Below are 230686 nucleotides of genomic sequence, written 5' to 3' on the forward strand. Positions count from 1 at the left end.
CAAGCGCGTGCGCCGCAAGGAGATCCGCGACGCGATCGCCGACGCCGACAAGGCCGTGGTCGCCCGCACCGCCACCGGTGCCCCCGACCGCATCGACGACGAGACCCGCGGCAACGATCTCGCGACGAGCGTCGTCGACGCCCCGATCGCGGGCGAGCTCATCAAGCCGCGCAACTGCTACATCTGCAAGCAGCCGTACACGCAGGTCGACGCGTTCTACCACCAGCTCTGCCCGGACTGCGCCCGCTTCAGCCACGGCAAGCGTAACGCCCGCACCGACCTCACCGGCAAGCGTGCGCTGCTCACGGGCGGCCGCGCCAAGATCGGCATGCACATCGCCCTGCGGCTGCTGCGCGACGGCGCGCACACGACCATCACCACGCGGTTCCCCCGTGATGCCGTGCGCCGGTTCTCTGCACTCCCCGACTCGGCGGACTGGCTGCACCGGCTGCGGGTGGTCGGTATCGACCTGCGTGACCCTGCCCAGGTGATCGGTCTCACCGACTCGGTCGCGGCGCAGGGGCCCCTCGACATCCTCATCAACAACGCGGCGCAGACCGTTCGCCGCTCGCCCGGTGCGTACTCACTGCTGGCGGATGCCGAGCTGCAGCCGCTGCCCGACGGACCGCTGCCCGAGATGGAGACCTTCGGCCACACCGCCGACCCGCACCCGCAGGCACTGCAGGCCTCGGTCGACGCGCACCCGCTGCTCTCGGTCGCCGCGCTCGGGGGCACGGTGGCCGAGCAGGGCGGCCAGGCGCTCACGGCCGAGGACCTCGCGCGGCTCGCGATGGCCCCCGGATCCTCCTCGCTCGAGAAGCACGCCGACGGCACCGCGATCGATGCCGGGGGACTCGTGCCCGACGTCAACCGCGTCAACAGCTGGGTGCAGTCGATCGATCAGGTCGACCCGCTCGAGATGCTCGAGGTGCAGCTCGCGAACACCACCGCACCGTTCCTGCTGATCAGCCGGCTGCGCGCGTCGATGGCGGCATCATCGGCGCACCGCAAGTACGTGGTGAACGTGTCGGCCATGGAGGGACAGTTCTCCCGCCGCTACAAGGGTCCAGGTCACCCGCACACCAATATGGCGAAGGCCGCGCTGAACATGCTCACGCGCACCAGCGCCGGCGAGATGCTCGAGAAGGACGGCATCCTGATGACCGCCGTCGACACCGGCTGGATCACCGATGAGCGCCCGCACTACACGAAGGTGCGCCTGGCCGAAGAGGGCTTCCACGCCCCGCTCGACCTCGTCGACGGTGCGGCCCGTGTGTACGACCCGATCGTGCGCGGCGAGGCCGGCGACGACATCCACGGCGTCTTCCTCAAGGACTACGAGCCCAGCCCCTGGTGACACCCGTGCGGGCTGCTCCCGACCGGGGTGCGGATGCACGACCGAGTCACGGATGCACGACCGAGTCGCCTGTTCCGGCGTGCATCCGTTCCAGAATCGTGCATCCGTACCGGGGTGAGACCCGTCAGATGAGCGGGCCGTGCCGGACGATGCCGCTCGGCACGCTGCCGCCGAACAGGGCGTCGAGTGTGACGAGCGAGAATCCGCGGTCGCGCAGACCGCTCACGACCCGGTCGAACACGCGTGCGGACCCGGCCTGGATGTCGTGCATGAGCATGATGGTCGACACCGCGGGGGCGTCGATCGCGTAGCGGGCGAGATCATCGTCGGCGGGCTTCTCCCAGTCGCGCGTGTCCACGCTCCACAGGATCGCCGGTTCGCCCGCGATCGCCACGACGTCTTCGTCGATGAAGCCACCCGGTGGTCGGAACGTGGCCACCGGCTGTCCGGACAGTTCCCGCAGCAGCGTGGCGGTGCGGCCGAGCTCGTCCGCGACCTGCTCTTCCGTCAGGTCGGTGAGGTAGGCATGGCTCCAGGTGTGATTGCCGATCTGGTGCCCCTCGGCCGCGACCCGACGGACGGTGTCCGGATGCGATCGGGCATTCTGGCCGAGCATGAAGAAGGTGGCCGCGGACTGCTCGTCGCGCAGCACGTCGAGGAACTGCGGGGTCAGGTCCGATGGTCCGTCGTCGAGCGTGAGCGCCATGCACGGAACCAGATCGCACGGTGTGGGCACGAAACCCGCGCCAGCGGACGGCGGGCCGGTGAAATCCCCCTCGGCCCGGATGAGCGCCTGTGCGAAGGGCGTGAGAGCGCGCAGCGCGACGGACGCGTGCAACGCGACGGACGGCGGATGCTCGCGCGAGCGTTCCCGCCATCCGGCCAGCCCGTCGAGCTCGCGCGCCGTCAGCGCGGCTGGCACCGGGATCACGACCTCGTCATCGGTCAGATGACTGCGCAGCAGGGCATCGCGGAAGATCGCGAGCTGCGCATCGGTGGGAGCGGCGACGGGCGACAGGCTGAGGCTGCCGGCGTCACGGCGCAGGGTGTCGATGTACGAGGGCCACAGGGCCCCCGCGTCGGTGAAGAGGTCCGCCTCGGTCACGACCTCATCGGTCGAGACATCGGTGTAGATGACCGTCGAAGTGTCGGAGGGCTCTGCGCTGCCCGCCGTGGAGACGATGCGCAGGCGTTCGCCGAGGAGTGATCCGCGGGCCAGCACGATCTCGCAGACGATCACGGTCCCCTCGCGGTCGCCGAGGAGGTCGGATGCCGATGCGGCAGTCGCTTCGGGGGTGCAGCCGCGCTCGCCGAGCCCGGCACCGCTCGGGTGCACCATCGGACGATAGGAGCGGCCGCTGATCTGACTCCGCGCCTGTACCGCTTCGCGCACCACCGCTTCGACCGCGGCGTTGAACGAGGGGGCCCCAGGGAGAGTGGCCCAGCGGGCGTCGATCCCGACGTCGTCGTTGCGCAGCCGCATGTCCGTCGTCGACGCCCGGCCGGGTTCCGAGGGCGCGGGAGCCTCGGTGATCATGCCGTCGACCGTCCACTGGCGCGGCTCCCACCCGGCGACCGGCTCCGGCGCGCACCCCGTGAGGAGGAGGGCGGCGCCGACGGTCGCGGCGAGCAGACGGGCGGATCGCGACCTGCCCGGCATCCTCATCGCCCGACCTCGATCGTGGTGAGGAGGTCGGCGAGCTCGGCGTCGTAGGCGGGCGACGGAGTGGAGACGAAGGTGAGGATGACCGGACCCTCGGTGATGGCGCCGACGACGGTGTCCTGGTCCCGGACTCGCGCGTGCAGGACCTCGCCGACCCCCGTGGCCCGTTCGGACAGGATCTCCTCGCTCGTGGGGCCGAGCGGACCGGGCGCGACCTGATCGAGGGCGGCCGAGGTGTCCGACCCCGAGAGGAGCGAGAACTCGACGGTCATCGCGCGGTCGGGGCTGCCGGCGACTCCCCGGGATTCGTCGCCGAAGGGCGTGCGCCATGACCATCCGCCTGGCAGCACGATCGAGGCCCGCCCCGTCTCGTTCTCCAGCACGATGGTGCGCTCCTGTGGAGAGACCGTCGCCGTGAGGCCGCGCACGATGACCGGGGCGACCAGCGCCGCGAGCAGCCCGAGCGCGACCAGCACGGTGATCACGACGATCGGAAGCAGGCGCCGCCGGTGCGGCCGCGGCCGCGGGAGCGTCGCCGCGTCGGCCGGGAGAGGGCCGGTCATGTCGTGCGGAGCCTTTCTGCGAGGAGGGTGCCGATCGGCCACGCAGACGCAGGCCCCCCGACCTACGGGGAGCCTACCTCGGGGTGTCGCGAGCAGCCCGATGACACGAGGAGCCTCGGGCAGACGGGGGCGTGCGGGAGGGCGGGCGTGCGGGAGGGCGCCGCCGATTGCAGGATGATCTGCTGGACGCAGGAGGATGTGGCGGCGATCCGTCCTGCAGGTCGCGGATCCTCCTGCAGGTGGCGTCGGCGGTGGCGGGCGGCGCCGCAGCGCAGGCAGCCGAGGGCTGGCGATCAGCAGAGGGGACTGACCTGTCAGGCGCGGGGTCGCGGCCGGGCGGCCCGCAGGATCACACCGAGGATCAGCAGCACGAGGGCGAGCACGCCGACGGTCACGGCGCCGGCGATGTCGAAGAACGACTGGATGGGGCCGACCGTGAATCGGCCGCCGTCGACAGGACCGTCGCACGTGAGCGCGGTGATGCCCTCGGAGCCGGTGACGAAGCTGCCCTGAGTATCCCAGGCCTCGGGCACCAGCAGGCCCTGCTGCATCATGTCGGGTCGGAGCTGAACTTCGCCACCGTCGGGCACTGTGCCGGTGCAGTCGATGGCGCCCCACTGGTTCGAGGGTGTGACGTAGATCGCATGGGTGCCGGCGGCCAGTTCGACCTCCATCGTCTCGCCGAACGGCGTCGGCGGTGCGAGGCGGAAACCGGGACTGAAGGCCAGGAAGGCAGCAGTGGCCAGCGCGAGGATGCCGAGCAGGAGCAGGACCGACCAGGCGCGGCGGGGTCGCAGCTCGCTCATCGAGTGCGCCGCTCGAGGTTCAGGGATGCCCAGGCGCCGAGCTGGTCGAGGATCGGCAGCAGTCCTTGCCCGCTCGCGGTGAGCGCATAGGAGACGGTCACGGGTGGGCCGGCGTCGACGGTACGGGCGACGAGTCCGGCCTGCGCCAGTTCTGCGAGCCGGTCCGACAGCACGGTGTCGCTGATGCCGGCCACCGCGCGGCGCAGGGCGACGAAGGTCGACGGTCCGCCGCCGAGCGACGACACGATCATGCCGTTCCAGCGCTTGCCGAGCACGCTGAATGCCAGTGTGACCGCGGCGTCGCACTGGTGGATCTCTGCCTCGGCTTCCGCCATGCCACCATCCTACCTGTGCTACGTTAACCGCTGTCGCTCATAAAAACATAGTGACTATGAAAACGAAAGGCAGCCTCATGTCCCTGTTCCGCCTGGATGCCAGCATCCTTCCCGCGTCGTCAGCCAGCCGCGCGCTCGCCGACCTCGTCGAAGCCGAGTGGTCGGCCTCCCACCCGGACTCCACGGTGACGCGACGCGATGTCGCAGCGGACCCTGTGCCTGCGACGGCGTGGACGGATGCCGTCACCTCCGGTTTCGTCGAGGCGGCGCAGCGCACCGAGGCGCAGAACCAGGCGCGCGCACTGGCGACGCAGTTCGCCGATGAGCTGATCGATGCCGACGCGCTGCTGTTCGCGGTGCCGCTGTACAACTACGGTGTCTCGCAGCACTTCAAGACCTGGTTCGACCTGGCCTACACCGACGAGCGCATCAGCCCGACCGGCACGGCACTGCAGGGCAAGCCCGCGACCCTGGTCACGGTGCTCGGCGGCAACTACGCCCCCGGTACCCCGAAGGAGGGCTGGGACCACTCGACCGGATGGCTGCGCCGCGTGCTGGAAGACGTCTGGGGTCTCGACCTGCGCGTGGTGCAGCGTCCGTTCACGCTGGTCGGCGTCAACCCTGCGCTCGATGCGTTCACCGACACGGCCCGTGAGCTCAAGGAGAACGCCGAGAGCGACGCCCGCACCTACGGCCGCGAGCTCGCCGCCCTCCGGGGAGACCAGGTCGCCTGACGCATCCGCCGCGGGACGGATGCACGACCGGGGAACGGATGCACGACCACATCGTCTGCACCGTCGTGCATGCGTTCCCGCGGCGTGCATCCGTACCGGAGCGCGGGCCGACGCACGCGCCGGAGCGCGGATGCGGATGCTGAAGGAAGAAGGGAGAGTCGTCAGGGCATCGGATACGGACGCGGCAGCCACACCGTCGCGATCAGCCCACCCTCGGCGCGGGGAGTGAGCACGAGCGTGCCGTCGTGCGCCTCGGTGATGCGCTGGGCGATCGCGAGGCCGAGGCCGACGCCGACGTGATCCTCGCTGCGGGTGCGCTCGGCGCCGCGCTGGAAAGGCTCGACGAGCGTCGCCACCCGGTGCGCCGTGATCGGCTCTCCCGTGTTCTCGATCACGAGCGCGACGGCGTGCGGCAGGGCGTGTGTGCGCACCGCGACCCGTCCGCCGAACGACAGGTTGTGCACGAGTGCGTTGTGCACGAGGTTCATGGCGAGCTGCTGCAGCAGCGCGGACGACCCGCGCACCATCGCCGGGTCGCCGCCGACCTCGATCGTGATGCCTCGGCGGTCGGCGAGCGGCAGCAGCTGTTCCACCGCCTCTTCCGCGAGCAGCGAGAGGTCGAGGAGCTCGCGGGTGAAGGCCCGCCGGTCCGCGCGGCTGAGCAGCAGCAGGGCCTCGGTCAGGTCGATGGCGCGGGTGTTGACCTCCTGCAGACGCGCGATCAGCGCATCGACGTCGCGGTCGGGATCGGTGCGGGCGACCTCGAGCAGTGTCTGCGAGATGGCCAGGGGGGTGCGCAGCTCGTGGGAAGCGTTCGCGGCGAACCGCTGCTGCTCGGCCACATGAGCCTCGAGCCGGTCGAGCATGGAGTCGAACACGTCGGCGAGGTCGCGGAACTCGTCACGCGGCCCCTCCAGCGCCACGCGGTGCGACAGCGACCCCTGAGCGGCGAGCTGCGCGGCGTGGCTGATGCGGTCGAGCGGCGCGAGCATGCGTCCGGCCAGCAGCCATCCGCTGGCGAGCCCGAACACCAGCAGCACGATCATCACGACGATGGCGACCGGGAGGAACGCCCGGATCAGGTCGGAGCGGTTCGGCACGAAGAACTCCGTGACGGGGATCTGCACATCCGGCACGTACCGCAGCAGGTAGGCGGCCACAGCCGCGAGGAGCAGCCCTCCCGACACCACCACGATGCCCGCATAGCTGAGGGTGAGCTTGAGCCGGGCGCTCATGCCGCGACGCCTACGCATCGGCATCCGTCCCGATCCGGTACCCGACACCCGGCACGGTGAGGATGAGCCAGGGTTCGCCGAGACGCTTGCGCAGCGACGACACCGTGATGCGCACCGCGTTCGTGAACGGGTCGGCGTTCTCATCCCAGGCCCGCTCCAGCAGCTGCTCCGCGCTCACCACCCCGCCGTCGGCATCGATCAGCACCTCCAGTACCGCGAACTGCTTGCGGGTCAGTGCGACGTAGCGTCCGTCGCGGAACACCTCGCGCCGGAACGGGTCAAGCCGCAGGCCCGCGACCTCGAGCACGGGCGGACGCACGCGCTGACGGCGCCGATCCAGCGCGCGCAGTCGCAGCACGAGCTCCCGCAGTTCGAAGGGTTTGGTGAGGTAGTCGTCGGCGCCGAGCTCGAAGCCGGACGCCTTGTCATCGAGGCGGTCGGCGGCCGTGAGCATCAGGATCGGGATGCCGCTGCCGGATGCCACGATCCATCGTGCGATCTCGTCGCCGTTCGGGCCGGGGATGTCGCGGTCGAGCACGGCGAGGTCGTAGGAGTTGATGCTCAGCAGCTCGAGCGCGGTGTCGCCGTCGCCGGCGATGTCGGCGGCGATCGCCTCCAGCCGCAACCCGTCACGGACGGCCTCGGCGAGGTAGGGCTCGTCCTCGACGATCAGCACACGCATGGCTGAGATCCTACGCACCGCCGCATATCGGGAGCATATGAAGAACCGCATACGCCCCGACAACAGCGCGTTGTCTTGGCTGGACGCATGAACAGCACCACCGTCTCTCTCCCACCCCGTGTGCGGCGACGTCGCCGGATCGCCCTCGCGGTCGTCGGCGTCATCGCCGCGGTCATCGTCGCGTTCGCCGTGCAGCAGTCCCTCGCGGCGGCATCCGCTGCGGCACCTCCCGGGCAGTCCACCGCGACCGGGGAAGAGATGCCGAGCGGGGAGATCAACGGTTCCGTCGTCGCGCCGAGCGAGGTCGACGGCGTGATCCGCGACGGCGACCAGCCGACCGTGTTCGACGTGGACAGGGTCGCGGTCTCGAAGCTCGACCCGGAACTGCTCGCAGCACTGCAGCGCGCCGCGACGGACGCTGCCGACGCCGGGGTGACCTTCCTCGTCAACAGCGGATGGCGCTCGCCCGTGCTGCAGGACCGGATGCTGCAGGACGCGATCGCACACTACGGCTCCGAGGCCGAGGCCGCGCGCTGGGTCGCCTCGTCGGCCACCTCGGCGCACGTGTCGGGCGATGCGGTCGACATCGGCCCGCTGCCCACCCTGGACTGGCTCGCTCAGCACGGCGCCGGCTACGGCCTGTGCCAGATCTACGCCAACGAATCGTGGCACTACGAGCTGCGCCCCGACGCGGTCTCGCAGGGGTGCCCGCAGATGTACAACGATCCCACCGAAGACCCGAGGATGCAGCGATGACCGCCGTGCTCACGCCCGAGCGGACCCTCCTGTCCGCCCTGTCGGCGCCGACTCTGCAGACGATTCCCGATGCGGTCGCCGCGAACGTGCGGCAGGTGCGCGCCGCGACCGTGTCGATCGTCATGGCGGTCGTGAAGGCCGACGGCTACGGCCACGGAGCGCTCGCCGTCGCGCGGGCCGCTGTCGATGCCGGCGCTGACTGGCTGGGGGTGACCGATGTGGCAGAGGCCGTGGCGCTGCGCGAGGCAGGGCTCACGGTGCCGATCCTGTCGTGGTTGAACCCCGCCGGTGCGGATGCCCTCCTCGCCGCCGACCAGCGCATCGACATCGCGGTGGGCTCGGTCGAGGAGCTGCGCCAACTGGTGGCGGACGCCGAGAACCCGGTGCGCGTGCACCTGCATCTCGACACAGGCATGGCACGCGGCGGGTGCGCGGTCGAGGACTGGGCAGAGCTGCTGCGCATCGCGCGACGAGGTGTCACGAGCGGGCGTATCGAGGTCGTGGGGGTGATGGGGCATCTGCCGCGGGCCGACGAGGCCGATCCTGCCGCGAACGCCGCCGCCGTGCTGCGGATGCGCCAGGGGCGGGACGCCGTGCTCCGGGCCGGCTTCGGTCCGCTCCTGGTGCACCTCGCCGCGACGGCCGGCGCGTTGACCGATCCTCGCACGCACTTCGGGATGGTGCGCATCGGCGCTGGCCTTGTCGGGATCGATCCGTCCGAGACGGTGGCTCTGGCCGGGGCCTCGCGGTTCACGGCATCCGTCGTGCACAGTGCACGGGTGCCGGCAGGCACCGCCGTCGGGTACGGGGGGACCCGCGTCATGCCGAGGGCGACGCACCTCAGCGTGGTCGGCGTTGGCTATGCCGACGGCATCCCCCGGCAGTTGAGTGCGGAGGCGGGCGTGGAGATCGGAGGGAGGCGGCATCCGATCGTGGGAAGGGTCTCGATGGATCAGATCGTGATCGACACGGGGGAGGTGTCGTTCCCGCGGGGTACCGCGGTGACGCTGTTCGGACCGGAGGGTGGCGCCGTGCCGTCGGTGCAGGACTGGGCGCGGTGGGCGGAGACCATCCCGCACACGATCGTGACAGGAATCGGCCCCCGCGTGCAGAGGAGCATCGCATGACGACGAACGTGCTGGTCATCGGTGGCGGACAGAACGCCGAGCATGACGTGTCGCTGGCATCGGCGGCTGCGGTGACAGCCGCCCTGCGGATGGGCGATCATGCGGTCACCACCGTGACGATCGATCGTGAGGGCATCTGGCGGGCGGACGGCATCCCGACCGGTGTCTCTGCCGCAGAGTCGCTGGCTCTCGCCGTGCCGCTGCTGGGCCGCGCCGATGTCGTATTCCCTGCGGTGCATGGAGCGCTCGGTGAGGATGGCGCCCTGGCGGCCGTCTGCGCGCTCGCGGGGGCGCGGGTGGTCGGATCCGAGCTGCGCGCGGGAGCGATCGGCATGGACAAGTGGGCGACCAAGCTGGTGGCCGATGCCGTGGGTCTGCGCACGGCTCGCGGACGGCTGGTCGCCGCGGTCGACATCGGCGATGTCGAGTTCGACGGGCCGGTGGTCGTGAAGCCGGTGTCGGCGGGGTCCAGCTACGGGGTGGGGCTGGTCACGGAGGAGGATCAGCTGCTCGGCGCGCTGCGGGAGGCGGCGCGGTTCGACACACGGATCCTGGTGGAGGAGGTCGTGCGGGGGCGGGAGATCGATGTGGCGGTGCTGCGGGAGGCCGGCGGTGTGCGCTGGGCGGCGCCGCCGCTCGAGATCCATGCGACGGGGCTGTTCGACACCGCCACGAAGTACGACGGGAGCGCGCGCTTCGAGGTGCCGGCAGCCCTCGACGCGGCCGAGACCGCGGCGTTGAAGCGGGCGGCCATCGCCGTGTTCGACGCGCTCGGCTGCGCGGGTGTGGCCCGGATGGACTTCTTCCTCACCGACGAGGGGCCGGTGCTGAACGAGGTCAACACGATGCCGGGCCTGACCGCGGCCTCGCAGGTGCCCCGCATGTTCGCCGCCGCGGGCGTCAGCTACGTCGACCTGGTGGCGAGGATGGTGCGGGCCGCTGTGGCCGGATGATTGCGGAGGGAGGACGGGCCCTCGACATTCGTGCAGGGAAAGCGGATGCTGGACGCATGACAGCGTTCACTGCGGAAGGCGCGTTCAGCGGGTTCAGCGTCGATGACATCGATGCGGCGGAGGCGTTCTACGGCTCCACTCTCGGGCTCGACGTTCAGCGCAATGCCATGGGGTTCCTCGATCTGCGCCTGCCGAACGGCGGATCGATCCTCATCTACGCGAAGCCGAATCACGAGCCGGCGAGCTTCACGATCCTGAACTTCCCGGTCTCCGACATCGACGCGGCCGTCGACGAGCTCATCGGCCGTGGAGTCGCGACCAAGATCTACAGCGACGCCGAGTTCCCGTCCGACGACCACGGCATCGTCCGCGGCGACGGGCGGGGACCGGACATCGCGTGGTTCCGCGATCCGGCGGGCAACGTGCTGGCCGTGCTGCAGGCCTGATCCTGCGCGGAGGGCTCCTCGAACAGCACCACGCAGACGCCGCTCGGGGTGCCGGTGATCCGGTAGCTCGCCGTGACGTCGTCGCTGGTGAGGCTGAGGAGCAGGCCGGGCGGGGTGCGGCGGGGCACTTCCACGGCACCGCCGTCGAACGGCCCACCCTGGATCATCAGTCGCACCGCAGCCATGTCGCGCTCAGAGCCGATCGACCGCGGTGACCGTGACCACCGCGGCGCCTTCCGCATCGGAGGCGGCGAGATCGATCGTCGCGGAGATGCCCCAGTCGTGGTCTCCGGCGGGGTCGTCGAGGATCTGACGGACCGTCCACGTCTCGGCGCCCTCGGTGAGCAGCAGCAGCTTCGAGCTGCGGGCATCCGCGCCCGTGAGGATCTCGTCGTGGTCGGCGAAGTAGCCGTCGAGTGCGTCCGACCAGGCATCCGCACCGAACGCAGGGTCGAGCTCGGCGAGGGCATCCACGTTCTCGCGTGCGGCGAGCTGCACGCGGCGGAACAGCTCGTTGCGCACCAGGATGCGAAACGCGCGCACGTTGCTCGTGAGGCGCTTCGGTGCAGGCGGCACGATCGGCTCGTCGCCGCCGTGCGCCGGGATGACGCCGCTGACCAGCTCTTCCCACTCGTCGAGCAGGCTCGAGTCGACCTGGCGCACCAGCTCTCCCAGCCACTCGATCAGGTCACGGAGGTCTTCGTCCTTCAGCTCCTCGGGGATCGTCTGCGAGGCCGCGCGATAGGCATCGGAGAGGTACCGAAGCACCACCCCTTCGGAGCGGGCGATCTTGTAGTACGCGACATATTCCCCGAACGACATGGCGCGTTCGTACATGTCGCGCACCACCGACTTCGGATGCAGCTCGAAGTCGCGGATCCACGGCTGCGCGGCGCTGAAGGTCTCGAACGCGGCGCTCAGCAGCTCGTCCAGCGGCCTCGGGTAGGTGACCTGCTCGACCAGCTCCATGCGTTCGTCGTACTCGATGCCCTCGGCCTTCATCGCGCCGATCGCCTCGCCGCGGGCGAGGAACTCCTGCTGCCCGAGGATGGCCCGAGGGTCGTCGAGGGTCGACTCGACGATCGAGATCATGTCGAGCTGATACTGCTGGGTACCCGAACCCGTCTGGGTCGCTGAGCCTGTCTGGGTCGCTGAGCCCATCTGGGTCGCTGAGCCTGTCGAAGCGTCCGGATCCAGCAGCTCGAACGCGGCGAGGGCGAACGGCGACAGCGGCTGATTGAGGGCGAAGTTCGGCTGCAGGTCGACCGTGAGCCGGATCTCGCCGTCGGCCGTGCGCTCGACGATCCCCGATTCGCGCAGCGTGCGGTAGATGCCGAGGGCTCGGATCGCGAGCTCGCGCTGACGCTTCCGCGGCTCGTGGTTGTCGTATACCAGTGCGCGCATATTGCCGAACACGTCGCCCCCGCGGCCGATCACGTTGAGCATCATGGCGCTCGTGATCTGCATGTGCGAGGTCAGGGTCTCGGGCACCGCATCGATGAGCTTCCGGAACGACGGCTCGCCCCACGACACGAAACCGTCCGGCGCCTTCTTCCGGACGATCTTCTTCTTCTTCTTGGGATCGTCGCCGGCCTTCTTGACGGCGGCGACGTTCTCGGTCTCATGCTCGGGGGCTTGGGCGACCACGGTGCCGGCGGTGTCGTAGCCGGCCCGGCCTGCACGTCCGGCGATCTGGTGGAACTCACGGGCGTTGAGCTGCCGCATGCGGGTGCCGTCGAACTTCGTGAGCGCGGTGAGCAGCACGGTGCGGATGGGCACGTTGATGCCGACGCCGAGCGTGTCGGTGCCGCAGATCACGCGCAGCAGTCCGCGCTGGGCGAGCTGTTCCACCAGCCGCCGGTACTTCGGCAGCATCCCCGCGTGATGCACGCCGATGCCCGCGCGCAGGAAGCGCGAGAGCGTCTTGCCGAACGCGGTGGTGAAGCGGAACCCGCCGATCAGCTCGGCGATCTGGTCGCGCTGCTCTCGGGTGGCGACCTTGGTGCTCGACAGGGCCTGCGCCCGCTCCATCGCGGCGGCCTGCGAGAAGTGCACGATGTAGATCGGCGCCTGTCCGGTGCTCAGCAGGTCATCGATGGTCTCGTGGATCGGCGTCTGCTCGTAGAAGAAGTGCAGTGGCACCGGGCGCTCGACGCCGGTCACCGAGGCGGTCTCCCTGCCCGTGCGGCGTGAGAGGTCCGCAGCGAGCTCGGTCACGTCTCCGAGCGTCGCCGACATCAGGATGAACTGCGCCTGCGGCAGCTCCAGCAGCGGCACCTGCCACGCCCACCCGCGGTCGGGGTCGGCGTAGAAGTGGAACTCGTCCATCACGACCTGGCCCACCGGCAGGTCCGTGCCCTGGCGCAGCGCGAGGTTCGCGAGGATCTCGGCCGTGCAGCAGATGATCGGCGCATCCGCGTTGACCGAGGAGTCGCCGGTGATCATGCCGACGTTCTCGGCACCGAAGACGTCGACGAGAGCGAAGAACTTCTCGCTCACCAGCGCCTTGATCGGTGCGGTGTAGTAGCTGCGGGCGCCGGCATTCAGTGCGGAGAAGTGTGCGGCGATCGCGACGAGCGACTTGCCGGTCCCTGTCGGGGTCGACAGGATCAGGTTCTTGCCCGAGACGATCTCGATGACCGCCTCGTCCTGCGCGGGATACAGGCTGATCCCGGTGGACTCCGCCCACTCGACGAACGCCAGATAGACGGTGTCCGCATCGGCTCCGGCGGGAGGGGCGGCGTCGAGGAGGGAAGGCATGGTCCTCCGATCATCCCACCCCGGCCTGGATGAACCGCCCTCAGACCGCGGTCGCCGCCTGCAGGGCGATGCGGATCATGTCGCCGAAGGTCTGCTCGCGCTCCTGCGCCGTGGTCTCCTCGCCGGTGACGATGTGATCGGACACCGTGCAGATGCTCAGAGCCCGACGGCCGTGGAACGCGGCGAGCGTGTACAGCCCGCTGGTCTCCATCTCGACGCCGAGCGCGCCGTGCTGCACGAACGGCGCGGTGAGCTCGGGGCGCGTACTGTAGAACTGGTCGCTCGACAGCAGCAGGCCCACGTGCACGGCGGAGTCCAGCGGCTCGCGCTCGCTCGCCTCGACCGCGGCGCGCAGCAGCGAGAAGTCCGCGACCGGCGCATAGTCGAGTCCGTGGAAGCGCACCCGGTTGATGCCGGAGTCCGTGCAGGCACCGTTGGCGATGATGATGTCGCGCACCTTCAGCTTCTCGGTCAACGCCCCGCACGACCCCACACGCACAATGGTCTGCACGTCGTACGACGTGAACAGCTCGGTGGCGTAGATCGCCATCGACGGCTGGCCCATGCCCGAGCCCTGCACTGAGACGCGGTGGCCTTCCCAGGTGCCGGTGTAGCCCAGCATCCCGCGGGTCTCCGAGTAGAGCTCGGCGTCGTCGAGGAACGTCCCGGCGATCCACTTCGCCCGCAGCGGGTCGCCGGGGAACAGGACGATGGGGGCGATCTGACCGGGCTCTGCGGCGATGTGCGTGCTCATCGACTCAGCGTAGGTCAGCCCTCGTTGCGTCGCACCATCTCGCCGATCCACAGCGGGGCGAACGGAGAGGTGCACCCCGGGGCGGTCGGGTAGTCGGCCAGCACCTGCAGGTTCTCGCCGATCGCCAGTGCCCGCGCCCGCAGCACCGGATGATGGATGCCGATCTGCGCGAGGGTCTCGTTCATCGACCACTGCAGCCGCTTCGGAGCATCCTTCATGTCACGTTCGATCAGGTCGAGAAGGTGCGCGAGGTCGAGTCCGTCCGGCTGCTTCACGACCCGCACGGAGGTGAGCGACCAGGCCGCGGCGGCGACCGTCGGGTCGGCGTCGTCGAACCAGCGCCCCCGCATCTCCTCGGCGAGTGGCGTCTTCTTCGCGACGTAGTTCACGAACCAGTCGTTGACCTTCGGCGGATGCGTCTCGCGCAGCATCGCGTCGAGCTCGTCCGGCGTGAACGCGCGCGGCGTGCAGATGAGCAGCGCGAGCAGCCGCGCCGGCGTCTCGCCCGTCTCCCACAGCTCCTTCGCGAGCGGCTGGTCGGTCTTGATGCGCTTCGCCAGCGTGCGCAGGCGGCTGAGGTTCATCCCGTGGTCGTCGCCGCGCTTCTCGTTCGCGGCGCGCATCTTCGGATCCTCGAGGGCGGCGAGTTCGCCGAGCGCCTCGGCCAGCGTCATGTCGGGCATGGGTCCAGGGTAGGCCGGGCGTCAGTCCTCGACCAGCTGATCGCGGATGCGCCGCAGGTCCTCCATCATCGACCCGATCAGGATCCAGTGCTGCGACGACGGCGGACGGATGACGAGGGGAGCCGTCAACGCGGGGATGGCGGAGGTCAGCGCCTCCGGTTCCTGGGCGACGTCGGCGATCTGCACCGCGAGGCGCACATCATGCCCGGCCCTGCGCAGCTGCTCGGCGATCGCGGCGACGGCGGGTTCCTCGCCGATCGAGTCGTCGTAGTGGTCGAAGTACGCACGCGTCATCCCGATCACCTGCGTGACGATGGGCGACAGCCGCTCCAGCAGTTCCCGCATCTCCCGTAGGTCGGCACGGTGAGTGGAGCGCCGCGGATTCAGCGTGAGCGACTCCTCGCCGGCCGCGATCGAGGCTTCGGCTGCATCCTTCATCGGCCGCAACAGCCGTGCTTCCAGCATCAGCTCCTGCATCCTGGCCGGGGTCTGCGGGGAAGGCAGCGCGTCGGCCAGACGATCCAGACAGGCCGCCAGTTCGCCGCCCAGCAGTCCGAGGTCGCGGCGTGCCGGCGCGACGAGCACGGGCGGCACGATGGCCGCGTTCACGACGATGCCGATCACGACGCCGATCAGCGTCTCGACGATGCGGGCGAATGCGTACTCGGCGCTGGACGACCCGAGGGCGAGGACGAGCATCGCCGAGATCGCGACCTGGTTGCCGGTGCCCGGTGAGGCCCGGAACACCCACGCGACGAGCATGGCGACCACGATCGCGAGCAACACGATCCAGCTCGGCGACCCGAGGAGCAGGCCGAGGGCGACCGCGATCACGACGCCGGCGATCACGCCGATGCTGCGCTCGAGCGCCTTCGAGAGGGACTGGTTCACGCTGGGCTGCACGACCAGCAGCGCGGCGATCGCGGCGAAGACCGGCAGCTGCGCGGGGAACACCCATCCGGCGATCAACCACGCCGAGATCGTCGCTGCGGCCGACTTCACGACCTGCAGCAACGGGGAGCGCTGGGAGGCGCCGATCGCGGCGGGGATGCGCATGCTCTCCACGGTAGTCGGATGCACCTGGCGTGGGTTCGCGGGGTCACTTGCACGATGAAGTGCCGGATGCACGACGGATGTGCGGCACTCGTCGTGCAGGTGGCGCGCAGTCGTGCAAGTGGCGCGACAAAACGGGTCGCCCTAGGCGCGGGGGCGGTCGCAGTCGAAAGATAGGGAATCCGTCGGATGTGGGCGGGGTGCCTCAGAGCGGAGTGTAGGGATATCGCACACCGTCAGGAGAAGCCATGTACGAGCACCCTTATCTCAGCTATCAGGTCACCGAGTTCGAGCGGGAACAGCTGGAACGCGCCGTCGAACGCCGTCGGATGCTGATCGAGCGCGCCGATCAGATCGTGCCGCGTCAGGTCGGACCGTTGCGCCGGATGCTGCGCCGGATGTTCGGACGCGCAGGCGCGACGACCGCGGAGGCCGGCGTGCCCGTGCGGGCCTCGGCCGGCCTCTCGAACGAGCGTCGCGGTGCGGTCCCCTGCGAGCCGCTGACCGCGCGGTGAACGCCGCGATCTCGGCGCCGCAGCACCGCACGCCGGCGCTCACGCACAGCGCCCCGGATGTCGGCGGGGAGTGGGAGCATGAATCCATGCCCTCGTTCGGTCCCAGCTCCGCCATGGTCGGTCGTGACGCCGATCTCGCCGGCGTGTTTCGCGCATTCGAGGGCGCCGTGGAAGGAACGCCGGCTGCCCTGCTGGTCGAGGGCGAGGCAGGTATCGGGAAGTCGCGGCTGCTGCGGGAGTTCGCGGCGCACGTCGCAGATCGGGCCGATGTGCATGTCGGCTGGTGCCTCGACCTGGGCGCCGCGCGCACCCCCTACGGCCCTCTCACCGGCATCCTGCGTTCGCTGGTCTCGACGGTGGGCGTCGACGAGGTGCGTGAGGCCGTGGGCGTGGGAGCCGAGGCACTAGGCATGCTGCTCCCCGAGCTGGTCCCGGTGCCGACCGACCGCGAACGCACCAGCCCCGAACGACTCCGCGACGCGATCGCGACGCTCATCGAGACGGCGGCATCCCGTGCCCCGCAGGTGCTCATCGTGGAGGATCTGCACTGGGCCGACGAGTCGACGCTCGCGATCCTCTCCTTCCTGTTGCGCACGCTCACGCGTGGGAGGGTGCTTCTGCTTCTCAGCTGCCGCTCCGACGATGTGCGCCGCGGCGATGCGGTCAGCCGGTTCATCGCGGAGGCGACCAGGGCGAGGCTGCTCGATCGCATCGCTCTGCAGCGTCTCGGAACGGATGCCGTGCGGGCGCTCGCCGAGCAGATCACCGGCCATCCCCTCAGCGAGGGCGCGCTCGAGCGCGTGCAGGAGCGCGCAGAAGGCGTCCCGTTCTTCGTCGAGGAGATCGCCGGGTGCACGGCGGGACCGCTGCCCGACGGCCTCCGCGACATCCTGCTCGGTCGGTTCGACCGTCTCGGCGACGACGCTCGTCGGGTGGTCCAGGTCGCCTCGGGCGCGGAACGCCCGCTCGCTCATCCCCTCCTCGCGCGACTGGCCGCCCTGGGTGAGGAGCGACTCGACGACGCGCTCCGCGAGGCGATGGGCATCGGCATCCTCGTCATCTCCGACGATCTCTACCGCTTCCGGCATGCTCTGCTCCGCGAAGCCGTGCACGCCGACCTGCTGCCGGGGGAGCGGTCGAGGCTGCACCGCGCCTACGCCGAGACGCTCGAGGAGTACTGCGACGACACCGAGAGCGGCGATGCGGCGGCGCTGGCGTACCACTGGCAGCTCGCGCAAGACGAGCGCCGCGCCCTCATCGCGGCCGTCGAAGCGATGCGTCACGCCAAGGCGCGGTTCGCGTTCGGAGCCGCCGCCCGCTTCGGCGAGCTCGCTCTCGACCTGTGGCCGCAGGTGCCTGATGCGGCAGATGCGGCCGAGGTCTCGCACCTCGAACTGCTCCATGCCCTCGGGTCCATCCTGCGCAATGCGGGCGACGGTGAACGCGCGCTCGCGGTCGCCAATCTCGCGCTCGACGAGGTCGATCCAGTGACCATCGATCCTCGACTGCATGCGCGCCTGCTCCGCAACAAGGCGCTGTATCTGGTGAACCTCGGACGCCCCGGCGCGATCCCCCTGCTGCTGCAGGCGCTCGCGATCGTCGACGAGAGAGTCGATGATGACCAGCTCAGGGCGGAGCTGCTGAACCAGCTGGCGAGTCGCCGCATGATCGCGGGTGATCGCGTGGAGGCGATCGCGATCGCGACCGAGGCCGCCGAGGCGGCTGAGCGCGCGCAATCCGATGATCAGCTCTCGATCGCCGCGAACGTGCGAGGAGCCTCGCGCGCGCACCTGGGCGACATCGAGGGCGGCATCCGCGAATACACGCTCGCCCGCGACCTCGCGCGCGGGTCGACGGCGGAGATGCGTTACCGGGTCAACTACTCCGACCTTCTGGGCCTGCTCGGCCGCTACCGCGAGGCGCTGCTGCTCGCCGAGGAAGGACTCGCGCGCTCTCGGCTGTTCGGCGTGGAGCGCACCTCCGGGTCGATCATGACGCAGAACATGGTGGTGCCCCTGCTCGAGCGCGGCGAGATCACCCGTGTGGAGGAGTTGCTCGCGCGAGACTTCATGCAGGGCACCCTGCGGGTGTTCCGCATGTACGCGACGATGACGCGGGTGCGCGTGCTCGCGTGGCGAGGGCGTTCCGCCGAGGCGGCGGAGGCGATGCGCGAATGGCTTCCGGCGTTCGAGGAAACGGGAGCCGTCGAGCGGCAGATCTGGTACGACCGCGTGGTGATGGCCGTCGCCGTCGCCGAGAGCGCTGGAGACCCGCGAGGAGCGCTCGCCGCGATTCTCGCGATGATCGACGACGAAGGTCCCGTGCTGCTCCACCAGCGACGGCTGCTGCTGCAGGCCGGGGCGATCATCGCCGAGCTGCGCGCTGCCGGCGATGATGTGAGCGAGGCATCGCGTGCGGTCGCTGCGGCCTGGGCCGCGCAGTCCGCGCAACTGAGAGCCGGCACCTGGTCCGTGATTCTCGACGCACTGCTCGTTCCGACGGCAGAAACGCTCGACGAGGCGATCGATCTCGCCGACGGCGAAGACGTACCGGTCACCTTCCGCGTCGTCAGTCGCATCGAACGCGCACGGATGCTCGTGCATGCGGGCGATCGTGCCGCGGCGGCATCGCTGCTGGCAGACGCCGAGACGATCGCCGATGCGCTGGGTCACGTGCAGCTGCAGGCCGCGGTAGCGGGCTTCGCGACCGCGGCCGGGCTGCGGGCGGGCGGAGAAGACGAGTCCGCGCTCCTCACCGCACGCGAACGCCAGGTGCTGGCGCTCATCGCCGAGGGGCTGAGCAACCGCCAGATCGGCGAGCGGCTGTTCATCAGCGTGAAGACCGTGAGCGTGCATGTGTCGGCGGTGCTGCGGAAGCTCGGGGTGAGCACACGCACCGAGGCGGCGCTGGCTGCCCGCGCCTCTGCCGTGCTGTCCTGAGCAGCCGGTGACCGCGCGCGAAAGTCGGGGGCGCGCTCGCAGAGATGGCGTGGTACGGTTGGCAACGTGCCTCTTTCCGGAGGCGTCATTCATCACCGGCCCGCGAACGCTTGCTGCGACGTGTGTGGCCCGACATCTGGATCCGAATTCTGCGCCGATTGGTTCGGCACGGATCCCCTGAAACTTCGCCCCTTCCGTTCGGAGGGAGGCTCACTCGTATCCTCCGGTTGTTCCGGTGCGATGCACAAGCCGTGTAAAACAGCGGCTAGATCAACAGAAAGAAGAAACACATGGCCACTGGCACTGTGAAATGGTTCAACGCGGAAAAGGGCTTCGGCTTCATCGCTCCCGATGACGGCTCCGACGACCTGTTCGCCCACTACTCGGCGATCACGGGCTCGGGCTTCAAGGAGCTCCGCGAGAACCAGAAGGTCGAATTCGACGCTGAGCGTGGCCCCAAGGGCATGCAGGCTGCGAACATCCGCGCTCTCTGAGCGCGCACTGATCGTCCGGAAGCCGGTCGGACCCCTTGTGGGTCCGGCCGGCTTCTGCGTTCCCTGGGCGAGCACATCCGCCCAGCCTGTTCCGCGGGGTCCGGTAAGTCCAGACCATTGGCTTATTAGGGAGGCCTAACTCTCTGTTAGATTAGGGCAGGCTTACCAAAGCCTCCCCCCCCCCCCCCCTGCCACCCTCCGAAGGGAATGCCTGTGCGCACCTCTCGACTTCTCGCTGCCGGTATCGCCGCAGCGCTCGCTCTCAGTCTCGCCGCGTGTGCCACGCCGAAGACCGATGACACCGCAGACGTGGTCGGCGCCAATCCGGCTGACCCCTCCGCCTTCCCGGTCACGATCGAGCACGTGTACGGCGAGACCACGATCGCCGAGAAGCCCGAGCGCATCGCCACGATCGCGTGGGCGAACCACGAGGTGCCGCTGGCCCTCGGCGTCGTCCCGGTCGGCATGAGCAAGGCCACCTGGGGTGACGACGACGACAACGGCGTGCTGCCCTGGGTCGAGGAGAAGCTCGACGAGCTGGGCGCCGACACCCCTGTGCTGTTCGATGAGACCGACGGCATCGACTACGAGGCTGTGGCCGACACCGAGCCCGACGTCATCCTCGCCGCCTACTCCGGTCTGACGCAGGAGGAGTACGACACCCTCTCCAAGATCGCTCCGGTCGTCGCCTACCCCAAGGTCGCCTGGGGGACCTCGGTCGACGACATGATCGAGCTGAACTCGAAGGCACTCGGCCTGGAGGCAGAGGGGCAGGCGCTGATCGAGGACCTGCACGCCGATTCCGAGGCAGCGCTCGAGGAGAACAGCATCCTCAAGGACAAGAAGGTCCTGTTCGCCTACGTCGACCCGACCGACCTCAGCCAGATCGGCTACTACACGGCGATCGACACGCGCCCCGGCTTCCTGCACGACGACCTGGGGCTCCCGCTCCCGTCGATCGTCGAGGAGAACGCCGGCAGCGACCAGTTCTACCTCACGGTCAGCTCGGAAGAGGCCGACAAGTTCGCCGACGTCGATGTGTTCGTCACCTACGGAGACGACTCGCTCATCGCCACGCTGCAGGCCGACCCGCTGCTCTCCAAGATCCCGGCCATCGCCGAGGGGCGGATCGCGATCCTGCCCGACGCCACCCCAGTCGCGGCATCCGCGAACCCCTCGCCGCTGTCGATCCCGTGGGGTCTGAGCGACTACCTGGCCCTTCTGGCCGCGCCGCTCGCGGCGAAGTGAGCCTCGGCTCCCGCTCCGTGCACTGAACACAGTGGCCACCGTCACCGTTCCCACGCCGGGCGCCGCAGACCTGCGGCGTCCGGCGTGGGCGCGTACCCTCTGGCTGCTGATCGGGCTGGGCGTGCTGCTCGTGCTCTGCGTGCTGTCGGTGTGCTTCGGAGTGCGCGCGGTGAGCATCGACGACATCTCCGCGGCTCTCGGCGGGCAGACCGACACCCTCGCCCAGGCCGCGATCGTCAAGAGGCTGCCTCGCACGGTGCTCGCGCTGCTGGTCGGCGCCGCCCTCGCGCTCTCCGGCGCCACCATGCAGGCCGTGACCCGCAATCCGATCGCCGACCCCGGCATCCTCGGCGTCTCGAACGGTGCGTCGCTCGCGGTCGTGATCGGCATCGCGTTCCTGGGTCTCTCGAACCCCTACGGGCAGATGGCCCTCGCGATCGTCGGCGCCGCGGTCGCCGCGACCTTCGTCTACACGGTCGGATCGCTCGGACGAGGGGGAGCGACACCGCTCAAGCTCGCCCTCGCGGGAGCGGCCACCTCCGCCGCCTTCGCCTCGCTCATCAGCGCGATCATGCTGCCCCGCGTCGATCTGCTGCAGGCGTTCCAGTCCTGGCAGATCGGCGGCGTCGGCGGTGCGGAGTGGCCGCGCATCGCCTTGACCGCTCCGGTCCTCGCGCTCGGCGCACTCATCTGCTTCGCGAGCGCCCGCGGCATGAACTCCCTCGCGCTCGGCGACGACATGGCCAAGGGGCTCGGGGAGCACGTCTTCCGCACCCGCCTGATGTCGGCGCTGGGCGCCGTGATCCTCGCCGGTGCGGCGACCGCCATCGCCGGACCGATCGGGTTCGTCGGCCTGGTGATCCCGCACGTCTGCCGCCTGCTGATCGGCACTGACCACCGCTGGCTGCTGCCGTTCTCGGCCCTCGCCGGTGCGGCGCTGCTGCTCGCGAGCGACATCATCGGCCGCGTGATCTCGCCTTCGTCCGAAGAGATCCAGGTGGGCATCATCACCGCGATCGTGGGAGCCCCGTTCTTCATCTGGATCGTCCGCCGTCAGAAGGTGCGGGAACTGTGAGCACCGTGAAGCAGAACACCGCTGCGCAACCTCCCGCTTCCGGCGACCTCGCTGCCGGTGTCGCCGCGATCATCGCCGGACGCCGCGCCCGCCATCGCCGCCACGCGATCGCCACCATCGTGCTGGGCATCCTGTTGTTCGCCCTCTTCGCCGTCGCGCTCATGGTGGGCAACACGTTCTACACGCCCGAGCAGGTCATCCGCGTGATCCTCGGCGAGACCGTGCCCGGCGCGTCCTTCACCGTCGGCGAGCTGCGATTGCCGCGCACGGTGCTGGCCGTGCTCGCCGGCGTCTCGTTCGGCATCGCGGGCGTGTGCTTCCAGACCCTGCTGCGCAATCCGCTCGCCTCGCCCGACATCATCGGCATCTCCGATGGCGCGGGCGCCGCAGCCGTGCTCGGCATCATCGTGCTGTCGCTGAACGGACCCGTCGTCTCGCTGCTGGCCCTCGGCGGCGCGCTCGTGACCGCAGGAGTGATCTACCTGCTCTCGATCAAGGGCGGCTTCGCCGGCACCCGACTGATCCTGATCGGCATCGGTATCGCGGCCATGCTGCAGAGCGTCATCTCGTACATGCTGTCGCGCGCCGCGAGCTGGGACATCCAGACCGCCATGCAGTGGCTCACCGGCAGCCTGAACAACGCGTCCTGGGAGCGGGTGACGCCGCTGGCGATCGCCGCAGCCGTCATCCTGCCGCTGATGCTCACGCAGGGCAGGGCGCTGGGTGCCCTGCAGCTGGGCGACGACTCGGCCTCGGGTCTCGGCGTGCGCGTGAATCGCACTCGGCTCCTGTTCATCCTCGGCGCGGTGGCGCTGCTGGCCTTCGCCACCGCCGCGACCGGGCCCATCGCGTTCGTCGCCTTCATGGCCGGACCCATCGCCGCCCGCATCACGGGGCCGGGCGCGAACCTGCTGCTGCCCAGCGCGTTCGTCGGTGCGGTGCTGGTGCTCGGTGGTGACCTGATCGGCCAGTACGCCCTCGGCGCCCGCTACCCGGTCGGCGTCATCACGGGTGTGCTCGGCGCGCCCTATCTGATCTATCTCCTCATCCGCACCAACCGCACTGGGGGCTCGCTGTGACCGTCTCGCACACACTGTCGGCGGAGGGGGTCACCCTCTCGTACGGCGACCGCACCATCATCGACACGCTCGACCTGCAGATCAGCCCCGGCAAGATCACCACGATCGTCGGGGCGAACGGATGCGGCAAGTCGACGCTGCTGCGTTCGCTCGCCCGGCTCCTGTCGCCCAGTGCCGGACAGGTCGTGCTCGACGGCAAGTCGGTGCACGCACGTCCGACCAAGGAGGTCGCCCGTATCCTCGGCCTGCTGCCGCAGTCGCCGGTCGCGCCCGAGGGCATCGCCGTCGCCGATCTGGTGGGCCGAGGCCGCCATCCGCACCAGAAGGTGCTCGCGCGCTGGAGCGCCCATGACTACGAGGTCGTGGCAGACGCCCTCGCGGCCACGGGGACGACCGAGCTCGCCGACCGCAGCGTCGACGAGCTGTCGGGCGGGCAGCGCCAGCGCGTGTGGATCGCGATGGCGCTCGCGCAGGAGACCGACATCCTGCTGCTCGACGAGCCGACCACGTTCCTCGACGTCGCGCACCAGGTCGAGGTGCTCGACCTGCTCACCGACCTGAGCGTCTCGCGCGGCACGACCATCGTGATGGTGCTGCACGACCTCAACCTCGCCGCGCGTTACGCCGACGAGCTGGTCGCCATGAAGGAGGGACGGGTGCACGCGATCGGCGCACCGCAGGATGTCGTCACCGCCTCCCTCGTCGAAGAGGTCTTCGGCCTCGCCAATCAGATCACCATCGACCCTGTCTCCGGCAAGCCGATGGTCACACCCATCGGGAGGCACCATGTCCGCTGAGACCACCACCGAACGCCCCACCTACGTGCTCGCACGCGCCGAGGTGCGTGCGGTGAACCGCGTCTCGCCCTCGTTCGTGCGGGTGACCTTCGGCGGCGACGAACTGTTCGAGTTCGGCACCCCCGGCGATGTCTTCGACAGCCGCATCAAGCTCATCTTCCCCCCGGCATCCGGCGTGCTGCCGACCCTCGACCGCGAGAACGGCGACTGGTGGGGCTCGTTCCTCGCGGTGCCTGAGGAAGAGCGCGGATCGATGCGCACCTACTCGGTCCGTGATCTGCGTGTCGACGCAGAGGGCACCGAGGTCGACGTCGACTTCGTGCTGCACCTCGAGCCCGGTCTCACGGGCCCCGCGTCCCGCTGGGCGAGCACCGCCGCCGTGGGGCAGGAGCTGTACCTCGTCGGTCCGCGCCGCGGGGTGGATGCCGATGCGCACGGTGGGGCCGAGTACGCCCCCGGAACCGCAGCCTCGGTCGTGCTCGCGGGTGACGAGACGGCCGCCCCGGCGATCGCCCGCATCCTCGAGGATGCCCCGAGCGACCTGCGCGGCGTCGCCTTCATCGAGGTGCCGTCGCCCGCCGACATCCTGCGGATCGACGTGCCGTCCGGTGTCGAGGTGCACTGGCTCCCCCGTGATGCCGGTGATCCGCACGGGCTGCGACTGATCCCTGCGGTGCTCGCGCACCTCGGCGATGCTGATGCGACGGACGAGATCCGTGTGAAGGACATCGACACCGAGGACCTGCTCTGGGAGACGCCCGACTACTCGGGACTCGGCGAGGAGATCGCGGCGGCGGATGCTCCGGCCGAGCGCTACTTCTGGATCGCGGGCGAGAGCGGTGTCGTCACGACACTGCGCCGCCATCTCGTGAAGGACCTCGGCATCGACCGCTCGCAGGTGGCCTTCATGGGGTACTGGCGCCGCGGCGTCGCCATGCGCGGCTGAGGCTGCTTTTCGAGTCCGATCAGCAGGACGCAGCGTGATGGACGCATCGCACCGGCTCCCCGGCCGCAGCGCGAAGCGGTCGGTGCAGTATTGCGGTCACCCCGCGGGCCGCCATCCGTCGTCCGGGCCGATGGTCGCTGACACACGACGACTGATCGTGCGCAGCTGACGGGCCTGGGCGGTGGTCAGGGTGTCGAAGATCAATCGGCGTACGAGTGCGTGGTGTGCGGGGGTCGACTCGACGACCTTCTCGTGCCCCGCCGGCGTGAGAACCCCCAGTGTGAACCGCCCGTCCTCTGGATCGATCTCCCGGCGCACCCAACCCTTCGCCTCGAGTCGCGAGACGGCGCGGGAGAGGCGTGAGAGCGTGCTGCTCGCGTAGCTCGCGAGCACGCTCAGCCGCAAAGACCGCTGCGGGGCTGAGTCGAGCGCGAACAGGATGCCGTGCTCGAAGTGGGTGAGTCCGCTGTCTCGCTGCAGTTGTGCGTCGAGTGCGGCGGGGAGACGTTCGAGCAGCGTGGCCACGGGAGCCCACGTCTCCAGCTCATCCGGAGTGAGTGGCTCATCGGTGGCGTGCTCGGTCATGGGACGAGGCTACCTCAGAAGTATCAATTCACTTGCTCAAGCAAGTCCAAAGCGCGTACCATCACTTGCTTAAGCAAGTCATAGATGCGCCGGATGGCGCAGATTGAAGGATGGAATGGATCTGCGACTGCAGGGCAAGAGGGCATTCATCAGCGGCTCGAGCCAGGGAATCGGGTACGCGATCGCGGCGTCGCTCGCCGCGGAGGGCGCGGAGGTGATGCTGAACGGGCGTGACGCGCTGCGGGTCGAGGCGGCGGTCGAGCGGCTTCGTGCCGACTATCCCGATGCGCGAGTGTCGGGTCGCGCCGCCGACTTCGCGAAGGCCGACGAGGTTGCGGCGCTCACTGCCGCGCTCGGCGAGATCGACATCCTCGTGAACAACGTCGGGCTGTTCGGCCTCGCCGACTTCGCGTCGATCGCCGATGACGACTGGATGCGGTACTTCGAGGTCAACGTGATGAGCGGGGTGCGTCTCTCGCGCGCCGTGCTCGGCGGGATGCGTCAGCGCGGGTGGGGTCGCATCGTCTTCATCAGCAGTGAGTCCGGTGTCAACGTGCCGGCTGACATGGTGCACTACGGCATGACGAAGGCGGCGATGCTCGCGGTAAGCAACGGTCTGGCGAAGCTCACGCGCGGCACCGCCGTCACGGTCAATACCGTGCTCGGCGGGCCCACCTTCTCCCACGGTGTCGCCGCGTCCGTGGCGGCGGTCGCCGAGGCGCAGGCGCTGTCGGCGGAGGCGATGAAGGATGCCATCATCGGCCAGAACTCGACAACCCTGCTCGAGCGGTTCATCGAACCGACCGAGATCGCCCACCTGGTCACCTACCTGGCGAGCCCCCTCTCGTCGGCGACGAACGGTGCGGCGTTGCGTGCGGATGGAGGAGTGCTCACCGCGATGCTGTGAGTCACCGACGGCGTCGGCGCCCCTGGGGATTCCCCTGGGGCGAACCGGTGGATGCGAGCGGGTTCCAGGCGCAGGTGACGCTGTTCGAGGACCGCACGGTCGTGACATACGACCCCCGCGGCCTCGGCCGCAGCATCCGCAAGGACGGCGCAGTCACGAACGAACCCGAGATCCAGGCGGAGGACGTCCACGCGATCATCGAGGCGCTGAAGGCCGCGCCGACGCGATCGTGGTCGCGGTCGGCGAGGAGTCTCTGAAGGTCTACACCGGCCGTACCTCGATCGCCCTCGCCGAGAAGCTCGGCCAGCAGGCCACGGTCTTCCCGAGCCACCACGGCGGGTTCATGCGCGGCGAGTTCGGCTACGCCGGACAGCCCGAGGCCTTCGCCGCCAAGCTCCGCGCGGTGCTCGCGTCGTAGGGCATCCGATCGCTCTTCGGAGAACTGCGGCATCTCGGACCGATCCACACGGGATGATCCGAGATGCCGCAGAACTCCGAGATGCGGATGCTGCCGCGCGACCTACTTGCTCAGGAAGTCCTTCAGCGCGGCGTTGACCTCGTCGGCATGGGTCCAGAGCAGGCCGTGGGGTGCGCCTTCGACCTCGACGTAGTCGGCCGCGGGGACTGCCTGGTGGAATCGGCGCGCGGTGGCGTCGATCGGGAGGATGTTGTCCTTGGTGCCGTGCAGGATCAGGGTCGGCTTCGCGGCGGCTGCGACGGCCTCGACGTCGGCGCGGAAGTCCTCGATCCAGGACGAGACGACGGCGTAGGCGGCGACGGGCGCGCTGCCGATCGCGACGTTCCAGCTGCCGGTGACGGCCTCCTGGCTGATGCGCGAGCCGAGGTTCTCGTCGAGGTTGTAGAAGTTCTGGTAGAAGTCGGTGAACCACGCGAAGCGGTCGCCCTTGGCTGCGGCCTCGATGCCGTCGAAGACCTCCTGCGGCACGCCCTCGGGGTTGTCGTCGCGCTGTACCAGGAACGGCTCGAGGGAGGCGAGGAAGGCGAGCTTGGCGACGCGCTCGTGGCCGTAGTGGGCGACGTAGCGGGCGAGCTCACCGGTGCCCATCGAGAAGCCCACGAGCACCACGTCGCGCAGGTCGAGCGTCTCGAGCACCGTGTTGAGGTCGGCGGCGAAGGTGTCGTAGTCGTAGCCCGCGTTCACCTTGGAGGACTGGCCGAATCCGCGGCGGTCGTAGGTGATGACCCGGTAGCCCTGGGCGAGCAGCTCGCGCGTCTGGCGCTCCCAGCTGTGTCCGTCGAGCGGATAGCCGTGGATCAGGACGACCGGCTGGCCGGCTCCCTGGTCTTCGTAGTACAGCTCGATCGCGGTGCTGTTCTCGTTCCCGACGGTGATGTAACCCATGATGCTGGTCCTTTCAATTCCGGTGAGAACGATCGTTCTCGCTCGATGTCCTCAATCTAGAGAACGACCGTTCTCATGTCAAGTACACTTCTGGGTATGACCGAAGAAGACGCCCGCGAACGCATCCTCGCCGCCGCCGAGGAGCTCTACTACCGCAAGGGTTACGCGGCCGTCGGCATGGACGAGCTTCGTCAGAGCGCCGGTGTGTCGCTGCGTCGCCTCTATGGACTGTTCCCCGCCAAGAACGACATCGTCGCCGCTGTGCTCGCCCGCAGGCACGCCGAGTGGGAATCCGGGCTCTCGACGGCGGTGGCGGATGCCGGTCACGACCCTCGTGCGCGGCTGCTCGCGGTGTACGGCTACCTGGAGGACTGGTTCTGCACCGACAGCTTCCGCGGCTGCGCCTTCATCAATGCCTTCGGTGAACTGGGTGGCACCAATCCCGAGGTGGCTGCGATCGTGCGCGCGCACAAGGCGTCGTTCCAGGCGTACATGGCCCGACTCGTCGCCGAGATCGGAGCCCCCGCCGCGCTGGCAGCGCAGCTCTCGATCCTCGCCGAGGGGGCGCAGAGCACCGCGGCGATCTCCGCCGACCCGCAGGTCGCGGTGCAGGCGCGCGGCGCTGCCGAGGTGCTGATCGACGCCGCGATCCCGGCACGCGTCTGAGCGGTTCCCCTCCTCGGACAGATATCTCTCGCCTGGTTAGACGTTTTCGCCGCCGCTGTCAAGGTGGATGCGCGGGAATGGAAGCCTCGGTAGTGTCCGGGCATGGAATCTCGGAGCAGGGACATCACCAGGCAGACGGTGGTCATCGCCGCGGCATCCTTCATGCTGATCGCCGCGGCCGTCGGGGCGGGTGCCTTCGGCGGCACCTCCGTCAGCGAGCTCCAGGACGGTGCGCTGTCGGCGCAGGGCTCCTACCTCGCCCCCGCGGGGCCGGCCTTCTCGATCTGGTCGCTCATCTACGTCGGGCTCATCGCGTACACGGTGTGGCAGGCGTTGCCTGCGCAGCGGCAGGATCCCCGGCAGCGCGCCGTCGGCGGCTGGATCGCGGCGTCGATGGTGCTTAACGGGTTGTGGCTGGTCACCGCCCAGTTCTGGTCGCTCATCGCGACGGTGATCGTGATCGCGCTGCTGCTCGCGACCCTGGCTCGTGTGGTCGTCATCCTCGGCCGCCACCCCGCCCGCGGATGGCCGGAGCGCCTGCTGGTCGACGGGGCCAACGGCCTCCACTTCGGCTGGGTCACGATCGCGACCGTCGCCAACATCGCCGCCTGGCTCACGCAGACCGCGCCCGAGAGCTGGGCTGATCAGGCCGAGGTCTGGGCCGTCGTCGTGCTCGTCGTGGTGATGGTCATCGGCGTGGCCAGTGCGTGGCTGACCGGCCGCATCGCTCCCGCGCTCGCGACCGCGTGGGGACTGGCCTGGCTCGCGGTGGGACGCCTGACCGGCGTACCCGAGAGCACCGTGACCGCGGTCGCCGCGATCATCGTCGCCGTGGTCCTGGTGGTGGCCGGTGCGCTCGCCGTGCGGAGACGGCGCGGGCGAGGAGCCGCCGTTTCTGCCTGAACTTCTGCGGCCACAGTCACCTTCTGCGGAGGGATCCGTGCGGATCGGCCGCAGAAGGTGCGTCAGCCCGCCATGCCGGTGATCCGAGACTCAGAGGACCAGCCGGTACCCCATGCCCGACTCGGTCAGCAGATGCACCGGGGCGCTGGGCTCCTGCTCGAGCTTCTTGCGCAACTGCGACATGTACAGCCGCAGGTAGCCGGAGTCGGAGACCTGCTCGCTGCCCCAGATCTCCTTCAGCAGATCCTGCCGGGTGACGAGTGCTCCGGGATGCCGGGCGAGGTGCTCGAGCATCCGCCACTCGGTCGGGGTCAGGTGCACGCGGGCGCCCGCACGGGAGACGGTCTTGGTCGAGAGGTCGACGACCACGTCGCCGAACGAGACTGCCGATTCCCCGCTCGCGGGGAGTGATCGCCGTGACAGGGCGCGCAGCCGCGCCAGCAGTTCGTCGACCTGGAACGGCTTGGTGACGAAGTCGTCGGCGCCGGCGTCCAGCGCATCGACCTTGTCGGCCGAACCGGTGCGCCCGGAGACCACGATGATGGGCACGTTCGTCCAGCCGCGCAGCGCCTGGATCACCTCGATGCCATCGAGTTGGGGCATGCCGAGGTCGAGCATGATGAGGTCGGGGTGTGACTGCGCCGCTGCGGCGATCGCTGCGGCACCGTCGGCCGCGACCACGACCTCGTAGCCGTGTGCGGCGAGGGTGATGCGCAGTGCCCGCACCATCTGCGGGTCGTCGTCGGCGATGAGGAGCTTCACTCCGTGTCCTCCCTGTGCGGATCCGCTGCAGCCAGAGGCAGCGAGATGACCATCGTGAGTCCTCCACCCGGGGTGTCCTCTGGTGTCAGGCTACCGCCCATCCCCTCGGTGAACCCGCGCGACAGGGCGAGTCCGAGGCCGAGCCCGGTCGTGTTGTCGGTGTCGCCGAAGCGCTGGAACGGCTGGAAGATGCGGTCGCGCTGTTCGACGGGCACTCCCTCTCCGCGGTCGATGATGCGGATCTCGGCGCGGTCGCCGATCATGCTCGTCGAGATGATCACCCGGCGGTCCGGGGGTGAGTGGCGATGGGCGTTGGCGAGCACGTTCACCAGGACGCGCTGCAGCAGCACAGGGTCGGCGTGCAGCGCGGGAAGGTCGGGGTCGAGCGTCAGGTCGACGTCGGCCGGTCCCAGTCCGAGTTCGTCGACGGCCGCGAGGATCGGCGACGTGGCATCCAGGCGCTGTGCGGACACGGCGAGCACTCCGGCCTGCACCCGGCTTGCGTCGAGCAGATCGGTGACGAGCGTCGACAGCGTCGCGAGGCTCTCGTCGGCCGTCGCGAGAAGCTCGGCGCGGTCGTCGGGCGAGAGCTCGTGAGCACCGCGCAGCCCGCCGATCGCAGCGACCGCCGAGGCCAGCGGGCGGCGCAGGTCGTGGCTGAGGGCCGAGAGCAGCGCACTGCGCACCTGATCGGTCTCGGCGAGAGCCACCGCCTCCTGCGCCGTGGCGCGCAGGTCGGTGTGCTCCATCGCGGCTGACAGCTGGGCGACGATCGCATCGAGCAGGCGACGGGCCGGGCCGTCGAGCGGGTCGCCGTGCAGTTCGAGCAGGGCCCTGGGTGTCGTGTCGGATGCTGAGAGCACCGGAATCGTGGTGGCGCGCCCGTCGCGCAGGGGTTCGCCGTCGCGGGCCAGCACCTCGCCGTCGGGGGAGAGCAGCCGCACCCCGCTCAGCCCGAACGCCTCGCGGGTGCGGCTCACGAGGGCGAGTACGGCGTTGTCGCCACGCAGCACGTTGCCGGCCACGGCCGCGAGCAGCTCGGCCTCCGCGGTGGCACGTTTGGCCGTGCGTGCGCGTCTCGCCGCTTGGTCGACGATCAGGCTCACCAGGATCGCGATGATGACGTAGAGCGTGAGCGCGAGAGCGTGCAGCGGATGCGCGACCGTGATCGTGAAGAGCGGGGCGACGAAGAGGAAGTCGAGCGTGACTCCCGAGAGCACGGCGGCGAACACTGCGGGCCGCAGCCCGCCGATGAGTGCGACGACGACCACGAGCAGCTGATAGGCGAGGACCTCGGCCGTGATCGACTCGGGGCTGCGGAGCGTGAACAGCATCCACGACAGCAAGGGGCCGAACACGAGCGCGACCGTGAAGCCGAGCACCTGGCGGCGCCATCCCAGTGCCCCACCGGTGATGCGCGGGAGCGCCGCCCGACCGCCGGCCGCGGCGTGCGTCACGATGTGCACGTCGATGTCGCCGGAGGCGTTGACGATCTCCGATCCGATCCCCGGTCCGGTCAGCGCCGCCATCAGTCGACTGCGCCGGCTCACGCCGATCACGAGCTGAGTGGCATCCGCGCCCTGGGCGAAATCGACGAGGGTGCGGGGGATGTCGTCGCCGATGATCTGGTGGAAGCTGCCGCCCAGTGACTCCACCAGTGCGCGCTGGGCGGCCAGCGCGCCCGGGGTCTCGGCGCGTAGGCCGTTCTGGGTGGATACGTGCACGGCGAGCAGCTCGCTTCCGGCCGACCGTGCGGCGATCCGTGCTCCGCGGCGCAGCAGCGTCTCACCCTCCGGGCCTCCGGTCAGCGCCACGACCACGCGCTCTCGCGCCTGCCAGCTGCCCGCGATGCCGTGGTCGGCGCGGTAGCTGCGCAGGGCACTGTCGACCTCGTCGGCGAGCCAGAGCAGCGCGAGCTCGCGCAGGGCGGTGAGGTTGCCCAGGCGGAAGTAGTTCGACAGCGCGGCGTCGATGCGCTCGGCGGGGTAGACGAGTCCTGCGGAGAGTCTGTCGCGCAGGGACTGCGGCGCCAGGTCGACGACCTCGATCTCATCCGCCGCGCGCACCACGGCGTCCGGGATCGTCTCCTGCGGGGCGATACCGGTGATCTTCTCGACCGCGGCGCTCAGCGATTCGATGTGCTGCACGTTGACCGTGGTGATCACGTCGATGCCGGCATCGCGCAGCAACTCGACGTCCTGCCAGCGCTTCGGATGCAGCGAGCCGGGGATGTTCGTGTGCGCCAGTTCGTCGACCAGGGCGATCTCGGGATGGCGGGCGATCACCGCGTCGACGTCGAGCTCGGTCAGGGTGATGCCGCAGTGGGCGGCGGAGCGTCGGGGGATCTCGGGAAGCCCGATCGTCAGCGCGTGCGTCGCCGCCCGGTCGTGCGTCTCGACGACCGCGATCACGACGTCGCGGCCGTCGTCGAGCAGGCGCCGACCCTCGGCGAGCATCTCGAACGTCTTCCCGACGCCCGGGGCCGCGCCGAGCAGCACACGCAGGCGCCCGCGTCGGGTGGGCCCCTGCTCGTCGCTGCGCGTCTGCTCTCCGCCCATGCGCCCTCCCGCTCATCGAGCGCGAGATGGAACTCGGCGACGTCGATGCGCTCCTTGCCGAGGAATCCCCGATCCCGCCCTTGAATCCTAGACTCCGTCTGCGTGCGCGCCTCGGCTTCCGGCGGAGTGAATAGACCCCTACTTCAGGGGCTGGATGTCCTCGCCTGAGGACGCATAAGCTCCTCATGAGTACTGGGGGTGCTTTCGTGACGGCGGTGGAACTGTTCTACGACGATCTGCAGGAATCGGTGACCGATTTCACCGGGGTGGCCTCGACGTTGCAGTTCGATGTCCCGTGCCTCAGCGGCGATGATCCTGGCGTCGAGACACCGATCGGGCGGTATCCGCTGAAGGTCGAGCTGAACCGCCGGATGGACCAGCTCCACGACGCGTCGTTCGCGTACTGGGAAGTCGGCATGGCGCTCGCCGAGACGATCACCGCGATCACGTCGAACTACGCGGCTCTCGACCAGGAACTGTCGGGGGATGCGGCGGGATGACATTGACATCTCCGAACAGGGGCTACCCCCTGGAACGGATCACGGGTGACGTCGGCACGATGTCGCGCTGGGTGGATCAGTTCACGATGCTGGCCGAGCATCTGCGTGCGTTGCGGGGCGCATCTGCGCGCGCCACCGGGTTGCCGGGAATGGGGCAGGCGGTGAGCTCGGTGCGGGCGGATGCCCTCGACATCCTCACGACCGTCGGGTCGCACATCGCGCTGGCGCAGACGGTCTCGTCCGTGCTGGCCGGGTACGCGAAGTCCCACGACGAGCACGCGCGCCGGGCGAACGCGCTGATCGAGGACATCGAGGCCGCCCACGCGGCGTGCGCACGACTGAGCGCCGCATCTGAGGCGGCGGGGCGCAGCGCTCTCGCGGCGGCGGACGGCGAGGATCCGGTCGCAGCGCAGAAGGCGCAGGATGCGGCATCCGACAGCATCACGGAGAGGCGACGGGCCGAAGAAGACCTCGACGACCTCTGGGCGCGCTACGAGTTCCACTTCGCGGCGTGGGACGAGGCGTATGACGCCGGCGTGCGGGCGCTGGTGGGCGAGACGGGCGCGTTGTCGACGCTCGAGGCGCGTGATCTGCTGGACGACCTGCTCTCCGCCGACACCCCGGCCGCGGTGCTGGCGCTGTGGCTGGCGCATCCGGAGCTGCAGGAAGAGCTGATCGTCGCGCATCCGGCGGAGCTCGGCGCGATGGACGGGATGCCGGCTGCCGTGCGCGTACGGGCGAACCAGGCGAATGCTGAGGTGTGGATCGAGGCGGCGGAAGCCGAGCATGCTGCTGAGCCCGAGGGGTCCGAGCGGTCGGCGTTCCTGGCGAAGGAGATCGCGTACCTGCGCCAGGTGCTCGACGGCAGTGTGCAGCTGTATCTGTACGACCGCGTCTTCTCGCGCATCGTCGAGGTGATCGGCGACCTCGCGCAGGTGCCGCAGCGCGTGCTGACCTACGTGCCGGGCACCTTCACGAGCCTCGGCGACTTCTACGGCGGACAGGTGCAGCAGGTTGCGGCAGAGATGGTTCGAGCTGTGCCCGGAACTGTGGCCTTCGTCTACAAGGACGGTCTGTTCCCCGGCGAGAACCCCGAGTTGGGGGGCGCGGATCCGCTGCGGATCGTCGAGGCGAACGATCAGCAGCGTGCAGCAGAGGCGGGCCGGCAGCTGGCGCGTTTTGAGGCGGGGGTGCGGGCGGATCCGCAGCTCGCCGCCGCTGAGCAGGATGCCTTCGGGCACAGCTGGGGCCTGGCGAACGTGACGAGTTCCGAGGTCGCTGGCGCTGAGTTCGACAAGGTCGTCTCGCTGTCGGGCGCCGGGATGCTGCCGGAGTGGACGCCCGACCCCGGCACGGTCTACGCCGACTTCTCGTATCGGGACGTCCTGCAGACCGGTCAGGATCTCGGCGTCGTCTGGGACGGCAACAACCCGCGTTCCCACCCGGCGTTCGAACACGGGGACTACTACCTGGGCCCGAACGACGAGGTTCTCGACAGAGCCGACAACGGCAGTCTCGGGCGCCCGACGGTCAGCGTTCCGAAGAACTACTTCACAGTGCTGACCGAGAATCACAACCTGATCGCGACGGACGATCCGGCCAATGAGCGCGCACTCCGAGACATCGGCAGGTTGGTGCGACGGTGAAGCGATGGTATGTGGTGGCGGCGATGTCCACCTTGCTGCTCGTATTGACCGGGTGCGCGCCTCCGCGGGTTGAGGAGGAGGGAAGCCGCGTGACCTGGGAACAGGCGAAGACAAGGACCCAAGCAATGGAGCTGCGTATTGCCGCGCTCATCCCTGAAGTGTTGGTGGTCAGCGTCGACCAGAACGATAAGGGAGGTCTCTTCAGTTGCGATGAGACCCGGCACAGATGGAAGGGGATCACGAGGGTGATTCTCGCATCCGGAGCGGACGCCGAGGCTGTAACGCGGCAGATCGAAGGGCAGTTCAACGATGACGGGGCGTTCGATGTGACGAACTATCGCGACGTGGCGAATGTCTATGTTGCGGAGCTGAGATCCCGAGAGACGGACGAAGGATACCTGTTCGGCGAAGGAGACCCAGGGGTGATTCTCATCGACTCGTGGTCGGCGTGCTTCACCCTGCCTGAGGGCACGTACCCGGGAGGCGACTTCTGAGTGCGCGCCGTTCATGGCGACGGGTGCCGTGGCGCTCGTCGCCATGGACACTGGGTGCTCCGCCGAGTCGGGGCGGGTCCAGAGCAACGTGACTTGGGCACAGGCGAAGGCCACCGCGCAGGCGCGCGAACTCGAAATCGTCTTACTCGTTCTGAGCGAGGAGATCGTCGATATCGCTCAGCATGAGGAGGGGACGTTGTTCCGTTGCTATGGCGCCGGGATGCTGCCGGAGTGGACGCCCGATCCCGACACCGTCTACGCCGACCTCTCGTATCGGGACGTCCTGCAGACCGGTCAGGATCTCGGCGTCGTCTGGGACGGCAACAATCCGCGGTCGAACCCCGCGTTCGAGCACGACGACTACTACGTCGGTCCGAATGACCAGGTTCTCGACCGGGCAGACAACGGCAGCCTCGGCCGCCCGACGGTCAGCGTTCCGAAGGACTACTTCGTGGTGCTGACGGAGAACCACAACCTGATCGCGACGGACGATCCGGCGAATGAGCGCGCGTTGCGTCATATGCGAAAGCTGGTGAGCGAGTGAAGAAGGCAGTGGGATTCGCAATCACGGTCGTGATCCTGCTTGTCACACCGGGGTGCGTCGGACAGCCGATCGAGAAGAGGACGACTGCAGTGGAGTGGCAGGATGCGAAGGCAGCGGCGCAGGCGGTGGAGCTGGGGATCGCGGGGCTCATACCCGCAGACGAAGTCGTCAGCGTCGATCAGCACGAGACCGGTTCTTTGTTCAGCTGCGACGAGAAGCGCCATCGGTGGACGGGAATCACCTATGTGACGCTTGCGCCAGGAGCGGAGATCGAAGCCGTGGTGAAGCAGATGGAGGAAGGTCTCGGCACCCTCTTCGTCGAGGAGGATGACTTCATGATCAGCAACTATCGGGACATGTTCGACGAATACACGGTCACGGCAGAGTCCCCGATAACAGGCGAGTCGTATCTCTTCGGACAAGACGACTCCGTGACTATATCCATCGACTCCTGGTCCCAGTGCTTCACCCTCCCGGAGGGCACATACCCGGGAGGCAGCTTCTGAGCACGCGAGTTCCTGGTGCGCCCGACTCCCGGGCGGATCTATGCTCACGAGGTGAGTGCGCGGCGGATGAAGCTCGGCGCGGGGACGGCGGTGGTCCTCGCGCTGATCGTCGTCGCGGCGGTATGCGTGTTCACCGGGCTGCTCCCCGCCGCGGATGCCGGTGCGCTCGGGGCCCGCATCACCCCGGTGCTCGGGTTCGTCGTGGCGATCACGATCGTCGCAGAACTCGCCAGGGATGCGGCGGTGTTCGACGTGCTCGCGCAGCGCCTCGCGCAGTGGGGTCGCGGTCGCGTGATCGCCCTGTGGGCCTCGGTCGTCGCGCTCGCCGTGGTGAGCACGGTGTTCCTCTCGCTCGACACGACGGCCGTGATCGTGACGCCGGTGGTCGTGGTGCTGGCGCAGAGCATCGGGGTCTCGCCGCTGCCGTTCGCTCTCGCCACGGTCTGGCTCGCGAACACGGCATCCCTCGCCCTGCCGGTCTCGAACCTCACGAACCTGCTCGCCGCCCCGGCGATCGGTGACGACCCCGGCGCGTTCCTGGCCCTGAGCTGGGCGCCGACGCTGGTGGGGGTGCTGATCCCGGTCGCGATCCTGACCATCGCCCACCGCCGCACCCTGTTCGGCGCTTACCGCGTACCGCAGTCCGGAGGCCCCTCCGATCGCGTGCTGTTCTGGGGAGCGACCGGAGTGCTGGTCATCCTGCTCCCGCTGCTCACGCTGACCCACGACGTGTGGATCCCGGCCACGGTCGCCGCGCTCCTCCTGGTCGGGCTGTTCGCGGTGCGGCGGAGGCACGTGCTGCGCGTCTCACTCGTGCCGTGGCAGGCGATCGGGCTGGCCGCCGCTCTGTTCGTGCTGGTCGAGACCGCGCACGCCAACGGCATCCTCGACTTCCTCACGTCACTGGCCTCGAGCGGTCACGGTGCCGGAGAGATCCTGGGTCTCGCTGCCCTCGGTGCCCTCACGGCGAACGGGGTGAACAACCTGCCGGCGTACCTGATCCTCGAGCCGGCCGCGGGCGATCCGGTGGCCCTGATGGCGCTGTTGATCGGCGTCAACCTCGGTCCGCTCATCACGCCGTGGGCGTCGCTGGCGACCCTGCTGTGGCATCACCGGATCGTGTCGCTCGGCGTCGAGATCCGCTGGGGCCGCTTCATGCTCTGGGGTCTCGTCGTCGCCGTGCCGACGGTCGTGGTCGCCGCTCTCGCCCTGGCGCTCGTCGCCGGCTGACTGCGCCGAGCGCCGCCCTCCGGTCGCAGATACGCACCCACTTCACCTCAGGAAGGTGTGCGTTCGCGAAGAGCGCCGGCGAGCCTGTGGCTCAGGTCACTCCTGCGGAGGGCCAGCGGGGCGATGCGCCCGGCGTCCGTTCACGACCACGGGGCGACCGGCACGCTCCTGTCCTGGTAGCGGCCGCGAGCGTCGTCCGTAGATGAGCTCAGAGGAGTCGAGCAGCCACGGCACCAGCGTGATCGAGACGCCGTGCACGAGCATGAGCTGATTCGCGAGGCGCCGGGCGCGACGGTTGTGCAGGAACGACTCCCACCAGTGCCCCACGATGTACTGCGGCAGATACACGGTCACCACCGATGAGCCGTGCTTCTCGCGATACTGCTTGATGAACTGGGTCACCGGCTGCGCGAACGAGCGGTACGGCGACTCGACGATCACCAGCGGGATCGGCACCAGGTGGTCGGCCCAGTCCTTCTGCAGCTGGGCCGCATCGTCGGAGGCCACCGCGACGTGCACGGCCAGTGTCTTGCCGTGTTTGGCCGCGATCGCGTAGTCGATGGCCTTCACCACAGGCTTCTGCAGCCGGTTGACGAGCACGATGGCGAGGTCGCCCTTCGCGCCGAACCTGGTGGTGTCGTCGATCGCTATCTCGTGCTCGACGTCGCGGTAGTACCGCTTCACCCCGAGCATCAGGAAGGCGAGGATCGGGATCGCGAAGAACACCAGGTAAGCGCCGTGGGTGAACTTCGTGACGGTCACGATCAACAGCACGAGCACGGTCATGACCGCTCCGGCGGAGTTGATGATGAGCCCGATCTTCGCGGAACGACGATCGGATGCCGAAGCGCCGTCGATGCCGGACGCCTTCGCGCCCTCTGCGGGCTCTCGCAGCACTCTCCGCCAGTGCCGCACCATGCCGATCTGTCCGAGGGAGAACGACACGAAGACACCGATGATGTAGAGCTGGATCAGGGTCGTCAGTCGCGCCTGGAACACCACGAGCACGATCATCGCGCCGATACCGAGCAGGATCATGCCGTTCGAGAACACGAGGCGGTCGCCGCGGGTGTTCAGCGACTTCGGGGCGTAGCCGTCGCGGGCGAGCACTGCCCCCAGCAGCGGGAAGCCGTTGAATGCCGTGTTCGCCGCCAGCAGCAGCACGCACGCGGTCGCCGCCTGCACGATGAAGAACAGGATGCTGCCGCCGCCGAACGTCGCGCTCGCGATCTGGGCCATCAGGCTGGGCTGCGGGTTCGTGCAGTCGAAGCCGATGAGGTCGCAGGGGTTCTCGGCGTAGTGCACGCCGGTGATCAGGGCGAGTGCCGTGAGTCCGGCGAACAGGCAGGCGGCGATCGACCCCATCAGCACGAGCGTCGACTGGGCGTTGCGCACCTTCGGGGCACGGAACGCCGGCACGCCGTTCGACACGGCCTCCACGCCGGTGAGCGCCGAGCATCCGCTCGAGAAGGCGCGCAGGATGAGCAGGATCACTGCCGCTTGGCTGAGGTTCTCGGCCTGCACCGAGAACTCGGCGCTGGAGGCGATCGGGGCGTCGCCGAGGAAGGTGCGGATGAGGCCGGTGACGATCATCAAGCCGACGGAGGCGATGAACACGTAGGTCGGGATCGCGAAGACCAGAGAGGCTTCGCGCACACCGCGGAGGTTCACGATGATGATCAGGATCACGAAGCCGACCGCCAGCTCCACCCGGAGCGGATCGAGACCGGGAACGGCGGAGATGATGTTGTCGACGCCGGATGCGACCGAGACGGCGACCGTGAGCACGTAGTCGACGAGCAGCGCGGCGGCCACGATCACACCGGGGATCTCGCCCAGGTTCTTCGACGCGACCTCGTAGTCGCCACCGCCGGAGGGATACGCCTTGATCAGCTGTCGGTAGCTCAACACGACCACGATCAGCAGCACCACGACGGCCGCCGCGACCAGCGGTGTGAACGACAGGAAGGTCAGCCCGCCGATCAGCAGGATCATCACGAGTTCCTGTGGGGCGTAGGCCACCGAGCTCAACGCGTCGGACGCGAAGATCGGCAGCGCCATGCGCTTGGGGAGGAGTTGGTCGTCGACCTGCTCGCTCGTCAGCGGATCGCCGATGAGGATGCGCTTGGCGCGAGGTGGCGCATCTGTGCTGTCGTGGTTTTCGTCTGACACGTCCGGCGACGCTACGCCCGCCTGCGGCATCCTCACGCGATCCTCACGGAATCCCTACGGCTCGAACCGCGTCCCTCACGGAATCCTTACGCCTCCTCGCGCCAGGCGTCGAGTCATCGGGAACCCACAGGGATTTCCGATCACGAACGCGTAACGTCGGACGCATGACGACCCTTCAGGTCACCGAAGACTCCATCCGCAAGACGCGCGAACTGCGCGACGAGTTCCAGCGCTTCCTGCGTGAGTACGAGTTCGGGATGCGTGAGGTCGAGACGAAGATCTCGATCCTCCGCGACGAGTTCACGCATCATCATGCGTACAACCCGATCGAGCACGTCAAGAGCCGGCTCAAGACTCCCGACAGCATCGTCGAGAAGATCGCCCGCAAGGGCATCGAGGAGCCGGACTTCGAGCGCATCCGCGCCGAGATCACCGACATCGCCGGCGTGCGGGTGACCTGCAGCTTCGTGGCCGACGTGTACCGGTTGTTCGATCTGCTCACCGCGCAGGACGACATCACGGTGCGTACCGTCAAGGACTACATCGCGACGCCGAAGGACAACGGCTACAAGAGCCTGCACGCGATCATCGAGGTGCCGGTGTTCCTCTCGACGGGCGCGCTGTCGGTGCCGGTCGAGGTGCAGTTCCGCACGATCGCCATGGACTTCTGGGCCAGCCTCGAGCACAAGATCTACTACAAGTTCTCGAACCAGGTGCCGTCGCACCTCGTCGAGAGCCTGACGGACGCCGCGGATGCGGCCGCGGAGCTCGACAGCCGCATGGAGCGCCTGCACCGGGAAGCGCACGGGGTGCCGCAGCGGCAGCTCGCGCCCCCGCCTCCTCCGCGCATCGTCCCGGTCTGACCGCCGCCGGTGTTGCGAGGGCGCCGCTGCCCTGGGAGCATCGGCAGGTGGTGAGAATGCAGGATGCCGTGTCCGTGGACGCCGAGCGCGACGTCGATGAGGTGACGGTGGTCGACGACCTCGCGGGTGTCGACCGCGGCCGCCAGATCTGCGAGTGCGACCACGGCGACGACGAGGGCTACCAGCCGTGCGGACGCAAGGCGAAGTGGCGTGTGACGGTCGACTGCGTCTGCGGTGAGGGCCACCCGCGCCGGGTCGAGATCCTGTGCTCGCGGTGCATGCGCACGCTGCGTCAGATCCAGGGCCGCGAGGCCATCACCGTCCGTCGCCTCTGACCGCGCCACGGCGACGGTCGCAGCTCGTCACATCCGATCGCGCGTCGGCTCCGAACAAGCCTGGACCACACCGGCGACGGTGGAACAGGAGACGATCATGGCGCAGCGCAGCAGTGGCAAGAGGTTCTTCGCGTGGGCGGCGCTCGCGGGCGTGATCGGCGGAGGTGTGTTCCTCGCGACGGCTGAGCTCTTCGCGTTGTTGTTCGCGCGGGCGGCCAGCCCGATCCTCGCGGTGGGCGGCTTCGTGATCGACATCGTGCCGCAGCCGTTCAAGGAGTTCGCGATCGCCACTTTCGGCGAGTACGACAAGATCGCTCTGCTCGCCGGCCTCGGACTGGCTGTGCTCATCGCCTCGGCGATCGCCGGCATCCTGCAGCTGGTGCGTCCGCCGCTCGGAGTGATCGCGCTGGTGATCGCGGGCGTGCTGTCGACCGCGGCGATCGTGACCCGTGCTGCGGTGTCGCCGCTGGCGTTCCTGCCCCCAGTCCTCGGCACCGTCGCGGGGTCCTTCATCCTCGTGCTGCTCATCCGCCGTCTGCGTGCGTGGCGAGCCTCGGTGGTCGGCGTGCGGACGGATGACGCGACCGAGACCGCCCCGGCCGATATCGAACCCGTCGACGGCGTGACCGCCCGCCCTGGCTTCGATCGCCGCCGCTTCTTCATGCTCACCGCGGTCGCCGGAGCATCCGCTCTGATCGTCGGCATCACTGCCCGCACCGTGAGCATGGCCGTGTCGTCGGTCGAGGCCATCCGCGGCGCCCTCAAACTGCCCGCGCCGAAGAGCACGGTCATGGTGCCGGAGGGCGCTGAGCTCGACATCCCCGGACTGAGCAAGCTCTTCACCCCGAACAAGGACTTCTACCGCGTCGACACCGCGCTCACGGTTCCCACGATCGACCCGGAGACCTGGCGCCTCGTGATCGACGGCATGGTCGACCAGCGGGTCGAGATGAGCTTCCAGGACCTCCTCGACATGGGGCTCGACGAGTACGCGATCACGCTCACGTGCGTGTCGAACGAGGTCGGCGGCGAGCTCGTCGGCAACGCGAAGTGGCTCGGGGTGCCGCTGCGCGACGTGCTGAAGAAGGCCGGAGTGAAGTCCGGCGCCGACATGGTGCTCTCGCGCAGCGTCGACGGCTACACCGCGAGCACCCCGCTCTCGGCGCTGACCGACGACAACCTCGACGCCATCCTCGCGGTGGCGATGAACGGCGAACCGCTGCCGCTCGAGCACGGCTTCCCGGTGCGGATGGTCGTGCCAGGGCTCTACGGGTACGTGTCGGCGACCAAGTGGCTCACCGAGCTCAAGGTCACGACCTTCGCCGACGACGAGGCCTACTGGACGCCGCGCGGGTACAGCGCCGAGGCGCCGATCAAGTTCGCGTCACGCGTCGACACTCCCAAGCTCGGCGAGGCCGTCGATGCGGGCAAGATCCCGATCGCCGGGGTCGCCTGGGCGCAGTCGGTCGGCATCGAACGCGTCGAGGTGCGCATCGACGACGGCGACTGGGTCGCGGCCACGCTCTCGACACCCATCAACGACGACACCTGGGTGCAGTGGTTCATGGAGTGGGATGCCACTCCCGGCACCCACTATGTCGCCGTCCGTGCGGTGAACAAGAACGGCGACCTGCAGATCGAGGAACGCGCGCCGATCGCGCCGAACGGGTCATCCGGCTGGCAGCGCTCGCTCGTCCGGGTCACCTGACTCGGTGCGCCGTCTCCCGCACGGGCCTAAGGTGGGAGCCATGTCGCCGCTCCCCGCACTCGTGATCACCGTCTCGGACCGATCTGCCGCGGGGGAGCGCGAGGACCGTGGAGGCCCGATCGCCGTCGAGCTGCTGCGCGAAGCGGGCTGGCACTGCCCGGAGCCTCAGATCATCGCCGACGGTGCGAGTTCGGTGGCGGATGCGCTGCGGCGAGCACTCGCCCGCGGCATCCGGCTGGTCGTGACCACGGGCGGAACCGGAGTCGGTCCCCGCGACCTGACGCCCGAGGGGACGCGCCGGGTGATCACCCGTGAGATCCCCGGGATCGCCGAGGAGCTGCGCCGCAGCGGCCTCGCCGACACGCCGCTGTCCGTGCTGTCGCGCGGTCTGGCCGGCATCGTCGACCCTGCCGGCATGCTCGTGGTGAATCTTCCCGGTTCGCCCCGTGCCGTGGCATCCGGCGTACCCGTGGTGCTCGGCGTCGCCGGGCACATCCTGGATCAGGTGGAGGGCGGAGATCACTCATGAACGACGTACGACTGGCAGCGGTGTCGGAGGAACGGCTCGACCTCGACACGCATCTCGCCGCGGTGGAGGACCCGCGCCTCGGCGCGGTGACGACGTTCGTCGGTCGGGTGCGTGACAACGACCCGGAGGCGGCGACCCCTGTCGTCGGGCTCGAGTACAGCGCTCACCCGGATGCCGAGGCGGCGCTCCGGCGGATCGCGGAGCAGGCCGGTGCCGGGGCGGATGCCCGCGCCGTGGTGGCCGTGACCCACCGGGTCGGTCGGCTCGACGTCGGCGACGCGGCTGTCGTGATCGCGGTCGCCTCCGAGCACCGTGCCGAGGCCTTCGAGGTGTGCCGGGCCGTCATCGAGGCGATCAAGAGCGACCTGCCGGTGTGGAAGCGGCAGCTCGAGGTCGACGGGACGTCGTCGTGGAAGGGCATCGGCGGCTGAGTCGAGGCGGTACCCCGCCGGCCCGGCATCCGTCGCCCGGCATCCGTCCTTCCGGCATCCGTCCTTCCGGCATCCGTCCCGACCCTGACGCGCCACTTGCAGGAGAACTCGCGGGTTGCAGGCGGAATCGCCCCGGATCGGTCCTGCAGGTGGCCATCGGTCCTGCAGGTCGCGCCGTCAGCCAGCGAGAGGTCGCGCGGTCAGCCGCCGGCGAACGGCGGGAGGATGTCGATGAGTTCGGCGTCGTCGAGGGCGAGGTCTCCGTCGGTGCGCACCCCGTCGACCATGACGGCGCAGCGCGGCAGGATGTCGGCCAGAGCCGGATGCTCGGTCACGACCGCTGCGCGCAGTGCGACGAGGGAGGCCTCGCTGCGCTCCTCGCTGTCGGTGCCCGCGGCCTCGGCGGCGGCGGCGAAGTAGCGCACGCGGGTCATCGGGAGTCCTCGGATCCGATGAAGGGGTCGGCTTCGCCGGGGCGCACCCAGTCGCCGGAGCGGCCGCCCGACTTCGCCACGATGCGTACATCCTCGATCACGACGGCACGGTCGACGCCCTTGATCATGTCGACGATCGCGAGAGCCGTCACGGATACGGCCGTGAGCGCTTCCATCTCGATGCCCGTGCGGTCGGCGGTACCGACCGTCGCCTCGATGCGCACGCCGTCGTCGACGATCTCGAGCTCGACGCTCGCCCGGTGCACGCCGATCACATGCGCCAGCGGCAGCAGCGACGCGGTGGACTTGGCTGCCTGGATGCCGGCGATACGCGCCACGGCGAGCACATCGCCCTTGGGCACGGTGCCGTCACGGAGGGCCGCGATCACGTCGGCGCTGCAGCGCACGAATCCGCGAGCGGTCGCCGTGCGGACGGTCGGCTGCTTGGCGGTCACGTCGACCATGTGGGCGCGGCCGGCAGCGTCAAGGTGAGGGAAGCTCATCCCACCAGCATGACATCGATCGGATCTCCCACGGCGACGGCCGCGACCTCGGCCGGGAGGATCGCGAACGCGTGGGCTCGTGCGAGTCCACCCGCCAGGTGTGATCCCGATCCACCCGCGGTGGCGGGGCGCACGGTGCGGGTCGCGAGGTCGACGATCGCCGGGAGGTACTGGCGGCGGCCGGGGGGCGTGGTCCATGCCGCATCGGCGGTGAACACCGCACGCGGCCGCTGGATCTCAGCACGCCCCTGCAGAGCGAGCAGCGCGGGGCGCACGAACACCTCGAACGAGACGGCGACGCTGACGGGGTTGCCCGGAAGCCCGAACACCAGAGCCCCACTGTTCAGCACGCCGAAGGCCTGCGGCTTGCCCGGCTGCATCGCGACGCTCGCGAACTCCACCTCGCCCTGGCCGTCGAAGGCGCCGCGCACAGGCTCGTAGGCCCCGGCGCTCACGCCGCCGGTGAAGATGATGACATCGGCGCCGAGCGCGACGGCCTCGGCGGTCACGGCGCGCACGGCCTCGGCCTCATCCGTCACGCGGGCGACCAGCACGACCTCGGCGTCGGCATCGGCGACGAGCTGCTCGAGCAGAGGCCCGTTCGAATCGGGGATGTGGCCGCGGGTCACGGCCTCGCCGGGTGCGAGCAGCTCGCTCCCCGTCGACACCACGGCCACGCGGGGCGCGCGCGTCACCGTGACCTCGGCGACGCCGGCCGCCACCGCTGCCGCGACCTGGAAGGCGCCCAGGCGCTCCCCGGTGCGCACCACCTCGTCACCCGCGCGCAGGTCGGTGCCGCGTCGGCGCACGAACACGCCGGGCTTCGCGGGCGCGCGCAGCACCCGCACCTCGCCGAGGGAGTCGGCGAGCCCGCCCTCCGTGTCCTCGAACGGCACGATCACGTCGGCGTCGGCGGGCGTGGGAGATCCGGTCATGATCCGTGCGGCGTCGCCGGGACCCAGCGGCGGGTCGAGCGCGACGCCCGCCGGCAGGTCGGCGACCACTCGCAGAGTGATCGGGTTGTCCTCGGATGCGGCGGCGACATCGGCTCCCCGTACCGCGAACCCATCCATCGCCGAGTTGTCGAACAGCGGGATGTCGTGGGCGGCGGCGGCGGGAGCGGCCAGCGTTCGTCCTGCCGCCGAACGCACCGGACGAGCCTCGGCATCGAGCACCCGCACCGCGGCGAGCACACGCGCGAGCTGGTCCTCGACCGTACGACGCCCGCTCATGCGTGCACCTCCGCCGTCGCGGACGAGGCAGGGCGGATCGCGATCTCATGCTGGCGCGAGGCCAGAGCATCGACCACCGCGAGCCGACCGAGCAGGGGTTCCCCGGAGCCGGTCACGAGCTTGATCACTTCGCCGGCCAGCATCCCGCCGACCTGCACGCACAGCGCGCCGAGCACGCCGACCTGCGCGCAGCTGGGCGGTTCGCCCTCGGTGCCAGGGGGGAAGAGGTCGGCGAGCACCACCGGTTCGCCCTCGCGCGGCGCCGACCAGAACACGGTGACCTGCGCGTGCCACTCCTGCACGGCGCCCCACACCACGGGCACCCCGAGGGTTTCGGCGGCGGCAGCGACGTCGCGGCGGGTGGCGAAGGAGTCGCTCGTGTCGACCACGACATCCGCGCCCCCGAGGATCCGGGCGGCGTTAGCGGCATCGAGGCGTTCGGGTACCTGCGTCACAGCGGTCTGCGGGGCGAGCGCCGTGACGGCGCGGGCGGCAGACTCGGTCTTGTGGGTGCCGATGTCGTCGACGCGGTGCGCGAGCTGACGCTGTAGGTTCGTGAGCTCCACGATGTCGTCGTCGATGACCGTGATCGATCCGACCCCCGCAGCGGCCAGGGCCAGCAGCACGGGGGAGCCGAGACCTCCCGCACCGACGACCGCCACGCGTGCAGCGCTCAGACGGCGCTGACCTTCTTCTCCGATGCCCGCGAGCACGGCGTGCCGGGCCGTGCGGACGAGCTCTTGCGGGTCCAGCGCGGGCGCGGGGGCGACGAGAGGCTGCATGGGATCAGCGTATGCCCGTGGCGCGAGTCAGTCCGTGAGCGCCTCGTCGACGACCGCGAACACGTCGGGGTCCCAGGTGAGCGCTCGTTCCCAGGGCAGATCGAAGGCGTCTGCGAAGAAGATGCTGTGCACGTCGTGCTCGAACGTGCGGCGGGCGACGTGGGGGAGCACCTCGACCGGAACCTCGTCTGCGCGCGCGCTCTGCTGCGAGACGAGCCCGTCGTGCGGCCACAGCTGGCGCGGTTCGGAGGCCGCGCGGAAGTGCCCGGCACCCACTGCCGTGACGCTCACCGCGTCGAGCACGCCCGCCTGAGTGGCGTTCCATGTCCGGAGGAAGCGCCGCGAGACCTGGTCGGCCGCCCCCTGCGAGTTCTCGGCCGCGTAGCTGCGTGACCGCTCGAGGATCTGGGTCGTTCCGGCGTCGCCGTGGGCGTCGGTGACGGAGATCTCGTCGGTGAGCACGTCGCCGAGCAGAGAGCCGTCCCAGGGCGTCCCGAGGGTGACGAGACGCGTCACCGACGGGCCCGCATCGCCCAGCTCGCGGATCGCGGCGCGCGAGAACAGCCCGCCCATCGAGTGGGCGACGAGGTCGATGCGGGCGAAGCCGTGCTCCGCGCTGAGCCACCGCAGGAAAGCGGCCAGGCGGGTGCCGCCCTCGTCGATGCTGCCCACCGCGTTGACGGTCAGCTCGGCGGGCAGGATGACCGGCACGTCGGCGAACCCCTGCCAGCCGGTGTCTTCCCTGACCTCTCCGGGGCCGAGGCGTGCGGGTGCGGTGAAGACCGCCGCGCCGCGGGCGAGCAGATGCGCGCGGAGCGCGGTGAGCGTGTTCCCGGCGGCGAGACCTGAGCCGCTGGCGCGGTCGGGGTCCGTGAACGGCGTCACGGCGGCACCACCGGACACGAGGACGACGGCTGTGGACATATGGCGCTCCTTCTCGACGGCGTACGCGGTCAGAATAGGGCAGAACGCCTCAGCCGCTGGACGTCGTCACCGGCCGAGCTCGGACGGGTGGGTGAGTCGCCACCACTCGGACGGCTGGTCGATGCTGCCCTGGATCGTCACCGGAGCCGTGACGGTGTTCGGTCCGGCGGTCCAGGTGACGGTCCCCACGACAGAGCCAGCCTGGTACGTCGGCGGGGTCTTGATGTCCATGGTCACGACGATCGGGGTGTCGGACCAGGTGAAGATCGATGCCGCCTCTCCGATGATCAGCTCAGCGGTGGATCCCCACGGTGTCGAGATCGTGCCGACTTCCTGGCCGGATGCGAGCGGCACCTCGTGGAAACCGGCGCGGATGCTGTCCAAGACCGCGATCGCGCCGGCGTTCACCGACTCGCGCGAGTCTCCTCCGAGAATGACACCGGTCACGGCCAGTGGATCGGCGGCTCCCACATCGAGGGTCGCCGTGTACAGCAGGCTGTACGTGCCCTCGCCCAGGGTGCCGGTCTTCAATCCCGTGATCCCGGAGGTCCCCAGAAGGCCGTTGGTGTTGTAGAGCTGGCCGGCTCCGGGGAGCGAGATCGACGAGGTCGCGACGATCTGAGCGATGGCCGGATGAGCGGCCGCGAGCTTCCCGATCGCCAGGAGGTCGGCGGGCGTGCTCGTATTGCGCGGGCTGATGCCGGTGGGCTCCGTGATCGTGGTGCCGGTCAGTCCATGGGCGGAGAGCCAGCTGCGCGTCGCTGCGAGGAACGCGTTCTGCGATCCGAAGATCTGCGACGACAGTGCCTCGGCGTAGTTGCTCGCCGAGGGGATCAGCATGGCGGCCAGGGCGTCATGCAGCGACATCGCGGTGCCGGTGGGCATGGGGGCGATGGTCGCGCCCTGCACGTAGTACCTGTCGTAGAGGTCGTGGTCGGCCTTGGTGAAGGTGATCGTGGGGCCTGGGTCGTCCGCGGAGGCCAGAGGGACGGTGTCGAGGATGACCATCGCAGTGATGAGCTTCGTGATGCTCGCGATGGGGCGAGGGTCGCCGGTTCCGCTCGACGACCAGATTCCACTCGCACCCTCGCCCAGATATGCGTCCGCGCCGGAGATGCTGATGGCTGAGGCGTTTGCCGGGGGAACGACGCCGACGGCAGCCTCGACGGCCGGGACCTGCGGCGTCTGCGTGCTCACCTCGGGCGCAGCCACGGGGGCGGTGAGAGCCCACCCGATGTATCCCCCGCACGCGGCCAGCAGCAGGACGAGACTGACGGCGGTGACGATGAGTCCCCGGCGTCTGCGTGCTCTGCGCACCTCCGGGGTGATTCGATCACGATCATCCGCGAGATCCTGCTCGTGGGTCATCAACTCCGCGAACTCGGAAAGCCCGTCCGATGGAGGGCTCGGTGCCGTCATCGAGGTCCCCTCACCGGTCGCGTCTGGCATGACGAACACCGTAGCGCCGATGCGGGTCCGCGGGGAGGAACGATCCATGGTGACGCAATTGCGGCGTATTCGGCGTGATGCATCCGCATCTGCGGTAACCTCGGCAGCATGCAGACCTACCGGATCGCTCGCGCCGCACAGCTGCTCGGGGTGAGCGACGACACCGTGCGCCGCTGGATCGATCAGAGGTTGCTGCCCGTGACCGACGCCGTGCCGGCGGAGATCCCCGGCGACGCGCTCGCCGCTCGCGCGATCACGCTCGCCACCGAGGCCACGGATGCTGGAGACGCGCTGTCCAGCGCGCGCAACCGCTTCGTCGGCATCGTGACCAGGGTGCAGATCGAGGGGCTGATGGCGCAGGTCGACATCCAGTCCGGACCGCATCGCGTGGTCTCGCTCATGTCGGCGGAGGCCGCGCAGGAACTGCAGCTCGAGGTCGGCTCGCTCGCCACCGCATCCGTCAAGGCGACCCAGGTCGTCGTCGAAGTCCCGAAGGGGTGACCGTGAACCGCGCGCTGCTCCGCTCCGTCACGGTGATCGTCGCTGCCTCCGTGCTCGCGCTTACCGGCTGCGCGAGTGCTGCCGAGACTGCGCCGTCGTCACCGGGCGCCGCGGCAGAGGGCACCGTGAGGGGCGAGCTCACGGTCTATGCCGCGGCATCCCTCGGGGGAGCGTTCGATGCGATCGGCGAGGCCTTCGTCGCGGAGAACCCGGAGGTGGAGTTCCGCCCGGTGTACGACGGGTCGTCGACCCTGGTCACGCAGATCCTCGAGGGCGCTCCGGCCGATGTGTTCGCCTCGGCCGACGAGGCCAATATGCACAAGGCGGCGGATGTCGCGGTCGATCCAGAGCTGTTCGCCTCGAACACCCTCGTGATCGCGGTGCCGGTCGGTAATCCGGGAGACGTGAAGACGCTCGCGGATCTGACCGCCGTGACCACCGTGCTGTGCGCCCCCGAGGTGCCCTGCGGTGCGGCATCCGCGAAACTCCTCGCCGCGGCCGGGGTCACGGTGGACGCCGCGAGCCTCGAACAGAACGTGACGGCCGTGCTGACCAAGGTCGCGGCATCCGAAGCCGATGCCGGTCTCGTGTACGCCACCGACGTGATCGGTCGCGACGACGTCGAGGTGATCGTGCCCGAGAACGCCGACGACGTCGTCAACCACTACCCGATCGCGGCGCTCACCGGCGCTCCGAACCCGGCCGCCGCCGACGCGTTCGTGGCGTTCGTGCTGTCGGACGCGGGGCAGGGGATGCTGGCGGACTTCGGGTTCGGGGCGCCGTGAGTGCGGCCGGGGCGCGGGGATACGCTCCGCGCGCGCTCGCCATCCCCGCCCTGATCGGTCTGGCCTTCCTGGTCGTGCCGCTTGCCGCACTCGTCGCGCGGGTGCAGTGGTCGACCTTCCTCACCGATGTGACATCCGAGGCGGCGCTGTCGGCGCTGGCGCTCTCGCTCGGGACCGGACTGGTGGCCACCGTGCTGTGCATCATCGTGGGGGTGCCGCTCGCGCTGTACATCGCTCGATCGGGGCCGCGCCTGGCCGCCGTGCTGCGGGCCGTCGTCACGGTTCCGCTGGTGCTGCCACCGATGGTGGGCGGCGTCGCGCTGCTGTACCTGTTCGGGCGTGCGGGGTGGCTCGGCGGGCTGGGACTCTCGTTCAGCACGCCCGCGGTCGTGCTCGCGCAGACCTTCGTCGCTCTGCCGTTCCTGGTGCTCGCCGTGGAAGGCGCAGTGCGCACCTCCGGCGTCGAGTACGAGCGCACGGCCGCTGCGCTCGGGGCCGGTCGCTGGACGATTCTGCGCCGCATCACCCTGCCCCTCGCGGGCCCCGGCATCGTGGCCGGCGTCGTGCTCTGCTTCGCGCGGGCCATCGGGGAGTTCGGGGCGACCGCCCTGTTCGCCGGCAACCGGCCGGGGGTCACCCAGACCATGCCCCTCGCGATCTACACCGCGTTCAACGGCGCGGGCGTCACGCAGGGCACGGCGGTCGCGCTCGCCCTGCTGCTGCTCGCCACCGCGATCGTGGTGCTGCTGCTCGTGCGCGGCTGGCGACCGGGAGCTGCGCGATGAGTGTCGGGGGCGTCGACGCCCGCACGCCGGGCCTGCGGGCGCACGTCGTGGTCGCACGCGAGCACTTCGCCGTCGACGTGGAGGTCGAGGTCGCGGCCGGCGAGACCATCGCGGTCATGGGACCCAGCGGTGCCGGCAAGTCGACGCTGCTGCAGGCGCTCGCCGGGCTCGAGCCGTTGACCGCCGGTGAGATCACGATCGAAGGGCGGGTCGTCGACCGCGCCGCCGCTCCGCGCGTGCAGACGCCCCCGATGAATCGCGGCATCGTGCTGCTGAGTCAGGAACCGCGGCTGTTCCCGCACCTGTCCGTGAGGGAGAACGTCGCCTTCGGTCCCCGTGCCGCGGGCGTCGACACCCGGTCGGCTCGAGACTCCGCCGACGAGTTGCTCGTGCGCGTCGGCCTCCCCGGGGCGGGGGATCGGATGCCGCGGGAGCTCTCCGGAGGTGAGGGGCAGCGCGTCGCGGTCGCGCGGGCGCTCGCCGCATCGCCCCGCGCCGTGCTGCTGGATGAGCCGCTCGTCGCCCTCGACCCGGAGACGGCGGGCGAAATCCGGCGGATGCTGCACGACCAGCTCGCGGGGGTGACGACGATCGCCGTGACGCACGACGCCGCGGACGCGATCGCGCTCGCCGAGCGGCTGTTCATCGTGGAGGCCGGCCGTGTCACGCAGAGCGGTCCCGTGCGCGAGGTGCTGGCGGCTCCGGCATCCGGTTTCGTCGCCTCGATCGCCGGTGTCAACCGGGTCGTCGGTGCCGCCGACGGGGGTGCGTTGCGGGTCGGGGATGTGCGACTCTGCAGCGCGGATGCCGCTGCGCCGGCACGGGCGGCCGCGGCAGGCACGCCTCTCGCCGCCGTGTTCCGTCCGGACGCCGTGCGCCTCGTGACCGCGGACACCGCGGACGCCTGGCGCAGCCGCATCATCCGACTCGAAGCCACGCTCGCCGGCATCCGGGTGCACACCGAGCTCTGTCAGGTCGACGTCTCGCTGTCGGATGCCGAGGGGCTCGCGCCGGGCGACGAGGTGCACCTGTGCATCGACCCCGCGGATGTGCGGTTCGTGGCGGTCGACTGACTTCGGCGGCTCAGGCGCGGTCGTGCAGGGTGATCTGGTATCCGTCCGGGTCGGCGAAGGTGAACGTGCGGCCGAAGGGGCCGTCGATCGGCGCCGACACGATGGTGTGGCCGTCGGCGACCAGTGCATCGTGGATCTCCTGGACCCCGGTGGCGTGGAGCCAGATCGCCGCTCCGACGCCCGGCTGCGGCACGGAGTCGAGGTCGGTGCCGGGAACGATGTCGCGCAGGGCGAAGGCGATCGGGGCGGTATGGAAGACCACGGCATGCGGGGGGCCGGCGGGCGAGCGGACGAGGCCGAGGTACTTCTCGTAGAAGGCCTGCGATCCGGCGAGGTCGCGTGCCTGGAGGGAGATGAAGTCGGGACCGGTGACGGGCATGGTGAGCTCCTTGATCATGTGTCAGTTATCTGACATGCATCACCATATGTCAGAATACTGACATGAGTCAAGACGGAGAGGTCATCCACCTGGAGACATCGCTCGGCTATCTGCTGAAGGAAGCCTCGAGCGCTCTTCGCGCGGCCATGGAGGAGGTGCTGCGGCCGCTCGGAATGACGGTGACGCACTACTCGTGCCTGGAGTTGCTGGCGCAGCGCCCCGGCCTGTCGAACTCGGAACTCGCGCGCGGCACCTTCGTGACGCGCCAGTCGATGAACGTGCTGCTGCAGGCGCTCGAGCGGGACGGATCCGTGACGAGAGCGACCGAGGCCCCGGTGGGCAAGGCTCTTCCCACGCGGCTCACCCCGCTCGGGGAGCGGAAGCGGCAGGAGGCGAGTGCGGCGGTGCGCTCTGTCGAAGTGCGGATGCTCGGCGGGATGAGCGATGACCAGCAGGCGGAAGCGCGTCGGCTCCTGCGCGGCATGATCCACTCGCTGCGCGACGCCGGGGACTCCTGACCGCGGGCACGGAAATGCTGGCAATCTGCCGGTGGTCGCCGCCGCACCGCCCTGACCGGTATTCCGCAGGCTAGTCTCGGACGATGGGGAGCAGGGCAACGCCATGACGGCCGTACCGGTCGTGATCGGCGTGCGCGCCCCGCAGAACGGGCCCGTGCCCGCTGCGTCGATGGCCGGTGCTTCGATGGCCGGAGGCCTCGTCGACACGCACGGCCGGGTGCACCGCGACCTGCGCATCTCGCTCACCGACAGGTGCTCGCTGCGCTGCACGTACTGCATGCCCGAGCAGGGCAACGAGTGGCTCGCGCGCACCAGCATCCTGTCCACCGACGAGATCGTCGAGGTCGCCGAAGTGGCTGCCTCCCTCGGCATCCGCACCTTCCGCCTCACGGGAGGCGAGCCTCTGCTGCGCGCCGACATCATCGAGGTCGTGCGCCGGATCGCGCGGATCGAGGGGGAGGACGGCCCCGTCGAGGTCGCGATGACGACCAATGGCATCAGCCTGGCCCCGAAGCTCCCTGCCCTGATCGACGCCGGTCTCACGCGGCTGAACATCAGCATCGACACCGTGAACCGTCAGCGCTTCGCCGACCTCACGCGTCGCGACCGTCTCGACGACGTGTTCGAGGGCATCGCCGCCGCCGCGGCATCCTCGCTGCGCCCACTCAAGCTCAACGCCGTCGCGATGCGCGGAGTCAATGACGACGAGCTGGTCGAGCTGGTGGACTTTGCCATCGGGGTCGGCGCGCAGCTGCGCTTCATCGAGCAGATGCCGCTGGATGCCGGGCACACCTGGGATCGCGCGTCGATGGTCACACGCGAGGAGATCCTTGCGTCGCTGGGCGAGCGCTGGACTCTCGACCCGGTCGAGGGCCGCGGCGGCGCACCGGCCGAGAAGTGGCGCATCGATGGAGGCCCGCACGAGGTCGGCGTGATCGCTTCGGTGACTGCACCGTTCTGCGGGGCCTGCGATCGACTGCGGCTGACCGCCGACGGACAGCTGCGCAACTGCCTGTTCTCCAACGCCGAGTACGACCTCATCGGGGTGCTGCGGGGCGAGGGCTCGATGCCCGGCGACCGCTCCGACGGGATCGCCGACATGCTGCGCTCGTGCATACACGGCAAGCTGCCGGGACACGCGATCAACGACCCCTCGTTCCTGCAGCCGGCGCGCGGGATGAACGCGATCGGCGGCTGAGAGCGCCGTTGCTCGGCGGCTCGTCGTTCACAACTCAGGAGAGTACGAGCCTTCGGGGGCCGAAAGTCGACTTCCGGCCCCGGATGGTCGCGTTTGTCCTGAGTTGTGAACGCGGGCTCAGTCCAGGAACTCGCGCGCTGCGGCCGACAGGGCGGTGACGCCGACCTCGATGGTCGGGTGGATCTCCGGCGCGAAGTACGGGGAGTGGTTCGTCGGGATGTCCCTGTCGAGCGTGCCCGCCGCCATCGCCGCGGCGAAGGTCACCGGGTCGATGCCGCCCCAGAACCAGAACACCAGCGGAGCGCCGGTGTCGCGCGCGAACCACGACACGTCCTCGCTGCCGGTGAACATGCCGGGGTCCATGACAGATGCCTCGCCGAGCGCCCGCTGCAGCGCCGCCGTGACGCGGGCCGTGGCCTCATCGTCGTTGATGGTCGGGGGCAGGGTGTGGTCGGTGCGGATCTCGGGTTCCTTCTCGGCACCGGATGCCGCGGCCTCCGCCCGCACGATGCGCTCGACGCTCGCGAGAACCTTGTCGCGCATCTCATCGTTGGGGTAGCGCAGGCTGAGCTCGAGCTTCGCCTCGGCCGGGATGATGTTGTTCTTGAGGCCCGCGTGGATCGAGCCGACCGTCACGACGGCGACATCGCGGGGGTCGACCTCGCGCGAGGCGATGGTCTGCAGGCGCATGACGGTCGCCGCGGCCATGACGATGGGGTCGATCGTGGAGTGCGGCCGCGAACCGTGCCCGCCGCGACCGTGGAGCGTGACGGTCAGTCCGTCGGACGCTGCCATCTGCGTGCCAGGTCGCACGCCGATCGTGCCGGCGGGGAGCGGGGTGACGTGCTGACCGAGCACGATGTCGGGCTTCGGAACCAGGTCGAGCAGGCCGCCGTCGAGCATCGCCCGTGCGCCGGCGCCGTACTCCTCGGCCGGCTGGATGAGCACGACCAGGGTGCCCGACCACTCGGCGCGCTCGGCGACGAGCTTCTCGACGGCGCCGATCATCGCGGTCACGTGCATGTCGTGTCCGCACGCGTGCATGACCGGAACGGTGTTGCCCGCCGGGTCGATGCCCGTCGCGGTGCTGGCGTACGGCCGTCCGCTCTGCTCGCCGACCGGGAGCGCATCCATGTCGGCGCGCACCCACACGACCGGCCCCTCGCCGTTGACGAGCACGCCCACCACTCCGGTGACGCCGATGCCCTCGTGCACCTCCAGGCCCAGATCCCGCAGATGCGCGGCGGCGATGCCGGCGGTGCGGGTCTCCTGGAAGGAGAGTTCCGGATGCTGATGCAGGTCGATGTAGAGCGCTTCGAGATCGATCGTCATGGCCCGAGCCTAGCTGGGTGGTCTCCAGAGCCCGCCCGCGGCAACGAGACCCACCGCCCGCGCCCAGGCCCACCGTCGCCGGCGTCGGGAGCGGTGGGTCTCGGCGGGCGTGGTGGGTCTGAGCGGATGCCGCGAGGTCAGGCTGGGCGCGCGTAGGTCGTGAGCGCGGGCCCGGGGTGCAGCACGGCGTTCACGATCGCCCTGATCGCGAACTCGCTGGTCTCGCCGAGCTCGATCAGGTCGGGGTGCAGCAGCCACTGCAGCTGCAGTCCGTCCATGACCGCGAGGATGCTGGCGGATGCCGCGGCGATCGTCTCGGGCTCGGTCACGCCTTCTTGCGCACAGAGCTCGTGGAACGCGGCGGTGACCTCGCGGCGGAGCGTGGTGTACCGGTCTTCGAAGTACTCGCGGCCGGGGTGGTCGTCGGTCACCGATTCCGAGGACAGCACGGTGTACGCCTGCACGATGCCGGGGCGCAGCTCGTTGGCGAATGCGGTGCGCACGAGGTGGAGGAACAGCTCGGGGCCGTCGGGGATGTGCTTCTCCGCGAGGTTCGCGACGTCGGCCTGATCGCGGTACGCGAGCACTTCGAGCAGCAGCTTCTGCTTGGAGCCGAAGTGGTGCAGCACGCCGGCGTGCGTGATGCCGACCTGCTCGGCGACGTCGGCGAGGGTGCCGTTGGTCGAGCCCTTATTGCCGAAGATCTCCACGGCGGCCTTGAGGATCTGCTCGCGTTTCGCTCGGGTCGCCGGGCGCACGCGGGACGTCTCGTCGGTGTCCTTCATCACGACCCCCTCTCGCTTGTGATCGTGCACTTGCCATCTTACTTACCAGTGGGTAACCTCACGGAAGCTTACTTTCTCGACAGTAAGCAAATCACGACAGCCCCGGATCCCCATCCGACGGCGACGCAGCACAATGACCGTGCCCAAGGAGAAGCAATGAAGCTCAGAAAGTCTCTGATCGCCGCGACCGCGATCACCGCCCTCGGCGTCTCGGCCCTCGCCGGATGCTCGTCCGGCGGTGGCGATGACGCGAACACCGGCGATTCCCCCGCACTGACCATCGCGAAGCCCGACGGTGCCATCACCGCCGAGTCGAACAACCCCTACGTCGGCGACTCGTCGGCGTCGAAGTACGGCTACGGCAAGGTGATCTTCGAGACGCTCGGCCTGGTGAACCAGACCGGTGACCGTGGTGTCACCCCCTGGCTCGCCGAGAGCATCGAGTGGAACGACGACTACACCGCCGTCACGGTCGTTCCCCGCAAGGACGTCACGTGGAGCGACGGTGAGCCGTTCACCGCGGATGACATCGTCTACACCTACGAGCTCGTCTCGACGCCCGCCCTCGACACCGCCGGCCTCAAGTTCGAGGGCGCCGAGGTCGACGGCGACGCGGTGACCCTGACCTTCGGCGAGTCGAAGTACGTCAACCAGGCCCGCGTGCTGCACGTGCCGATCGTGCCGAAGCACATCTGGGAGAACTTCGACGAGCCGGCGACCGACCCCGTCAAGGGCGACGACCTGGTCGGCACCGGCCCCTACGAGCTCTCCAACTGGTCCACCGAGTCGGTCACGCTCGAAGCCCGCGACGACTACTGGGGCGGCGACCTCGCCGTGCCCGAGCTGCACTACGTGTCGTACGGCGACAACACCGCTCTCACGACCGCGCTCGCACAGGGTGAGGCGGACTGGGCGCAGGCGTTCATCCCGCAGGTGCAGGAGCAGTTCATCGACGCCGACCCCGAGCACAACGTGTTCTGGGCCGCTCCGACGACCGGCTCCGCGACGCTGTTCATGAACCTGCAGCAGAAGCCGTTCGACGACCCCGCGTTCCGCCAGGCGCTCGCCTGGGTGATCGACCGCGACGCGTACGTCGACATCGCACGCGAGGGCGCGAGCGAGGCCGTCTGGTCGGTGACCGGTCTCTCCTCGATCCTCGACGACGAGATCCAGCCCGAGTTCCAGGGCAAGGAGTACAAGGTCGATGCCGAGAAGGCCCGCGACCTGCTGACCGACGCCGGCTACACCTGGAAGGACGACGCACTGGTCGACCCCGACGGCACCCCCGTCTCGTTCACGCTCTCCGTGCCCTCGGGCTGGAGCGACTGGAACACCGCGCAGGAGCTGATCGCGGAAGACGTGAACGAGGCCATCGGCGCCGAGGTCAAGATCGACATGCCCGACTGGGGTGGCTGGCAGGGCCCGCGCGACGAGGGCACGTTCTCGGCGATCATCCACTGGCTCGAGGACAGCGGCACGGCGTACGGTCTGTACACGTCGACCATGGACCCGCGTTGGATCTCGCCGGAGGGCATCGCCGGCTTCAACTTCGGTCGCTTCGACGACCCGGCGGCGACCGAGGCTCTGAACAGCTACGCCAACGCCTCGTCGGATGAGCAGCGCACCACCGCGCTCGACACGCTGCAGACGATCTTCTCCGAGCAGGTGCCGGCCATCCCGCTGGGCGCGCACCCGCTGCTGGGAGAGTTCAACACCCGCAACTACGTCGGATGGCCCTCGGACGAGGACCCGTACGCCTCGGCCGACCCGACGCAGCAGAACATCGTGCAGATCCTCACGAAGCTGAAGCCCGCCGAGTAGAGCCCGATGGACTTCGACAGGCTCAGCCACCCACCCAGCCAGCCCTGGGTCCCTGAGCCTGTCGAAGGGCCGGCACTTCTCCTTCTCCGACGAAAGACGTTTCCATGACAGACCCCCTGCTCAGCGTGCGCGACTTCTCGGTCGTGTACGACGTCGATCCGCCCGTCGAGGCGGTGAAGAACGTGTCCATCGAACTGCAACGCGGCGAGATCCTCGGTCTCGCCGGTGAGAGCGGATGCGGCAAGACGACCCTCGCCTACGGTGTGCAGCGTCTGCTGCGCGCGCCGGCCGTCATCACCAGCGGCAGCGTGACCTTCCACGATGCATCCGGCGTCGACATCGACATCAACGCGCTCGATGTCGACGCGATGCAGCGCTTCCGCTGGGACAAGGTCTCGATGGTCTTCCAGGGGGCCATGAACGCACTGAACCCCGTCGCCACGATCGGATCGCAGCTGGAGGACGTGTTCGAGATCCACCGTCCTGACATGAACCGGCGGCAGCGCCGCGCCGAGGCGGAGGAACTGCTCGAGATCGTCAAGGTCGGCCGGCAGCGCACCCGCTCGTTCCCGCACGAGCTCTCCGGCGGCATGCGTCAGCGGGTGATGATCGCGATGGCCTTGGCGCTGCGTCCGCAGCTGATGGTGATGGACGAGCCGACCACCGCGCTGGACGTGCTGGTGCAGCGCGAGATCCTCACGCAGATCTCGCAGCTGCGGCACGAGTTCGGGTTCTCGGTCGTCTTCATCACCCACGACCTCCCGCTGCTGCTGGAGATCAGCGACCGGATCGCGATCATGCGCGAGGGCGAGATCATCGAGCTCGCCACGGCCGAGCAGATCTGGACGCAACCGCAGCAGGAATACACCCGGACGCTGCTGTCGTCGTTCCCCCGACTGACCGGTGCGAGAGGAGTGCTGACGCGATGACCACGCTCGAGTTCAGGAATGTCACGAAGTCGTACAACGTGCGCGGAGCAGGGCAGCTGAAGGCGCTCGACGACGTCAGCTTCACGCTCGTCTCGGGTCAGACCATCGGGCTGGTCGGACAGTCGGGCAGCGGCAAGTCCACGATCGCCAAGATCCTCACTCAGCTCGAGACTCCCACGCGCGGTGAGGTGCTGCTCGACGGCACTCCCCTCCCGCGCCGGGGCAAGGGGCTGCAAAAGTACCGGCAGCAGCTGCGGATGGTGTTCCAGGATCCGTTCGCCTCGCTCAACCCGTACCACTCGATCCGCTACCACCTCGAGCGGCCCATCCGGCTCGACGACGTCGTGCCCAAGAAGGACACCGAGGACGAGGTGCGCCGTCTGCTCGGCCGGGTGCGCCTGGATGCGGATGCGGTGATCGACCGCCGCCCGCACGAGCTCTCTGGTGGTCAGCGTCAGCGCGTCGCGATCGCCCGCGCGTTGGCCTCTCGCCCCTCGCTGCTGGTCGCCGACGAACCCGTCTCGATGCTCGACGTCTCCATCCGCCTCGGCGTGCTGAACCTGCTCGCCGACCTGCAGCGCGAGGAGGGCCTCGGCGTGCTCTACATCACCCACGACCTCGCCACCGCTCGCCACTTCAGTGACGAGATCATGGTGCTCAACCAGGGACGCGTCGTCGAGCGGGGGCCGGCGGATGACGTCATCCTCAACCCGCAGGATCCCTACACGCGCGAACTGCGCGCCGCATCGCCCGATCCGGACAAGCACTTCGCGACGGCATCGGGTGGGGCCATGAACGGAGGGGCACTGTGAGCACCGCATTCCCGCAGCTCGACGACAACGACCTCATCCAGCGCGATGCGCTCGAGGTTGGCACCACGGCGACGGTCGCCGAGAAGGGGCGCCGCCATGTGCCCTGGCGCTTCTTCGCCGGACGGGCGGGCTTCTACCTGTTCACCCTCTGGGCCGCCATCACGATCAACTTCTTCCTCCCGCGCTTCATGAAGGGCGACGCGGTCAGCTCGTACCTGGCGCGCAACCGCAACGTCAGCCCCGAGGCGGCGGAGTCGCTGCGCATCCTGCTCGGCATCGACTCCGACAAGTCGATCTGGCAGCAGTACATCGAGTACTGGGGGATGCTGCTGCGCGGCGACCTCGGCATCTCGACCCTGCACGGTCTGCGACCCGTGGCCGAGGTGCTCTCCGCTGCCCTGCCGTGGACGCTCGGTCTGGTCGGCATCGCGACGATCATCTCGTTCGCGATCGGCACCGTCGGCGGCGCGATCGTCGGATGGCGTCGGGGGAGCAAGCTCGACGCGCTGATCCCGATCACGACGTTCTTCAACACCATCCCCTACTTCTGGCTCGGGCTGATCGCCATCGCGATCTTCTCCTCCACGCTGAAGTGGTTCCCGTCGTCGCATGCCTACGACAAGGGGCAGCCGCCCGAGTGGAGCTTCGACTTCATCGGACAGGTGATCATGCACGGCACCCTGCCTGCGCTCACGATCATCATCGCGTCGCTCGGCGGCTGGATGCTCGGCATGCGCAACATGATGTTGACCGTGCTCGACGAGGACTACATCACGGTCTCGCAGGCCAAGGGCATGCCGAACAAGCGGGTGCTGTGGTCGTATGCCGCCCGCAACGCGGTGCTGCCGCAGATCCAGAGCTTCGCCCTCTCGATCGGCTTCATCGTCGGCGGCACGATCGTGATGGAGATGGTCTTCAGCTACCCCGGCGTCGGCAAGCTCCTTCTCGACGCCACCAACGCCAAGGACTACGCGCTCATGCAGGGCGTGTTCCTGGTGATCACGCTCTCGGTGCTCGTGGCCAACATCCTCGCGGATGTCGTCTACGCCTACCTCGACCCGCGCACGCGCCAGACGGAGGCTTGAGATGACCGTTCCCACATCTGCCAGCAATGCGGCCCCCGACGGCACCCCCGTCGTCACCGGGATGCCGGAGACCGCCACGTTGCGCTCGCCGGTGACCGGTGGCCCGCAGCGCAAGACCTTCTGGTCGCAGCTGGCTCAGGCGTTCGCGATGTTCCGCAACCCGAAGTCGGTCGCGGGACTGATCATCCTCGGGGTGTTCGTGCTGATCGCGATCCTCGCTCCCTGGATCGCGCCGTACGCACCGACGCAGAAGGACCGCGACGCGCTGCGCCAGCCGCCCTCGTTCGAGCACTGGCTGGGCACCACCCACATGGGCGAGGACGTGCTGAGCCAGATCATCTACGGCACCCAGGGCGTGATCGTCGTGGGCTTCCTCTCCGCCGTGATCGCGACCTTCATCGCGATCACGGTCGGCGTCATCGCCGGCTACGTGCGCGGATGGAAGAGCGAGTCGCTCTCGGCGCTGACCAACGTGTTCCTGGTGATCCCCGGCATCCCGCTGATCATCATCATCGCGTCGCAGTTCGAGAACCCGCCACTGATCGTGATCGCCGCCGTGCTGGGCCTGACCGGGTGGGCCTGGGGAGCACGCGTGCTGCGCGCCCAGACGATGTCGCTGCGCAACCGCGACTTCATCCAGGCCGCTCGCGCCAACGGCGAGCCGCTGCGCCGCATCATCACGGTCGAGATGCTCCCGAACCTGATGGCCCTGATCGCGTCGAGCTTCGTCGGCACAGTCACGGCGGCTATCCTCGGCCTCACGACGCTGGCCTTCATCGGGGTGATCCCGGTGAGCAATCTGAACTGGGGGACCATCCTGTTCTGGGCGCAGCAGAACGGCGCCTTCCCGCGACTCTGGTGGTGGTACGTGCCTGCGGGCCTGTGCATCGCGATCATCGGCGTCGCACTCTCACTGATCAACTTCGGCATCGACGAGTACGTCAACCCGCGCCTGCGCTCCGCCGGAGAGCGGGCCAGGGCCATGAAGAAGAAGGGGCTGAACGTGAACGACGCGGTCACCGCTGTGCGCACCGTCCCCCTGCCCGACACGAACTCCCCGAAGACCACGACTCCGACGAACACGACACAGAACACGAAGTGATGACCTCTCAGACGTTGACCACCGTCCTCCCCTACCAGGACCCCGCCCTCTCGATCCCGGAGCGCGTCGCCGACCTCCTCAGCCGCATGACGGTCGAGGAGAAGGTCGGGCAGATGCTGCAGCTCGACGCACGCGACGACCTCGACGACCACGTCGCGCGGCGCCATGCGGGCTCGATCCTGCACACCTCACCGGAACGCATCCTGCGCGCCAACGAGCTCACGGCGCAGACGCGGCTCCGCATCCCGCTGCTGGTGGGGGAGGACTGCATCCACGGGCACTCGTTCTGGCCCGGCGCGACGATCTACCCGACTCAGCTCGGCATGGCCGCCTCCTGGGATGCCGAGCTCGTCGAGCGCGTGGCACGTGCGACGGCCGAAGAGGTCGCGGTGACCGGCATCCACTGGACGTTCTCACCCGTGCTGTGCATCGCGCGCGACCTGCGCTGGGGCCGCATCGACGAGACCTTCGGCGAGGACCCGTTCCTGATCGGAGAGCTCGCCTCGGCGATGGTGCGCGGCTACCAGGGCGACGGTCTCGATGACCCCACCGCGATCCTCGCCACCGCCAAGCACTTCGCTGGCTACTCCGAGACCCAGGGTGGGCGTGACGCGAGCGAGGCCGACATCTCGCGCCGCAAGCTCCGTTCCTGGTTCCTTCCGCCGTTCGAGCGGGTGGCCCGCGAGGGATGCCGCACGTTCATGCTCGGCTACCAGACCACCGACGGCGTGCCGATCACCACGAACGACTGGCTGCTCAGCGATGTGCTCCGCGGCGAGTGGGGCTACACCGGAACCCTCATCACCGACTGGGACAACGTCGGGCGCATGGTGTGGGAGCAGAAGGTGCAGCCCGACTACGCGCATGCCGCCGCCGCGGCCGTGAAGGCCGGCAACGACATGATCATGACTACGCCGCTCTTCTTCGAGGGCGCGCTGGATGCCGTCGCGCAGGGACTGCTCACGGACGACGCCTTCGACGCCGCGGCCGCGCGCATCCTGACGCTGAAGTTCGAGCTGGGGCTGTTCGAGAACCCGCGCCTGCCCGGTACCGAGCTCGACGCCGTGGTCGGCAGCGCAGCGCACGCCGCGCTGAACCTCGAGGTCGCCCGGCGCTCGCTCGTACTGCTCGAAAACGACGGCGTGCTGCCCCTCGACGCCACGGCGCCGCTGAAGGTCGCGGTCACCGGTCCGCTGGCCGACGACGCGCAGACGCAGCTCGGCGACTGGGCCGGGGGTTCCGGTCAGGCCGGGTGGCTCGACGGCCAGCCGCGCGAGATGATCACGACCGTGCTCGACGGGCTCCAGGGTGTCGACGGCTGGACCGTCACGCACACCCGTGGTGCCGACATCCTGACGCTCGAGGACGATCCGCAGGGGGCGCTGTTCCCCGACGGGCAGCCTCGGCCCTCGATCGTGAAGCCCTGCGCACCGGACGAAGCGCTGATCTCGGAGGCCGTCGCCGCGGCATCCGAGGCCGATGTCATCGTCGCAGTCGTCGGCGACCGGATCGAGCTGGTCGGCGAAGGGCGCTCGACTGCGACGCTCGAGCTCATCGGCGGGCAGAACGCCCTGCTCGACGCGCTCATCGCGACTGGGAAGCCCGTGGTCATCGTGCTGCTCGCTTCGAAGCCGCTCGTGTTGCCGGCATCCGCCGCACAGGCCGCCGCCGTGATCTGGGCAGCGAGCCCCGGCATGCAGGGTGGGCGCGCGCTGGCCGAGATCATCTCGGGCGCTGTGGAGCCGTCAGGCCGTCTGCCGATCTCGTTCGCGCGTCACGTCGGTCAGCAGCCGACGTACTACAACCAGATCCGCGGGCAGCACGGTGACCGCTACGCCGACCTCACTCAGGCCCCGGCCTGGGGCTTCGGCGAGGGCCTCTCGTACACGACGGTCGAGTACTCCGACCTGTCGTTGGAGCAGACATCGCTCACCGCGTCCGACACGATCGTCGGACACGTGACGGTGACGAACACCGGGGCGCGCCCGGCGCGCGAGACCGCGCAGGTGTACGTGCGTGATTCGGTGACGAGCGTGAGCTGGACCGACCGCGAGCTCAAGACCTACCGCCAGGTCGACGTCGCTCCCGGGGAGTCGGTGCGGGTGCGCCTGGAGCTGCCAGTGGCGGACTGCACGATCGTCGACGCCGCCGGCGTCCGCATCGTCGAGCCCGGTGCCTTCGAGCTGCTCGTCGGCCCGTCCTCCCGCGAGGATGCGCTGCTGGCCGCCGGGTTCGAGGTCGTCTAGCCGGCATCCGCTTCTCGCCGAGACCCATCCTTCCCGTCGAGACCCACTGCGGCCGACGCGCGCGGTGATGGGTCTCGGTGGGGGCGGTGGGTCTCGGCGTCACTCCTCGTCGCGGAGACGGAGGGGGCCGACGCCCTGGGTGCCCAGGGTGTCGTCCGGGTTCAGCAGTCCGCAGGCTTTCATCGACAGGCATCCGCAGCCGATGCATCCGGTGAGCTCGCGCTCCAGGCGCTCGATCCCCTCGCGGCGCTTCTCCAGCTCGCGCTTCCACCGCCGTGAGGCGCGCTGCCAGTCGGCGTGGGTCGGCGTCTCGGTCAGCGGCACGTCCGCGAATGCGCTCTGCACATCGGCCAGTGGGATGCCGAGGCGTTTGGCGACCGTGATGAGTGACACCCGTCGCAGCATGTGCCGCGGGTAGCGTCGCTGGTTGCCCGGCGTGCGCGTCGAGGCGATCAGGCCGAGGTTCTCGTAGAAGTGCAGAGCGGATGCGGCGACGCCGGTGCGCCGCGTCATCTCGCCGATCGTGAGCGGCTCGTCGGCGGTGTGCGGGTGCGGTTCTTCATCCGTCGCAGACGTCATGTGCGTCTCCTCACTGCTCGCCGATTTGACCTCAAGCATACTTGAGGTTTTACGGTAGAGGTATCCCGAGGAAAGCCGCCCAGATGACCTATGTGATCGCCCTGCCGTGTGTCGATGTGAAGGACCGCGCCTGCATCGACGAGTGTCCCGTCGACTGCATCTACGAGGGCGAACGGTCGTTGTACATCCATCCGGACGAGTGCGTCGACTGCGGCGCGTGCGAACCCGTGTGCCCTGTCGAGGCGATCTTCTACGAGGACGACCTGCCCGACGAGTGGCAGGACTACTACAAGGCGAACGTGGAGTTCTTCGAAGACATCGGCTCGCCGGGTGGAGCAGCCAAGACCGGGATGATCCCCCACGACCATCCGTTCATCGCGGCGCTCCCGCCGCAGGAAGGAGCGGAATGAGCATCCTCGACCCGCGCATCGCCATCGTCGGAGCAGGACCGGCGGGGATCTACGCCGCCGACATCCTGCTGGGCCTCGCGCCGACCGCATCCATCGACCTGTTCGAGAAGCTGCCGGCACCGTACGGGCTGGTCCGGTACGGGGTCGCGCCCGACCACCCGCGCATCCGCAAGATCACGGATGCGCTGCACGATGTGATCAGCGATCCGCGGATCCGGCTGCGCTGCAACGTCGACATCGGCGCCGACATCACGATCGACGAGCTCCGTGCCGCCTACGACGGCGTGATCGTCGCGACCGGCGCCGATCTCGACGTGCGGCTCGACATCCCCGGCATCGATCTGCCCGGCTCCTTCGGCGCGGCCGACTTCGTGGCCTGGTACGACGGTCATCCCGATGTGCCGCGGGACTGGCCGCTGACGGCGGAGTCGGTCGCGGTGCTCGGCGCGGGGAACGTCGCGCTCGACGTGACGCGCATCCTCGCGGTGCACGCCGCGGCGCTCGAGCGCACAGACACTCCGGATCACGTGCTGGCGCAGCTCGGCGCGAGCCCCCTGCGCGACGTGCACCTGTTCGCCCGCCGCGGGCCGGCCGATGTGCGATTCTCACCCCTCGAGCTGCGGGAGCTCGCCGCGCAGCATGATGTCGAGGTCATCGTGGATCCGGATGACGTCGTGCTCGACGCACACGCGGAGCGCATGATCGCGCAGTTCTCGCAGCGCCGGATCATCGTGCGCACGCTCACCGAATGGGCCGAACGCGAGAACATCGGCACGGCATCGCGCCGCATCCACCTGCATCTCCGACAGCGGCCGGTGCGGGTGATCGGCGACGACGGGGTCACCGGGATCGAGATGGAGCGCACCGCATCCGACGAACTGGGGCGCATGGTCGGCACGGGCGAGATGCTCCGCTACGACGTGGGCGCCGTGTACCGCGCCGTCGGTTACCGCTCGACGCCGGTGCCCGGCATGCCGTTCGACGACGAGGCCGGAGTGGTCCCGCACGTCGAAGGCCGCGTGGTCGACGAAGGCGGGACGCCGATCCCGCGGCTGTACGCGACCGGATGGATCAAGCGGGGTCCGGTCGGACTGATCGGCTCGACCAAGTCGGATGCCGCGCAGACGGTGAAGCACCTGGTCGACGATCTCGCCGCCGCGGACAGCACCGCGCGTGAGGGCGATCCGATCGCGCACCTCACCGCGGCCGTCGACTTCGACGGATGGCTGCGCATCGATGCCGCTGAACGTAACGCAGGAGCCGACCGTGGGCGCGAACGGACCAAACTGGTGGAACGGGCCGAGATGCTCGCCCATGCCACACACGAACAGATGACGGAGATCTCTCGATGAGCACGAACCCGGTGCCGACCCCGGTCGGCGAAGCACTCAAGGCTGCGTTCCGCACGCACCCTGCGGGCGTCGCGATCATCACGGCGTCCACCCCCGACGGCCCGGTCGGGCTCACGGCGTCGAGCGTCGCCTCGGTGGCCGTCGACCCCGCGGCGATCATGTTCTCTGTCACGAGGGCCACCGGCTCGGCCGGGGCCATCCTCAGCGCCGACACCTTCGTGGTGCACCTCATCGACGACGAGCACTCCGCGCTCGCCCAGAGCTTCGCCACCAGCGGCGCTGACCGGTTCACCCCCGAGCAGGGCTGGACCGCGCTCGACACCGGCGAGCCGCACCTCGACTCCGCCCGCGCCGCCCTGCGCTGTCGGGCGCTGCACACCATCGCGGTCGGCACCTCCACCGTCGTGATCGCCGAGGTGCTCGAGGTGCTCACCGGCACGCAGGGGCGACCGCTCGTCTACGTCGACCGCCGCTTCCACGCCCTGCCACCCGCTCACAACGACTGAATATCCGCACACCGAAAGGAACACGCATGTCCACTCTGTACACGCTCCCCGAGCTCCCCTACGACTTTGCAGCCCTCGAGCCGCACATCTCCGGCAAGATCATGGAGCTGCACCACTCCAAGCACCACCAGGCGTACGTCACCGGTGCCAACACGGCCCTCGAGCAGCTCGCCGCCGCCCGTGAGTCCGGCACCCTGGCGAACGTGAACAAGCTCGAGAAGGACCTCGCGTTCAACCTCGGCGGACACGTCAACCACTCGGTGTTCTGGCAGAACCTCTCGCCCGAAGGCGGCGGGACGCCCGAGGGTGAGCTCGCCTCGGCGCTGGCCGACGAGTTCGGCTCGATCGACGCATTCCGCGACCACTTCACCGCCACGGCTCTGGGCGTGCAGGGATCCGGCTGGGCGGTGCTCGCCTGGGACAGCGTCGGCGCACGCCCGGTGATCTTCCAGCTGTTCGATCAGCAGGGCAACGCGCCCCTCGGCGTCATCCCGCTGCTGCAGCTCGACGTCTGGGAGCACGCGTACTACCTCGACTACCTCAACGTGCGTGCCGACTATGTCAAGGCGTTCTGGAACATCGTGAACTGGCCCGACGTGCAGCGTCGGTTCGAGGCCGCCCGCGCCGCGACGCAGGGACTCATCACGGCGCTCTGAGGCACCGGCCGAGGTGCCGTCGCAGGGGTGGGCTCAACGCAGCTGGGCGAACTTCTCCACGTCTCGCGTGGGGCCCACCACGAGGATGACATCTCCGTCGCTGAGCACGGTCGTCGCCTCGGCGTTGCGCCATTCGCCGTGGGTCGTGCGGTAGGCGGCGATCGTGACTCCGTAGGTCGACCGCACGGACGCCTCGGCGAGGGTGATGCGTTGCAGATGTGCGGGGGCCACCGTCTTCACGACGGCGTAGCCGCGGTCGATCTCGAGATAGTCGGCCGCGGCTCCGCGGACGAGGTGCGCGACGCGACGCCCCATGTCCTTCTCCGGGTAGACCACTCGGTGCACGCCGAGCTGTTCGAGCACGGCGCCGTGCTGCTCGTCGACCGCCTTCGCCCAGATCACCGGAACCTGCATCTTGAGCAGCAGCGATGCGGTGAGGATCGAGGCGGTGATGTCGTTGCCGATGGCCACGACGACACGGTCGAACTCCCCGACGGCCAGCTGCTCGAGCACCTCGACACGTGTCGAGTCCGCGCGCACGACCTGTGTGAGCTCTCCGTTGAGGGCTTGCACCAGGTCTTCATCGACATCGATCCCGAGGACTTCCGTCCCTGAGGCCATCAGCTCGAGCGCGAGTGAGGTGCCGAAGCGTCCGAGGCCGATGACGGCGACGGAGTCCGCTTCGGCGATCCGCCTGGCATCCTGCCCGAATGAGAGAAACCTGGACACGCTCGTCCTTCCGTTGTGAGGTGAGGGCCAACTGATCAGCCGATCGCCGGTCGTTCCTTAGGGAGATCGTAGGCGCTCGGTCTGTCGCGCAAGGCGAGAGCGGAACCGAGTGTCAGGGGCCCGAGTCTGCCCAAGAACATCAGCGCGACCAGGATCAGGTGCGCGGCCGGTGGCAGATCAGCGGTGATGCCGGTCGACATGCCGACGGTTCCGAACGCGGACACGACCTCGAACAGCACGCGATCGAGGTCGAAGTCGGTCAGGGCGAGGATCGCGATCACGGCCGCCATGACCGCGCCGAGGGCGACGATCACGACGGTGATGGCCTCGCGGTGCACGGCGCGCGACAGCCTCTTGCCGAAGATGTTCACCGCTGCACCGCCGCGCAGCTCCGTCCACATGATGAAGAAGAGCACGGCGAAGGTCGTGACCTTGATGCCGCCCGCCGTGCCGGCCGGACCGCCACCGATGAACATCAGAACGTCGGTGCCGAGCCAGGTCTCGTCGTGCATCTGTGCGATGTCCACGGAGTTGAAGCCTGCTGTCCGCGCCTGCACGGAGTGGAAGAAGCCGGCGAGTACCCGATCGGCCGGGGGGAGCTGGCCGAGCGTCCCTGGATTGTCCCACTCGAACAGGAGGACGTACGCGGTGCCGATCACCAGCAGCGCGATCGTCGCCGACAGGACGATCCGGGTGTTCATCGTCCAGTGCAGCGGGCGGCGGAACTCGCGTCTCAGTTGCCGGAGCACTGGGAATCCGAGACCTCCGAGGATGATCGCCGCGCAGATCGGCAGGCACACCCACGGGTCTGAGACGAACTGCATCAGGCTGTCGGTGTAGAGGGCGAAGCCGGCATTGTTGAAGGCCGAGACCGCGTGGAACACGGCATGCCATCCTGCCCGCAGGGGGTCGTAGCCATACCCCGTGAGGAATCGCAGGAACAGCACGATCGCCACGATCACCTCGATCGCGAGCGTGGTGAGGAGGATGCCGGTCGCGATGCGCTTCATGCTGCCGGCGCCCGGAGTCTTCGTCTCGGTGCCGGCGAGAATCCGCGACCGGACCGACAATCGGCGAGCGAGCACCAGGCCGATGAGCGCCGCGAAGAGCATGATGCCCAACCCGCCGAGTTGGATCAGCGCCAGGATGATGACTTTGCCGAAGGGGCTCCAGTACACCGCGGTGTCGACGACCACCAGGCCGGTGACGCAGACGGCGGAGGTGGCGGTGAACAGCGCGTCGCTCGGCGGCGTCCACGTCTGCGTGCTCGAGGAGATCGGCAGCATGAGCAGCATCGTTCCCACGATGATCGCCGCTCCGAACCCGAAGGCGATGACCTGGGCGGGGGCGAGGGATCGACGCCGACCGGCGCGACGGAGCAATGTCACGGATGGGACACTACCCGGTCGTGGCGTCTCGAAGTGGAATGATGCTGCGGCAGAGCCGAGAGTCGTGTCCTCGCCGCCTCGCGGGTGCGATCTGTGACGCCTCATGACGAGAGGCGCGCGCTGCGTGCGTGCAGTGTCTAGCCTCAGGAAAATGAGCAACGGCATCCCGCCCGAATCCGTCGCGCACGAGGTCCGCGAGCCGGTCTACGACTGGACCGATTTCGGCTTCGACACCCGCCAGGTGCACGCCGGTGAGTTCGACGAGCCCGAGTACGGGTCGCGCATCGCGCCCATCTACCTCAGCGCGGCGTTCCGCTTCGACTCGTTCGAGGAGAGCACGCGGCGGTTCAGCGGTGCGGATGACGGCCAGGTCTACTCGCGCAACCTCAACCCGACCAACGGCGTGGCCGAGCGGCGCATCGCCGCCCTCGAAGGAGGCACCGGTGCGGTCGTGGTGTCGTCGGGGCAGGCGGCGATCAGCGCGGCGATCCTCTCGATCACGGGCCAGGGCGAGCGCTTCGTCTCGACCGCGAGCATCTACAGCGGCACCCGCATCCTGTTCGCACGGTCCTTCGCCCGCTTCGGTGTCGGCGTCGACTACGTGGCCGATCCCACCGACGAGGCCGAGTGGGAGGCGGCGATCGGGCCGGACACCAAGGCGATCTTCACCGAGACCATCCCTAACCCCAAGAACGACGTGGTCGACATCGCAGCCGTCGCCCGCATCGCCGCGCGTCACGGCATCCCGCTCATCGTCGACAACACGATCGGCACGCCCTACCTCATAAGGCCCCTCGAGCACGGCGCGCACATCGTGGTGCACTCCGGCACCAAGTTCCTCTCGGGTCACGGCGCCGCGATCTCGGGCATCATCGTCGACGGAGGCACTTTCGACTGGGCGGGCAGCCCCCGGTCGTATGCGGGCATCACAGAGCCGCCGGCGCCGGGTGCGCCCAGCCCGCTCGAGGCGTACGGTGACCGTGCCTACGAGCAGTTCGTGCGCGGCGGAATCGTGAACGACCTCGGCCCCGCGCTCTCGCCGCTGCACGGCTTCCTGCTGCAGCAGGGCATCGAGACGTTGTCGCTGCGTATGGAGCGGCACGTCGAGAACTCCCGGGCGGTCGCCGAATTCCTCTCGCAGCATCCCGCGGTCGAGTACGTCGACTACGCCGGGCTGGCGGGGCATCCGCAGCACGAGATCGCGCAGCGCACCCTCGGCGGACGATCCGGATCCGTGTTCGCCGTCACGGTGCGCGGCGGACGAGCGGGAGCGGAGATCTTCATCGACAGCCTGCGCGTGTTCAGTCGCATGACGAACATCGGCGACGTGCGCTCCATGGTGTTGCACCCCGCCACGACCACACACCTGTCGTTCACGCCCGAACTGCGCGCACAGCTCGGCATCGACGACGGACTCGTGCGTCTCTCGGTCGGCATCGAGACCGTCGCCGACCTGATCGCCGACCTCGACAGCGCGCTCGCCGCGGTTGCCGCGCACCTCGGGCTGGCCAGCAACGCAGACAATCGGGAGAGTCGATAGTCTCCGCTCGCCGTTGAGTTCTATGGCGTCGCGTGGTCGGACCGGTCGGCGCGCACGACGGTGGTGGAGTCGACGTCGACCGCGACGCCGTGCGAGTCGGTGGGCTGCAGTCTGGCCAGCGGAAGCCCGCTCGCGTCGAGCAGCACCGAGTGCGTCTCGTCATCCGCGAATGCGTGGCCTTCGCCCCACTGGCGCATAGCAACGATCACGGTGAAGAGGTCGCGCCCCGCGTCTGTGAGCACGTACAGCTGTCGCCGACCGGATGGTGCCGCTTCGCGTCTGAGGATGCCGCGATCGACCAGGCGGCGGAGGCGCTCGGTGAGGATGTTGCGAGCGACTCCGGTGCGGTGCTGGAAGTCGGTGAACGAGCGGGCGCCGTCCATCGCGTCGCGGACGATGAGCAGGCTCCAACGGTCGCCGACGATGTCGAGTGTGCGTGCGACGGGGCAGTCGGGATCCGTCCAGGACGAGCCGTCGACGCTCGTGATGTGTTTCATCAGACCTCCGATCAGTTGCAGATCAAAACCAGTTTGCCGTAGTGTCCGTTGAGTTGCAAAATGCTACTGAATGGAGGATGTGTGGGCATCTCGCACGGACGAACGGCGGCGCTCGCGACGGTCTGCGCACTCGCCGTCGCGACGATCTACGTCTCCCAGCCCTTGCTGGCGGAGATCGGGCGCGAGCTGGGAGTGCGCGAGGCAGACCTGGGATGGATCGTGGCCTCGGGGCAGATCGGGTATCTGATCGGCTTGGCACTTCTCGTCCCCCTGGGAGACATGCTCGACCGCCGCATGCTCATCGGCGGCCAGCTGCTCCTCGCCGCGGCCGGCATGCTCGTCGCTGCGGTGTCATCCACTCCGCTCGTGCTGCTCATCGGCCTGGCCGCATCGGGGCTGTTCGCCGTCGTGGTGCAGACCGCGGTCGCGTTCGCCGCCGACCTCTCGACACCGGAGCAACGTGGCCGGACGCTCGGCATCGTCACCTCCGGGGTCATCATCGGAATCCTCGGATCGCGGGTGCTGGCGGGAGTTCTGGCTGCGCTCTGGGGGTGGCGCAGCGTGTACGTCGCGCTGACACTGCTCCTCGCCGGTCTCGCCGTCGTCGTTCTGACGAGGTTGCCTGGCGACCGCCGGACGAGTCGCAAGACCTATGTTCAGGTGATGGGCTCGCTGGGGAGCCTCTTCCGCGAGCCACTGTTCGTCTCGCGCGGACTGATCGCGTTCTTCCTGTTCGCCTCCTTCGGCACACTCTGGAGCGGACTCGCGCTGCCGTTGACGGCGGAACCCTGGCACCTGAGCACGGCCCAGATCGGGCTGTTCGGAATCGCGGGGCTCGCCGGGGCCCTCGGCGCGGCGCGAGCAGGGCGCTGGGCGGATGCCGGCAAGGCCGAGCGTGTGACCGGAATCGCGCTCCTGCTCCTCGCGGCGTCGTGGATCGCATCGGGACAGGCGGGCTGGTCGCTGTGGCTCGTGGTCTTCGGCGTCATCGTCCTGGACTTCGCTGTGCAGGCGGTGCACGTCAGCAATCAGAGCCTGCTCACCGCCGCGTATGCCGACCGGACGAGCAGCACCATCGGCGGCTACATGATCTTCTACTCGCTCGGATCCGCCCTCGGTGCGACGGCCACCACCTCGCTGTACGCCGTCATGGGATGGGGAGGGCCGACCGCGATCGGCATCGCATTCGCCCTCTGCGGGCTGCTCACCTGGGCACTCAGCCGGCTCATGGTGATGAAAGCGCGTGGAGGCGGCGGGGTGGTGCGCTCGACGTCGACCGCCCGCCCCCTACCCGCGGTCGAGGTGCAGGAAAAGCATCGCCAATCCCGCCAGTGCGACGGCCGCGACGAGGAGAACCGCACTGAGGCCGAAAGCGCGACCGCGCCAGGCGCGATCGTCTTCGGTCCAGCTCGCCAGCCGGTTCGCGAGGATGCCGCAGCTGACGATCGGGGCGACGGCCACCAGGCCGATCGGGATGACGGATGCGGTGTGCCACGGCCGTGATTCGCCGGGTTCGAAGCCGATCCCGGCGATCAGGATCAGGAACATGATCACCAGGCCGAAGCAGATGCCGACCACGCCGGTCAGGATCTGCGCGGTGAGCCAGACGCCCCAACTTCGCAGCCCCGTCATGGCGGCGACGATCGGCACGGCGCACCCCGCGGTGACCAGCAGCAGATAGATCCCGAACAACCCCCTCCACGTCGCCCCGCCCGTGTCGAGCTCAGGGCGGAGCAGAGGGAGGAGGTTGCCGTCGAAGAAGAACCAGTGCACCGTGAGCGCACACAGCACGATCACGGCCAGCAGAAGGGCGGTCGCGCGGGCGGCCCGCACGGCTCGCGGCGTGGGTACCGTCAGGGCATCCCCGATGCGTTCGCTCACCGGGCGTCGAGCTCGTGCAGCTGTGCGTTGAACAGCGAGGTCATGCGGGGCGACCAGGCGCGCCGCGGCCGTGCGTCGAGGGCAGGCGCGAGGTCGTGCCGCGCACGTTGAGCTCGTATGGCAGGGCCGAGGGGATGCGCACGGCATCCGGTGCGGTGAGCTTGGCGAGCACGGCATCCGCTGCCCTCTCGCCCTGGCCGAGCGGGAACTGGTCGACCGTGGTGAGGCGGAAGAACTCGCCGAGCTCGTGGCCGTCGATGCCGACGATCGACAGGTCCTCCGGCACCCGGAAGCCCAGGTCGCGGGCGGCGAGGAGTGCGCCGATCGCCATCTCGTCCGACGCGGCGAACACGGCGGTCGGGCGAGGGCCCGGGCGCCCGAGCAGCTGCTTGGCCGCCCGGTAGCCGCCCTCGACCGTGAAGTCGGCCGGCTCCAGGAACGCCGGGTTCAGGGGGATGCCGGCCGTCGCCAGCGCCCGCTCGAAACCCAGGCGCCGGTTGGTGGGGATGTGGAAGTCGAGGTCGAACTCGGGGTTCGCGCCGATGTGCGCGATGTCGGTGTGCCCGAGGCTGATCAGATGCTCGGTCGCCAACTGTGCCACCGCGACGTCATCGACCGTCAGAGTGTCGAGCTTCGGGTTCGGGCCGCCGATCGCGATGACCGGGAGCCCGAGGTCGAGCAGGTACTGCGTCTCGTCCTCATCGAGCTCGATCGACACCGCGATCACGGCATCCACCCGCTGACGGCGCAGGAAGGTGTCGAACACGTGCCGACGCACATCCTTGTCGGCCGTGATGTTGTACAGCGTGATGTCGTAGCCCTCGCGCATCAGCGCGGCGGAGACGCCCGAGAGCACGGTGCTGAAGAACCAGCGGTCGAGGAACGGCACGACCACGCCGATGTTCCGGGTGCGCCCGGAGGCGAGGCTCGACGCACGCGAGGAGACGACATAGCCGAGCGCGGTGGCGGCGGCTTGCACGCGCTGGCGCGCGGCCTCCGACACGTGACCGCGACCGCTGAGGGCGCGCGAGACCGTGGCGGTGGAGACCCCGGCCATGCGGGCGACTTCGTCGATGCTCGCCATGTGTTCCTCTGTCGATTCCCTTCCGGTCGCGGATCCTGTCGTTCGTCGAGCGAAGAAGAACAGAATCCGCGACCGGAGCGGGATGCGGTTGTCAGGCCTGGGTATACCAGACGGCGGTGTCGACCGGGAGCGACGTGCCCTCGAACGGCTGGCTCTTCAGCACGATCGATGCTCCGGCGGGGAGCTCGAGTGGGGCTCTGCCGAGGTTCGCGACGACGTGCACGTCACCACGGCGGAAGGCCACCGCGTCATCCCCGGCGTCCTCCCAGACCAGCGAGCCGGAGCCGAAGCCATGCGCGCGACGAGCGGCCAGCAGCTCCTTGTAGAGCGAGAGGGTCGAGGTGGGGTCGGCCTCTTCGACATCGCGGGCGTACGTCGCCCACTCCGCCGGCTGCGGGAGCCACGACAGGTTCGTCGTGTTGAAGCCGAACGCCGGAGCATCCGCCTCCCAGGGCAGCGGCACGCGGCAGCCGTCGCGACCGTAGCGCTCGTGCTGGGTGCGGAACCAGGTCGGATCCTGACGGAACTCGTCGGGGATCTCCATCGCCTCGGGCAGGCCGAGCTCCTCGCCCTGGTACAGGTACGCGGAGCCGGGCAGCGCCAGCATCAGCGTGGTCGCCGCACGGGCACGGGCCAGGCCGATCGCGGTGTCGGGCTTGTGCGGAGTCTTCGGGCCGATGCCCTCACCCTGCGGGTTGTCGGCCGTGAGCGCGAGGCGCGAGGCGTGCCGCACGACGTCGTGGTTCGAGAGCACCCAGGTGCTCGGGGCGCCGACCGCGCCGAACTGGTCGAGCGACTCGCGGATGACCTCGCTGAGCTCCTTCGCGTGCCACGACGTCATGAGGTACGGGAAGTTGAACGTCTGGTGCATCTCGTCCGGGCGCACCCACAGAGCGGTCTGCTTCAGCGTCGGCATCCAGGCCTCACCGCAGAGGGCGCGGTCGCCGTCGTACTCGGCGAGCACCTTGTGCCAGTCGCGGTAGATCTCGTGCACGCCGTCCTGACCCCAGTACGGCACGTTCGCCTCGCCGCCGCCCATGGAGTCGGCGTCGCTCGGGGGCGTGTAGTCGGGCAGGCCCTCGGCCTTGATCATGCCGTGGGCGACGTCGACGCGGAAGCCGTCGACACCGCGGTCGAGCCAGAAGCGCAGGATGGAGCGGAACTCCTCGCGCACCTCTTCGTTGTTCCAGTCGAAGTCGGGCTGCGTGGCGTCGAAGATGTGCAGGTACCACTGGCCGGGCGTGCCGTCGGCCTCGGTGATGCGCTGCCACATGCCGCCGCCGAACACCGACTCCCAGTTGTTCGGGGGGAGTTCGCCGTTCTCGCCCTTGCCATCACGGAAGATGTAGCGCGCGCGCTCCGGGCTGCCGGGGGCGGCCTTGAGTGCCTGCTGGAACCAGACGTGCTGGTCGGACGAGTGGTTCGGGACCAGGTCGACGACGACGCGGATGCTGCGGGCGTGGGCCTGCGCCAGCATCTCGTCGAAGTCGGCGAGGGTGCCGAACAGCGGGTCGACGTCGCGGTAGTCGGCCACGTCGTAGCCGGCGTCGCGCTGCGGGCTCGTCATGAACGGGCTCAGCCAGATCGCGTCGACGCCGAGCTCCTGCAGGGAGTCCAGGCGGCTGGTGATGCCCGGCAGATCGCCGATGCCGTCACCCGACGCGTCCGCGAAGGAACGGGGGTAGATCTGGTAGATGACGGCGCTGCGCCACCACTCGGAACCGGGGGCTGCGATCTGCTCAAGCTGTGCCATGGGAACAGGTTAGTGCAAACGCTTACATGGTTGCCAGGGCGGGGATCGAATCGGTTCGATTTTCGCGGTGCGGCGACGGGGTGCGCGGCATTCTCAGGTGGTCAGAATCCCCCGGGAAGGGGAGGGGAAGCGGGTCTCCTGTTGCACGGAGGCGAGCAGTTGGGACTCGATCGCGTCGAGCGCGATCCTCACCGCCCCCATCGCGACCGACTCGTCGCCCAGAGTCGACAGCACTACCCGCGGCGCATGCGGCTGCAGACGATCGATGTGTGCACGGACCGCGTCGAGGATGATCTCTCCGCCTCGGGAGATGCCGCCACCGAGCACGATCAGCTCCGGGTCGACGGCGAGCGACATCGCCACGACACCGGTCGCGATGCTGCCCGCGAACCCGTCGAGTGCGGCGAGCGCCTGCGGGTGCCCTTCGCGTGCGGCGAGGAACATGGCCTCCCGCGTCGGTTCGACGCCGCTGCCGGCGAGTGCCGCGACGTGACTCGGGGCGTCAGCCCAGCCCAGCTGGGGGAGTGCGCCGACCAGGCCGGACCCGCCGCTGTGGCCGCGGTACAGGGAGCCGGCGAGCAGCATTCCCGCGCTGGTCCGGTTGCCGGAGAGGATGTAGACCACGTCCTGCGCATCCTGCGCGCTGCCGCGCCAGTGCTCCGCGATGGTGCCGAGGTTGTTGTCGCTCTCGACGCGCACCGGCACACCCCACCGCGAGGAGAGTGTCTGCGCGAGGTCGAGGCCGAGCCATCCGGGAAGGCCGTTGCCGCCGTACCGGGTGACGGTACCTGTGGCGTCGATCACACCGGGCGAGCCGACACCGGCGCACCAGACGGCGTCGGCATCCACGCCGGCCAGGGAGAGGCACTCCTCCACGACCGTGGTCGCGAGATCGATGCGGTCGGTGGCGCTCGCGTCTTCGTCGACGGACGTCTTGTGGGAGGCGCGGAGCTCGCCGTCGAGGTCGGCGACCGTGCCGAGGATCTTGTGCACGCCGATGTCGACACCGACGACGTACCCCGACTCGGCGGCGAAGCGGTAGCTCCGCGCGGGGCGGCCGGGGCGGGCGCTGGCCGGGGCGTCGGCGGGTGCGATCCAGCCGAGTTCCCCGAGGTCGCGGATCACGTCTTCGACGGCGGTGCGTGAGATGCCCAGATGGTCGGCCAGCGTCGACGTCGTCTGATGACCGTCGCGAATGCCGAGGAGCGCGGCGTGCGTGTTCATGCGCCTCAGTAGCGACCGGTCGCCGGAGCGTGATGTCGTCGTCATGGTCTCCCGAACGTAGAGGAGTGGATTTTCACGTGAAGTTTGGTTAGTCATCGTAGCGCGCGTCCGCAGCGGATCCACCTCGATGGATCGGTGTCGAATCTCATGCTTGACAGCGATCTGCGCCGTCGTTTAATTTTAATGCCAACTTGGATTATTATATAGCCAGATGTCATCCAGGTGTGCCGAGGTCGTCACCGCTCGCGCACGAATGCCGTACCCCCTCGCACCCGAGCAAAGGAATCAGCAGACAATGAACCGTCAGCGAAAGACCGCGAGCGCCGTCGCCGCCGTCTCCGTCCTCTCCCTCAGCCTGGCAGGCTGCGCCTCCGGCGCCGGCCCCGCCGCCGAAGGCGGGGAGAGCACCATCAACTACGTGATCTGGGACGCGAACGCCCTGGAGCCATACAAGGAAGTGATCGCCGCGTTCAACGAGGAGCACCCGGAGATCACCGTCAACATCCAGGCGCTGCCCTGGGACCAGTACTGGACCAAGCTGCAGACCCAGGCATCGAGCAAGACGCTCCCCGACGTGTTCTGGATCAACGAGCCGAACGCGGGGCTGTACGCGACCAACGGCGCGCTCGCCGCGATCGACACCGCCCAGGGATTCGACCCCGCGAACTTCCCCGAGGCGTCCATCCAGAGCTACACCTTCGACGACGAGCTCTATGCCGCGCCCACCGGGTACTCGACGATGGGCGTCTGGTACAACACCGACCTCTTCGACCGCGCGGGTGTCGACTACCCGGCCGACGGGTGGACGCAGGAGGACTTCGTCGCCGCGGCCACGGCCATCAGCGATGCGCTCGGCGCCGAGGGCGTCTTCGGCGCCGCCGCCGCACCGTGGACCGGGCAGGAGACCTCGTACAACACGATCTACCAGTCGGGCGGTGAGGTCATCTCCGCCGACGGCACCACCTCCGGATACGACGACCCCGGCACGATCGCCGGCGTCAAGCTCTGGGTCGACCTGGCCCAGGCCGGTGTCTCCCCGTCGGTCGCCCAGATCACCGACACCCCCATCCCGCAGTACTTCACCTCAGGCAAGCTCGCCATGATGTGGTCGGGCCCGTGGAACGCGAACTCCCTGAAAGACAGCGAGATCGCCGAGACCGTCGCGGTGGCCCCGCTGCCGACCGGTGAGTCCGACCTCGTCACCACGATCCAGGGCGGCGCCGACGCCGTGTCCGCCTACTCGGAGAACAAGGAGGCCGCACAGACGTTCCAGGCCTTCCTCGGATCGAAGAAGGCACAGGAGATGTACGGAGCCGCGGGCCTCGGCATCCCCGCCTACAACGGTGTCGCTTCGAGCTTCACGGATGCCTTCCCCCAGTGGGACCTGTCGCTGTTCAGCGACCAGGCGGAGCACGCGGCCCCGTACCCGGTGTCGCTCAACACCGCCGCGTGGAACACGCTCGAGAACGAGTACCTCACCAAGGCGTGGAGCGGAGAGCTCACGGTCGAGGAGGCCTGCAAGCAACTGGCCGCCGCGATGAACGAGGTGCTCGCCGCCGAGCAGAAGTGATGACCACCACCACAGCGAGTCGCGGGCGGGTGGTGGCTCCGGCCACCGCCCGCCCCACGCGGCGGACGCGCAAGTACGACGGCATCTGGCCGTGGATCTTCCTCGTGCCGATCCTCGTCCCCCTGGCGATCTTCTTCATCTGGCCGCTGCTGCGCACGTTCTACTACAGCTTAACCACCTGGGGCTTCTTCGGCGACGTCAGCTGGACCGGGATCGACAACTACGTCCGCCTGTTCAGCGATCCCGACTTCGCCCTCGCCCTCGGCAACACCGCCATCTACACGGCCATCGTGATGCTCAACGTGCCGATCGCCGTGTACCTCGCCGCGCTCATCAACCGGCCGGGACTGCGGTTCAAAGGTCTCTACCGCACGCTCTACTTCCTGCCGGTCGTCACGATGCCGGTCGCGGTGGCGATCGTGTGGCGGATGCTCTACAGCGGCGACTTCGGCCTCATCAACGCGTTCCTCGGCCTGTTCGGCATCCCGGGTCCGTACTGGCTGTCGACGCCGGGGCTCTCCCTCGTGGCCGTCGCGATCGTCGGCATCTGGCTGTCGCTGGGCTTCAACATCATCGTGTTCAGTGCCGGGCTCTCCAGCATCCCGCCGGACCTGTACGAGGCGGCATCGATCGACGGCGCGAGTCCCGGTCGACAGTTCCGCAGCATCACCCTTCCCCTGCTCACCCCCACGATCTTCTTCATCAGCGTGCTGACGCTGATCGGCGGATTCCAGGTGTTCGACCTCATCTTCGTGATGCTCGGCACCGGCCCCAACGCCGCTCGTTCGCAGACGCTCGTCTACTTCTTCTACAACGAGGGCTTCCTGCAGAACGACAAGGGCTACGCGACAGCGATCGGCGTCGTGATCATCGTCATGATCGCCATCCTCACCGCCATCCAGTTCCGCCTCCAGAAGAAGTGGGTGCACTATGAGTGACCGCAGCGTGCAGAACCGTCGAGGCCAGCGCACCGGTCGGCACCTCGGAGCGCACGCCGTGCTGCTCGTCGGCGGCGTCGTGATGGTGTCGCCGTTCATCTACCAACTGCTGGCCACGTTCATGACGAACGGGCAGATCACCTCGGTGCCGCCGACGCTGTGGCCGACGCAGTGGAACCTCGACAACTACATCGGCGTCTTCACCCAGATCCCGTTCCTGCGGCAGATGCTGAACACGGTCATCATCACCGTGCTGACGACGGTGGCGACGCTCATCCTGTGCGCGCTCGGCGGATACGCCTTCGCCCGCATGCGCTTCTTCGCGAAGGGGCCGCTGTTCGCGATCGTGCTGTCGATGCTGATGGTGCCGGGCACGCTGCTGCTCATCCCCCAGTACCAGACCGTGCAGAGTTTCGGCTGGCTCAACTCGTTCGCCGGCATCGTGGTCCCAGGCCTGGTGAACGCGTTCGGGATCTTCATGATGCGCCAGTTCTTCCTCGGTCTGCCGAAGGAGCTCGAAGAGGCCGCGCGACTCGACGGGGCGAACCCCGGCCAGGTGTTCTGGCAGGTCATGCTCCCGCTGGCCCGTCCGGGGCTGAGCGCCCTCGCGATCCTCACGGCCCTCGCGTCGTGGTCGTCGCTGCTGTGGCCGCTCGTGATCGTCAACAGTCAGGACATGATGCCGCTCGCGGTCGGGCTGGCGTCGTTCACGGGCGAGCACGGCTCGGAGTACCCCTCGATGCTCGCAGCAGCGCTCATGGCGATGCTGCCGATCATGATCCTGTTCCTCGTGATGCAGCGCCGCGTCATCGAGGGCATCGCCTTCTCGGGTCTCAAAGGCTGAGACCCGCCCCCTCTCGAAAGGACAGCTCGATGAAGAGACGTACGTTCCTCGGTGTCATGACCGCACCCCTGCTGATCGCCCTCGTCGACGGCAACGCCCGACCGGGCTCCGCCTTCGCGGGCGACGGGCTCGCGTCGGTGCATCCGCTCACGACGGTGGCGGGGCGGCCGACGTTCCGGGTGGGCGCCCATCGCGGCGCTCCCTGCCTCTTCGTCGACGACGCTCCGCGCTTCCCGATGTACCTATTCGAGCAGGAGGTCTCCGTCGCCGACGGGCAGACCTTCAGCTACGCCGGCGTCGAGTTCTACTCGTTCATCGAGAAGGACACCTTCCTCGACCTCGGCTGGGACGGCCCAGGGACGCAGGACTTCTCGATCATCGACCGCGTGATGCAGACGTTCGAGGATCATGTGCCGAGCGGCTATGCCATGCCGCGGGTGCATCTGTGGGCGCGGCCATGGTGGCTCGATGCCCACCCCGACGACGTCGTCGACTACGCGATCGATCCCGGAACGGCTGCCATCCCCCGCGACGCCTCCTTCGCCTCGGCGACCTGGCGCACGGAGGCCGGTGCGAAGCTCCGCGCGATGGTGCGGCACATCCTGGACGGACCGCAGGGCGACCGGACCATGGGCATCACGCTCGCCGGCGGGCTCTACGGCGAGTGGCTCTGCTACAACGCGGAGTACCTGCCAGACACGAGCGAGGCCATGCGCACCGCCTGGATCGGGCATCTGAAGACCAAGTACGTGAACAGCGTGGCGCAGCTCCGAGCCGCCTGGGGCGACCCCGCCGTCACCTTCGACACCGTGGTGATCCCGGGCACAGGGGAGCGGCGGGAGACGGCGAACGGGCTGTTCCGCGATCCGGCCGCGTCGCGCCGCGTGCTGGACTACTACGAGAGTCATCACCGGGTGGTCGTGGAGGCGATCGACCACTTCGCCTCGATCGTCAAGGACGAGAGCGACGGCACGCTCCTCACCTCGGTCCTCTACGGGTACACCCCGGACCAGGGGTACATGCCGCAGGAGCAGCATCACCGCGCGGTCGCCGCGCTGCACCGCCTCGAGTCGGTCGATCTGGTCACCTCGCCGCACTCCTACTATCGCCGTGCTCCCGGTGATGACGGCGCCTACCGCACCTATACCGAGAGCCTCGCGCTGCACGGCAAGCTCTTCATCGACGAGGCAGACGACCGCACGCACCTCGCGCAGAGCCCCACCCTGTTCATCTACGCGACCACCATGGCCGAATCCCTCGGCATCATCCGTCGCGCATTCGGACAGGCCGTGACTCACGGAACCGGCATGTGGTACATGGATCACTCCTCGGGACTCTGGTACGCCGATCCTGCATTCGGTGCGGAGTTCGCGAAGCTCAAGCACTGGGGCGACTACTCGATGAACGTCTCGCGCGCCCGGTCCTCGGAGGTCGCCGTGATCAGCGTGCCGACCGCCGAGCTCGTGCTCGGCGGTGAGACCGACACGACGGCCAAGCTCTACGAGGGCCCTTCGCTCGGCAGCCGCCAGGGCATCGGCGAGCTGAGCCGCGCCGGTGCTCCGTTCGACCGCTTCACGATCGACGACCTGGTCGACGGGCTCGTCCCCACGCACTACAAGGTGTACGTGTTCCCCGACGCGTTCCGTCTGAACGCCGCCCAACGGGCCGCGATCACCGCCCTCAAGTCCGGCGGCCGCACACTCGTCTGGGGATGGGCACCCGGGTACGCGGGAGACACCGGGCTCTCTAAGGCCGACGTCGAGACACTGACCGGGTTCAGCCTCACCCAGGTCAACGCCCCGACAGCGTCGCCGCCCGATCCGAGCACCCCGCTGGACAGCGAAGACTTCGAGTCCGGCAGCTTCGCGAGCACCGGCTACTCCGCGGGCGCTGGCGGCGCCGCCGGCTCGATCATCACCACGGCAGGCCAGGTGATCGGCGGGACGCGATCGGTCAAGGGCAGCGCCCCCACCACGACCGACTGGCACGAGTACCTCTACACGAAGCCCGCGTCGATCGTGCTCGAGGCCAACGCCACCTATCGGGTGAAGTTCCGCGGGCGCACGATCACCGCGCCGGCAACCGGCGCCTACTTCTACTTCGTCGCGCGGACCGGCAGCGGGGGCGTCCCGCAGGACGTCGGCTCGAACCAGTGGAGCGACGCACCGGGGGTGATCTACACGAAGGAGTTCGAGTTCACGCTCAAGAACTACAGCGACTACTACCTGATCTGGGGCATCCACGACGGGGGAGAGGTCGTGGTCGACGACATCACCATCACGAAGGTGAAGAACGCCGGGCTCCCGCCGATGAGCTACCACCTGGACGCGTCGGCATTCCCCGGCGTCACCGAGACGTTCGGCGGCGAGATCGCCCTCGAACCGCTCTTCCTCCCCGCCGGGAGCGGGTACACGACGCTGGCCCGCTCCGCCGAGACCACGCCGCGCCCCGTGATCGCGAAGAAGGCGCTCAGCGGATGGACGTCGGTGCTGGCGAGCACGCCCCCGATCCCGTCGCCCGTGCTGCGGAAGCTGTACGGCGAGGCCGGAGTGCACGTGTACACGAGTGGTGACGACAACCTCGAAGCCAACGCCTCCTGGATCAGCCTGCACGCGAAGACCGCAGGAACGAAGACCGTGACGGTGCCGGCCGCGGGACCCCTGTACGACACGGGGACCGGCACCCTGATCGGCCTGTCGGTGACCACCGCGACCTTCACGATGGCGAAGGGCGACACCGTGCTGCTCGCGCGGAGCAACCCGCTCGTGCACGGTGGCGTGCTCTTCGGATTCGAGACGGGGTCGTTCGCGACGAGCCATTTCACCGGCGGATTCGGCGGCACGTACGGCACCATCACGAGCGTGCCCTCCCAGGTCATCTCCGGCACCCGTTCCGCCTACGGCGCGGCGCCGGCGACGACGGACTGGTACGAGTTCCTGTACTCGAACCCGACGACGATCGCGCTCGCCGCCAACGCCTCCTACACCGTCGACTTCGTCACCAAGACCGGTGCCGCGCCCGGAAGCGGCGGCAACTTCTACTTCCTCGCCCGGTCCCAGGCAGCCGGATCCCCGAGCGATCGGGGAGTGACCGAATGGACCGACCCGGTCGGCACCGTGCGCAAGAGATCCGTGACGTTCACGACCGGCAACCACACCGACTACCGCCTCATCTGGGGCCTGCACAATGGAGGGGCGCTCTCTGTCGATGACATCCTCATCTCGCGCAATGACTGACCACCGGCACCACCCCGTGCCGATCCTGATCGAGACCGATCTCTGCGACGACGTCGACGACGCCGGGGCGCTCGCGGTGGCGCACGCCCTGGCCGACGAGGGGCGGGTGCGGATCCTCGGCATCGGCATCAACACCTCCGGACACTGGAGCCACAGTGCCGCGCGGGTGGTGAACGGCTACTACGGGCGCCCTGAGCTGCCCGTCGGCATCCTGCATCCGACCACGGACGAGATCGGACCGGAGGACTATGCGCGGGCGATCAGCCGGATGCATCCGTCCGCCGCCACTCCCGATCACATGCCGCCGGCGGTCGACGTGCTCCGCGCGGCATTGGCGGATGCGGATGACGGATCGGTCACTCTCGTCTCGATCGGCTACTTCGGCAATCTGGTCGCACTGCTGGATTCCGCTGCGGATGCCGCGGCGTCCGTCTCCGGGCGCGAGCTGGTGCGCGCCAAGGTCGCGCGCACGGTGGTGATGGGGGGAGTCTTCGGGCGACGTGCCAGGCCGGAGCGGGGTGCGGAGCCGATCGCCGAGACGAACTTCGCCCACGATGTCGGCCAGACCGCGCGGTTCCTCGGGGAATGGCCAGGACCGATCGACTTCATCGGATGGGAGACCGCCGCCGACGTGATCACCGGACGCACGCTGCCGCTGACACAGGGCGATGACAGCCCGGTCGCGATCGCCTACGCGCTGCACAGCGGCAAGGGCACCGGTCGTCCGAGCTGGGACCTGCTCGCCGTGATGTTGAGCGCGTCCGAGCTCGAGGGGCACATCGAGTGGAGCGAGCAGGGCGCGGTCGCCGTGGATGCCATCGCGCGAACAGTCTGGACAGCATCCGCCGGCGGCCCCCACCGCTATGCGAAGGTCGTCTCATCGGCGGAGCAGGTCGCCGACATCATCGACGACCACCTGGGGCGGCCGCCGCGCCAACCGGTCAGAAGCATCTCCGCGAGCACGAGCGAGGTCGACGCATGGTCCTGAAGATCGGAGTGGCCGGCGCGGGATCACGCGCGGAACTCGCCACCTACATCCCGCGGTTCGGCGCCGAGATCGTCGCCGTCGCCGACCCCGAGCCGCGGGGAACGGAGCGGGCCCGAGAACTGTTCGGGGCGTCGGTCACGGTCGTCCCCGACCATCGCGCGCTCGCCGCGTTCAATCTCGACGCGGTGTTCGTGCTCACCCCCGACCACACCCACGCCGAGGTCGCCGTCGACCTGCTCGAGGCCGGAATCCCCGTGTATCTCGAGAAGCCGATCGCGACGCGTCTCGACGATGCGGACCGGATCCTCGCCGCCGCGCATCGCACCCGCACGCGTCTCGCGATCGGCCACAACATGCGGCACATGCCGATGGTCCGCCTGCTGAAGGAACTGATCGACCAGGGCGCCATCGGCGAGGTCAAGACGATCTGGTGCCGGCACTTCATCGGCCACGGCGGGGACTTCTACTTCAAGGACTGGCACGCCGAGCGCGAGAAGACCACCGGCCTGCTGCTGCAGAAGGGCGCCCATGACATCGACGTCATCCACTGGCTCGGCGGTGCTCCCAGCACAGACGTCGTCGCGATGGGCGACCTCATGGTCTACGGCGCGATCGAGGACCGACGTGACAACTCCGATCGGATGATGGGCAGGCTCGCCAGTCTCGACAACTGGCCCCCGCTCGCGCAGACGGAGCTGAATCCGGTCATCGACATCGAGGACGTCTCGCTCATGACGATGCGGCTCGGCAACGGTGTGCTGGCCAGCTACCAGCAGTGCGCGTTCGCGCCCGACTACTGGCGCAACTACACCGTGATCGGTACCGAAGGACGCCTGGAGAACTTCGGCGACTCCGACGGAGGCATCGTGCGCCTGTGGAACCGCCGGTCGGAGTACAACGGTCAAGGCGACGCGGACTACGAGATCCCCCTGGGTGAAGGCACGCACGGCGGAGCCGACGTCGCGATCGTCGAGGAGTTCCTCGGCTTCCTCCGCGGCGAGACGGGCCTGGCGACCTCACCCGTCGCGGCGCGGGACAGCGTCGCGGCCGGGATCGCGGCGACCACGTCGATCCGCAGCGCAGCGGAGCCGCAGCGGGTGGTCGCGCTCGATCCCGCGATCCGGGCGTACTTCGACGGCGGACAGCTCGACGCGGCGGTGCGCACGGGTCGCGGATGAAGCCCGGAATCGAGCGGCCTCAGGAGTAGTCTGACCGCATCGATTCGAGGAGGAATCATGGTTCCCGAGATCAACTACTGGGCCGTTCTGCTGGCCACCGCGTCGAGCATGATCGTCGGCTCGATCTGGTACACGCCGAAGGTGTTCGGGACGCGGTGGTCGAAGCTCGCGAACGTCGACATGGATCGCCCCGCATCGAGCGCCACGATGGCTATCATCACCACCGTGATCGTGAGCTTCATCACGGCATGGGTGCTCGCCGGAGCATCCGCCATCGCCTGGCATTTCTACGGCGGATCGTTCTTCTGGGGCGCGATCGTCACCGCGGTCACGCTGTGGGCGGGGTTCACCGCCGCGCGCTTCATCACTCACGACGCGTTCGAGGGGCGGCCGACGCGGCTCACGACCCTCAACATCGCGCACGAGCTCGTCACCGTCGTCGTCATGGGGGTGCTGATCGGCGTGTGGCCGCCGGCGCTCGGGTAGCCCACGGCGGCAACGATGTGAAACAGGCGCCTCTGCGACTTCCCTGAACGAGTCAGACATGTAAGGATCGCCTCGTGACCGTACTGGCCGCCGGCGCACGATCCACGCTCGCCGTTCCGCACGAGGGGGCTTCATGCATGGGTCATCGCATCGCTCAACGCCCTGGGCGGTCTCAGCCGCGATCGTGGCCGTGGTTCTGATCATGGGAGTCGCGCCCGTCGCCTCCGCGGATCCCGGAGGGGCGGAGGGCTCGCCCCCGGCGGGCGCGCCCGATCCTGCAGCCTCCGTCGCGCTGGCCTATGAGTTCCTGGACGCCCGCGTCGATGAGTTCTGCGACGGCGCCGGCCACTGCCTCCCGCGCAGCTATCAGGGAGGGTTCTTCACCAGCCCGACCTGGGACTTCACGCCGTCGTTCGTCTACGACGATGCGCTGGTGATCATCGCCTACACGGCGAGGGGGCTGCCGGAGGACATCCGTCGCGCGCGCACGATCGGCGACACGCTCCTGTTCGTGCAGGCCGGCGACCCGATCGGCGACGGACGCACCAGGGCGTCCTACGAGCCCCACGGCATCCGGCAGGGGCGGGTGGAGATCACCGGACCCGGTACCTTCACCGGAAACCAGGCCTGGGCCGGGATGGGGCTCGCCCGGCTCTTCGCCGCGACCGGTGAGCAGAAGTACCTCGACGGCGCGCTGCGGATCGCGCAGTGGATCCAGTCGAACACCGCAGACATGGTGCGGGCGCCCTACGGATACACCGGCGGACAGCTCGAGGACGGCACCTCCCTCGTGTGGAAGTCCACGGAGCACAACACCGACATCGCCGGCTTCTTCGCACAGCTGGCCACGCTCACCGGAGACACCGTGTGGGCGGACCGTGCGGCTGTCGCAGCGAACTTCGTGACGGCGATGCAGGCCGCAGACGGGCACGTCGACACCGGCACGCTCCTCGACGGATCCACCGTCAACACCTACCCCGTGCCCCTCGACGCACAGACGTGGAGCTACCTCGGCACCGGTGACGCACGCTACGGAGTCGCCCTCGACTGGACCCTCGCGAACCTCATCGCGACGGATGGCCCGTACAGCGGCCCCTCGATCAGCGGCACCGACGTGTCGAAGGTCTGGTTCGAGGGAAGCGGCCACCTGGCGTTGTCGCTGAAGCTGCGCGGCGGTCCGGGCGACGCGGCCAGTGCGGAGTCGCTGTTGGCCGGCATCCGCCTGGCGCAGCGTGACGCCCCGAACGGCGACGGCAGGGGGATCGTCGCGACGTCGACGGACGGTCTGGATTCCGGGTTCGGTGATCTCTACTACGCCAGCCTGCACACGGGCACGACCGCGTGGTATCTGCTCGCGGCAGCCGGAGACAACCCCTTCCGCCTGCCGGCGAACTGACCGTCAGTCTGCGCCGAGGAGGTTACGCGGCGACGCGGGCGACCGCGGCGATCGCGCTCGCGAAGAAGCCGATGCCGTCGACACCGGAACGCATCGCGACCGCAGTGTCGGGACCGAAGCCGGGCTCGACCGCGTGCTCGGGGTGCGGCATGAGACCCACGACGTTGCCGGCCTCGTTCGTGAGTCCCGCGATGTCGCGCAGCGAGCCGTTCGGGTTCACTCCGGCGTAGCGGAAGGCCACGAGGCCCTCGCCTTCGAGGCGGTCGAGCGTCTCGTCGTCGGCGATGTAGCCGCCGTCGCCGTTCTTCAGCGGGATCACGATCTCCTGGCCGGTGCGGAACGTGTTCGTCCACGCGGTATCGGAGTTCGCGACCGTGAGCTTCTGGTCGCGACGCACGAAGTGCTGGTGGTCGTTGCGGATCAGGCCGCCGGGCAGCAGGTGCGCCTCGACGAGCATCTGGAAGCCGTTGCAGATACCGAGCACGGGCATGCCCTTCGCCGCGGCATCCTTGACCTCGCTCATGATCGGCGACAGCGCCGCGATCGCACCGGCGCGCAGGTAGTCGCCGTAGCTGAAGCCGCCGGGCAGCACGAGCGCGTCGACGCCTTCGAGGTCATGCGAGCCGTGCCACAGCGCGACCGGCTCGGCGCCGGCGATGCGCACCGCGCGCTGGGCGTCACGGTCGTCGAGCGAACCGGGGAACGTGACGACGCCGATGCGTGCGGTCATTCGACGACCTCGATGCCGACGACATCCTCGATCACGGAGTTGGAGAGCACCTCGTCGGCGACGCGCTTCGCCTCGGCGAGCAGCTCGTCGGTGACCTCGCCCTCGACGGTGAGCTCGAAGCGCTTGCCGATGCGGACATCGGTGAAGCCCTCGACGCCGAGACGTGTGAACGCTCCGGAGACGGCCTTCCCCTGCGGGTCGAGCAGTTCGGGCTTGGGCATGACGTCGACGACGATGGTGGGCATCTTGATCCTCTTGGCGGCCGAAGGCCGCACCTCTCGGTCATTGAGCGACGAGCGCAGCGAGGAGTCGAAACGCCGGAAGTCGCGGGAAGGCTGGCGCCCTCAGTCTACCGGCCCGCGCCGCGCCCCTCTGCCGTGCGATGAGGCCCGTTGTGACGCCGAGTGCACGGGGTGTTGCCCAGTGCAAGGGCTGTCGACGCGTGGATGCCGTGCACTCGACGCGATCCCGTCCACTCGGCGAGAGCCGGCGGGCGCGCGGGGCGGTTACTCCGCGTGGAAGACCGTGTGCAGGTCGCCGATCAGGTCGCGCCCACCGAGGCCGTCGATCTCGAACAGCACCGAGATGCCGATGACGTGGCTGCCGAGTTCCTCGACGAGCTGGCGGCCGGCGGCGAGCGTGCCACCGGTGGCGAGCACGTCGTCGATCAGCAGCACGCGGGATCCGGCGGGCAGATCGTCGTGCATCTCGATCGTGGCGTTGCCGTACTCGAGCGCGTAGTCGACGGATGCCGCGGGGCGGGGGAGCTTGCCCGCCTTGCGGATCGGGATGAGTCCTACTCCTGCGGCGATGGCCGCGGCGCCGGCCAGGATGAAGCCGCGTGCCTCGATGCCGGCGACGACGTCGAACTGCCCGGCGAAGGGCTCCAGGATCGCCTCGGTCGTGGCCTTCAGCGCCTCGGCGTCCGCGAGCAGAGGCGTGATGTCGCGGAACATGATGCCGGGCTCCGGGTAGTCCGGGATGCTCCGGATCAGGGAGGCGGCGCGGATGAGGGCAGGGGAGAGTTCGGCTTCGGGCACCGGGCAAGGTTACCCGCGTTCATAACTCCGGAGAAATGACGCCGTTCGGGTCGGAACTGGCCCGATCCGGGCGGATCGCCCCGGTTTTTTGAGGAGTTGTGAACGCGAGACCCCGGTGCCGGCCCCCGATCCGCCCGGATGATCGTTCCGAGAACCGAGCGTCAGGTACACGCTTGACATTCGTGGGAGCGCTCCCATAGAGTGACTGCTCAGTTCGTGGGAGCGCTCCCACGGATCCCCGAAAGCACCATCACCGCACGAAAACCCGCACAAAGGAGTGACTTGTGAACACACGTGCCCGCCGCCGGATCCTGACGATTGCCGCCGCGGCATCCGTCTCCGCCCTCGCCCTCGCCGGCTGCTCTGCCAACACCGGCGACACCGACGGAGCCAATGCCGATGAAGACGTCACGCTGACCGTGACCACCTTCGGCACCTTCGGCTACGAAGACCTGTACAAGGAGTACGAGAAGCTCCACCCGAACGTGAAGATCGAGGCGACCAACATCGACACCGGCGGCAACGCCCGCACCGATGCCTTCACCAAGATCGCCGCTGGCTCCGGCCTCAGCGACGTCGTCGCGATCGAGGAAGGCTGGCTCGGCGCGATCATGGACGTGTCCGACACCTTCGTCGATCTGCGCGACTACGGCATCGAGGACCGCAAGGATGACTGGGTCGACTGGAAGTACGGCCAGGCCACGGATGCCGAAGGCCGCGTGATCGGCTACGGCACCGACATCGGTCCCTCGGGCATCTGCTACAACGGTGCCGCCTTCGAAGCTGCCGGCCTGCCGAGCGACCGCGAGTCCGTGGCCGAGCTGCTGAACGGCGACTGGGAGAACTACTTCTCCGTCGGCGCCGACTACACCGCCAAGACCGGCAAGGCCTGGTACGACCACTCCGGCTTCGTCTGGAACGCCATGGTCAACCAGCTCGACGAGGGCTACTACACCGCCGACGGCGAGCTGAACGTCGAGGGTAATGACGAGCTCAAGGAGCGCTTCGAGCAGCTGGGCGCCGCGACAGAGGGCGGCCAGTCCGCTGCCCAGACCGCGTGGGACTGGAACGGCGGCAAGTCGTTCGTCGACGGCACCTTCGCCACCTTCGTGTGCCCCGGCTGGATGCTCGGTGTCGTGCAGGGTCAGGTCGAGGCCGGCGGCGGCGACGCTTCCACCGGCTGGGACTTCGCCGATGTCTTCCCCGGAGGAGCCGCGAACTGGGGCGGCGCCTTCCTGTCGATCCCGGAGTCGTCCGAGCACAAGGAAGCGGCTGCCGAGCTCGCCGACTGGCTGACGCAGCCCGAGCAGCAGGTCAAGCAGTCCGCAGCTGCGGGCAACTTCCCGTCCACGGTCAAGGCCCAGGAGACGCTGGCCGCCGACGCGACGCCGAACGCGTTCTTCAACGATGCCCCCACCGGCGCAATCCTCGCCGAGCGCGCCAAGGGCGTCGTGGCGCAGTTCAAGGGTGCGGATGACTCGGTCATCCAGGAGAACGTCTTCGGCCCAGCTCTGAGCAGCCTCGACCGCGGCGAGACCGACACCCAGGGAGCCTGGGATCAGGCCGTTCAGCTGCTGAACGACCTCGTCGGCTGACACCCCCTCACTTCGACAGGCTCAGTGACCCATCCCGGGGCTCAGCCGCCTCGGCCACCGGGTTGCTGAGCCTGTCGAAGCACACTGCACGGCCCCCTTCGACAAGCTCAGGGACCCAGGTTCGGACAAGCTCAGGGCCCCAGGTTCCGACTAGCTCAGGGACCCAGCACTCGCGTCAAGCAAGGAACGCACATGACTCTCACCGCGGAACGCCGCGCGACGGCATCCGAACCCGCCCCGGATGCGTCCGCGAAGCGCCCCTGGCGTCACCGGCTCTCCCGGTTCGACCAGAACGCCTCCCCGTACTTCTACATCTCGCCGTTCTTCCTGCTCTTCGGTCTGGTGGGCCTGTTCCCGCTGCTGTACACGGTGTACGTCGCCGTGCACGAATGGGATCTACTGAAGGGCGAAGGCGACTTCGTGGGGGTCGGCAACTTCGTCGAGATCCTCGGCGACGCGATGTTCTGGAACTCGATCGGCAACACGCTGAGCATCTTCCTGCTCTCCGCGATTCCGCAGCTGGTCGTCGCCCTCGTGATCGCCTACCTGCTCGACCGGGGTCTGCGGGCGCCGACGTTCTGGCGCATGAGCGTGCTCATCCCGTTCGTGGTCACCCCTGTCGCGGTGGCCATCATCTTCTCGAGCATCTTCAACGAAGCGGACGGTCTGGCCAACAACCTCCTGAACCTCATCGGCATCGCCGATCAGGAGTGGAAGCACAACACCGCCCTGTCGCACATCGCGATCGCGGTCATGGTGAACTTCCGCTGGACGGGATACAACGCCCTCATCCTGCTCGCCGCGATGCAGGCGGTGCCGCGCGACCTCTACGAATCCGCCGCACTCGACGGTGCGGGTGCCGCGCGCCGCTTCTTCTCGATCACGATCCCCACCATCCGTCCCACCCTGATCTTCGTGATCATCACGGCGACGATCGGCGGTCTGCAGATCTTCGCCGAGCCTCGCCTGTTCGACGTCTCGACCGCGGGCGGCATCGGCGGCAGCGACCGGCAGTTCCAGACCACGGTGCTGTTCCTGTGGGAGCTGGCGTTCTTCCGCCGCAACCTCGGTGAGGCATCGGCGGTCGCCATCCTGCTGTTCCTGCTGATCGTCGGCATCGGAGTGATCAACTTCCTGATCTCGCGCCGCATCTCCACCGGCGACGCCCCCAAGAATCGCGCAGCACGCCGTCGAGCGCGCACCACCACCGAGAAGGACGCACGATGACCGCCACGCAGGCACTGAGCGTGCCCGAGAAGATCCGCCGCCGTCGGAGCGTGTCCGTCGGCACGGCCGGCATCGGCAGCCGCCCCGGCTTCCTCACCTACGGTCTGCTCGCGGCCTTCATCATCGGCAGCGTCTACCCGCTGTGGTGGTCGGTCGTGGTGGCCAGCGGCACGAACGCGACGCGCGGCGAGACTCTGCCGCTGATCCCCGGTGGCAACTTCTTCGCGAACGCCGCGAAGGTGTTCGACGCGATCCCGTTCTGGCTGGCGCTGGGCAACTCGTTCCTCATCTCGTCGATCATCACGATCTCGGTCGTCACATTCTCGACGCTCGCGGGTTACGCCTTCGCGAAGCTGAAGTTCAAGGGCCGCGAGGGGCTCATGGTGTTCGTCATCGCGACGATGGCGATCCCCACGCAGCTGGGCATCATCCCGCTGTTCATGGTGATGCGCGAGCTCGGCTGGACCGGATCGATCGGTGCGGTGATCGTGCCGACGCTCGTCACGGCGTTCGGTGTGTTCTTCATGCGCCAGTACCTCGTCGACGTCATCCCCGACGAGCTGATCGAGGCGGCGAGGATGGACGGCGCGAACCAGTTCCGCACCTTCCTCACCGTCGGCATCCCGGCCGCACGGCCTGCCATGGCGATCCTCGGACTCTTCACCTTCATGACCGCGTGGACGGACTACCTCTGGCCGCTCATCGTGCTGTCCCCGCAGAACCCGACGCTGCAGACCGCGCTCAGCCAGCTGCAGTCCGGCTACTACATCGACTACTCGATCGTGCTCGCCGGTGCGGTGCTCGCGACCCTTCCGCTTCTCGTGCTCTTCGTGGTCGCGGGCCGGCAGCTGGTCAGTGGCATCATGGCGGGCGCGGTGAAAGGATGACCTTCATGACCCGCCCCTTCCCCGAGAACTTCCTCTTCGGTGCTGCGACCGCCGCCTACCAGATCGAGGGTGCAGCCTTCGAGGACGGTCGCACCGCGTCGATCTGGGATGCGTTCTCGCGTGTGCCCGGCGCCGTGATCGGGGGAGACAACGGCGATGTGGCGTGCGACCACTATCACCGGTACGCGGATGACGTCGCGCTGATGACCCGGCTCGGACTGCAGACGTACCGCTTCTCGACGTCGTGGTCGCGCGTGCGTCCGGACGGCGGCGCGGTCAACCCCGCGGGCGTCGACTTCTACGAGCGCCTGGTCGACTCGCTGCTCGACGCCGACATCCTGCCCTGGCTCACGCTGTACCACTGGGACATGCCGCAGGCGCTGCAGGAGAAGGGCGGATGGACGAACCGCGACACCGTCGACCGCTTCCTCGAGTACGCGGGCACCATGCATGACGCGCTCGGCGACCGGGTGAACGTGTGGACGACGCTGAACGAGCCGTGGTGCTCCTCCTTCCTCTCGTACACGGGCGGCGAGCACGCACCGGGGCACACCAGCGTCGCCGAGGGGCTGCTCGCCTCGCACCACCTGCTGCTCGCCCACGGTGAGACGGTGCGCGAGCTGCGTCGTCGTGACTCCTCGCTCGACCTGGGGATCACCCTGAACCACACCGTCGCGGATGCGGTGGACCCGCAGAACGCGGGCGACCTCGACGCCGTGCGCCGCATCGACGGACAGTTCAACCGCTGGTTCCTCGACCCGATCTACCGGGGCGCGTACCCGGCCGACATCGTGGAGGACATCAGGGCGGTCGATGCGGATGCCGTCGCGCGGTTCGAGGCCGCGATCCACGAGGGCGACCTCGAGACGATCTCGCAGCACATCGACACGCAGGGCGTGAACTACTACCACGGCGACTTCCTGTCGGGAACGGCGCCTGCCGAGGCGGCCGTCGAGAGCGTGCCGGACACCGAGCGCAAGGTGCGCAGCCCGTACCCGTCGTACGAGAACATCTACAACGTCGAGCGCGGTCTGCCTCGAACCGCGCAGAACTGGGAGGTGCAGCCCGAGGGGCTGACCCGCCTGCTCCAGCGCGTGTGGACCGAGTACGCCGAGCCCGCGGGAACCGTGCTCTACATGACCGAGAACGGTGCAGCCTACGATGACGTCGCCGTCGTGGAAGACGGCGAGACGCGCGTGCACGACGCCGAACGCACCGAGTTCCTGCGCCTGCACCTCGGCGCGGTGCTGGACGCTGCGGATGCCGGCGTCGATGTGCGCGGCTACTTCTACTGGTCGATGTTCGACAACTACGAGTGGGCCTGGGGCTACGACAAGCGCTTCGGCATCGTGCGGGTCGACTACGACACACAGGAGCGGAGCGTGAAGGACTCGGGCCGGGAGTACGCTCGCATCATCGCCGCACGCAGCCTCTGAGCTGGGGCGGCTCGGGTCCGGGCATCCGGTCCGCTGTCGGATCAGAGGGAGAACTGTGTCGTCACGAGCGACCATCGAAGAGGTGGCTTCTGCCGCCGGGGTGTCCCGGTCGACCGTGTCACGTGTGGTCAACGGCTCGACGGCCGTGAGCCCTGAGGCGCTCGTCGCCGTGCGCACCGCGATCGAGCGGCTCAGCTACGTGCCGAACCGTGCGGCGCGATCGCTCGCATCCAATCAGACGCAGGCGATCGCACTGATCATTCCCGAGGACACCACGCGGGTGTTCGGCGACCCGTTCTTCGCGGCCATCGTCGCCGGCATCACGGGCGTGCTGCGCAACTCCGACTACCTGCTGAACCTGCTCATCGCGAGCGATGACCCGGGCGACAAGATGACGAGCTTCGTGCGCAACGGCGGCGTCGACGGCGCGCTGATCGTGTCGCACCACACGAGTGACGCCTACATCGAGCGGATCGCCGACGCGATCCCTGTGGTCTACGGTGGGCGTCGGCGCGAGGGCGACTACGTCGTCGACGTCGACAACGTCCTCGGTGCCAGGGCGGCGACCAGGCGCCTGATCGACATCGGTCGCACGCGTATCGCGACGATCTCGGGCACGCCCACCATGCTGTCGTCGAGGGACCGCATACAGGGATTCCGCGATGCGCTGGCGGATGCCGGGCTGGCTCCGTTCGCCGAGGAAGCTGGCGACTACAGCGAGGCGAGCGGGGCGGATGCCGCGCGGCGCATCCTTGCCGCAGGGAGACCGGATGCGATCTTCGTCGCGAGCGACCTCATGGCACGCGGCGCGCTGACGGTGCTCCGCGCCGCAGGGGTGCGGGTTCCCGAGGACGTCGCCCTGGTCGGATTCGACGACTCCTCGGTCGCCACCACGACCGATCCGCCGCTCACCACGATGCGCCAGCCGATGTATGCGCAGGGCGAGGCCATGGCGACAGTTCTCCTCTCGCGTCTGGCCGGAGGCGAACCGCCCCACACCACGATCCTGCCTACCGAACTGGTGGTGCGCGCCTCCGCGTGACCGCGTCTCGGCGCGCGCCGAGACCCTGCCCCGCGGGGTGGAACACGGGACCGGCCCTGTCGCCCCTCCGGACAGGAACGGTCCCGTGCGTCTGTGGCCGCGGCACCGCCGGATCTTCGCGGCGGTGGCCGGCGACCGGTCGAACGCCGTCATGCCCCCCGGCACGACGCAGATTCTTAGGCTGAAGAAGCGTTCAGTCATTAATCTATAGGGCAGGTGGCCAAACCGGAAGTCGGTTGGCGCCGGGAGAAAGAGGTGATCGTGGCGCGCTCCGAAGAGCAGAACCGCCTCGCCCGCGAGCGGGCCCGTGAGCTGATCCTGGAATCCGCGATCGAGCTGTTCGCCGAACGGGGTGTCTCCGGTGCCAGCATCGCCGAGATCACGCGGCGGGCCGGCGTCGCTCAGGGCCTCGTGAACTACCACTTCGGCGGCAAGGAGCAGTTGATCGCCGCCGTGTTCGACGGGTGGTTCGACGCACTGTTCGGCCTCCCCTCCGTCGACGGGACGGCCGATGAGCGCTTGGCAGGGCTGATCGACACCGTCATCATGGCGACCGGCTACGCACTGCCGCTGCAGCGCGCGGTGCTGGCGATGCAGTTGCAGCCGTCGACCCACCGCCTGTTCGCCGCGGCGGAGGAACGCTACGGCGATCGCGCGTCGACGGCTGAGGAGTCGGTGCGCGACATGTTCCGCGAGCGGGGTGCGGCTGATCCCGAGGTCGAGGAGATCATGCTGCGGAGCACGCTCGAGGGCATCCTCGTGAAGTTCGCGGTGTACGGCGAGACTTTTCCGCTCGAAGAGGCTCGTCGCTGGATGTACCGGCTCTACGCGCTGCCCGAACCCGCAGGCCCCCTTCCGCTCGAAGCGCCGCCGCGCGCGGGGTCGATCCGGCTACGGGCGATGGGTGCGGTGCGCGAACCGCTGAGCTGAGGGACGCGGGCGACGCGCCTCTGCCACCCTGGCGGGCCGGAAGTTCGGCCTTGTGCGACTTCTGCGGCCTCCTGGGCGGCGGATGGCCGAAGAAGCTGCATTTTTCCGAGATCTCGGCGGGCGAGATACGGATGCCCCGACGCCGAGATCCCGGATGCCTCGGGTGAGGCATCCGGGATCTGCGGGTACGGCGGCGTGCCGATCAGGCCGGGTCGCCACCGAGCGGGCCGACCGCGGAGAGCGGCTTGGGGTCGTCTGCGCCGGTCTTGCGTGCGCGGGCGATCAGGTTGCCCAGGTGGTAGATGAGCAGCGCCGCGACGGTGCCCAGCACGATGCCGCCGAACGCGAAGTCGCCGAGCTGCATCGAGAAGCCCGCGATGCCGATGACCAGCGAGACCGCGGCGGTGTACTGGTTGACGGGACGCGAGAAGTCCACCTTGCTGTCGACCCAGATCTTGATGCCGATGATGCCGATGAGCCCGTAGAGGGCGGTGGTCGCACCGCCGAGCACGCCGGCGGGGATCGAGTTGAAGACCTCGCCGACCTTCGGCGAGAACGCGAGCAGGATCGCGAAGAGCCCGGCCACCCAGTAGACGGCGGTGGAGTACACGCGGGTCGCCGCCATGACGCCGATGTTCTCGCCGTACGTGGTGGTGCCGGATCCGCCGAAGCCTCCGGCGATGGTGGTGGCCACGCCATCCGCGATGAGCGCGCGGCCGGTGTGCTTGTTGATCGCGGGGTCTTCGGTCATGGTGGCGACGCCGCGCACGTGGCCGACGTTCTCGGCGACGAGCACGAGCACGACGGGCAGGAACATCGCGATCGTCGACCAGGTGCCGGGGGCGATGAAGTCGGGCAGCTGGAAGTGCGGCAGGCCGATCCACGGCGCCTCGGCGATGAGCTCGGAGGGAGTCTTGCCGCCGCGCAGCGCGTTGGGCACCTCGAACGAACCGGTGAAGGCGGCGTAGATGAAGCCGACCGCGACGCCGAGGAAGATCGAGATCCGACCCAGGAAGCCGCGGAACAGCACGGCGAACAGGATGATCGCGACCAGTGTGATCGTGGCGGTGACCGGGTCGAGCTGGAAGTTGTTCCATGCGGTCGGGGCGAGGTTGAAGCCGATCAGGGCGACGATCGCGCCGGCGACCACCGGAGGCATCAGTGCGTCGACCCAGCGGAGCCCGGCGAACTGCACGACCAGGCCGACCACCGTGAGCAGGATGCCGACCGCGACCACGCCGGCGAGGGCGGATCCGGTGCCACCCGCGGCGACCGCGGCGGTGATGGGGGCGATGAACGCGAACGAGGAGCCGAGGTAGCTGGGCAGCTGGTTCTTGGTGATGAGCAGGAAGAGCAGCGTGCCGACACCGCTGAACAGCAGGGTGGTCGAGACGGGGAAACCGGTGAGCGTCGGCACCAGGAACGTGGCGCCGAACATCGCGATCACGTGCTGCAGGCCGATCGCGATCGTGGCGGGCCAGTTCAGGCGCTCATCGGGACGGACGACGGCGCCGGGTTCGACGGTACGGCCGTCTCCGTGCAGTTTCCACAGGGCCATGCGGGCTCCTCAGGTTCGGGGGATGTCGGGAGTGCTGGAGCAACCCTATCGATTCCTGAGTTTTCCCTGGGTGCCGCGGCGGAGGCCGTTGGCACCGCGCCTCGTTCCTCGCGACTTGCGTCTCGCGCCCTGCGCCCTGCGCCCTGCGTCTCGCGACCTGCAGGAGAATGTGCGGTCTGCAGGACGGATAGGCCCTCATCCCTCCTGCATCCGGCGGATCCTCCTGCACGTCGCGGAAGAGGTCCGGAGCACGTCGCGGAGGAGAGCCGGAGGAGAGCCGGAGATGCGGGCGGATGCCGCGGGTCAGGCCCCGAGGCGTGCGAGCAGTTCGCGGTAGCGGTCGGCCGTGCGGCCGACGATGTCGTCGGGGAGCAACGGCGGCTCGCCCTGCTTGTCCCAGTTCGCGGCGAGCCAGTCGCGCACGATCTGCTTGTCGAAGCTCGCCATCCGCTCGTTCGGGGTCGTGCCGGTCTTCCAGGCCTCGGCGTCCCAATAGCGGGAGGAGTCGCTCGTGAGCACCTCGTCGGCCAGGCGCAGCACGCCGTCGGCATCCGTCCCGAACTCGAACTTGGTGTCGGCGAGGATCAGGCCCTTCTCCTCGGCGATCGCGGCGGCGCGGGAGTAGATCGACAGCGATGCGGCGCGCAGTTCCTCCGCCCGCTCGGAGCCGACCAGCTCCACTGTCTGTTCGAACGTGATGTTCTCGTCGTGCTCGCCCATGGGCGCCTTGTAGGCAGGGGTGAAGAGCGGCTCGGGAAGGCGGTCGCCGTTCTGCAGACCGGCGGGCAGCGGGATGCCGCAGACGGTGCCGCTCTCGGTGTACTCGGCCCAGCCGGATCCCGTGATGTAGCCGCGCACGACGCACTCGATCGGCAGCATCTCGAGCGACTGCGCGAGCATGGCGCGGTCGGCGACAGAGGCCGGGAGCTCTCCATCCGCGAGGTGGTTGGGCACGTCATCCAGCTGCGCGAACCACCAACGGCTCAGGCCGGTGAGCAGTGCGCCTTTCTCCGGGATGCCGGGGGAGAGCACGAAGTCGAAGGCGCTGACCCGGTCGCTCGCCACGACGAGGATGCGGGTGTCGGACGGATCCTCCGAGGCGTACAGGTCGCGGACCTTGCCCGAGTAGATGTGCCGCCAGCCGGGGATGCTCTGTGCCGTGCCTTCTGAAGGAGTGCTCACCCGCCCATCATCCCAGAGCGGATGCCATGCCGCAGACGCGCGTCGCCGCTCTCGCATCGGATGCTTAGCCTGTTCTCATGACCGTCGACACCCTCACCGAACGACTTCGTCTCTCGCGTCCCGTCCCGGCCGACCTCGACGCCGTCTTCGCGATACAGCAGGATCCGCGGGTGTGGACTCATTTCCCGAGCCTCCGCCACACCGAGGTAGCGACGACGGCGTCGATGATGAAGCGATGGGACGACAGCTGGGCCGCTGCGGGCCTGGGCTCCTGGGTGGTGCGGTTGCGCGCGACCGGAGAGGTGATCGGCAACGGCGGGTGCACTCTGCTCGGAGGCGAGGTATGGAATGTGGGCTACCGGATCGCCGCCGATCATCACGGCCACGGCTACGCGACGGAGCTGGCGCGGGCAGGCGTCGAGGCCGCGCGGGGCCTGGAGCCCGACCGCCCGCTGGTCGCCTTCCTGGTCGAGCACAACCGCTCCTCGGCACGCATCGCGGAGAAGCTGGGCATGACGCTCGTGCACCGCGCGCCTGATGCGGGCAATCCCGACCCATCGGTGATGCGCCTGGTGTACGCCGATCGTCCTCTCCGGCCGGCGGAACTCGAGGCCGTGCTGCGCTAGCACCCTCTGCGGCCTGGATGTCGGCGTGCAGGTGTAGCGTTGCGCCGTGACTTCCGCAGAGCGTACGACCACCGGTTCTCTCCTTCAGCCCAGGAGCCCGTGGCCTGCGCTGTGGGCGCTCGTCATCGGCTTCTTCATGATCCTCGTCGACACCACGATCGTCTCGGTCGCGAACCCGGCGATCAAGGCAGCGCTCGACCCGAACACCAACAACCTCGACAACGTCGTGTGGGTCACCAGCGCCTATCTGCTGGCCTACGCCGTGCCGCTGCTGATCACCGGGCGCCTCGGTGACCGCTTCGGACCCAAGAACATCTACCTGATCGGTCTCGCGATCTTCACGCTCGCCTCGCTCTGGTGCGGGTTGTCCTCCTCGCTCGAGGGGCTCATCGTGGCGCGCGCAGTGCAGGGACTCGGCGCGGCGTTCATGACGCCGCAGACCATGGCCGTGATCACCCGCACGTTCCCGCCGAACCGACGCGGTGCGGCCATGGGCCTGTGGGGTGCGACCGCCGGTGTCGCGACGCTGGTCGGACCGCTGCTCGGCGGCGTGCTGGTCGACGGCCTCGGGTGGGAGTGGATCTTCTTCGTCAACCTCCCTGTCGGCGTGATCGCCTTCATCGCCGCGTGGATCCTGGTGCCGAAGCTCGAGACGCATCCGCACCGCTTCGACATCCTCGGCGTCGTGCTCAGCGCCGCCGCGATCTTCCTGGTGGTGTTCGGCCTGCAGGAGGGTGAGAAGTACGACTGGGGCGTGATCTGGGGGCCCATCTCGGTGTGGAGCCTGATCATCGCCGGCATCGTCGTGCTCGCGCTGTTCATCCTGCAGCAGTGGAAGACCAAGAGCGAAGCCCTCGTTCCGCTCGAGCTCTTCCGTGATCGCAACTTCTCGGGCGCCAACATCGCGATCGCGACGGTCGGCTTCGCGGTCACGAGCATGTCGCTGCCCCTGATGTTCTTCCTGCAGATCGCCCGCGGGCTCGCCCCCACCGAGGCGGCACTGCTCATGATCCCGATGGCAGTGTTCTCGGGCGTGCTCGCCCCGCTCGCCGGCAAGATCCTCGACCGCACCGACCCGCGTCTGATCCTCATCCCCGGGCTGATCTTCTTCGCCGCGGCACTGGTCTGGTACTCGGCGCTGGTGAACATGGACACCGAGATCTGGATGTTCCTGTTCCCGTCCGCACTCCTCGGTATCGGCAGTGCCGGCATGTGGGGACCGCTCGCGACCACCGCGACCCGGATGCTCCCGATGCGTCAGGCGGGCGCCGGTGCCGGCATCTACAACACCACGCGCACGATCGGCTCGGTGGTCGGTTCCGCCTCGATCGCGACGTTCATGCAGGCGCGCCTCGAGGCGAACCTTCCGGGGATGGGCGACTCCGCCGGATCCATCAGCTCGGGCGGGACTCTCCCTGCGCCCGTCGCTGAGGGATTCACCGCGGCGATGTCGCAGGCCATCCTGCTGCCGGCCGCCGTGATCGTGATCGGACTGATCGCGTCGCTGTTCCTGCGCGGCGCACCGCAGAAGCGCCCCACCGCCGCCGATGTTCCGGCACCGGCATCCGCGCCCGCTCCCACCGAGTGAGCACCACGGCTCCGCCCCTTGCACCTCCGAGTGCCGGGGGCGGAGCCGTGTCCGGCCGCGGTTTTGCAACCTGTACGGAGGTCTGATTTCATGGGCCGATGTCCGTTCAGCTCATCCGCCCCACGACCGACCTCTTCGAGACGTGGGCGGAGGCGGTCTCCGAGTTCGGCGACGGTCACATCGACGGATCCGGGCTCACGGCACCGGTCACCCCCGACCGGGCGACGCTCGATGCACTGATCGAGAAGGCCGCGCAGATCGCCGACACCTCGGCTGCTCTGCCGGACGGCTTCGTGCACAACGACCTCTACTGGATCGTCGATGAGGGCGACGTCATCGGCTTCCTCTCCTTCCGGCACGAGTTGAACGAGTGGCTGCGCGAGGTGGGCGGGCACATCGGCTACGCGGTGCGGGAGTCCCGCCGTCGTCGCGGCTACGCGTCGGCAGCGCTCGCGCTCGGCCTCGACCGGGCGCGCGAGATCGGCCTCGACCGAGTGCTGGTCACCTGCGACGACGACAACATCGCCTCGGCACGCACGATCGAACGGGCCGGTGGGGTGCTGCAGGACGTCAGCGACCAGTCCGCGCGCGGCCACGCGCTGCTGCGCCGCTACTGGATCCAGCTCTAGCCCCGGCATCCCGGCGGGAGCATTCCCAGGCGTTTACTAAGGTTGATCCTCGGCGACCGTCCGGTCGTCCTCGCCGATCCGAGGAGCATCCGTCGTGATCCGAAATCCATCCCCCGCGCTCGCGCGGCTGCGCCTGATCGGTCGCACCGCCGTCGCCACCGCATTGACCGCCTTCGTCGCGGCCGGTGCCCTGCTCGGAGGAGCATCCGCCGCGTCTGCCGCAGACGCCCCTGACACCTACGTGATCGGCACCGACACGACGTTCGCGCCGTTCGAGTTCACCGACAAGGACGGCGACCTCGTCGGCATCGACATGGACCTGCTCCGCGCGATCGCCGCGGACCAGGGCTTCGAGGTCGAGATCCGCCAGCTCGGCTTCGACGCCGCAGTGCAGGCGCTGCAGGCGAACCAGGTCGACGCCGTCATGGCCGGTATGTCGATCACGGACGAGCGCAAGCAGGCCTTCGACTTCAGTGAGCCGTACTTCACCAGCGGCATCCAGCTCGGCGTCCTCGATTCCAGCGACGTGCAGTCGCTGGACGACCTCGACGGCAAGGCCGTCGCCGTCAAGACCGGGACCCAGGGTCAGACCTTCGCCGAGGAGAACCAGGAGAAGTACGGCTTCCGGGTCACCCCGTACCAGGACACCACCGACATGGTCGATGCGGTCAAGGCGGGTCAGGCCGTCGGCTACTTCGAGGACTTCCCGGTGCTCGCCTACGGCATCCAGCAGGGGTCGGGCTTCCGCCTGATCGGCGAGCCGGAGCTGGGCGGTGAGTACGGCTTCGCGGTCAACAAGGGGCTGAACCCCGAACTGCTCGAGATGTTCAACGCGGGCCTCGCGAACCTGCAGGCGTCCGGCGAGTACGACACGATCGTCGACCGGTACCTGAGCGGCGGCGAGGTGAGCACGCAGCCGACCGACATCATCTCGGTCGCGGTGCAGTACTGGCCCGCGCTCATGGAGGGTCTGTGGCTCACGATCCTCGCGACGATCGTCGCCATCGTGGCCGCGTTCATCCTCGGCATCGTGTTCGGGTTCGGTCGCATCTCGAAGTTCGCCCCGTTCCGGTGGATCGCCACGGCGTACGTCTACGTGTTCCGCGGTACTCCGATCCTGGTGCAGGCATTCTTCGTGTTCTTCGCCATCCCGCAGCTGTTCCCCGGCCTGACGTTCAACCCGTTCGTCGCCGGTGCGATCACGCTCTCGCTCAACACCGGCGCCTACATGACGGAGATCATCCGCGGTGGCATCCAGGCGGTCGATCCCGGGCAGAACGAGGCGTCTCGTTCGCTCGGCCTCGGGCACTGGAAGACGATGCAGAAGGTCGTGCTCCCGCAGGCGTTCCGCATCATGATCCCCTCGTTCGTGAACCAGGGCATCATCACCCTCAAGGACACGTCGCTGATCAGCGTGATCGGCCTCGCCGAGCTGACGTTCGTGTCGCGCCAGATCATCGCCTCCACCTACCTGTCTGCACAGGTGCTGACCATCGTCGCCGTGATCTACTTCGTCGTGATCACGCTGCTGACGCTGCTCGCGAACCGCCTGGAGAGGAAGTTCAACGCATGAGCAAGATCGAAGTCCGGGACCTGCACAAGTCCTTCGGAGACAACAAGGTGCTCAAGGGCATCGACCTCACGGTGGAGGACGGCGAGGTCATCGCGGTCATCGGCCCGTCCGGTTCGGGCAAGTCGACGCTGCTGCGCTGCCTCAACAAGCTCGAGGAGCCGACGTCCGGTCACGTCGTCATCGACGGGGTCGACCTGACCGACAAGAGTGTGAAGCTCGATGAGGTGCGCCAGCGCATCGGCATGGTGTTCCAGCACTTCAACCTGTTCCCGCACATGACCGTGCTGGAGAACATCACGCTCGCGCCCATCGAGCTGGGCAAGCTCTCGAAGGCGGATGCTCGCGCACGGGCGACGTCGCTGCTCGAGCGCGTCGGCCTCGCGGAGAAGGCGGATGCCAAGCCGGCATCGCTCTCGGGTGGTCAAAAGCAGCGTGTGGCGATCGCCCGGGCGCTCGCCATGGACCCTGAGATCATGCTCTTCGACGAGGCCACCAGCGCGCTCGACCCCGAGATGGTCGGCGAGGTGCTGCAGGTCATCCGCGACCTGGCATCCGGCGGCATGACGATGGTGCTGGTCACGCACGAGATGGGCTTCGCCCGCGAGGTCTCCGGCCGCACCGTCTTCATGGACGGCGGCGTCGTGGTCGAGGAAGCCCCTCCCGCCGAGCTGTTCGGTGCCCCGAAGAACGAGCGCCTGAAGGACTTCCTCTCCAAGGTGCTCTGAGCGCGCGCTCCTTCGCCCCCAGCCTGTCGAGACCCATCGCCCTCGTCGAAACCCACCGGTTTCGACGAGGGGGCGGTGGGTCTCGGCCGTTGTGATGGGTCTCGGCGCGCGGCGCGCGCGGCGCGGGCTACTCCGTGACGCGGGCGGCGATGTCGGTGCGGTAGTGCGAGCCGTCGAGTCCGATCAGCGCGATCGCCTCATAGGCGCGCGCACGCGCCGTTCGGAAGTCGGATGCCACGGCGACCACGTTCAGCACGCGTCCACCGGTCGCGATGAGCGAACCGCCGGGAGCGTCGGGGGAGGCGGTGGCCGCATGCACGATGCGCACACCCTCGACGGCCGCAGCCGCTGCCAGGCCCTCGATCGGGCGGCCGGTCTGCGGCGCCTCGGGGTAGCCCTCGCTCGCCAGCACCACCGTGATCGCGACGTCATCGCTGAACTCCGGTTCCGGCTGGTCCTCGAGCGTGCCGGATGCCGCGGCGAACAGCAGCTCCGACAGCGGGGTGACCAGACGCGGCAGCACGATCTGCGTCTCGGGGTCGCCGAAGCGCGCGTTGAACTCGATCACCCGCACGCCAGCGGGAGTCAGGATGAGCCCGGCGTACAGCAGCCCGATGAACGGGGTGCCCTCGGCGTCGAGCTGGCGGATGACGGGAAGCGCGACATCGCGGGTGACCTCGGCCACGAACTCCTGCTCGCTGCCGAACTGCTCGGCGAGCCAGGGCAGGGGCGAGTATGCGCCCATGCCGCCCGTGTTGGGGCCGGCGTCGCCGTCGAGTGCGCGCTTGAAGTCCTGTGCGGGACTCAGCGCGCGCACGGTGTCGCCGTCGCTGAGGAAGAACAGCGAGACCTCGGGACCCGAGAGGAACTCCTCGATCAGCACCGGGTCCGCGGACAAGTAGTGCTCGGCGTGGGCGAGCGCCTCGCCGCGGTCGGAGGTGACGATGACGCCCTTGCCCGCGGCCAGGCCATCGGCCTTCACGACATAGGGGGCGCCGAGGTCGTCGAACGCCGCTTCGACGTCGGCGACGGTCGCGGCGCGGACCGCGCGTCCTGTCGGAACTCCGGCCTCGTCCATGATCCGCTTCGCGAACGACTTCGAGCCTTCGAGCTCAGCGGCCGCCTTGCCAGGGCCGAAGACCGGGATGCCGTGGGCGCGCAGCGCATCCGCGACGCCGGCGACCAGCGGAGCCTCGGGTCCGACGACGACGAGGTCGATCGCGTGCTCGTTCGCGAACGCGGTCACCGCCCCGCCGTCCAGGGGGTCGAGCGTGACGGGCGTCGCATCCTGCGCGATGCCGGCGTTGCCGGGAGCGACGAAAATCTCGTGCTCCGTCTGCTCAGCCCGCAGGGCGAGGATGATCGCGTGCTCACGGGCACCGGAACCGAGGACGAGAATCTTCACAGGTCCAGACTACCGACGCTCGCGCCCGGGGTTTCCGTTCATAACTCCTCAAGAAAACGTGCCTGCGGGCCGTCTGGGCCGGATCCGGACGCAGGGCCTGCCGAATCTGAGGAGTTGTGAACGGGTGACCGCGTTCACAACTCAGGAAGATCGGGTCGGGCGGGGGCCTGGAGGCGCCGAACCGGGCCGATACCCACCGGTTCTCCTGAGTTGTGGACGCTGCTGCGCGCAGACCGGGTGGAGCTCAGACCGCTGCTGCACGCAGACCGGGTGCCGACCTGAGGCCAGCAGTGCGCTCAGACCGGCCGCTCGTCTTCGACGTCCCAGGGCACCGTCCATCCGGCGGCGTCGAACAACCCGCTGAGCACCATGGCGGTGAAGCCCCAGACGATCGTGCCGTCGACGTCGAACGCGGGGGCGCGGAACGTCAGGTCTCCGTACCGGCGCACCGAGGTGTAGCGGGTGGCGGGGTCGAGCAGCTGCGCGACCGGAACGCGGAACACCTCGACGGTCTCGGCGTGGTCGACCGCAGCGACGCGCGAGGGGGTCTGCCACCAGCCGAGCACGGGGGTGACCCGGTGGTTGCTCGCGGCGAGGGGGATCTCGGGCAGCGTGGCCAGGACTTCGACGCCGGAGGGATCGAGTCCGGTCTCCTCCTGGGCCTCACGGAGGGCCGTGGCCACGGCGTCCGCATCGTCCGGCTCTGCGCGGCCTCCGGGGAACGACACCTGGCCTGGGTGCGACGAAAGCGTCTCTGCGCGCCGCTGCAGCAGCACATCGAGGTCGCGGGCGACGGCGGCGTCTGCGGTCGGGGCCGGGATGCGGTCCAGCACGCCGAACAGGATCAGAACCGAGGCGTCGTGCGCCGCGTCGGGGTCGGTGAGCTGAGGGAACGGTCCGCCCCAGGTGTGTGCGGCGACGCCCGCGAGCAGTTCGGCGCGTGCGCCTTCCGGATACTGCGTGCTCATGGCACGAGCCTAGACGCCGCCCGCGCGCCCGGACTCTGCCGCGGCTTGAGGGATAGGCTCGGCGGATGAGGCGATGGCAGGCTGCGGCGCTCGGTGCGCTGCTGGTGATGGGACTGAGCGGGTGCGCGGCGCCCACGGTCGACCCGGACGCGGTGCAGGAATGGCTGCAGCAGCAGGAGTCGGTCGAAGTTGCGGGAGCCCTCGGGTCGATGAGCGCGCAGGCATCGGAGGCCACCGACGTCATGGGCGAGAACGGGGTCACCCTCACGTTCGACGAGCCGGCACGCATCACGCAGATCGTGTTCTCCTGCTTCGGCCCCGAGAAGATGGACGTCGACGTCACGACCGGCGCAGCGGACACCGATCCGGAGCTGGCGCACGGCATCCGCACCGAGGACCTCGTCTGCGCCGACAGCCCGCACACGATCGAGCGGGTTCAGGATGATGTGACGAAGGTCATGGTCGACGGCCTCAGCGCCGACGGTCAGGGTGCGTGGTCGGCCTTCGTGGTCGGGGAGGAGTGAGACATGGCGAAGAAGATCGACATCATCGACGGCCGCACTGCTCTCGACGCGGTGCGCGTGGCGCAGGCCGCGGAGGAGAAGCCGGCACGCACCGACCTGGCGACCGCCGTGCGCTATCTCCTGCAGCTCCTCGATGAGAAGGCTCCGGGTAACAGTGTCGAGGTGCGGGTTCCGCCGTTCGGCGCGGTGCAGGTCATCCAGGGCCCGCGGCACACGCGCGGCACCCCGCCGAACGTCGTCGAGATGGATGCCGCCACCTGGATCTCGGTCGCGACCGGGAGCGAGGTCTGGGCCGACGTCGCGACAGCCGGGCGCATCCACGCGTCGGGGACGCGTGCGGACCTCTCCGACGTCCTCCCGCTGCGGCCGTAGCGCCTCGCCAGCGGTTCTAGAGTTGATGGATGGGCTATCTCGTCGACGACTCCCGTGACCGCATCGACACGGATGCCGTCTGGCGTGCACTGCGCGACGCGTACTGGGGGAAGTGGCGCAGCCGGGAGGATGTCGAGACGCAGATCCGCGAGGCGTGGCGTGTCATCGGTGTGTACGACGAGCAGACCGGCGCACAGGTCGGCTTCGCCCGCGCGGTGTCGGACGGCCTCGGATTCGCCTATCTCGCCGATGTCATCGTCGTCGAGGAGCACCGCGGAAACGGTCTGGGCAAGCGGATCGTGCAGGCGATGATCGACGACGGCCCCGGCGCGCACTTCCGGTGGACGCTGTTCACGAGTGATGCGCACGGGCTGTACGAGCAGTTCGGGTTCGAGGCTCCTGATCGCACCGCGCTGGTGCGATCAGCAGCCGCACTGCCGGTGCACCCGACGCAGGGCCCCGCGAACAGCTAGCGCTGCTCAGCGCCGCGCGACCACCAACGGCACCCCGGTCGCGGGGTGCGGGAAGACATCGACGGGCTGGCCGTACACGGCCTCGATCCGCTCCGCCGTGAGCACCTCCGCCGCCGTCCCCGAAGCCGCGACCCCGCCGTCTGCGAGCAGGGTGACGCGGTCGGCGTGGGCGAGAGCAGCGTTGAGGTCGTGCAGCACGATCGCCACTGCGATCCCGGCATCCGCTTGCGCTCTGATCAGCCGCATCACGTCTTCATGATGCTTGAGGTCGAGCGCGGCGGTCGGTTCGTCGAGCAGCAGGATGCCGGTGTTCTGGGCGAGCACGCGGGCCAGGGCGACGCGGGCACGCTCGCCGCCGGACAGCGACGTCACCGGGCGGGCTGCGAGTGGCTCGACCTCGGTCGCCTCCATGGCCGCGGCCACGAGCTCATCGTCCTGTTCGGCGGACTCTGTGCGCGCCCAGGGCGCACGGCCCATCCGTACGACCTGCTCGGCCGTGAACGGGAACGACACCGCGTTCTCCTGCAGCAGCACGGCCCGCGCGCGGGCGAGGGTCTGCGGGCGGATGCCGGCGATCGGTGCCCCATCGAGGGTCACCGCTCCGGTCTGCGCGGTGACATCGCCGGCCAGCACGCCGAAGAGCGTGGACTTGCCGGCGCCGTTCGGGCCGACGAGGGCGTGGATCTCCCCTGCGCGGATGTCGATCGAGGCGTCGTCGAGGATAGCCCTCCCGCCGCCGACGCGCACGGTGAGCCCGCTGCCGCGCAGCCGCACGCTCATGCCCATCCTCCCGAGCGTCGACGCGTGCGCACGAGCAGCCAGAGGAAGAAGGGGCCGCCAACCAGCGAGGTGATCATGCCGATCGGCATGTCGGCGAGCGGCACGGCGGTGCGGGCGACCAGGTCGGCGACCGCGATCAGCAGTGCTCCGCCGACTGCCGACGCGATCATGAGCGGCAGATGTGCGGGACCGATGATCATGCGCATCAGGTGCGGCACGACGAGCCCCGCGAAACCGATGATCCCGGCGAACGCGACCGCCGCGCACACGAGGATCGCGACCGTCACGATCACGACCATGCGCAGCAGCTCCACGTTCACGCCCAGGTGTCTGGCGGTGCGCTCGCCGAGGGCGAAGAGGTCGAGCTGCGGCGAGACGATCAGTGCGATCACGATGCCGATCGCCACGAGCGGGGCGACGAGTGCGACGTTCGACCAGAGGGCGCCGTTGAGCGAGCCGAGCTGCCAGAACACGATCTGCTCGCGAGTGGACGTCGTGCCCAGGAACGTGAGGAACGCCATGCCGGCGCCTGCGATCGCGTTGATGGCGATGCCGGTGAGCAGCAGGGTGACGACCTCGGTGCGTCCGCCCGATCGGCTGATGAAGTAGACCGCGAGCACCGCGATGAGGCCGCCCAGGAACGCGAAGAGCGGCGTCGTCCACATGCCGAGCGAGGCGATTCCGAACGTGATGCTGGCCGCGGCGCCGAGCGCTGCGCCGGAGGAGACGCCGACGACACCGGCATCCGCGAGCGGGTTGCCGAAGATCGCCTGCATGAGCACACCGGACACGGCGAGTGCGGCGCCGACGAGCAGCCCCAGCACGAGCCGGGGGAGTCGCAGGTTGTAGATCACGCCGTAGTCGGTCGCCGAGGCCGGAGCCCAGGCCGTGTCGATGCCGATGCCCCGCAGTAGCACCCCGATCAGGTCGGTGGGCGACAGCGAGTACTGGCCGCTCGTGATCGACACGATGCAGGTGATCACGAGCGCGACGATCAGTCCGATCGTGACCAGGGTGAACCGCAGCGTGCGGTGTGTGCTCGGCGTGGAGGTGACGACCTCTCCGCTCATTTCGCGGACTCGGGAGTCGAGGGTTCGGGGGCGTACAGCGCGCGGGCGATCGCGCCGATCACGTCGGCCGACCGGGGCCCGAAGCTCAGGATCTCGCTGTCGGCCATGTCGATCACGCGACGGTTGATGCCGGCTGGCGTCTCTGCGACGGCGGGTACGCGTTCGATCAGGCCGTCGATGCCGCCGACCGACTCGAGCCCGTCGGTCATCATCACCAGCACGTCGGGGCGCGCGGCGACGAGCGCCTCGGCGGTCATGGGCTTCATGCCTTCCCAGCCGATCTCGGCGGCGACATCCACTCCGCCCACGGCGTCGATGAGGGAGTCGGCACCGGAATCCTCTCCGAAGATGTAATACACGTTCGCGCTGCCGCGCACGTAGAGGAACAGCATCCGCGCGCGGTCCTCCTCAGCGGCGGGGACTACTTCGGCGATCGCGGCGAGGGTCTCGTCGACTGCGGCGTCGAGCCGTGCGATGAGCGCCTCTCCGCGGCTGGGCACGCCGAGCGCCGTGGCGATCTCGGTCACGAGCTCGTCGGTGGTGTCGAGGCGTCGGTCGCTGGAGATCACGACGACGGTGATGCCGGCGTCGCGCAGCTGCTGACGGATCTCTTTCGGGCCGATCGTGGTGTCGGTCAGGATGACGGTCGGCGCGAGCTCCAGGATGGCCTCGGCGTTGAGCGTGTGCCCGGTCTTCGTGACGACGGGCAGGTCCTCGGTGCCGGCGAAGACGGTGGACGAGTCGCGACCGACGACCTGGTCGCCCAGCCCGAGGGCGAACACGGTCGAGGCGATGGTGCCGGAGATGTCGATCGGGAGGATGCGGTCGACGTCGGTGATCTCGATCTCGCGGCCTTCGCTGTCGGTCACGGTCACCGGCAGTGCGGGAGTGGTGTCGTCGTCGACCGGCGTGATGGCATGACTCGAGAGGCACGCGGTCGAGGGGCCGGTGAACCCCCGGACGTCGTCGACCAGGTCGAGTGAGGCAAGCGGGACGGATGCCTGCGGGCAGGTGTCTTCCACGGCGGCGGGTGGTGCGGCGGTCGCGCCCGGCTCCGCGCACGCGGCGAGACCGACGGCCAGAGCGGCGGCGAAGAAGACGGCTAGTACGCGGCGCATTAGGCAAGGCTATCCTAAAACTTGACGCGCTCTCCTGCGCACCTCTACGCTCAGGATCGGCGGCTTACTTAGCCAAGCCTAACCAACACCCTACCTTCGCCCGACTGCATTGCGGCACCGCCGGCGCGCGTGCTCAGCCGCGTGCCCGGGGGCCGTGGAGAATCGTGAACGACACAGCCATCGCATCCTCAGGGAGCACTCGCCTACGCGTACTGCTCGCTGCCTTCGTCTCCTTCCTCCTCATCGCCGCCGGTGCGGTGATCGCCCCGCCCGCGCATGCGGACGGTGGCACCGTCACCGCCAGCGTCGCCTCCGCCACCTCCTCGGGTGTGAGCGTGCAGGTGCAGGCGAGTGGCCTTCCCGATGTCGCCGGCGCGTATGCCGCCCTCATCGTGAAGGGCACCGAGAGCGGGCTCACCGGCGCCGGCGGATACGCCGCCTTCGCGATGCCGTTCCCGACCGTCTCCGCCGGAGCGACCTCGTTCACGCTGACTGCCCCGGCCGGTTCGCTGGACCGTACGAAGGCGTACGAGGTGCTCGTCTGGCAGCAGCACTCGAACCCCGATGCGTCCACCATCTACGGTCGTGGCGACGTCGTGATCTCGACCGGTCAGTGGGATGCCGTCTTCGGCGCGGCGCCGACCGACCCGGGTGAGACCGACCCCGGCACCGATCCCGGTACCGACCCTGGCACCGACCCCGGCACCGATCCCGGTACCGACCCGGGAACCGACCCCGGCACGGATCCGGGAACCGACCCCGGCACGGATCCGGGAACCGACCCTGGCACGGATCCGGTCGAGCCGGAGCCGGTCGATGCATCGATCTCGGTGTTCTTGGCTGATGGGACGACGCCGGCTGCGGGTGTGGCGTTGAAGGCGGGCGACAAGGTCGTCGTGAAGGGTGCGGGCTATGACCCGACCGCGAACGTCGGTGGCCGGGGGGTTCCGATCCCGGCGAACCTGCCGCAGGGCACGTATGTGGTGTTCGGCAACTTCGCCTCGACGTGGCAGCCGTCCGCGGGTGCGGCGAGTTCGAGCCGGTCGGTGGGTTCGCAGGTGTGGGCGTTGTCGGAGGGCGTGCTGAACCAGGTGCCCTCGCAGTATCAGGGCGCGATCCGCTCGCAGTGGGTGGACATCGCCGCTGACGGCACGTTCACCGCGACGCTGACGCTGAAGGATGCCGCGGCGACTCCGGGCTCGTACGGTGTCTACACGTACCCGGCCGGTGGCGTCTCGAACGCCGACCAGGAGCGCAGCGTCGCCCTGAACTACGCCAAGACACCGAAGATCGCCGTCACCTCGACGGTGTCTGCCCTTACGCCCGGAATCACGGCGAGCGTCGCCGGCACCGACTTCGGTGCCGCAGCGGGCGTGTACGCGGCGATCATCGAGACCGGCACCGAGGCGAATGTCACCACGGGTGGCGGCTTCCTCGCGATGCAGTTCGTGCGAGGCATCACGGACGGCGCGTTCAGCGTCGACCTGACCGCGGCGGCGGACACGCTCGACCGCACGAAGACCTACGAGGTCCTCGTCTGGAAGCAGCACACACTGCCCACCGCTGCGACCATCCTCGCGCGTGCCGCGGTGACGATCAGCGACGCCGATTGGGACGCGATCTCCCCGGTCGAGCCGGAGCCGGTCGATGCATCGATCTCGGTGTTCCTGGCTGATGGGACGACGCCGGCTGCGGGTGTGGCGTTGAAGGCAGGCGACAAGGTCGTCGTGAAGGGTTCGGGTTATGACCCGACCGCGAACGTGGGTGGTCGTGGGGTTCCGATCCCGGCGAATCTGCCGCAGGGCACGTATGTGGTGTTCGGGAACTTCGCCTCGACGTGGCAGCCGTCCGCGGGCGCGGCGTCGTCGAGCCGGTCGGTGGGCTCGCAGGTGTGGGCGTTGTCGGAGGGGGTGCTGAACCAGGTGCCCTCGCAGTACCAGAATGCGATCCGCTCGCAGTGGGTCGACATCGCCGCTGACGGCACGTTCACCGCGACGCTGACGCTGAAGGACACGGCGGCGACTCCCGGTTCCTACGGCATCTACACCTATGGCGCCGGTGGCGTCTCCAACCCCGACCAGGAGCGCAGCGTCGCCCTGAACTACGGCAAGACCCCCGTCGTCTCCACCTCGGTGAAGTCCGCGACCGCGAAGGACGGCCTGACGGTCACGGCATCCGGAAAGAACCTCGGTGCAATCTCCGGTGCCTATGTCGCGCTGATCGAGGCCGGAACCGAGGCGGATATCACGGGGACCAGCGGCTTCCTCGCGATGCAGTTCGTGCGCGGCATCACGGACGGCGCATTCAGCGTCGACCTGACCGCGGCGGCGGACACGCTCGACCGCGCGAAGACCTACGAGGTGATCGCGTGGCAGCAGCACACGAATCCGAGTGCCTCGACGATCTACGCCCGCTCGACGGTCACGATCACGGATGAGAACTGGGCGGCGCTGCAGCCGGCGGCCGCCCCCTCGGTCACCACCTCGGTGAAGTCCGCGACCGCGAAGGACGGCCTGACGGTCACGGCATCCGGAAAGAACCTGGGTGCGATCCCCGGCGCGTATGTCGCGCTGATCGAGGCGGGCACCGAGGCGGAGGTCACCTCCGGTGGCGGATACCTCGCGATGCAGTACGTGCAGAAGGTCACGGACGGCGCGTTCAGCGTCGACCTGACCGCGGCAGCCGACGCGCTCGACCGTACGAAGTCCTACGAGGTGATCGCCTGGCAGCAGCACAGCTTCCCGAACGCGACCACGATCTATGCGCGCGGCGCGGTCACGATCAGTGACACCCAGTGGGCGGCTCTGCTCGAGGAAGACTCCGCTGCCGTGGAGACGAAGGTCAAGACGGCGACGGCGAAGGACGGCCTGACCGTCACGGCATCCGGGAAGAATCTCGGCGCCATCAAGGGCGCCTATGTCGCACTGATCGAGTCCGGCACCGAGGACGACGTCACGGCAGCGGGCGGATTCCTGGCGATGAAATACGTGCAGAACGTCACCTTCGGCGCGTTCTCGGTCGACCTCACGACTGCCGCGAAGACGCTCGACCGCACCAAGTCGTACGAGGTCATCGTGTGGCAGCAGCACTCGCTGCCCACGGCCGACACGATCTACGCGCGTTCGACGGTGACGATCACCCCTGAGCAGTGGAACACGCTGTTCGACGTCACGGTGCCGGAGACTCCGACGAAGCCGGTGACTCCGCCGGTGAGCGTGCCGGGTGGTTCGCTCCGCTGGGCGATCTCCTCGACGTTCACGAACTACATCACGAGCGACATCGCAAAGGGCGCCATCGACGTGTCGAACGGCGCGACCCGCTCGGGTGGCCAGTTCCAGTTCGGCCAGACGGTCGGCGGCGACTACGACACCGCGACCGGACTCGGCTCGGTCGTGTACCGCGGTTCGGTGCGATTCACCGGTCACAACGGCGTCCTCGACGTCACGGTCGCGAACCCGCAGATCCGCATCACGTCGGCAGGCGCCGCGACGCTGTACGTGTCGAGCGGTGGATCGCAGGTCGCGTTCGCGACGGTCGACCTCTCCCGTGCGGTGCGGACGACGGCGAACGGCGCGGTGACATACACCGCGGCGCCCACCACGCTGACGGATGCCGGTCGAGACCGCGTGCTGTCGGGCTACTCGACCGTGCTGAACCCGGTCACCTTCACGATCGGCTCGGTGGCGGCAGCGCCCTCTGGCACCACCGGCACGGTGGCCGCGGCCGTGGTGAAGGCGAAGCAGACGCTTCCCGCCACCCCGCCGAGCGCCGAGGGCATCGTGATCGACGAGGAGAACCTCGCCGCGCTCGAGTCCGGGCAGTCGGCGACCATCTCGGCATCCGGCTTCCAGGCGAACGAAGAAGGCATCAAGGTCGTCGTCTACTCGACGCCCGTGCTGCTCGACACGGTCACGGCGGATGCCGACGGCGTCGCCACCTGGACGGGCACGCTGCCCGCGAGCCTGGAGGACGGCGCGCACACGCTGACCCTGCAGGGGTCGGTCGATCGCGGTCTGGCGTTCACGCTGACCCGCGCGACGGCCGTGATCGGCGCGTGCACGGTCGAGGGCGCCACGCTCAAGTGGGGCTACAAGGAGTCGTTCCGCACCTACATCGAGGGCATCGCGAAGGGTGGCTGGACTCTCACCGACGTCGCGTACCAGTACCCCGACTATGTGTGGGAGAGCGGTACCGGTTCACTCGACGACAAGGCCCTCACCGGGCTGGTCAGCTACGGCGGCAGCATCACCTTCACGGGCCACGACGGCGCGCTGAACACGACGCTGGCGAACGCCCGGCTCGAGCTGGCCGGCGACACCGGCTACCTCGTGTTCGATGTGACCGGCACCACGCAGGACGGCGCGAGCGTCGACCAGAAGGGCGTGCGCCTCGCGGAGTTCGCTCTCGGAGACGCCGCGGTCGTCGACGGCGTGCTGTCGCTCGACGCGATCCCCAGCACCCTCACCGAGGCAGGCGCCGCCGCGTTCGGCACCTACGCCGCGGGCGAAGCACTCGACCCGGTCACCGCGGTGATCCCGGTCGATGCGGAGTGCGGCACGGTCGCAGAGGAGGAGCCTGAGGCGGAGGCCTCCGGCACCGTCACGGCTGTGACGACGGCTGCTGACGCCGAAGGCGCCCCGGTGTGGCCCTGGATCGTCGGTGGCCTGGTCGTCGTCGCTCTGGCCGCGGCCGGCGGTGTGCTGATCGCCCGTCGCAACAAGAAGCACGAGACGGCCGAGGTGACCACGGAGATCTGATCTCGGACGCATGACCGAACCGCCCTCCCCGCAGCGGACGTGGGGAGGGCGGTTCTCTGCGTGCCAGGTGCGGTCGGGTCGGGTCGAGTTGAGCGGCGCGACCTGCAGGAGGAAGTGCGGGATGCAGGACCGATTCCCCCGGAGTGCTCCTTCACGTCGCACATCCTCCTGCACGTCGCGGGGGAACGCCGGGGGCGCGGGAACCCCGGTGCACAGCGCGCCCGGGCGGTGGGACAATAGAGACATGTCCTCCACCGATTCCCACCAGACCGTCGAAGCGACCGTGCGCCACGTGCCTCGGTACGGCGTGCTGATGGGGATCGGCGTGGTCGTCGGGATCATCGCCGCCGGCATCCTCACCTGGATCGGCAGCTTCGAGGAATCCCAGGCTCTCGACGTCGTCTACCCGCCAGGGCAGGTCTTCGGCTTCCTGCTGCTGTGGACGGTGCCGATCGGCATCGCGCTCGGCGGCGTCGCCGGACTCATCCTCGAGCGGGTCGCCCGCCGGCACGACCGTGTCGTGCGTGTCGAGCGCGAAACCATCATCGAAGCCGACTGACCTTCACCCCTGCGGTCACGCCAGCTCGGCGATGACGGGTCGGATGGCCGCGTCGAAGGCGACCACATCGCGACGCAGGCCGTCGGTCACCGCGACCGTGAGCGCACCGATCCACCAGATCCCGCGCTGCGAGAACGGCAGCACCTGCACGTTCAGCTCGAACGAATGCGCCCGGCGTCCCACCTCGCGTTCGAACTCGGCGATCGCGCTGGCGTAGGCGCGGTAGGCGTCGCCGCCGGTGTTGCTCTTCATGGAGTTGACGTAGCGGTCATGGGCGGCGCGGGCGTACCGGAGCGCCTCGGGCGCCTGCGGGGTGATCGCCGCGGCGAGCTGCTCTGCGCCGGACGCGGGGAGAGCGACCAGCGTGTCGAACCCGTCGATCAGCTCGAGCGGCACCTCGGACGGATGCGCGCGCGGCTCGACCGTCATGTCCCAGTAGTCGCGCCACTGCTGCTCGATCGCGGGAGCAGCGTCGACGGCGTCCGGCGCTCGGACCGGCAGATCGCGGAGGCTCGGAAGATCCTCCGGGACCCGGATGCCGATGGCCTGGCGCAGCGCGAGCGCGAGCAGCACGGGAACGCTCGCGTCTTCGCGGATGAGCCACTGCGGCTTGTCGGCCATGGCCCCATCGTAGGACGCCGGGGCCCCGGCATCCGAGTCTCGTCGTGCGGAGAGTCGGGGCCGCTGCGGGCGGTAGGCTGGAGCTGTGGCTGCCTCCCCCACCAATCCCTATTCCGAAGCCGGCGTCGATACCGCTGCAGGCGATCTCGCCGTCGAGCTGATGAAGTCGTCCGTGCGCGCAACGCACGGCCCTGAAGTGCTCGGCGGTGTCGGCGGATTCGCCGGCCTGTTCGACGCCAGCGCACTGCGCGACTTCCGCCGACCGCTCCTCGCGACCAGCACCGACGGCGTCGGCACCAAGGTCGCGATCGCGCAGGCGATCGACAAGCACGACACGATCGGCCAGGACCTGGTCGGCATGGTCGTCGATGACATCGTCGTGGTGGGTGCGAAGCCGCTCTTCATGACCGACTACATCGCGTGCGGCAAGGTCTTCCCGCAGCGCATCGCCGACATCGTGCGCGGGATCGCCGAGGCGTGCTCCGCCACCGGTACCGCGCTCGTCGGTGGCGAGACCGCAGAGCACCCCGGCCTGCTGGGCCCGCGCGACTACGACGTCGCGGGTGCCGCGACCGGCGTGGTCGAGGCCGACGCCATCCTCGGTGCCGACCGCGTGCAGGACGGCGACGTCGTCATCGCGGTGTCGTCCAGCGGGCTGCACTCCAACGGCTACTCGCTCGTGCGCCACATCATCACCAACGCCGGCATCGGCTACGGCGACAACGCCGCCGATTTCGGCACCACGTGGGGCGAGGCGCTCCTCGAGCCGACTCGCCTCTACACGCTTCCGCTGCTCCGCCTGATCGAGCAGCTCGGCTCCTCGGCAGGCTCAGCGACCCAGGGCGCCGTCCACGCCCTCAGCCACGTCACCGGTGGCGGCATCGCCGCGAACCTCGCGCGCGTGCTCCCGCAGGGCAGCTGGGTCGAGGTCGATCGCAGCACCTGGTCGCCCAGCCCGGTCTTCCGCGTGCTGAGCGACATCGCGGGTTCCACGCTGGAGTCCGCCGAGGGCACCTGGAACCTGGGCATCGGCTTCCTCGCGGTGATCGCCGCGGACAAGAAGGATGCCGCGATCGCAGCGCTGAACGCGGAAGGCATGCCGTCGTGGCAGGTCGCCACCGTCGGCTTCGGTGCGCGTCCGGCAGGAGAGTTCGAACAGGGCGCCAAGGGCGTCGACGGCGGAGCGGTGCGCCTCGTCGGTGCATACGCGGACGGAGCGAAGTAATACCCCATGTGCGGCATCGTCGGAATGGTGGGGACAGCCCCGGTCAACCAGGACATCTACGACGCACTCCTGCTGCTGCAGCATCGCGGCCAGGATGCGACGGGCATCGCGACGGCGGAGTCGAACGGGGTGATGCACAACGCCAAGGCGCAGGGCATGGTCCGCGAAGCGTTCCGCACCCGCGACATGCGCGCGCTGCTCGGCAACGTCGGTCTCGGCCACGTGCGCTACGCCACCAAGGGCACCGCCTCCAATGAGGAGGAGATGCAGCCGTTCTACGTGAACGCGCCCTACGGCATCATCCTCATCCACAACGGCAACCTCACCAACACGCGTGAGCTCACGGCGGAGATGGCGCAGCGCGACCGTCGCCACCTGAACTCCTCCAGCGACACCGAACTGCTGCTGAACGTGCTCGCCGGGGAGCTGCAGAACACCACCTCGGCGGTCGATCTCGACCCCGAGCGTGTGTTCGAAGCGGTCGAGCGCACGCATGAGCGCATCGAGGGTGCCTACGCCGTGATCGCCGTGATCGCCGGCTACGGTCTGCTCGCATTCCGCGATCCTTTCGGCATCCGTCCGCTGATCCTCGGTCACCGCAAGAGCCGCGGCGACGCTTCGACAGGCTCAGCGACCCAATCGGGTGATGGCTCAGCGGCGCAGCCCGGTGACGAGTGGGTCGTCGCGAGCGAGTCGCTCGTGCTCGAGAACGGCGACTACGAGGTCGTGCGCGAGATCGAGCCCGGTGAGGCCGTGTTCATCACGAACGACGGAGAGCTGTACTCCCGGCAGTGCGCCATCGAGACGACCCTCGCGCCGTGCGCGTTCGAGTACGTCTACCTCGCGCGTCCCGACTCCGTCATGAACGGCATCTCGGTGTACGAATCGCGTCTGCGCATGGGTGACCGTCTCGCCGACACGATCGCGAAGCACGTGCCGATGGACAAGATCGACGTCGTCATGCCGATCCCCGACTCCTCGCGCCCCGCCGCGATGGAGGTCGCCCGCAAGCTCGGCATCGAGTACCGCGAGGGCTTCTACAAGAACCGCTACGTCGGCCGCACCTTCATCATGCCCGGCCAGGCGGTGCGCAAGAAGAGCGTGCGCCAGAAGTTGAACGCGATGTCGACGGAGTTCCGCGGCAAGAACGTCCTGCTCATCGACGACTCGATCGTGCGCGGCACGACGTCGAAGGAGATCATCCAGATGGCCCGGGATGCCGGTGCCACCTCGGTCACCTTCGCTTCCGCGGCGCCGCCCGTGCGTCACCCGCACGTCTACGGCATCAACATGCCCTCGCGCCAGGAGCTCATCGCCCACGGGCGGACGATCCCCGAGATCGCCGAGGAGCTCGGCTGCGACCACCTCGTGTACCAGGAGGTCGACGACCTCAAGGCTGCCATCACCGAGGGGACGGCCATCACCGACCTCGACATGAGCTGCTTCGATGGCCGTTATGTCACCGGCACGGTCTCCGACGAGTACCTCGCGTGGGTGGAGGGGACTCAGACCTCCTAGTGTCTGGGTCGCTGAACTCGTCGGAGGACAGGCCGCTCTGGCAGGGCCGGGCGCTCGCCCTGATCGGAATCGTGCTGGTCGCGTTCTCGCTGCGATCGGCCGTCGCCTCCCTGTCCCCGGTCATCGACCACGTCGCTGTCGACTTTCCGCTCTCCCCCGTGGTCGTCGGTCTGATCGGCGCGGCGCCGCCGGTGTGCTTCGCGATCTTCGGCCTGGTCACTCCGCTGTTCGAGCGGCGGTTCGGGCTGGAGCGGGTCGCGGTCACTGCGATCGCACTGATGGCGCTCGGCATGCTGCTGCGCGGCTTCGCGTCCGACTCTTCGACTCTGCTGGCGGCGACGGTCGTCGTCTTCGCCGGCGTCGGTTCGGGCAACGTGCTGCTCCCGCCTCTCGTGAAGAAGTACTTCCCCGACCGCCTCGGCATCATGATGACGGTCTACTCGACCACCTTGGCCGTCTCCACCTTCCTGCCCCCGCTGGTCGCGGTGCCGGTCGCCGACTCGCTCGGCTGGCGCGTATCCCTGGGCATGTGGGGGGTGTTCGCGGCGATCGCCCTGGTGCCGTGGCTGACGCTGCTGATCCGTGAACGCTCCGGCGGCACGGCAGCGGTGTCGACCGAGGAGTACGTGCTGGATCCGACCGACGGCGTGCACGATGTGCAGGATGCCGTGGCCGTCGCGACCGGTCCGATCTCGACCGTGCCCGCGAACCCGCGCTACTTCGGACGGCTCTGGCGGCTGCCTCTGCCCTGGGCGCTGGCCCTCGTGTTCGGCACCTCGTCGACCATGGCCTACGTCTCGTTCGCCTGGATGCCGACCATGCTCGTCGACATCGGCGGCGTCACCCCGGCGACCGCCGGGTTCCTGCTCTCACTGTTCGCCCTCATCGGCCTGCCGAGCTCGATGCTGGTGCCGATCCTGGTCGTGCGTTTCCAAGCGACGCGTCCGCTGTTCTTCGTCGCCGTCGGCGCAGGCCTCGTCGGACTTCTCGGAATGCTGCTCGCACCGACCGTCGCGCTTCCGCTCTGGGTCAGCATCTTCGGTCTCACCGCGATCATGTTCCCGCTCAGCCTGGTGCTGCTCAGCATCCGTGCCCGCACGCCCGAGAGCGCGGTCGCGCTGAGTGGGTTCGTGCAGAGCATCGGTTACGCGCTCGCCGCCATCTTCCCGCTGCTGATCGGTCTGCTGCATGAGACGACCGACGGGTGGCAGGTGCCGCTCATCGTGGTGGCGTCCGTACTGGTGGTCTCTATCCCCGCCGGCATCGTCGCCGGACGCCGGCGGACCATCGAAGACGAGTGGGAGCTGCGCAACGGTCGGTGGTGACCCCGCCTCGGCCTCGTGACGCCGAGTGCACGGCATCCTGCCGAGTGCACGGCTTGATCGCGTCGGGATGTCGTGCACTCGACAGCATCCCGTGCACTCGTGGGCGGATCGTGTGACCGCAGCGGCACTCAGCCGGCGTGCACCTCATCGCCGATGCGGATGACCCCTCCGGCGTCGTCTTCCGACGGCGGCCAGCCGGGGAGCAGCAGGCGCCCGAGCGTGGGCTCCTGCTGATCGAAAGCCCTGGTGAGCGTGGTGAGCACCTTCGCGTCGCGCTCGCCCGTGTCGGGGTTGGCGTGCGTCGCGAGGCAGCGGACGATGGGACCGGCCGCGCGGAATGTCACATCGCCGATGCCCACGGCGCCCGTCCAGTCGAGCTCTTCCCACGCGTCGACGCCGTCGATCACGACGTTGGAGCGGAAGCGGCGGTCGTCGATGCGCAGCGGGAGGGCCTCGCCCAGGGCCTCGACGCTGGCGCGACTGTGCACGGAGACATACCCCTGCGGACGGTCCTGGAAGCGTGAGGTCTCACCATCGCCGACGAGCACGAGCGGGAGCCGCCCCGGACGTTGGAGCCGACGAGCATCCGACGTCGTGAGCACGAAGTCGGTGACGGCGTGAGCCAGCTGCTCGCGACCGCGGGCGTCGAGTCCGGCTTCGACGAGCAGCGCGCCGTCGAGCTCGATCCTGACGCGTGCCGTCGCATCGTCGTAGCTCGTGCGCATAGCTGCCAGCGCGGGGAAGTCCTGGAGCGCGAGTCCCTTCGCCTTCGGCCAGTAGTCAAGGCCGTCGCGGTTCTCCGGCTCTGCCGCATCCGCGAAGCGGAACGCGAGGACCCGATCGCCCGCGACCCGACCATCCGGCTGCACGCGGAGGGATTCGAGCGGCTCGGGCGTGAACCCCTTGATCGGGTAGCGGGAGAGAGCGACGACACGAGGCATGGGGTGATCCTCTCAGGATTCGACATCCGGGCATGACGAAACCCCCGTGGGTCGCACGGGGGTTTCCACAGATCAGGCGGTCAGGCCTTCTCTAGTTCGTCCTCATCTTCGTCGGCATAGTCATCAGCCCACTTATCGACGTAGGCGTCTTCGTCGGTCGGGTGAGCCAATTCGCGCTCGAGCGCGGAGTAGTTCACCGACGGACTGTACGCCTTGAGTTCGCGGGCGATCTTTGTGTGTTTCGCCTTCTGACGGCCACGGCCCATGCGCGAGACCCCCTCACGAGTTCAGCTCTGGGCGACAGGAGCCCGAGGCATTTCACGACACCGGAATAAAGCCGGTAAGAGTAGCATTCAGAATAGCACGCGGCTAAGACTCTCTGGCTGATGCCAGGCTGGTGAAGGGAACGATCTTCATGACCGACAACACCTCCACTCCGTCCGATGAGGCGGCACAGAACGCAGCCTTGCAGAAGGCTGTGATCGTGGGCATACAGCCGAACCAGGAGCGTCGAGTGCTCGATGAGGCTCTTCGCTTCGCACGGTTGCTCGGCGTTCCGCTCGTCGTCGTGCATGTCGACGTCACACGGTTCGTCACCTACGAGGATCCGGATGGCTACGTGCACTCCGCCCCGATCGACATCAATTTCGATGCGGGTGCCGCTGAGTTCGAGGCCGTGCAGGCGGCGGCTGCGGAGGTGCTCGGCGACTCGGGCATCACCTGGACCGCCCGTCAACTCGTCGGCGACCCCGCGCTGGCGATCAAGCAGCTCGCGCACAAACTCGACGCCCAGCTGATCGTGGTGGGGACCCGCAAGCGCGGGATCGGCGAGTCTATCCGGGAGTTCTTCACAGGCTCGGTGGCTGCCCGCCTCACCCATCGCCAGCATCGCTCCGTGCTCGTGGTGCCGCTCGGCGAACCCGTACCGGACTCGCAGAAGGAGATCTGGCCCGAGTAGCCGGGTCCTGGGCAGGTCCATCGCGACCCGGATCTGCGCGCGTGCCCCGCACGAAGTCGGCACCTCGCCGGAATGCGATGCTCATTCCGGCAAGAGGTGCCAGCTTCGTCTGCGCGCGGCTGTCCGCCGCGACGTCGAACTCAGAGCTGAGACAGGCCGACTGTCACGGCACGGGACGCCGCGTCGAGCGCGTGCTCGAGTTCGGTGACGATGGATGACGGCAGGGTGCCGCCCTTCGCCACGTGCGTGCGCAGGTCGGTGCGCACCTGGGCGCGGAAGGCGTTGATGAGTGCATCCGCGCGGTGCATCTCCTCGCGGCTCGCGACGCGCGCGTCGTCGGAGGCGGCGCGGGGCCGGGACTTCGCGGAGCTGCGCTCGCCCTGCTCGGCGGCGGCGAGGTCGGCACGAAGGCTCTTCATCGCGTCTTGCACGCTCTGGCGCACTTCGTTCGCGATCAGTCGCACCGAATCGGCGAGACCTGATTCGATACCGGCGAGGTCTTCTTCGCGGGACTGCAGCTCGGCGCGTCCGGCGTCGGTGATCGCGTAGATCGTGGTGCGGCCGTCGACGGTCTTGGTCACCAGGCCTTCCTCCTCGAGCTTCGCGAGCCGCGGGTAGATCGTGCCGGCGCTCGGCGTGTACGTGCCGCCGGTGCGATCCGTGAGCGCCTGGATGATGCCGTATCCGTGCTGCGGCGACTCCGCGAGGAGCGACAGCAGGTACAGGCGCAGGTCGCCGTGCGAGAAGACAGCAGGGCTCATGATTCCCACTCCGCGTCTTCGGTGATCGTGGCGGGGGTGCGGCGCAGCACGGTGACGCCGCCCGAGACGGAGTTCGCACGCAGGTCGACGAAGCGCCCGGCGAGCTCGCCTGTGGAGCCGGTGTAGTTGCTCGGGCCGGAGGAACTGCGCTCGACGCCGTCGATCAGGAGCCGGCCGCTGAGCGAGCGGATGACGTAGTTCGCCGCGAGCGACTCATCGAGGCGGACCGTGGTGCCACCGGAGACCGAGTTGACGTTGATGGTGTTCACGTCGCCCGCGGCGTCCACCAGAGTGGCGCCCGAGACGATGTCGACCGTCGCCTTGCGGATCGCTCCGGTCACTGCGACGTCACCGGAGACGCTGTTCGCGCTGATCGAGCCCGTCAGGCCACGCACCTGCACGTCGCCCGAGACGGAGTTGACGGTGAGGTCGCCGATCAGGGTGTCGACGATGATGTCGCCCGACACGGTGTTGAGACGGGCGTCGTTGCGGATGCCGGAGACCAGCGCGCCGGCGCTGACGACTCCCAGGTTCAGAGCGATCGCGCGCGGGACGGCGACGCTCACCTCGGCGCGGGGTCCGCCGGAGCCGAAGTTGCGGAACACCTCGAGGAAGTTGTCCCAGCCCAGCTGCGGGTGGTCGATCTCGACCTCGCCGTCGTGGGATTCCACGCGGAGGTCCTTCGTGGTGACGCCGTGCACCTCGATGCGGATGCCCGGCTCGTCGTGGGCGATGATGTCGACCTGACCGCCGACCAGACCCACCTTGAGTCGGGTGACGGATTCGATGTCGATCACGCGTTCCTCGCCGGGGGCGATGAGCCACTTCTCGGTCATGTCTGCTTCTCCTGTGTCGATGGTCACGATATATCGTGTGTTTGTACGGTAACACGATATATCGTGACTATGTCAAGGTTTCTGTTCTCTCGGCTGTTCTCACACCGGCTTCTCAGGGTGCCGGACCGCGCAGGGGGAGCCAGGCGCGCCACGCCCGCGCGGACCGGAGCATCGTACGGCCGTCGCTGAAGAGCGGCGTGAGGAAGATCCCGTGGGCGAGGTACCAGATGTGCAGCAGCGACTGGGGCACGAGCGCCCAGAGGAGTGTGCCGATCGCCACGCAGCACAGGGGGCCCAGCACCGCGGCGAAGAAGGCGTCGCGGCCGCGGATCGAGCCGTGCGGGGTGACGGAGAGTCGCAGGGGCGTGCGCTCCAGTGTGAGCGCGGAGACTCCGGGCGCTCTTCGCAATACGATGGCGTGGCCGAGTTCGTGGATCGCGAACGATGCCCACAGCCCGAAGACGTCATGGGTGATGAGGGTGAGGACGGCCAGGGCGATCGCGGGCTGCGCGGAGGCGGCCGCGACGAGCAGGGTCGCTGCCGCGGCGGCCCAGAAGACGAGGCGCACCGGCCAGGCGGCGGGGAGGAGCCACCTGAGCGCGGTGCGCGGTCGGATGCGGTCGACGGTGCGCGACCACACGTCAGTCGGCGGCGGCGAGGAGCGCCTTCTTCCGCGCGCGGAGCTGGTCGTGCACGGCCATCACGGCGAGGAGGAGGAGCGTGATCACGACGAAGGTGATGCCGAGGGGGATCGGGTCGTTGAGCCCGACGCCGAGTTGGGTCGATGCATCGGGGCTCTGCTGGACCTCGACGAAGATCGACCCGAAGTAGCCGACTCGTCGGCCTTCGGCGGCCCCTCCCGAGAACATGAGCCAGATGGCGGTGATGACCGCCGTTCCCGCCGTGATGACGAGCGCGGCGACTGCGCTCCCGACGGTCCTAAACAACCACTTCATGACGTTCTGTCCTTTCGATCTTCTGCATTCCGGTGAGAGAAAGTGCGGCGGCGGCAAGGGTGAGGAGCACGATCGTCGCGATGTTGAACCAGGCCGGGAGCCCGAGGAGGTTCGTGCCGATCGCGAGTGTTCCCGTCACGAGTGCGGCTACGGCGACACCGACGACCACCGAGAACGGGTTCCCCTTCTCCGGCGGGAACGCGATGCCTGCGAGCGTGAGGATGACGAGGTTCGACGCGCAGAAGCCGACGACGAGGAGGATCTCGTCCCACCTCGAGCCGGTGAGCGCGGACAGCACACCCGTCGGGATCGCGATGAGCAGGAGCATCGCCAGCTGGGGACCGAGCAGCAGCAGGTAGCGTCGGATCGGGCTGTGGCGAGGAGGGCCGCAGGCGCGCAGCGGCTCGGTCGCGACATAGGCGTACACGGCCTGGATCGTGACGGCGATCAGGAGGAACGGGGGAAGTCGGATATCGGCCACGAAGAGGGCGTACGACCCCGCCAGCACGATGCCGCTCACCGTGATGGTCTCGATCGCGCGCGCGTGTGCGGCGAAATAGGCTCCGAACTCGGTGTCTCCCAACAGTCGGGGGACCAGGGCGAAGCGTCGGGTGGGGTCGAACTGGCGCGGCGCCGTGGCGCAGACGGCGACGACGAGGAGCGCGACCGCGGCGAGCCAGGCCGCGGTCGCGATCACGAGTCCGTGGGTCGTGGCGATGTCGGCGAACACGAGCTGGATCGCGAAGTAGTCGTCGCCCTGTCCTGCTGCGGCGAAGAGCACCGGTTCAGACTGGGCCGAGACGGCGACGTAGAGGGCGACCAGGGTCGCGGCCAGGACCAGCGGCACGAGGAACGCCCTCAGTCGGGCGAGGCGGAAGCGCATCAGGAGACGCTCCAGCGCGAGGTGGTACACGCTGGCCAGGAGGTAGGTGACGACGGTGGGCATGATGAGGCAGGTCACGACGTCGTCGAGGATCCCGAGCCCGCCGATCGAGATGGTTCCGGCGATCAGCGCCGCGAGCATCAGGCTCACGCCGATCCCGACGAGCAGCGCCTCGAACAGCATGAAGCCGAGCGTGCGCGCACGGTTCGTCAGCGGGAAGCAGTACGTGAGCTCGACGAGGTCACTCGACTTCATGAACATCACCCGCACGACGGTGAAGATGGCGAGGACCCACAGCGGCACCGAGACTCCGGCCACGCGCAGCAGAGGTGACAGCAGCGCGGCGTCGTCGATCAGCTGCCTGATCGTCACCACACCGAACGCGCAGAAGGCGACGAACGCCACCAGCATCGTCAGCCCCAGCGTCCAGCGGAAGAGCAGCGAGCGCAGGACGCCCTGGCGGAGGATGCGCCGGACGAGGAACAGGAAGAGGAAGCCGGCCAGCTCCAGAGCCGGCCTCACGGCGACGTTCTCGGGTGCGAGGCGCCGATCGCCTGCTTGACGAGCGCGTCGACCGATCCGAACTCGCCCTGCACCTGTCGCAGCGGGAGATCGAATGCGATCGCTCCGCGACACAGCACGATGATGCGATCGCACACCGCCTCGAGCAGGCGGAAGTCGTGACTGCACAGCAGCAGGCCGCGGTCGCTCCCGATGAGGTGGGCATCGTTCTCGAACTCGTACAGGGAGTCGACGTCGACCCCGTTCAGGGTTTCGTCGATGATCGTGAGCGGGCGCTCGAGCAGCAGGCTCGAGATGATCTGGACCTTCTTGCGCATGCCGTGCGAGTAGTCCTCGATGAGATCGAACTGACGCGCTTCCATCTGGTACCGGGCGAACAGGTCATCCAGCCGCGCGTCATCCGGCCGCACCCGGTACAGGCGATGCATCAGATCCACGTACTCGCGCCCGGTGAGGAACTGCGGCAGGTAGTCGTTGCTCGCGACGTAGGCCAGGCTCTCGCGCGAGGCTCGGTCCTGGTGCGATCTGCCATCGATGCGGATGCTGCCGTGGCCGAGCTGCAGGAGGTCGGCGATGAGGCGGATCAGCGTGGATTTACCGGAGCCGTTCGGGCCGACGAGGCCCACCCGTTCCCCGCGCTCGACGACGAGCGACACGTCGCGGAGTGCCGGCGCGCGCCTCGTGTAGGCGAATGACACGGCTGAGACGTCGAGCAGCATGCCGGTGGTCCTTTCCTGCTGGTCCCTCCGTGCACCTTCGTCGGTGCACGGAGGGGTGGGGGTCAGATGCACTCGAGCCAGACGGAGACGCCGCTCTTGCCCCACTTCCAACTGCCCGAGAAGCGCCTTCCTCCGTTCGAGAAGAAGCACCACAGCGCGAGCGAAGCGAGGAACGCCACCCCGAACACGAGCAGCGCGGCGAGAAGCACGAGCCACCAGCCGTCGAAGCGAAGAATCGCGTCATCGAGTGCATCCTGAACGCGCCTGCGAACCAACGTTGGTTCGATAGCCGTCATTACGGACATGAATCACCTCCGGTTTTCATTTGGTGAGACCGATCGTGACACGGCTCGGACGAGAGAACAGCCCCCACATGTAGCGTAAATGCTGTCAGATGACGACACACTTGACATTGACGTAGCGTCAACTTCTACCGTGGAGACATCCGCTCGGAGAACAACAGAAGGAGGAGCCGATGGACGGTACGGACTGGTCCATCCAGGAGATCGCACGGCTCGCCGGCACCACCAGCCGCACGCTGCGTCACTACGACGAGATCGGGCTGCTGCCGCCGACACGCATCGCGTACAACGGCTATCGGCACTACGACGCGCAGGCTCTGGTGCGCCTGCAGCGCATCCTGCTGCTGCGCGAGCTCGGGCTGGGACTGCCGCAGATCGCCGACATCCTCGGCCCTTCGACAGGCTCAGGGACCCAGGGGACGACGGGCTCAGGGACCCAGGGGGCGACAGGCTCAGGGACCCAGGGGACGACAGGCTCAGCGGCCCTGGTGGCCGAAGCATCCGCGCTCGAGACCCATCTCGCGCTGCTGCGCGAGGAGCAGAGCCGACTGATGCGTCAGATCGCCTCGGTCGAATCCACCATCACGGCATTGAGAGGAGGTGAAGAACTCATGGCAGAGAACATGTTCGACGGCTTCGACCACACCCGGTACAAGGAGGAGGTCGAGGAACGTTGGGGCAAGAAGGCCTACGCCGACAGCGACCGCTGGTGGCGCGGCATGACCGACGCAGAGCGTGTCGACTGGCAGCAGCGCGTGTCCGACCTCGGACGGGACTGGATCGCCGCCGCAGAGGGCGGAGTCGACCCGGCGTCCGCCGAGGCGCAGGACATCGCGCGTCGTCACGTCGAGTGGCTCACGGGCATCCCCGGCACCCCGGCGAGCGCCCCCTCCGGCGACGTGAAGGGGTACGTGACCGGACTCGGCGAGATGTATGTCGCCGACCCGCGTTTCGGCGCCAACTACGCCACCTCCGACGGTGGCACCCGCGGTGCGGAGTTCGTCCGCGACGCGCTCCGCATCTTCGCGGACCGCAACCTGTAGCCGCCTGAACCGCGTCGGCACGTGAGCGGGGTCGGAAACGCATCGGAGTCAGTCGATTCGGGTGCGCTTTCGACCCCGCGCGCAACGGGCGGTGCGCTTTCGACCTCGCGACGACCGAGCCTCGCTTTGCACAGTTCGAGACGCCACGGCAAGGCCGAGATCGGATGCCGACGCTGGGCGTAGTGTCGTGCCATGGCCCCCCGCCGCAGACGCACCGATGCCGCACCGCTCTTCGCTGCGGCGGCTGCCGCCTACACCGCGAATGTCGCCCTCGGTTCGGCTGTCGCCGCCAGGGTCATCGACACGAGCGATTTCCGCTGGCTGCACCACGCGATGTACATCGCCACCTGCGTGACATCCGCCGCTGCGTTCTCCGCGGTGCTGTGGGGGCGGCCGAAGTACGCGAGCCGTCGCGCGGCGCTCGCCCTGGCCCCTGCGGCGATGCCGCTCGCCGCGATCCCCTACCTCGGAAGCCGCAGCCGTCGGCATCCGCTCACCGCTCTCGCCGCCGCCCCTTTCATCGTCGCGGGCCTCGTGTGCGCGTGGCGTCCCACCGACCGAAAGTGATCGCATGGAACTGCTCGATGCCATCCGCCGCCGCAAGACCACGAACGGCCCCTTCCTGCCCGACCCCGTCTCGGAGGAGCACCAGCGGATACTCCTGGAGGCGGCGGGGCGAGCGCCGTCGCAGCTGAACAGCCAGCCCTGGCGCTTCGTCGTGATCGAGAGCCGCGACACGATCGACCAGATCGCGCGCATCTCGGGCGAGAGCATGACGGAGGCGATGTCGAACGGCACGTTCTTCGAGCGTTACAAGCCGTATTTCCGGTTCAGCCAGGCCGAGATGGACGAGAAGCGCAATGGGATGCTGTTCGACAAGCTCCCCGCGGCGCTGCGGCCCTTCACGAGTCAGGTCTTCACCAAGCGCGGTCAGACCCTCATGAACACCTTCGGGGTGCCCAAGACGCTCGGTGCGGAGAATCGCAAGCTGGTGGCGGGGTCGCCGCTGCTGCTGGGGGTGATGCTCGACCGCAACGAGTACCGGCCGGGGCAGCTGTCGTCGTTCTACTCGGTGTTCAGCATGGGCGCGGCCATGGAGAACATCTGGCTCACCACGGTCGAGCTCGGCATGGGCATCCAGTTCATCTCGTTCCCGATGGAGGTGCCGGGCCGGTGGGACGAGATCGTGCGCCTGCTCCACGTGCCGGACGACCTGGAGCTGATGGCGGTCTACCGTCTCGGCTATCTGCCGCCCGAGCAGCGCCGTCCGGCGATCGACTGGTCGAGCAGCCAGCGTCGCCTCGCCTCGCAGTACGTGTTCCGGGAGAGCTGCGAGACCCCGCAGCAGGGGTGGGATGCTCCGCCGGAGTGACCGCGCTTCAGCGGCGACCCGTGCGGGGCAGCTCCTTCAGGTCGCGCAGCGCCGGACCTTCGATGCGCGTGCCGTCGGGGGAGAAGCGTGAGGCGTGCAGCGGGCAGTCCCACGTGCATTCGGCGTCGTTCCACTCCAGCACGCCGCCGAGGTGCGGGCAGACGGCGTCGACCGCACGCGTGACGCCGTCGACCGTGGAGATCGCGACCGGAAGGCCCGCACGGTTGGCCACGACGCCTTCGCCCTCCTCGGGCTGAGGGATCGGCACGGATCGGGACTCGGCCTCCGACCACCCTGACGCGAGCGCGACAGCGACCTTGCCGCCCTCCGTCGCACCGCGCACGAGGTCGGCGGCCATGGTCAGGCGGGTGGCGAACGTGTTCATCCATCGCGGTCGATCGTTCCAACTGGTTCCGAGGATCTCGGCGGTCAGGCGCATCGCCGCGGCCGGCGCGTTCGACAGGCCCCACTTCGCGTACCCGGTGGCGAAGCGGATGCGCCCGAGGCCGCGGGGCATCGCGCCGACGAAGGGGATGAGGTTGTGCGACTCGTAGTCCTGCGCCGACCACCGATGCGTCTCCTCGGCGCCGGGGAAATGCGCCTGCGTCCAGGACACGATGTCCTCGACTGCGGCCTTCTCGCCGTCCGAGCGGCCGACCGGATGACCGTTCCCTCCGACCACCAGCTGCGCCGTGCCGACCGGACCGTCGGCGGCTGACACCGAACGGATCGATCTGGTCGGACCGTCGACGGAGAGGAAGGTTCCCTCCGGAAGCTCACCCGGAACGCGGAACGATACGCAGTAGGAGCGCAGCCCGCGGATCTTGGCGAAGTAGAGCCCGCGGTCGAGGATCGGGCTTCCCGTCGCGATCACGATGTGATGAGCGAACAGCGGCCCGCCCGCCGTCTCGATGCGGGTGTCTGGCAACGCGTGGGCGCCGGTGACCCGTACCCCGGTGTGCAGCGTCCCTCCCGCCGCGAGCAGTTCCTCCGCCAATGCCCGCGCGATCTGCACGGGGTCGATCGCGACCTGGTCGTCGAGGGCGACTGCGCCGGAGATCGGGAAGGGTACGGTCGGCAGTTCCTCCGGCGCCATCATCCGCGTCGGCAGCCCTGCCTCCCGCGCGGCATCGTGCTGCGCCTGCAGCAGCTCGAGTCCGCCGCGCCCCTGCGCATAGGAGTGGTCGGTGCGGCGCGTGTACGAGACACCGGCCGCATCCGCGAAGGCCGTCAGCCAGTCCATCCCCGCCCGATTGGCCTCGACGTACGCCCGCACCAGCGCCGCGGGGTGATGGCGGCGGATCTCGGCGAGCTGGTGGCCCTGCAGCAGTGAGAGCTTGCCGGTGTTCCCGCCGGTGGCGAGTTCCGCGACGCCCCCGGCATCGACCACGGCGATGTCGCGTCCTGCCCGCGCGAGCAGCACCGCCGTCGTCAGTCCGGTGATCCCCGCACCGACGATCACGACGTCGTGCCGGGAGCCCGGCGAGAAGTCCGAGCCGAGGGGGAGGGGCGCGCCGGTCTTCCAGAGAGGGTTCATGTGCTCAGTCAACGCCCACGACGGGCCGACACCCACCGCCTTGACATTCCCGTGGCACGCTGCCAGTGGGGACTACAGTGGCCACCGTGAACCTCCGCCGCGTGCTCCTGGTCGCCCTCGGCGGCACCGTCGGCACGGCAGCCCGGCTCGGGCTCGGACTCCTGGTCCCCGAGAACGGCGGATTCCCCACCGCGGTGCTGATCGCGAACGTCCTGGGCGCACTGCTGATCGGCGTGCTCGCCGGGCGCCTGCCCGCGTCGCACGAACTGCGCCTGCTCATCGGCACCGGCGTCCTCGGCGGCTTCACCACCTACAGCGCCTTCATGACGGGCACCTTCGCGCTGTGGGCGGAGATGCCGATCGTGGCCGTCGCCTACGCGCTGGGCTCGCTCATGCTCGGTCTCGGCGCCGCCGCTCTGGGCCTGCGCCTCGGGCGCCCCCGGCACGCAGAGGCAGCGTCATGAACCCCCTGCTGTTCCTTGCCGCCGCGCTCGCCGGAGGGGTGGGTGCGGTTCTGCGCTACCTGGCCGACCTCGGCGTCGCGCGGTTCGCCGGGCGACGGTTTCCCTGGGGCATCTTCCTGGTGAACATCTCCGGCTCGTTCGCGCTCGGGCTCGTGGCCACCGCACTCCCCGACGCGGCGTTCGTGCTCGGCGCCGGGCTCCTCGGCGGCTACACCACATTCAGCACCGCGATGCTCGACACCGTCGCACTCTGGCGAGACGGGGAGGGGCGGTCGGCCGCCGTCAACGCGATCGGGATGCTCGCGCTCGGCCTGATCGCGGCGGGCCTGGGGATCGCCCTCGGGACAGTGCTGCGCTGAGCGCGGGTAGCACGGCGGAGGGCTCTCAGCAACCTCTCACCGCGAGAATGTACAAACGTACATGTACAGGTGTTCCGGGGGTGGTCATGGGGGAAGTCGCGCGTCGCCGTCGCGACCCTGAGGCGCGCCGCCGGGAGATCGCGCAGGCCGCAGCCGAACTCATCGTCGAAGTCGGCACCGACGCGCTCACGCACCGTCTGGTCGCCGCCAGAGCCGGAGTCCCGCTCGGTGCCACCACCCAGTACTTCGACACGCTCGACGACCTCCGCACCGCCGCGTTCGGCATGCTCGCCGACGAGGTCGACGGACGGCTCGAGGGCGTCCGCGCCGTGCTCGCCGCGCAGGGAGTGAGCCCCGCCGTGCTCGCCACGCTCATCGCGGAGGGCCTCGACGATGCGCGCGCCGTCCAGGCCGATCGCGCCGTCGTCACCGCCGCCGTCCACGATCCCCGGCTTCGCGAACTCGCGCGCCACCTCTCCGAGCAGCTCACCGGCATGCTGGAGCCGGCTTACGGCGCCGAGCGCGCGATGGCCGCCACGATCTTCATCGACGGGGTGATGTGGAGCGCGCAGATCCGTGACGCCCCGCTCGACCGTCCCTTCATCGAGACCGCACTGCAGCGCATCCTCGGCGAACCCGCATCCGTCCGACCTGCCGCGCAGCCCGCACCCTGAACCGAGGAAACAGCCTTGTCGAATCTCGCCGTCCTGAGCTTGAAGAACCGCGCGCTCATCGCCCTGATCACGATCGTCGCCGCGGTATTCGGCGGCCTCGCGCTCACGAGCCTCAAGCAGGAGCTCATCCCCTCGCTCGAGCTTCCCAACCTCGTGGTCATGACGACCTACCCCGGTGCCTCGCCCGAGGTCGTCGAGAACGACGTCTCGACGCCGATCGAGTCTGCGATCCAGGGCGTGCCCGGACTCGAGGGCACCACCGCGACGAGCACCACCAACGCCTCCATCGTGCAGGCCACGTTCGCGTACGGAACGAACCTCGCCACGGCGGAGCAGAAGATCCAGCAGTCGATCAACCGCATCTCCTCCGAGCTCCCGGACGACGTGACCCCGCAGGTGCTCGCGGTGGCGATCGACGACTTCCCGGTGATCCAGGTCGCCGTGACCGGGTTCGACGACGCCGAGAACGCGCAGGCCGAGCTCGAGAGCATCGCGATCCCCGAACTCGAAGACGTCGACGGTGTGAACGCCGCGCAGATCGTCGGTGGCATCGGCCAGCGCATCAGCATCACCCCGGATGTCGCGAAACTCGCGGCCGAGGGCCAGAGCACGCAGGCCATCAGCTCGGCATTGCAGCAGAACGGCACGCTGTTCCCCGGCGGTGACATCACGCAGGACGGTCAGACGCTCACGGTGCAGACCGGTGCGAAGATCACCTCGGTCGACGAGATCGCCGCTCTCCCGCTGGTCGGCACGAGCCTGACGATCGGCGATGTGGCCACGGTCGTGCAGGAGTCTGACCCGGTCTCCTCGATCTCGCGCGTCGACGGCAAGGATGCGCTGTCGATCTCGATCACCAAGCTGCCGGCCGCCAACACGGTCGAGGTGTCGCAGGGCGTGATCGCGGCGCTCGACGAGATCGGCAAGGCGTTCCCGGATGCCGAGTTCACGATCATCTTCGATCAGGCGCCGTTCATCGTGCAGTCGATCGACACCCTGGCAACGGAGGGCCTGCTCGGTCTCGTGTTCGCGGTGATCGTCATCCTGGTGTTCCTGCTGTCGATCCGCTCGACGCTCGTGACCGCGATCTCGATCCCCACCTCGGTGCTGATCACGTTCATCGGTCTGCAGGCGTTCGGCTACTCGCTGAACGTGCTGACGCTCGGTGCGCTCACGATCGCGATCGGTCGAGTGGTCGACGACTCCATCGTCGTGATCGAGAACATCAAACGGCACTACGTCGGCGATGCCGACAAGGGGGATGCGATCCGACTCGCGGTGCGCGAGGTCGCGGCGGCGATCACTGCGTCGACCATCACCACGGTCGCCGTGTTCCTGCCCATCATGTTCGTCGGCGACATGGTAGGCGAGCTGTTCCGCCCGTTCGCGATGACCGTGACGATCGCCATGGTCGCCTCGCTCCTGGTCGCCCTGACCATCGTGCCGGTGCTCGCCTACTGGTTCCTCAAGCCCGGCAAGGAGCTGCTCGACGACAGCGGCAACGCGATCGATCCCGAGCACCCCGATGCCCCGCCGACGCGGTTGCAGCGCGCCTACCGTCCGATCCTCGGGTGGACGCTGAAGCACTCCGGCATCACCGTGATCCTCGCGGTCGTGGTGCTCGGTGCCACCCTCGCCGCCGCGCCGCTGATGAAGATCAACTTCCTCGGAGACAGCGGTCAGAACACCATGACCGTGACGCAGGACCTCGGCCCGACCGCGAGCCTGCAGGCCAAGTCCGACGCCGCCGTCGCGGTGGAGGACGCGCTGCTCGACATCACGGGCATCGAGCACGTGCAGGCGTCGATCGGATCGAGCGGATCCGCCCTGCGCGACGCCTTCTCCGGCGGCGCCGGCATCACCTACTCGGTGCTCACCGACGGAGACGTCGACCAGGAGGAGCTGCGCACGAAGGTGCAGGATGCGATCGACGGACTCGGCGATGAGGTCGGAGATGTCGCCGTGGCGGCGTCGGCCGGCTTCGGCTCGAGCGACATCGAGATCACCGTGTCCGCCTCGAACGCGGACGACCTGAACACGGCGACCTCGGCCGTCGTCGACGAGCTCGACGGGCGCGAGGGCATCAGCCAGGTGACCGACAACCTCGCCGCCGCCCTGCCGTACATCGCCGTGGTGGTCGACCGCGAAGCCGCGGCACAGCGCGGACTGTCCGAGGTCGCCGTGGGCTCGATCGTGTCGAACACGATGCGCCCGCAGCAGCTCGGATCCGTCGAGATCGACGACACCGCGCTGACCGTGTACCTGGTCACACCCGAGCCGCCCACCACGGTGGACGCGCTCAAGGCCCTCGAGATCCCGACCCCGCTCGGCGTCGTACAGCTGCAGGACATCGCGACCGTCGAGCAGCGCAACGGTCCGACCTCCATCACCACCGAGCAGGGTCGCCGTACTGCGACGGTCACGGTGCCGCCCGGTACCGACAACCTCGCCGTCGCGACGCAGTCCGTCAATGAGGCGCTCGCCGCTGTGGACCTGCCCGACGGCGCGTCGGCCGAGGTCGGCGGCGTCGCCTCGCAGCAGGCCGACTCGTTCTCGCAGCTCGGACTCGCGATGCTCGCCGCGATCCTGATCGTCTACGTGGTGATGGTCGCGACCTTCAAGTCGCTGCGCCAGCCGCTGCTGCTGCTCGTCTCGGTGCCGTTCGCGGCGACCGGCGCGATTCTGCTGCAGATCGTGACGGGTGTGCCGCTGGGTGTGGCCTCGCTGATCGGTGTGCTGATGCTCATCGGCATCGTGGTCACCAACGCGATCGTGCTCGTCGACCTCGTGAATCAATACCGCGAGAAGGGGCTGTCGACCGTCGAGGCGGTCAAGGCCGGTGGCGAGAAGCGTCTGCGCCCGATCCTCATGACGGCGCTGGCGACGATCCTCGCCCTGACTCCGATGGCGCTCGGCATCACCGGACATGGCGGATTCATCTCGCAGCCGTTGGCGATCGTCGTGATCGGCGGACTCCTCTCGTCGACCGTGCTGACGCTGATCGTGTTGCCGACTCTGTACAACCTCGTCGAAGGCGCCAAGGAGCGTCGACAGGCGCGCAAGGCGGGGCGTTCAGACGATGCGTCCGTGCCGGTGCTCGCCGGCGCGGATGCCGCAGCCGCGGTCGCCGCCGTGCACGGTCCGCAGTCGGAGGCGGCTGAGGCGGCGGCGGCTCACCAGCTGACGCGCCGCGAGCTGCGCGAGCGCGGGGAGTAGTCGCCGGTCGTACGCATCTCAGGAAGATCCGGCCTCGCGCCTCTGCAGACATCTGTCTGCGGGGCGGCGGGGCCGGATCGTCCTGAATTGTGAACGCGGGGCGGCGGGCCCGCGCGCGCGATCAGTCCAGCGTGATGCCCCAGTGCAGGATCCAGCTCTCCTCGGGCGCGAGCCGTCGCACGCCGAGACCGCTGTTGAAGGCGTCGGCGGGCGCCGTCATCGGTTCGATCGCCACCGCGAGCGACTGCCCAGGGTAGCGGGGAGTCGTGTACACCTGCACGAAGTCGAAGCCCTCGCCCTGCCAGAGGCTCACGCGGCGGCCGTCCGGCGCGGTCAGCGAGTGCCGCACCAGGCCGTCGGCGTCGCGGGTGAGGTCGGTGAAGCCGGTGTCGAGCGTCACGTCGCCGAGCCGGATGCCGTCGCGCAGGTTCTGCGGAGCCGCTGCGGTGCCCGTCGGGAGCATCCGGTCGTCGGTCTCGAACTGCGTGGCGGCGGGCACCCGCAGCACCAGGTCCTGCGGGTCGACGTCGCCGATGGTCACGAACGGGTGGGTGCCGAGCGCGACCGGCGCCGCAGTCTCGGATCGGTTGGTGAGAGTGTGCGTCACCTCGATGCCGTCCGTCGTCAGCACATACGTCACGGCTGTCTCGATCAGGTAGGGGTAGCCGGTCTGCGGCACGATCGTCGCGCTGAGCGTGACGGCCGACTCCGTCTGCGCGATCTCGTAGGCGGTGAAACGCAGCAGACCGTGGCTCGCGTTCGACAGCTTCGGCTCGGTGATGGCGAGCTGGCGCGCGGTGCCCTCGTCGTCCCATCGTCCGTCGCGCACGCGATTCGGCCAGGGCGCCAGGACCACGCCGGAGCAGGCGGGAGTCGGTTGGGCGAGGGGATACGGGGGCACGAGGTCGACGCCGCCGATGCGGAGCGAGCGGAGGGACGCGCCGACCTGAGCGATCTGCGCCGTGACCTCGCCGAGCTGAAGGGCGATCTGGGTGCCGGTGGGGGATGCGGTACTCACTCCGTCATCGTAGGGCCCCTGGTGTGTTCATAACTCCTCCAGGACTGGCGCGCGTGACCCGATCCGGCCACGGATCACGCCCTCGGCGCGTGTTCTTGAGGAGTTGTGGACCGTGGGCGTCGGGCACTCTCTCAGCCGCGTCCGCTAAAGTGGTGCGGTCGGCTTCGGACACCTGCGCAGTGCGCAGACGTTTTAGTGTTGAAGTGTGAGTCCAGGGGCCGATGGTGAGCGTCCATCGACGCGCATGAACCATCACATGAATAGCCCCAGCTCCATGATCGGCCCGTGAGTCGTTCCGGGTGCGCGCGTGCGCGCGGCGCTGTTCTCGTGCGAGAACGAAAGAAGCACCATGCCTAAGAGCAAGAAGCCCCAGGGTGGGCGTCCGGCCCGCAACTTCGAACCGCGCTACGGCGCGAACAAGACGTCGTTCCACGACCGTCACCACGGCGCACCCGCGCGTGATGGCGCCCGCCCCGAGCGCGGCGCACGCACGGACGACCGCGGCGGACGGTCGGATGCCGGTGAGCGCCGCAGCGCGCCCGCGGCCGGTGGATACGACCGTCGTCCCGGCAGCCGCAGCGCCGGACACCGCGGATACCGTCCGGCCGAGGCCGAGGGCGGCGCACCGAAGCAGCGCTGGAGTGCGCAGGAGCGTGCCGGCCGCGACGAGGCCCGCGGCATCCGCAACCGCGCAGAGTCCGGTCGCCGTGAGGCCCCGCACCACCGCGACGAGCGTCCGCGTCGCGACGACCGCAGTGCTCAGCGCCCCACCGGTCCTGGCACGTACCGGGATGATCGCGGCGGTCAGCGCTTCGGCCGCGACGAGCGCCCCTCGAGCGGGGGCGATCAGCGCCGTGGCTTCCGCGACGGCGACCACCGCTCCGGCGACAGCTCGCGTCGTGACGACCGGGGCGGACAGCGCTTCGACCGCGATGATCGCTCGCGTCGTGACGACCGGGGCGCAGCGGCTCAGACCCGTGGCTATGGGGACCGCCCGCAGCGCGGCGCCGAGCGTTCGGATCGTTCGTTCGACGCCGACCGCGCCCGCCGTTCCTTCGACCGCGACCGCACGCAGCGGTCGTTCGACGGCGGACGGGACGAGCGTCCCCGCACCGGTGAGCGGAGCCGCCCCGTGGCCGGCGGCGCCTACCGCACGGAGCGCGTGCGTCCGCTGACCTCGGACACCCGTGGCCGTCCGGCGCACAACGAGCGTCCCAGCCGCAACAACTGGAACGCCGCACCGACTGCCCCGAGCCGTGGTGCCAAGTTCGAGCAGGGCGAGGATGTCGTACACGAGCGCCTCGAGGCGAAGTCCGTGCAGGCCGTGGAGGTCGCCGATGTGACCTTCGGCGATCTGGGCCTCGGCTCGAACATCGTCGAGACCCTCGCCGGTCTGGGGGCGGCGAAGCCGTTCGCGATCCAGGCCGCCAGCATCCCCGCCGTCCTCGAAGGACGCGATGTGCTCGCCCGTGGCCGTACCGGTTCCGGCAAGACCATCGCCTTCGGTGCGCCGCTCGTCGAGCGCGTGCTGCAGTCGCAGGCGGGCAAGCGTCGCGAGTTCGGTCGCTCCCCGCGGGCGATCATCCTCGCGCCGACGCGTGAGCTCGCGCTGCAGATCGACCGCACGATCCAGCCGATCGCCCGCAGCGTCGGCCTGTTCACCACGCAGATCTACGGCGGCGTCCCGCAGGGCCGTCAGGTCGGAGCCCTCAAGAAGGGCGTCGACATCGTGATCGGCACCCCCGGCCGCGTCGAGGACCTCATCAACCAGGGCAAGCTCGACCTCTCGGACTGCCGCATCGCGGTGCTCGACGAGGCCGACCACATGTGCGAGCTCGGGTTCGTCGAGCCCGTGCAGCGCATCCTGCGCCACACGGCCGACGGCAGCCAGAAGCTGCTGTTCTCGGCGACGCTCGACCGTGAGGTCGCGGCGCTCGTGGACGAGTTCCTGGTGGACCCCGCGGTCTTCGAGGTCGCCGGTGAGGACCAGGGGTCCAGCACGATCGAGCACCGCGTGCTCGTGATCGAGCACCGCGACAAGGCCGACATCCTCACCGCGCTGGTCGACCGTGAGGGCAAGACACTGGTCTTCGCCCGCACGCGTGCCTACGCCGACATGCTCGCCGAGCAGTTCGACGACGCCGGCATCCCCGCGGTCTCGCTGCACGGTGACCTGAACCAGGCCAAGCGCACGCGCAACCTGGAGCGCCTCACCTCCGGCCGCGTGAACGTGCTGGTTGCGACCGATGTCGCCGCCCGCGGCATCCACGTCGACGACATCGACCTGGTCGTGCAGGCGGATGCTCCGGACGAGTACAAGACGTACCTGCACCGCTCCGGCCGCACCGGCCGTGCGGGTCGCACGGGACGCGTCGTCACCCTCATCACGCGCCAGCGTCAGCGTCGGATGACCGAGATGCTCGACCGCGCCGAGATCGACGCGCCGTTCGAGAACGCGCGTGTGAACGACGACATCATCGAGGAGATCGCCGGTCGCGTGCCGACCGCTGCTCAGCTCACGAGCTGATCCGCCTTCCCAACTCAGGACATGACACCCGAAAGGGCTCGGAACCACGTGTTTCGGGCCCTTTCGCTGTCTTGCATCCTGAGTTGTGAACCGGGCGATGGGTATTCCTGCCCTACGCACTCCGCGGAATATCCACATAGCCTGGAGTAATGCGCAACAACCGGGGGATCGTTCGTGGTGTGTCTCTGCTGCTCGGAGGGGTGATCGCGCTGACGGCGTTGGCCGGGTGCGCCAGGAAGTCCGAAGACCTCGAGGAGCAGGTCGCGAAGGACCCGGCCGTCGCGTCGATCGAGGAGACGGCCGACGGCGAGTACCAGGTGACTCTCGACGACTCGACGCCACCCGCTGACCTTGCCGGTATCGCCGGACGGCTGAACGATCTCACCGAGTCCGTGACCGATGACGATGTCGCGCTGCGGTTGCGGGTCGGCGCCTGGCAGTGGACGCTCAGCGGTGATGCGGGTGAGCGAGCGGATCTCGCGCACGCTGTGAGTGAACTCGTCGGCGTGGACGGCATCCTCCAGGGCAAGGTGTGGTCCTCCGAGGATGCGCTCGGCATCGAGGCGGTCGCGGAAGCGGGTGTGGAGCCGGTGTCCGTGGTCATGCCGCTGGCGGATGCGGCTGCCGCAGGACCTCTGACGGGTGGACTGCAGCTCAAGGTCTCGGATGTACACGAACGGTCGACCGTGGAGACGAGGAACCCCGAAAGAGTGAAGCCCGCGCTCGAGGCTGTCGTCGAGGTGGCGGCGCTCGCCCCGATTCAGAGGTACACGCTCGACGATGAGTCGCTGTCGCTGCGCATGCGTTCCGTCGAAGGGGCCGCCGCCGCAACACCGGTCGTCGATGCGCTGAACGCCGGCGACTCGGGGGTCGGGGTCAGCCTCATCAGCGGCATCATCAGTGCCCCCGCGCCGCAACAGGACCTCGCTGGGCGTCTCAGCGCGATCCTCACGCCGATCGACGGTGTCGTCGGAGCCTCGATCGATACGCATGGGCCCAAGGCGCTGCACCTGTCGGTGACCACGACCGATGCCGAATCTGCGGCGATGGTGCAGCAGGCGCTCCTCGCGACGCCCGACCTGCAGGCGTTCAACTCTCTCCAGCTGTTCGTGCTGAAGCAGGACGAACCCGGCACGTGGGCCACGGGCAAGACCATGAAGGAGAACGGCTTCGTCGAGAACTTCGAGCGGGCGCTCGCGCTCGCCGGTACGGAGGGCGTGCGATCCGCCGCGATCGGTCCGCTCGAGCTCGATGTGGTGCTCGAGCACGGAGCCGATGCGGCGGCAGTGGTCCCGGCGATCAAAACGGCGGCGCTGCGCGACCAGGAGGCCGAGATCTTCGGCTCGACGAGCTGGGGACCGGAGAAGGACCGCGCGCTCTACTCGTTCGACGTCACCGGCAAGCTGAACGTGAAGCTGGTGAACGGCTGGGGCGACAAGGACGCCTTCGTCGAGGCGTGGAACGACGCGCCCGACCTCTGAGCGCGGCTGGCGGTCGCTGAGGGGTCAAGACACGCCGCGCTCCCTGCGGCAGCTGCGGCGTGTCTTGACCTCTCGCGGGGTACTAGGACAGCTCGTGCTCGTGGATGGCCGTGGTCGACGAGGTGCCGTTCAGGTCGAGGAAGAGCACCTGCTCGGTCACGGTCAACGTGATCGTGTTGCGGCGTGCGATCAGCGGCACCGCCGCGTCGATGAAGCCGGGGTCGAAGCTGTAGACGCGGATCGCGTCGGAGCGATGGATCTTCTTGCCCGCCCACGGTGCCATCACCTTGGCGGGGTCGCGGTGGGTGTAGACCACTGTGCGTTCGGCGAGACGGCTGCCGTAGTGCAGGCGCTCGGCGTCGGGCGCTCCGACTTCGATCCAGGCCGTGATCTTCCCGGTGAGGTCGCGCACCAGCACTGCCGGGTCCTCGGTCGAAGAGATGCCGTCGCCGAAGACGATCCCCTCGGTGTGCTCGAGTCCGAGGGCCAGGATGCGCGTGAGCATGTAGGCATCCGTCTCGGACGGGTGGCGGGCGACGCGCAGCGAGAAGTCGTCGTAGACCCCGCGATCCATGTCCGCCAGTTGAACGTCGAACGTGTGCATCGTGGAGCCGGTAGCCATAACCGAGAAGCCTACGCGGCTGCGGAGGCGTGTCTGTGCGTCAGCGTCGCTCGGACGAGCGGGTTGATGCCTCGTCGCGGTCGCGGAGGAGCACCATGCCGATCAGCACGAGCGATGCCCCGAGCGCCGCGGCCCCGACGACGGCGATCGTCGTGCCACCGCCCTGGGGCAGGAAGGTGCCGATGATCGTGGCGGCGAGACCACCGAGGAACAGCAGGGCGACGTATCCGCGGAACATGCCTTCAACCTAGCCGGTGCGACCGCCTCGGTTCAGAACAGCATCGGCTGCGGCGCCGGGGCGGATGGCGGGGGCGGCGCGAACCGCACGGGACGCACACGTTGCGGGTAGTCGTCTTCGTGACGGCCGTCGAGCCCGTGCGCCCGGATGAGCGGACGGGCCCGCTTCGCGAGCCATTGGCGGTAGGGCTTGGGTGCCTCGGCGGCGGCACCCGGGTACAGGCCGCGGTACGACGACACCAGGTCGGGCCGTGCCTCACCGAGCCACTGGAAGAACCACGGCTTCACGCCGGCGCGCAGGTGCAATGCGCCGTAGATCACCGTGCGGGCGCCGGCCGCCTTGATGCGTGTCAGGGCGGCGTCGATCGCGGCGACGGAGTCGGTCATGTGCGGCATGATCGGCATCAGGAAGACGGTCACCCGGAAGCCGGCATCCGCCAGCGCCCGCACGGTGTCGAGCCGCGCCTGGGTCGTCGGCGCCCCCGGCTCGATCGCCTTCTGCAGCTCGTCGTTGTACATCGCGATCGACATCTGCACGTCGACGGGCACGCGCTGGGCGGCCTTCACGAGCAGTGGGATGTCGCGCCGGATCAGCGTGCCCTTGGTGAGGATCGACATCGGTGTGCCCGATGCCGCGAGGGTCTCGATGATGCCCGGCATCAGCTTGTACCGGCCCTCCGCCCGCTGATACGGGTCGGTGTTGGTGCCGAGCGCGACGGTCTCGTGCTCCCAGCTGCCGCGGCGCAGCTCTTTCTCGAGCACTTCGACCACGTTGACCTTGACCACGATCTGCGAGTCGAAGTCCGCGCCGCCGTCGAGGTCGAGGTACTCGTGCGTCCCGCGGGCGAAGCAATTGTGGCTGATGACGCCGTTCGCGATGAAGTCGCCGGTGCCCGTGGTGATGTCGAGAAGATCCTGAACCCCTTCGAGGGGTGCGATCTCGACCACCCGGAGATCTGCCTTCGTCTTCACGGCTGTGCCGATCACCGCGAGTTTCCTGGTGATCGCCGGAGCGGTCAAGGAGAAGAATCGCTGTCTGCTCGGCAGACCGCCGGTGACGCGCACATTCCACACGCCATTTGGTCGGGCGTCTTCAATGACGTGTGGGAGGTCGAGCGCTTGCATCCCCTCGTCGATCAATCGGATGATCTCGGGGTCTTTGTTGGAGATGCGCAGAATCCCTCGCGAGCAGCTGCCCTCGGCATCGAAGATCCCGCTGAGGAATCCGGTCCGCCAGTTCAGATCCGGATTCTCAGGTGTGGACACCAGCTGCTCGATCTTCTCCACCTTCGAGCGTGCCGCGGTGTGGATGGCGTCTGCTCGTCGGCGCGTGGAGCTCTCGGCAGTGAACGGGCGAAGCCGGGTCTGCACTCCTTCCTCGTCCAGATACTCCCTGGTTCGAACGCGCGCCTCAGGATCGACCAGGGCAAGGCGGAACATGTTGATCTCACGTGTCCTGGTCGCGCTCGGATAAGTGCCGTGGAAGATCATCCCGTCGCCGCGGATCATCCCGGCGAGGTAGCCACGGCGGAAGCTCACTGATCTGTGATCGGTGTTCCGATCAACGAGCCCGTTCCCGAACCCCATGAGGCGATTGTTCGTCGTGAGGTGGGGGCGTTGACCGGACTCCGCATCACTTACGTGCTTCCATCCGCGCTCTGTGAGGAAGCGATGATCTCCACTGGCGACGAGTTGAGTACCGTCCGCGAGTGTGACGCGGTAGGCCGGCTTCTGCGTGGACCATTTGGCGAGGATGGTCGTGCGGACGTATCGGCGATAGTCCCCCTGTTTCTCAGTGCCGACGATCTCGTCACCGATCTCGAGTTCGCACAACGGGCGCTGACGTCCGTCGGCGCACAGGATCAAGGTGTCAGGTGAGACACAGTAGGTGCACGCGTGCGAGCAGCCGCGGTAGGGGTTGATCGTCCAGGCGAACGGCATGCGCGAGGCGCCTGGCACATGGTTGAGCGCCGACTTCGACAGCACCTCGTGGAAGGTCATGCCGGCGAACTCGGGGGTGGTCACGGTGCGCAGGACGCTGCTGCGGTCCTCCATCCCGGGGAGGGCGGCGGCATCCACATCTCCGACCTTCTGTCCTTGCCACCGCATGCAGCAATTCGAACAAAAAGACGAAGACTTGTCAACCCGGAATCGAAACTAGATACGAGATCCGAGAACTCAGTCGAATGTCGCGTCCAGGGCTGCGCTCAGGTCAGCCAGCAGGTCGTCGGCATCCTCGAGTCCAACCGACAGACGCAGGTGGCCGAACTTCCGGAACGGCTCAGGGTAGGTGGCCACGCGGCCGCCTTCGGTGCCGGTGTGCACGATGAGCGAGTCGTCGTGCCCGAGCGAGAAGCCCGAGGTGATCAGCCGCAGATTCGCCACGAACCGGTTCTGCACATCGGGCGACCCCTTCACGGCGAAGGCCATCATGCCGCCGAACCCGCGGCCGTCGAACTGGCGCACCGCGAGCTCATGGTCCGGGTGTGAGGCGAGTCCGGGGTAGGCGATGTACTCGACGCGAGGGTCGGCGTCGAGCATCTCGGCGATGAGGGCCGCGGAAGTGAAGTGCTGTCGCAGGCGGAGGGGGAGGGTCACGGTGCCGCGCTGGATCTGCCAGGCGTTGAAGGGCGAGATGATGCCGCCGACGTCGACCATCGCGTCGGCCTTGATGGGCTCGATGAGTTCGCGTCGCCCGGCGACGGAGCCGCCCATGGCGTCGCCGTGTCCGTTGAGGTACTTGGTGAGCGAGTGCACGACCAGATCGGCACCGTCCTGGATCGGGCGGTAGAACGGCGGCGGCGAGAACGTGGAGTCGACCATCAGGATCGCGCCGGCCGCGTGGGCGATCTCGGCGACGGCCGCCACGTCGGCGACCTTGGTCGTCGGATTCGCGATCGCCTCGATGCACACGAGTCGTGTCTCCGGGCGCATCGCGGCGCGCACGGCGTCGAGGTCGCTGATGTCGACGAAGGTGGCCTCGAGCCCGTATCGCTGGGGGAGCAGCTCGGTCCACAGGCGCCAGGTCGCCTCGTAGACGACATCGCTCACCACGACGTGGTCGCCGGCGCGCACGTGCGTGAAGAACACCGCGTGCAGGGCGGCGACGCCGGAGGCGAGGGCGACCGCGTCTTCTGCGCCGTCGAGCGCGGCGAGCTTCTGTTCCAGTGCGGCCTGGTTCACCCCGGTGTTGCGCGTGTACAGGCCAGGGGCGGTCGCCGACCAGCTGATCTCGCTCGGGTCGTCGGGCAGCTGGTACGAGTTCGCCATCACGAGGGGGGTGCGCAGTGCCATGGTCGAGTCGAGCTGGTTGCCCGCGTGTACGGCAAGGCTGAGATCGGACAACGTGAGCAGATCCTTGCGATCGGGGCGGGCGCGCATCGTGACTCCTTCGTTCCAGCACCGGTCTCCGGTGACAATCTTCAGCTTAGAGTGCATAATAGACACACGCAATTGCGAATACTGCACATCAATAAAGACACTCGGAGGTCTCGATGGAGCGGCTCCCCCTCGATCAGATCGATCGCCGCATCCTCGCCGCGCTCACGGAGGACGCCCGTGTGCCGCTGGTCACGCTCGCAGCTCAGGTGCATCTGTCGCGCAATGCGGTCAAGCAGCGCATGGACCGGATGGAGCGGCAGGGCGTGATCGCCGGCTACACCGTCACCCCCGGTCGCGCCGGTGCGTCGCCGGTGTCGGCGATCGTGCTGGTCTATCGCACCGATCGGATGCGCGGCGGGGGTGTGATCGCCGAGATCTCGCAGATCCCGGAGGTGCGCAGGTGCGACGTGATGTCGGGTGACTTCGACCTGCTGGTGACGCTCGAGGCGGACTCGATGGACCGCATCGGCGAGATCTGGGAGCTCCTGGCCGCCGTGCCCGGCGTGGCCAACACGGTGACGGCCGTCTCGTTGACGCGCGTGATCGACCGCGCCTGAGAACCTCGGGGAGGGTCGGGGTATCCCCCTGGACCCCCGCCCCTCCCCGAGGAGATCTCAGGTGGTGATGCAGGTGACCTTCGGCTGGGTCATCTCCTCGTACGCGAAGCGCACGCCCTCGCGGCCCATGCTCCCGTACTTGGATCCGCCGAAAGGCATGCTGTCGATGCGGTAATCCGAGGAGTCGTTGATCATCACGCCGCCCGCGTCGAGCGCTTCGGCGACGCGCAACGCGCGGGCGAGGTCGGACGTGAAGGCCCCCGCATGCAAGGCGTAGTCGATGCTGTTCGCCTCGGCGACCGCTTCGGCCTCGGTGTCGAACGGCGTCAGGATCACGACCGGTGCGAACGCCTCTTCGCCCCACAGCTCGCAGGTCAGCGAGACGTTCTCGACGGCGGTCGGCCAGTAGACCGAGCCCTCCCTGCGGTGCCCGGCGAGCACGCGTGCGCCGGAGCGCACGGCGTCGTCGACCACGCGTTCGGCGCGGATCGCCGCGGCCTCCGAGATCATCGGGCCCACATCGGTCGCCGGATCGGTGGGGTCGCCCGCGCGCAGCGTCGATGTGTGCGCGGCGAAACGATCGCGGAACTCGTCGTAGACGGAGCGCTCGATCAGGATGCGCTGCGCGCCGACGCAGTTCTGGCCGGCGGCCCAGAAGGCACCCGACACGCACGCCTCCACCGCGGCGGGGATGTCGGCATCCCCGAAGACCAGCACCGGCGCGTTCCCGCCGAGCTCCATCGCGAGCTTCTTGAGCCCGGCGGTGCGGGCGATCGCCTCGCCGGTCGCGAACCCTCCGGTGAACGACACCATGCGGATGTCGCGCACGGCGACCAGCGCCTGCGCCACATGGCGGTCGCCGTGCACCATCGTGATGATCTCGTCGGGGAGTCCGGCTTCGAGCAGCACCTCGACCAGGAAGCGCGCGGTCAGCGGCGTGAACTGCGACGGCTTGAGGATCACCGCGTTCCCGCCCGCGATCGCCGGGCCGATCTTGTGCGCCACCAGGTTGAGCGCGTCGTTGTACGGAGTGATCGCGAGGATCACGCCGAGCGGCTCGCGGGTGAACCAACCGCGGCGGTTCGCCGACCCTTCGTAGGCGTCGAAGGGGATGACCTCGCCGTCGTAGGCGCGTGCGGTCTCGGCTGACAACGAGATCGTGGTCACCGCGCGTCGCACCTCCTTGCGCGCCTGGGTGATGGTCTTGCCGGCTTCGCGGACGATGAGTGTCGCCGCCTCCTCGGCGCGGCCGTCGAGGAGGCGGGCGGCGCGATCCAGGATGCGGTGTCGTTCGAACCGGGAGAGCCCGCGGGACAGCGAGGAGCCGAGCCGCGCACGCGCCATGATCGACTCGACGTCGTCGACCGAGTTCTGTGCCAGACGGGCGATGACCTCGCCGTTGTACGGGTCGAGGACCTCGAGCGGCGGAGTCTGTGCGACTGGTGTCTCCATCGTCGCCATGCTCATCGCAGGGCTCCGGCGAACGACTTCTGGTGGGCGTCGATCGCGATGATGTCGGAGAGCAGTGCGTACGCGGTCTCGATGCGCCCCGCGCCAGGGCCCGACATGGTCACGGTGCCGAGCAGGTCGGTCGTGAAGGCGACGGCGTTCGTCGCGCCGGAGATGCCGGCGAGCGGATGGTCGGCACCCAGCGAGAGCGGCTGCACCGACGCGGTGACGGCGCCGGACTCGTCGCGCGTGACCGTGCCGATGAGCTTCCAGTGCTCGCCCGCAGCGGCGGCGGCGATCACGTCGCTCGCCGTGATGCCGCTGATGCCCGTGCGTGACACGTCGGCGGTGGTGAGCTGCGCGCCGAGGAGCTCGTTCGCCAGGATGACGACCTTCAGCTGTACGTCGGACCCCTCGATGTCAGCGGTCGGATCGGCCTCGGCGTAGCCCAGGGCCTGCGCCTCGGCGACGGCATCCTCGAGCGACTTGCCAGCCTCCATCTGCCCGAGCACGAAGTTGCTGGTGCCGTTGAGGATGCCCTGGATGCGCGAGATGCGGAGCCCCTTGAGGGTCTCGCCGGCCAGCCGCAGTACCGGGGTGCCGCTCATGACGGAGCCTTCGTACTCGAAGCGGGCGCCGTTCTCCTCTGCGATGCGGTTGAGCTCGGCGCTCGCGAGAGCGACCGGACCCTTGTTGGTCGTGGTGACGCTCTTGCCGCTCTCGAGCGCCGCGCGCACATGCGAGATCGCGGGCTCGCCGTCGACCGGGTTCGTGAACGTGGCCTCGGAGATGACGTCGGCCGTGGTGTGGCGGATGACGTAGTCGTTGCGGGGCTCGGCGTCGCCGCCCGGCATCCCGGCGAAGGTGTCGGCGCCCGTCATCGCGAGGGCGGCGTCGAGGTCGATCCCGTCGCTCTGCATGAGCGACCCGAGCCGGAGGTCGGTGATCGCGACGACCCGCAGGCCGAAGCCGAGGTCGTCGGCGAGCGCAGCGCCGCGGTCGCGGATGATCTCGGCGAGGGCGCGGTTGACGCCTCCGAAGCCGATGAGGGCGAGGTCGTGGTGAGTCACCGGGGTTCTCCTTCTTTGGATGAGCTGTCGCAGGCGTCGCCGTGCGGACACGAACTCATCCTCGGTGCGAGCGGTGTCCGTGCGCGCCTGTCAGAACGGCAGCGGAATCTTCCGGAATGTCACTGCCACGGACGGATCGTCGGCCGTGGGTGGGGGGGCGGAAAAACCTCGGTCGGGCTCTTGTGGATCGGATCGCGGACGGGATAGTGTCCCGGCATCCGACCCAAGCAATGCGTCATTGGCACATAGATGTGAATATGATGCACATATCAAACCCGATTGAGAGTTCCGATGACGCCTCTTCCCGGGGAGAAATCCCTCCCCAACGTCCTGCCGAACACGACGGCGACGCAAGTTCCCCTGCGGCGCCTCCAGCGCACCATGGACGCCAGGCACCTGATCATGATCGCGCTGGGCGGGGTGATCGGATCGGGCCTGTTCCTCAGCTCCGGCTACACGATCTCGCAGGCCGGTCCGCTCGGCGCGATCATCGCGTACCTGATCGGCGCATTCGTCGTCTACCTCGTCATGGCCTGCCTCGGCGAACTGGCTGTCGCCTATCCCGTCTCCGGCGCCTTCCACATCTACGCGTCACGGTCGATCGGACCCGCGACCGGCTTCACGACCGCTTGGCTGTACTGGCTGTGCTGGGTGGTGGCGCTCGGCTCTGAGTTCACCGCATCCGGCATCCTCATGCAGCGCTGGTTCCCTGGCGTGCCGGTCTGGCTGTGGTGCCTGATCTTCGCCGCCGTCCTCTTCCTCCTCAATGCCATCTCGGCGCGCGTGTTCGGTGAGGCGGAATTCTGGTTCTCGCTCGTCAAGGTCGTCGCGATCGTCGCCCTGATCGTGCTGGGCGGCGCGGCCATCTTCGGATTCACGCCCCTGTCGAGCGAGTCGTCGCCCGCCATCCTGTTCAGCAACTTCGAGACGCCCGGCGGGCTGTTCCCGAACGGGTTCAGCGGCGTGATCGTCACCGCGCTCGCCGTCTTCTACGCCTTCAGCGGCTCGGAGCTCATCGGCGTCGCCGCCGGCGAGACGAAGGACCCGGCCAAGAACATCCCGCGGGCGCTGCGCTCGACGGTGCTGCGACTGGTCGTGCTGTTCGTCGGTGCGATCGCCGTGATCGCCGCGATCCTGCCATACGACCAGGCCAGCGTCACCAGCAGCCCGTTCGTCGATGTCTTCCAGTACGTCGGAGTGCCCTACGCCCCCGACATCATGAACTTCGTCATCATCACCGCGCTCCTCTCCGCCGGTAACAGCGGACTCTTCTCCTGCGCGCGCATGCTGTTCTCGCTCGCCGAAGAGGGGCACGCCCCGAAGGCGTTCACGCGCCTCACGAAGCGCGGGGTCCCGCTCATCGCCCTCAGTGTCAGCATCCTGATCGGTCTGGTGTCGCTGCTCACCAGCGTGATCGCCGCCGGAACGGTGTACCTGGTGCTGGTGTCGATCGCCGGATTCGCGGTCGTGGCGGTGTGGATGTCGATCGTCGCCTCGCAGTTCTTCCATCGACGGAAGTTCCTGCGTGAGGGCGGACGGGTGGCCGACCTCGCCTACCGCACGCCGCTGTACCCGGCGCTGCCGATCGTCGCCTTCTCGCTGCTGTTGATCTCGATCATCGCCATCGCGTTCGACCCGAACCAGGTCGCCGCGCTCTACTTCGGCATCCCCTTCGTCGGCGTCTGCTACCTCTACTTCTGGTGGCGGCACGGTCGCAAGGGGCGGCGCGACGTGGTGCAGGACCACGAAGCCGCACCCGTCGACGCGTGACCGTTCCCGTGCCCGCAGGTGGGTGGGTGGAGATCGACCGTAGTGCGATCGCCCACAACGTCCGCACGATCCGCGCAGCGCTCGGCTCCCAGGTCGGCTTCTGCGCGGTCGTGAAGGCCGACGCCTACGGGCACGGGATCGACATCGTCGCGCCGCTCCTCGCGTCGCAGGTCGAGATGATCGGCGTCGCCTCGAACGAGGATGCCGCCGCGGTGCGGACGAGCGGCTTCACCGGCCGGCTGATGCGGGTGCGACCCGCCGGCCGCGACGAGGTCGACGACGGCATCCGCTTCGATATCGAGGAGTGGATCGGCGGGGTCGAGCACGCGAGGATCGTGAGCGCGGTCGCCGCGGTGCGAGGCGCCCGCATCCGTGCGCACGTCTCGCTCAACTCCACCGGTCTCGGTCGCGATGGGCTGGAGGTGGGCGATCCTCAGGGTCTGCGTGTGGCGCGCGGCGTGCTCGCTGATCCGCTGCTGGATGTGGCGGGTGTCTGTTCGCACTTCCCGTGCGAGGACGAGGCGGATGTCGTCGAGGGCAGCGCGCGCTTCGATGCGCAGTCGCGGACCCTGCTCGACGGGGCGGACGCGGAGCGTGTCGCCCGGCACTGCGCGACCACGTTCGCGGCGCTGCATGTGCCCGAGTCCCGCTTCGACCTCGTGCGCATCGGCGCCGGACTGTACGGAGACACGGACGCTCTGGGCGGCGCGCTGCGCCCGGCGATGCGGGTGGTGTCTCGCATCGCCGCGATCAACTCCTACCCCGGCGGCAGCACCGTCGGCTACGACCGCTGGCACCGGCTCGACGCCGACGCGCGCCTCGCGTTGATCCCGCTCGGGTACGCCGATGGTTTCCACCGCAGCCTCAGCGGCACCGGTGAGGTGCTCATCCAGGGGCGCCGTGCGCGCATCGTCGACCGCATCGCGATGAACAGCTTCCTCGTCGATGTCTCGCACATCGCCGAGGCGGCGCCGGGGGATGAGGTCGTGCTCTTCGGCGCACAGCGCGACCAGGCGATCACCTCCGCCGAGGTCGACCGTGCGCACGGCAGCATCGCCGCCGACCTCTACGTCGCGTGGGGGCGCCTGCTGCCGCGTCGCGCCGCCGGGGGCGCCGGGGCTGCCGGATAGGATGGCCGAGGTCTCGACCGGCAGACGAGGAGGGGTGACGGTGGCTTCCTCCTCTCTCGTGCAAGGGCTGAGCCTTCTCGACGCGGCGGTCGAGCAGGAGCGCCGTGCTCGACCGGGTCTCAACGCCTCCCGGCTCGCCGAGCACACCGACATCGAGCGCAGCCGCGTCTCCCGCCTCACGCAGGAGCTGCGGGCACGGCAGTTCCTTCGCCGCGACGACGACTCCCTGTTCTCGGCCGGTCCCGAGTTCTTCGGCACGGCCGCCGTTCTCAACGCAGACTGGCTCCGCGCATCACGGGTCGCCCTGCGCGCGCTCGCCTCGCAGCTCGGAGTCAACGCGCTGATCACGGTCGCCGACGGAGCGCGCGGCGTGCTGCTGCGCTATGAGCGATCCGCCGACGGCTCCGACCGCTCGATCCGCGCCGGCCTGGTGACGCCCATCTGGTGCACGGGCGCGGGGCGCGCGCTGCTGTGGGACCACACGCCCGCGCAGCTGGAGACCCTGCTCGACGACGTGCAGTTCATCGGCGTCGGAGGCCCGACGGCCGCACGCTCGATCGACGAGGTGCGCGCGATGCAGGAGCGCGATCTCGCCGACGGTCTGATCTCGGCGTCCGAGGAGTACGACGAGGGGATCGACGAGTTCGCTCTTCCGATCCGGAGCCGCGGTGAGGTCATCGCCTCGCTCGCGGTGCGCGGACGGCATCGTCCGAAGGGCGTCACCCCCGCGACTCGAGCGCTGCTGGCCCAGTTCGCGCAGGAGCTCACGACGGCGGCCGACGCCGGGTAGCGCTCAGCCCGCGACGGATGACGGCGCGCCGAGCTGCCGCGACAGGTCTGCTGCGGCGCGTGCACAGGCCTCGCCGCACTCGGTCGTGCGTGCGTGCATCGCGTCACGGGTGCCGACGACCTGCACCGCGCCGACGACCTCGCCGCGGAAATCCCACACCGGTGCGGCGACCGAGTAGAGGCCCGGTTCCGCCTCCTGGTCGACGATCGAGAACCCACGCTGACGGTCGTCGTCGAGGCGGGCGAGGAGATCGTCGACCGACACCGGAGTGTTCGGCCCTTGCGGGGTGAACTCGGTCGAGTCGAAGACCGCGCGCACCTCATCCGCTGAGGCATCCCACAGTGACGCGCGCCCCGCGTCGCTGCAATAGGCGGGGTAGGCGCGCCCGATCCATGATCCGATCATGCGCGATCCGGCCGGCAGGCTCTCCAAGGTCGTCAGCGTCGTGTCGCCCTGCAACACGCTGAGGAAGGTCGCTTCTCCGAGCTCCGACGAGAGGGTCTCCAGCACCGCGAGGCCATTCGTGCGCAGGCGCTGCGCCGTCAGCTCCTGAGCGGCGGCGTACCATCCCCACGCGAGGGCGAACGAGCGGTCGGGGCGTCTTCGGACCAGCCCGGAGCGGTCGAGGGTGGCGAGAGTGCGCGATACCTGGGAGCGCTCGCGTCCGAGTGCGCGGGCGATCTCGCCGACCGTGGTCTGGCGTCCGTCCCTGATCAGCGTGGCGAGAGAGGTCAGCACATCGAGGCCACGGCCCATGCTGCTCGACGGCGCAGGGGCATCGGGGACGGACGACATGAGTCGAGGCTACCGCCGCGGTCGCCACGGTGGTGTCATCTGCGCGGACGGGAGAGAATGGGGTAATGCCCTCCACGCCGCACGCTCAGCATGCGGCCCCGCGCTCCCCGATCCGCGGTCCTGCGCTGCCGATCGGCATCGCCGTCACCGCGATCGGCATGCTGCTGTCCATCGCCTCTGCGCCGGTGGTCTCGGAGGCTGCGCCGACGCTGCCGGGACCCGTGACCGCGATGCAGGTGCCCTCCGTGCTGGTCGGAGCGACCACTGCGGCCGACCCGTGCACCGAGCCTGCGGTGCAGAAGGCGCTGGGCAGTGGTGACGATGCGGCGGTGATCGCCGGGTTCGGCGGGGGCGCGAGCTTCCGCGACGCGGTCGTCGCCGGCAACGCGCCCTGCATCTCGCTCAGCGATCCCGCGCGGATCTGGGTCGTCGTCAACAAGGCGCGCCCGCTCGAACCGGCGGACTATGCACCAGGGAACCTCGATGGCGTGCCGCTGCAGATGACCACGCTCTCCGGTCAGGTGCGTGCCGATGTCGCCGCTGCGGTCGGCGCGATGGCCGAAGGCGCGACAGCGGCCGGCGTCGGCAGGGTCGGGGCGAACAACGGCTACCGCTCCTACGGGCTGCAGGTGTCGACCTACGACGCGCATGTGCGTTCGCAGGGGCAGGAAGCGGCGGATGCCGGCTCCGCGCGCCCCGGTCACAGCGAGCATCAGACCGGCCTCGCCCTGGATGTCGTCGCGTGCGACGCGCAGTGCGGAGGGCTCGACGGATTCGGGTCGACCGCGCAGAGCGACTGGGTCGCCGCGCACGCGTGGGAGTACGGATTCGTGGTGCGCTACGAAGACGTCGGCTCCGCCGTCACCGGCTACGCGCCGGAGCCGTGGCACCTGCGCTACGTCGGCGTCGAACTCGCCGCTGCGTACCACGACGGCGGTTTCCACACGCTCGAGGAGTTCTTCGGCCTCCCGGCTGCCCCCGACTACGGGCACTGAAACGCGGCGGACGACGCCGCGTTGCGGCATCCGACAATCGCGGTACCCAGTCTCACCACATGTGGGATGCATTCTCACAATGACCTGTCTTCGCTCGTCCTCCCGACATAGACTTTCGGGAGCAAAGACGCACAAGACGTTCAGGAGGACGCGATGGAACGCGACATCTACGAAGAGGATCACGAGGCCTTCCGCGACCTCGTCAAGGACTTCGTCAAGCGCTACGTGACCGGTGAGGCCATCGAGCGGTGGGATGCCGCCGGCGAGGTCGACCGCGAGACGATGCGCGCAGCGGGAGAGGCCGGCATCATCGGGCTGTCCGTCCCCGAGGAGTTCGGCGGCGCCGGGATGCTGCAGGACTACCGCTTCCGCGCGGTCGTGAACGAGGAGATCATCGCGGCCGGTGCCGGTTCGCTCGCCGGCGCCTTCGGCATCCAGGACGACCTCGCGGTCCCCTACCTCGTGCACATGGGCACGCAGGAGCAGAAGGAGAAGTGGCTGCCTCGCATGGCGACCGGTGAGGTCATCGGCGCGCTCGCCATGACCGAGCCCGGTGCCGGTTCCGATCTGCGCGGTATCAAGACCACGGCGAAGAAGACCGACGGCGGATACATCGTCAACGGAGCGAAGACGTTCATCTCGTCCGGCGCGACCGCCGACCTCGTCGTGACCTTCGTCAAGACCGGTGAGGGCAACCGCCCCGACGCCTTCAGTCTGGTGCTGATCGAGAACGGCATGGAAGGCTTCGACCACGGCAAGAAGCTGCACAAGATGGGCTTCCAGGGCCACGACACCGCGGAGCTCTCGTTCAGCGACGTGTTCGTGCCGGAGGAGAACCTCATCGGCGGGGTCGAGGGCAAGGGTTTCGTGCAGCTCATGATGAACCTGCCGCTCGAGCGCCTGTCGATCGGCGTCGCCGGCGCAGCGGCCGCCCAGGCAGCGCTCGACTGGACCGTCGCCTACACGAAGGACCGCGAGGCGTTCGGCGAGCGGATCATCGACTTCCAGAACACCCGCTTCAAGATCGCCGACATGGCCACGACGGTCGACGCGCTCTGGGCGTACATCGACCGCGCGCTGCTCGCCTACTCGAAGGGCAAGCTCTCGGCCGAAGAGGCAGCCAAGGTCAAGTTCTGGGCGACCGAGCGCGAGTGGGAGGTGCTCGACACCGGCGTGCAGCTGCACGGCGGCTACGGATACATCACCGAGTACCCGATCGCCCGCGCCTTCCTCGACGCCCGTGTGCACCGCATCTACGGCGGCACCAACGAGATCATGCGCGAGATCGTCGGTCGTCAGATCGCCGGCAAGCGCTAGGGGTTTCCGCACGCCGGGCCGGTGTCTCGGCCGGGTGTGCACAACTTCGGAGATGAACGGCGACACGCCGCGTTCCCCACGGGGGAGGGGGCGTGTCGCCGTTCGCGTGCGCAGCTGTGTCCGGGGTGGGTGGTCGAGGTTGGGGTCGCACGGTTCGTGGCATGGACTCTCGTGGCGCCACCGGGTTGAATCGAGGGCATGACGCGCTCCTTGCTGCAGATCCTCGAAGACCATGTCGAGCGCGGGACGGCGCCGGGCATCATCGGCGTCACCGGTGCTGCGGACGGGCGGACGGAGATCGTCGCCGTGGGGGCCTGCCGACGGATGCGATCGTCCGGATCCAGTCGATGACCAAGCCGATCGTGGCCGTGGCCACGCTGCGCCTCGTGCAGGAGGGGCGGCTCGGGCTGGACGACCCGGTGGAGACCTGGCTGCCGGAGCTGGCCGATCGCCAGGTGCTGCGCACGCCGGACGCCGCGCTCGACGACACCGAGCCGGCGAAGGCTCTGATCACAGTGCGCCATCTGCTCACCAACACCTCAGGCTACGGCGTCATGACCACGCCGTCGCCGCTGCAGGATGCCATGATCGCGAACAGCACCGCAGCAGGGCAGGAGCCGGTGTCGCTCGGCGCGCAGGAGTGGTTGGACGCCCTCGCTGCGCTGCCTGCGGCGTTTCAACCCGGCGAGGGCTGGCGGTATCACCACTCCTTCGGGATTCTCGGCATCCTCCTCTCCCGTCTGGTCGGTGGATCGCTGCGGGAGCACCTGGAGCGGGATCTCCTCGGCCCGCTCGGCATGGTCGACACGGACTTCACGGTGCCGGCAGAGAAGGCACATCGGCTCCCGGCCGCCTACCGACACGGCGACGGCGGACTGATCGAGATCGAACCGGCCGCGGGAGGGTTCTCCGTGGCGCCGGCGCCGTTCGACGTCAGTCATTCCGAGCTCGTGTCGACCGCTGCGGACTACGCGGCACTCGCACGCATGCTGGCGTCCGGCGGTCGACATGGCGGGCAGGTGATCCTCGAACCGGAACTGCTCGCTGCACTGCGAACGGATCAGGTGCCGGCCACTGCCAAGGCGGCGGACAGCTTCTACCCGGGATTCTGGGACGGCACCGGATGGGGGTACGGCGTCGCCGTGCAGACCGCGGGCGAGGGCGCCGGGCGCTACGGCTGGTCCGGCGGGCTGGGGACGGACTTCTCTGTCGATCCGGACGGCTCGTTCCGGATCGTGCTGAGTCAGGTCGAGATGGGCCCGGAGGTGATGGGCCTGTTCGGCGATACGCGCTGAACCACGAATGGCGCAACGGCATCTCTCGGGCGGGGTCGCGTGCGGGTGGCAGCGATGTCGCCTTCCTCGATGCCGGGGCGTACGCGGAGGGCTGCGACGACGAGTGGGATGCTGCCGCGGGCGACGGGCTCGCGTCGCGTGACGGCCGGGCGGCCTCCGTCTCTGTGCGCATGCCAGCATCCCGATACTCTATCGAACATATCTTCGATACTCGGAGTGGTTCGAGGTAAAATCGGGTATGTCGATATTGACCGGGGTGCATGAGGCGATCGCTCGTCTTGACGCGGCCTGTGCGGGTGTCGGCGAGGCTCAGGAGTTGTCGCGGGATCAGTTGATCGCGGTCACTGATGCGTTGGGCGTGTTGCGTCGGCGGGCGGATGCCGTGCAGGTGCAGGTCGCGGCAGGCATCGCTCGGGAGTCGCGGCCGGAACTGGGTGCGGGAGGGCTGGCGAAGGAGCAGGGTTTCCGCAGCGCGGCGGCGCTCATCGCGGCGACGGTGGGGGTGGCGACACGGGACGCTGCCGGGTGGGTGGCGGTCGGAGAAGCGACAGCTCCGCGCGTGGATTTGTTGGGCGCTCCGCTGCCGGCGAAGTACGCGGTGGTGGGGGCGGCTCTCTCCTCTGGGGTTCTGGGTGTGGCGGCGGCCGCCATGATCATCGGGGTGCTGGAGCGGTGCCGGGTGGTCGCGGGGGTGGTGCGGATTGCGGAGGGGGAGCGGGTGTTGGTGGAGGCGGCGGCCGGGTTGTCGGTGGATGCGGTGCGCAAGCTGGTGGTGCGGGCGGAGGCGTGGTTGGACCCGGATGGGGTGCCGCCGCGGGACGAGGAGCGGCGGGCGCGCCGGTCGGTGACGATGTTCGAGCGTGGCGGGATGCTGCATCTGAACGCGGTGCTCGATGTGGAGAGCGCGGCGCCGGTGGTGGCGGCGGTGCGAGGGTTCGTGTCGGCGGCGTTCGCGGCCCGGAAGGACGCCCCGGATCCGGATGCGGGGGATGCGGATCGCCGCACGGTGCCGATGATCCAGGCCGACGCGTTGGTCGCGTTCTGTGCGCACGTGCTCGGTTGCGACACCCGGGTGCCGTTGGCCGGAGCGACGGTGATCGTGCGGATGACCCTGGACGACCTGGAATCCGGCACCGGGTCGGCGATGATCGACGGGATCGAGACCCCGGTCAGCGTCGGGGCGGCCCGGCGGATGGCGGCCGGGGGTGGAGTGATCCCCTGGGTGATGGGTGCGGACAGCGAGATCCTGGACTGGGGGCGGGAGAAACGGCTCTTCACCCGAGCGCAACGGTTGGCGTTGGTGGAACGTGATGGGGGGTGTGCGATGTGCGGGTTGCCGCCGGAGATGACGAGAGCGCATCACATCCGGTGGTGGCAGCGGGATGCCGGGCCGACGGACCTGTCCAACGGGGTGCTGCTGTGCGAGACGTGTCATCACCGCATCCATGACAACGACTGGGCGATCCGCATCGACGGCACCGGCATCACCGCCCGGGTCTGGTTCGTACCACCCCGCTACGTCGACCCCGCGCGCACGCCACGCCTCGGCGGCCGCGCCCGCTTCGACATCGCCGCCTGAGCGCTGCGGCCCAGACCTTTCGGGTCAGGGCCGCTGGCGGCGTACATCTCCTCGGAGAGCTGCTGTATGCGGGCAGGGTTCACATAGGCCGGATGACCGAACCGAGGCGCGAGGGTTCAGCCTCGCGGACCAATCCACGCGGGTTCCTTCGCGAGAGGCTGGGAACGGATGCGCAGACACGTGCGCTGGCGAGGAGTGGGCATGACGGACGAGACGGTCACCTGGCGCGATCGGGCTTTTCCTGACGTCGGTGTGCGGCTGGCTGAGGTCGGTGCGCAGGGGTGGCACCTCTTGAACGGCGACTTCCACCTGCCGGTTGCCGCGCTTCGGGAGACTGCGATCGAACGCAACCTCGCACTGATGCGGGAGTACTGCCTGCGGCATGACGTTCTGATCGCGCCGCACGCGAAGACCACGATGAGCCCGGCGCTCGTCGAACGGCAGCTCGCCGCCGGGGCATGGGGGATCACGGTCGCCAACGTCCAGCAGGCGAGGGTTTTCATCGCGGCGGGAGTGCGGCGCGTCCTCATCGCCAATCCGGTCGTCGGCCCCGCTGATCTCACCTACCTCGCCGACTGTCAGCAGGCGGACCCCGAGCTCCAGGTGCTGCTTCTGGTCGACTCCGTCGAGACGGTCGCCGTCCTCGCCGACCGGGCGAGAGCTGCGCACGGCCACCTCGGACCCCAACCCGTGATGATCGAGCTCGGCTATGCCGGCGGACGGGGAGGGGTGCGGTCCACAGACGAGGCCGTGCGCGTGGCGCAGGCTGTTCGCGACGCCGACGGCCTGGACCTCGTGGGCATCGAAGGATTCGAAGGGCTCGTGTCCGGAGCCGACCTCCCCGCGCGTCGACGCCACGCCGCGGAGTTCCTCGAGTGGTCCGCGAGCGTGCTCCACGATCTCCTGGACCGCGGGTTGCTTCCTGTGCACGGCTCCCTGGCGTCATTCGGCGGCAGTTCGTACTTCGACCTCGTCGTCGAGGAGTTCCGAGGACGATGGAGCGGGGGGCGCATCGAGGTGGTGCTGCGCAGCGGGTGCTACGTCACGCACGACCACGGCCTCTACGCACGCACCTCGCCCTTCGTCGGCCACGATCCGGCGCCGCTGCCGGCGCTCGAAGTGTGGGCCGAGGTGTTGTCGCGCCCGGAGCCGGGCCGCGCGGTCCTCGGCGCCGGTCGCCGTGACGTCTCGACCGACGCGGATCTGCCGCTGCCCTTCGCCGTCCGCCGCGACGGCCGCACGCAGCCCGTCGAAGGGCTCCAGGTCACCGGGGTCAATGACCAGCACGCGATGGTCTCCGTCCCGGAGCATGTCTCTCTCGAGGTCGGTGACCTCGTGGGTCTCGGCGTCTCCCACCCCTGCACGACTTTCGACAAGTGGCGGCTCATTCCGGTCGTCACAGACACATACGAGGTGACAGATGCCGTCCGTACCTACTTCTGATCCGGGCCAGATCCTCGAGGATTCACGCTTCGACCTCGCGGATTTCTTTGCGGATCTGGAGCGCTTGGTGACGATCGAGTCACCGTCGGCTGATCACGACGCCATCGCCCGCTCTGCCGTGGTCCTCTCCGATGTCATCCAGCGCCGGCTGGGCAGGCGCCCCGAGATCCTGCGGGTCGACGGGGTCGACCACGTCGTGTTGCAGGGCCGTGAGAGCCGGGTGCTGCTGCTCGGCCACCACGACACGGTCTGGCCGATCGGAAGTCTGGCGGAGTTGCCGTTCACGGTGGAGGGCGGAGTCATCCGGGGCCCCGGATGCTTCGACATGCTGGTCGGGGTCGTGCAGATCGTGCATGCGCTCGCGATGCTCCGCGACAGGCACGGTGACGAAGTGCTCGACCAGGTCACCGTGTTGGTGACCGGTGATGAGGAAGTCGGATCCCTCACCTCACGCGATCTGATCGAGTCGAGGGCCGCCGGGTGCCGCGCCGCCCTCGTGCTCGAGGCCGCCGGGCCCGGCGGCGCGCTCAAGACCGAGCGCAAGGGAGTGTCTTTGTACGAACTCGAGGTGCGCGGGCGGGCGGCGCACAGCGGGCTGGAGCCCGAACGAGGGATCAACGCCACAGTCGGCGTGGCGCACCTCGTCATCGCCCTGGCAGACCTTGCCGATCCTGCGGTCGGCACCACTGTCACGCCCACGCTCCTGTCATCCGGCACGACAGGCAACACGGTGCCCGACCGGGCCACTGTCGCGGTCGACGTCAGAGCGGCCACCGTCGCTGAGCAGGAGCGGGTCGACACCGCGATGAGAGCGCTGCGCCTCGGCGTCGAGGGGGCGACGTTCGTCGTGCACGGCGGGGTCAACCGTCCTCCCCTGGAAGCCGCGGCATCCGCCGACCTCTTCGCGCGTGCGGCAGCACTGGCCGCAGAGCTCGGCCATCCGCCGCTCGTGGGGATGGCCGTGGGAGGCGCGTCGGACGGCAACTTCACGGCCGGTGCGGGTGTCGCCACTCTCGATGGACTCGGAGCCGTCGGCGGAGGCGCGCACGCCCGCGACGAACACGCGGAGGTCAGCGCGATTCGGCCGCGCACCGAGCTGCTGGCAGCCCTGGTGCGCGACCTGATCAGCGACGGTTCGTGAGCACCTGCCGAGCGTTCTCGCTGCCCTGCGCCAGTTCGTAGAGAACGGTGATGAGCCCCAGCAGATCCGCGGCGTTGTCGAGCACCGCGGTGATGGTGCGGTCCGCGGTGCGCAGGCACCCGGGGATGCAGGCGCCGAGCTCAGCGGCAACGGGCGACGGCATGTCGACTTCGAGGGTGAGGGGGAGCGCCGTGACGGGTCGGTGGAGCGAGGCCGCGTCGGCGACCGCGCGGGCGGCTCCTTCGCGCACCAGCTCGCGGGCGATGCTCGGCGCGACCGTGTCGGTGGCGGAGAATCCGTGGGCTGTCTTGACCGTCACGATCGTCGCACCTGCGAACACGTCGGAGGCGATCGCGCCGATCACGTCGTCGCCCGTGACGAGTCCGACCGGCACGCCGAGGGACGCGGCGTAGATCGCGTTGACCTCGGCCTCCGAGACGCGGGATCCATTGATCCTCACTTCGCCGAAATGGGCGGAGAAGGTGTGGGCCAGGACCCCCGGTGCGCCCGCCGGCGCGTGGTAACCCACGAACAGGGCGACATCGCAGTCCTCGGTGAGGCCCTCAGCCATGCACTGCGCCTTCGGCGAGCCGAAGACGAGGCGGGCGCGCGGGTCGAGCCGGTCGTGCAGCAGATTGTCCATCGTGCCGTGGGAGTCGTTGACGAGCACACTCGTCGCCCCGCCCTCGAAGGCCCCGGCGATCGCCGCGTTGGCCTCGTGCGTCATGAGCTCCTGGGCTCTGGCGTATCCGGTGCCGCCGCGGACGACCTGGTCGAGGGTTGCCACACCGGCGATGCCCTCCATGTCGATCGAGATGTAGACCTTCACCCTTGACTCCTCATGCTCATAGGCGGACTCTAGCCATTCTCGCTTCGGCGACCGCACTGGCGATCGTGCGATCGACCAGTATCGAGGACCTCCTGCTGTACGCTCATCCCATGTCGGCCGCGACGTTCACGACAAACCTGGGGCAGCTGACCGAGCGCCTGGGGACGACTCTGCTCACCCTCGAAGCGGGGCGGGCGCAGGCTGCGCGCCCCGTGTCGACCGTCGTGCTGCACGATCCGCTGGATCCGCCGGAGATCACGCAGGACGCGATCGTGCTGGCGGTGGCGGTGGCGACCGATGGCGACCTCGCCGATCTCGTGCGCCAGGCAGGTGAGGCGCGAGCGGCTGCACTGATCGTCCGTGAATCGCTCCCGGTGAGTCCCGAAGTCGCCGCGATCGCCGAGCAGTGCCAGCTCTCGCTCTTCGGTCTGGTGCGGGGCGCGTCGTGGGTCCAGGTCGCGACCCTGCTCATCAGCGCCCTCAACCTCGGCCCGGCCGGAGCGGAGCAGGGCGCCAACGACCCCGCGCGCGATCTCTTCACGCTCGCCGACTCCGTGTCGGCGTTGCTGGGCGCGCCGGTCACGATCGAAGACCGCTCCTCGCGGGTCGTGGCTTTCTCGGCCAACCAGCTCGGCACGGATGAAGCGCGCCGCCTCACCATCCTCGGGCTTCAGGTGCCCGAGGTGTACAGCAATCATCAGCGCACGCAGGGCGTCTTCCCGCTCATCTACGGCTCCGATCGCCCCATCTTCCTGGCCAAGCCGGCGCCCGACACGATGCCGCGAGTAGCGATGCGCATTGCGGCGGGCGACGAGGTGCTGGGGTCGATCTGGGCAGTGACGCCAGAGCCCTTCGACGCCGAACGCGAGCTCCGCATGATCGAAGCTGCGCAGGTCGTGGGCCTGGCCATGTTGCGCGCACGGGTCAGCACGGATGCCGCGGAGCGGGTGGCGGAGTCCCTGGGGATGATGCTCCTCGACGGAGGCTCATCGGCACGCGAAGCCGCGCAGCAGCTCGGCTTCGAGAGATCGCCTGCGTGCGTCCTGGTACTGGGGCCGCTTCAGGACGAGGACGAGATCCGCACGGTCTCCGACACGCAGCGCGCCGCTGCGGCGCTCCGCATGCATCTACGCTCCGTGCACCCGCGTGCGATCGCGATCCCGATAGGTGGGCTCGTATACGCGGTCGTGCCTTTGCGCAGTACCGATGAACCCGCGGTCGCGGCGGTCGAACGTCTTGCGACGGAGTTCGTCGGGCGGCTCGACACCTCGACGGAGTTCTGCGCCGGCCTCGGAGACGCCGTGACCGATGTGAGCGGTCTGTCCCTCTCTCGGCGCAATGCCGAGGCTGCGCTGCGCGTACTGCGCTCCCGACCGCAGCGCGCCGGTCGAGCAGCCAGGTTCTCCGATGTGCAGATCGACGCCCTCATGTTCCGGATCGGTGACCTGCTCGCCGCCGACGGTGTCACGCTCGACGGACCGCTCGTCGTGCTTCGCGAGTATGACGTGTCCCACCGCACCGAGCTGGTGGTGACCCTCCGGGCCTGGCTCGAGCACTTCGGCGACGTGATCGCCGCAGCTCGCGAGGTCCACATCCACAAGAACACGTTCCGCTATCGGCTCGAGCGCATCGAGACGATCACGGGGGCGGACCTTCGCGATCCGGACACTCGTTTCGGCTTGCTACTGCAGCTGCGGCTCGAGGCGCTTCTCGCATCGTCCCATTGACGCCGCCGCCGTATCGCTCCAGCGGGAGGCGGATCTCGCCTTCGTATCGGTCGATCATCCAATCGAGATCGCGATTCATCGGCTGAACGTACGATGAGCGATCTCCGGGCGCGAGTGAAACTGTGAGGAACATCAGTCCATTCAGATCAATGGCGGTCCCGAATCATGAGAACCCGAACTTATGCACTCCCGCTCCTTCTCGCCGTGGCGCTCGGTGTCACCGCATGCAGCGGCCCGCCCTCGTCGGACGAGGGCTTCACGAAGAACGGCGCCTTCGCGGTCGCCATCAATTCGGACCCCGGTGATCTGAACCCGTTGACGACGAACATCGTCAACGCGCAGATCGTGGGCGCCTACTCCTACGACTCGCTCCTGTTCGTCGACCCGGAGACGGTGAAGCCCGAGGCCTACCTCGCGGAGAGCTGGACCGAGAGCCCGACCGAGGTCACCTACACGCTGCGTGACGGCATCACCTGCGCCGACGGCACGCCGTTCACGGCGGAGACCGCCGCGGCGAATCTGAACTGGATCCTCGATCCGGCCAACGAGTCGCCGCGACGGGAATCGGTGGTGCCCGCAGATGCCACCATCACGGCCGAGGGCAACACCCTCACGGTCACGACCACGTCGCCGCGCCCCTTCATGCTCTACGACCTCGGCAGCCAGCAGATGGTGTGCGACGCGGGTCTCGCCGATCCTTCCAGCCTCTCCGCAGGCAGCAACGGCACCGGTCTCTTCCAGATCGATGATGTCGTCGCCGGCGACTCGATCACGCTGACGCGCCGCGACGGCTATGAGTGGGGTCCCAAGGACACGACGAGCTCGACCGAGGGCGTTCCGAAGACCGTGACCATCAAGATCGTGCCGAGCCCGTCGACGGCGGCCAACCTGCTGCGTTCGGGTGGGCTCAACGCGGCGGTCGTCAGCGGGAAGGACGAGGAACGACTGGGCGAGCTGACGTCGATGTCCTCGCCGACGATCTCCGGAATGATCATCTACAACCACAACGCCGAGATGCCCACCGCCGACGCCGACGTGCGCAGAGCGCTCACGCAGGCGATCGATCTCGACACGCTCACCGACATCCTCACCGAGGGTAAGGGCGAACGAGCCACGTCACTGCTCGGTGAAGAACCGAGCCTGTGCAGCTACGACTCGATCGATGGGACTCTGCCGACCTACGATGCCGAGGCCGCGGCCACGGCGTTGACCGGGGTCAAGGGCGCCGAGATCACGCTCATCTACGACAACAGCACTGCTTCCCGGAGCGCAGCGGCGGAGTACGTCGCCACGCAGTGGGAGGACGCCGGGGTCAAGGTCACCCTCGACGGTGGCGACGAGAACTACGTCCTCGCCAACACCTTCGCCGCAGAAGACCCGACCAAATGGACGGCCAGCCTCGGTCTGATCCTGCAGTCGGGCACGCCGGCGATCTTCCCGCAGTATCTGAGTGGTCCGGTGCCCCCCGACGGCACGAACTTCGCCGGGATCGAGAACGAGGCCTACGTGGAGGCCGCCACCGCAGCCGCCGACCTGGCGGGCGACGAGGCGTGCAACACCTGGCGCGACGCCGAGGCCGCCCTGTTCGACGCCGCAGACCTCGTCCCGGTCTCGATGACGCCGTTCAAGATGTACTTCAACGGGGCGGAGTCGATCATCCGGCCGGTCGGCGGATACCTGCCCGGTGCGGCGATCCGCGTCCTTTCATGACCACCACGCTGCCCCGGACGGATGCCCTGGCAACCGTCCGGGGTCGGCGGTCCCGCTCCTCCCGGGGCGGGGCCGTCGGGGCCTTCCTCCTGCGCCGGGTCATCCGCCTGTTCTGGTCGGTGGTCGCGCTCGTGACCGTCGTCTTCCTCATGGTGCGCATGATCCCCGGAGACCCGGTGCGCAATGCGCTCGGCACCAACGCCACCGCCGCGGTCGTCGAAGCCCGTCGTGAGAGCCTCGGGCTCAACGACCCGCTCTGGCAGCAGTACCTCTCCTTCTGGAAAGGGCTGCTGACCGGGAGCCTGGGCGACTCGTTCTCGCTGAACCTCCCGGTCACCACGATCCTCGAACAGCGCCTTCCGGCGACACTCGAACTCGCGTTCCTGTCGCTCGCGACCGTGCTGGTGGTCTCGATCCCGCTGGGCATCGTGATCGCCGCGCTGACCCGTGGCGGGCGTCGACCCGGCCTCGACGTGGCTTACACCTCGGTCAGCGGACTGGTCGCCGTCATCCCGGAGTTCGTGATCGGCGTCGCCCTGGTGTACGTGTTCGCCGTGCAGACGACACTGCTGCCGGTCGCCGGTCGTGAGGGCCCGAACTCCTACGTGCTGCCCGTGCTCGCGCTGTCGATCGGGCTCATCGCGGGCGTCTCCCGCATCGTGCGCGTCGAAGCGCTCACGGTCTTCTCGCAGGACTACATCCGCACCGCCCGCGCCAAGCGCATGTCGCGGCGTCGCCTCTACCTGAATCACGCGCTGCCCAACCTCGTGACTCCCTCTCTCACGGTCGGCGGTCTCGTGCTCGGCTCGCTCGTCGCCGGCACCGTGCTCGTGGAGACGATCTTCTCGTGGCCGGGACTCGGACTCACGATCGTGGACGCGGTGCGGAGCAAGGACTTCCCGCTCGCGCAGGGCATCGTGCTCGTCTACGGGCTGATCGTCCTCGTCGCGAACCTCCTCATCGACTTCGTCCTGGTGTGTCTCGACCCACGCTCGACGCTGAAGGACGCCTGACATGACGACTCTCCCTCCCCCGATCCCCACTGCGGCTGCCGCTTCGTCGTCCTCTCGGCATGCGCTCGTGACAGCGCTGCGCTCGCCGTTGGGCATCGTCGCCTCCGTGCTGCTCGTGACACTGATCCTGCTCGCGACGTTCGGACCCGTCATCTGGGGCGAGACGGCGAAGGTGGCCGACCTGACCCAGCTGTCGATGGCCCCCAGCGCCGCACACCCGCTCGGCACCGACGCCGGAGGACGCGACGTGCTCGCGAGGCTGCTGAGCGCGACGCGCATCTCGGTCGTGACAGCCGTGCTCGCGACAGCGATCGGCGTGACGCTCGGCGTCCTCCTCGGCCTGCTGCCGACCGTCGCACCGAACTGGGTGGCCCGCGTGGTCAACAGCATCCTCGGAGTCGCGCTGGCCTTTCCCTCGCTGCTGCTCGCGATCGTCGTCTCGATCATCGTGGGAGTGGGCGTGGTCAGTGTGACTCTGGCGATCGGGCTGGCGATGGCACCCGCCTACGCCCGCCTGGCGCAGACGCTCGGCGCATCCGCCGCCGGTCGGGACTACGTGGATGCCGCGCGCGTTCTGGGGGTCTCGCGCTTCCGCATCCTGACCCGGCACGTGCTCCCCAACGTCCGCGACCCGCTGATCGTCAATGCCAGCATCGGCGCCGGCACGGCGCTGGTCGCCTCGACGGGACTGTCGTTCCTGGGCCTCGGCGTGCAGGCACCGGACTACGACTGGGGACGGATGCTCAATGAGAGCCTCGATGGCATCTTCGTCAACGCGGCCCCCACTCTCGGGCTGTCTGCGGCGATCGTGTTCGCCGGTGTGACATTCGCCCTGGTGGGTGAGACCCTCGCGCGTGCCTTCGGCCTGAACCGTTCACCGAGACGGCAGCGACGCCGTCGCGGGGCGTCGAAGAACGAGGTCGCACCGCTGCATGTGGTGGACGATCCGGTGCTGCGGGTGCGTGATCTGCAGGTGCGAGTGCCTCGCGGCGACGGCTGGGCTGAGCCCGTGCACGGTGTGAGCTTCGACGTCGGACGCGGTGAGATCGTCGGTGTCGTGGGGGAGTCGGGGTCGGGCAAGTCTCTGACCTGCATGGCTGTCGCCGCGCTACTGGAGGAACCGATCGAGGTCGTGGCGTCGACGGTGCAGTTCGAGGGGACGGAGCTGGCCTCCGGCGGACGGGTGTCGAGCCGGATCTCGTCGGCGGGCGTGGCGCATCAACTGGGCGCCCGCATGGCCTTCGTGTTCCAGGATCCGGCGACATCGCTCAACCCCGCCCTCCACGTCGGCACGCAGGTCGCAGAGGTCGGCCTGCTGCACGGCGGACTCGACCGGAAGTCGGCCCACCGCCGTGCGGTCGACCGGCTCGACGCGGTACGCATCCCCGATGCCTCGCAGCGCGCACAGGCCTATCCGCATGAGTTCTCCGGAGGTATGCGCCAGCGCGCCATGATCGCGATGGGGTTGATGGGAGAGCCGGCACTGCTCATCGCCGACGAGCCGACGACCGCGCTCGACGTCACGGTGCAGCGCGAGGTCATGAGCCTGCTCGCGGAGGTCAACGAGGTCAAGGGCACGGCCCTGTTGTTCGTGTCGCACGACATCGCCTTGGTGTCGTCGTTCTGCACCCGGGTGCTCGTGATGTATCGAGGGGCGATCGTGGAGGATCTCACCGCCGCCGATCTCGCCGCCGGCCGTGCCCGGCATCCATATACCCGTGCCCTCGTCGAGGCCATCCCGCATCTCGAAGCGGAGCCGGGCACGGCGTTCGCGACGATCGCTGAGGACGCGGAGTTCCCGACCGAGCCCGTGGGGAGCCGATCATGACAGAGCTGGTACTCGAAGACGTCCGCGTACGGTACGGCAGCGGAGCCTCCGCCCATGACGCCGTGAAGGGCGTGAGCCTGACCGTCGCGAGTGGGCGCACCGTCGGCCTCGTCGGCGAGTCCGGGTCAGGGAAGTCGACCATCGCGCGCGCCATCGTGGGACTCCACGAACCTCACGAGGGGCGCATCCTGGTCGACGGCACGGATGTCGTCCGAGCCAGGGGTCGAGTCGCCGCGTTGCGCCGCGATGTGCAGATGATCTTCCAGGATGCGAGCTCTTCGCTCGATCCGCGGATGAACGTCGGCGCCTCCATCGCGGAAGCGCTGGAGGTGCGGCGGCCCGATCTGAAGGACGGGAAGGCTCGTCGCGCGGAGGTCGCGCGGCTCCTGGAGATCGTCGAGCTCGACCCGGCGCGGATCGGCGATCTGCCATCGCAGCTCTCCGGCGGACAGCGCCAGCGCGTCGCGATCGCCCGTGCCCTCGCGGCCGCGCCCCGGGTGCTGCTGGCCGACGAGATCACCTCGGCGCTCGACGTCTCCGTGCAGGGCACCGTGCTCAACCTGCTCCGCAAGGTGCAGCAGGAACTCGACCTGACGGTGCTGTTCATCAGCCACAACCTCGCCGTCGTGCGCCAGCTCTGCGACGAGGTGGCGGTCATGAAGAACGGTCTCCTCGTGGAGAGCGGCCCCACGGCCCGTGTGATCGATGCGCCGGAGCATGCCTACACGCGCGAACTGGTGCGCGCCGTCCCTCGACTCGGTGTCCCGCTCGCCGAGACGCCCCTTTCCCGGTCAGGAGACCCCCGATGACATCGCGCACCGCTCGGCTCGACGACCTGCACCGCGTCGTCCTCGCCACAGAGACCGCGATCTCGCCGGACGGCGGCGTCGTGGTGTTCACGCGGCGCGACGTCCGAGACGCGCGCACGGTGACCTCACTGTGGAGCGTCGACCGTGACGGTGCGACCAGGCCCCTGACCCACGGACCGGGGGATGACGCCCCGCAGTTCTCTGCGGCGGGTCTGCTGTTCCGGCGCATCGTCGATGGAGCGCCGCAGCTGCATCTGCTCCCCGAGACCGGCGAGCCCGTGCCGCTGACCTCGGTGCCCTCGGGAGTGGGGCGGCCGTTCGTGAGCCCGGCAGGGGACCGCGTCGCGTTCCTGGCACCGGTGGAGCGCGGGTCGGGCGATCCGACTGCTCCGATCGTGATCGACTCTCTCGATCACAAGATCGACGGTGTGGGGTGGGCCGGCAGCGTCCGCCATCACCTCCTGCTGCTCGACCTCGCCGACGGCGGCATCCGTCAGATCACCGACGGCTCGTCCGACGTGGGAGAGCCGTCATGGTCTCCTGACGGCACCCGGCTCGCCTATGCGGCGGCGACCTTCCCGCGCTCCGACGTCGAGCGCGAGCGTGCCGTGCACGTCGTCGATGTCGATGACCTCCTCACCCCCGCCCGCCGGGTCGGCGCCGCGACCGGCATCACCGGTCCCATCCTGTGGATGCCGGACGGCGAGTCCGTCGTCGCCGTCGGCCTTCGCCACATGCGGATAGGGCACACCCGCCTGCTGCGTCTGCATCTGGACGGGCGGCCGGACGATGATCTGACCGCGGGGCTCGACCTCAACGTCATGCCGGGTGCCGTCGGGTACCCGGGCGGGCGGCCCGCGCTCACGCACGACGGCACGCAGATCCTGTTCTGCGCGCGTGACCGCGGCTGGACCCACCTCTATGCGCTCGATCTCGCCGACGGCAGGATGCGTCCGGTGGTGGCGGCGGAGCATTGCGTCGTGTCGGCGCTGTCCGTCGCCGCCGCGAGCGCTTACGCCGCGATCGTCGTCACCACCCAGGACTCCTTCGCCGAGGTCGCCCTCGTGAACTTGGAGACCGGTGAACACCGCGAGCTGACGACGCTGACGCGCGAGGCCCTCCCCGATGTCGAGCTGCTGCACCCTGAACCGCGCGTCTTCACGATCAGTGATGGCACCGTCGTGCACGGGTGGATCCTTTCCGCGCCGGGAACGACGGGTGCCGCACCGCTGCTGCTCGACATCCACGGTGGCCCCCACAACGCATGGAGCGGAGTGGCGGACGAGGTCCACCTGTCGCACCAGGTGCTGGCGAGTCGCGGCTGGCGTGTTCTGACGCTCAATCCCCGTGGCTCCGACGGCTACGGCGAGGACTTCATGACCGCGGTCCACGGCGCCTGGGCGCGCGTCGATCTTCCGGACTTCCTCGAACCCGTCGATGCGCTCGTCGCCGAGGGGCTGGCCGATCCGGAGCGGCTCGCGGTGGCCGGCTACAGCTACGGCGGGCTGCTGACCTGCGCGCTGACGGCGCACACCGACCGGTTCGCGGCAGCCGTTCCCGGCGGGCTTCTCTGCGATTTCGCATCCTTGGCAGGTCAGCGGCTCGACCCGGAGGGGTTCTTCTCCGAGTCGACCGCGGGACTGGCGCCGACCGAGATCGTCCGTCTCGCCGAACTGTCACCGATCGCCCGTGCGAGTCGCGTGAGGACTCCGAGCCTGGTGCTGCACGGCGAGCTCGATGAGACGTGCCCGAGCGCGCAGGCCAGGGAGTGGTACTCGGCTCTGCGGATCACCGGTGTGCCCAGTCGCCTCGTCATCTACCCCGGCGGCGGGCACCTGTTCATCGTCACCGGACCGGTCGAGCATCGGATCGACTACCAGCGACGCCTGATCGAGTGGGTCGAGCGGTACACCGCCCCGCGGATGACGGGAGCAGAGCCGCACCGGGTCGCCGTCGAGCCCGCCGCGCGTGATGCGGCGGAGTGGCAGCACCGGCTCGACCTGCTGCGTCGCAGGTACGGCGTGGTGGGGGCGCAGTTCGGCATCCTGCAGCTGACGGACGAGGGGACCGTCCTCGATCGGTGCACGGTCTCGTCCGGAGTGCTCGACGCCTCGACGGGAGTGCCGGTGACCGACGACGCGGTGTTCCAGATCGGGTCGATCAGCAAGGTCTGGACGACGATGCTCATCCTGCAACTCGTCGAGGAGGGGAAGCTCGATCTCGATGCCTCGGTGCGCAGCATCTTGCCGGACTTCCAGCTCGCCGGCGACCCGGAGCCGACCGTCACGGTGAGAGAGCTCCTGCATCACACCAGTGGCCTCGACGGCGACGTGTTCACCGACACCGGGCGGGGGGATGACTGCGTCGCCGCGTACGTGGAACTGCTGGCGGGAACGGAGCGTCTGCACCCGCGCGGCGAGCGGTTCTCGTATTGCAACTCCGCCTTCGTCGTCGCGGGACGGATCATCGAGGTGCTGTGCGGGACGACCTGGGACGATGCGCTCAAGACGCGCCTGATCGACCCCCTGGGTCTGCAGCACACGTTCACGCTGACCGATGACGCCCCCAGGTTCGCGACGGCGACGGGGCACACCGGGTTCGGCGCCGCGGCGGTGCCGACGCGCAAGTGGGGGATACCGCGTTCGATGGGACCGGCGGGGTTGATCTCGGCCAGCGTCGGGGACCTGCTGGTCTTCGCCGAGACCGCGCTGCGCGAGGGCCTGACTCCTGGCGGCACCCGCGTGCTGTCGACGGAGAATGCTCGTCTGATGACGACAGAGCACGTCGACCTTCGCGCGAGCGTCGGTGCCACCTCCGGATGGGGCCTGGGGTGGTTCCTGCAGGACTGGCAGGGCAGCCGTGTGTACGGGCACGACGGCGGCACGATCGGTCAGCGTGCCTACCTGCGGATCTTCCCGGAGGCGGGTCTCGCGGTGGCGCTGCTCACATCGGGCGGGCAACCGGACGGGCTCTACCGCGAGCTCTTCGACGATGCCGCGCGGGCGTTCGACGGTGGCGGGATCCACCCCGTGCTGCTCCCCGACCGCACGCGCACGCCGGAGCCGATGACCGGCACCTGGGAGTCGGCAGGGTTCGTGGCCGACATCGCCCCGCGCGACGGCGGCCTGCGCCTCGTGCTGCGGGAGCGCAAGAGCTACGTCGACGCCGTCTCGCCTGACGAGGTACAGGACGTCGAGCTGTTCGCCTCGAACGTGCCGGGGGTCTACGCGTACACGAGCGACGAGATCGCCGGGTGGGAGCAGGTGCGACCGGTGTCGGGCGGCCTCTACCTCGGCTACCGATTCCTGCGCGAGGCGAGATCGTGAGCGTCGGGGTCCAGGGGATGCCGGTGGAGGGAGGAGCGCGGACAGGAGGGGTGGGGATGGAGCTGCGGATGCTGCGTCTGCCGTCCGAGATGGTGGCCGCGACGGAGCTCGTCGCCGGAGTGTGGCAGGTCGACGTCGAGCGTGCACACGTCAACCCCGGTCTCCTCACCGCGCTCGCGCACGCCGGCAACTACGTCGCCGGTGGCTTTCTCGGTGACGAGCTCATGGCGGTCTGCGTCGGGTTCTTCCATCCGCCTTTCGACCGTGCGCTGCACTCCCATCTCGCGGGGGTCCGGCTCGACGCGATCGGCCAGGGATGGGGACACGCGATCAAGAGCCATCAGCGTGCCTGGTGCCTCGAGCGCGGTGTCACGCGCGTGACGTGGACCTACGACCCGCTCGTCGCCCGCAACGCCTACTTCAACCTGCACAAGCTCGGGTGCACGATCGACAGCTATCTGCTCGACTTCTACGGTGACCTGGGCGACGGCGTGAACGGCGGTCAGCGCAGCGACCGGGCGCTCGTGGTGTGGGATCTCGAGCGGCCGGTCGGCCCCCGCCCGGCGGCGGCCACCGGCGTCGACACGCCACCGGCGGTCCTGTGGGCTGACGACGAGCAGCCGGTTCTCGACCTCGACCGTGCGCACGATCTGCAGTTCTGTCGCATCGACATCCCGAGCGACATCGAGAAGATGCGGCGGGTCGCCCCCGACCTCGCGGCCCGCTGGCGGGTCGCTCTCGGGCATGCCCTCGGCGGGCTGCTCGCCGAGGGGTGGAGCGTTTCCGATTTCGACCGCCGTGGTCACTACACACTCACGAGGAGTTCCTGAATGCATATCGATCGCGTCGAGCTGATCACGGTACGGATGCCGTTGGTCCATCCGTTCACCACCTCTTTCTCGACCCAGACGGAGCGGCGTCCGCTTCTCGTGCGCATCACCGCGTCGAGAGACGGTCGCACCGTGACGGGCTGGGGCGAGTGCGTGGCCCTGTTCGATCCCTCGTATTCTCCGGAGTATCTCGACGGCGCCAGAGAGATGCTGCGACGGTTCCTGGTTCCCTCGCTGCTGGAATGGCAGGACGCCGGACGCACGGTGACGGCCGAGACCGTGGCGGCAGCGACCGCGCACGTCGTCGGCCACCGCATGGCCAAGGCGGCGCTCGAGATGGCGGTGCTCGATGCCGGCCTGCGCCTCGACGACCGACGGTTCGCCGACCACCTCGGGGTCACGCGTGCGGCCGTGCCGTCGGGGGTCAGCGTCGGGATCGAGTCGTCGATCCCCGACCTGCTCGCCCAGGTCGGGGGGTTCCTCGACGAGGGGTATGCGCGCATCAAGCTCAAGATCCAGCCGGGCTGGGACATCGAGCCCGTCCGCGCCGTGCGCGAGAAGTTCGGCGACGTGCCTCTCCAGGTGGATGCCAACACGGCCTACCGGCTCTCGGATGCGCCGCTGCTGCGCCGGCTCGACCCCTTCGGCCTGCTCCTGATCGAGCAGCCCCTCGCCGAGGACGATCTGCGCCAGCACGCTCTGCTCGCCCAGCAGATCGCCACGCCGGTCTGCCTCGACGAGTCGATCGTCTCGGTCGAGGCGGCGGCCGATGCGATCGCGATGGGGGCCGCGAGCGTCATCAACATCAAACCGGGCCGGGTGGGTGGATATCTCGCTGCCCGCCGCATCCATGATCTCGCCGAGGCCAACGGGATCGCTGTCTGGTGCGGTGGCATGCTCGAGACCGGAATCGGGCGCGCGGCCAACATCGCCCTCGCCGGTCTGCCCGGCTTCACGCTGCCCGGTGACGTGTCAGGGTCGAACCGGTTCTACGCGCAGGATGTGACCGAGCCGGTGGTGATGAGGGACGGCGTCGTCGCGATACCGGACGGGCCGGGCTTCGGTGTGGAGCCGCTCGCCGACGTGCTGGCAGCGGTCACGATCGACGCGGTCGACATCGCGGCGCGCCGGAGCTGATCGTGCGCGCCCGAGGCTCTCACGCCGACGTCATCGTGGTCGGCGCGGGCTCGGCAGGGTCGGCGCTGGCGGCACGACTCGTGCAGGCGGGGCGACGTGTCCTGCTGCTGGAGGCGGGGAGAGACGCTACGGCCGCCGAACTCCCGGAGTCGTGGCGCCTGCCGAATCCGATGGCGGCGATGGAGGAACCGGGGAGTGCATCGCTGCTGTGGGCCGAGCATCTCGCGTCGCGGACCGCGACGCAGGAGCCATCGCTGTACTGGCGGGGCAAGGGTCTGGGCGGGAGCTCGGCCATCAACGGGCAGATCGCGATCCGCCCGCCGATGGAGGACTTCGACGACTGGGCCGCCGACGGCTGCACGGGGTGGTCCGCGGAGGACGTGCTCCCGGTGCTCGCGGCTCTGGAGTCCGACCAGGAGTACGGGGAACGCCCGCACCACGGCGCCGACGGCCCGATCCCGGTGCACCGTTACCCGCAGCAGGTGTGGGGGTCGGTCGATCGTGCGCTGCGCGATGCCGCGCTGGCGGCGGGTCAGCCCTGGGCGCCGGACGTCAACGCACCCGGTGCGACCGGAGTCTCGCCCTATCCGGTCAACTCGATCGACGGACGGCGGGTCTCCTGCAACGATGCGTACCTCGAGCCGTTGCGGGGCGACCCCCTGCTCACGATCAGGGGAGAGGCGCTGGTGGACCGCGTCGTTTTCGAGGGGGAGCGCGCCGTGGGGGTGCGTCTCGCGAACGGCGAAGTGCTGAGCGCGGATCTCGTCGTCCTCTGCGCCGGCGCCACGGCGACGCCTTCGATCCTGATGCGCTCCGGGATCGGCCCCGCCCCGCATCTGGTGGAGCAGCGGATCGCCGTGCGTGCCGATCTGCCCGTCGGCGAGGGTATGCAGGATCATCCGATGGTGCTCATCGGCATCCCGCTCACGCCGGAGGCCACGGCCGGCCCCTGGGATCGTCACACCAACTGCTGCATCCGGTACTCCAGCGGGATGACATCCGACACGAACGACATGATGATGGTCGCTCTCAACCAGAACGCGCTCGCGATGGCCTCGGCGGATCCTCGTGCGGGCGCCGGCGCGGTCGGGGTCTTCGTCAACCGCACCTACTCCCGTGGCACGCTGCGCCTGCAGGGCCGAGATCCCCGGACGCAGCCGCGCCTGTCGTTCAACATGCTCGACGTGGCGCTCGACGTCGACCGGCTGGCGGCGGGGGTCCACCAGCTGGCCGAGCTGGTGGATCATGAGTCATTCGCGGGCATCACCGCGTCGGATGTCTGGGCATCCAACGCCACGCTGCGCGCATCGCTCGACGGGCCGGAGGACGCACTCCGGGCCTACTTGCGCGACACCGCCGTCGACACTCAGCACGCGACGAGCACGTGTCGCATGGGCGATCCCGCCGCCGCGACCACCGTGGTCGACCCGGAGGGCCGCGTCCTCGGCATCGACGGGCTGCGCGTCGCCGATGCGTCGATCTTCCCTTTCGTCCCCCGAGCGAACACCCATCTGGCGAGTGTCCTGGTCGGCGAGATGCTGGCCGCACGCCTGACCTGAGACCATCTGAGGAGCCACCATGGAGCATCAGCGCCACGTGATCGGCGGTGTCGCCGTCGCGTCGACCGATCCGGAGACCCTCCCGGTCGTCTCACCCTGGACCGAGGAGGTGATCGCCCGCATCCCCGTCGGCTCCGCCGCAGACGTCGATGCGGCGGTCCGCTCGGCGGTGTCGGCGCAACGTGACTGGTCCCTGCGCGGGCTCGACGAGCGCATCGACCTTCTCGCGGGGGTCGCCGACACCGTAGAGAGGCATCTCGCGGAGCTCGCGCAGATCGAGAGCGACGAGATGGGCAAACCCATCCCACTCGCCGAGCAGTTCATCGAGGGTGGGATCGCCGGGTGGCGGCAGGGTCTCGCCCTCGCGCGCTCCTACCCCTTCGTGGCTGATGTCACGGTGCCGGGCGAACCGGGACAGACCGTGGTCGAGCGTCGGCCCGTGGGAGTGGTCGGGCTCATCATCCCGTGGAACTTCACTGTCGCCTCGATCCTCGGAAGCCTCCTTCCGCTCCTCGCCGCAGGCAACACCGTCGTGCTCAAACCCTCGGAGAAGTCGCCGTTGTCGGCGGCCCGGTTCGTTCACCTGCTCGATCTGCCGCCCGGAGTCGTGAACCTCGTGCTCGGCGATGCGCGCGCGGGCGGACCGCTCGCCGCTCACGAGGATGTGGCGCTGCTGCATTTCACCGGCTCCGTCGAGGTCGGGCGCGCGGTGGGGATCGCGGCCGCATCGCGTCTGAAGCGATCGGTGCTCGAACTCGGAGGCAACGATCCGGTGATCGTCGACGCGGATGTCGATGTGGTGGCGACCGCGGAGGCTGTGGCGATGTCCTCCTTCGTCAACAGCGGGCAGATCTGCACGTCGTCGGAGCGCATCTACGTGCACCGCGACGTCGCCGAGGAGTTCGTCACGGCTCTGGTCGCGGCGGCCGGTTCGTACGACCTCACCGCCGACCGGGAGGGCACGGGCCTCGGTCCCCTCGTCGACGCCCGACAGCGTACCCACGTACACGCGCACGTCTCGGAGGCGATAGAGCGCGGCGCGACGGCGCTGCGCGGCGGTGTGCTGCCCGAAGGTCCGGGGTTCGGCTACCCCGCCACGGTTCTCATCGGGGTCACGGCGGAGATGCGGGTGATGCGCGAGGAGACCTTCGGCCCCGTCGCTCCCGTCGTCGTCGTCGACTCCTTCGACGAGGCGGTCGAGCTCGCCAACGGCACCGGCTTCGGACTCGCCGCGACCGTGTACACGCACGACCCCGTCCACCAGCAGCGCGCGGGGGACATCCACGCCGCCGTGATCTGGATCAACGGATGGCAGCAGGGTGGTGTCAACGCGATCGCAGAGCCGTGGGGACTCAGCGGCGTGGGAGCCGCGGGCTCCGTCGCCGACTTCGACGCGGCGACGCGACCCGTCTCACTGCTCCGGGCCGCGACCGCCTGATCGCCTGACCGCCTCGCTCAGGCGGTCGCGGATGCGAGCAGTTCGCGGACGCGCATCGCGAGGGCGTCAGCGGGATTCGTGTGTTCGATCGACTCGTTCGCGGTGGCGATCACGACGATCGTCGCCCCGGTGGACGGGTCGTGTCCGGAGAAGGTCTGGAAGCCGGGCAGCTGGCCGTTGTGGCCCCAGATCCCGCCGAAGTCGGCGATGCCGAGCCCGTAGGCCCAGTCCGTTCCGGCGATCGGGAGGGCCGTCATGCGTATCCGCTGCGTCTGCTCCGAGAGAAGGTCGCCGCGCACGAGCGCCTCGACCAGTACCACGAGGTCGTCGGCTGTGGAGAGCGCGTTGCCGGCCGTCCAGCCCCACGAGGGGTTGATGTCGGTCGCGTCGACGAGCGCCGTGTCATCGCGGAGGTAACCGCGCACCCGGGGGTCGGGCAGTGCGGTCCCCGCGGGGGAGCGCGGAGGCAGCGACGTGTTCTCCAGTCCCAGCGGCTCGAACACGAGACGGGCCGCGAGATCCTCCACCAGCACGCCGGTGGCGTGCTCAGCCAGCATCCCGAGCAGGATGTAGCCGGTGTTGCTGTACTCCCACGATGCGCCCGGCGCGAAGTGCTGCGGACCGCGCTGCGCGAACTCCACCAGCTCCCGCGGCCTCCAGACCCGCTCCGGTGCGGCGAGCAATGCGGTGAGGAACTCCTCGGTCGTGTACTCCGGCAGACCGGCTGTCATTCCGAGCAGGCGGCGCACGGTGACCCCGTTCGGCAGGTTCAGGTGCGGCAGGTGGGTCTGAGCCTCGTCGTCGAGGCCGAGGTCGCCCGTCTCCGTCAGACGCAGGATCACGGTGGCGACGATCGTCTTGGTCACGCTGCCGATGCGCAGCACGGCGTCGACGGCGAGCCGCTCCCCGGTGGCGACATCGCGGGTGCCCAGCGCGGCCGACCAGCGTTCCCCGTCCGGTGTCCGGATCGCGAGCACGACGCCGGGGACGTCGAGCCGCTTCCGCTCGGCATCGACCTCGGCGAGGATCGCTGCGGCGGTGGACGAGAGATCGCGACGCAAGGTTGTCATGCTCCGATCCTGCCGCGATTGCTCGCGCTCCGCATGGTGCGGGGGACCGACTGGGGCAAGCGGATCTCAGTCGATCGCCCGATCTTCGCCTCGGGCGTCCTCCCTATCTTGGGAAATGCCCGCCCACCGAGAAGGAGTGACCCCTATGTCCGAGGATGCCGCGACCGAGAAGCGAACGATCATCATGCCGCCCAACTCGATTCAGGCGGTGCCACGGTATGCAGGAGCCTCGACCTTCGCCAGGCTGCCCCGGATCGACGAAGTCGACCGCGCAGACGTCGCCGTGCTCGGCGTTCCCTTCGACTCCGGCACCAGCTACCGTCCGGGGGCGCGATTCGGCCCTGAAGCGGTGCGGGCTGCCTCGAAGCTGCTGCGTCCGTTCCACATCGGGCTGGAGGTCGAGCCGTGGGTCACGATGCAGATCGCCGACGCGGGTGATGTGGGGGTGAGCCCCTTCGACATCGCTGAGGCGATCGCCGGGATCGAGCAGGCCGCCCGGTCTCTCTCCACGAGAGCAGACCGTATCGTCGCGATCGGCGGTGACCACACGATCGCGCTCCCGATGCTGCGCGCGGCCCACGCCCAGCACGGCCCGGTGGCGCTCGTGCACTTCGACGCCCACTTCGACACCTGGGACAACCTGTTCGGGGCCCCGATGGTGCACGGCACGCCCTTCCGTCGCGCAGTCGAAGAGGGTCTGCTCGATGTCGGCGGCTCGGCCCACGTCGGCATCCGCAGCACCACGCCCTCAGCGCAGGACTTCACCGACGACGCAGAACTCGGATTCGCGACCATCACCACACTCGATGTCGCGCGCCGAGGGATCGACGCCATCGTCGACCGCGTCCGGACACGCGTCGGCGATCGTCCGGTGTACGTCAGCATCGACATCGATGTGCTCGACCCGGCTCACGCCCCCGGTACCGGTACCCCTGAGCCCGGCGGACTCTCGACCAGAGAGCTGCAGCTCATCCTGTATGGGCTGGCCGAGCTCGATGTGATCGGCGCCGACGTGGTCGAGGTCGCTCCCGCGTACGACCACGCCCAGATCACGGCGCTCGCTGCCGCCGGCGTCACCTTCGACCTCCTCGCGATGATGGCGAAGGCGGCGAGGTGAGACGACAGCCGGACGTGGTCGACACCGGCGGTGTAGCGCCGATCATCGAGCTGAGCGGCGATGGACGCACGCGGGGGCAGACGCACGGCGAAGAAGTACGGGGTCTCATCGCCACGTCGATGGAGCGCTGGCGTGACCGTATCGAGCAGATCACCGGACGCTCATCCGACGACCACGTGGCACGGTTTCTGGGCGCGTCACGACTGATCGACGCGGTGCGCACGGGCTCTCCCGACCTCTACGACGAGGTGCTCGGCATCGCGGAGGCGAGCGGCCAGCTGCTCGACGACGTGTTCGCCTACAACTTCATGGACGAGGAGTGGCGGTACTCGGGTACGTCCGCGATCGGGTGCAGCGTCGTCGGCATCGAGGGGGAGAGCGGCGTCATCCTCGGCCAGAACATGGATCTTCCCGCGAGCATGGACGGCTCGCAGGTGCTCCTCCACATCCGCGGGGATGACGACCCCGAGCAGTTCGTCGCGAGCGCCGCGGGGATGATCGGGGTCCTGGGAGTCAATCGCGAGGGTGTCGCATGCTGTGTCAACACACTCGCGCAACTCCCCAGCGCTCTCGAGGGGATGCCCGTCGCCTTCCTCATCCGCGAAGTCCTCCGCAGACGCACGCGGGCGGAAGCCGGCGCGTACCTGCGGTCCGTCCGCCATGCGTCAGGGCAGAACTACGCGATCGCCGATCGGCACGGCATCGACTCCTACGAATGCTCCTCCGCCGGCGTCTCGGCCCGCCCGATCGTGGGTCCCGTCCTCGTGCACACGAACCATCCGCTGTGGACGGCGGGGTCGGCCGAGCTCGCGGCCAAACCCGACGAGCTCGAGCTCTCCGGCACGCGGTCGCGATACAACTACTTGAGCGTCGCGGTGCCGCAGATCCGCGACATCGCGGAGCTCGAGTCCGTGTTCGCCTCGACGGACTCGGGCGTGTGCGTGACACCTCGCCCGCCGCGAATGAGCAAGACCTTCTGCGGCGCGCTGTTCGAGACGGGCGAAGGCGAAACCCGCGCGCGGTTCGCTCTGGGGCAGCCGGGGGTCGTCGAGTGGATCAGCGTGCCGTGGTCCGGTCCGGCGAGCGTGTGACCCGTGATCAGGATGTGCGCGGTCGACCCGCTGATCGCGACGTGAGAGACGAGCAGAAGCGACCGGACGCGGTACGGACGACGTCCGCGAGGCTGAAGGCGTACGCGCATTCGACGCGCCGAGACGTGCTGTCGTTGCTCCACCGGCGGGATCGTCTGCGGGCGGCCGATATCGCCGAGGCGTTGGGCGTCTCAGCCAGCACAGCCAGCTTCCATCTGCGGGTCCTCGCCGATGCAGGCTTGATCGAGGAGGCTCCCGAGCATGCCCGCGATCGCCGCGACCGCGTCTGGGTGGTGCGCGCCCCTGACGCGGTCCATACGACGTTCTCGCAGCGCTCGGTGCGGCTGACCGCTGCGGAGTTCGACGCACTCGCCGAGCGGATCGAGGGTGTGATCTCGGCGGCTGCCGATGCGCACGACCGCGACGACCCGGGCAGCCGGTCCTGGCAGATCGCGCTGCTGGCCGCCGACGATCTGATCTGACGGCGCCGCATCGGGTGGGTGCAGAAGGTCCCCTCGGTTATCGGGCGCCCATGCGGAGCGCGCCGTCCATGCGGATGGTCTCGCCGTTCAAGTAGTCGTGCTCGACGATCATCGTCACCAGCTGCGCATACTCGATCGGATCGCACAGCCGCTGCGGGAAGGGGACGCTCGCGGCGAGATTGGCGCGGTACTCGTCGCTGACCGTCGCCAGCATCGGGGTGTCGACGATCCCGGGGGCGATGGTGCAGACGCGGATGCCATGTGAGGCGAGGTCGCGCGCGGCGGGGAGCGTCATGCCGACGACGGCGCTCTTGGATGCCGCATACGCCACCTGGCCCACCTGACCGTCGTAGGCAGCGATCGAGGCGGTGTTCACGACGACCCCGCGCTGCCCCTGTGCGTCGGGTGTCTGCTGGGCGATGACCTCGGCGGCCGTCGACATGACCAGGAAGGTGCCGAGCAGATTCACGCGGATGACGGTGTCGAAGAGCGCGGGATCGTGCACCCCTGAGCGCCCGAGGATGCGAGCGGAGGGAGCGATGCCGGCGCAGTTGACGACGGTGCGCAGGGCTGCCCCGGCGCCGGCTGCCTGCACGGCAGCGCGCACCTGGGCGGCGTCGGTGACATCGGTGGCGACGAAGGTGACGCCGTCGACCGCGGGTGCCGCGGCGATCGCTGCCGGGAGATCGAGGGCGAAGACCTCTGCCCCCCATGCGGCCAGGGCGCGGGCTGTCGCCGCCCCGAGCCCGGAGGCGCCCCCGGTGACGATGGCGGATGAGCCGTTCAGCTGCATGATGGTGGTCCTTTCGATGAGTGCTCAGCGCGCCAGGCCGCGGCTGATGACGAGGCGCTGGATCTGGTTCGTTCCTTCGAAGATCTGCATGACCTTCGCCTCGCGCATGTACCGCTCGGTGGGGAAGTCCTTGGTGTAACCCGCGCCGCCGAGCACCTGCACGGCATCGGTCGTGACCTTCATCGCGTTGTCGGTGCACACGAGCTTGGCGATCGACGCCTCGTGGGAGTACGGCCGGCCGGCATCCTTGAGGCGCGCGGCGGCGAGGTAGGTCGCCCGCGCCGAGGCCACCGCGGCGGCCATGTCGGCGAGCAGGAAGGCGAGACCCTGGTGCTCGATGATCGACCGTCCGAAGGTCTCTCGCTCGCGGGCGTACTTCACCGCCACGTCGAGAGCCTCCTGAGCCAGACCAGTGGCCACGGCGGCGATGCCCAGTCTTCCGGCATCCAGCCCGGACAGCGCGATGGGCAGCCCCTGTCCTTCCGTACCGAGCCGACGCTCGACAGGGATGCGTACTTCCTCGAACATCATCGTGGCGGTGGTGGAGCTCATGAGCCCCATCTTCCGTTCCGGGTTGTCGGCGGAGAGGCCGGGGGTGTCGGCGGGCACGAGAAAACAGGAGATGCCGCGGCTGCCCTCGCCGGTGCGCGCCATGACCTTGTAGAAGTCGGCTTTGCCGCCGTGGGTCGTCCACGCCTTGGCGCCGTTGATCACGTATTCGTCGCCGTCGCGCATCGCGCGGGTGCGCATCGCGGCGGGGTCGGAGCCGGCGTGCGCTTCGGACAGGCAGTACGCGCCGAGCAGGTCGCCGGACAGCATCTCTGGAAGCCACCGCTCCTTCTGCTCGGTGCTTCCTGAGGTGAAGAGGCCGAAGCAGGACAGGATGTGGACGCTCACCCCGACCCCGACGGACGCGGATGCGGATGCCACCTCCTCGAGCACCTGGAGGTACACCTCGTAGCTCTGTCCGCCGCCGTCGAACTCCTCCGGGTACGGCAGGCTCAGCAGCCCCGCCCGGCCCAGAGTGCGGAACACATCGCGGGGGAAGGATGCCGTCGCGTCGAGCTCCGAGACGATGGGGCGCAGTTCCTTGCCCACGATCTCGCGCGTCAGCTCGATGAGTTCGGCGGACTCCTCCGTGGGCATGATGCGGGGGACGGGCATGGTGGCTCCTCGATGGGGGTGGTCAGAGAACGGCGAGCTCGGGCTCGCTCAGGAAGGCGGCGGTGTCGGCCAGGAGCTCGGACGCCTGCTGGCCGTCGAGCACTCGATGGTCGAACGACAGCGACAGCGTCGTCACCCACCGCGGCGCGATGGTCTCGGCATCGCCGGTGCCGATGACCCAGGGGCGGCGCGTGATACTGCCGACGCCGAGGATCACGGTCTCGCCCGGATTGAGGATCGGTGTTCCGGCGTCGACCCCGAACACCCCGAAGTTGCTGATCGTCGCGGTTCCGTGGGCCATGGCCTCCGGCGCTGTCCTGCCGGCGCGCGCCGTGGCGGCGAGTTCGGCGATCGCCACGCTGAGGTCCCGCAGGCCGAGACGCTGCGCGCTGCGGATGTTCGGTACCACGAGCCCCCGTGGTGTCGCGGCGGCGACGCCCAGGTTCACCTCGGACAGCTGCACGATCTCCTGCGCCGCGTCGTCCCACCGTGAGTTCGCCGCCGGGGTGCGTTCGATGGCGCGCAGGAACGCCCGGGCGATCAGGCTCAGAGGGCTGAGCTTGACGTCGGCGAACTCCCGCCGGGCGGCGAGGCGCGAACGGAGCTCCATGGTGCCGGTGATGTCGAAGGTCACGAACTCGGAGACGTGCGGAGCGGTGAACGCCGAGCTGACCATCGCTGCGGCCGTGTGCTTGCGCACACCTCGGATCGGCACTCGGATCTCCGAGGATGACGGGGTCGTCGATGCGGACGGGCGGTGCGTGTCGGCTGCGGACAGGACGTCGTCCTGGGTGATCGTCGCTCCCGCTCCGGTCGGTGTGACGGTGGCGAGGTCGACACCGAGATCCTTCGCCAGCTTCCGCACCGGAGGGGTGCAGCGGATCGGTGCCGCGGCCTCTGCGGGGGCGGGCGTCACGGGCTCGATCGGGCCCGCCGCGGGGGCCACCTGAGCGGCGGTCCCGCGCCGTCGCCGCGGGCGCGGTGCTCCTGGGCCGTAGCCGACGAGGAGCTTCGGCTCTTCCTCGGGGTGCTCTTCCGCCTCGGGGCCTGCGTCGATGGCTTCGCCGTCATCGTCATCGGCATCGGCTCCCGCATCCGCATCCGCATCCGGTACTCGTTCGAGTGCGCCGGACGCGATGCTGATGATGGCTTCGCCGACGTCGACGGTGTCGCCCTCGGCGAAGTGCAGTGCCACGACCTCGCCCGCGAACGGTGAGGGCAGCTCCACGAGCGACTTCGCCGTCTCGATCTCGACGATGATCTGATTGGTCGTGACCGTGTCTCCCGGCTGCACGGCCCAGGAGACGATCTCCGCCTCGGTGAGCCCTTCCCCGACATCGGGGAGCGCGAACTGCTGGATCTCTGCCATGTCTTCCTCGATGTTCAGTAGGTGAAGCTGCGATCGATGGCGTCGAGCATGCGGTCGACACCGGGGAGCCAGTCGCGTTCGAGTCGGCTGGCCGGGTAGGGAGTGTCGTACCCGGTCACCCGGATGCCGGGGGCAGCCATCGAGTAGAAGAGCGCATCCTGCACACGGGCGATGATCTCGGCGCCGAGGCCGGCGGTCTGCGAGGCCTCGTGAGCGACGACGAGCCGACCCGTGCGTTCGACGGAGGCGAGGATCGTGGCATCGTCGATCGGAGACAGGCTGCGCAGATCGATGACCTCGACCGAGCGGCCGTCGAGTGCTGCCTCCTCCGCGACCTTCACGGCCGTCGGCACGAGCGCGCCGTATGTGACGAGCGTCAGATCGTGTCCTGTACGGACCACTCTGGCTGTGCCGAGCGGCAGGGGCGTCGCGTCACGATCGACGTCGCCCTTGAGCCAGTAGTTGTGTTTGGGCTCGAGGAACACCACCGGGTCCTCGCTCTGCACGGCGAGCCGGATGAGGTCGAACGCCTCCTGCGCGGACGAGGGGCACACCACCCGCAGCCCTGCCGTATGTGCGAAGTAGGCCTCCGGCGATTCCGAGTGGTGCTCGATCGCGCCGATGCCGCCGCCGAAGGGGATGCGGATGACGACGGGGAGCGACACCATGCCCTCGGAGCGATGCCGGTACTTGGCGAGCTGGGTGATGATCTGGTTCATCGCGGGGAACACGAATCCGTCGAACTGGATCTCGCAGATGGGACGGTAGCCGGCCATCGCCAGGCCGATCGCGCTGCCGACGATGCCGGCCTCCCCCAAGGGCGAATCGACGACCCGCAGCTCGCCGAACTCCTGCTGCAGCCCGTCGGTGACGCGGAAGACGCCGCCGAGGCGTCCGACATCCTCGCCGATGAGCATCACCCGGTCGTGCTCGGCGAGCAGCGAGCGGAGCCCGTCGTTCAGGGCGCGGGCGATCGCGGTGCTCACGAGGCCACCTCCTCGCCGGCGGCGACGAAGGCGAGGTGTGCGTCCAGCTGCTGCGCCAGCTCCGCCGGCATCTCGGCGAGCGTGTGCAGGAAGGGGGACGCCGGGTCGGGGTCGGGGAGCGTGCGGCAGCCGACCCGCACGCGCTCCGCGAGCAGTTCCTCCTCCGCGGCCACTCCGGCGAAGAAATCCTCGGCGACGCCGCTGTTCTCCAGATGGGTACGCAGACGGGCGATGGGATCCAGCGCGCTCCACTGGTCGGTCAGTGCCGCATCGCGGTAGCGGCCGTCGTCGTCGGACGTGGTGTGCGGGTTGCGTCGATACGTCATCGCCTCGATCAGCGTGGGTCCTCCGCCGGCCCTCGCCCGATCGAGCGCATCGACGGTCGCGGCGTGGCTGGCAACCACGTCGTTGCCATCGACGCGTACCCCGCGGAAGCCGAATCCCTGGGCGCGCTGAGCGACCGAGACCCTGCTCTGCACGGAGTAGGGGGCGGAGATCGCCCACTGGTTGTTCTGGCAGAAGAACACGATCGGCAGGTTCTGCGCCGCCGCCCACACGAAGGCCTCGTTGGTCTCGCCCTCGCTGAGCGCTCCGTCGCCGAGGAACACGAGCACGGCACGATCGCGATCCGGGTCGCCGGTGCCGACGTCGCCGTCTCGCACGATGCCCATCGCATAGCCGACGGCATGCAGGGTCTGTGCGCCGATGACCAGCGTGTAGAGGGAGAAGTTGTTCTCGCGAGGGTCCCAGCCGCCCAGGGTGGTGCCCCGGAACAGGCCGAGCAACTGCACAGGATCGACTCCGCGGCACCAGGCGACGGCATGCTCGCGATACGTGGGGAAGGCGATGTCGCGAGGGCGGAGCGCGCGCCCGGCGCCCACCTGCGCGCCTTCCTGGCCGAGCATCGACGGCCACAGGCCGAGCTCACCCTGACGCTGGAGGGCGATCGCTTCGGTGTCGACACGGCGACTGAGCACCATGTCGCGGTACATCACGAAGAGATCGCCGCCTGCGGTGGTCTCCCGGTGGAGCACTCCATCTGGGCTGAGGCACGTGAAGAGTTCGTCGTTCGGGGCGACCTCGGTCACCTCTGGGTGCAGCATCGTCACGTCGCCATCTCCTTCGAAGCGGTCAACACGACTCTTCAGGTGATCATGTTGTGAAGCTACACTGTCGTGAGCACGTCTATAAGCGCAATTGACTTTTCATGAACTAAGCGGTCTGTATAGCTACGGCCCGTCGACCGCAACGGAGGTGGTGACAATGATCAGCATCGATCGACTCGACTCGGAGATCATCGGACGGATGGTGAATCACGCCCGGCCAGGAATCGCAGAGCTGGCCGTCTCCCTCGGGGTCGCGCGCAACACTGTCCAGTCGCGCCTGCGCCGTCTGGAGGAATCGGGTGTGCTCGCGGGTATGCATCCGATCGTCGACCTGGAGTCGGTCGGTGTCTCGGTGCAGGCCTTCGTGGCACTCGAGCTCGACCAGCGACGGCTGCCCCGGGTCGTCGAGGAGCTCACTGATATCGCGCACGTGCTCGAGATCAACACCCAGGCGGGACGCGAAGACCTGCTCGTGCGGGTCGGCGCGGTGACGCATCGCGACCTTCAGGGCGCCATCACCCGGATGATCGAGATCGAGGGGGTGCGCAGCACCGTCACGACCATGATCGTGTCGACTCCGTTGCCGCTGCGGACTCAGCCGCTGCTGGAGCATCTCACAGCGGAGTCGGGGTTCGGCCGTTCCACTCCCGCGCCGGAGTAGCGGCACTCTTCGTCGGCGCTGCGCCTCAGCGCTTCCCGCCGACTCCCGCACGACGCAGGCGATCGGCGATCAGGATGCCGAGAGCGGTGCCGCCGAGGCAGCTGGCGATCGTCACGGCGAAGAACGCGATCTGCAGAGGCAGCGACATCGCCCCGAGGTTGAACCAGGCCCATGCCGAGAGCGGATACACGATGCCGACCGCGAGCGCGCCGAGGTAATGCATCCACGTGCCCCAGTAGTGCCACAGCACGAACAGGAACAGCAGTTCGGTGAAGGCCGCCCACCACAGGTTCGTCGCCACGCTGCCGAAGCCGTAGCCCGAGAACGGCACCAGCACGAGCCCCGCGATCAGACCGACCAGCAGCCCCACGAGCGGGCGCCGCAGCAACCGCAGCGCGATCACCGACGGCAGCAGCCACAGCCCCGCGAGCGCCATGCCGAGGAACGGCAACGGGCCGGTGAGGATCGTCGACACCCAGTTCATCGGCGCGAGCAGCACGGCACCAGCCACGCCGAGCGCGGCGCAGGTCAGGAGGATCGCGGTCGGGAAGCGGAACCGTCCCGTGCGGGGTCGATCTCGCACCGCGGAGGCTGCTGCGGGATGTGATTCCGACCCCGCATCCGCCTGCGAGGGAGAGCTCACGGCATCCGTCCCGCTCATGCGAGGGGCTCCGCTGCAGCCTCGCGGGCGGCCTTCGATGCCGGTGAGGCCGCCCCGATCTTCCAGTACCCGCAGAAGCTGACAGCGTTCTTGTCGACACCGCGTTCGCCGACCAGATGCTTGCGCACGCCGGAGGCGAGGGCCTGCTCGCCCGCGGCGTAGGCGTGGAACGGCGCATCGGGAAGCGCCGTCGTACGGAGGGCGGCGAGCGCGAGCGCACCGGGCCGCTCCTCGTACGGACGCGTGATCCACACCACATCGATGCCGGGCGGATGCGGGAACTGCAGCGCATCCTCCTCCGCGGGCGTCTCGATGATCGCGGTGCCGGTGGCGTCCGTGGGCAGTGAGGCGCAGATCGACGAGATCGCCGGCAGCGCCGTCTCATCGCCCACGAGCACCACGCGCTGCGTACCGCGCTCCGGGTTGAACGTCAGGCCCTCGTCGATGATCAGCACGTGCTCGCCGGGTGAGCAGGTCTCGGCCCAGCGCGACGCCGGACCCGCCGTGCCGTCGGCGGCAGAACCGTGGAGCACGAAGTCCACGTCGAGCTCCGCCCCTGTCTCGGCGGTCGCGGGCCGGTACGCCCGCACGCTGTAGTTGCGCATGACCGGCCGCTCGCCGTCGGGGATGCGCAGGAACTTCAGGTAGCCGAACACCTTGTTCGCCTTCGCGGGCACCCGCTCGAGCCCGGCGTCGCCGCCGATCGGCAGGAACAGGCGGAACCACTGGTCGAAGCCCATCGGGCGGAACTTGTCGATCTCCCCACCCCCGAGCGTCACGCGGACCCAGTGCGCCGACAGTTGTTCGGAACGCAGCACCGTGAGGTGGATGAGCTCCGCGGACTCGGGCTTGACCATCTTGCTGAATGCCACGGGATCGCCTTTCAGGAAAGCTGCCAGGGGAAGAACACGATGAAGATGGCCGCGGATGCCACGAGGCACACGGCGATGAAGACGGTGTCGCGCACCCGGAACGGCACCAGGTGCCGCTCGGTGCGGGTCGCATGCGCGCCGAAGGCCCGCGAGTCCATCGCGAGGGCGACGCGCTCGGCATGCCGGATCGCGCCGGCCAGCAGCGGCACGATGTAGCCCCAGCCGCGCGCGATGCGGGCGAACGGCCCACGCCCGCCGTGGTGGCCGCGCACACGATGGGCGGCACGGATGACCGACAGCTCATGGCCGAACCGCGGCACGAACCGGAACGCCGCGAGCGCGGTGTACCCGATCCGATACGGCACGCGCAGCTGTTGGATGCTGGCGCGCACCAGATCCGGTCCGCTCGTGGTGAGGCCGCCGATGAGGGCGAGGGCCACGATCGAGCCGAGACGCAGTGCGGTGGCGAACCCGATCTCGAGCGCGCCGGCGTAGAGCGTCCAGTCGCCGATGCTCAGCACGGGCTCCGTCCCCCCGACCAGCGCGGCGTCGACCCACAGCGAGAATCCGACCCCGATCGCCGCCACGCCGAGCGGCAGTGCCACCAGCAGAAGGAGCAGCAGGCGAGCGGTGAGGCGGGCGCCCACGAGGATCAGCAGGTACGCGAACGCGAGGAAGGCGAGCGGCGTCGCGAGGTCGCGCACGAAGACGAGCAGCAGCATTGCGGGGGCCACGCCCGCCACCTTGGAGAGCGGATTCAGGGCGTAGAGGAACTGGCGCCGGGAGGTCGCGACCATCGCGGCGTAGGGGTCGAAGACGATGGCGCTCACGAGTCGTCCGCCGACCGGTGGGATGCCAGCACGCGCTGCAACGCCGGGAGACGCAGACCGGCAGCCGCGAACGTCTGCTCATCGGCGAAGAGGTCGGCGGTGCGGCCGGCGGCGTGCACGCGACCGGCTTTCAGGATGACCGTGTGCGTGGCGTGCTCGGCGACCAGCTGCAGGTCGTGCGTCACGATCACGATCGTGGTGCCTTCGGCCCGCAGCCCTTCGAGCAGCGCGAGCAGCTCAGAGGCGCGGGCGCGATCCTGTCCGAAGGTCGGCTCGTCGAGCGCCAGCACCTGCGGGCGGGTGATGAGCGCCGTGCCGACCGAGAGGCGTCGCTTCTCGCCGCCGGAGAGCAGGAACGGATGCACGTCGGCCTTGTGCTCCAGTCCGAAGCGGGCGAGCATCTCCTGCACGCGTTCCGTGATCTCGGCATCCGTGATCCGTGCGTCTCCGGGTCCCTGAGTGTGGGTACCCGAGCCTGTCGAAGGGCGAAGGGTCAACCCGTGCGCGAGTTCGTCGAACACCGTGTGCGCGATGAACTGGTGTTCGGGGTTCTGGAACACGAACCCGATGTGAGCGGCGAGGTCGCGCGGAGCGGCGGTCGCCGGGTCGAGGCCGACGACGTCGACCTGTCGTCTAGGCGGTGGCACGACCCCGGCGAGTGCCTGGATGAGCGTGGTCTTGCCCGCGCCATTCGCCCCGACGATCGCGGTGAGCGTTCCCGGCGCGATGTCGAGGTCGATGCCGTGCAGGATCTCGGTGCGATGGCGTTTCACGGTCAGCCCGTGCGCGCGGATGATCGGAGCGGCGTCGGGTGCAGGGGCGGCGGCCGGCACTGCGGCAGCGCTGAACCCCTGCGCGCTGACCTCCTGCGTGCTGACCTCCTGCGTGCTGAGGGCCGTCGCCAGCTCGACGGGGGTGAGCGGAAGGGGGTCGACGCGGATGCCGTCTCCCCGCATCCGCAGGGCGGCGAGGGTCGCGGCTGGTAGCCAGACGCCCATCGCGAGCAGCTCGTCGGCGTGCGTGCGGATGATCTCGTCCGCTGGACCGTCGAACGCCACAGCGCCCTCGCGGTCGAGCACGATCGCCCGCGTGACGAAGCCCATGGCCGCGTCGAGATTGTGCTCGACCAGCAGGATCGCGCGATCCCCGGCTGCGACGACATCCGTCAGCGCGGCGTAGACGTCGTCGATGCCCTGAGGGTCGAGGTTGGCCGTCGGCTCGTCGAGCACGATCAGCGGGGAGCCCATCGCGAGTGCGCAGGCGATCGCGAGGCGTTGACGCCCGCCGCCGGAGAGCCGGTCGGGGTTCTCGTCCCGTCGCTCCCACAGGCCGACGCGGCGCAGGGAGTCCTCGGCGCGAGCGCGCACCTCGTCGAGCGGCAGTCGCAGGTTCTCGGGGCCGAACGCGACCTCGTCGTACACGGTGCCCGTGACGATCTGCGCATCGGGGTCCTGGAACACCATCGCGACATGCGTGCTCAGGGTCGCCGTGTGGGTGGTCGCGGTATCGAGCCCTCCCGCTTCGACCGTGCCCGTCATGGTCGCCGGTACCGCGTGGGGGATGAGCCCGTTCAACGCGAGCGTCAGCGTGGACTTGCCGGAACCGGAGGGGCCGAGCAGCAGTACGACCTCGCCCTGCTCGATGTCGAAGGTCACATCGCGGGGCGACGGGTGCGCGGCATCGGCGTGGGTGAGTGTGACATCACGCACGCGGAGAAGAGGCGCGGATGAGCGCACGGCGGAACCCCGGGTCGGTGGAACGTACCGTACTAACTTAGCTGAGCCTTACCTGGGTTGCCACGTCGGATCGGGGCGATCGGTGACGGGTCAGCGGCGTGCGACGCCCGCGCGACTCAGCGCGGTGCCGACGCCGAGGCCGACCGCTGTCCACCCGATCGGTCCCAGCACCGAGAGCGCCAGGTACGCGATCTGCGCCCAGAGGGGCAGCGTTCCCAGGTGCGCGGCGAAGAACACGACCACGGCCACGATGACGCCGATCACCGCGGCGGAGATGAAGAAGCGCCACGGCCCCCAGGCCCGGTAGCGGGTGAGGGCTGCGACGCCCTCCTGGATCGCGCCGAACAGCAGCGCGGTGCCGATGAAGCGCAGCGCCCAGGCCGGGTTGAAGGCGCTCGCCACGAGAGCAGCGATCAGGTGGGTGACCAGGGCGACGAGCGGGCGGCGCAGCACCTCCTGCGCGATGATCCCGGGTAGCACGTGCGATCCGAGCAGCAGGCCGTACGCCCAGGGGGCCGCGATCAGCACGACCGGGGTCAACAGCCCCGCGATGCCGCCGATGATGCCCGTCGCCACGCCGATCGCCGCGCAGACGAGCAGCACACGGGTCGACAGGACGGTTCGGGCCACGGCTCCAGCCTACTTGCGCGAGGGAGCGTCCCGGGCGGCGAGGGGCCGTGCAAAAACCCGGACGATTCGTCGTCGGCGCGGCGCGTCGGGGCGTGCCGCGCCGCGCGGATGCCGGATCGTCCGGGTTTCGCCACAGCGGGCCGCATCCGTTCGTCGCGTCGACCATGCCGCTCGTCGCAGCATCCGCTCTCCACCGCTCGTCCCTGCGCGGGAGCTTCCTAGCGTGGGACAACGCAATGATGCGCACACCGAGGAGAACCCCATGACTGCACCTTCGTCGCGCCGCCGCGACGGCGCCGGCCTCGTCGATGGCGATCCCGTCATCGTCACCGACCCGAAACTCCCCCCGGTCGCTCTGACCGACGACCACCACGAGAAGGCGAACCGCTGGACGTGGCCGAAGATCCTCATCTGGTCGGCGATCGCCCTGCTGGGCGCTGTCGCCTGGACCATGCTCGCGATCGTGCGCGGTGAGACCGTCAACGCGATCTGGTTCGTGTTCGCCGCGGTCTGCACGTACCTGATCGGGTACCGCTTCTACTCCAAGGTGATCGAGAAGTACATCACCCGCCCGGACGACCGCCGCGCTACCCCTGCCGAGGTCAAGCAGGACGGCAAGGACTACGTCCCCACCGACCGCCGTGTGCTCTACGGCCACCACTTCGCCGCCATCGCCGGTGCCGGTCCGCTCGTCGGACCCGTGCTCGCGGCGCAGATGGGATACCTCCCCGGCACGATCTGGATCATCGTGGGCGTCGTGCTCGCCGGTGCCGTGCAGGACTACACGGTCCTCTTCTTCTCTATGCGCCGCGGCGGCCGCACGATCGGGCAGATGGCGCGCCAGGAGCTCGGCCGCATCGGCGGAACCGCCGCGATCATCGCCTCGCTGCTGATCATGCTGATCATCGTCGCGATCCTCGCGCTCGTGGTCGTGAACGCCCTCGGCGAGAGCCCCTGGGGCGTCTTCTCGGTGGCGATGACCATCCCGATCGCGATCTTCATGGGCATCTACCTGCGCTTCCTGCGCCCCGGCAAGGTGACAGAGGTCTCGATCATCGGCTTCGTGCTGCTGATGGCCGCGATCATCGGCGGCGGCTGGGTCGCCGGCACCGACTGGGGACAGGCGATCTTCCACCTCGACCGCACCACGATCGCGTGGGGCATCATCATCTACGGCTTCATCGCCGCCGTGCTCCCGGTCTGGCTGCTGCTCGCTCCGCGCGACTACCTCTCCACGTTCATGAAGATCGGCGTGATCGTGATGCTCGCCGGGGCGATCATCCTGGTGCGCCCCGAGATCACAGTCCCCGCTGTCAGCATCTTCGGTGAGAACGGGATGGGTCCGGTGTTCGCCGGTCCGCTCTTCCCGTTCCTGTTCGTGACGATCGCCTGCGGCGCTCTGTCGGGCTTCCATGCGCTGATCGCCTCGGGCACGACGCCCAAGCTCATCGAGAAGGAGCGCCAGACGCGCTTCATCGGCTACGGCGGCATGCTCATGGAGTCGTTCGTCGCGATCATGGCGCTGGTCGCCGCGATCTCGATCGACCAGGGCATCTACTTCGCGATGAACGCGCCGACGGCAGCGACAGGGGGCACGGTCGAAGGGGCCGTGGCCTTCGTGAACTCGTTGGGCCTGACGGGGGTGAACCTCACACCCGAGATGCTCACGGGAACGGCCCAGGCGGTCGGCGAGGAGTCGATCGTCTCGCGCACCGGTGGCGCGCCGACCCTGGCGCTCGGACTCGCTCACATCATGCAGCAGGCACTCGGCGGCCAGGCGCTCATGGCGTTCTGGTACCACTTCGCGATCATGTTCGAGGCGCTGTTCATCCTCACCGCCGTGGATGCCGGAACCCGCGTGGCCCGCTTCATGCTGCAGGACTCGATCGGCGCCTGGTTCCCCAAGTTCCGTGACGTCTCCTGGCGCCCCGGCGTCTGGATCTGCACCGCGATCATGGTGGCCGGCTGGGGAGCGATCCTCATCCTCGGCGTCACCGACCCGCTCGGTGGCATCAACACCTTCTTCCCGCTGTTCGGCATCGCGAACCAGCTGCTCGCCGCGATCGCGCTCGCCGTGGTGATGGCCATCGTCGCCAAGCGCGGCAAGAGCTACATCAAGTGGCTGTGGATCATCGGGCTGCCGCTCGCGTTCACCGCGGTCGTCACGATCACGGCCTCGCTGTACAAAATCCTCTCCCCGGTTCCGGCGATCGGCTACTGGGCGAACCACTTCAAGTACGTGGCCGCCCGTGACAGCGGAGACACCTCGCTCGGAGCGCCCGAAGTGCTCGAAGCGGTCATCCGCAACACCGCGGTGCAGGGCACCCTGTCGATCATCTTCGTCACGCTCGCGATCATCGTGATGATCGCCGCTGTGGTCGTGACGATCACGGCGATCCGCAACGGCGGCGGCGAGAACACCGAGGAGACCCCGGTCGCGTCGCGGCGCTTCGCCCCTGCCGGGTTCCTTCCCACCGCGACCGAGCGCGAGCTCGAGAAGCAGTGGGAGCCGATCCTCGCGGATGAGCGCAAGGCGTCGACGCACTGAGATGGTCATCATGACGAACCGGACGGATGCCGCGACCACCCCACTGCGCGCGCTGCTCAGCGTCGTGGTGCGGGTCGGCCGCGGCATCCGCTGGTACATGACGACCCTGATGGGCGACACCGCCTATGCGACCTACGTCACGCATCATCACCGGCAGCATCCGGACGAGGAGCCGATGACCGAGCGTCAGTTCTGGCGGCAGCGGATGGACGACCAAGACCGCAATCCCGGTGCTCGCTGCTGCTGACCCGGCCGGGGGCCTCGCCGATATGGCGGCCGGTGTCAGGTTCTGCGGCCGGATTCTGGCTGTCTGGCCGCAGAACCTGCGCGGGGCCGCAGAACTTCAGGGCCCGTCTGGCCGCAGAACCTAGGCTGAACCCATGACCGACGTCGTTCTCGCCGCTGTGCTGGGCGTGCTCGGCGGCATCGTCCTGACGGTGCTGCTGCTGCTCGCACGCCGGCTCGCGCGCGGAGCGGCCGACCTCGGCAGCGACGCGGAGCAGGCGGCCCTACGCGCTCTGCACCACGCGAGCCTGGCGGCCCCGCACCTGCGCGGAGGACTCTCGACGCCCGAGGTCGTGAAGGCGGCGCGGCATCTGCGGGTGCTGCTCGGCAGCACGGCGGTCGCGATCGTCGGCGACGATGACGCGGTCGCGTTCGACGGTGCGTCCGACGGCTTGGAGCCCAGCGCGGTGCGCATCGCCGAGCGGGTCAGGGCGTCCGGTCGTCGGCAGGTCTTCCCTGCATCCGGGGACCACGATCACCTGGAAGGTGTCGGGGCGCCGATCCTCGTCGACGGACAGGTGATCGGCGTGGTCGTCGCATTCGCGGCACCGGTGCGCGCGGCCCTCGTGCGGGCGGCGGAGGAGGTCGCCGACTGGTGCGCGGCCCAGGTCGAACTCGGTGGTCTCGATGCCTCCCGCACGCAGCTGGCCGAGGCCGAGCTGCGCTCACTGCGTGCGCAGATCTCTCCGCACTTCATCTACAACGCCCTCACCGCGATCGCCTCGTTCATCCTCACCGATCCCGCCCGCGCGCGGGAGCTCGTGCTCGAGTTCGCCGACTTCACGCGCTACTCCTTCCGTCGTCAGGGCGAGTTCACGACGCTCGCCGAGGAGCTCGGCAGCATCCACTCCTACCTGGAGCTCGAACGCGCGCGGTTCGGCGAGCGGCTGCGGGTCACGCTGCAGATCGCGCCGGAGACCCTCGCCACCGTCATCCCCTTCCTCTCGGTGCAGCCGCTCGTCGAGAATGCGGTGCGGCACGGCCTGGAGCCGGGCGAAGGGGGAGGGGAGATCCGCATCTCCTCACGCGACGACGGCACCCACACCGAGATCACGGTCGAAGACGACGGCATCGGGATGGATCCGGAGGGACTGCGGGCGGTGCTCACGGCGGGCGACGAGGGCGTGCATGTGGGGCTGCGCAACGTCGACACGCGGCTGCGGCAGCTGTACGGCACCGACGGGGGACTGGTCGTCGAGACGAACACGGGCGCGGGTACCCTGGTGCGCATGCGGGTGCCGAAGTCGCAGCCGCTGAACGATCCGGACAACGACTGAGATGCTCCGGACAATGACTGAGATGCTCCGGACAACGAGTGGGGTGCGCTCATGATCGACGTCCTCGTCGCCGACGACGAGCAGCCCGCGCTCGACGAGCTCGTGCACCTGCTGCGCAGCGATGACCGCATCGGTGACATCCTCACGGCGAGCAGCGGAGCGGATGCCCTGCGCCAGCTGTCGGAGCGCGTCGTGCAGATCGCCTTCCTCGACATCCACATGCCAGGGCTCCTCGGCACCGAGCTCGCGCGCGCCTTCCTCGCTCTCGCCGAGCCGCCCGCCGTGGTGTTCGTGACCGCAGACGAGGCCCGTGCCGTGGAGGCCTTCGAGCTGCGCGCGGCGGACTACCTGCTCAAACCGGTGCGGTCCGAGCGCCTGCGTCGGGCGATCGACCGTGTGGTCGAGCTCGGCGAGACCGCCGCCTCCGGAGACGAGGAGGCGATCCCCGTCACGGTGGGCTCCGCCGTGCGCTTCGTGCATCGGCGCGACGTGCGCTGGGTGCAGGCGCAGGGCGACTACTCCCGGCTGCACACCGACGACGGGTCTGGGCATCTCGTGCGCATCCCGATCTCCGAGCTCGAGACGCGGTGGACGGATGCCGGGTTCATCCGCATCCACCGCTCCTGGATGGTGCGCAGCTCGGCCGTGACCGAGGTGCGGCTGTCCGGTGCGGAGCCCTCCGTGTCCGTCGGCGCGATCGCCTTGCCCGTCAGTCGTCGTCTGGTGCCGAGCGTGCGCGACGCCCTGCTGCGCGGGGAGACCCCCGGATGACCGACGTGCCTCCGCGCGAGACCCCCAAGCGCGTCCGGGTGACCGCTGACCTCCCGCCCCGGCGACCCGCCGCGCTCACGCGGGGGATCGCCCTCCCCGGAGCCCCGGCGGACGAGGCGGATGCCGTCTACGCGCGCGCTCTCCTGCGCAGTCAGCTGCGGCTGGCGCTCGGCACCATCGCGGGCTTCGTGCTGGTCGTGGTGGCCATGGCGTTGGCGATCGCGCTGATCCCCGAGATGGATCGGATCGTGGTCTGGGACGTGCCGCTGTCGTGGCTGCTGCAGGCGTACGCGTTCTACCCGGTCATCCTCGTCTTCGCGATCCTGTACGCGCGCACCGCGGCGCGGAACGAGCGTCGGTACCGCGCCCTCCGGGACCGCGAATGAACGCGGTCATGGACCTGGTGGGCGTCGGTCTCGTCATCATCGCGACTCTGCTGATCGGCGTCTACGGGCTGAAGGTCTCGCGCACGACCGGCGACTTCTTCGTCGCCTCGCGCACCGTGCGGCCGGTGTGGAACGCCTCGGCGATCAGCGGCGAGTACCTCTCGGCCGGCACGTTCCTCGGCCTCTCCGGACTCGTGCTGCTCGACGGCGCCCGCGGCTTCTGGTTCCCGATCGGCTACGCGGCCGGCTACCTGCTGGTGCTGGTGTTCGTGGCGGCTCCCCTGCGCCGCAGCGGCGCCTACACGATCCCCGACTTCATCGAGGCGCGGCTCGAATCGGCCGCGGCGCGGCGGGTGACGAGCCTGGCCGTGCTGATCATCGGCTGGTTGTACATCGTGCCGCAGCTGCACGGCGCCGGCATCACCCTGGTCGTGGTCGCCGGGCTGCCGGAGTGGGTGGGCGCGGTGACGGTCGCTGTGCTGGTCGCGGCGTCCGTCGCGGCCGGCGGCATGCGCGCGATCACGTATGTGCAGGCCTTCCAGTACTGGCTCAAGCTCACGGCTCTCCTGGTGCCGGTCGTCTTCATCGCCTTCGCGCTCAGCAACGGCCCGCACGACTTCGACCCCGCGCTGGTGTTCCCGGCAGAGGCAGGGCCGTCCGGGTTCGACGCGTATGAATCGGCATCGCTCCTGTTGGCGCTGCTGCTGGGCACCATGGGGCTGCCGCACGTGCTGGTGCGCTTCTACACGAGCCCGACCGGGGCATCCGCTCGTCGCACGACCGTGATCGCGATCGCGATGGTGAGTGCGTTCTACGCCGTCTCGAGCACGATGGGCCTGCTGGCGCGGATCGCCGCTCCCGACCTCGCAGCGCCGGGCGTCGCCGACACGGTCGTGCTGCTGCTGCCCTCGCGGGTCTTCCCCGGTGTCGTCGGTGAGCTGCTCACTGCGCTCATCGTGGCCGGGGCCTTCGCGGCGTTCCTGGCCACCTCGGCCGGGCTCGTGGTGTCGCTCGCCGGAGTCATCAGCCAGGACGTGTTCTCCGGCTCCGTGCGCTCATTCCGACTGTCGGCGCTGCTGTGCGCTCTGGTGCCGCTCGCGGTCGCGCTGCTCACTGCTCCGGCCGGACTGGTCTCGAGCGTCGGCGTGGTGTTCGTCATCGCGGCATCCACCCTGTCTCCCGTCGTGCTGCTCGGTGTGTGGTGGCGCGGTCTCACGGCTCGCGGGGCGGTCGCCGGCATGGTGTCCGGCGGCCTCGCGGCGGGGCTCGCGCTGCTGGTGCACGCCGCGATCGACGGCGTCGGGGTGGCCGCGCCCTACCTCGCGCAGCCGGCGGCGTGGACCATCCCGCTGGCCACCGCGGTCACGGTCGTCGTCTCGCTGTTCGATCCGCGAGGGGCGTCGCCGCGCACCGACCGGTTCCTCGCGCGGGTGCACACGCCCGACCGCGGGTGAGCGTAGGCGGTCGGCCGTTAGAGCTTGCGTCCGCGGGGCATCAGCCGTACGTCGGGCAGCGGCGGGGCGGGGATGCGCACTTCGTGACCGTCGACCGCGCCGAACCGTGTCGGCTCGGCGCCGGCCGACGACTCGGACTCCCAGTCCGCACGGGCGGCGGCGATCTCGTCGTGCGTGCGTCCGGCGAAGTTCCACCACATCACGATCTCGTCTTCGAACGGCTCGCCGCCGAGGAGGAACAGCAGGGCGCCGTCGGTCGACGACACCTCCACCTCGTGGCGCGAGTCGCCCAGATAGAGCAGTTCGTTGCGCGGCATCGGATGCTCCGCCACCACCACGTCGCCCTCGACGAGCATCACGGCGTGCTCCCACTGCGCACGCAGCGGCAGCCGCACGCGCGACCCCGCGGGAACCACGATCTCGGCGCCGACGATCGGCGTGTGCACGGTCGCGGGTGAGGCGACGCCGGCGAACTCCCCGAGCACGACCGTGGCGTCGGCATCCGCGCCTGCGTCGGCGGTGAGCGTGAGGCCGGGAAGGTCGACGTGCCGCTCGAACCCGGCCGCGCCGTGGCGGGCGGACTCCGGCAGCACGACCCAGAACTGCAGCGCGTCGAGGGGGATCGGATCCTCGCCGATCGAATACTCCGAGTGCGAGATGCCGTTTCCGGCCGTCATCAGGTTCAACTGCCCGCGGCGCAGGTCGGCGTCGCTGCCGAGCGAGTCGCGGTGCCGGATCTCGCCGACCAGCGGCCAGGTCACGGTCTGCAGCCCGATGTGCGGATGCGGCTCCACCCGCATGCGCGTGTCGGCGGGGCCGAACCGGTCGAGGAAGCACCAGGCGCCGATCGTCGGCAGGTTGCGGTGCGGCAGCGCGCGCAGCACCGTCATGCCGCGGACTCCGCCGAGCGGCACCTCGCGGGGCTCGAGCACGAGCCGGTGCGGGCCGATCATCACGCGCCTGCAGCCTCGACGCCGTCGTCCGGTGCGGCGGCATCCGGTGTGCGTGGCCACCGGATCTCGGCGCCCGAGATCTCGTGCGTCTCGAGGTAGCGGGCGATGTAGGGGCACAGCGGCACGATCGCGTCGCCGGATGCCGCGGCATCCGCCAGCGCGTAGGCGGCGAGCTTTCCGGCGAGACCCTGGCCCTGGAACGCGGGATCGACCTCGGTGTGGGTGAAGCGGATCGATCCGGGGCGCAGGTCGAACTCGGCGAAGCCCGCGAGCGTGCCGTCGGAGCGGATCTCGTAGCGCGATGCGTCGTCGTTGCGGGTGACGGTGATGTTGGTCATCGGGGCTCCTTCTGGCGTCTCCGTCCAACCTACGCCCGGCGGGAGCGACCCGGTCGTCCCTGACGGTGAGGGGTCAAGACACGCCGTTGCGCGTGGCTCCGGCGCGGCGTGTCTTGACCCCTCACCGGGCGGATGGGAGCGAGGTCGGTGAGGGTCGTTACGCTGGAGGGATGCCGCAGACTCCCCGTGACCCGTACGCGGATCTGCCGTACGCCGATGAGCCCTACGACGACGGCTGGGAGTCGTCCGCGCCGCCGGAGCCGATGGACTGGGAACCCCAGGGGGCCGGCTACCAACCTCCCCTCGACTGGGGTCCAGGGCCGACGACCCTGGTCGCACCGCCTGTCGCTCCCGCCACTCCTGCCGTCCGTCGGGCGACGCCGAGCCGGTACGCCACGGCGCGCGAGGCCCTGCACACGGTCTTCGGCTACGACGAGTTCCGCGGCGAACAGGCCGCGATCGTCGACCAGGTGATCGGCGGCGGCGATGCCATCGTGCTCATGCCCACCGGCGCGGGCAAGAGCATCACGTTCCAGGTTCCGGCGCTGGTGCGCGAGGGCACGGGACTCGTGATCAGCCCGCTGATCGCCCTGATGCACGACCAGGTCGACGCGCTGCGCGCCAACGGCGTGAAGGCCGCGTACCTGAACTCGACGCAGTCCTCGCAGGAGCGCGGCGAGGTCGAGCGCGCGTACGTCGCCGGTGAGCTCGACCTGATCTACGTCGCCCCGGAGCGTTTGTCGAACGCGTCGACCACGGCGCTGCTGCAGCGGGGAACCCTCAGCGTGATCGCGATCGACGAGGCGCACTGCGTATCGCAGTGGGGCCACGACTTCCGCCCCGATTACCTGATGCTCGGCGATCTGGGGGAGCGGTTCCCCGGTGTCCCGCGCATGGCGCTCACCGCGACCGCGACGCGCGCCACGCATCAGGAGATGACCGAGCGCCTGCGCCTCGGCGATGCGAAGCACTTCGTGGCGAGTTTCGACCGCCCGAACATCCAGTACCGCATCGTGCCCAAGGTCGACCCGCGCAAGCAGCTCGTCGCCTTCATCCGCTCACAGGACTCCGGCTCAGGCACGCAGCCGTGCGGCATCGTCTACGCTCTCAGCCGCAAATCGGTCGAGCAGACGGCGACCTATCTCGCCGCTCAGGGATTCGACGCGCTGCCGTATCACGCGGGTCTTCCGGCCGAGGTGCGCGCCGCCAACCAGGCGCGGTTCCTCCGCGAAGACGGCATCGTCATGGTCGCGACCATCGCGTTCGGCATGGGCATCGACAAGCCCGACGTCCGGTTCGTGGCGCACATCGACCTCCCGAAGTCGGTCGAGGGTTACTACCAGGAGACCGGTCGCGCCGGTCGCGACGGTGAGCCCTCGATCGCCTGGATGGCGTACGGGCTCGGCGATGTCGTGCAGCAGCGCCGCCTCATCGACCAGAGCCCCGGCGACCGCACGTTCAAGATGCGGATGGGGCAGCACCTCGACGCGATGCTCGCGCTGTGCGAGACGGTGGAGTGCCGTCGGCAGAACCTGCTCGGCTACTTCGGCCAGGAGTCGCAGCCCTGCGGCAACTGCGACACGTGCCTGGAGGACACCGCGACCTTCGACGGGCTCGTGCCCGCTCAGAAGCTGCTCTCGACGATCGTGCGGCTCAAGCGCGAGCGCAATCAGTCGTTCGGCGCCGGGCACCTGATCGACATCCTGCGCGGAGCCTCGACCGAGCGCATCCGTCAGCAGGGTCACGACAAGCTCGCGACCTACGGCATCGGCGCCGACCTCTCCGACCAGGACTGGCGCAGCGTCGTGCGGCAGCTGCTCGCCCGCGGCATCCTCGTCGCCCAGGGAGACTACGGCACCCTCGCGCCCGGTGAGCAGGCGGCCGGAGTGCTGCGCGGCGAGACCCCCGTTCCTCTGCGCAAAGACACGATCGGCCGTCCGACCACGGCGACTCGTGCCCGCAAGGCGTCGGCCGCCGATGCGCTCGCCGAGGGTGACCGGCCGCTGTTCGAGGCGCTGCGGGTGTGGCGCGCCGAGACCGCGCGCGAGCAGGGCGTTCCCGCGTACATCGTGTTCGGCGATGCGACGCTGCGTGCGCTGGCCGAGCATCGTCCGGCATCCCTCGCCGACCTCGACGGCATCACCGGCATCGGTGCGAAGAAGCGCGAGGCCTACGGCGACGGTGTGATCGCGGTGGTCGCCGCGAACTGAGAGCAGCCGCCTCATCGCCCGAGCTCTGGGGGAACGTGTGCGCAGCCATGCCGTGTGGCCGCCCCGAAGTTGGCACCTGTTGTCGCTGTGGTGCGCCCTTCCGGCGTGAGGTGTCAACTTCTTCCGAGGGGGGGAGTTGAGGGGGCTGGGAGGGTTCAGCGTGCGGGCAGCACGTCCTCGAGATGGACGCGCAGCTGCTCGGCGATGTCGACCGCTTCCCGGTCGTAGAGCCATTGGTACTGGAGGCCGTCCCACATCGCGATCAGCCACAGCGCCTCGTGGGCGGGGTCGCGGTGCGCGGGGAGATCGCCGTCGACCTGGGCAAGGCGGAACAGCTCGGTGAAGTAGGCGACGACGTCGGCGAAGCGGGTGGCGAAGTAGTCGTGGGCGGGATGCCCGGCCGGCACGGCCTCGCACGACAGCACGGCGTACACCTCGATCAGACCCGGTTCATCCCGAGAGCTGCGCGCTGCCCCGTCGGGGAGGCTCCGCAGCAGGTCGCCGGCCGAGCAGACGCCCGCGACCTCCTGGTGCAGGCTGATCGCCCCGTCGCGCTCGGCGAGCACGGCGCTGAGCAGCACGTCCTTCGAGGGGTAGTGGTGCAGGAGGGTCGACTTCGACACCCCGACAGCCTCGGCGATGTCGCGCAGGCTGGTGTCGCCGTAGCCGTCGCGCGCGAAGAGGCGCATGGCGTCCGCGACGATCTGCGTGCGCCGGCGGCGGCCGACCGCGTACCCCGGATCCGTTTCGACTGTGGCCGTGGCCGGAAGCTCCGGAAGAGGGCCGGCGGGCTCCTCGGAGGATTCGACGTCGTCATCCGGATCCCGCCACCCGAGCGGCATCGCCCAGAGACTCTCGCGCTCCTCGAGCATCTCGACCACGTCGACCTGCCCCGGCAGGTACTGCGACAGCAGCTGCAGCCCGTCCCACCCGGCCGTGTGCCGCACTGTCTCCCCGTCGACGTCGCGGTCGGAGGCGATCACGCCGTGGTACTTCGCGTCTTCCAGCACGTCGGCACTGAGCGCGCGCAACCGGGCGTAGCGCTCCCGCATCCGTGCGTGTGCGGGGTGCGCAGGAGCGGATGCCTCGCCCGTGAGGGCGGCGAACAATTCGAGGTATCCCTCGGTGTGGGCGTTGCGTTCGGCGAGGGCCGCGAAGATCAGATCACCGGGCTCCGAGGCGGCGGCGATGTCGCTGAACACCGCCTCGTTGTCGGCCTCCAGCTCGGCCACGACCTCGGCGAGCAGCTCGTCCTTCGAGGCGAAGTGCCCGAGGAGGCCGGGATGGCTGACGGATGCGGCGGCGGCGATGTCGCGTAGAGAGGTCGAGCGATATCCGTGGCTGACGAACAGGTCGTGCGCCGCGGCCAGGATGCGCTGTCGCGTGGCGGAAGCCTGCGCGTGCCGTGAGCCGGCCGTCGTGGTCGTCATCGCTTGCCCCCTCCTGCATCCTATCCTCGCTCATTACCAATCGGTCTAGATTCACTTACCAAACGGTCGAGTTTCGTGTATCTTCTTCCCAGAGCCGCGTCGCCCGATGACGTGCGGCACCCTGAAAGGACCCTCATGACAGAGCTGTCATCCGCCGCCAACGCGGCCGCGGTCGGTACCACCGGATTCAAAGCGCCGGGAACCACTCCGCCCCGCACCCCGCGCGGCTACACGCCCGGCCTCGCCGCCGTGAACTTCGGCGTCTATCTCGCCCTTCTCACCCCGGTCATGGTGTCGATGGCCTTCAAGATCCAGCACCTCGATCCCACGAACACCGAGGGCAGCCTCGGGTTGGTGATGGGAGTCGGCGCCGCGTTCGCGCTCATCGCGAACCCGCTGGTCGGACGACTCTCCGACCGCACAACCTCGCGCTGGGGTATGCGTCGCCCGTGGATCCTCGGCGGCGCGATCGTCGGTCTCGGCGGCTTCGCGATCATCGGTGCCGCGAGCTCGGTGTGGATGGTGCTCCTCGCCTGGTGCCTGGTGCAGACCTCGATGAATGCGGTTCTCGCCGCAGCCAACGCCACACTTCCCGATCAGGTGCCGGTCAGCAGTCGAGGCAAGGTCTCGGGCGTCGTCGGCATCACGACCCCGATCGGTATCCTCGCCGGCAGCTTCATCGTGAACTTCCTTCCCGGCGACTTCGAGCGCTTCGTGGTTCCCGGCGTGATCGCCTTGATCCTCGCGTTCGTGTTCGTCCTGACCTTGAAGGACCGTCGGCTCACCGAGAAGCCCGCTGAGCGTTTCACGGCGCGCATGTTCTTCAGCTCGTTCGTGTTCAACCCCCGCAAGCACCCCGACTTCGGGTGGACCTGGCTGACGAAGTTCTTCGTGATGTTCGGATACGCGGGCATCGCGACCTTCCTCCCGCTCTACCTCGTCACGAAGTTCGCGCTCGACGAGCAGGGCGCGGTCGGAACGATCCTCATCGCCAACCTGGCTTCGATGGCGGCGATGGCGATCTCCGCACCGCTCGGCGGGTTCCTCTCCGACAAGATCGGCAAGCGCCGTCCGTTCGTCGCCATCGCCGGTGTGGTCATGGTCGTGGGTCTCGTCATCCTCGCCATCGCCCCCGACATCACCACCGTGATCATCGCGCAGGCGATCATCGGCCTGGGCGCCGGTTCCTTCCTCTCCGTCGATCTCGCCCTCGCGACCGAGGTGCTGCCCAACCCCGCCGACACCGCCAAGGACCTCGGCGTGCTCAACATCGCCAACGCCCTGCCGCAGTCGATCGCCCCCGCGATCGCCCCCAGCATCATCGCCCTCGGCGCAGCGACACCCCTCGGCGGCTACACCACCTGGTACCTCTTCGGCGCGCTGGTCGCGCTGGCCGGTGCCGTTCTCGTCTACCGCATCAAGGGAGTCAAGTGACCATGACAGACGCCACCACAGCGACAGCGACCCGTCCCTGGCTCGACGCGAGCCTGCCCGTCGACGAGCGCGTGCAGCTGCTGCTCGACGAGATGACGATCGAGGAGAAGGCCGGGCTCTTCTTCCACACGATGATCGCGATCGGCGACCTCGATGAGGCGAACCCGATCTTCGGCACCCCCAGCGCGCGCGACTTCGTCGAGAAGAAGCAGATGACGCACTTCAACCTGCTCGGCGCCGCACCGACCGGACGCGAGATCGCCGCCTGGCAGAACGCGGTGCAGCGGCTCGCGGCCTCGACGCGCCTCGGCATCCCCGTGACGCTGTCGACCGACCCGCGCCACTCGTTCAGCGAGAATCCCGGTGCGTCGATCCTCGCCGGTCCCTTCTCACAGTGGCCGGAGACCCTCGGCCTCGCAGCGACACGGGATGCTGGACTGGTGGAGCGCTTCGCCGACATCGCCCGCCAGGAGTACACGGCGGTCGGGCTTCGCGTCGCGCTGCATCCGCAGGTCGACCTCGCCACCGAGCCGCGCTGGGCACGCCAGACGGCCACGTTCGGGGAGGATGCGGAGCTGTCCGGTGCGCTCGGCGCCGCGTACATCCGTGGATTCCAGGGCGCGGCCTTCGGTCCAGGCTCGGTCTCGACCATGACCAAGCACTTTCCCGGGGGCGGTCCGCAGAAGGACGGCGAGGACCCGCACTTCCCGTACGGCCGCGAGCAGGTCTACCCGGGCGGGGAGTTCGAGCTGCACCTCAAGCCGTTCGAGGATGCGCTCGCCGCCGGCACCCGCCAGATGATGCCCTACTACGGCATGCCGGTCGGGACCGAGTACGAAGAGGTCGGGTTCGGCTTCAACCGGTCCGTGATCACGGGGCTGCTGCGTGAGCGCTACGGCTTCGACGGACTCGTCTGCACGGACTGGGGTCTGATCAACGACTCCGAGATCTTCGGCCAGCCCTTCCCGGCGCGTGCCTGGGGCGTGGAGGAGCTCACGCCGCGCGAGCGCATGAAGAAGGTGCTGGACGCGGGTGTCGACCAGTTCGGCGGCGAGGACTGCCCCGAGCTGCTGCTCGCGCTCGTCGCCGACGGTGAAGTCACAGAGGAGCGTCTCGACGTGTCGGCTCGGCGCCTGCTGCGCGAGAAGTTCGAGCTCGGTCTGTTCGAGAACCCGTTCGTCGATGAGGATGCCGCGGACGAGGTCGTCGGCCGTGCGGAGTTCCGCGCCGCCGGCGAACAGGCCCAGCGCGCCTCGATCACCGTGCTCACGAACCAGGGCGCGCTGCCGTTCGCGCCCGGGCTGAAGCTCTACGTCGAGGGTGTCGACGCTGCGGTGGCGTCGACGTACGGCGAGGTCGTCTCGACTCCCGCGGAGGCGGACCTCGCGGTCATCCGACTGCAGGCTCCTTTCGAGGAGCGCGAGACGATGTTCGAGAACTTCTTCCACGCCGGCTCGCTCGACTTCGACGGCGAGGTGGTCGCGCACGTGCGTGCGGTCGCCGCAGCCGTGCCGACCGTGGTCGACGTGCTCGCGGATCGGCCGCCGATCCTGACCCCGCTCGTGGATGCCGCCGCGGCCGTGACCGTGAACTGGGGCGCGTCAGGTGCGGCACTGCTCGACGTGCTCAGTGGTGCGTTCGCGGCGCAGGGCGCGCTGCCGTTCGACCTGCCGCGGTCGATGGCCGCGGTCGAGGCATCCGCCCCCGATGTGCCGTTCGACACCGAGGATCCGCTGTTCCGCTTCGGCCACGGACTGTCGCTGTAAGAGGCCGCTGTTCGCCAGGCGACGGGCATCCTGTCGCCTGGCGACAATGCGGGGCGGGGGCGCGGCGGGATGATGTTGGAGGATGCCGACAGGTGACTTCATCCTGATTTGTCGCAGACCTACCATGAGAGCATCCCTACTTCTCTTCGAGAGGAATGCCATGGTCGACGCCGCCGTCCGCTCTTCCGCGACACCCACCACGTCGAACGACGCTCTGCACACCCCGCACATCGATGTGGCTCAGGTCAATGAGCTCCTGATGGGCACCTGGGGCGAGACCCGCCGCCAGGCCCGCGAGATGATCAAGGACTCCGCGTTCTGGCGCAAGGACGAGCTCGGCAAGGACGAGCACCGCGAGCGCGTGCTGAGCCAGCTCCACCTGCTCGTCGAGAACAAGGCCGTGCACCGTGCGTTCCCGAAGTGGCTCGGCGGCGAGGAGAACAACGGCGCCAACATCGCCGGCTTCGAGGAACTGGTCGTCGCCGACCCGAGCCTGCAGATCAAGTCCGGCGTGCAGTGGGGTCTGTTCGGCTCCGCGATCCTGCAGCTCGGCACCAGGGAGCACCACGAGAAGTGGCTGCCCGGCGTGATGGACCTCTCGATTCCCGGTGCCTTCGCGATGACCGAGATCGGGCACGGCTCCGACGTGGCATCCGCCGGCACCACGGCGACCTACGACCCTGAGACCGAGGAGTTCGTCATCCACACCCCGTTCCGCGGGGCGACGAAGGAGTACCTCGGCAATGCGGCCCTGCACGGCATCGCGGCGACCGTGTTCGCGCAGCTGATCACCAACGGCGTGAGCCACGGCGTGCACTGCTTCTACGTGCCGCTGCGCGGTGAGGACGGCGTGGACCTGCCCGGCATCGGCCGCGAGGACGACGGCCTCAAGGGCGGTCTCAACGGCATCGACAACGGGCGTCTGTCGTTCGACCACGTGCGCATCCCGCGCACCAACCTGCTCAACCGCTACGGCGACGTCGCCCCCGACGGCACCTACTCCAGCGCGATCGACAGCCCCGGCCGTCGCTTCTTCACGATGCTGGGCACGCTGGTGCAGGGGCGTGTCTCGCTGGACGGGGCCGCATCGTGGGCATCCGCTCTGGGCCTCGACATCGCGATCACCTACGCCACCCAGCGCCGCCAGTTCGACGGTGCCGATGGTGAAGAGGTCGTACTGCTCGACTATGGCAAGCACCAGCGCCGTCTGCTCCCGCGGCTCGCGACCACGTACGCCCTGATCTTCGCGCACGACGAGTTCCTGCAGAAGTTCGACGGCGTCTTCTCGGGCCGCACCGACACCCCGGCCGACCGCGAGGATCTCGAGACACTCGCGGCCGCCCTCAAGCCGCTGTCGACCTGGCACGCGCTCGACACGCTGCAGGAGGCGCGCGAGGCCTGTGGCGGCGCCGGCTTCATGTTCGAGAACCGTCTGGTGGGGCTGCGTGCCGACCTCGACATCTACGTCACCTTCGAGGGCGACAACAACGTGCTGCTGCAGCTGGTCGGCAAGCGTCTGCTCACCGACTACGCGAACCAGTTCCGCGGCAAGGATGCAGCCGCCCTGGCCAAGTTCGCCGTCGGCCAGACCGCCGGCAAGGTCTTCCATGGTGCGGGACTGCGCCAGTTCGGACAGGCTGTGGCCGACTTCGGTCAGGTCTCCCGCTCGGTCGAGAACGGTCTGCGTGAGGGGCAGCAGCACGAACTGCTCGCCGACCGCGTGCAGCAGATGGTCGCCGATATCGCCGGTCGCCTGCGCGCCGGCGCGAAGGACAAGGCGCTCGGCGCCCGTCTGTTCAACGAGAACCAGGCCGAGCTCATCGAGGCTGCTCGTGCGCACGGCGAGCTGCTGCAGTGGGAGGCGTTCACCGACGCCATCCACGGCATGGAGGACGGCGAGAGCAAGCAGGTGCTGACCTGGCTGCGCGACCTGTTCGGTCTGCAGCTGATCGAGAAGCATCTGGCCTGGCACCTCATCAACGGACGCCTGTCGACGCAGCGCGCCGCTGCGGTGTCGAGCTACATCGACCGCCTGTGCGCCCGCCTGCGCCCGCACGCGCTCGACCTCGTCAAGGCTTTCGGCTATGAGCCGGAGCACGTGCGCGCACCGATCGCCTCTGGTGCCGAGCGCGAGCGTCAGGACGAGGCTCGTGCGTACTACGCCGACCTCGCGGCATCGGGTAACGCCCCGATCCAGGAGAAGGCGCTGAAGAAGCAGAAGCGCTGAACGCGGCGGTTCACAACTCCTCAGATCCGGGGCGGAATCAGTCGATTCCGCCCCGGATCTGTCTTCGGCAGCCGAATCCTGAGGAGTTGTGAACCGAATGTCGGCGGCACCCAGCGAACACTGTGTTCGCGGTCGGTAGTGTCGAGCCGACGTCAGAGAAAGAGGAGCACCGGATGAGCACTGTCCACGCCTACGCCGCCCCGAGCGAGGCCGCACCGCTGGAGCGCACCACGATCGAGCGCCGGGAACTCGGCCCGCGCGACGTCCTGATCGACATCGCCTTCGCCGGCATCTGTCACTCCGACATCCACACCGTGCGCGGCGACTGGGGGCCGCAGACCTACCCGCTCGCGCCGGGACACGAGATCACGGGCACCGTCGCGGCGGTCGGCGCCGAGGTGTCGTCGTTCGCGATCGGCGACCGCGTCGGCGTGGGCTGCATGGTGAACTCCTGCGGCGAGTGCCGCAACTGCACGCGCGGACTCGAGCAGTTCTGCGTCGAGGGCGCGGTGATGACCTACGGCGGCACCGACCGTGACGGCACCATCACGCAGGGCGGCTACTCGGAGCAGGTCGTCGTGACCGAGGCCTTCGTGCTGCGGATCCCCGATGCCCTCCCGCTCGACGCCGCCGCGCCGCTGCTGTGCGCCGGCATCACCACGTACTCGCCGCTGCGGCACTGGAACGTCGGACCCGGCACGCGCGTCGCGGTCGTCGGCCTGGGTGGGCTCGGGCACATGGGCGTGCAGATCGCCCACGCGCTCGGCGCGGAGGTGACGGTTCTCTCGCAGACCCTGAGCAAGCAGGACGACGGTCTGCGCCTCGGCGCCGATCGATACTTCGCCACGAGCGACCGTGCGACGTTCCGCGAACTGCGTTCCTCGTTCGACGTGATCCTGAACACGGTGAGCGCCGTGCTCGACATGCGCTCGTACCTGAGCCTGCTCGACGTGGACGGCACGATGGTCTGCGTCGGTGCGCCGGCCGAACCCCTCGCGGTGGGGGTTTCTTCGCTGATCGGCGGACGCCGTTCGCTGGCGGGCTCGAACATCGGCGGCATCGCGGAGACCCAGGAGATGCTCGACTTCTGCGCCGAGCACGGCATCGCCTCGGAGATCGAGGTCATCACCGCCTCTGACATCAACGCCGCGTACGAGCGGGTGCTCGCGTCCGACGTGCGGTACCGCTTCGTGATCGATGCCGAGACCATCCGCGACTGACGTCTCTTCGGGAGACAGACGAAGGGCGGGGCGAGCCGTGATGGCTCGCCCCGCCCTTCGTCGTCGCACCGACGTCAGCCCACCAGCACCTCGGCCGCGGTCATGCGGGCGACAAGGTGGGGAGCGAGCGGAGCGTCGGTCGAGAGCACCACGCGCACCGTGGCGCCGGGCTGATCGACCGGTCCGCGGCGCTGTCCGCGCAGGTCGCAGATGACCTGGCCGCGCGCCGGTCCCTGCGAGGTGTCGACCACCACGTCGACGGCCGGGGCGTTGGTCGCCGTGATGCCGCCGACCGCGATCGCCGCGGCGAGGGGGTCGTGCAGGGCGCTGCTGCGCTCGCCGTAGGTGGAGACGTAGAAATCGAAGTAGAAGTCGAGCATCTCGCCGACCGCTCGCGCGAGAGGGACGTCCGAGGCCAGCAGTGCGGCGCGGTCGTCCTCGTCGAACACGTTCTCCATCGTGACGTCGAGCGGCACGAGCACGACCGGCCACCCAGCCGACAGCATGGCCGCTGCCGCCTCGGGGTCGTTGCCGATGTTGGCCTCGGCCACCGGGGTGATGTTGCCAGGCACGAGGGCGGCGCCGCCCATGGCGGTGACGTTCGCCACCCGCGAGGGCAGCGTCGGGTCGAGTGCGAGCGCGGTCGCGATGTTCGTCAGTGGGCCGACCGTGATGACCTCGAGCGTGCCGGGGTACTCGTGCGAGAGACGGATCAGCATGTGCGCGGCATCCTCGTCCTCCGGCTGACGCTCGGCGACGGGCAGGTCGATCTCGCCGATGCCGTTGTCGCCGTGCACGTGCGGGGCGCCGCCGTCGAACGGGTGGCTGAGGAAGTCGTGCTGCCCGATGGCGACGGGAACCTCGGTGCGTCCGGCGAGCGCGAGCAGCCCGAGCGTGTTGACGGCGGCCTGCGCGGCGCTGGTGTTGCCGCTGACCGTGCCGATGCCGACGAGCTCGATCTCGGGCGAACCCAGAAGATACGCGAGGGCGAGCGAGTCGTCGATGCCGGTGTCGCAGTCGAAGTAGACGGGGCGGGCGGTGGTGTGGGACATGGAGTGCTCCGGTGGTCGGGAGGGCGGCCGCGGGTGCGGCCGCCCGATGGTTCAGTTCTCTGCCGCGGTGCGCGGGGTGATCAGGAAGCTGGCGATGAGGGCGAGCGCAGTGATCCCGACGGAGATCCACAGCGCCGTCACGTAGCCGCCGGGGGTGCCCTGCGCCGCGAACGGGGCGACGATGCCGATGCCGAGGCCGGCCCCGATGCCGAACGCGCTGCCGTTCAGACCGGGGAGCGCCGCCGGCGCTTCCGCCGGTGACTGCACGACACCGAGGCCGTTGATCGTGGTCAGCACGATGCCGTTGTAGGTGACGCCGAGGAGCGCGATCATCGCGAACACGACCCAGAAGCTCTGCGGCATCAGTGCGATCACGACGAGCAGCGCGAGGCAGGCGATCATGCCGATGCGCAGGATCGGGATCCAGCCCTTGCGCCCGGCGAGCCAGCCCGACATCGGTGCGGCGAAGACACCGATCAGCGCCGGCGGTGCGAGGAAGAGGAGTGCGGCGGTGGCGGCGTCGAGTCCGAAGCCGTGCGTGGTGTCCTGGCTGAGCAGCACCACGGTGAAGTTGATCACGGCGAAGACGCTGGACAGGGTGAGGACGGTGGTGGCGAGCACGGGCCACACCTGGCGCGACCGCAGGTGCTGCACGGCGATCAGGGGGGTGGTGCGGTTCTTCTCGACGAACCAGAACACCACCAGCGAAACGATAGTGCCCGCGAGGTAGAAGAGCGTGATCGGCGACAGCCACCCGGCGCTGGGGCCCGAGGAGACGAAGTAGGTCACGCTGATCAAGGCGATCGAGAGCACTGCGGCGCCCCACCAGTCCATCTTCCCGGTGGAGGGACCGCCGGAGGATGCAGGGATGACCAGGGCGACGCACACGATGGCGGCGATGCCCACGATGAAGATCACGACGAAGATCGAGCGGAATCCGAAGGTCTCGCTCAGCAGGCCGCCGATGTATCCGTCGACCCCGCCGACTCCGCCGTTGACGGCAGTGATGATGCCGAGTGTGGTGCCGAACACCTTGGCGCTGAGCGACTCGCTGAGGATGACGTAGGCGAGCTGGAACGCGGCACTGGACGCCCCCTGCAGCACCCGCCCGATGAGCAGCACGGTCAGGTTCGGCGCGAACATGCAGAGCAGGGTGCCGACGGACAGGAGCCCGAGCACGATGAACAGCGCCCGCTTGCGTCCGATGAAGTCGCTCCAGCGGCCGAGCACGACCCCGCCGACGGCGCCGGCGACGAAGAACAGCGACGAGACCTGCGAGACCTGGCCGATGTCCTCCCCGAGTTGCTTCGCGATGTCAGGGAGAGCCGGGGTGATCATGCTGGCGTTCAGCTGATACGACAGCACGCCCAGGATCAGCGTCGCGACCAGTGCGACGGCGCGGGGCCCGCGTACGGGTTCGCGGGCGACGATGCCCGGGGAAGCGGTGGGGGCGTGGGTGTGCACGGAGACTCCTTCGTCATGGATGCCCTCGGGTGAGGCTTGTATGATGTTATACCTCTCCGGTCCAACATGGTCAACACGTGTCCACTCATGCTTGAATACGGAGGGCGCTCGGGCCCGAGCGCGGGGAAGGAGCACGGCATGGCGAATGAGATCGAGAAGTTCCTCGGCCGCAGTCTGACGAGCACCGTCGGTCAACCGCTGCGCGTGGCGGTGTACTCCCGCATCGCCGACGGCATCCGCTCCGGAGTCTTCGAACTCGGGTCGGCCCTTCCGCGCGAGACCGAGCTCGGCGTCGCGCTCGGCGTCAGTCGCACTGTCGTGCGGGAGGCGCTGATGCTCCTCGAAGAGGATGGCCTGATCATCACCCGCCGCGGCATCGGCCGCTTCGTCGCCGACGACCTCCCCCGGGTGGGGCTGGAGGAGCTGCGCCCCCTGGAGCAGGCCCTGTCCGACGGCGACGACGAGGTGGTCGTGCGCACCATCAGCTTCGACCTGCAGTCCACCACCGATTTCACCTCGAGCAAACTGGCGCTCGATCCCGCAGCGAACACCTGGTTCCGCGAGGCCGTCGTCGAACGTCACGGGGAACCTGTCGCGATCCTTCAGGAGCACCTGCCGGCCGGGCGCTACCTCAGCGACATCAGCCAGGAGATCGCCGAGGGGCTCGACGCGGCGGCCTCCTCGTCCTCCAGCGTGCTCGCCGCCCTGCGTGAACAGAAGGGCGTCGTCTTCGATTCGGCGGTGTGCGAGATCACCGTCAATGTCGTCGGCGCCTCGCGCGGAGCGCTCCTCGGCCTCGGGCCCGCCGACCCCGTACTCATCCTCACCCAGACCGTGACGACCGCGGGGAAGCCCGTGTACCTCGCCAAGTGCATCGTCTCGTCACGCGTCGGTCATCTCTCCGTCGTCCAGACCACCTCCTGATTGCGAGCATCCGTGTCCACATCCCTTCCGCTCACCATCGTCGGCAGCATCAACGTCGACCTCACCGCGCGCGCCGACCGCCTTCCGGAGGCCGGCGAGACCGTGGGAGGAGGCACGCTCGTCCGTGAGGCCGGGGGCAAGGGCGCGAATCAGGCCGCAGCGGCTGCGCGACTCGGCGCCAGGGTGCGCATGATCGGCGCGGTCGGCACGGATGCCGACGGGGCCTGGATGCGCTCCGAGCTCGATGCGGCCGGCGTCGACACCACGAGCATCCAGACGCGAGAGCAGCCCACCGGCGTCGCCCTGATCGTGGTCGACCGCGAGGGGGAGAACCAGATCGCGGTGTGCGAGGGGGCCAATGGTGAGATCGAGCTCGACGGCGTGGTCTTCGGAGCGGACGAGGCGGTGCTCGCGCAGCTGGAGATCTCGATGGACCTTGTGGTCGCGCTGGCCGAGCAGGTGCAGGGCTACCTCGCCGTCAACGCCGCGCCTGCCCGTGACCTGCCGGATGTCGTGCTGGAGCGCGCCGACCTGATCATCGTCAACGAGACAGAGTACGCATTGATCCCGGCACTGCGCACGGCCAAGCGCGTCGCGGTCACCTACGGCGCTGACGGCGCGCGACTGTTCGAGTCCGGCGTCGAGGTCGCGTCTGCACCCGCGGTCAAGACGACCGTGGAGAACACCGTCGGCGCGGGCGATGCCTTCTGCGCCGCTCTCACGATCGGCCTCGCCTCCGGGGTCCCTGCCGGCTCCGCGCTCGCCGCGGCCTGCGCCGTGGGCGCCGCTGCGGTCGCCGACCCGCGCTCGCAGCCGCTGCTCTCGTCGTACGACACGTATCTCGCGCGCTGACCCGGCCGCGATGTCGGTCCCGGCGGCTAGCCTGATCGGATGACCTCCCTGATCATCGGCCCCGACGAGCGCGCCCGCTGCGCCTGGGTGGGCGACGACGCCGAGTACCGCCGCTATCACGACGAGGAGTGGGGCACCCCGCTGCACGGCGACCGTGCGCTGTTCGAGAAGATGGCGCTCGAGGGTTTCCAGGCGGGGCTGTCGTGGATCACGATCCTGCGCAAGCGCCCGCACTTCCGCGAAGTGTTCGCCGGATTCGAGCCCGAGGTGGTCGCTGAGTACGACGACGGCGACGTGGAGCGCCTGATGGCCGACCCCGGGATCATCCGCAATCGCGCGAAGATCCTGGCGACGATCGGCAACGCGCAGATCGTCCGCAGCATGGCGGAGGGCGAGCTCGACGCCTTGATGTGGTCGTTCGCCCCTCCGGCATCCGCATCGCGTCCGGCGGCGATGGGGGATGTGCCCCCTGTCACCCCCGAATCGACCGCGATGAGCAAGGAACTGCGCCGCCGCGGTTTCCGTTTCGTCGGACCCACCACGATGTACGCCCTGATGCAGTCGGCCGGGATGGTCGACGACCATATGCAGGGCTGCTGGCGGGTCTGACACCGCTGGCCGCTGAGGTCGGTGTGGCCGGGGTTTCCGATGGGCACTTCTCCCCATCGAGAGCATTACCACAGCGCGGTTAGGATGGACCGGTACGCCGCGGGCTTTCGGCTGGTGGTGGGAGTCGGAAGTGCGACCCTGGGGGGAACCGGGTATGAAGGCGTTGTCATGGATGCGTGCGCGACCCAAGACGCTGGCTTCGGCCGCAGGCGTCACGGTGGGCGTGATCGCCATCACGACGATGGCGTTCACCTACGAGGGCTTCCCCACGACCAAGGTCGACCTGAACGACGGCGGCGTCTGGATCACCAAGACCTCGAGCCTGCTCGTCGGCCACTTCAACCACGAATCCACCGTGCTCGACGGCGGGCTGCGCACCACGAGCGAGGACTACGACATCCTCCAGGCGGCATCCACCGTCCTCGTGGTCGATGACAGTGCCTCCACCGTCACCGCAGTCGACCCCGCCCGTATCTCGCTCGGCGATTCCGCAGGGATTCCCACGGCCGCGAAGGTCGCGCTCGGCAACCGCACCGCCGCTGTGCTCGACGAGAAGTCCGGCGACCTCTGGGTCGTGCCAGTGCGGGGAATCGCCGGCTTCGAGATCGAGGCGGCGGAGCCGATCGTGGAGCTCGGTGAGAACGCCGACGTGACGGTCGCGAACGACGGCACCGTGTTCGCGCTGTCAGCGGAGCGCGGCGAGGTCGTCACGATCCCTGTCGACAACGAGGGCGAGGCGGGTGACCCCTCCGCGGCATCGGTCGGCGAGATCGACGCGGCCGTGCGCCCCACGATCACCGCGGTCGGGCGCACGCCGATCGTGCTCGATGCCGCGGCCGGCGTCGTGATGACGCCCGGCGGTTTCCGCACCGAGATCGACGGCGCCGCGGATGCCGTGCTGCAGCAGGCGTCCGCCGAGACGGATGCCGTGGCTGTCGCCACGGCATCCGCGCTGCTCGAGGTGCCGATCGACGGCAGCGAGGTGACCGAGACCGCCGTCGGCGCGAACGGCACCGCGGCCGCTCCGGTCTGGCTGCGCGGCTGCACGTACGGCGCATGGGCTGGGTCGGCGAAGTTCGTTCGCGAATGCCCCGGCGACGCCAATGACGTGAACGCGCTCGTCGACGGTGCCGAGGACTCGACGAGCCTGGTGTTCCGCGTCAACCGTGACGTCATCATCCTGAACGACGCCGTCGGCGGCGCGGCCTGGATGGCCGACGACAGCCTGCAGCGCGTCGACAACTGGAACGACCTCACGCCGCCCGACGGAGAGACCGAGAACGAAGACGACTCCACCGAGGAGACGGTCGAGACCACGCTGCCGGAGCGCAGCGACATCAACACCCCGCCCGTGGCGGCGGACGATGCATACGGCGTGCGCCCCGGCGCCACGACCATGCTCCCCGTGCTCGACAACGACAACGACGCCGATGGCGATGTGCTGGTCGCGGCGCTCGCCGAGAAGCAGCCGTCGATCGGCACCGTGCAGGCCGTGAACAACGGGGGATCTCTGCAGATCGCGGTCGACAAGGACGCGTCGGGGAGCGCCACGTTCACCTATGAGGCCGACGACGGACGCAAGGGCAAGGACACCGCGGTGGTGACCCTCACTGTGCACCCCTGGGACGAGAACGACGCCCCGCAGGCGAAGCGCAAGACCGCGCTGGCGGTGGAGACCGGCGGCACGATCTCGTACAACATCCTTCCGGACTGGATCGATCCTGACGGCGATGACATCTATCTGCAGAGCGTCACGCCGGCGGAGGGCGATGAGGTCGACTTCAGCAAAGACGGCCAGATGACCTACAAGGCCACCGCGAGCCTGCAGGGCCGCAAGGAGGTCCAGGTCGTCGTCTCCGATGCATCCGGGCTGCAGACCACCTCGACGCTCACGCTCGACGTGCGTCCGCAGGGGTCGACGAATCCCAAGACGAACGCCGACCACGTGGTCACGAGGGCGGGTGAGCAGGTCACGGTCGCGCCGCTGGTCAACGACACGAGCGCCGGCCGCGAACTGCTGCGCCTGAGCCGGGTGCTCGACACCCCCGGTGCGACGATCCAGCCGAACACGGCGAACAAGACATTCACCTTCGTGGCGCCGGAGCCCGGTGTCTACTACGTGCAGTACCAGGTCACGACCGGGCCCAAGAACGGTGAGGGCCTCGTCCGCGTCGATGTGATGCCGGAGAGCGAGACGGATCTGCCCCCGGTGGCCGTGCGCGACGTGGCCCTGCTGCCCACGGGCGGCGACGTGCTGCTCGGTGTGCTCAACAACGACACAGACCCTGCCGGCGGCATCCTCGTCGTGCAGTCCGTGTCGCTGGACCCGGGGAGCGGCATCTCGGTCTCGGTGCTCAACCACGAGACGCTGCGCATCACCGACCAGGGTGCTCTCCAGGACGAGGTGCGCATCGCGTATCGGATCTCGAACGGATCGAAGTCCGCAGACGGCGAGGTCGTGGTGATCCCGATCCCCGCCCCCGACGAGATCCTGCCGCCGACCGCCAACGCCGACACCGCCACCGTCCGTGCAGGCGATGTCGTGACCATCCCTGTGCTCGACAACGACACCCACCCGAGCGATGACGTGCTGCACCTCTCGCCCGATCTCATCGAGCCGCTGGTCGACCCCGAAGACGGCGAGGCCTTCGTCTCGCAGGACGAGGTGCGCTTCAAAGCCGGCGCCGAGGCCAAGACCGTGTACCTCACCTACGAGGCCGTGGATTCGCGCCAGCAGAAGGCAGCCGGCTTCGTCACGATCCAGATCCTGCCGATCGACGAGGAGAAGAACGCCGCTCCCCGTCCTCAGGACCTCACGGCTCGTGCCCTCGCGGGCAGCGAGGTGAACATCGCGGTGCCGCTCGATGGCATCGATACGGACGGCGACTCCGTCGAGCTCATCGGCCTCGATTCGAGCCCGACCAAGGGCCGCATCACGAAGGTCGGTCCGAACTACTTCACTTACGAGGCGGCAGACGGATCCGCCGGAGTCGACGCCTTCACCTACCGCGTCCGCGACCGTCTCGGCAAGGAGGGCACGGCGACCATCCGCGTCGGCGTCGCCCCCGCGGAGCAGATCAACCAGGCGCCGTACGCGGTGAAGGATGCCGTCGTGGTGCGCCCCGGTCGTGAGATCGCGGTGCCGGTGTTGGACAACGACTCGGATCCAGAGGGCGACAAGCTCCAGCTCGTCAAGGACGGCCTCGAGGTTCCTGAAGCTCTGACCGCCCGAGTCTCGGGTGATCGCGTGCTCGTGCAGGCGCCGAACGAGGAGATGGAGACCTCGCTGCAGTACACGGTCGTCGACTCCCGTGGGGCCACCGCGACCGCGACGCTGCAGATCACGGTCGATGAGGAGGTGCCGCTGAAGGCCCCCGTCGCACGCGATGATCGGCTCCAGCCCGCCGACCTGAAGGACGGCAGCCTGTCGGCAGATCTCGAGATCCTCAAGAACGACGAAGATCCGGACGGCACGAAAGACAGGCTCGACGTCGAGGTCGGCGAGGGCGGGACCCTCCTCGAGGGTGGACTGGTGCGCGTCACGGTCACCGAGGAGCTGCAGCTGATCCGCTACACGCTCACGGACCCCGACGGTCTTCAGGCATCCGCCTTCATCTTCGTGCCATCGCGCGACGACCTGCGCCCCACGTTGGATTCCACCAAGCCGGTCGAGGTCGTCAGCGGCGAGACCAAGGAGCTGCCGCTCGACAAGTACGTGACCGTGGCCGGCGGGGGAGAGGTGACGATCACCGAGAAGGCGAAGATCACCGCGAACCACGCCAACGGCGACGATCTGCTGCTCGACGCGAGCACGCTCGTCTACACCTCGGCTGACGGGTTCTTCGGGCCGGATTCGCTGACCTTCGAGGTCACCGACGGCACGGGCCCCGATGACCCCGAAGGCCGCAAGGCGACGCTCAGCATCCCGATCAACGTGCTGCCGCCGGAGAACCAGCAGCCCACGTTCCTGCAAGGGCAGGTGAACGTCGCGCCCGGCGAGCCGGAGACCCCGCTCGATCTGGCCGCGCTCACGGACGACCCGGACCCCGAGGACAAGGGCACGCACAAGTACTCCTTCATCGGCGGGGACACCAACGGCATCTCTGCGCGTGTCGACGGCGATCGTCTGTACGTCGAGGCATCGTCGAACGCCAAGAAGGGCGCGACCGCGACGCTGAAGATCCGCATCAGCGACGGCGAGACCGAGCCGATCGAGGGAACCGTGACCGCCCTGGTGACGGCGTCCACCCGGAACCTGGCTGCGGCGAACACCGACACGGTGACCGAGGCCGACGCGGGCAAGACGATCACCGTCCCGGCTCTCGCGAACGACGTCAATCCGTTCCCCGATACGCCGTTGAAGATCGTCTCGGCTGTGGCCGAGTCCGGCTCCGCAGATGTGTCGAACACCGCTTCCGAGGTCACCATCACTCCGGCGAAGAGCTTCGTCGGCACGCTCGTGGTGCGCTATCGCATCCAGGATGCGACCGAGGATGCCGACCGCGAGGTGAACGGCCAGATCATCGTCACGGTGCAGGACGTGCCAGGTACGCCGGGCACCCCGACCGTCACGAGTGTGCAGGACCGCACGGTCGTCATCTCCTACTCCGCCCCCACCAACAACGGCGCGGAGATCACGAAGTACACCGTGAAGTCGGTCACGGGGGGTGCGTACACGAAGGAGTGCCAGTCGACCACCTGCACGCTCGATGGTCTGACGAACAACGTCGAGTACGCGTTCCAGGTGACGGCGACGAACCGCGTCGGCGAATCCAAGCCCTCTGGCACCTCGGAGATCGCTCGACCGGATGCGCGCCCCGACACGCCCAACCCGCCGACCCTGGTGTTCGGCGACAAGTCGCTGAAGGTGGCGTGGACGACCCCGACGACCCCCGGGTCCCCGGTCGATCGCTACACGCTCGAGATCTCGCCGGCACCGCCGTCCGGCATCACACAGAAGGAAGTCACCGGCAACTCCCTCACCTGGGAGGGCCTGGAGAACGGGTCCGACTACCAGGTGCGCGTGCAGGCGCACAACCGCGCGCCCGACCCCTCCAGCTGGAGCGGATGGTCCGCCTCCGAGATCCCGGCTGGTCCGCCGCTCGCGGCGAATGCCCCGACCACACAGGAACTCGAGCCGGTCGGCAACCAGGCGCAGATGCAGGTGAACTGGGGTGCCCCCGACAAGAACGGCGACGCGATCCGCAGCTACCAGCTCGAGGTGCTCGAGGGCGGCAACGTCGTGCGTACCATCACGCCGGGCGCGCAGGCGACGAGCCAGGCTGTGGTCGTGCCGACCTCCGAGGCCGCGTACACCTACCGCATCCGGGCGCAGAACAAGGCCGGCTGGGGAGAGTGGAGCGCGCAGTCGGCGCCGCGTCGTGGCGTCACCGCGCCCGGTGCCCCGACCAGTCTCCGCGTGACGAACGAGGGCGACCGGCAGCTGACGATCTCGTACACCCCGGGCTCGCGCAACGGCGCCAAGACGGGCGAGGTCCAGTACCAGTACCGGTTGAACAACGGCAACTGGGCCGGAATCCCCGGCAACAACATCATCGGCGGTCTCAGCAACGGCACGAACTACACCGTGCAGGTGCGCGGTGTGGCCACGGTCGACGGCACGACCTACGCCGGTGCGGGGTCGAACACCGCAGCGGGCAATCCGCACGGCAAGCCGCACACGCCGACCGGGGGCGCGGAACAGCTGACCACCCAGGTGCGTCTGAAGTGGAACGCGACGGGTTCACCGAACGGCCGCGACATCTCGACGGTGCAGATCAGCATCGACGGCGGCGGCTGGGAAGGCGTCGGCATCAGCGGTTCGAGGGACGTCGGCAACGACTACGACCAGGCCCACAACATCCGGGTCAGGGCGCAGGACACGACCGGTGCCTGGTCGGATGTCAGCCAGACGTACAGCGCGCAGTCCAGCCCGCGCCCGCAACCGCGTGCCTGGGTGTCGAGAGGCACCCCCGGCAACTGGCCAGGGCAGTGCACCGACGGCACCTGCGCGAAGTTCGTGGTCAACACCTCGAACTTCCCGGCGGGCAACTATCAGGTCTGGTGCAACAGCAACGCGCCGACCGCCGGTCCGCGCTTCGCGGGCGGTGGGAGCTGGAACATCCCAGCCAACGGCTCTGTCGAGCTCAGCTGCTTCCACGGAAACGGCGGCCGCGGCTACCAGGTCTGGGTCACGATCGGCGGCACGGACTACGAACGCACCAACTGGTAGCGATTCGTCGCCCTTCTCCTCTTTTCTCTTTTCATAGAAAGCAGAACAACCCATGAGCATGACCCCCGAACAGGCCGCCTGGTTCCAGGGCACCTTCCAGCGTCTGGTCGACAACATAGACAAGGCGGTGCAGGGCAAGAAGGAGATCGTCGGCCTCGTGCTCTCGTCGATGCTCGCCGAGGGGCACGTGCTGCTGGAGGATGCTCCCGGCACGGGCAAGACGAGCCTCGCGAAGGCGCTCGCGGCGACCGTGCAGGGCACCAGCGCCCGCATCCAGTTCACGCCTGACCTGCTGCCGTCCGATGTGACCGGTGTCACGATCTACGACCAGCAGTCGCACAAGTTCGAGTTCCACAAGGGGCCGATCTTCGCGTCGATCGTGCTCGCGGATGAGATCAACCGCGCGTCTCCGAAGACGCAGTCCGCGCTGCTCGAGGTCATGGAGGAGTCGCGGGTCACGGTCGACGGCATCACGCACGAGACCGGGCGTCCGTTCCTCGTGATCGCGACCCAGAACCCGATCGAGCAGGCGGGAACGTACAAGCTCCCCGAGGCGCAGCTCGACCGCTTCCTGATCAAGACGTCGATCGGCTACCCCGACCTCGCGATCACCGAGAGCATCCTCGCGGGTGCCTCGGACCGCAACCCCTCCGCCGGACTCTCGGCCATCATCACGACCAGCGCGGTGGCAGACATGGCCGACCTCGCGGCATCAGTGCACGTCGAGCCCGCCGTGCTGCGCTACGTCGCCGAACTGGCCGAGGCCACCCGTGCCGACTCCGCGATCCGCCTGGGCGTCTCGGTGCGTGGGGCGATCGCGATGATCCGTATGGCGAAGGTATGGGCCGCGGCCCACGGGCGCCATTTCGTGCTCCCGGATGACATCAAGACGCTGGCCCGCCCCGTCTGGCAGCACCGTCTGCTGCTCGACGCCGAAGCCGAGTTCGCCGGCACCAGCAGCGACGCGGTCATCGCCCGCGTGCTCGACGCCGTCGCCGCACCGCAGGCGCGAACGGCGGCCTGATGACCGCGGAGGCACTTCAGGCGCCGCCGGCGCAGACGGAACGCGACGCCGGATGGCGTGACATCGCGGCCGTCATCGGCGCGCGCGTCCTGGCGCGCCTCCGACGCATCGCCGCAGCGGTCCGTCCTCTCGCCTGGGTGCTGCTCGCCCTCGTGGTCGGCTTCTGGATCCTCGGACAGGTCGCCGGGTGGTCGGAGTTCACGGTCGCCGCGGTCGTGATCGCGATCACGCTCGTCCTGTGCTCCCTGTTCCTGATCGGGCGTACCGCCTACGACGTGTCGCTCGACCTCGCCCGCACGCGGGTCGTGGTGGGGGAGCGGGCGGTCGGCGCGCTGACCCTCGCGAACCGCGGAACACGGGCGATCCTGCCCTCCCGCGTGGTGCTGCCGGTCGGCGCGGGGCGCGGGGAGTTCGGCATCCAGCGGCTCGCCGCCGGCGAGGAGGCGGAGGAGCTCTTCGCGATCCCGACGCAGAAGCGCGGCGTCGTGAAGGTCGGGCCGGTCAGCGTCGTCCGAGGCGACCCGCTCGGCCTGTTCGAGCGCGCTCACCGCCGCGACGATCCCGTGGACCTGTTCGTGCATCCGCGCACGGTGCTGTTCGACGGCCAGTCTCTCGGATACCTGCGCGATCTCGAGGGTCTCCCCGCGGCTGACCTCTCGCGCGATGACGTGTCGTTCCATGCGCTGCTGGAGTACCAGCCCGGCGACGACCTGCGTCATGTGCATTGGAAGTCCACCGCGCGCACCGGCACCATGATGGTGCGTCAGTACGAGGAGACCCGCCGGTCCCACTTCGTGATCGGCCTCTCCCGCTCGACGGGCGACTACGCCTCCGATCAGGACTTCGAGCTCGCGATCTCCATCGCCGGCTCCATCGGACTGCGCGCGATCCGCGATTCGCAGCGTGTCGATGTGCGCGTGCAGGGTCGCGAACTCGCCGCCGGCACCGGGAAGCAGCTGCTCGACTCGCTCGCGGCGATCGAGGAGAGCAAGCCCCGTGAGGGAGGGATCGCGGAGCTGGCCGGTGTGCTCTCCCGCACGATGCCGCTCGCGAGCGTGGTGGTGCTGGTGTGCGGCTCGAAGGTGCGCGCCGACGATCTCCGCCTCGCCTGCTCCCGCCTGCCCTACGGTGCACGCGTCCTCGCCGTGGTCGCGGACGGCTCCGTGTCATCACCGGCCCTCCAGCGCATCGGAGAGGCCGACGTCGTGACCATCGGCGCGCTCGCGCAGGTCCCCCTCGCTCTGCAGAAGGTTCTCGCATGACCGCTCCGGCCACCGCGTCCTCGGCGCTCCCTCTGCGGCGCTGGATCCTCGACCTGGGAGCCACGACGCTCCTGGTCGCGGTCTCGCTGATCGGTTTCTGGCCGACCTTCGGCGGACCGTCGTTCCTGCCGGCCGTCGCCGGGGGCATTCTCCTCGGTCTCGCGATCGCGGCCGTCACCGCCTGGCGTCGCTGGGGCATCCTCCTCACCACAGGCCTCGTGATCGGCGCGTACTTCGTCTTCGGTGGTGCGCTGGCACTGCCGCAGACGACGATCATCGGAGTCATCCCCACCCTCGACACCCTGCAGCGCTTGGCGCTCGGGCCTGTCACCGCGTGGAAGCAGCTGCTCACGACCGTGGCTCCCGTCGCTGCCAGCGACGGTCACCTGCTCGTCCCCTTCCTGCTCGCACTGGTCGTGACGGCGCTCACGGCGTCGCTCGCGCTGCGTCTCGCGCAGGTGGCGTGGGCGTTGATCCCCGCAGCAGCGCTGCTCATGCTCGTGATCGCCCTCGGCACGCCCGAGCCGGCTTTCCCGATCGTGCAGGGGCTGGTCTTCGCGATCGTCGGTATCGCCTGGCTCGCGCTGCGCCAGATCTGGGCTCCGCAGAACGCCGCCGTCTCAGTCAGCGATGTCGATCCTTCGCGCGCCGCGCACATGCGCATGCGGCGGCTCCTGGCCGGCGTCGCGGTGCTCGCGATCGCGGGTGGCGCCGGTGTCGCGACCAGCGCGATCGCCGCGCCGGCGGAGAGCAGACACGTCTTCCGCGATGTGATCATCCCGCCGTTCAACATCCGTGACTACCCGAGCCCCCTGCAGGCCTTCCGCAAGAATGTGCGGGATGAGGTCGACAAGACGCTCTTCACGGTGCAGGGGCTGCCCAAGGGTGCGCGGATCCGCACCGCGGTGATGGACCAGTACGACGGCATGGTCTACAACGTCACCGACGGCGGACCGACCTCATCGAGTGCGTTCACCCCGCTGCGTTCCGACATGTCACCGGATGCCGAGGGTGTTCCGGTGACCCTCAAGATCGCGATCGAGGACTATCGCGGCGTGTGGATGCCCACGGCCGGCGCTCTCACCGACATCGAGTTCGACGGCGACCGCGCCGAGGAACTGCGTCGGAGCACCTACGTGAACACGGCGACCGAGACCGCGGTGGCGACACCCGTGCTCAAGAAGGGCGACCAGTACACGGTCGATGCGGTGATGCCCGACGAGTACACCGACGAGCAGCTCGCCGAGTTGTCGTTCGGGACCGTCCCCATGCCCAAGCAGAGCAACGTCCCGGAGGAGCTCACCACGCTCGCCGCCGAGACCGTCTCCGGTGCCGAGACCGCGATCGAACAGGCCAGGGCGCTGGAGTCCTTCCTCTCCGAGGGTGGGTTCTTCAGTCACGGTCTGGAGGGCGAGGTGCTCTCGCGTGCGGGGCACACCGCCGAGCGCATCTCGACGCTGGTCGGAGGCGACCAGATGATCGGAGACGACGAGCAGTACGCCGTCGCGATGGCGCTGCTCGCGGGAGAGATCAACATCCCCGCCCGCGTCGTCATGGGGTACTTCCCCGAAGAGGAGCGGGCCGGCGAGGCCGTGTTCGAGGCCACCGGCGACAACGTGCATGCCTGGGTCGAGATCAACTTCGACGGCGTCGGATGGGTGCCCTTCAGCCCCACCCCGCCGGAGGACCAGGTTCCCAACGACACCAACACCAAGCCGCGGGTCGACCCGAAACCGCAGGTGCTGCAGCCGCCGCCCCCGCCGCAGGAGCCGGTCGATCTGCCGCCGACGCTGCCGGACGACCGCGAGTCGGAGGATGAGAACCTGAACCTCGCCGGGATCATCGGCGCGATCCTCCTCATCGGGGGGATCACCCTCGCGATCCTCGCGATCCTCGCATCGCCGTTCATCGTGATCGGTGCCTGGAAGGCGGCCAAGCGCCGTGCGCGTCGCTCGGCGCCTCGGACGTCGGATCGGATCAGCGGAGGCTGGGACGAGCTGACCGACCGCGCGGTCGACTACGGTGCGCAGGTCGGCACGGGAGGCACCCGCGTCGAGGAGGCCACGGTCGTCGCGAGCAGTCTCGCGGTGCCGCAGGTCACCGCGTTGGCGGAGCGCGCCGACAGAGAGGTCTTCGGACCCGCCGACCCGACTCCCGAAGAGGTCGACGCCTTCTGGCAGGAGGTCGACGGCATCGTCGGCGGTCTCGGCAGGGAAGCCGGCTTCTGGAAGCGCACGAGGGCGCGGCTCAGCATGCGCTCGCTGCTCGGCGGGACGGCCGTCTCGAACGGCCTGCAGAATCTGAAGGATGCCGCAGCCGCCCGCGTGCGCCGCGAACCTGGCACGATCAAGAACAACACCGACACCGGCACGACGTCCACCTCACCCGAGAGCGAGACCCCATGACACTGCTACCGTTCGGCCAGGTCGCGCCGATCTCCCGGCGTGCCGTGGCCTATGTCATCGACGCGCTGATCGCCGGAGGCCTCGGGGTCGTTCTCGGAGGCGGCCTGCTGGTCGCCGCGTCGCTCGCCGGCGGGCTCGAGGGCACTCTGACCACGCTCATGATCGGCGGTCCGATCGTCAGCCTGGTGCTGCTGGCCTGGTTCGTCGTCTACACCCTGATGCAGGCGGGCAACGGCTCGATCGGCATGCGCGCCCAGGGCCTGCGCCTGGCTTCGGCGGTCGACGGCACGCCGTTGGGCTTCGGACGTGCGCTCCTGCGCAACGTGATCTTCGGGCTGGCCGGCGCGATCGTGGTCGGCTATTTCAGCCCGTTGTTCGACGGCTCCGGACGTTTCCAGGGCTGGCACGACAAGGTCGGAAACGCGCTGATGCTGGATGCGCGTGTCGAAGCGCCCACGGACTCCGTGACGCCGGCAACGCCCTCCGGTGTGCCGACGTCGCTCGCCTCCGCAGCCCCCGCCGCCGCGTTCGCGACCTCGGCAGCTCCTGTCGTCCCGGGTCTCCCGCACCCCGCGCCCCGCACCGGCGGGCCGTTCGCGCCGCCCGCCGCCGCTCCGGCGACCGGGTTCGGGCAGCCCACCCCTCCCGCGCCCGTCGCGTCCTCGGGATCCGCGCCGGTCGCGTCGGCACCCGCTGCTCCGGCACCCGCTGCGCCGGCGGCTCCGATCCCCGATGCCGGCGACCTGATCGCCTTCGTCCCCGGGATCACACAGGACTCCGCACCCGCACGCGTCGCACCGGCTCCCGAGCAGACGCCGCCGGCTCCCGCTGCGCCCGCCCCGGTGCCTCCTGCCCCGGCTGCTCCCGCTGCGGCGCCCGCTGCGCCCGCTGCGCCCGCTGTTCCCGCGCCGGCTTCGCCTCCGGCTCCCGCGGCCACGGCGTTCGATGCGGAAGAGCCCGACATCGAGGACACCCGCATCAGCATCCCTGGTCACCGTCTGGTGTTCACGTGGGACGACGGCACGCGCGTCTCGGTCTCGCGCCGCACGATCTTCGGCCGCAATCCGGGCCCGGAGGACGGGGCGATCATCGTCTCGGTGCGTGATGAGACCCTGTCGCTGTCGAAGACGCACTTCGAAGCGGCAGCCGAGGTCTCCGGAGGCTGGGTGCTCGACCGGCACTCGACCAACGGTATGACGATCGTCCGTGAGGGGCAGCGCATCGCGTGTCCGGCCGGTCAGCGTGTGCCGGTGCGACTGGGCGATGCCATCGAGATCGGCGACCGCATCGTCACGATCGGCGGCTACGCGTGAGGCCGGGACTCGTCGTCTCGACCGGTTCGGCGACGCATCCGGGACTCCGGCGCGCGCTGAACGAAGACGGGCATCTCGCCGGCGCTCCGGTGTTCATCGTCGCCGACGGCATGGGCGGGCATGAGGCGGGGGAGAGGGCGAGCGCGACGGTCATCGCCGAGTTCGCACGCTTCATCGGCCGCTCCGCCCTCGAGCTCGACGACGTGCGCTTCGCGCTGTCCCGCGCGAGGGAAGGGGTCGAGGATCTCTCGACGTCGGGCAACGGTCGAGCAGGGACCACTCTGAGCGGCGTCGTGATCGCCTCCGTCGACGGCATGGGCTACTGGTTGGCTCTCAACATCGGCGACTCGCGCACATACCGCCTCGCCGACGGCGAGCTCGAGCAGATCAGCGTCGACCACTCTGTGGTGCAGGAACTGATCGAATCGGGCGAGCTCACCGCGGAGGACGCCCTCACCGATCGCCGCCGGAACATCATCACCCGGGCGATCGGGGCGAGCAGCACGGGCGACGCGGACTACTGGATGTTCCCGGCCGAGCTGGGGGACCGGATCCTGGTGTGCTCGGACGGGCTGACCTCGGAAGTCTCCGACGACCGCATCCGCGAGGTCCTGCACACCACGTCTGATCCGCAGGTGGCGGCGGACGTGCTCGTCGCCGACGCCGTGAGTGCCGGAGGACGCGACAACATCACCGTGATCGTCGTCGACGCCGTCTCGGTCGCCTCGCGACCGGGAACGCTGCTCGAGACCGACACAGACATCGACATGGACACGCGTCCGCGAGAAGCTGCAGGAGGGGTTCACTGATGCAGACCATCTACCGACCGGGGACCTGGTACCTGATCGTGATTCCGGGCGCGCTCGTCGCCCTGCCGCCGGACGTGCCCGCAGATGTCGTCGAGCGGCTGTGGGCGCAGCTGCCCGCGCAGAAGACGCTCGCGACCGTGGTCGACGCGCTCACCGCACAAGCCGGCGGTTCCTTCGCCTCCCTCCCGCCGTTCGCGGCAGCCGTGGCCGAAGGCGACGACGTCCGCATCGCCCTGCGCGGTGGCGTGGTCGCGCGTGTGAGCACGGCATCAGGGGAGTCCCACGATCTGTCAGGTGCGGACGTGACGACCTGGAGCGAGCGCTTCGTGGGTCGCGCGACCCGCATCGAGATCACGGTCGAGGAGACCGCATCCGGCGCCGCATTGCCCGCACAGGGCGGGATCGTCTGCGCGGCCGCCGTGAGCGCCGAGCTCGAGTCCGGTGACAGTGCTGCTCTCACTGCGGCTCTCGGCCCGGCTCCGCAGATCGCTCCATCCGACTCCGGGGTCTCCGCGGCAGTGCTCGCAGGCGGCACGGTGCCGGCGCTCGTGCAGTTCGGTGCTCCTGCGGCCTCCGTTTCCGCGCCCGCTCCGGCGCTCGGCGCGGTCGCGGCTCCCGTCGTCCCCACCGCGGGACCGATCGTCGGATCCGTGCCGGTGGTCGAATCGGTGCCGTCCGTGCCTGCAGAGACGCCCGTGCCCGAGGAAGAACCTGTTTCTCCGCCCGCGCCCGAGCCCGCCACCTCCGAGGGAGCGCCTGAGGAGTCCCTTCCGGTCGCCGAGCCTGAGCCGGTTCCCGAGCCTGAGCCGGTGCTCGAGCCCGTGCCCGAACCTGTCCCCGCGCCCGACGCCGAGACCGACGCGGTCGCCGTGATCGAGTCCCTGCTGAGCGCGGCCGAGGTCACCCTCGCACCACCCGCCGATGAGGACTTCGACCAACTGTGGGGTGCCACGGTGCACTCTGTACCCGCGGCGCCCGGCGCTCTGGCCGCACCAGCGGCCGAGGGAGACCACGACGGCGCGACGATCTCCGCGGCCGAGCTGCGTGCATTGCGCCAGCAGGCGCCGGTCGCCGATGACGCACCGACCGCCGTGCTTCCGGTGTCGGACGCCCCGCTGGCCGGTCGCATCCGGGTCTCCACCGGGCAGGTCGTCGCGCTCGACCGCACGGTGATCATCGGTCGTCGCCCGCGGTCGACCAGAGCGAGCGGCGCGAACCTCCCGCACCTCGTCGCGGTCGAGAGCCCGCAGCAGGACATCTCGCGCAGCCACCTCGAGGTCCGCCCCGAGGGCGACACGGTCGTGGTGATCGACCTGCACACGACGAACGGATCGACGCTGCTGCGCCCCGGTGCCGACCCGATGCGGCTGCACCCCGGCGAGCAGACGCTCGTGCTCTCGGGCGACGTGGTCGACCTCGGTGACGGCGTGAC

Annotated in this window: 208 protein-coding genes (2 of these 208 only partly in view); 131 read left to right on the forward strand and 77 right to left on the reverse strand. The window is 69.0% G+C overall.

Features of this window, described 5'->3' with window-relative positions; genetic code table 11:
- Positions 1-1357, forward strand: partial view of an SDR family NAD(P)-dependent oxidoreductase gene (locus MRBLWO12_RS17235; RefSeq protein WP_363557684.1) — the 3' portion only. 164 nt of this gene lie to the left of the window's left edge; 1357 of the gene's 1521 nt are visible here — the last part of the coding sequence; the start codon falls outside the window, past its left edge; it ends in the stop codon at positions 1355-1357.
- Between the two features lie 124 nt (positions 1358-1481).
- On the opposite strand, the gene MRBLWO12_RS17240 is transcribed toward MRBLWO12_RS17235, so the two are convergent.
- From MRBLWO12_RS17240 to MRBLWO12_RS17255, 4 genes are all read right to left on the reverse strand, one after another.
- Positions 1482-3023, reverse strand: coding sequence for a polysaccharide deacetylase family protein (locus MRBLWO12_RS17240; RefSeq protein WP_363557686.1), 1542 nt, complete (start codon positions 3021-3023; stop codon positions 1482-1484).
- Positions 3020-3583 carry a hypothetical protein gene (locus MRBLWO12_RS17245; RefSeq protein ID WP_363557688.1) on the reverse strand — a complete coding sequence of 188 codons (564 nt, stop codon included), beginning with the start codon at positions 3581-3583 and terminating at the stop codon, positions 3020-3022. Before MRBLWO12_RS17245 ends, MRBLWO12_RS17240 begins: the two co-directional genes overlap by 4 nt.
- A gap of 314 nt (positions 3584-3897) precedes the next feature.
- Complete coding sequence (locus MRBLWO12_RS17250) at positions 3898-4389, reverse strand: hypothetical protein (protein ID WP_363557690.1); 492 nt, start codon at positions 4387-4389, stop codon at positions 3898-3900.
- Positions 4386-4724: a winged helix-turn-helix transcriptional regulator gene (locus MRBLWO12_RS17255; protein ID WP_363557692.1), complete on the reverse strand. Its 339-nt coding sequence runs from the start codon at positions 4722-4724 to the stop codon at positions 4386-4388. The genes MRBLWO12_RS17250 and MRBLWO12_RS17255 overlap by 4 nt, the downstream gene beginning before the upstream one ends.
- Before the next feature lie 77 nt (positions 4725-4801).
- Between MRBLWO12_RS17255 and MRBLWO12_RS17260 the strand changes: the two genes are divergently transcribed.
- Entirely contained in the window at positions 4802-5458 is a 657-nt protein-coding gene (locus MRBLWO12_RS17260; protein WP_363557694.1) for an FMN-dependent NADH-azoreductase, read from the forward strand.
- 161 nt (positions 5459-5619) lie between these two features.
- On the opposite strand, the gene MRBLWO12_RS17265 is transcribed toward MRBLWO12_RS17260, so the two are convergent.
- Positions 5620-6693: a sensor histidine kinase gene (locus MRBLWO12_RS17265; RefSeq protein WP_363557696.1), complete on the reverse strand. Its 1074-nt coding sequence runs from the start codon at positions 6691-6693 to the stop codon at positions 5620-5622.
- Between the two features lie 10 nt (positions 6694-6703).
- Positions 6704-7375, reverse strand: a complete 672-nt coding sequence (locus MRBLWO12_RS17270; RefSeq protein ID WP_363557698.1) for a response regulator transcription factor — start codon at positions 7373-7375, stop codon at positions 6704-6706.
- Positions 7376-7462: 87 nt separating this feature from the next.
- Here MRBLWO12_RS17270 and MRBLWO12_RS17275 point away from each other — a divergent pair, with 87 nt between their 5' ends.
- From MRBLWO12_RS17275 to MRBLWO12_RS17290, 4 genes are read left to right on the forward strand one after another with little or no spacing between them, the layout of a single operon-like run.
- The gene (locus MRBLWO12_RS17275; RefSeq protein WP_363557700.1) at positions 7463-8131 is read left to right on the forward strand and encodes a M15 family metallopeptidase; all 669 of its coding nucleotides are present in this window, start codon (positions 7463-7465) and stop codon (positions 8129-8131) included.
- Complete coding sequence (gene alr / locus MRBLWO12_RS17280; RefSeq protein WP_363557702.1) at positions 8128-9258, forward strand: alanine racemase; 1131 nt, start codon at positions 8128-8130, stop codon at positions 9256-9258. The genes MRBLWO12_RS17275 and alr (MRBLWO12_RS17280) overlap by 4 nt, the downstream gene beginning before the upstream one ends.
- Positions 9255-10211, forward strand: a complete 957-nt coding sequence (locus tag MRBLWO12_RS17285) for a D-alanine--D-alanine ligase family protein (protein ID WP_363557704.1) — start codon at positions 9255-9257, stop codon at positions 10209-10211. Before alr (MRBLWO12_RS17280) ends, MRBLWO12_RS17285 begins: the two co-directional genes overlap by 4 nt.
- A gap of 56 nt (positions 10212-10267) precedes the next feature.
- The gene (locus tag MRBLWO12_RS17290; protein ID WP_363557706.1) at positions 10268-10657 is read left to right on the forward strand and encodes a VOC family protein; all 390 of its coding nucleotides are present in this window, start codon (positions 10268-10270) and stop codon (positions 10655-10657) included.
- A 192-nt stretch (positions 10658-10849) separates the two neighbouring features.
- Here the strand turns inward: MRBLWO12_RS17290 and MRBLWO12_RS17295 are convergent, their stop codons facing one another.
- Genes MRBLWO12_RS17295 through MRBLWO12_RS17310 form a run of 4 tightly spaced genes read right to left on the reverse strand, consistent with a single transcriptional unit; the run spans position 10850 to position 15910 of the window.
- Positions 10850-13417 carry a DEAD/DEAH box helicase gene (locus MRBLWO12_RS17295; RefSeq protein ID WP_363557708.1) on the reverse strand — a complete coding sequence of 856 codons (2568 nt, stop codon included), beginning with the start codon at positions 13415-13417 and terminating at the stop codon, positions 10850-10852.
- A gap of 40 nt (positions 13418-13457) precedes the next feature.
- On the reverse strand, positions 13458-14171 hold the full coding sequence (gene deoD, locus MRBLWO12_RS17300) for a purine-nucleoside phosphorylase (RefSeq protein WP_363557710.1): 714 nt from the start codon (positions 14169-14171) through the stop codon (positions 13458-13460).
- Between the two features lie 14 nt (positions 14172-14185).
- Positions 14186-14854: a DNA alkylation repair protein gene (locus MRBLWO12_RS17305; RefSeq protein WP_363557712.1), complete on the reverse strand. Its 669-nt coding sequence runs from the start codon at positions 14852-14854 to the stop codon at positions 14186-14188.
- A gap of 21 nt (positions 14855-14875) precedes the next feature.
- Positions 14876-15910: an FUSC family protein gene (locus MRBLWO12_RS17310; protein ID WP_363557714.1), complete on the reverse strand. Its 1035-nt coding sequence runs from the start codon at positions 15908-15910 to the stop codon at positions 14876-14878.
- Between the two features lie 245 nt (positions 15911-16155).
- Between MRBLWO12_RS17310 and MRBLWO12_RS17315 the strand changes: the two genes are divergently transcribed.
- The 8 genes from MRBLWO12_RS17315 to MRBLWO12_RS17350 all read left to right on the forward strand — a co-directional run bounded on the left by MRBLWO12_RS17315 (position 16156) and on the right by MRBLWO12_RS17350 (position 25000).
- Positions 16156-16422, forward strand: a complete 267-nt coding sequence (locus MRBLWO12_RS17315; protein WP_363557716.1) for a hypothetical protein — start codon at positions 16156-16158, stop codon at positions 16420-16422.
- A gap of 86 nt (positions 16423-16508) precedes the next feature.
- Positions 16509-19361, forward strand: a complete 2853-nt coding sequence (locus MRBLWO12_RS17320; protein ID WP_363557718.1) for an ATP-binding protein — start codon at positions 16509-16511, stop codon at positions 19359-19361.
- 290 nt (positions 19362-19651) lie between these two features.
- Positions 19652-19855, forward strand: a complete 204-nt coding sequence (locus tag MRBLWO12_RS17325) for a cold-shock protein (protein WP_141874111.1) — start codon at positions 19652-19654, stop codon at positions 19853-19855.
- Between the two features lie 213 nt (positions 19856-20068).
- Entirely contained in the window at positions 20069-21103 is a 1035-nt protein-coding gene (locus MRBLWO12_RS17330) for an iron-siderophore ABC transporter substrate-binding protein (protein ID WP_363557720.1), read from the forward strand.
- A gap of 31 nt (positions 21104-21134) precedes the next feature.
- Positions 21135-22178, forward strand: coding sequence for a FecCD family ABC transporter permease (locus MRBLWO12_RS17335; protein ID WP_363557722.1), 1044 nt, complete (start codon positions 21135-21137; stop codon positions 22176-22178).
- Positions 22179-22183: 5 nt separating this feature from the next.
- Positions 22184-23257: a FecCD family ABC transporter permease gene (locus tag MRBLWO12_RS17340; protein ID WP_363558638.1), complete on the forward strand. Its 1074-nt coding sequence runs from the start codon at positions 22184-22186 to the stop codon at positions 23255-23257.
- Positions 23254-24054, forward strand: a complete 801-nt coding sequence (locus MRBLWO12_RS17345; RefSeq protein ID WP_363557724.1) for an ABC transporter ATP-binding protein — start codon at positions 23254-23256, stop codon at positions 24052-24054. Before MRBLWO12_RS17340 ends, MRBLWO12_RS17345 begins: the two co-directional genes overlap by 4 nt.
- The gene (locus tag MRBLWO12_RS17350) at positions 24044-25000 is read left to right on the forward strand and encodes a siderophore-interacting protein (protein ID WP_363557726.1); all 957 of its coding nucleotides are present in this window, start codon (positions 24044-24046) and stop codon (positions 24998-25000) included. Before MRBLWO12_RS17345 ends, MRBLWO12_RS17350 begins: the two co-directional genes overlap by 11 nt.
- Positions 25001-25096: 96 nt before the next feature.
- On the opposite strand, the gene MRBLWO12_RS17355 is transcribed toward MRBLWO12_RS17350, so the two are convergent.
- Positions 25097-25585 carry a MarR family winged helix-turn-helix transcriptional regulator gene (locus MRBLWO12_RS17355; protein ID WP_363557728.1) on the reverse strand — a complete coding sequence of 163 codons (489 nt, stop codon included), beginning with the start codon at positions 25583-25585 and terminating at the stop codon, positions 25097-25099.
- A 115-nt stretch (positions 25586-25700) separates the two neighbouring features.
- Here MRBLWO12_RS17355 and MRBLWO12_RS17360 point away from each other — a divergent pair, with 115 nt between their 5' ends.
- Genes MRBLWO12_RS17360 through MRBLWO12_RS17370 form a run of 3 tightly spaced genes read left to right on the forward strand, consistent with a single transcriptional unit; the run spans position 25701 to position 26910 of the window.
- Positions 25701-26492, forward strand: coding sequence for an SDR family NAD(P)-dependent oxidoreductase (locus MRBLWO12_RS17360; protein ID WP_363557730.1), 792 nt, complete (start codon positions 25701-25703; stop codon positions 26490-26492).
- On the forward strand, positions 26489-26749 hold the full coding sequence (locus MRBLWO12_RS17365; RefSeq protein ID WP_363557731.1) for an alpha/beta fold hydrolase: 261 nt from the start codon (positions 26489-26491) through the stop codon (positions 26747-26749). The genes MRBLWO12_RS17360 and MRBLWO12_RS17365 overlap by 4 nt, the downstream gene beginning before the upstream one ends.
- Positions 26722-26910 (forward strand): hypothetical protein, encoded by a 189-nt coding sequence (locus MRBLWO12_RS17370; RefSeq protein WP_363557733.1) that lies wholly within the window; start codon positions 26722-26724, stop codon positions 26908-26910. The genes MRBLWO12_RS17365 and MRBLWO12_RS17370 overlap by 28 nt, the downstream gene beginning before the upstream one ends.
- 102 nt (positions 26911-27012) lie before the next feature.
- Here MRBLWO12_RS17370 and MRBLWO12_RS17375 read toward each other — a convergent pair whose 3' ends face one another.
- Positions 27013-27855: an alpha/beta fold hydrolase gene (locus MRBLWO12_RS17375; RefSeq protein WP_363557735.1), complete on the reverse strand. Its 843-nt coding sequence runs from the start codon at positions 27853-27855 to the stop codon at positions 27013-27015.
- A gap of 96 nt (positions 27856-27951) precedes the next feature.
- Between MRBLWO12_RS17375 and MRBLWO12_RS17380 the strand changes: the two genes are divergently transcribed.
- Together MRBLWO12_RS17380 and MRBLWO12_RS17385 are read left to right on the forward strand one after the other, a co-directional pair.
- Positions 27952-28521, forward strand: coding sequence for a TetR/AcrR family transcriptional regulator (locus MRBLWO12_RS17380; RefSeq protein ID WP_363557737.1), 570 nt, complete (start codon positions 27952-27954; stop codon positions 28519-28521).
- Between the two features lie 102 nt (positions 28522-28623).
- Positions 28624-29424 (forward strand): TspO/MBR family protein, encoded by an 801-nt coding sequence (locus MRBLWO12_RS17385; RefSeq protein WP_363557739.1) that lies wholly within the window; start codon positions 28624-28626, stop codon positions 29422-29424.
- 90 nt (positions 29425-29514) lie between these two features.
- On the opposite strand, the gene MRBLWO12_RS17390 is transcribed toward MRBLWO12_RS17385, so the two are convergent.
- Both MRBLWO12_RS17390 and MRBLWO12_RS17395 read right to left on the reverse strand, forming a co-directional pair.
- On the reverse strand, positions 29515-30186 hold the full coding sequence (locus MRBLWO12_RS17390; RefSeq protein ID WP_363557741.1) for a response regulator: 672 nt from the start codon (positions 30184-30186) through the stop codon (positions 29515-29517).
- Positions 30183-32744: an ATP-binding protein gene (locus tag MRBLWO12_RS17395; RefSeq protein ID WP_363557743.1), complete on the reverse strand. Its 2562-nt coding sequence runs from the start codon at positions 32742-32744 to the stop codon at positions 30183-30185. Before MRBLWO12_RS17395 ends, MRBLWO12_RS17390 begins: the two co-directional genes overlap by 4 nt.
- Before the next feature lie 185 nt (positions 32745-32929).
- Between MRBLWO12_RS17395 and MRBLWO12_RS17400 the strand changes: the two genes are divergently transcribed.
- From MRBLWO12_RS17400 to MRBLWO12_RS17425, 6 genes are all read left to right on the forward strand, one after another.
- The gene (locus tag MRBLWO12_RS17400; protein ID WP_363557745.1) at positions 32930-33244 is read left to right on the forward strand and encodes a hypothetical protein; all 315 of its coding nucleotides are present in this window, start codon (positions 32930-32932) and stop codon (positions 33242-33244) included.
- Entirely contained in the window at positions 33241-34890 is a 1650-nt protein-coding gene (locus MRBLWO12_RS17405) for a hypothetical protein (protein ID WP_363557747.1), read from the forward strand. The genes MRBLWO12_RS17400 and MRBLWO12_RS17405 overlap by 4 nt, the downstream gene beginning before the upstream one ends.
- 89 nt (positions 34891-34979) lie before the next feature.
- Entirely contained in the window at positions 34980-35384 is a 405-nt protein-coding gene (locus MRBLWO12_RS17410; RefSeq protein ID WP_363557749.1) for a hypothetical protein, read from the forward strand.
- Between the two features lie 28 nt (positions 35385-35412).
- Positions 35413-35928, forward strand: a complete 516-nt coding sequence (locus MRBLWO12_RS17415; RefSeq protein WP_363557751.1) for a hypothetical protein — start codon at positions 35413-35415, stop codon at positions 35926-35928.
- A complete protein-coding gene (locus MRBLWO12_RS17420) occupies positions 35925-36434 on the forward strand; it encodes a hypothetical protein (protein ID WP_363557753.1) in 510 nt (169 codons plus the stop codon). Before MRBLWO12_RS17415 ends, MRBLWO12_RS17420 begins: the two co-directional genes overlap by 4 nt.
- 66 nt (positions 36435-36500) lie before the next feature.
- Positions 36501-37664: an SLC13 family permease gene (locus MRBLWO12_RS17425; protein WP_363558640.1), complete on the forward strand. Its 1164-nt coding sequence runs from the start codon at positions 36501-36503 to the stop codon at positions 37662-37664.
- A gap of 96 nt (positions 37665-37760) precedes the next feature.
- On the opposite strand, the gene MRBLWO12_RS17430 is transcribed toward MRBLWO12_RS17425, so the two are convergent.
- A complete protein-coding gene (locus tag MRBLWO12_RS17430) occupies positions 37761-39866 on the reverse strand; it encodes an APC family permease (RefSeq protein WP_363558642.1) in 2106 nt (701 codons plus the stop codon).
- 134 nt (positions 39867-40000) lie between these two features.
- Here MRBLWO12_RS17430 and MRBLWO12_RS17435 point away from each other — a divergent pair, with 134 nt between their 5' ends.
- The 5 genes from MRBLWO12_RS17435 to MRBLWO12_RS17455 all read left to right on the forward strand — a co-directional run bounded on the left by MRBLWO12_RS17435 (position 40001) and on the right by MRBLWO12_RS17455 (position 43702).
- Positions 40001-40699 carry a GTP pyrophosphokinase gene (locus MRBLWO12_RS17435; protein WP_141874129.1) on the forward strand — a complete coding sequence of 233 codons (699 nt, stop codon included), beginning with the start codon at positions 40001-40003 and terminating at the stop codon, positions 40697-40699.
- Positions 40700-40746: 47 nt separating this feature from the next.
- Positions 40747-41034: a hypothetical protein gene (locus tag MRBLWO12_RS17440; protein WP_363557755.1), complete on the forward strand. Its 288-nt coding sequence runs from the start codon at positions 40747-40749 to the stop codon at positions 41032-41034.
- Positions 41035-41131: 97 nt separating this feature from the next.
- Complete coding sequence (locus MRBLWO12_RS17445) at positions 41132-42742, forward strand: molybdopterin-dependent oxidoreductase (protein WP_363557757.1); 1611 nt, start codon at positions 41132-41134, stop codon at positions 42740-42742.
- Between the two features lie 40 nt (positions 42743-42782).
- Positions 42783-43271 carry a MogA/MoaB family molybdenum cofactor biosynthesis protein gene (locus tag MRBLWO12_RS17450; RefSeq protein ID WP_363557759.1) on the forward strand — a complete coding sequence of 163 codons (489 nt, stop codon included), beginning with the start codon at positions 42783-42785 and terminating at the stop codon, positions 43269-43271.
- Entirely contained in the window at positions 43268-43702 is a 435-nt protein-coding gene (locus tag MRBLWO12_RS17455) for a molybdenum cofactor biosynthesis protein MoaE (protein WP_363557761.1), read from the forward strand. The genes MRBLWO12_RS17450 and MRBLWO12_RS17455 overlap by 4 nt, the downstream gene beginning before the upstream one ends.
- A 200-nt stretch (positions 43703-43902) precedes the next feature.
- Here the strand turns inward: MRBLWO12_RS17455 and MRBLWO12_RS17460 are convergent, their stop codons facing one another.
- From MRBLWO12_RS17460 to MRBLWO12_RS17485, 6 genes are all read right to left on the reverse strand, one after another.
- A complete protein-coding gene (locus MRBLWO12_RS17460; protein ID WP_363557763.1) occupies positions 43903-44136 on the reverse strand; it encodes a MoaD/ThiS family protein in 234 nt (77 codons plus the stop codon).
- Positions 44133-44639, reverse strand: coding sequence for a cyclic pyranopterin monophosphate synthase MoaC (moaC, locus tag MRBLWO12_RS17465; protein ID WP_363557765.1), 507 nt, complete (start codon positions 44637-44639; stop codon positions 44133-44135). Before moaC ends, MRBLWO12_RS17460 begins: the two co-directional genes overlap by 4 nt.
- Positions 44636-45871, reverse strand: a complete 1236-nt coding sequence (gene glp / locus MRBLWO12_RS17470; protein ID WP_363557767.1) for a gephyrin-like molybdotransferase Glp — start codon at positions 45869-45871, stop codon at positions 44636-44638. The genes moaC and glp overlap by 4 nt, the downstream gene beginning before the upstream one ends.
- Complete coding sequence (locus tag MRBLWO12_RS17475; RefSeq protein WP_363557770.1) at positions 45868-46653, reverse strand: HesA/MoeB/ThiF family protein; 786 nt, start codon at positions 46651-46653, stop codon at positions 45868-45870. Before MRBLWO12_RS17475 ends, glp begins: the two co-directional genes overlap by 4 nt.
- 27 nt (positions 46654-46680) lie before the next feature.
- On the reverse strand, positions 46681-47577 hold the full coding sequence (locus MRBLWO12_RS17480) for a lipase family alpha/beta hydrolase (protein WP_363557772.1): 897 nt from the start codon (positions 47575-47577) through the stop codon (positions 46681-46683).
- A gap of 66 nt (positions 47578-47643) precedes the next feature.
- Positions 47644-49026 (reverse strand): D-alanyl-D-alanine carboxypeptidase family protein, encoded by a 1383-nt coding sequence (locus MRBLWO12_RS17485; RefSeq protein ID WP_363557774.1) that lies wholly within the window; start codon positions 49024-49026, stop codon positions 47644-47646.
- Between the two features lie 108 nt (positions 49027-49134).
- Between MRBLWO12_RS17485 and MRBLWO12_RS17490 the strand changes: the two genes are divergently transcribed.
- Genes MRBLWO12_RS17490 through MRBLWO12_RS17505 form a run of 4 tightly spaced genes read left to right on the forward strand, consistent with a single transcriptional unit; the run spans position 49135 to position 52170 of the window.
- Complete coding sequence (locus MRBLWO12_RS17490; protein ID WP_363557776.1) at positions 49135-49527, forward strand: TOBE domain-containing protein; 393 nt, start codon at positions 49135-49137, stop codon at positions 49525-49527.
- Between the two features lie 2 nt (positions 49528-49529).
- Positions 49530-50312 carry a molybdate ABC transporter substrate-binding protein gene (modA, locus tag MRBLWO12_RS17495; RefSeq protein WP_363557778.1) on the forward strand — a complete coding sequence of 261 codons (783 nt, stop codon included), beginning with the start codon at positions 49530-49532 and terminating at the stop codon, positions 50310-50312.
- Entirely contained in the window at positions 50309-51097 is a 789-nt protein-coding gene (gene modB / locus MRBLWO12_RS17500; protein WP_363557780.1) for a molybdate ABC transporter permease subunit, read from the forward strand. Before modA ends, modB begins: the two co-directional genes overlap by 4 nt.
- Positions 51094-52170 carry an ABC transporter ATP-binding protein gene (locus MRBLWO12_RS17505; RefSeq protein WP_363557782.1) on the forward strand — a complete coding sequence of 359 codons (1077 nt, stop codon included), beginning with the start codon at positions 51094-51096 and terminating at the stop codon, positions 52168-52170. Before modB ends, MRBLWO12_RS17505 begins: the two co-directional genes overlap by 4 nt.
- A gap of 10 nt (positions 52171-52180) precedes the next feature.
- Here MRBLWO12_RS17505 and MRBLWO12_RS17510 read toward each other — a convergent pair whose 3' ends face one another.
- Positions 52181-52549, reverse strand: coding sequence for a VOC family protein (locus MRBLWO12_RS17510; RefSeq protein ID WP_363557784.1), 369 nt, complete (start codon positions 52547-52549; stop codon positions 52181-52183).
- 62 nt (positions 52550-52611) lie between these two features.
- Here MRBLWO12_RS17510 and MRBLWO12_RS17515 point away from each other — a divergent pair, with 62 nt between their 5' ends.
- Entirely contained in the window at positions 52612-53067 is a 456-nt protein-coding gene (locus tag MRBLWO12_RS17515; protein ID WP_363557786.1) for a MarR family winged helix-turn-helix transcriptional regulator, read from the forward strand.
- A 103-nt stretch (positions 53068-53170) separates the two neighbouring features.
- Entirely contained in the window at positions 53171-54265 is a 1095-nt protein-coding gene (gene moaA / locus MRBLWO12_RS17520) for a GTP 3',8-cyclase MoaA (RefSeq protein ID WP_363557788.1), read from the forward strand.
- A 117-nt stretch (positions 54266-54382) separates the two neighbouring features.
- Here the strand turns inward: moaA and MRBLWO12_RS17525 are convergent, their stop codons facing one another.
- Positions 54383-55597 carry an amidohydrolase gene (locus tag MRBLWO12_RS17525; RefSeq protein ID WP_363557790.1) on the reverse strand — a complete coding sequence of 405 codons (1215 nt, stop codon included), beginning with the start codon at positions 55595-55597 and terminating at the stop codon, positions 54383-54385.
- Positions 55598-55734: 137 nt separating this feature from the next.
- The gene (locus MRBLWO12_RS17530; RefSeq protein WP_363557792.1) at positions 55735-56382 is read right to left on the reverse strand and encodes a TetR/AcrR family transcriptional regulator; all 648 of its coding nucleotides are present in this window, start codon (positions 56380-56382) and stop codon (positions 55735-55737) included.
- A gap of 156 nt (positions 56383-56538) precedes the next feature.
- Here MRBLWO12_RS17530 and MRBLWO12_RS17535 point away from each other — a divergent pair, with 156 nt between their 5' ends.
- The 6 genes from MRBLWO12_RS17535 (at position 56539) to MRBLWO12_RS17560 (ending at position 64377) form a co-directional block, all read left to right on the forward strand.
- Complete coding sequence (locus MRBLWO12_RS17535; RefSeq protein ID WP_363557794.1) at positions 56539-58203, forward strand: ABC transporter substrate-binding protein; 1665 nt, start codon at positions 56539-56541, stop codon at positions 58201-58203.
- 104 nt (positions 58204-58307) lie between these two features.
- A complete protein-coding gene (locus MRBLWO12_RS17540; protein WP_363557796.1) occupies positions 58308-59132 on the forward strand; it encodes an ABC transporter ATP-binding protein in 825 nt (274 codons plus the stop codon).
- Complete coding sequence (locus MRBLWO12_RS17545) at positions 59129-59944, forward strand: ABC transporter ATP-binding protein (RefSeq protein WP_363557798.1); 816 nt, start codon at positions 59129-59131, stop codon at positions 59942-59944. Before MRBLWO12_RS17540 ends, MRBLWO12_RS17545 begins: the two co-directional genes overlap by 4 nt.
- A complete protein-coding gene (locus MRBLWO12_RS17550; RefSeq protein WP_363557800.1) occupies positions 59941-61029 on the forward strand; it encodes an ABC transporter permease in 1089 nt (362 codons plus the stop codon). The genes MRBLWO12_RS17545 and MRBLWO12_RS17550 overlap by 4 nt, the downstream gene beginning before the upstream one ends.
- Position 61030: 1 nt before the next feature.
- The gene (locus tag MRBLWO12_RS17555) at positions 61031-62131 is read left to right on the forward strand and encodes an ABC transporter permease (RefSeq protein ID WP_363557802.1); all 1101 of its coding nucleotides are present in this window, start codon (positions 61031-61033) and stop codon (positions 62129-62131) included.
- Positions 62131-64377 (forward strand): glycoside hydrolase family 3 N-terminal domain-containing protein, encoded by a 2247-nt coding sequence (locus MRBLWO12_RS17560; protein ID WP_363557804.1) that lies wholly within the window; start codon positions 62131-62133, stop codon positions 64375-64377. Before MRBLWO12_RS17555 ends, MRBLWO12_RS17560 begins: the two co-directional genes overlap by 1 nt.
- Before the next feature lie 99 nt (positions 64378-64476).
- Here MRBLWO12_RS17560 and soxR read toward each other — a convergent pair whose 3' ends face one another.
- Positions 64477-64956: a redox-sensitive transcriptional activator SoxR gene (soxR, locus tag MRBLWO12_RS17565; protein WP_363557806.1), complete on the reverse strand. Its 480-nt coding sequence runs from the start codon at positions 64954-64956 to the stop codon at positions 64477-64479.
- An 83-nt stretch (positions 64957-65039) separates the two neighbouring features.
- Here soxR and fdxA point away from each other — a divergent pair, with 83 nt between their 5' ends.
- The 4 genes from fdxA to MRBLWO12_RS17585 are packed head-to-tail and all read left to right on the forward strand — an operon-like array spanning position 65040 to position 67880.
- Entirely contained in the window at positions 65040-65366 is a 327-nt protein-coding gene (gene fdxA / locus MRBLWO12_RS17570; protein ID WP_363557808.1) for a ferredoxin, read from the forward strand.
- A complete protein-coding gene (locus MRBLWO12_RS17575; RefSeq protein ID WP_363557810.1) occupies positions 65363-66718 on the forward strand; it encodes an FAD-dependent oxidoreductase in 1356 nt (451 codons plus the stop codon). The genes fdxA and MRBLWO12_RS17575 overlap by 4 nt, the downstream gene beginning before the upstream one ends.
- Complete coding sequence (locus MRBLWO12_RS17580; RefSeq protein WP_363557812.1) at positions 66715-67224, forward strand: flavin reductase family protein; 510 nt, start codon at positions 66715-66717, stop codon at positions 67222-67224. Before MRBLWO12_RS17575 ends, MRBLWO12_RS17580 begins: the two co-directional genes overlap by 4 nt.
- A 26-nt stretch (positions 67225-67250) precedes the next feature.
- Positions 67251-67880, forward strand: coding sequence for a superoxide dismutase (locus MRBLWO12_RS17585; RefSeq protein ID WP_363557814.1), 630 nt, complete (start codon positions 67251-67253; stop codon positions 67878-67880).
- Between the two features lie 33 nt (positions 67881-67913).
- Here MRBLWO12_RS17585 and MRBLWO12_RS17590 read toward each other — a convergent pair whose 3' ends face one another.
- Positions 67914-68609 (reverse strand): potassium channel family protein, encoded by a 696-nt coding sequence (locus tag MRBLWO12_RS17590; RefSeq protein ID WP_363557816.1) that lies wholly within the window; start codon positions 68607-68609, stop codon positions 67914-67916.
- Between the two features lie 35 nt (positions 68610-68644).
- Complete coding sequence (locus MRBLWO12_RS17595) at positions 68645-69997, reverse strand: TrkH family potassium uptake protein (RefSeq protein ID WP_363557818.1); 1353 nt, start codon at positions 69995-69997, stop codon at positions 68645-68647.
- A 151-nt stretch (positions 69998-70148) separates the two neighbouring features.
- Between MRBLWO12_RS17595 and MRBLWO12_RS17600 the strand changes: the two genes are divergently transcribed.
- The gene (locus tag MRBLWO12_RS17600; RefSeq protein ID WP_363557820.1) at positions 70149-71537 is read left to right on the forward strand and encodes an O-acetylhomoserine aminocarboxypropyltransferase/cysteine synthase family protein; all 1389 of its coding nucleotides are present in this window, start codon (positions 70149-70151) and stop codon (positions 71535-71537) included.
- A gap of 20 nt (positions 71538-71557) precedes the next feature.
- On the opposite strand, the gene MRBLWO12_RS17605 is transcribed toward MRBLWO12_RS17600, so the two are convergent.
- Positions 71558-72034: a winged helix-turn-helix transcriptional regulator gene (locus MRBLWO12_RS17605; RefSeq protein WP_363557822.1), complete on the reverse strand. Its 477-nt coding sequence runs from the start codon at positions 72032-72034 to the stop codon at positions 71558-71560.
- Between the two features lie 81 nt (positions 72035-72115).
- Between MRBLWO12_RS17605 and MRBLWO12_RS17610 the strand changes: the two genes are divergently transcribed.
- Positions 72116-73537, forward strand: a complete 1422-nt coding sequence (locus MRBLWO12_RS17610; RefSeq protein ID WP_363557824.1) for an MFS transporter — start codon at positions 72116-72118, stop codon at positions 73535-73537.
- A gap of 418 nt (positions 73538-73955) precedes the next feature.
- Here the strand turns inward: MRBLWO12_RS17610 and MRBLWO12_RS17615 are convergent, their stop codons facing one another.
- The 3 genes from MRBLWO12_RS17615 to MRBLWO12_RS17625 form a co-directional block, all read right to left on the reverse strand.
- Positions 73956-74999, reverse strand: coding sequence for a LacI family DNA-binding transcriptional regulator (locus MRBLWO12_RS17615; protein ID WP_363557826.1), 1044 nt, complete (start codon positions 74997-74999; stop codon positions 73956-73958).
- Between the two features lie 91 nt (positions 75000-75090).
- Positions 75091-76752, reverse strand: coding sequence for a glycoside hydrolase family 13 protein (locus MRBLWO12_RS17620; protein WP_363557828.1), 1662 nt, complete (start codon positions 76750-76752; stop codon positions 75091-75093).
- Between the two features lie 93 nt (positions 76753-76845).
- Positions 76846-77976: an ROK family protein gene (locus tag MRBLWO12_RS17625; RefSeq protein WP_363557830.1), complete on the reverse strand. Its 1131-nt coding sequence runs from the start codon at positions 77974-77976 to the stop codon at positions 76846-76848.
- 295 nt (positions 77977-78271) lie between these two features.
- Between MRBLWO12_RS17625 and MRBLWO12_RS17630 the strand changes: the two genes are divergently transcribed.
- From MRBLWO12_RS17630 to MRBLWO12_RS17665, 8 genes are all read left to right on the forward strand, one after another.
- The gene (locus tag MRBLWO12_RS17630) at positions 78272-79546 is read left to right on the forward strand and encodes an ABC transporter substrate-binding protein (protein ID WP_363557832.1); all 1275 of its coding nucleotides are present in this window, start codon (positions 78272-78274) and stop codon (positions 79544-79546) included.
- Positions 79546-80484, forward strand: a complete 939-nt coding sequence (locus MRBLWO12_RS17635; RefSeq protein ID WP_363557834.1) for a carbohydrate ABC transporter permease — start codon at positions 79546-79548, stop codon at positions 80482-80484. The genes MRBLWO12_RS17630 and MRBLWO12_RS17635 overlap by 1 nt, the downstream gene beginning before the upstream one ends.
- Positions 80477-81328 (forward strand): carbohydrate ABC transporter permease, encoded by an 852-nt coding sequence (locus MRBLWO12_RS17640; RefSeq protein WP_363557836.1) that lies wholly within the window; start codon positions 80477-80479, stop codon positions 81326-81328. Before MRBLWO12_RS17635 ends, MRBLWO12_RS17640 begins: the two co-directional genes overlap by 8 nt.
- Before the next feature lie 29 nt (positions 81329-81357).
- On the forward strand, positions 81358-84564 hold the full coding sequence (locus MRBLWO12_RS17645; protein WP_363557838.1) for a hypothetical protein: 3207 nt from the start codon (positions 81358-81360) through the stop codon (positions 84562-84564).
- Positions 84557-85552 (forward strand): nucleoside hydrolase, encoded by a 996-nt coding sequence (locus MRBLWO12_RS17650; protein WP_363557840.1) that lies wholly within the window; start codon positions 84557-84559, stop codon positions 85550-85552. Before MRBLWO12_RS17645 ends, MRBLWO12_RS17650 begins: the two co-directional genes overlap by 8 nt.
- Entirely contained in the window at positions 85543-86730 is a 1188-nt protein-coding gene (locus MRBLWO12_RS17655) for a Gfo/Idh/MocA family protein (RefSeq protein ID WP_363557842.1), read from the forward strand. The genes MRBLWO12_RS17650 and MRBLWO12_RS17655 overlap by 10 nt, the downstream gene beginning before the upstream one ends.
- A gap of 57 nt (positions 86731-86787) precedes the next feature.
- Entirely contained in the window at positions 86788-87216 is a 429-nt protein-coding gene (locus tag MRBLWO12_RS17660) for a DUF1761 domain-containing protein (RefSeq protein WP_363557844.1), read from the forward strand.
- A gap of 184 nt (positions 87217-87400) precedes the next feature.
- A complete protein-coding gene (locus MRBLWO12_RS17665) occupies positions 87401-88612 on the forward strand; it encodes a hypothetical protein (protein WP_363557846.1) in 1212 nt (403 codons plus the stop codon).
- Positions 88613-88634: 22 nt separating this feature from the next.
- Here the strand turns inward: MRBLWO12_RS17665 and purQ are convergent, their stop codons facing one another.
- From purQ to MRBLWO12_RS17680, 3 genes are all read right to left on the reverse strand, one after another.
- The gene (gene purQ / locus MRBLWO12_RS17670) at positions 88635-89342 is read right to left on the reverse strand and encodes a phosphoribosylformylglycinamidine synthase subunit PurQ (RefSeq protein WP_363557848.1); all 708 of its coding nucleotides are present in this window, start codon (positions 89340-89342) and stop codon (positions 88635-88637) included.
- Positions 89339-89587, reverse strand: coding sequence for a phosphoribosylformylglycinamidine synthase subunit PurS (gene purS / locus MRBLWO12_RS17675; protein ID WP_141874191.1), 249 nt, complete (start codon positions 89585-89587; stop codon positions 89339-89341). Before purS ends, purQ begins: the two co-directional genes overlap by 4 nt.
- Positions 89588-89848: 261 nt before the next feature.
- Positions 89849-90382: an adenine phosphoribosyltransferase gene (locus tag MRBLWO12_RS17680; protein ID WP_363557850.1), complete on the reverse strand. Its 534-nt coding sequence runs from the start codon at positions 90380-90382 to the stop codon at positions 89849-89851.
- Positions 90383-90666: 284 nt separating this feature from the next.
- Between MRBLWO12_RS17680 and MRBLWO12_RS17685 the strand changes: the two genes are divergently transcribed.
- The 6 genes from MRBLWO12_RS17685 to MRBLWO12_RS17710 all read left to right on the forward strand — a co-directional run bounded on the left by MRBLWO12_RS17685 (position 90667) and on the right by MRBLWO12_RS17710 (position 97499).
- Positions 90667-91977, forward strand: a complete 1311-nt coding sequence (locus MRBLWO12_RS17685) for an ABC transporter substrate-binding protein (protein ID WP_363557852.1) — start codon at positions 90667-90669, stop codon at positions 91975-91977.
- Between the two features lie 192 nt (positions 91978-92169).
- Complete coding sequence (locus tag MRBLWO12_RS17690; protein WP_363557854.1) at positions 92170-93204, forward strand: carbohydrate ABC transporter permease; 1035 nt, start codon at positions 92170-92172, stop codon at positions 93202-93204.
- Positions 93201-94091, forward strand: coding sequence for a carbohydrate ABC transporter permease (locus tag MRBLWO12_RS17695; protein ID WP_363557856.1), 891 nt, complete (start codon positions 93201-93203; stop codon positions 94089-94091). Before MRBLWO12_RS17690 ends, MRBLWO12_RS17695 begins: the two co-directional genes overlap by 4 nt.
- 5 nt (positions 94092-94096) lie before the next feature.
- On the forward strand, positions 94097-95527 hold the full coding sequence (locus tag MRBLWO12_RS17700) for a GH1 family beta-glucosidase (RefSeq protein WP_363557858.1): 1431 nt from the start codon (positions 94097-94099) through the stop codon (positions 95525-95527).
- 55 nt (positions 95528-95582) lie between these two features.
- Positions 95583-96569: a LacI family DNA-binding transcriptional regulator gene (locus MRBLWO12_RS17705; protein WP_363557860.1), complete on the forward strand. Its 987-nt coding sequence runs from the start codon at positions 95583-95585 to the stop codon at positions 96567-96569.
- Positions 96570-96830: 261 nt separating this feature from the next.
- Positions 96831-97499 carry a TetR/AcrR family transcriptional regulator gene (locus MRBLWO12_RS17710; protein ID WP_363557862.1) on the forward strand — a complete coding sequence of 223 codons (669 nt, stop codon included), beginning with the start codon at positions 96831-96833 and terminating at the stop codon, positions 97497-97499.
- A gap of 202 nt (positions 97500-97701) precedes the next feature.
- Here the strand turns inward: MRBLWO12_RS17710 and MRBLWO12_RS17715 are convergent, their stop codons facing one another.
- Both MRBLWO12_RS17715 and MRBLWO12_RS17720 read right to left on the reverse strand, forming a co-directional pair.
- The gene (locus MRBLWO12_RS17715; RefSeq protein ID WP_363557864.1) at positions 97702-99057 is read right to left on the reverse strand and encodes a uracil-xanthine permease family protein; all 1356 of its coding nucleotides are present in this window, start codon (positions 99055-99057) and stop codon (positions 97702-97704) included.
- Between the two features lie 303 nt (positions 99058-99360).
- Positions 99361-100239 (reverse strand): phosphoribosylaminoimidazolesuccinocarboxamide synthase, encoded by an 879-nt coding sequence (locus tag MRBLWO12_RS17720; RefSeq protein ID WP_363557866.1) that lies wholly within the window; start codon positions 100237-100239, stop codon positions 99361-99363.
- Between the two features lie 77 nt (positions 100240-100316).
- On the opposite strand from MRBLWO12_RS17720, the gene MRBLWO12_RS17725 reads away from it, so the two are divergent.
- From MRBLWO12_RS17725 to MRBLWO12_RS17745, 5 genes are all read left to right on the forward strand, one after another.
- Complete coding sequence (locus MRBLWO12_RS17725) at positions 100317-100865, forward strand: GNAT family N-acetyltransferase (RefSeq protein WP_363557868.1); 549 nt, start codon at positions 100317-100319, stop codon at positions 100863-100865.
- A 46-nt stretch (positions 100866-100911) separates the two neighbouring features.
- Entirely contained in the window at positions 100912-102453 is a 1542-nt protein-coding gene (locus MRBLWO12_RS17730; RefSeq protein WP_363557870.1) for a DHA2 family efflux MFS transporter permease subunit, read from the forward strand.
- A gap of 98 nt (positions 102454-102551) precedes the next feature.
- Positions 102552-103082 carry a GNAT family N-acetyltransferase gene (locus MRBLWO12_RS17735; RefSeq protein WP_363557872.1) on the forward strand — a complete coding sequence of 177 codons (531 nt, stop codon included), beginning with the start codon at positions 102552-102554 and terminating at the stop codon, positions 103080-103082.
- Between the two features lie 94 nt (positions 103083-103176).
- Complete coding sequence (locus MRBLWO12_RS17740; RefSeq protein ID WP_363557874.1) at positions 103177-104655, forward strand: amino acid ABC transporter substrate-binding protein/permease; 1479 nt, start codon at positions 103177-103179, stop codon at positions 104653-104655.
- Complete coding sequence (locus MRBLWO12_RS17745; protein WP_363557876.1) at positions 104652-105380, forward strand: amino acid ABC transporter ATP-binding protein; 729 nt, start codon at positions 104652-104654, stop codon at positions 105378-105380. Before MRBLWO12_RS17740 ends, MRBLWO12_RS17745 begins: the two co-directional genes overlap by 4 nt.
- Before the next feature lie 127 nt (positions 105381-105507).
- Here the strand turns inward: MRBLWO12_RS17745 and purD are convergent, their stop codons facing one another.
- Together purD and MRBLWO12_RS17755 are read right to left on the reverse strand one after the other, a co-directional pair.
- Positions 105508-106785, reverse strand: a complete 1278-nt coding sequence (purD, locus tag MRBLWO12_RS17750) for a phosphoribosylamine--glycine ligase (RefSeq protein ID WP_363557878.1) — start codon at positions 106783-106785, stop codon at positions 105508-105510.
- A 296-nt stretch (positions 106786-107081) separates the two neighbouring features.
- Positions 107082-107753: an NUDIX hydrolase gene (locus tag MRBLWO12_RS17755; RefSeq protein WP_363557880.1), complete on the reverse strand. Its 672-nt coding sequence runs from the start codon at positions 107751-107753 to the stop codon at positions 107082-107084.
- Between the two features lie 65 nt (positions 107754-107818).
- Here MRBLWO12_RS17755 and MRBLWO12_RS17760 point away from each other — a divergent pair, with 65 nt between their 5' ends.
- From MRBLWO12_RS17760 to MRBLWO12_RS17770, 3 genes are read left to right on the forward strand one after another with little or no spacing between them, the layout of a single operon-like run.
- On the forward strand, positions 107819-108277 hold the full coding sequence (locus MRBLWO12_RS17760) for a hypothetical protein (protein WP_363557882.1): 459 nt from the start codon (positions 107819-107821) through the stop codon (positions 108275-108277).
- Positions 108278-108280: 3 nt separating this feature from the next.
- Entirely contained in the window at positions 108281-108649 is a 369-nt protein-coding gene (locus MRBLWO12_RS17765) for a sterol carrier family protein (protein WP_363557884.1), read from the forward strand.
- Between the two features lie 29 nt (positions 108650-108678).
- Positions 108679-109122: a GNAT family N-acetyltransferase gene (locus MRBLWO12_RS17770; protein WP_363557886.1), complete on the forward strand. Its 444-nt coding sequence runs from the start codon at positions 108679-108681 to the stop codon at positions 109120-109122.
- A 6-nt stretch (positions 109123-109128) separates the two neighbouring features.
- Here the strand turns inward: MRBLWO12_RS17770 and MRBLWO12_RS17775 are convergent, their stop codons facing one another.
- Genes MRBLWO12_RS17775 through MRBLWO12_RS17785 form a run of 3 tightly spaced genes read right to left on the reverse strand, consistent with a single transcriptional unit; the run spans position 109129 to position 112090 of the window.
- Positions 109129-109902, reverse strand: coding sequence for a heme ABC transporter ATP-binding protein (locus MRBLWO12_RS17775; protein WP_363557888.1), 774 nt, complete (start codon positions 109900-109902; stop codon positions 109129-109131).
- On the reverse strand, positions 109899-110972 hold the full coding sequence (locus tag MRBLWO12_RS17780) for a FecCD family ABC transporter permease (protein ID WP_363557890.1): 1074 nt from the start codon (positions 110970-110972) through the stop codon (positions 109899-109901). Before MRBLWO12_RS17780 ends, MRBLWO12_RS17775 begins: the two co-directional genes overlap by 4 nt.
- Positions 110969-112090: a heme/hemin ABC transporter substrate-binding protein gene (locus tag MRBLWO12_RS17785; RefSeq protein ID WP_363557892.1), complete on the reverse strand. Its 1122-nt coding sequence runs from the start codon at positions 112088-112090 to the stop codon at positions 110969-110971. Before MRBLWO12_RS17785 ends, MRBLWO12_RS17780 begins: the two co-directional genes overlap by 4 nt.
- A 164-nt stretch (positions 112091-112254) precedes the next feature.
- Here MRBLWO12_RS17785 and MRBLWO12_RS17790 point away from each other — a divergent pair, with 164 nt between their 5' ends.
- Positions 112255-116847, forward strand: coding sequence for an HtaA domain-containing protein (locus MRBLWO12_RS17790; RefSeq protein WP_363557894.1), 4593 nt, complete (start codon positions 112255-112257; stop codon positions 116845-116847).
- Between the two features lie 244 nt (positions 116848-117091).
- Entirely contained in the window at positions 117092-117406 is a 315-nt protein-coding gene (locus tag MRBLWO12_RS17795; RefSeq protein ID WP_363557896.1) for a potassium transporter Trk, read from the forward strand.
- 15 nt (positions 117407-117421) lie between these two features.
- Here MRBLWO12_RS17795 and MRBLWO12_RS17800 read toward each other — a convergent pair whose 3' ends face one another.
- On the reverse strand, positions 117422-118027 hold the full coding sequence (locus MRBLWO12_RS17800) for a zinc-binding alcohol dehydrogenase (RefSeq protein ID WP_363557898.1): 606 nt from the start codon (positions 118025-118027) through the stop codon (positions 117422-117424).
- 85 nt (positions 118028-118112) lie between these two features.
- On the opposite strand from MRBLWO12_RS17800, the gene purM reads away from it, so the two are divergent.
- From purM to MRBLWO12_RS17815, 3 genes are read left to right on the forward strand one after another with little or no spacing between them, the layout of a single operon-like run.
- Positions 118113-119252, forward strand: a complete 1140-nt coding sequence (gene purM, locus MRBLWO12_RS17805; RefSeq protein WP_363557900.1) for a phosphoribosylformylglycinamidine cyclo-ligase — start codon at positions 118113-118115, stop codon at positions 119250-119252.
- A 6-nt stretch (positions 119253-119258) separates the two neighbouring features.
- Positions 119259-120770, forward strand: coding sequence for an amidophosphoribosyltransferase (gene purF / locus MRBLWO12_RS17810; RefSeq protein WP_363557902.1), 1512 nt, complete (start codon positions 119259-119261; stop codon positions 120768-120770).
- Entirely contained in the window at positions 120770-122095 is a 1326-nt protein-coding gene (locus tag MRBLWO12_RS17815) for a CynX/NimT family MFS transporter (RefSeq protein WP_363557904.1), read from the forward strand. The genes purF and MRBLWO12_RS17815 overlap by 1 nt, the downstream gene beginning before the upstream one ends.
- A gap of 128 nt (positions 122096-122223) precedes the next feature.
- On the opposite strand, the gene MRBLWO12_RS17820 is transcribed toward MRBLWO12_RS17815, so the two are convergent.
- Both MRBLWO12_RS17820 and MRBLWO12_RS17825 read right to left on the reverse strand, forming a co-directional pair.
- Complete coding sequence (locus MRBLWO12_RS17820) at positions 122224-123036, reverse strand: MOSC domain-containing protein (protein ID WP_363557906.1); 813 nt, start codon at positions 123034-123036, stop codon at positions 122224-122226.
- A gap of 80 nt (positions 123037-123116) precedes the next feature.
- Positions 123117-123302: a DUF3073 domain-containing protein gene (locus MRBLWO12_RS17825; protein ID WP_017204296.1), complete on the reverse strand. Its 186-nt coding sequence runs from the start codon at positions 123300-123302 to the stop codon at positions 123117-123119.
- Between the two features lie 149 nt (positions 123303-123451).
- On the opposite strand from MRBLWO12_RS17825, the gene MRBLWO12_RS17830 reads away from it, so the two are divergent.
- Positions 123452-123994, forward strand: a complete 543-nt coding sequence (locus tag MRBLWO12_RS17830) for a universal stress protein (RefSeq protein WP_363557908.1) — start codon at positions 123452-123454, stop codon at positions 123992-123994.
- 140 nt (positions 123995-124134) lie between these two features.
- On the opposite strand, the gene MRBLWO12_RS17835 is transcribed toward MRBLWO12_RS17830, so the two are convergent.
- The 7 genes from MRBLWO12_RS17835 to MRBLWO12_RS17865 form a co-directional block, all read right to left on the reverse strand.
- Entirely contained in the window at positions 124135-124755 is a 621-nt protein-coding gene (locus MRBLWO12_RS17835; RefSeq protein WP_363557910.1) for a PadR family transcriptional regulator, read from the reverse strand.
- The gene (locus MRBLWO12_RS17840) at positions 124752-125591 is read right to left on the reverse strand and encodes a DUF4097 family beta strand repeat-containing protein (protein WP_363557912.1); all 840 of its coding nucleotides are present in this window, start codon (positions 125589-125591) and stop codon (positions 124752-124754) included. The genes MRBLWO12_RS17835 and MRBLWO12_RS17840 overlap by 4 nt, the downstream gene beginning before the upstream one ends.
- A 112-nt stretch (positions 125592-125703) precedes the next feature.
- Positions 125704-126231, reverse strand: coding sequence for a hypothetical protein (locus tag MRBLWO12_RS17845; protein ID WP_363557914.1), 528 nt, complete (start codon positions 126229-126231; stop codon positions 125704-125706).
- Position 126232: 1 nt separating this feature from the next.
- The gene (locus MRBLWO12_RS17850; RefSeq protein ID WP_363557916.1) at positions 126233-126547 is read right to left on the reverse strand and encodes a hypothetical protein; all 315 of its coding nucleotides are present in this window, start codon (positions 126545-126547) and stop codon (positions 126233-126235) included.
- Positions 126531-127952, reverse strand: coding sequence for a hypothetical protein (locus MRBLWO12_RS17855; protein ID WP_363557918.1), 1422 nt, complete (start codon positions 127950-127952; stop codon positions 126531-126533). Before MRBLWO12_RS17855 ends, MRBLWO12_RS17850 begins: the two co-directional genes overlap by 17 nt.
- On the reverse strand, positions 127949-128671 hold the full coding sequence (locus tag MRBLWO12_RS17860; RefSeq protein ID WP_363557920.1) for an ABC transporter ATP-binding protein: 723 nt from the start codon (positions 128669-128671) through the stop codon (positions 127949-127951). Before MRBLWO12_RS17860 ends, MRBLWO12_RS17855 begins: the two co-directional genes overlap by 4 nt.
- Positions 128672-128733: 62 nt before the next feature.
- Entirely contained in the window at positions 128734-128946 is a 213-nt protein-coding gene (locus MRBLWO12_RS17865; RefSeq protein WP_363557922.1) for a hypothetical protein, read from the reverse strand.
- A gap of 200 nt (positions 128947-129146) precedes the next feature.
- Here MRBLWO12_RS17865 and MRBLWO12_RS17870 point away from each other — a divergent pair, with 200 nt between their 5' ends.
- The 3 genes from MRBLWO12_RS17870 (at position 129147) to MRBLWO12_RS17880 (ending at position 131388) form a co-directional block, all read left to right on the forward strand.
- The gene (locus MRBLWO12_RS17870; RefSeq protein WP_363557924.1) at positions 129147-130016 is read left to right on the forward strand and encodes a MerR family transcriptional regulator; all 870 of its coding nucleotides are present in this window, start codon (positions 129147-129149) and stop codon (positions 130014-130016) included.
- Positions 130017-130208: 192 nt separating this feature from the next.
- The gene (locus tag MRBLWO12_RS17875) at positions 130209-130583 is read left to right on the forward strand and encodes a hypothetical protein (protein WP_363557926.1); all 375 of its coding nucleotides are present in this window, start codon (positions 130209-130211) and stop codon (positions 130581-130583) included.
- Positions 130584-130587: 4 nt separating this feature from the next.
- Positions 130588-131388: a nitroreductase family protein gene (locus tag MRBLWO12_RS17880; RefSeq protein WP_363557928.1), complete on the forward strand. Its 801-nt coding sequence runs from the start codon at positions 130588-130590 to the stop codon at positions 131386-131388.
- A 7-nt stretch (positions 131389-131395) separates the two neighbouring features.
- Here the strand turns inward: MRBLWO12_RS17880 and MRBLWO12_RS17885 are convergent, their stop codons facing one another.
- On the reverse strand, positions 131396-132925 hold the full coding sequence (locus MRBLWO12_RS17885) for an FAD-dependent oxidoreductase (protein ID WP_363557930.1): 1530 nt from the start codon (positions 132923-132925) through the stop codon (positions 131396-131398).
- An 86-nt stretch (positions 132926-133011) separates the two neighbouring features.
- Here MRBLWO12_RS17885 and MRBLWO12_RS17890 point away from each other — a divergent pair, with 86 nt between their 5' ends.
- The 4 genes from MRBLWO12_RS17890 to MRBLWO12_RS17905 all read left to right on the forward strand — a co-directional run bounded on the left by MRBLWO12_RS17890 (position 133012) and on the right by MRBLWO12_RS17905 (position 137638).
- A complete protein-coding gene (locus MRBLWO12_RS17890) occupies positions 133012-133389 on the forward strand; it encodes a fluoride efflux transporter FluC (protein WP_363557932.1) in 378 nt (125 codons plus the stop codon).
- The gene (locus MRBLWO12_RS17895; protein WP_363557934.1) at positions 133386-133748 is read left to right on the forward strand and encodes a fluoride efflux transporter FluC; all 363 of its coding nucleotides are present in this window, start codon (positions 133386-133388) and stop codon (positions 133746-133748) included. Before MRBLWO12_RS17890 ends, MRBLWO12_RS17895 begins: the two co-directional genes overlap by 4 nt.
- An 86-nt stretch (positions 133749-133834) precedes the next feature.
- Positions 133835-134422, forward strand: coding sequence for a TetR/AcrR family transcriptional regulator (locus MRBLWO12_RS17900; protein ID WP_363558644.1), 588 nt, complete (start codon positions 133835-133837; stop codon positions 134420-134422).
- 15 nt (positions 134423-134437) lie between these two features.
- Positions 134438-137638: an efflux RND transporter permease subunit gene (locus MRBLWO12_RS17905; protein ID WP_363557936.1), complete on the forward strand. Its 3201-nt coding sequence runs from the start codon at positions 134438-134440 to the stop codon at positions 137636-137638.
- A gap of 121 nt (positions 137639-137759) precedes the next feature.
- On the opposite strand, the gene MRBLWO12_RS17910 is transcribed toward MRBLWO12_RS17905, so the two are convergent.
- Complete coding sequence (locus tag MRBLWO12_RS17910) at positions 137760-138656, reverse strand: aldose 1-epimerase family protein (RefSeq protein ID WP_363557938.1); 897 nt, start codon at positions 138654-138656, stop codon at positions 137760-137762.
- Between the two features lie 349 nt (positions 138657-139005).
- On the opposite strand from MRBLWO12_RS17910, the gene MRBLWO12_RS17915 reads away from it, so the two are divergent.
- Both MRBLWO12_RS17915 and MRBLWO12_RS17920 read left to right on the forward strand, forming a co-directional pair.
- Entirely contained in the window at positions 139006-141183 is a 2178-nt protein-coding gene (locus MRBLWO12_RS17915) for a DEAD/DEAH box helicase (RefSeq protein ID WP_363557940.1), read from the forward strand.
- A gap of 149 nt (positions 141184-141332) precedes the next feature.
- Positions 141333-142664 carry a hypothetical protein gene (locus MRBLWO12_RS17920; protein WP_363557942.1) on the forward strand — a complete coding sequence of 444 codons (1332 nt, stop codon included), beginning with the start codon at positions 141333-141335 and terminating at the stop codon, positions 142662-142664.
- Between the two features lie 82 nt (positions 142665-142746).
- Here the strand turns inward: MRBLWO12_RS17920 and MRBLWO12_RS17925 are convergent, their stop codons facing one another.
- From MRBLWO12_RS17925 to MRBLWO12_RS17940, 4 genes are all read right to left on the reverse strand, one after another.
- Complete coding sequence (locus MRBLWO12_RS17925; RefSeq protein WP_363557944.1) at positions 142747-143286, reverse strand: YaeQ family protein; 540 nt, start codon at positions 143284-143286, stop codon at positions 142747-142749.
- A gap of 40 nt (positions 143287-143326) precedes the next feature.
- Complete coding sequence (locus MRBLWO12_RS17930; RefSeq protein WP_363557946.1) at positions 143327-143524, reverse strand: hypothetical protein; 198 nt, start codon at positions 143522-143524, stop codon at positions 143327-143329.
- Between the two features lie 32 nt (positions 143525-143556).
- Positions 143557-145632: an intein-containing Rv2578c family radical SAM protein gene (locus MRBLWO12_RS17935; RefSeq protein ID WP_363557948.1), complete on the reverse strand. Its 2076-nt coding sequence runs from the start codon at positions 145630-145632 to the stop codon at positions 143557-143559.
- Between the two features lie 69 nt (positions 145633-145701).
- Entirely contained in the window at positions 145702-146904 is a 1203-nt protein-coding gene (locus tag MRBLWO12_RS17940) for a trans-sulfuration enzyme family protein (RefSeq protein ID WP_363557950.1), read from the reverse strand.
- 113 nt (positions 146905-147017) lie between these two features.
- Between MRBLWO12_RS17940 and MRBLWO12_RS17945 the strand changes: the two genes are divergently transcribed.
- Entirely contained in the window at positions 147018-147461 is a 444-nt protein-coding gene (locus MRBLWO12_RS17945; RefSeq protein ID WP_363557952.1) for an Lrp/AsnC family transcriptional regulator, read from the forward strand.
- A gap of 57 nt (positions 147462-147518) precedes the next feature.
- On the opposite strand, the gene MRBLWO12_RS17950 is transcribed toward MRBLWO12_RS17945, so the two are convergent.
- The gene (locus tag MRBLWO12_RS17950) at positions 147519-148913 is read right to left on the reverse strand and encodes an aldehyde dehydrogenase family protein (protein WP_363557954.1); all 1395 of its coding nucleotides are present in this window, start codon (positions 148911-148913) and stop codon (positions 147519-147521) included.
- Positions 148914-148924: 11 nt separating this feature from the next.
- A complete protein-coding gene (locus MRBLWO12_RS17955) occupies positions 148925-149980 on the reverse strand; it encodes a homoserine dehydrogenase (protein WP_363557956.1) in 1056 nt (351 codons plus the stop codon).
- Between the two features lie 291 nt (positions 149981-150271).
- On the opposite strand from MRBLWO12_RS17955, the gene MRBLWO12_RS17960 reads away from it, so the two are divergent.
- Genes MRBLWO12_RS17960 through MRBLWO12_RS17970 form a run of 3 tightly spaced genes read left to right on the forward strand, consistent with a single transcriptional unit; the run spans position 150272 to position 153670 of the window.
- A complete protein-coding gene (locus MRBLWO12_RS17960) occupies positions 150272-151750 on the forward strand; it encodes an amino acid permease (RefSeq protein WP_414685494.1) in 1479 nt (492 codons plus the stop codon).
- A 26-nt stretch (positions 151751-151776) separates the two neighbouring features.
- On the forward strand, positions 151777-152880 hold the full coding sequence (gene alr, locus MRBLWO12_RS17965) for an alanine racemase (RefSeq protein ID WP_363557958.1): 1104 nt from the start codon (positions 151777-151779) through the stop codon (positions 152878-152880).
- A 40-nt stretch (positions 152881-152920) separates the two neighbouring features.
- A complete protein-coding gene (locus MRBLWO12_RS17970) occupies positions 152921-153670 on the forward strand; it encodes an IclR family transcriptional regulator (RefSeq protein ID WP_363557960.1) in 750 nt (249 codons plus the stop codon).
- A 3-nt stretch (positions 153671-153673) separates the two neighbouring features.
- Here the strand turns inward: MRBLWO12_RS17970 and MRBLWO12_RS17975 are convergent, their stop codons facing one another.
- Positions 153674-154465, reverse strand: a complete 792-nt coding sequence (locus MRBLWO12_RS17975; RefSeq protein ID WP_363557962.1) for an IclR family transcriptional regulator — start codon at positions 154463-154465, stop codon at positions 153674-153676.
- 65 nt (positions 154466-154530) lie between these two features.
- Between MRBLWO12_RS17975 and MRBLWO12_RS17980 the strand changes: the two genes are divergently transcribed.
- The 7 genes from MRBLWO12_RS17980 to MRBLWO12_RS18010 all read left to right on the forward strand — a co-directional run bounded on the left by MRBLWO12_RS17980 (position 154531) and on the right by MRBLWO12_RS18010 (position 162235).
- Positions 154531-155460, forward strand: a complete 930-nt coding sequence (locus MRBLWO12_RS17980) for a M15 family metallopeptidase (RefSeq protein WP_363557964.1) — start codon at positions 154531-154533, stop codon at positions 155458-155460.
- Between the two features lie 153 nt (positions 155461-155613).
- Positions 155614-156777 (forward strand): acyl-CoA dehydrogenase family protein, encoded by a 1164-nt coding sequence (locus MRBLWO12_RS17985; RefSeq protein WP_363557966.1) that lies wholly within the window; start codon positions 155614-155616, stop codon positions 156775-156777.
- Positions 156778-156975: 198 nt separating this feature from the next.
- Positions 156976-157128 (forward strand): hypothetical protein, encoded by a 153-nt coding sequence (locus MRBLWO12_RS17990; protein ID WP_363558670.1) that lies wholly within the window; start codon positions 156976-156978, stop codon positions 157126-157128.
- Entirely contained in the window at positions 157116-158072 is a 957-nt protein-coding gene (locus tag MRBLWO12_RS17995; protein WP_363558648.1) for a serine hydrolase domain-containing protein, read from the forward strand. The genes MRBLWO12_RS17990 and MRBLWO12_RS17995 overlap by 13 nt, the downstream gene beginning before the upstream one ends.
- A gap of 238 nt (positions 158073-158310) precedes the next feature.
- Positions 158311-159651 carry an HNH endonuclease gene (locus MRBLWO12_RS18000; protein ID WP_363557968.1) on the forward strand — a complete coding sequence of 447 codons (1341 nt, stop codon included), beginning with the start codon at positions 158311-158313 and terminating at the stop codon, positions 159649-159651.
- A gap of 201 nt (positions 159652-159852) precedes the next feature.
- Complete coding sequence (locus tag MRBLWO12_RS18005; RefSeq protein ID WP_363557970.1) at positions 159853-161094, forward strand: alanine racemase; 1242 nt, start codon at positions 159853-159855, stop codon at positions 161092-161094.
- Between the two features lie 67 nt (positions 161095-161161).
- The gene (locus tag MRBLWO12_RS18010; protein WP_363557972.1) at positions 161162-162235 is read left to right on the forward strand and encodes a M20/M25/M40 family metallo-hydrolase; all 1074 of its coding nucleotides are present in this window, start codon (positions 161162-161164) and stop codon (positions 162233-162235) included.
- Here the strand turns inward: MRBLWO12_RS18010 and MRBLWO12_RS18015 are convergent.
- Positions 162219-163064 (reverse strand): M55 family metallopeptidase, encoded by an 846-nt coding sequence (locus MRBLWO12_RS18015; RefSeq protein ID WP_363557974.1) that lies wholly within the window; start codon positions 163062-163064, stop codon positions 162219-162221. The two genes, MRBLWO12_RS18010 and MRBLWO12_RS18015, sit on opposite strands and share 17 nt — an antisense overlap.
- Positions 163065-163174: 110 nt before the next feature.
- On the opposite strand from MRBLWO12_RS18015, the gene MRBLWO12_RS18020 reads away from it, so the two are divergent.
- The 10 genes from MRBLWO12_RS18020 (at position 163175) to MRBLWO12_RS18065 (ending at position 178441) form a co-directional block, all read left to right on the forward strand.
- On the forward strand, positions 163175-164791 hold the full coding sequence (locus MRBLWO12_RS18020; RefSeq protein WP_363557976.1) for a helix-turn-helix domain-containing protein: 1617 nt from the start codon (positions 163175-163177) through the stop codon (positions 164789-164791).
- Positions 164792-164956: 165 nt separating this feature from the next.
- The gene (locus tag MRBLWO12_RS18025) at positions 164957-166501 is read left to right on the forward strand and encodes an ABC transporter substrate-binding protein (protein ID WP_363557978.1); all 1545 of its coding nucleotides are present in this window, start codon (positions 164957-164959) and stop codon (positions 166499-166501) included.
- Positions 166498-167514, forward strand: coding sequence for an ABC transporter permease (locus MRBLWO12_RS18030; RefSeq protein WP_363557980.1), 1017 nt, complete (start codon positions 166498-166500; stop codon positions 167512-167514). Before MRBLWO12_RS18025 ends, MRBLWO12_RS18030 begins: the two co-directional genes overlap by 4 nt.
- A gap of 1 nt (position 167515) precedes the next feature.
- The gene (locus tag MRBLWO12_RS18035; protein WP_363557982.1) at positions 167516-169342 is read left to right on the forward strand and encodes a dipeptide/oligopeptide/nickel ABC transporter permease/ATP-binding protein; all 1827 of its coding nucleotides are present in this window, start codon (positions 167516-167518) and stop codon (positions 169340-169342) included.
- Entirely contained in the window at positions 169339-170151 is an 813-nt protein-coding gene (locus MRBLWO12_RS18040; RefSeq protein ID WP_363557984.1) for an ABC transporter ATP-binding protein, read from the forward strand. The genes MRBLWO12_RS18035 and MRBLWO12_RS18040 overlap by 4 nt, the downstream gene beginning before the upstream one ends.
- A complete protein-coding gene (locus tag MRBLWO12_RS18045) occupies positions 170148-173477 on the forward strand; it encodes a serine hydrolase (RefSeq protein ID WP_363557986.1) in 3330 nt (1109 codons plus the stop codon). The genes MRBLWO12_RS18040 and MRBLWO12_RS18045 overlap by 4 nt, the downstream gene beginning before the upstream one ends.
- Positions 173474-174307, forward strand: coding sequence for a hypothetical protein (locus MRBLWO12_RS18050; RefSeq protein ID WP_363557988.1), 834 nt, complete (start codon positions 173474-173476; stop codon positions 174305-174307). The genes MRBLWO12_RS18045 and MRBLWO12_RS18050 overlap by 4 nt, the downstream gene beginning before the upstream one ends.
- A complete protein-coding gene (gene menC / locus MRBLWO12_RS18055; RefSeq protein WP_363557990.1) occupies positions 174308-175444 on the forward strand; it encodes an o-succinylbenzoate synthase in 1137 nt (378 codons plus the stop codon).
- 2 nt (positions 175445-175446) lie between these two features.
- Positions 175447-177003 carry a GMC family oxidoreductase gene (locus MRBLWO12_RS18060; RefSeq protein WP_363557992.1) on the forward strand — a complete coding sequence of 519 codons (1557 nt, stop codon included), beginning with the start codon at positions 175447-175449 and terminating at the stop codon, positions 177001-177003.
- A gap of 19 nt (positions 177004-177022) precedes the next feature.
- The gene (locus MRBLWO12_RS18065) at positions 177023-178441 is read left to right on the forward strand and encodes an aldehyde dehydrogenase family protein (protein WP_363557994.1); all 1419 of its coding nucleotides are present in this window, start codon (positions 177023-177025) and stop codon (positions 178439-178441) included.
- Positions 178442-178458: 17 nt separating this feature from the next.
- Here MRBLWO12_RS18065 and MRBLWO12_RS18070 read toward each other — a convergent pair whose 3' ends face one another.
- A complete protein-coding gene (locus tag MRBLWO12_RS18070) occupies positions 178459-179511 on the reverse strand; it encodes a serine hydrolase domain-containing protein (protein ID WP_363557996.1) in 1053 nt (350 codons plus the stop codon).
- Between the two features lie 145 nt (positions 179512-179656).
- Between MRBLWO12_RS18070 and speB the strand changes: the two genes are divergently transcribed.
- From speB to MRBLWO12_RS18085, 3 genes are read left to right on the forward strand one after another with little or no spacing between them, the layout of a single operon-like run.
- Positions 179657-180628 (forward strand): agmatinase, encoded by a 972-nt coding sequence (gene speB / locus MRBLWO12_RS18075; protein ID WP_414685495.1) that lies wholly within the window; start codon positions 179657-179659, stop codon positions 180626-180628.
- Positions 180625-181719 carry a C45 family peptidase gene (locus tag MRBLWO12_RS18080; RefSeq protein ID WP_363557998.1) on the forward strand — a complete coding sequence of 365 codons (1095 nt, stop codon included), beginning with the start codon at positions 180625-180627 and terminating at the stop codon, positions 181717-181719. Before speB ends, MRBLWO12_RS18080 begins: the two co-directional genes overlap by 4 nt.
- Before the next feature lie 41 nt (positions 181720-181760).
- Positions 181761-182201, forward strand: a complete 441-nt coding sequence (locus tag MRBLWO12_RS18085; protein ID WP_363558000.1) for a helix-turn-helix domain-containing protein — start codon at positions 181761-181763, stop codon at positions 182199-182201.
- Positions 182202-182238: 37 nt separating this feature from the next.
- Here the strand turns inward: MRBLWO12_RS18085 and MRBLWO12_RS18090 are convergent, their stop codons facing one another.
- The 5 genes from MRBLWO12_RS18090 to MRBLWO12_RS18110 are packed head-to-tail and all read right to left on the reverse strand — an operon-like array spanning position 182239 to position 187616.
- The gene (locus tag MRBLWO12_RS18090) at positions 182239-182994 is read right to left on the reverse strand and encodes an SDR family NAD(P)-dependent oxidoreductase (RefSeq protein WP_363558002.1); all 756 of its coding nucleotides are present in this window, start codon (positions 182992-182994) and stop codon (positions 182239-182241) included.
- Between the two features lie 24 nt (positions 182995-183018).
- The gene (locus MRBLWO12_RS18095; protein ID WP_363558004.1) at positions 183019-184158 is read right to left on the reverse strand and encodes an acyl-CoA dehydrogenase family protein; all 1140 of its coding nucleotides are present in this window, start codon (positions 184156-184158) and stop codon (positions 183019-183021) included.
- 22 nt (positions 184159-184180) lie between these two features.
- On the reverse strand, positions 184181-185527 hold the full coding sequence (locus MRBLWO12_RS18100; RefSeq protein WP_363558006.1) for a dihydrolipoamide acetyltransferase family protein: 1347 nt from the start codon (positions 185525-185527) through the stop codon (positions 184181-184183).
- 14 nt (positions 185528-185541) lie between these two features.
- The gene (locus MRBLWO12_RS18105; RefSeq protein ID WP_363558008.1) at positions 185542-186513 is read right to left on the reverse strand and encodes an alpha-ketoacid dehydrogenase subunit beta; all 972 of its coding nucleotides are present in this window, start codon (positions 186511-186513) and stop codon (positions 185542-185544) included.
- Complete coding sequence (locus MRBLWO12_RS18110) at positions 186510-187616, reverse strand: thiamine pyrophosphate-dependent enzyme (protein ID WP_414685519.1); 1107 nt, start codon at positions 187614-187616, stop codon at positions 186510-186512. The genes MRBLWO12_RS18105 and MRBLWO12_RS18110 overlap by 4 nt, the downstream gene beginning before the upstream one ends.
- A 160-nt stretch (positions 187617-187776) precedes the next feature.
- Between MRBLWO12_RS18110 and MRBLWO12_RS18115 the strand changes: the two genes are divergently transcribed.
- Positions 187777-188280 carry an Lrp/AsnC family transcriptional regulator gene (locus MRBLWO12_RS18115; protein ID WP_363558012.1) on the forward strand — a complete coding sequence of 168 codons (504 nt, stop codon included), beginning with the start codon at positions 187777-187779 and terminating at the stop codon, positions 188278-188280.
- Between the two features lie 25 nt (positions 188281-188305).
- Here the strand turns inward: MRBLWO12_RS18115 and MRBLWO12_RS18120 are convergent, their stop codons facing one another.
- The 5 genes from MRBLWO12_RS18120 to MRBLWO12_RS18140 form a co-directional block, all read right to left on the reverse strand.
- On the reverse strand, positions 188306-188941 hold the full coding sequence (locus MRBLWO12_RS18120) for an ECF transporter S component (RefSeq protein ID WP_363558014.1): 636 nt from the start codon (positions 188939-188941) through the stop codon (positions 188306-188308).
- Entirely contained in the window at positions 188938-189813 is an 876-nt protein-coding gene (locus MRBLWO12_RS18125) for a siderophore-interacting protein (RefSeq protein WP_363558016.1), read from the reverse strand. The genes MRBLWO12_RS18120 and MRBLWO12_RS18125 overlap by 4 nt, the downstream gene beginning before the upstream one ends.
- An 11-nt stretch (positions 189814-189824) precedes the next feature.
- A complete protein-coding gene (locus MRBLWO12_RS18130) occupies positions 189825-190643 on the reverse strand; it encodes an energy-coupling factor transporter transmembrane component T (RefSeq protein ID WP_414685496.1) in 819 nt (272 codons plus the stop codon).
- Entirely contained in the window at positions 190640-192352 is a 1713-nt protein-coding gene (locus MRBLWO12_RS18135; protein ID WP_414685497.1) for an ABC transporter ATP-binding protein, read from the reverse strand. Before MRBLWO12_RS18135 ends, MRBLWO12_RS18130 begins: the two co-directional genes overlap by 4 nt.
- A gap of 117 nt (positions 192353-192469) precedes the next feature.
- Positions 192470-193009 carry an ECF transporter S component gene (locus MRBLWO12_RS18140; RefSeq protein WP_363558020.1) on the reverse strand — a complete coding sequence of 180 codons (540 nt, stop codon included), beginning with the start codon at positions 193007-193009 and terminating at the stop codon, positions 192470-192472.
- Positions 193010-193271: 262 nt separating this feature from the next.
- Between MRBLWO12_RS18140 and MRBLWO12_RS18145 the strand changes: the two genes are divergently transcribed.
- From MRBLWO12_RS18145 to MRBLWO12_RS18170, 6 genes are all read left to right on the forward strand, one after another.
- Entirely contained in the window at positions 193272-195557 is a 2286-nt protein-coding gene (locus MRBLWO12_RS18145; RefSeq protein WP_363558022.1) for a carbon starvation CstA family protein, read from the forward strand.
- Between the two features lie 10 nt (positions 195558-195567).
- On the forward strand, positions 195568-195804 hold the full coding sequence (locus tag MRBLWO12_RS18150) for a YbdD/YjiX family protein (RefSeq protein WP_363558024.1): 237 nt from the start codon (positions 195568-195570) through the stop codon (positions 195802-195804).
- Between the two features lie 133 nt (positions 195805-195937).
- Entirely contained in the window at positions 195938-197119 is a 1182-nt protein-coding gene (locus MRBLWO12_RS18155; RefSeq protein WP_363558026.1) for a sensor histidine kinase, read from the forward strand.
- Positions 197120-197170: 51 nt separating this feature from the next.
- A complete protein-coding gene (locus MRBLWO12_RS18160; RefSeq protein WP_363558028.1) occupies positions 197171-197890 on the forward strand; it encodes a LytR/AlgR family response regulator transcription factor in 720 nt (239 codons plus the stop codon).
- Complete coding sequence (locus MRBLWO12_RS18165; protein WP_363558030.1) at positions 197887-198276, forward strand: heavy metal transporter; 390 nt, start codon at positions 197887-197889, stop codon at positions 198274-198276. Before MRBLWO12_RS18160 ends, MRBLWO12_RS18165 begins: the two co-directional genes overlap by 4 nt.
- Complete coding sequence (locus MRBLWO12_RS18170) at positions 198273-199730, forward strand: cation acetate symporter (RefSeq protein WP_363558032.1); 1458 nt, start codon at positions 198273-198275, stop codon at positions 199728-199730. The genes MRBLWO12_RS18165 and MRBLWO12_RS18170 overlap by 4 nt, the downstream gene beginning before the upstream one ends.
- A 17-nt stretch (positions 199731-199747) precedes the next feature.
- On the opposite strand, the gene MRBLWO12_RS18175 is transcribed toward MRBLWO12_RS18170, so the two are convergent.
- Together MRBLWO12_RS18175 and MRBLWO12_RS18180 are read right to left on the reverse strand one after the other, a co-directional pair.
- On the reverse strand, positions 199748-200683 hold the full coding sequence (locus MRBLWO12_RS18175; protein ID WP_363558654.1) for a pirin family protein: 936 nt from the start codon (positions 200681-200683) through the stop codon (positions 199748-199750).
- Entirely contained in the window at positions 200683-201021 is a 339-nt protein-coding gene (locus tag MRBLWO12_RS18180) for a GNAT family N-acetyltransferase (protein ID WP_363558034.1), read from the reverse strand. The genes MRBLWO12_RS18175 and MRBLWO12_RS18180 overlap by 1 nt, the downstream gene beginning before the upstream one ends.
- Before the next feature lie 170 nt (positions 201022-201191).
- Between MRBLWO12_RS18180 and recQ the strand changes: the two genes are divergently transcribed.
- Complete coding sequence (gene recQ, locus MRBLWO12_RS18185; protein WP_363558036.1) at positions 201192-203231, forward strand: DNA helicase RecQ; 2040 nt, start codon at positions 201192-201194, stop codon at positions 203229-203231.
- A 155-nt stretch (positions 203232-203386) separates the two neighbouring features.
- Here recQ and MRBLWO12_RS18190 read toward each other — a convergent pair whose 3' ends face one another.
- On the reverse strand, positions 203387-204661 hold the full coding sequence (locus MRBLWO12_RS18190) for a TetR/AcrR family transcriptional regulator (RefSeq protein ID WP_363558038.1): 1275 nt from the start codon (positions 204659-204661) through the stop codon (positions 203387-203389).
- 135 nt (positions 204662-204796) lie between these two features.
- Between MRBLWO12_RS18190 and MRBLWO12_RS18195 the strand changes: the two genes are divergently transcribed.
- The 4 genes from MRBLWO12_RS18195 (at position 204797) to MRBLWO12_RS18210 (ending at position 211308) form a co-directional block, all read left to right on the forward strand.
- A complete protein-coding gene (locus MRBLWO12_RS18195; RefSeq protein WP_363558040.1) occupies positions 204797-206095 on the forward strand; it encodes an MFS transporter in 1299 nt (432 codons plus the stop codon).
- A gap of 2 nt (positions 206096-206097) precedes the next feature.
- Positions 206098-207861, forward strand: a complete 1764-nt coding sequence (locus MRBLWO12_RS18200) for a glycoside hydrolase family 3 protein (protein ID WP_363558656.1) — start codon at positions 206098-206100, stop codon at positions 207859-207861.
- Positions 207862-208021: 160 nt separating this feature from the next.
- On the forward strand, positions 208022-210088 hold the full coding sequence (locus MRBLWO12_RS18205) for an acyl-CoA dehydrogenase (protein WP_363558042.1): 2067 nt from the start codon (positions 208022-208024) through the stop codon (positions 210086-210088).
- Positions 210089-210261: 173 nt separating this feature from the next.
- Positions 210262-211308 carry an NAD(P)-dependent alcohol dehydrogenase gene (locus MRBLWO12_RS18210; RefSeq protein WP_363558044.1) on the forward strand — a complete coding sequence of 349 codons (1047 nt, stop codon included), beginning with the start codon at positions 210262-210264 and terminating at the stop codon, positions 211306-211308.
- 74 nt (positions 211309-211382) lie between these two features.
- On the opposite strand, the gene MRBLWO12_RS18215 is transcribed toward MRBLWO12_RS18210, so the two are convergent.
- On the reverse strand, positions 211383-212360 hold the full coding sequence (locus MRBLWO12_RS18215; RefSeq protein ID WP_363558046.1) for a nucleoside hydrolase: 978 nt from the start codon (positions 212358-212360) through the stop codon (positions 211383-211385).
- Between the two features lie 51 nt (positions 212361-212411).
- Positions 212412-213824 carry an MFS transporter gene (locus MRBLWO12_RS18220; protein ID WP_363558048.1) on the reverse strand — a complete coding sequence of 471 codons (1413 nt, stop codon included), beginning with the start codon at positions 213822-213824 and terminating at the stop codon, positions 212412-212414.
- A gap of 138 nt (positions 213825-213962) precedes the next feature.
- Here MRBLWO12_RS18220 and MRBLWO12_RS18225 point away from each other — a divergent pair, with 138 nt between their 5' ends.
- The 10 genes from MRBLWO12_RS18225 to MRBLWO12_RS18270 all read left to right on the forward strand — a co-directional run.
- The gene (locus MRBLWO12_RS18225; protein WP_363558050.1) at positions 213963-214748 is read left to right on the forward strand and encodes a GntR family transcriptional regulator; all 786 of its coding nucleotides are present in this window, start codon (positions 213963-213965) and stop codon (positions 214746-214748) included.
- Positions 214749-214760: 12 nt separating this feature from the next.
- On the forward strand, positions 214761-215600 hold the full coding sequence (locus MRBLWO12_RS18230; RefSeq protein ID WP_363558052.1) for a PfkB family carbohydrate kinase: 840 nt from the start codon (positions 214761-214763) through the stop codon (positions 215598-215600).
- Between the two features lie 39 nt (positions 215601-215639).
- On the forward strand, positions 215640-216209 hold the full coding sequence (locus MRBLWO12_RS18235) for a DNA-3-methyladenine glycosylase I (protein WP_363558054.1): 570 nt from the start codon (positions 215640-215642) through the stop codon (positions 216207-216209).
- Between the two features lie 172 nt (positions 216210-216381).
- Complete coding sequence (locus MRBLWO12_RS18240; RefSeq protein ID WP_363558056.1) at positions 216382-222441, forward strand: Ig-like domain-containing protein; 6060 nt, start codon at positions 216382-216384, stop codon at positions 222439-222441.
- A gap of 52 nt (positions 222442-222493) precedes the next feature.
- Positions 222494-223465, forward strand: a complete 972-nt coding sequence (locus MRBLWO12_RS18245) for an AAA family ATPase (protein WP_363558058.1) — start codon at positions 222494-222496, stop codon at positions 223463-223465.
- Positions 223465-224727: a DUF58 domain-containing protein gene (locus MRBLWO12_RS18250; RefSeq protein WP_363558060.1), complete on the forward strand. Its 1263-nt coding sequence runs from the start codon at positions 223465-223467 to the stop codon at positions 224725-224727. Before MRBLWO12_RS18245 ends, MRBLWO12_RS18250 begins: the two co-directional genes overlap by 1 nt.
- Entirely contained in the window at positions 224724-227132 is a 2409-nt protein-coding gene (locus MRBLWO12_RS18255; RefSeq protein WP_363558062.1) for a transglutaminaseTgpA domain-containing protein, read from the forward strand. Before MRBLWO12_RS18250 ends, MRBLWO12_RS18255 begins: the two co-directional genes overlap by 4 nt.
- Positions 227129-228445: an RDD family protein gene (locus tag MRBLWO12_RS18260; protein ID WP_363558064.1), complete on the forward strand. Its 1317-nt coding sequence runs from the start codon at positions 227129-227131 to the stop codon at positions 228443-228445. The genes MRBLWO12_RS18255 and MRBLWO12_RS18260 overlap by 4 nt, the downstream gene beginning before the upstream one ends.
- Complete coding sequence (locus tag MRBLWO12_RS18265) at positions 228442-229254, forward strand: PP2C family protein-serine/threonine phosphatase (protein ID WP_363558066.1); 813 nt, start codon at positions 228442-228444, stop codon at positions 229252-229254. The genes MRBLWO12_RS18260 and MRBLWO12_RS18265 overlap by 4 nt, the downstream gene beginning before the upstream one ends.
- Positions 229254-230686, forward strand: partial view of an FHA domain-containing protein gene (locus MRBLWO12_RS18270; RefSeq protein ID WP_363558068.1) — the 5' portion only. It continues 25 nt past the right edge of the window; 1433 of the gene's 1458 nt are visible here — the first part of the coding sequence; its start codon is at positions 229254-229256; the stop codon falls past the right edge of the window. Before MRBLWO12_RS18265 ends, MRBLWO12_RS18270 begins: the two co-directional genes overlap by 1 nt.

Origin of the sequence: Microbacterium sp. LWO12-1.2, from assembly GCF_040675875.1 — a bacterium.
Taxonomy (GTDB): Bacteria; Actinomycetota; Actinomycetes; order Actinomycetales; family Microbacteriaceae; genus Microbacterium.

Coding starts and splice junctions, on each gene's coding strand:
- MRBLWO12_RS17485 (WP_363557774.1), bottom strand. CDS start 49,026: ATGCCAGACGCGACCGGTGAGGGGACCTCGATGACGGCACCGAGCCCT.
- MRBLWO12_RS18175 (WP_363558654.1), bottom strand. CDS start 200,683: ATGATCGGCCCGCACCGGCTCGTGCTCGAGCCCCGCGAGGTGCCGCTC.
- recQ (WP_363558036.1), top strand. CDS start 201,192: ATGCCGCAGACTCCCCGTGACCCGTACGCGGATCTGCCGTACGCCGAT.
- MRBLWO12_RS18160 (WP_363558028.1), top strand. CDS start 197,171: ATGATCGACGTCCTCGTCGCCGACGACGAGCAGCCCGCGCTCGACGAG.
- MRBLWO12_RS17785 (WP_363557892.1), bottom strand. CDS start 112,090: ATGCGCCGCGTACTAGCCGTCTTCTTCGCCGCCGCTCTGGCCGTCGGT.
- MRBLWO12_RS17615 (WP_363557826.1), bottom strand. CDS start 74,999: ATGGCGAGCATCGACGAAGTCGCCCGCATGGCCGGGGTCTCCACCGCC.
- MRBLWO12_RS17695 (WP_363557856.1), top strand. CDS start 93,201: ATGACCGCCACGCAGGCACTGAGCGTGCCCGAGAAGATCCGCCGCCGT.
- moaC (WP_363557765.1), bottom strand. CDS start 44,639: ATGAGCTTCCCTCACCTTGACGCTGCCGGCCGCGCCCACATGGTCGAC.
- MRBLWO12_RS17635 (WP_363557834.1), top strand. CDS start 79,546: ATGACCACCACCACAGCGAGTCGCGGGCGGGTGGTGGCTCCGGCCACC.
- MRBLWO12_RS17270 (WP_363557698.1), bottom strand. CDS start 7,375: ATGCGTGTGCTGATCGTCGAGGACGAGCCCTACCTCGCCGAGGCCGTC.
- MRBLWO12_RS17260 (WP_363557694.1), top strand. CDS start 4,802: ATGTCCCTGTTCCGCCTGGATGCCAGCATCCTTCCCGCGTCGTCAGCC.
- MRBLWO12_RS18115 (WP_363558012.1), top strand. CDS start 187,777: ATGATCAGCATCGATCGACTCGACTCGGAGATCATCGGACGGATGGTG.
- MRBLWO12_RS17655 (WP_363557842.1), top strand. CDS start 85,543: ATGGTCCTGAAGATCGGAGTGGCCGGCGCGGGATCACGCGCGGAACTC.
- MRBLWO12_RS17725 (WP_363557868.1), top strand. CDS start 100,317: ATGACCGTCGACACCCTCACCGAACGACTTCGTCTCTCGCGTCCCGTC.
- MRBLWO12_RS17545 (WP_363557798.1), top strand. CDS start 59,129: ATGACCACGCTCGAGTTCAGGAATGTCACGAAGTCGTACAACGTGCGC.
- MRBLWO12_RS17650 (WP_363557840.1), top strand. CDS start 84,557: ATGACTGACCACCGGCACCACCCCGTGCCGATCCTGATCGAGACCGAT.
- MRBLWO12_RS17795 (WP_363557896.1), top strand. CDS start 117,092: ATGTCCTCCACCGATTCCCACCAGACCGTCGAAGCGACCGTGCGCCAC.
- MRBLWO12_RS18025 (WP_363557978.1), top strand. CDS start 164,957: ATGAGAACCCGAACTTATGCACTCCCGCTCCTTCTCGCCGTGGCGCTC.
- MRBLWO12_RS18180 (WP_363558034.1), bottom strand. CDS start 201,021: ATGACCAACATCACCGTCACCCGCAACGACGACGCATCGCGCTACGAG.
- MRBLWO12_RS17325 (WP_141874111.1), top strand. CDS start 19,652: ATGGCCACTGGCACTGTGAAATGGTTCAACGCGGAAAAGGGCTTCGGC.
- MRBLWO12_RS17575 (WP_363557810.1), top strand. CDS start 65,363: ATGAGCATCCTCGACCCGCGCATCGCCATCGTCGGAGCAGGACCGGCG.
- MRBLWO12_RS17480 (WP_363557772.1), bottom strand. CDS start 47,577: ATGTCCACAGCCGTCGTCCTCGTGTCCGGTGGTGCCGCCGTGACGCCG.
- MRBLWO12_RS17315 (WP_363557716.1), top strand. CDS start 16,156: ATGTACGAGCACCCTTATCTCAGCTATCAGGTCACCGAGTTCGAGCGG.
- MRBLWO12_RS17930 (WP_363557946.1), bottom strand. CDS start 143,524: ATGTTCCGCGGATACGTCGCCCTGCTGTTCCTCGGTGGTCTCGCCGCC.
- MRBLWO12_RS17820 (WP_363557906.1), bottom strand. CDS start 123,036: ATGCCTCGTGTCGTCGCTCTCTCCCGCTACCCGATCAAGGGGTTCACG.
- MRBLWO12_RS18260 (WP_363558064.1), top strand. CDS start 227,129: ATGACACTGCTACCGTTCGGCCAGGTCGCGCCGATCTCCCGGCGTGCC.
- MRBLWO12_RS18210 (WP_363558044.1), top strand. CDS start 210,262: ATGAGCACTGTCCACGCCTACGCCGCCCCGAGCGAGGCCGCACCGCTG.
- MRBLWO12_RS17240 (WP_363557686.1), bottom strand. CDS start 3,023: ATGAGGATGCCGGGCAGGTCGCGATCCGCCCGTCTGCTCGCCGCGACC.
- menC (WP_363557990.1), top strand. CDS start 174,308: ATGCATATCGATCGCGTCGAGCTGATCACGGTACGGATGCCGTTGGTC.
- MRBLWO12_RS17715 (WP_363557864.1), bottom strand. CDS start 99,057: ATGGCCCTGTGGAAACTGCACGGAGACGGCCGTACCGTCGAACCCGGC.
- MRBLWO12_RS17950 (WP_363557954.1), bottom strand. CDS start 148,913: ATGGAGACACCAGTCGCACAGACTCCGCCGCTCGAGGTCCTCGACCCG.
- MRBLWO12_RS17355 (WP_363557728.1), bottom strand. CDS start 25,585: ATGACCGAGCACGCCACCGATGAGCCACTCACTCCGGATGAGCTGGAG.
- MRBLWO12_RS18095 (WP_363558004.1), bottom strand. CDS start 184,158: ATGCCCGTCCCCCGCATCATGCCCACGGAGGAGTCCGCCGAACTCATC.
- MRBLWO12_RS17265 (WP_363557696.1), bottom strand. CDS start 6,693: ATGAGCGCCCGGCTCAAGCTCACCCTCAGCTATGCGGGCATCGTGGTG.
- MRBLWO12_RS17540 (WP_363557796.1), top strand. CDS start 58,308: ATGACAGACCCCCTGCTCAGCGTGCGCGACTTCTCGGTCGTGTACGAC.
- MRBLWO12_RS17310 (WP_363557714.1), bottom strand. CDS start 15,910: ATGCGCATCCCCGCCGCGATCGGCGCCTCCCAGCGCTCCCCGTTGCTG.
- MRBLWO12_RS17915 (WP_363557940.1), top strand. CDS start 139,006: ATGCCTAAGAGCAAGAAGCCCCAGGGTGGGCGTCCGGCCCGCAACTTC.
- purS (WP_141874191.1), bottom strand. CDS start 89,587: ATGCCCACCATCGTCGTCGACGTCATGCCCAAGCCCGAACTGCTCGAC.
- MRBLWO12_RS17870 (WP_363557924.1), top strand. CDS start 129,147: ATGGACGGTACGGACTGGTCCATCCAGGAGATCGCACGGCTCGCCGGC.
- MRBLWO12_RS18040 (WP_363557984.1), top strand. CDS start 169,339: ATGACAGAGCTGGTACTCGAAGACGTCCGCGTACGGTACGGCAGCGGA.
- MRBLWO12_RS17780 (WP_363557890.1), bottom strand. CDS start 110,972: ATGAGCGGAGAGGTCGTCACCTCCACGCCGAGCACACACCGCACGCTG.
- MRBLWO12_RS18235 (WP_363558054.1), top strand. CDS start 215,640: ATGACCTCCCTGATCATCGGCCCCGACGAGCGCGCCCGCTGCGCCTGG.
- MRBLWO12_RS17360 (WP_363557730.1), top strand. CDS start 25,701: ATGGATCTGCGACTGCAGGGCAAGAGGGCATTCATCAGCGGCTCGAGC.
- MRBLWO12_RS18045 (WP_363557986.1), top strand. CDS start 170,148: ATGACATCGCGCACCGCTCGGCTCGACGACCTGCACCGCGTCGTCCTC.
- MRBLWO12_RS17560 (WP_363557804.1), top strand. CDS start 62,131: ATGACCTCTCAGACGTTGACCACCGTCCTCCCCTACCAGGACCCCGCC.
- MRBLWO12_RS17290 (WP_363557706.1), top strand. CDS start 10,268: ATGACAGCGTTCACTGCGGAAGGCGCGTTCAGCGGGTTCAGCGTCGAT.
- MRBLWO12_RS17275 (WP_363557700.1), top strand. CDS start 7,463: ATGAACAGCACCACCGTCTCTCTCCCACCCCGTGTGCGGCGACGTCGC.
- MRBLWO12_RS18225 (WP_363558050.1), top strand. CDS start 213,963: ATGGCGAATGAGATCGAGAAGTTCCTCGGCCGCAGTCTGACGAGCACC.
- MRBLWO12_RS17400 (WP_363557745.1), top strand. CDS start 32,930: ATGAGTACTGGGGGTGCTTTCGTGACGGCGGTGGAACTGTTCTACGAC.
- MRBLWO12_RS17295 (WP_363557708.1), bottom strand. CDS start 13,417: ATGCCTTCCCTCCTCGACGCCGCCCCTCCCGCCGGAGCCGATGCGGAC.
- MRBLWO12_RS17405 (WP_363557747.1), top strand. CDS start 33,241: ATGACATTGACATCTCCGAACAGGGGCTACCCCCTGGAACGGATCACG.
- MRBLWO12_RS17645 (WP_363557838.1), top strand. CDS start 81,358: ATGAAGAGACGTACGTTCCTCGGTGTCATGACCGCACCCCTGCTGATC.
- MRBLWO12_RS17960 (WP_414685494.1), top strand. CDS start 150,272: ATGACGCCTCTTCCCGGGGAGAAATCCCTCCCCAACGTCCTGCCGAAC.
- MRBLWO12_RS17600 (WP_363557820.1), top strand. CDS start 70,149: ATGAGCAACGGCATCCCGCCCGAATCCGTCGCGCACGAGGTCCGCGAG.
- MRBLWO12_RS18250 (WP_363558060.1), top strand. CDS start 223,465: ATGACCGCGGAGGCACTTCAGGCGCCGCCGGCGCAGACGGAACGCGAC.
- MRBLWO12_RS17775 (WP_363557888.1), bottom strand. CDS start 109,902: ATGAGCGTGCGGCTGCGCGGCAGCGGGCTCACCGTGCGCGTCGGCGGC.
- MRBLWO12_RS17490 (WP_363557776.1), top strand. CDS start 49,135: ATGCAGACCTACCGGATCGCTCGCGCCGCACAGCTGCTCGGGGTGAGC.
- MRBLWO12_RS17840 (WP_363557912.1), bottom strand. CDS start 125,591: ATGACCGAGAAGTGGCTCATCGCCCCCGGCGAGGAACGCGTGATCGAC.
- MRBLWO12_RS18155 (WP_363558026.1), top strand. CDS start 195,938: ATGACCGACGTCGTTCTCGCCGCTGTGCTGGGCGTGCTCGGCGGCATC.
- MRBLWO12_RS17430 (WP_363558642.1), bottom strand. CDS start 39,866: ATGCCGCAGGCGGGCGTAGCGTCGCCGGACGTGTCAGACGAAAACCAC.
- MRBLWO12_RS18150 (WP_363558024.1), top strand. CDS start 195,568: ATGACGAACCGGACGGATGCCGCGACCACCCCACTGCGCGCGCTGCTC.
- MRBLWO12_RS17605 (WP_363557822.1), bottom strand. CDS start 72,034: ATGAAACACATCACGAGCGTCGACGGCTCGTCCTGGACGGATCCCGAC.
- MRBLWO12_RS17505 (WP_363557782.1), top strand. CDS start 51,094: ATGAGTGTCGGGGGCGTCGACGCCCGCACGCCGGGCCTGCGGGCGCAC.
- MRBLWO12_RS17630 (WP_363557832.1), top strand. CDS start 78,272: ATGAACCGTCAGCGAAAGACCGCGAGCGCCGTCGCCGCCGTCTCCGTC.
- glp (WP_363557767.1), bottom strand. CDS start 45,871: ATGAGCGGGCGTCGTACGGTCGAGGACCAGCTCGCGCGTGTGCTCGCC.
- MRBLWO12_RS17535 (WP_363557794.1), top strand. CDS start 56,539: ATGAAGCTCAGAAAGTCTCTGATCGCCGCGACCGCGATCACCGCCCTC.
- MRBLWO12_RS17755 (WP_363557880.1), bottom strand. CDS start 107,753: ATGAGCACGCAGTATCCGGAAGGCGCACGCGCCGAACTGCTCGCGGGC.
- MRBLWO12_RS17620 (WP_363557828.1), bottom strand. CDS start 76,752: ATGGCACAGCTTGAGCAGATCGCAGCCCCCGGTTCCGAGTGGTGGCGC.
- MRBLWO12_RS18120 (WP_363558014.1), bottom strand. CDS start 188,941: ATGAGCGGGACGGATGCCGTGAGCTCTCCCTCGCAGGCGGATGCGGGG.
- purF (WP_363557902.1), top strand. CDS start 119,259: ATGTGCGGCATCGTCGGAATGGTGGGGACAGCCCCGGTCAACCAGGAC.
- MRBLWO12_RS18255 (WP_363558062.1), top strand. CDS start 224,724: ATGACCGCTCCGGCCACCGCGTCCTCGGCGCTCCCTCTGCGGCGCTGG.
- MRBLWO12_RS17380 (WP_363557737.1), top strand. CDS start 27,952: ATGACCGAAGAAGACGCCCGCGAACGCATCCTCGCCGCCGCCGAGGAG.
- MRBLWO12_RS17850 (WP_363557916.1), bottom strand. CDS start 126,547: ATGAAGTGGTTGTTTAGGACCGTCGGGAGCGCAGTCGCCGCGCTCGTC.
- MRBLWO12_RS18000 (WP_363557968.1), top strand. CDS start 158,311: ATGTCGATATTGACCGGGGTGCATGAGGCGATCGCTCGTCTTGACGCG.
- MRBLWO12_RS17760 (WP_363557882.1), top strand. CDS start 107,819: ATGAGGCGATGGCAGGCTGCGGCGCTCGGTGCGCTGCTGGTGATGGGA.
- MRBLWO12_RS17925 (WP_363557944.1), bottom strand. CDS start 143,286: ATGGCTACCGGCTCCACGATGCACACGTTCGACGTTCAACTGGCGGAC.
- MRBLWO12_RS17395 (WP_363557743.1), bottom strand. CDS start 32,744: ATGGGCGGAGAGCAGACGCGCAGCGACGAGCAGGGGCCCACCCGACGC.
- MRBLWO12_RS17745 (WP_363557876.1), top strand. CDS start 104,652: ATGAGCAAGATCGAAGTCCGGGACCTGCACAAGTCCTTCGGAGACAAC.
- MRBLWO12_RS18190 (WP_363558038.1), bottom strand. CDS start 204,661: ATGACGACCACGACGGCCGGCTCACGGCACGCGCAGGCTTCCGCCACG.
- MRBLWO12_RS18165 (WP_363558030.1), top strand. CDS start 197,887: ATGACCGACGTGCCTCCGCGCGAGACCCCCAAGCGCGTCCGGGTGACC.
- MRBLWO12_RS17475 (WP_363557770.1), bottom strand. CDS start 46,653: ATGCAGCCTCTCGTCGCCCCCGCGCCCGCGCTGGACCCGCAAGAGCTC.
- MRBLWO12_RS17510 (WP_363557784.1), bottom strand. CDS start 52,549: ATGCCCGTCACCGGTCCCGACTTCATCTCCCTCCAGGCACGCGACCTC.
- MRBLWO12_RS17580 (WP_363557812.1), top strand. CDS start 66,715: ATGAGCACGAACCCGGTGCCGACCCCGGTCGGCGAAGCACTCAAGGCT.
- fdxA (WP_363557808.1), top strand. CDS start 65,040: ATGACCTATGTGATCGCCCTGCCGTGTGTCGATGTGAAGGACCGCGCC.
- MRBLWO12_RS18195 (WP_363558040.1), top strand. CDS start 204,797: ATGACAGAGCTGTCATCCGCCGCCAACGCGGCCGCGGTCGGTACCACC.
- MRBLWO12_RS17980 (WP_363557964.1), top strand. CDS start 154,531: ATGCCCTCCACGCCGCACGCTCAGCATGCGGCCCCGCGCTCCCCGATC.
- MRBLWO12_RS17770 (WP_363557886.1), top strand. CDS start 108,679: ATGGGCTATCTCGTCGACGACTCCCGTGACCGCATCGACACGGATGCC.
- MRBLWO12_RS17940 (WP_363557950.1), bottom strand. CDS start 146,904: ATGCGCGCCCGCCCCGATCGCAAGGATCTGCTCACGTTGTCCGATCTC.
- MRBLWO12_RS17660 (WP_363557844.1), top strand. CDS start 86,788: ATGGTTCCCGAGATCAACTACTGGGCCGTTCTGCTGGCCACCGCGTCG.
- MRBLWO12_RS18240 (WP_363558056.1), top strand. CDS start 216,382: ATGCGTGCGCGACCCAAGACGCTGGCTTCGGCCGCAGGCGTCACGGTG.
- MRBLWO12_RS18215 (WP_363558046.1), bottom strand. CDS start 212,360: ATGTCCCACACCACCGCCCGCCCCGTCTACTTCGACTGCGACACCGGC.
- MRBLWO12_RS18110 (WP_414685519.1), bottom strand. CDS start 187,616: ATGCTGCACCCAGAGGTGACCGAGGTCGCCCCGAACGACGAACTCTTC.
- MRBLWO12_RS17835 (WP_363557910.1), bottom strand. CDS start 124,755: ATGAGCCCTGCTGTCTTCTCGCACGGCGACCTGCGCCTGTACCTGCTG.
- MRBLWO12_RS18090 (WP_363558002.1), bottom strand. CDS start 182,994: ATGCAGCTGAACGGCTCATCCGCCATCGTCACCGGGGGCGCCTCCGGG.
- MRBLWO12_RS17860 (WP_363557920.1), bottom strand. CDS start 128,671: ATGCTGCTCGACGTCTCAGCCGTGTCATTCGCCTACACGAGGCGCGCG.
- MRBLWO12_RS17585 (WP_363557814.1), top strand. CDS start 67,251: ATGTCCACTCTGTACACGCTCCCCGAGCTCCCCTACGACTTTGCAGCC.
- MRBLWO12_RS17900 (WP_363558644.1), top strand. CDS start 133,835: ATGGGGGAAGTCGCGCGTCGCCGTCGCGACCCTGAGGCGCGCCGCCGG.
- MRBLWO12_RS17460 (WP_363557763.1), bottom strand. CDS start 44,136: ATGACCCGCGTGCGCTACTTCGCCGCCGCCGCCGAGGCCGCGGGCACC.
- MRBLWO12_RS17985 (WP_363557966.1), top strand. CDS start 155,614: ATGGAACGCGACATCTACGAAGAGGATCACGAGGCCTTCCGCGACCTC.
- MRBLWO12_RS18205 (WP_363558042.1), top strand. CDS start 208,022: ATGGTCGACGCCGCCGTCCGCTCTTCCGCGACACCCACCACGTCGAAC.
- MRBLWO12_RS18200 (WP_363558656.1), top strand. CDS start 206,098: ATGACAGACGCCACCACAGCGACAGCGACCCGTCCCTGGCTCGACGCG.
- MRBLWO12_RS17990 (WP_363558670.1), top strand. CDS start 156,976: ATGACGCGCTCCTTGCTGCAGATCCTCGAAGACCATGTCGAGCGCGGG.
- MRBLWO12_RS17975 (WP_363557962.1), bottom strand. CDS start 154,465: ATGTCGTCCGTCCCCGATGCCCCTGCGCCGTCGAGCAGCATGGGCCGT.
- MRBLWO12_RS17375 (WP_363557735.1), bottom strand. CDS start 27,855: ATGGGTTACATCACCGTCGGGAACGAGAACAGCACCGCGATCGAGCTG.
- MRBLWO12_RS17385 (WP_363557739.1), top strand. CDS start 28,624: ATGGAATCTCGGAGCAGGGACATCACCAGGCAGACGGTGGTCATCGCC.
- MRBLWO12_RS18245 (WP_363558058.1), top strand. CDS start 222,494: ATGAGCATGACCCCCGAACAGGCCGCCTGGTTCCAGGGCACCTTCCAG.
- MRBLWO12_RS18070 (WP_363557996.1), bottom strand. CDS start 179,511: ATGACAACCTTGCGTCGCGATCTCTCGTCCACCGCCGCAGCGATCCTC.
- MRBLWO12_RS17640 (WP_363557836.1), top strand. CDS start 80,477: ATGAGTGACCGCAGCGTGCAGAACCGTCGAGGCCAGCGCACCGGTCGG.
- MRBLWO12_RS17245 (WP_363557688.1), bottom strand. CDS start 3,583: ATGACCGGCCCTCTCCCGGCCGACGCGGCGACGCTCCCGCGGCCGCGG.
- MRBLWO12_RS17875 (WP_363557926.1), top strand. CDS start 130,209: ATGGCCCCCCGCCGCAGACGCACCGATGCCGCACCGCTCTTCGCTGCG.
- MRBLWO12_RS17555 (WP_363557802.1), top strand. CDS start 61,031: ATGACCGTTCCCACATCTGCCAGCAATGCGGCCCCCGACGGCACCCCC.
- MRBLWO12_RS17445 (WP_363557757.1), top strand. CDS start 41,132: ATGGCGCAGCGCAGCAGTGGCAAGAGGTTCTTCGCGTGGGCGGCGCTC.
- MRBLWO12_RS17885 (WP_363557930.1), bottom strand. CDS start 132,925: ATGAACCCTCTCTGGAAGACCGGCGCGCCCCTCCCCCTCGGCTCGGAC.
- purQ (WP_363557848.1), bottom strand. CDS start 89,342: ATGACCGCACGCATCGGCGTCGTCACGTTCCCCGGTTCGCTCGACGAC.
- MRBLWO12_RS17825 (WP_017204296.1), bottom strand. CDS start 123,302: ATGGGCCGTGGCCGTCAGAAGGCGAAACACACAAAGATCGCCCGCGAA.
- MRBLWO12_RS17530 (WP_363557792.1), bottom strand. CDS start 56,382: ATGAAGGACACCGACGAGACGTCCCGCGTGCGCCCGGCGACCCGAGCG.
- MRBLWO12_RS17765 (WP_363557884.1), top strand. CDS start 108,281: ATGGCGAAGAAGATCGACATCATCGACGGCCGCACTGCTCTCGACGCG.
- soxR (WP_363557806.1), bottom strand. CDS start 64,956: ATGACGTCTGCGACGGATGAAGAACCGCACCCGCACACCGCCGACGAG.
- MRBLWO12_RS17920 (WP_363557942.1), top strand. CDS start 141,333: ATGCGCAACAACCGGGGGATCGTTCGTGGTGTGTCTCTGCTGCTCGGA.
- MRBLWO12_RS17700 (WP_363557858.1), top strand. CDS start 94,097: ATGACCCGCCCCTTCCCCGAGAACTTCCTCTTCGGTGCTGCGACCGCC.
- moaA (WP_363557788.1), top strand. CDS start 53,171: ATGACGGCCGTACCGGTCGTGATCGGCGTGCGCGCCCCGCAGAACGGG.
- MRBLWO12_RS17525 (WP_363557790.1), bottom strand. CDS start 55,597: ATGACGATCGATCTCGAAGCGCTCTACATCGACCTGCATCAGCATCCG.
- MRBLWO12_RS18030 (WP_363557980.1), top strand. CDS start 166,498: ATGACCACCACGCTGCCCCGGACGGATGCCCTGGCAACCGTCCGGGGT.
- MRBLWO12_RS18035 (WP_363557982.1), top strand. CDS start 167,516: ATGACGACTCTCCCTCCCCCGATCCCCACTGCGGCTGCCGCTTCGTCG.
- MRBLWO12_RS18100 (WP_363558006.1), bottom strand. CDS start 185,527: ATGGCAGAGATCCAGCAGTTCGCGCTCCCCGATGTCGGGGAAGGGCTC.
- MRBLWO12_RS17735 (WP_363557872.1), top strand. CDS start 102,552: ATGTCCGTTCAGCTCATCCGCCCCACGACCGACCTCTTCGAGACGTGG.
- MRBLWO12_RS17690 (WP_363557854.1), top strand. CDS start 92,170: ATGACTCTCACCGCGGAACGCCGCGCGACGGCATCCGAACCCGCCCCG.
- MRBLWO12_RS17830 (WP_363557908.1), top strand. CDS start 123,452: ATGACCGACAACACCTCCACTCCGTCCGATGAGGCGGCACAGAACGCA.
- MRBLWO12_RS17455 (WP_363557761.1), top strand. CDS start 43,268: ATGAACGACGTACGACTGGCAGCGGTGTCGGAGGAACGGCTCGACCTC.
- MRBLWO12_RS17625 (WP_363557830.1), bottom strand. CDS start 77,976: ATGAACACGCACGCCGCGCTCCTCGGCATTCGCGACGGTCATCAGACG.
- MRBLWO12_RS17935 (WP_363557948.1), bottom strand. CDS start 145,632: ATGCGGTGGCAAGGACAGAAGGTCGGAGATGTGGATGCCGCCGCCCTC.
- MRBLWO12_RS18145 (WP_363558022.1), top strand. CDS start 193,272: ATGACTGCACCTTCGTCGCGCCGCCGCGACGGCGCCGGCCTCGTCGAT.
- MRBLWO12_RS17800 (WP_363557898.1), bottom strand. CDS start 118,027: ATGGCCGACAAGCCGCAGTGGCTCATCCGCGAAGACGCGAGCGTTCCC.
- MRBLWO12_RS17320 (WP_363557718.1), top strand. CDS start 16,509: ATGCCCTCGTTCGGTCCCAGCTCCGCCATGGTCGGTCGTGACGCCGAT.
- MRBLWO12_RS18170 (WP_363558032.1), top strand. CDS start 198,273: ATGAACGCGGTCATGGACCTGGTGGGCGTCGGTCTCGTCATCATCGCG.
- MRBLWO12_RS18065 (WP_363557994.1), top strand. CDS start 177,023: ATGGAGCATCAGCGCCACGTGATCGGCGGTGTCGCCGTCGCGTCGACC.
- speB (WP_414685495.1), top strand. CDS start 179,657: ATGTCCGAGGATGCCGCGACCGAGAAGCGAACGATCATCATGCCGCCC.
- MRBLWO12_RS18020 (WP_363557976.1), top strand. CDS start 163,175: ATGTCGGCCGCGACGTTCACGACAAACCTGGGGCAGCTGACCGAGCGC.
- MRBLWO12_RS17285 (WP_363557704.1), top strand. CDS start 9,255: ATGACGACGAACGTGCTGGTCATCGGTGGCGGACAGAACGCCGAGCAT.
- MRBLWO12_RS17515 (WP_363557786.1), top strand. CDS start 52,612: ATGAGTCAAGACGGAGAGGTCATCCACCTGGAGACATCGCTCGGCTAT.
- MRBLWO12_RS17450 (WP_363557759.1), top strand. CDS start 42,783: ATGTCGCCGCTCCCCGCACTCGTGATCACCGTCTCGGACCGATCTGCC.
- MRBLWO12_RS17425 (WP_363558640.1), top strand. CDS start 36,501: ATGAAGCTCGGCGCGGGGACGGCGGTGGTCCTCGCGCTGATCGTCGTC.
- MRBLWO12_RS17880 (WP_363557928.1), top strand. CDS start 130,588: ATGGAACTGCTCGATGCCATCCGCCGCCGCAAGACCACGAACGGCCCC.
- MRBLWO12_RS17435 (WP_141874129.1), top strand. CDS start 40,001: ATGACGACCCTTCAGGTCACCGAAGACTCCATCCGCAAGACGCGCGAA.
- MRBLWO12_RS17255 (WP_363557692.1), bottom strand. CDS start 4,724: ATGGCGGAAGCCGAGGCAGAGATCCACCAGTGCGACGCCGCGGTCACA.
- MRBLWO12_RS17305 (WP_363557712.1), bottom strand. CDS start 14,854: ATGCCCGACATGACGCTGGCCGAGGCGCTCGGCGAACTCGCCGCCCTC.
- deoD (WP_363557710.1), bottom strand. CDS start 14,171: ATGAGCACGCACATCGCCGCAGAGCCCGGTCAGATCGCCCCCATCGTC.
- alr (WP_363557702.1), top strand. CDS start 8,128: ATGACCGCCGTGCTCACGCCCGAGCGGACCCTCCTGTCCGCCCTGTCG.
- MRBLWO12_RS18005 (WP_363557970.1), top strand. CDS start 159,853: ATGACGGACGAGACGGTCACCTGGCGCGATCGGGCTTTTCCTGACGTC.
- MRBLWO12_RS17250 (WP_363557690.1), bottom strand. CDS start 4,389: ATGAGCGAGCTGCGACCCCGCCGCGCCTGGTCGGTCCTGCTCCTGCTC.
- MRBLWO12_RS17895 (WP_363557934.1), top strand. CDS start 133,386: ATGAACCCCCTGCTGTTCCTTGCCGCCGCGCTCGCCGGAGGGGTGGGT.
- MRBLWO12_RS17350 (WP_363557726.1), top strand. CDS start 24,044: ATGTCCGCTGAGACCACCACCGAACGCCCCACCTACGTGCTCGCACGC.
- MRBLWO12_RS17945 (WP_363557952.1), top strand. CDS start 147,018: ATGGAGCGGCTCCCCCTCGATCAGATCGATCGCCGCATCCTCGCCGCG.